The organism is Streptomyces sp. enrichment culture, from assembly GCF_964272895.1.
In the GTDB taxonomy this organism is placed as follows: Bacteria; Actinomycetota; Actinomycetes; order Streptomycetales; family Streptomycetaceae; genus Streptomyces.
Window position 1 is genome coordinate 4,267,501 of sequence record NZ_OZ186832.1, and the last position, 224,324, is coordinate 4,491,824.

220 protein-coding genes, 4 tRNA genes, 2 rRNA genes, 2 pseudogenes and 1 riboswitch (2 of these 229 only partly in view) are annotated in these 224,324 nt (G+C 70.8%); of the genes and pseudogenes, 148 read left to right on the forward strand and 80 right to left on the reverse strand.

All coding sequences use genetic code 11. The features are described 5' to 3' along the window. The 10 genes from ACSU6M_RS19285 to ACSU6M_RS19330 all read left to right on the forward strand — a co-directional run. Window positions 1-2,293, forward strand: a 23S ribosomal RNA gene (locus tag ACSU6M_RS19285); it begins 830 nt to the left of the window's first position. A gap of 87 nt (window positions 2,294-2,380) precedes the next feature. After that, window positions 2,381-2,497 (forward strand): 5S ribosomal RNA (gene rrf / locus ACSU6M_RS19290). Window positions 2,498-2,563: 66 nt separating this feature from the next. Then, entirely contained in the window at window positions 2,564-3,214 is a 651-nt protein-coding gene (locus ACSU6M_RS19295) for an HAD family hydrolase (RefSeq protein WP_437075226.1), read from the forward strand. A gap of 55 nt (window positions 3,215-3,269) precedes the next feature. After that, window positions 3,270-4,502, forward strand: a complete 1,233-nt coding sequence (locus ACSU6M_RS19300) for an MFS transporter (RefSeq protein ID WP_437070992.1) — start codon at window positions 3,270-3,272, stop codon at window positions 4,500-4,502. Then, window positions 4,453-5,625 carry an acetoin utilization protein AcuC gene (locus ACSU6M_RS19305; protein ID WP_437070993.1) on the forward strand — a complete coding sequence of 391 codons (1,173 nt, stop codon included), beginning with the start codon at window positions 4,453-4,455 and terminating at the stop codon, window positions 5,623-5,625. The genes ACSU6M_RS19300 and ACSU6M_RS19305 overlap by 50 nt, the downstream gene beginning before the upstream one ends. Window positions 5,626-5,765: 140 nt before the next feature. Then, window positions 5,766-6,581, forward strand: coding sequence for a phosphatase (locus ACSU6M_RS19310; RefSeq protein ID WP_437070994.1), 816 nt, complete (start codon window positions 5,766-5,768; stop codon window positions 6,579-6,581). A 129-nt stretch (window positions 6,582-6,710) separates the two neighbouring features. After that, window positions 6,711-6,923: a helix-turn-helix domain-containing protein gene (locus tag ACSU6M_RS19315; RefSeq protein ID WP_157842153.1), complete on the forward strand. Its 213-nt coding sequence runs from the start codon at window positions 6,711-6,713 to the stop codon at window positions 6,921-6,923. Window positions 6,924-7,098: 175 nt separating this feature from the next. Next, window positions 7,099-7,197: a 30S ribosomal protein bS22 gene (locus ACSU6M_RS19320; RefSeq protein WP_003948845.1), complete on the forward strand. Its 99-nt coding sequence runs from the start codon at window positions 7,099-7,101 to the stop codon at window positions 7,195-7,197. A gap of 262 nt (window positions 7,198-7,459) precedes the next feature. Beyond that, the gene (locus ACSU6M_RS19325; protein WP_437070995.1) at window positions 7,460-8,533 is read left to right on the forward strand and encodes an NAD-dependent epimerase/dehydratase family protein; all 1,074 of its coding nucleotides are present in this window, start codon (window positions 7,460-7,462) and stop codon (window positions 8,531-8,533) included. Between the two features lie 13 nt (window positions 8,534-8,546). After that, on the forward strand, window positions 8,547-9,569 hold the full coding sequence (locus ACSU6M_RS19330; RefSeq protein ID WP_437070996.1) for a lysophospholipid acyltransferase family protein: 1,023 nt from the start codon (window positions 8,547-8,549) through the stop codon (window positions 9,567-9,569). Between the two features lie 66 nt (window positions 9,570-9,635). On the opposite strand, the gene ACSU6M_RS19335 is transcribed toward ACSU6M_RS19330, so the two are convergent. The 3 genes from ACSU6M_RS19335 to ACSU6M_RS19345 form a co-directional block, all read right to left on the reverse strand. Further along, a complete protein-coding gene (locus ACSU6M_RS19335; protein WP_437070997.1) occupies window positions 9,636-10,889 on the reverse strand; it encodes a DUF5667 domain-containing protein in 1,254 nt (417 codons plus the stop codon). Window positions 10,890-11,138: 249 nt separating this feature from the next. Then, on the reverse strand, window positions 11,139-11,915 hold the full coding sequence (locus ACSU6M_RS19340) for an ECF subfamily RNA polymerase sigma factor, BldN family (protein WP_437070998.1): 777 nt from the start codon (window positions 11,913-11,915) through the stop codon (window positions 11,139-11,141). A gap of 344 nt (window positions 11,916-12,259) precedes the next feature. After that, entirely contained in the window at window positions 12,260-13,171 is a 912-nt protein-coding gene (locus ACSU6M_RS19345) for an HAD family hydrolase (RefSeq protein WP_437070999.1), read from the reverse strand. Between the two features lie 85 nt (window positions 13,172-13,256). Between ACSU6M_RS19345 and ACSU6M_RS19350 the strand changes: the two genes are divergently transcribed. The 8 genes from ACSU6M_RS19350 (at window position 13,257) to ACSU6M_RS19385 (ending at window position 25,792) form a co-directional block, all read left to right on the forward strand. Beyond that, window positions 13,257-13,547 (forward strand): glutaredoxin family protein, encoded by a 291-nt coding sequence (locus ACSU6M_RS19350; RefSeq protein ID WP_437071000.1) that lies wholly within the window; start codon window positions 13,257-13,259, stop codon window positions 13,545-13,547. Window positions 13,548-13,887: 340 nt separating this feature from the next. Next, window positions 13,888-14,646 (forward strand): redox-sensing transcriptional repressor Rex, encoded by a 759-nt coding sequence (locus ACSU6M_RS19355; protein WP_437071001.1) that lies wholly within the window; start codon window positions 13,888-13,890, stop codon window positions 14,644-14,646. Then, window positions 14,643-16,406, forward strand: a complete 1,764-nt coding sequence (locus ACSU6M_RS19360; protein ID WP_437071002.1) for a glutamyl-tRNA reductase — start codon at window positions 14,643-14,645, stop codon at window positions 16,404-16,406. The genes ACSU6M_RS19355 and ACSU6M_RS19360 overlap by 4 nt, the downstream gene beginning before the upstream one ends. Beyond that, window positions 16,403-17,362 (forward strand): hydroxymethylbilane synthase, encoded by a 960-nt coding sequence (hemC, locus tag ACSU6M_RS19365; protein ID WP_437071003.1) that lies wholly within the window; start codon window positions 16,403-16,405, stop codon window positions 17,360-17,362. The genes ACSU6M_RS19360 and hemC overlap by 4 nt, the downstream gene beginning before the upstream one ends. Next, window positions 17,359-19,065, forward strand: coding sequence for a uroporphyrinogen-III synthase (locus ACSU6M_RS19370; RefSeq protein WP_437071004.1), 1,707 nt, complete (start codon window positions 17,359-17,361; stop codon window positions 19,063-19,065). Before hemC ends, ACSU6M_RS19370 begins: the two co-directional genes overlap by 4 nt. 186 nt (window positions 19,066-19,251) lie before the next feature. Further along, complete coding sequence (locus ACSU6M_RS19375; RefSeq protein WP_437071005.1) at window positions 19,252-22,842, forward strand: DEAD/DEAH box helicase family protein; 3,591 nt, start codon at window positions 19,252-19,254, stop codon at window positions 22,840-22,842. Further along, entirely contained in the window at window positions 22,839-24,245 is a 1,407-nt protein-coding gene (locus ACSU6M_RS19380; protein WP_437071006.1) for a restriction endonuclease subunit S, read from the forward strand. Before ACSU6M_RS19375 ends, ACSU6M_RS19380 begins: the two co-directional genes overlap by 4 nt. After that, window positions 24,242-25,792 (forward strand): N-6 DNA methylase, encoded by a 1,551-nt coding sequence (locus tag ACSU6M_RS19385; RefSeq protein ID WP_437071007.1) that lies wholly within the window; start codon window positions 24,242-24,244, stop codon window positions 25,790-25,792. Before ACSU6M_RS19380 ends, ACSU6M_RS19385 begins: the two co-directional genes overlap by 4 nt. Here the strand turns inward: ACSU6M_RS19385 and ACSU6M_RS19390 are convergent. Continuing rightward, window positions 25,761-27,185, reverse strand: a complete 1,425-nt coding sequence (locus ACSU6M_RS19390) for an FAD-binding oxidoreductase (protein WP_437071008.1) — start codon at window positions 27,183-27,185, stop codon at window positions 25,761-25,763. The genes ACSU6M_RS19385 and ACSU6M_RS19390 overlap by 32 nt on opposite strands. 110 nt (window positions 27,186-27,295) lie before the next feature. Between ACSU6M_RS19390 and hemB the strand changes: the two genes are divergently transcribed. Then, window positions 27,296-28,297: a porphobilinogen synthase gene (hemB, locus tag ACSU6M_RS19395; RefSeq protein ID WP_437071009.1), complete on the forward strand. Its 1,002-nt coding sequence runs from the start codon at window positions 27,296-27,298 to the stop codon at window positions 28,295-28,297. 91 nt (window positions 28,298-28,388) lie between these two features. Continuing rightward, a complete protein-coding gene (locus tag ACSU6M_RS19400; RefSeq protein ID WP_437071010.1) occupies window positions 28,389-29,585 on the forward strand; it encodes a PLP-dependent aminotransferase family protein in 1,197 nt (398 codons plus the stop codon). Between the two features lie 7 nt (window positions 29,586-29,592). Here ACSU6M_RS19400 and ACSU6M_RS19405 read toward each other — a convergent pair whose 3' ends face one another. Continuing rightward, window positions 29,593-29,763, reverse strand: a complete 171-nt coding sequence (locus tag ACSU6M_RS19405) for a DUF4253 domain-containing protein (protein ID WP_437071011.1) — start codon at window positions 29,761-29,763, stop codon at window positions 29,593-29,595. A 106-nt stretch (window positions 29,764-29,869) separates the two neighbouring features. Further along, the gene (argS, locus tag ACSU6M_RS19410) at window positions 29,870-31,633 is read right to left on the reverse strand and encodes an arginine--tRNA ligase (protein ID WP_437071012.1); all 1,764 of its coding nucleotides are present in this window, start codon (window positions 31,631-31,633) and stop codon (window positions 29,870-29,872) included. Window positions 31,634-31,761: 128 nt separating this feature from the next. Between argS and lysS the strand changes: the two genes are divergently transcribed. Further along, a complete protein-coding gene (gene lysS / locus ACSU6M_RS19415) occupies window positions 31,762-33,504 on the forward strand; it encodes a lysine--tRNA ligase (protein ID WP_437071013.1) in 1,743 nt (580 codons plus the stop codon). A gap of 63 nt (window positions 33,505-33,567) precedes the next feature. On the opposite strand, the gene ACSU6M_RS19420 is transcribed toward lysS, so the two are convergent. The 3 genes from ACSU6M_RS19420 to ACSU6M_RS19430 form a co-directional block, all read right to left on the reverse strand. Further along, window positions 33,568-34,776: a DUF2637 domain-containing protein gene (locus ACSU6M_RS19420; protein ID WP_437071014.1), complete on the reverse strand. Its 1,209-nt coding sequence runs from the start codon at window positions 34,774-34,776 to the stop codon at window positions 33,568-33,570. Between the two features lie 135 nt (window positions 34,777-34,911). After that, the gene (locus tag ACSU6M_RS19425) at window positions 34,912-35,811 is read right to left on the reverse strand and encodes a DUF3558 family protein (RefSeq protein ID WP_437071015.1); all 900 of its coding nucleotides are present in this window, start codon (window positions 35,809-35,811) and stop codon (window positions 34,912-34,914) included. Window positions 35,812-35,944: 133 nt separating this feature from the next. Continuing rightward, window positions 35,945-36,823 (reverse strand): DUF3558 domain-containing protein, encoded by an 879-nt coding sequence (locus tag ACSU6M_RS19430; protein ID WP_437071016.1) that lies wholly within the window; start codon window positions 36,821-36,823, stop codon window positions 35,945-35,947. A 195-nt stretch (window positions 36,824-37,018) separates the two neighbouring features. Between ACSU6M_RS19430 and ACSU6M_RS19435 the strand changes: the two genes are divergently transcribed. Beyond that, the gene (locus ACSU6M_RS19435) at window positions 37,019-38,212 is read left to right on the forward strand and encodes an RtcB family protein (protein ID WP_437075228.1); all 1,194 of its coding nucleotides are present in this window, start codon (window positions 37,019-37,021) and stop codon (window positions 38,210-38,212) included. A 10-nt stretch (window positions 38,213-38,222) separates the two neighbouring features. Here the strand turns inward: ACSU6M_RS19435 and ACSU6M_RS19440 are convergent, their stop codons facing one another. The 4 genes from ACSU6M_RS19440 to ACSU6M_RS19455 form a co-directional block, all read right to left on the reverse strand. Continuing rightward, on the reverse strand, window positions 38,223-38,891 hold the full coding sequence (locus ACSU6M_RS19440; protein WP_437075230.1) for an LAGLIDADG family homing endonuclease: 669 nt from the start codon (window positions 38,889-38,891) through the stop codon (window positions 38,223-38,225). Between the two features lie 301 nt (window positions 38,892-39,192). Next, window positions 39,193-39,945, reverse strand: coding sequence for a tyrosine-protein phosphatase (locus tag ACSU6M_RS19445; protein WP_437071017.1), 753 nt, complete (start codon window positions 39,943-39,945; stop codon window positions 39,193-39,195). 26 nt (window positions 39,946-39,971) lie between these two features. Next, window positions 39,972-40,754, reverse strand: coding sequence for an SDR family NAD(P)-dependent oxidoreductase (locus ACSU6M_RS19450; protein ID WP_437071018.1), 783 nt, complete (start codon window positions 40,752-40,754; stop codon window positions 39,972-39,974). 106 nt (window positions 40,755-40,860) lie between these two features. Beyond that, the gene (locus ACSU6M_RS19455; protein WP_437071019.1) at window positions 40,861-41,196 is read right to left on the reverse strand and encodes a YnfA family protein; all 336 of its coding nucleotides are present in this window, start codon (window positions 41,194-41,196) and stop codon (window positions 40,861-40,863) included. 135 nt (window positions 41,197-41,331) lie between these two features. Between ACSU6M_RS19455 and ACSU6M_RS19460 the strand changes: the two genes are divergently transcribed. Continuing rightward, window positions 41,332-41,817 (forward strand): hypothetical protein, encoded by a 486-nt coding sequence (locus tag ACSU6M_RS19460; protein WP_437071020.1) that lies wholly within the window; start codon window positions 41,332-41,334, stop codon window positions 41,815-41,817. A gap of 23 nt (window positions 41,818-41,840) precedes the next feature. Here the strand turns inward: ACSU6M_RS19460 and ACSU6M_RS19465 are convergent, their stop codons facing one another. Continuing rightward, entirely contained in the window at window positions 41,841-42,248 is a 408-nt protein-coding gene (locus ACSU6M_RS19465; protein WP_437071021.1) for a winged helix-turn-helix transcriptional regulator, read from the reverse strand. A 136-nt stretch (window positions 42,249-42,384) separates the two neighbouring features. Between ACSU6M_RS19465 and ACSU6M_RS19470 the strand changes: the two genes are divergently transcribed. Continuing rightward, on the forward strand, window positions 42,385-43,272 hold the full coding sequence (locus ACSU6M_RS19470; RefSeq protein ID WP_437071022.1) for an NADP-dependent oxidoreductase: 888 nt from the start codon (window positions 42,385-42,387) through the stop codon (window positions 43,270-43,272). A gap of 87 nt (window positions 43,273-43,359) precedes the next feature. Here ACSU6M_RS19470 and ACSU6M_RS19475 read toward each other — a convergent pair whose 3' ends face one another. Next, window positions 43,360-43,767 carry a hypothetical protein gene (locus ACSU6M_RS19475; protein WP_437071023.1) on the reverse strand — a complete coding sequence of 136 codons (408 nt, stop codon included), beginning with the start codon at window positions 43,765-43,767 and terminating at the stop codon, window positions 43,360-43,362. Between the two features lie 306 nt (window positions 43,768-44,073). Between ACSU6M_RS19475 and ACSU6M_RS19480 the strand changes: the two genes are divergently transcribed. The 6 genes and pseudogenes from ACSU6M_RS19480 to ACSU6M_RS19505 form a co-directional block, all read left to right on the forward strand. Beyond that, a complete protein-coding gene (locus ACSU6M_RS19480; RefSeq protein ID WP_437071024.1) occupies window positions 44,074-45,156 on the forward strand; it encodes an LLM class flavin-dependent oxidoreductase in 1,083 nt (360 codons plus the stop codon). Next, window positions 45,153-45,749: an FMN reductase gene (locus ACSU6M_RS19485; RefSeq protein WP_437071025.1), complete on the forward strand. Its 597-nt coding sequence runs from the start codon at window positions 45,153-45,155 to the stop codon at window positions 45,747-45,749. Before ACSU6M_RS19480 ends, ACSU6M_RS19485 begins: the two co-directional genes overlap by 4 nt. 73 nt (window positions 45,750-45,822) lie before the next feature. Next, on the forward strand, window positions 45,823-46,530 hold the full coding sequence (locus tag ACSU6M_RS19490; RefSeq protein ID WP_437071026.1) for a response regulator transcription factor: 708 nt from the start codon (window positions 45,823-45,825) through the stop codon (window positions 46,528-46,530). After that, on the forward strand, window positions 46,531-47,973 hold the full coding sequence (locus tag ACSU6M_RS19495; protein WP_437071027.1) for a HAMP domain-containing sensor histidine kinase: 1,443 nt from the start codon (window positions 46,531-46,533) through the stop codon (window positions 47,971-47,973). It begins immediately after the preceding gene. Between the two features lie 322 nt (window positions 47,974-48,295). Continuing rightward, window positions 48,296-48,436: pseudogene (locus tag ACSU6M_RS19500) on the forward strand (DNA-binding response regulator); the annotation flags it as partial. 1 nt (window position 48,437) lies between these two features. Further along, a pseudogene (locus ACSU6M_RS19505) lies at window positions 48,438-49,154 on the forward strand (DUF418 domain-containing protein); the annotation flags it as partial. Between the two features lie 63 nt (window positions 49,155-49,217). Here the strand turns inward: ACSU6M_RS19505 and ACSU6M_RS19510 are convergent. Next, a complete protein-coding gene (locus tag ACSU6M_RS19510) occupies window positions 49,218-49,844 on the reverse strand; it encodes a hypothetical protein (protein WP_437071028.1) in 627 nt (208 codons plus the stop codon). Between the two features lie 316 nt (window positions 49,845-50,160). On the opposite strand from ACSU6M_RS19510, the gene hemL reads away from it, so the two are divergent. The 10 genes from hemL (at window position 50,161) to ACSU6M_RS19560 (ending at window position 59,848) form a co-directional block, all read left to right on the forward strand. Beyond that, window positions 50,161-51,477 (forward strand): glutamate-1-semialdehyde 2,1-aminomutase, encoded by a 1,317-nt coding sequence (gene hemL, locus ACSU6M_RS19515; protein ID WP_437071029.1) that lies wholly within the window; start codon window positions 50,161-50,163, stop codon window positions 51,475-51,477. Between the two features lie 32 nt (window positions 51,478-51,509). Continuing rightward, window positions 51,510-52,157 carry a histidine phosphatase family protein gene (locus tag ACSU6M_RS19520; RefSeq protein WP_437075232.1) on the forward strand — a complete coding sequence of 216 codons (648 nt, stop codon included), beginning with the start codon at window positions 51,510-51,512 and terminating at the stop codon, window positions 52,155-52,157. A 123-nt stretch (window positions 52,158-52,280) separates the two neighbouring features. Beyond that, complete coding sequence (locus tag ACSU6M_RS19525; protein WP_437071030.1) at window positions 52,281-53,507, forward strand: hypothetical protein; 1,227 nt, start codon at window positions 52,281-52,283, stop codon at window positions 53,505-53,507. 66 nt (window positions 53,508-53,573) lie between these two features. Beyond that, a complete protein-coding gene (locus ACSU6M_RS19530) occupies window positions 53,574-54,164 on the forward strand; it encodes a TlpA family protein disulfide reductase (RefSeq protein ID WP_437071031.1) in 591 nt (196 codons plus the stop codon). Between the two features lies 1 nt (window position 54,165). Then, window positions 54,166-54,939: a cytochrome c biogenesis CcdA family protein gene (locus ACSU6M_RS19535; protein ID WP_437071032.1), complete on the forward strand. Its 774-nt coding sequence runs from the start codon at window positions 54,166-54,168 to the stop codon at window positions 54,937-54,939. A 3-nt stretch (window positions 54,940-54,942) separates the two neighbouring features. After that, a complete protein-coding gene (resB, locus tag ACSU6M_RS19540) occupies window positions 54,943-56,682 on the forward strand; it encodes a cytochrome c biogenesis protein ResB (protein ID WP_437071033.1) in 1,740 nt (579 codons plus the stop codon). 80 nt (window positions 56,683-56,762) lie between these two features. Then, complete coding sequence (gene ccsB / locus ACSU6M_RS19545; protein WP_437075234.1) at window positions 56,763-57,800, forward strand: c-type cytochrome biogenesis protein CcsB; 1,038 nt, start codon at window positions 56,763-56,765, stop codon at window positions 57,798-57,800. 79 nt (window positions 57,801-57,879) lie between these two features. Next, a complete protein-coding gene (locus ACSU6M_RS19550; RefSeq protein WP_437071034.1) occupies window positions 57,880-58,497 on the forward strand; it encodes an RNA polymerase sigma factor in 618 nt (205 codons plus the stop codon). Further along, window positions 58,494-59,405, forward strand: a complete 912-nt coding sequence (locus ACSU6M_RS19555; protein ID WP_437071035.1) for a CU044_5270 family protein — start codon at window positions 58,494-58,496, stop codon at window positions 59,403-59,405. Before ACSU6M_RS19550 ends, ACSU6M_RS19555 begins: the two co-directional genes overlap by 4 nt. A 38-nt stretch (window positions 59,406-59,443) precedes the next feature. Further along, entirely contained in the window at window positions 59,444-59,848 is a 405-nt protein-coding gene (locus ACSU6M_RS19560) for an SRPBCC domain-containing protein (protein WP_437071036.1), read from the forward strand. A gap of 17 nt (window positions 59,849-59,865) precedes the next feature. Here the strand turns inward: ACSU6M_RS19560 and ACSU6M_RS19565 are convergent, their stop codons facing one another. Then, on the reverse strand, window positions 59,866-60,858 hold the full coding sequence (locus ACSU6M_RS19565; RefSeq protein ID WP_437075236.1) for a quinone oxidoreductase family protein: 993 nt from the start codon (window positions 60,856-60,858) through the stop codon (window positions 59,866-59,868). 130 nt (window positions 60,859-60,988) lie between these two features. Here ACSU6M_RS19565 and ACSU6M_RS19570 point away from each other — a divergent pair, with 130 nt between their 5' ends. From ACSU6M_RS19570 to ACSU6M_RS19580, 3 genes are all read left to right on the forward strand, one after another. Further along, window positions 60,989-61,318 carry an ArsR/SmtB family transcription factor gene (locus ACSU6M_RS19570; protein WP_437071037.1) on the forward strand — a complete coding sequence of 110 codons (330 nt, stop codon included), beginning with the start codon at window positions 60,989-60,991 and terminating at the stop codon, window positions 61,316-61,318. Window positions 61,319-61,385: 67 nt separating this feature from the next. Continuing rightward, the gene (locus ACSU6M_RS19575; RefSeq protein ID WP_437071038.1) at window positions 61,386-61,970 is read left to right on the forward strand and encodes a hypothetical protein; all 585 of its coding nucleotides are present in this window, start codon (window positions 61,386-61,388) and stop codon (window positions 61,968-61,970) included. A 610-nt stretch (window positions 61,971-62,580) separates the two neighbouring features. Next, complete coding sequence (locus tag ACSU6M_RS19580) at window positions 62,581-63,528, forward strand: DMT family transporter (protein ID WP_437071039.1); 948 nt, start codon at window positions 62,581-62,583, stop codon at window positions 63,526-63,528. On the opposite strand, the gene ACSU6M_RS19585 is transcribed toward ACSU6M_RS19580, so the two are convergent. Continuing rightward, a complete protein-coding gene (locus ACSU6M_RS19585; RefSeq protein WP_437071040.1) occupies window positions 63,425-64,315 on the reverse strand; it encodes a LysR family transcriptional regulator in 891 nt (296 codons plus the stop codon). The two genes, ACSU6M_RS19580 and ACSU6M_RS19585, sit on opposite strands and share 104 nt — an antisense overlap. After that, window positions 64,315-64,632 carry a PLD nuclease N-terminal domain-containing protein gene (locus ACSU6M_RS19590; RefSeq protein ID WP_437075238.1) on the reverse strand — a complete coding sequence of 106 codons (318 nt, stop codon included), beginning with the start codon at window positions 64,630-64,632 and terminating at the stop codon, window positions 64,315-64,317. The genes ACSU6M_RS19585 and ACSU6M_RS19590 overlap by 1 nt, the downstream gene beginning before the upstream one ends. A gap of 85 nt (window positions 64,633-64,717) precedes the next feature. On the opposite strand from ACSU6M_RS19590, the gene ACSU6M_RS19595 reads away from it, so the two are divergent. From ACSU6M_RS19595 to ACSU6M_RS19640, 10 genes are all read left to right on the forward strand, one after another. Beyond that, entirely contained in the window at window positions 64,718-66,169 is a 1,452-nt protein-coding gene (locus ACSU6M_RS19595) for a menaquinone biosynthesis decarboxylase (protein WP_437071041.1), read from the forward strand. Further along, a complete protein-coding gene (mqnP, locus tag ACSU6M_RS19600) occupies window positions 66,166-67,071 on the forward strand; it encodes a menaquinone biosynthesis prenyltransferase MqnP (protein ID WP_437071042.1) in 906 nt (301 codons plus the stop codon). The genes ACSU6M_RS19595 and mqnP overlap by 4 nt, the downstream gene beginning before the upstream one ends. A 46-nt stretch (window positions 67,072-67,117) precedes the next feature. Next, on the forward strand, window positions 67,118-67,690 hold the full coding sequence (locus tag ACSU6M_RS19605; RefSeq protein ID WP_437071043.1) for a Uma2 family endonuclease: 573 nt from the start codon (window positions 67,118-67,120) through the stop codon (window positions 67,688-67,690). 31 nt (window positions 67,691-67,721) lie between these two features. Continuing rightward, complete coding sequence (locus tag ACSU6M_RS19610) at window positions 67,722-68,393, forward strand: UbiX family flavin prenyltransferase (RefSeq protein ID WP_437071044.1); 672 nt, start codon at window positions 67,722-67,724, stop codon at window positions 68,391-68,393. A 53-nt stretch (window positions 68,394-68,446) separates the two neighbouring features. After that, window positions 68,447-68,902, forward strand: coding sequence for an Lrp/AsnC family transcriptional regulator (locus tag ACSU6M_RS19615; RefSeq protein ID WP_437071045.1), 456 nt, complete (start codon window positions 68,447-68,449; stop codon window positions 68,900-68,902). A 48-nt stretch (window positions 68,903-68,950) separates the two neighbouring features. After that, a complete protein-coding gene (mqnE, locus tag ACSU6M_RS19620) occupies window positions 68,951-70,114 on the forward strand; it encodes an aminofutalosine synthase MqnE (RefSeq protein ID WP_437071046.1) in 1,164 nt (387 codons plus the stop codon). A gap of 88 nt (window positions 70,115-70,202) precedes the next feature. Continuing rightward, window positions 70,203-70,844: a UdgX family uracil-DNA binding protein gene (locus tag ACSU6M_RS19625; RefSeq protein WP_437071047.1), complete on the forward strand. Its 642-nt coding sequence runs from the start codon at window positions 70,203-70,205 to the stop codon at window positions 70,842-70,844. A 16-nt stretch (window positions 70,845-70,860) separates the two neighbouring features. Next, window positions 70,861-71,385, forward strand: a complete 525-nt coding sequence (locus ACSU6M_RS19630) for an N-acetyltransferase family protein (RefSeq protein WP_437071048.1) — start codon at window positions 70,861-70,863, stop codon at window positions 71,383-71,385. Between the two features lie 79 nt (window positions 71,386-71,464). Further along, a complete protein-coding gene (locus ACSU6M_RS19635; protein WP_437071049.1) occupies window positions 71,465-71,767 on the forward strand; it encodes a DUF4229 domain-containing protein in 303 nt (100 codons plus the stop codon). A gap of 14 nt (window positions 71,768-71,781) precedes the next feature. Further along, window positions 71,782-72,432, forward strand: coding sequence for a TetR/AcrR family transcriptional regulator (locus ACSU6M_RS19640; RefSeq protein ID WP_437071050.1), 651 nt, complete (start codon window positions 71,782-71,784; stop codon window positions 72,430-72,432). A 58-nt stretch (window positions 72,433-72,490) separates the two neighbouring features. Here ACSU6M_RS19640 and ACSU6M_RS19645 read toward each other — a convergent pair whose 3' ends face one another. Then, window positions 72,491-73,321 (reverse strand): MaoC family dehydratase, encoded by an 831-nt coding sequence (locus tag ACSU6M_RS19645; protein ID WP_437071051.1) that lies wholly within the window; start codon window positions 73,319-73,321, stop codon window positions 72,491-72,493. 189 nt (window positions 73,322-73,510) lie between these two features. Between ACSU6M_RS19645 and ACSU6M_RS19650 the strand changes: the two genes are divergently transcribed. Further along, complete coding sequence (locus tag ACSU6M_RS19650; RefSeq protein WP_437071052.1) at window positions 73,511-75,460, forward strand: AMP-dependent synthetase/ligase; 1,950 nt, start codon at window positions 73,511-73,513, stop codon at window positions 75,458-75,460. On the opposite strand, the gene ACSU6M_RS19655 is transcribed toward ACSU6M_RS19650, so the two are convergent. Further along, window positions 75,428-75,688: a DUF397 domain-containing protein gene (locus ACSU6M_RS19655; protein WP_437071053.1), complete on the reverse strand. Its 261-nt coding sequence runs from the start codon at window positions 75,686-75,688 to the stop codon at window positions 75,428-75,430. The genes ACSU6M_RS19650 and ACSU6M_RS19655 overlap by 33 nt on opposite strands. Next, window positions 75,685-76,557 (reverse strand): helix-turn-helix domain-containing protein, encoded by an 873-nt coding sequence (locus tag ACSU6M_RS19660; protein WP_437071054.1) that lies wholly within the window; start codon window positions 76,555-76,557, stop codon window positions 75,685-75,687. The genes ACSU6M_RS19655 and ACSU6M_RS19660 overlap by 4 nt, the downstream gene beginning before the upstream one ends. Window positions 76,558-76,681: 124 nt before the next feature. Between ACSU6M_RS19660 and ACSU6M_RS19665 the strand changes: the two genes are divergently transcribed. Next, entirely contained in the window at window positions 76,682-77,146 is a 465-nt protein-coding gene (locus tag ACSU6M_RS19665; RefSeq protein ID WP_437071055.1) for an ATP-binding protein, read from the forward strand. A gap of 24 nt (window positions 77,147-77,170) precedes the next feature. On the opposite strand, the gene ACSU6M_RS19670 is transcribed toward ACSU6M_RS19665, so the two are convergent. Next, entirely contained in the window at window positions 77,171-78,085 is a 915-nt protein-coding gene (locus ACSU6M_RS19670) for a LysR family transcriptional regulator (RefSeq protein WP_437071056.1), read from the reverse strand. 195 nt (window positions 78,086-78,280) lie between these two features. Between ACSU6M_RS19670 and ACSU6M_RS19675 the strand changes: the two genes are divergently transcribed. Further along, window positions 78,281-78,805 carry a DUF6817 domain-containing protein gene (locus ACSU6M_RS19675; RefSeq protein ID WP_437071057.1) on the forward strand — a complete coding sequence of 175 codons (525 nt, stop codon included), beginning with the start codon at window positions 78,281-78,283 and terminating at the stop codon, window positions 78,803-78,805. A gap of 10 nt (window positions 78,806-78,815) precedes the next feature. Here ACSU6M_RS19675 and ACSU6M_RS19680 read toward each other — a convergent pair whose 3' ends face one another. The 3 genes from ACSU6M_RS19680 to ACSU6M_RS19690 are packed head-to-tail and all read right to left on the reverse strand — an operon-like array spanning window position 78,816 to window position 80,523. Beyond that, window positions 78,816-79,460, reverse strand: coding sequence for a class I SAM-dependent DNA methyltransferase (locus ACSU6M_RS19680; protein ID WP_437071058.1), 645 nt, complete (start codon window positions 79,458-79,460; stop codon window positions 78,816-78,818). Window positions 79,461-79,501: 41 nt separating this feature from the next. Then, complete coding sequence (locus ACSU6M_RS19685; protein ID WP_437071059.1) at window positions 79,502-79,816, reverse strand: AzlD domain-containing protein; 315 nt, start codon at window positions 79,814-79,816, stop codon at window positions 79,502-79,504. Next, window positions 79,813-80,523, reverse strand: coding sequence for an AzlC family ABC transporter permease (locus ACSU6M_RS19690; protein WP_437071060.1), 711 nt, complete (start codon window positions 80,521-80,523; stop codon window positions 79,813-79,815). The genes ACSU6M_RS19685 and ACSU6M_RS19690 overlap by 4 nt, the downstream gene beginning before the upstream one ends. 70 nt (window positions 80,524-80,593) lie before the next feature. On the opposite strand from ACSU6M_RS19690, the gene ACSU6M_RS19695 reads away from it, so the two are divergent. Continuing rightward, complete coding sequence (locus tag ACSU6M_RS19695; protein WP_437071061.1) at window positions 80,594-81,160, forward strand: helix-turn-helix domain-containing protein; 567 nt, start codon at window positions 80,594-80,596, stop codon at window positions 81,158-81,160. 117 nt (window positions 81,161-81,277) lie between these two features. On the opposite strand, the gene ACSU6M_RS19700 is transcribed toward ACSU6M_RS19695, so the two are convergent. Further along, a complete protein-coding gene (locus ACSU6M_RS19700) occupies window positions 81,278-81,481 on the reverse strand; it encodes a cold-shock protein (protein ID WP_003992177.1) in 204 nt (67 codons plus the stop codon). A gap of 286 nt (window positions 81,482-81,767) precedes the next feature. On the opposite strand from ACSU6M_RS19700, the gene ACSU6M_RS19705 reads away from it, so the two are divergent. Together ACSU6M_RS19705 and ACSU6M_RS19710 are read left to right on the forward strand one after the other, a co-directional pair. After that, complete coding sequence (locus tag ACSU6M_RS19705) at window positions 81,768-82,616, forward strand: menaquinone biosynthetic enzyme MqnA/MqnD family protein (protein ID WP_437071062.1); 849 nt, start codon at window positions 81,768-81,770, stop codon at window positions 82,614-82,616. Window positions 82,617-82,692: 76 nt separating this feature from the next. Continuing rightward, complete coding sequence (locus ACSU6M_RS19710; RefSeq protein ID WP_437071063.1) at window positions 82,693-84,495, forward strand: serine/threonine-protein kinase; 1,803 nt, start codon at window positions 82,693-82,695, stop codon at window positions 84,493-84,495. Here the strand turns inward: ACSU6M_RS19710 and ACSU6M_RS19715 are convergent. Together ACSU6M_RS19715 and ACSU6M_RS19720 are read right to left on the reverse strand one after the other, a co-directional pair. Further along, window positions 84,488-85,084, reverse strand: coding sequence for a hypothetical protein (locus tag ACSU6M_RS19715; RefSeq protein ID WP_437071064.1), 597 nt, complete (start codon window positions 85,082-85,084; stop codon window positions 84,488-84,490). The genes ACSU6M_RS19710 and ACSU6M_RS19715 overlap by 8 nt on opposite strands. Window positions 85,085-85,094: 10 nt before the next feature. Then, the gene (locus ACSU6M_RS19720; RefSeq protein WP_437071065.1) at window positions 85,095-89,654 is read right to left on the reverse strand and encodes an FtsK/SpoIIIE domain-containing protein; all 4,560 of its coding nucleotides are present in this window, start codon (window positions 89,652-89,654) and stop codon (window positions 85,095-85,097) included. 297 nt (window positions 89,655-89,951) lie between these two features. On the opposite strand from ACSU6M_RS19720, the gene ACSU6M_RS19725 reads away from it, so the two are divergent. The 6 genes from ACSU6M_RS19725 to ACSU6M_RS19750 all read left to right on the forward strand — a co-directional run bounded on the left by ACSU6M_RS19725 (window position 89,952) and on the right by ACSU6M_RS19750 (window position 94,785). Continuing rightward, window positions 89,952-90,254 carry a WXG100 family type VII secretion target gene (locus ACSU6M_RS19725; protein ID WP_437071066.1) on the forward strand — a complete coding sequence of 101 codons (303 nt, stop codon included), beginning with the start codon at window positions 89,952-89,954 and terminating at the stop codon, window positions 90,252-90,254. 77 nt (window positions 90,255-90,331) lie between these two features. Beyond that, a complete protein-coding gene (locus ACSU6M_RS19730) occupies window positions 90,332-90,652 on the forward strand; it encodes a hypothetical protein (RefSeq protein WP_437071067.1) in 321 nt (106 codons plus the stop codon). A gap of 26 nt (window positions 90,653-90,678) precedes the next feature. Then, window positions 90,679-92,172, forward strand: a complete 1,494-nt coding sequence (locus tag ACSU6M_RS19735; protein WP_437071068.1) for a putative T7SS-secreted protein — start codon at window positions 90,679-90,681, stop codon at window positions 92,170-92,172. 67 nt (window positions 92,173-92,239) lie between these two features. Then, window positions 92,240-93,499 carry a hypothetical protein gene (locus ACSU6M_RS19740; RefSeq protein WP_437071069.1) on the forward strand — a complete coding sequence of 420 codons (1,260 nt, stop codon included), beginning with the start codon at window positions 92,240-92,242 and terminating at the stop codon, window positions 93,497-93,499. A gap of 11 nt (window positions 93,500-93,510) precedes the next feature. Next, window positions 93,511-94,119: a hypothetical protein gene (locus tag ACSU6M_RS19745; RefSeq protein WP_437071070.1), complete on the forward strand. Its 609-nt coding sequence runs from the start codon at window positions 93,511-93,513 to the stop codon at window positions 94,117-94,119. A 3-nt stretch (window positions 94,120-94,122) separates the two neighbouring features. Beyond that, entirely contained in the window at window positions 94,123-94,785 is a 663-nt protein-coding gene (locus tag ACSU6M_RS19750; protein ID WP_437071071.1) for a hypothetical protein, read from the forward strand. 237 nt (window positions 94,786-95,022) lie between these two features. Here ACSU6M_RS19750 and ACSU6M_RS19755 read toward each other — a convergent pair whose 3' ends face one another. The 11 genes from ACSU6M_RS19755 to ACSU6M_RS19805 all read right to left on the reverse strand — a co-directional run bounded on the left by ACSU6M_RS19755 (window position 95,023) and on the right by ACSU6M_RS19805 (window position 103,379). Further along, window positions 95,023-95,496, reverse strand: coding sequence for a hypothetical protein (locus ACSU6M_RS19755; RefSeq protein WP_437071072.1), 474 nt, complete (start codon window positions 95,494-95,496; stop codon window positions 95,023-95,025). Continuing rightward, entirely contained in the window at window positions 95,486-95,905 is a 420-nt protein-coding gene (locus ACSU6M_RS19760; protein WP_437071073.1) for a hypothetical protein, read from the reverse strand. Before ACSU6M_RS19760 ends, ACSU6M_RS19755 begins: the two co-directional genes overlap by 11 nt. Window positions 95,906-96,117: 212 nt before the next feature. Further along, on the reverse strand, window positions 96,118-97,200 hold the full coding sequence (locus ACSU6M_RS19765; RefSeq protein ID WP_437071074.1) for a hypothetical protein: 1,083 nt from the start codon (window positions 97,198-97,200) through the stop codon (window positions 96,118-96,120). Then, window positions 97,197-97,868, reverse strand: a complete 672-nt coding sequence (locus ACSU6M_RS19770; protein WP_437071075.1) for a hypothetical protein — start codon at window positions 97,866-97,868, stop codon at window positions 97,197-97,199. The genes ACSU6M_RS19765 and ACSU6M_RS19770 overlap by 4 nt, the downstream gene beginning before the upstream one ends. Window positions 97,869-97,994: 126 nt before the next feature. Continuing rightward, window positions 97,995-98,603 (reverse strand): hypothetical protein, encoded by a 609-nt coding sequence (locus tag ACSU6M_RS19775; protein WP_437071076.1) that lies wholly within the window; start codon window positions 98,601-98,603, stop codon window positions 97,995-97,997. Beyond that, the gene (locus tag ACSU6M_RS19780) at window positions 98,600-99,229 is read right to left on the reverse strand and encodes a hypothetical protein (RefSeq protein WP_437071077.1); all 630 of its coding nucleotides are present in this window, start codon (window positions 99,227-99,229) and stop codon (window positions 98,600-98,602) included. The genes ACSU6M_RS19775 and ACSU6M_RS19780 overlap by 4 nt, the downstream gene beginning before the upstream one ends. Beyond that, window positions 99,216-99,644: a hypothetical protein gene (locus ACSU6M_RS19785; protein ID WP_437071078.1), complete on the reverse strand. Its 429-nt coding sequence runs from the start codon at window positions 99,642-99,644 to the stop codon at window positions 99,216-99,218. The genes ACSU6M_RS19780 and ACSU6M_RS19785 overlap by 14 nt, the downstream gene beginning before the upstream one ends. 113 nt (window positions 99,645-99,757) lie before the next feature. Further along, window positions 99,758-101,026, reverse strand: a complete 1,269-nt coding sequence (locus tag ACSU6M_RS19790) for a putative T7SS-secreted protein (RefSeq protein ID WP_437071079.1) — start codon at window positions 101,024-101,026, stop codon at window positions 99,758-99,760. 55 nt (window positions 101,027-101,081) lie between these two features. Beyond that, a complete protein-coding gene (locus ACSU6M_RS19795) occupies window positions 101,082-101,372 on the reverse strand; it encodes a hypothetical protein (RefSeq protein WP_437071080.1) in 291 nt (96 codons plus the stop codon). Between the two features lie 234 nt (window positions 101,373-101,606). Continuing rightward, entirely contained in the window at window positions 101,607-102,368 is a 762-nt protein-coding gene (locus tag ACSU6M_RS19800; RefSeq protein WP_437071081.1) for a hypothetical protein, read from the reverse strand. A 36-nt stretch (window positions 102,369-102,404) separates the two neighbouring features. Continuing rightward, window positions 102,405-103,379 carry a hypothetical protein gene (locus ACSU6M_RS19805; RefSeq protein WP_437071082.1) on the reverse strand — a complete coding sequence of 325 codons (975 nt, stop codon included), beginning with the start codon at window positions 103,377-103,379 and terminating at the stop codon, window positions 102,405-102,407. A gap of 601 nt (window positions 103,380-103,980) precedes the next feature. Here ACSU6M_RS19805 and ACSU6M_RS19810 point away from each other — a divergent pair. The 11 genes from ACSU6M_RS19810 to ACSU6M_RS19860 are packed head-to-tail and all read left to right on the forward strand — an operon-like array spanning window position 103,981 to window position 112,261. Further along, window positions 103,981-104,694 carry a hypothetical protein gene (locus ACSU6M_RS19810; protein ID WP_437071083.1) on the forward strand — a complete coding sequence of 238 codons (714 nt, stop codon included), beginning with the start codon at window positions 103,981-103,983 and terminating at the stop codon, window positions 104,692-104,694. A gap of 21 nt (window positions 104,695-104,715) precedes the next feature. Then, a complete protein-coding gene (locus ACSU6M_RS19815) occupies window positions 104,716-105,552 on the forward strand; it encodes a hypothetical protein (protein ID WP_437071084.1) in 837 nt (278 codons plus the stop codon). Beyond that, entirely contained in the window at window positions 105,549-106,856 is a 1,308-nt protein-coding gene (locus tag ACSU6M_RS19820; RefSeq protein WP_437071085.1) for a CpaF family protein, read from the forward strand. The genes ACSU6M_RS19815 and ACSU6M_RS19820 overlap by 4 nt, the downstream gene beginning before the upstream one ends. Window positions 106,857-106,903: 47 nt before the next feature. Next, window positions 106,904-107,833, forward strand: a complete 930-nt coding sequence (locus ACSU6M_RS19825) for a type II secretion system F family protein (RefSeq protein ID WP_437075240.1) — start codon at window positions 106,904-106,906, stop codon at window positions 107,831-107,833. Next, the gene (locus ACSU6M_RS19830; protein ID WP_437071086.1) at window positions 107,830-108,750 is read left to right on the forward strand and encodes a type II secretion system F family protein; all 921 of its coding nucleotides are present in this window, start codon (window positions 107,830-107,832) and stop codon (window positions 108,748-108,750) included. The genes ACSU6M_RS19825 and ACSU6M_RS19830 overlap by 4 nt, the downstream gene beginning before the upstream one ends. Window positions 108,751-108,800: 50 nt before the next feature. Next, window positions 108,801-109,055, forward strand: a complete 255-nt coding sequence (locus ACSU6M_RS19835) for a hypothetical protein (protein ID WP_437071087.1) — start codon at window positions 108,801-108,803, stop codon at window positions 109,053-109,055. A 20-nt stretch (window positions 109,056-109,075) separates the two neighbouring features. Next, complete coding sequence (locus ACSU6M_RS19840; protein ID WP_437071088.1) at window positions 109,076-109,525, forward strand: TadE family protein; 450 nt, start codon at window positions 109,076-109,078, stop codon at window positions 109,523-109,525. A gap of 23 nt (window positions 109,526-109,548) precedes the next feature. Further along, on the forward strand, window positions 109,549-110,073 hold the full coding sequence (locus ACSU6M_RS19845; RefSeq protein WP_437071089.1) for a TadE/TadG family type IV pilus assembly protein: 525 nt from the start codon (window positions 109,549-109,551) through the stop codon (window positions 110,071-110,073). 26 nt (window positions 110,074-110,099) lie between these two features. Beyond that, the gene (locus ACSU6M_RS19850; protein ID WP_437075242.1) at window positions 110,100-110,519 is read left to right on the forward strand and encodes a pilus assembly protein TadG-related protein; all 420 of its coding nucleotides are present in this window, start codon (window positions 110,100-110,102) and stop codon (window positions 110,517-110,519) included. A 60-nt stretch (window positions 110,520-110,579) separates the two neighbouring features. Next, complete coding sequence (locus tag ACSU6M_RS19855; protein WP_437071090.1) at window positions 110,580-111,239, forward strand: hypothetical protein; 660 nt, start codon at window positions 110,580-110,582, stop codon at window positions 111,237-111,239. After that, window positions 111,227-112,261: a hypothetical protein gene (locus ACSU6M_RS19860; protein ID WP_437071091.1), complete on the forward strand. Its 1,035-nt coding sequence runs from the start codon at window positions 111,227-111,229 to the stop codon at window positions 112,259-112,261. The genes ACSU6M_RS19855 and ACSU6M_RS19860 overlap by 13 nt, the downstream gene beginning before the upstream one ends. Before the next feature lie 331 nt (window positions 112,262-112,592). On the opposite strand, the gene ACSU6M_RS19865 is transcribed toward ACSU6M_RS19860, so the two are convergent. From ACSU6M_RS19865 to ACSU6M_RS19880, 4 genes are read right to left on the reverse strand one after another with little or no spacing between them, the layout of a single operon-like run. Further along, complete coding sequence (locus ACSU6M_RS19865) at window positions 112,593-112,949, reverse strand: hypothetical protein (protein WP_437071092.1); 357 nt, start codon at window positions 112,947-112,949, stop codon at window positions 112,593-112,595. A gap of 29 nt (window positions 112,950-112,978) precedes the next feature. Then, window positions 112,979-113,581 carry a hypothetical protein gene (locus ACSU6M_RS19870; protein WP_437075244.1) on the reverse strand — a complete coding sequence of 201 codons (603 nt, stop codon included), beginning with the start codon at window positions 113,579-113,581 and terminating at the stop codon, window positions 112,979-112,981. A gap of 55 nt (window positions 113,582-113,636) precedes the next feature. Continuing rightward, window positions 113,637-113,930, reverse strand: coding sequence for a hypothetical protein (locus ACSU6M_RS19875; protein WP_437071093.1), 294 nt, complete (start codon window positions 113,928-113,930; stop codon window positions 113,637-113,639). A gap of 11 nt (window positions 113,931-113,941) precedes the next feature. Next, complete coding sequence (locus ACSU6M_RS19880; RefSeq protein ID WP_437075246.1) at window positions 113,942-115,564, reverse strand: putative T7SS-secreted protein; 1,623 nt, start codon at window positions 115,562-115,564, stop codon at window positions 113,942-113,944. A gap of 509 nt (window positions 115,565-116,073) precedes the next feature. Here ACSU6M_RS19880 and ACSU6M_RS19885 point away from each other — a divergent pair. From ACSU6M_RS19885 to ACSU6M_RS19940, 12 genes are all read left to right on the forward strand, one after another. Continuing rightward, on the forward strand, window positions 116,074-116,211 hold the full coding sequence (locus ACSU6M_RS19885; protein ID WP_437071094.1) for a hypothetical protein: 138 nt from the start codon (window positions 116,074-116,076) through the stop codon (window positions 116,209-116,211). A 145-nt stretch (window positions 116,212-116,356) separates the two neighbouring features. Then, window positions 116,357-116,692, forward strand: coding sequence for a hypothetical protein (locus tag ACSU6M_RS19890; RefSeq protein ID WP_437071095.1), 336 nt, complete (start codon window positions 116,357-116,359; stop codon window positions 116,690-116,692). A gap of 91 nt (window positions 116,693-116,783) precedes the next feature. Beyond that, window positions 116,784-117,782, forward strand: coding sequence for a hypothetical protein (locus tag ACSU6M_RS19895; RefSeq protein ID WP_437071096.1), 999 nt, complete (start codon window positions 116,784-116,786; stop codon window positions 117,780-117,782). Window positions 117,783-117,799: 17 nt separating this feature from the next. Continuing rightward, a complete protein-coding gene (locus ACSU6M_RS19900) occupies window positions 117,800-118,102 on the forward strand; it encodes a hypothetical protein (protein WP_437071097.1) in 303 nt (100 codons plus the stop codon). Then, window positions 118,099-118,635: a hypothetical protein gene (locus ACSU6M_RS19905; RefSeq protein ID WP_437071098.1), complete on the forward strand. Its 537-nt coding sequence runs from the start codon at window positions 118,099-118,101 to the stop codon at window positions 118,633-118,635. Before ACSU6M_RS19900 ends, ACSU6M_RS19905 begins: the two co-directional genes overlap by 4 nt. Further along, window positions 118,628-119,266: a hypothetical protein gene (locus ACSU6M_RS19910; RefSeq protein WP_437071099.1), complete on the forward strand. Its 639-nt coding sequence runs from the start codon at window positions 118,628-118,630 to the stop codon at window positions 119,264-119,266. The genes ACSU6M_RS19905 and ACSU6M_RS19910 overlap by 8 nt, the downstream gene beginning before the upstream one ends. Further along, window positions 119,263-119,841 carry a hypothetical protein gene (locus tag ACSU6M_RS19915; RefSeq protein WP_437071100.1) on the forward strand — a complete coding sequence of 193 codons (579 nt, stop codon included), beginning with the start codon at window positions 119,263-119,265 and terminating at the stop codon, window positions 119,839-119,841. The genes ACSU6M_RS19910 and ACSU6M_RS19915 overlap by 4 nt, the downstream gene beginning before the upstream one ends. Before the next feature lie 120 nt (window positions 119,842-119,961). After that, a complete protein-coding gene (locus ACSU6M_RS19920) occupies window positions 119,962-122,931 on the forward strand; it encodes a BTAD domain-containing putative transcriptional regulator (protein ID WP_437071101.1) in 2,970 nt (989 codons plus the stop codon). Further along, window positions 122,928-123,704, forward strand: coding sequence for a prepilin peptidase (locus ACSU6M_RS19925; protein WP_437071102.1), 777 nt, complete (start codon window positions 122,928-122,930; stop codon window positions 123,702-123,704). Before ACSU6M_RS19920 ends, ACSU6M_RS19925 begins: the two co-directional genes overlap by 4 nt. Before the next feature lie 71 nt (window positions 123,705-123,775). Beyond that, on the forward strand, window positions 123,776-124,972 hold the full coding sequence (gene mqnC, locus ACSU6M_RS19930; RefSeq protein WP_437071103.1) for a cyclic dehypoxanthinyl futalosine synthase: 1,197 nt from the start codon (window positions 123,776-123,778) through the stop codon (window positions 124,970-124,972). 3 nt (window positions 124,973-124,975) lie between these two features. Then, window positions 124,976-125,575 (forward strand): imidazolonepropionase-like domain-containing protein, encoded by a 600-nt coding sequence (locus ACSU6M_RS19935; protein ID WP_437071104.1) that lies wholly within the window; start codon window positions 124,976-124,978, stop codon window positions 125,573-125,575. A 65-nt stretch (window positions 125,576-125,640) separates the two neighbouring features. Then, entirely contained in the window at window positions 125,641-126,336 is a 696-nt protein-coding gene (locus tag ACSU6M_RS19940; protein ID WP_437071105.1) for a demethylmenaquinone methyltransferase, read from the forward strand. Between the two features lie 32 nt (window positions 126,337-126,368). On the opposite strand, the gene ACSU6M_RS19945 is transcribed toward ACSU6M_RS19940, so the two are convergent. Beyond that, window positions 126,369-126,707, reverse strand: coding sequence for a PASTA domain-containing protein (locus tag ACSU6M_RS19945; protein WP_437071106.1), 339 nt, complete (start codon window positions 126,705-126,707; stop codon window positions 126,369-126,371). A 165-nt stretch (window positions 126,708-126,872) separates the two neighbouring features. Beyond that, on the reverse strand, window positions 126,873-127,379 hold the full coding sequence (locus ACSU6M_RS19950; RefSeq protein ID WP_437071107.1) for a GNAT family N-acetyltransferase: 507 nt from the start codon (window positions 127,377-127,379) through the stop codon (window positions 126,873-126,875). A gap of 47 nt (window positions 127,380-127,426) precedes the next feature. Here ACSU6M_RS19950 and ACSU6M_RS19955 point away from each other — a divergent pair, with 47 nt between their 5' ends. Further along, entirely contained in the window at window positions 127,427-128,764 is a 1,338-nt protein-coding gene (locus ACSU6M_RS19955; RefSeq protein WP_437071108.1) for a geranylgeranyl reductase family protein, read from the forward strand. A 205-nt stretch (window positions 128,765-128,969) separates the two neighbouring features. Here ACSU6M_RS19955 and ACSU6M_RS19960 read toward each other — a convergent pair whose 3' ends face one another. After that, window positions 128,970-129,833 carry a C40 family peptidase gene (locus ACSU6M_RS19960; RefSeq protein WP_437071109.1) on the reverse strand — a complete coding sequence of 288 codons (864 nt, stop codon included), beginning with the start codon at window positions 129,831-129,833 and terminating at the stop codon, window positions 128,970-128,972. A 716-nt stretch (window positions 129,834-130,549) separates the two neighbouring features. On the opposite strand from ACSU6M_RS19960, the gene ACSU6M_RS19965 reads away from it, so the two are divergent. From ACSU6M_RS19965 to nuoN, 14 genes are read left to right on the forward strand one after another with little or no spacing between them, the layout of a single operon-like run. After that, window positions 130,550-130,909 carry an NADH-quinone oxidoreductase subunit A gene (locus tag ACSU6M_RS19965; RefSeq protein ID WP_007383963.1) on the forward strand — a complete coding sequence of 120 codons (360 nt, stop codon included), beginning with the start codon at window positions 130,550-130,552 and terminating at the stop codon, window positions 130,907-130,909. A gap of 14 nt (window positions 130,910-130,923) precedes the next feature. Continuing rightward, window positions 130,924-131,478, forward strand: a complete 555-nt coding sequence (locus tag ACSU6M_RS19970) for a NuoB/complex I 20 kDa subunit family protein (protein WP_056552623.1) — start codon at window positions 130,924-130,926, stop codon at window positions 131,476-131,478. Beyond that, window positions 131,475-132,236, forward strand: a complete 762-nt coding sequence (locus tag ACSU6M_RS19975; protein ID WP_437071110.1) for an NADH-quinone oxidoreductase subunit C — start codon at window positions 131,475-131,477, stop codon at window positions 132,234-132,236. The genes ACSU6M_RS19970 and ACSU6M_RS19975 overlap by 4 nt, the downstream gene beginning before the upstream one ends. Then, entirely contained in the window at window positions 132,233-133,555 is a 1,323-nt protein-coding gene (locus ACSU6M_RS19980) for an NADH-quinone oxidoreductase subunit D (protein ID WP_437071111.1), read from the forward strand. Before ACSU6M_RS19975 ends, ACSU6M_RS19980 begins: the two co-directional genes overlap by 4 nt. After that, a complete protein-coding gene (gene nuoE / locus ACSU6M_RS19985; protein ID WP_437071112.1) occupies window positions 133,552-134,421 on the forward strand; it encodes an NADH-quinone oxidoreductase subunit NuoE in 870 nt (289 codons plus the stop codon). Before ACSU6M_RS19980 ends, nuoE begins: the two co-directional genes overlap by 4 nt. After that, on the forward strand, window positions 134,421-135,767 hold the full coding sequence (gene nuoF, locus ACSU6M_RS19990; protein ID WP_437071113.1) for an NADH-quinone oxidoreductase subunit NuoF: 1,347 nt from the start codon (window positions 134,421-134,423) through the stop codon (window positions 135,765-135,767). Before nuoE ends, nuoF begins: the two co-directional genes overlap by 1 nt. Further along, window positions 135,764-138,268, forward strand: coding sequence for an NADH-quinone oxidoreductase subunit G (locus ACSU6M_RS19995; protein WP_437071114.1), 2,505 nt, complete (start codon window positions 135,764-135,766; stop codon window positions 138,266-138,268). The genes nuoF and ACSU6M_RS19995 overlap by 4 nt, the downstream gene beginning before the upstream one ends. Further along, the gene (gene nuoH / locus ACSU6M_RS20000) at window positions 138,265-139,632 is read left to right on the forward strand and encodes an NADH-quinone oxidoreductase subunit NuoH (RefSeq protein ID WP_437071115.1); all 1,368 of its coding nucleotides are present in this window, start codon (window positions 138,265-138,267) and stop codon (window positions 139,630-139,632) included. The genes ACSU6M_RS19995 and nuoH overlap by 4 nt, the downstream gene beginning before the upstream one ends. Then, window positions 139,625-140,266, forward strand: a complete 642-nt coding sequence (nuoI, locus tag ACSU6M_RS20005; RefSeq protein WP_437071116.1) for an NADH-quinone oxidoreductase subunit NuoI — start codon at window positions 139,625-139,627, stop codon at window positions 140,264-140,266. The genes nuoH and nuoI overlap by 8 nt, the downstream gene beginning before the upstream one ends. After that, entirely contained in the window at window positions 140,263-141,105 is an 843-nt protein-coding gene (locus ACSU6M_RS20010) for an NADH-quinone oxidoreductase subunit J (protein ID WP_437071117.1), read from the forward strand. Before nuoI ends, ACSU6M_RS20010 begins: the two co-directional genes overlap by 4 nt. After that, window positions 141,102-141,401: an NADH-quinone oxidoreductase subunit NuoK gene (nuoK, locus tag ACSU6M_RS20015; RefSeq protein ID WP_053760538.1), complete on the forward strand. Its 300-nt coding sequence runs from the start codon at window positions 141,102-141,104 to the stop codon at window positions 141,399-141,401. The genes ACSU6M_RS20010 and nuoK (ACSU6M_RS20015) overlap by 4 nt, the downstream gene beginning before the upstream one ends. 12 nt (window positions 141,402-141,413) lie before the next feature. Beyond that, window positions 141,414-143,378, forward strand: coding sequence for an NADH-quinone oxidoreductase subunit L (nuoL, locus tag ACSU6M_RS20020; protein WP_437071118.1), 1,965 nt, complete (start codon window positions 141,414-141,416; stop codon window positions 143,376-143,378). Between the two features lie 5 nt (window positions 143,379-143,383). After that, on the forward strand, window positions 143,384-144,955 hold the full coding sequence (locus ACSU6M_RS20025; protein ID WP_437071119.1) for an NADH-quinone oxidoreductase subunit M: 1,572 nt from the start codon (window positions 143,384-143,386) through the stop codon (window positions 144,953-144,955). Next, window positions 144,952-146,601, forward strand: coding sequence for an NADH-quinone oxidoreductase subunit NuoN (gene nuoN / locus ACSU6M_RS20030; RefSeq protein ID WP_437071120.1), 1,650 nt, complete (start codon window positions 144,952-144,954; stop codon window positions 146,599-146,601). The genes ACSU6M_RS20025 and nuoN overlap by 4 nt, the downstream gene beginning before the upstream one ends. 58 nt (window positions 146,602-146,659) lie before the next feature. Here nuoN and ACSU6M_RS20035 read toward each other — a convergent pair whose 3' ends face one another. After that, window positions 146,660-147,196, reverse strand: a complete 537-nt coding sequence (locus ACSU6M_RS20035; RefSeq protein WP_437071121.1) for a hypothetical protein — start codon at window positions 147,194-147,196, stop codon at window positions 146,660-146,662. A gap of 284 nt (window positions 147,197-147,480) precedes the next feature. Here ACSU6M_RS20035 and recQ point away from each other — a divergent pair, with 284 nt between their 5' ends. Further along, window positions 147,481-149,496 (forward strand): DNA helicase RecQ, encoded by a 2,016-nt coding sequence (gene recQ / locus ACSU6M_RS20040; protein WP_437075248.1) that lies wholly within the window; start codon window positions 147,481-147,483, stop codon window positions 149,494-149,496. Between the two features lie 73 nt (window positions 149,497-149,569). Here recQ and ACSU6M_RS20045 read toward each other — a convergent pair whose 3' ends face one another. Both ACSU6M_RS20045 and fahA read right to left on the reverse strand, forming a co-directional pair. Then, on the reverse strand, window positions 149,570-150,508 hold the full coding sequence (locus tag ACSU6M_RS20045) for a M56 family metallopeptidase (RefSeq protein ID WP_437071122.1): 939 nt from the start codon (window positions 150,506-150,508) through the stop codon (window positions 149,570-149,572). Window positions 150,509-150,697: 189 nt separating this feature from the next. Then, entirely contained in the window at window positions 150,698-151,909 is a 1,212-nt protein-coding gene (gene fahA / locus ACSU6M_RS20050; protein WP_437071123.1) for a fumarylacetoacetase, read from the reverse strand. 405 nt (window positions 151,910-152,314) lie between these two features. On the opposite strand from fahA, the gene ACSU6M_RS20055 reads away from it, so the two are divergent. Then, window positions 152,315-153,139 carry an HAD family hydrolase gene (locus ACSU6M_RS20055; protein ID WP_437071124.1) on the forward strand — a complete coding sequence of 275 codons (825 nt, stop codon included), beginning with the start codon at window positions 152,315-152,317 and terminating at the stop codon, window positions 153,137-153,139. A 27-nt stretch (window positions 153,140-153,166) separates the two neighbouring features. On the opposite strand, the gene ACSU6M_RS20060 is transcribed toward ACSU6M_RS20055, so the two are convergent. Together ACSU6M_RS20060 and ACSU6M_RS20065 are read right to left on the reverse strand one after the other, a co-directional pair. Continuing rightward, entirely contained in the window at window positions 153,167-153,637 is a 471-nt protein-coding gene (locus ACSU6M_RS20060; protein WP_437071125.1) for a transglycosylase SLT domain-containing protein, read from the reverse strand. A 5-nt stretch (window positions 153,638-153,642) separates the two neighbouring features. Further along, a riboswitch (cyclic di-AMP (ydaO/yuaA leader) is annotated at window positions 153,643-153,823 on the reverse strand. A 318-nt stretch (window positions 153,824-154,141) separates the two neighbouring features. Further along, window positions 154,142-156,199: a CocE/NonD family hydrolase gene (locus ACSU6M_RS20065; RefSeq protein WP_437071126.1), complete on the reverse strand. Its 2,058-nt coding sequence runs from the start codon at window positions 156,197-156,199 to the stop codon at window positions 154,142-154,144. 387 nt (window positions 156,200-156,586) lie between these two features. On the opposite strand from ACSU6M_RS20065, the gene ACSU6M_RS20070 reads away from it, so the two are divergent. The 4 genes from ACSU6M_RS20070 (at window position 156,587) to ACSU6M_RS20085 (ending at window position 160,972) form a co-directional block, all read left to right on the forward strand. Continuing rightward, window positions 156,587-157,597, forward strand: coding sequence for a polyprenyl synthetase family protein (locus ACSU6M_RS20070; protein WP_437071127.1), 1,011 nt, complete (start codon window positions 156,587-156,589; stop codon window positions 157,595-157,597). Between the two features lie 253 nt (window positions 157,598-157,850). Beyond that, complete coding sequence (locus ACSU6M_RS20075) at window positions 157,851-159,053, forward strand: LolA family protein (protein ID WP_437071128.1); 1,203 nt, start codon at window positions 157,851-157,853, stop codon at window positions 159,051-159,053. 82 nt (window positions 159,054-159,135) lie between these two features. After that, complete coding sequence (locus ACSU6M_RS20080) at window positions 159,136-160,110, forward strand: ABC transporter ATP-binding protein (RefSeq protein ID WP_437071129.1); 975 nt, start codon at window positions 159,136-159,138, stop codon at window positions 160,108-160,110. Next, entirely contained in the window at window positions 160,097-160,972 is an 876-nt protein-coding gene (locus ACSU6M_RS20085; protein WP_437071130.1) for an ABC transporter permease, read from the forward strand. The genes ACSU6M_RS20080 and ACSU6M_RS20085 overlap by 14 nt, the downstream gene beginning before the upstream one ends. Window positions 160,973-161,040: 68 nt before the next feature. Here ACSU6M_RS20085 and ACSU6M_RS20090 read toward each other — a convergent pair whose 3' ends face one another. Then, window positions 161,041-161,622, reverse strand: coding sequence for a flavodoxin family protein (locus ACSU6M_RS20090; protein ID WP_437071131.1), 582 nt, complete (start codon window positions 161,620-161,622; stop codon window positions 161,041-161,043). A 213-nt stretch (window positions 161,623-161,835) separates the two neighbouring features. Here ACSU6M_RS20090 and ACSU6M_RS20095 point away from each other — a divergent pair, with 213 nt between their 5' ends. Then, a complete protein-coding gene (locus ACSU6M_RS20095; protein WP_437071132.1) occupies window positions 161,836-163,497 on the forward strand; it encodes a tetratricopeptide repeat protein in 1,662 nt (553 codons plus the stop codon). Window positions 163,498-163,534: 37 nt separating this feature from the next. On the opposite strand, the gene ACSU6M_RS20100 is transcribed toward ACSU6M_RS20095, so the two are convergent. From ACSU6M_RS20100 to ACSU6M_RS20110, 3 genes are all read right to left on the reverse strand, one after another. Further along, window positions 163,535-164,017, reverse strand: a complete 483-nt coding sequence (locus tag ACSU6M_RS20100) for a VOC family protein (RefSeq protein WP_437075250.1) — start codon at window positions 164,015-164,017, stop codon at window positions 163,535-163,537. Window positions 164,018-164,125: 108 nt separating this feature from the next. Beyond that, on the reverse strand, window positions 164,126-165,103 hold the full coding sequence (gene rarD / locus ACSU6M_RS20105; protein ID WP_437075252.1) for an EamA family transporter RarD: 978 nt from the start codon (window positions 165,101-165,103) through the stop codon (window positions 164,126-164,128). A 263-nt stretch (window positions 165,104-165,366) separates the two neighbouring features. Beyond that, window positions 165,367-166,221, reverse strand: coding sequence for an SDR family oxidoreductase (locus ACSU6M_RS20110; protein ID WP_437071133.1), 855 nt, complete (start codon window positions 166,219-166,221; stop codon window positions 165,367-165,369). Window positions 166,222-166,309: 88 nt separating this feature from the next. On the opposite strand from ACSU6M_RS20110, the gene ACSU6M_RS20115 reads away from it, so the two are divergent. Next, window positions 166,310-166,690, forward strand: a complete 381-nt coding sequence (locus ACSU6M_RS20115; protein WP_437071134.1) for a winged helix-turn-helix transcriptional regulator — start codon at window positions 166,310-166,312, stop codon at window positions 166,688-166,690. A gap of 70 nt (window positions 166,691-166,760) precedes the next feature. Here the strand turns inward: ACSU6M_RS20115 and ACSU6M_RS20120 are convergent, their stop codons facing one another. From ACSU6M_RS20120 to ACSU6M_RS20140, 5 genes are all read right to left on the reverse strand, one after another. Beyond that, the gene (locus ACSU6M_RS20120) at window positions 166,761-167,810 is read right to left on the reverse strand and encodes a 2-oxoacid:ferredoxin oxidoreductase subunit beta (protein WP_437071135.1); all 1,050 of its coding nucleotides are present in this window, start codon (window positions 167,808-167,810) and stop codon (window positions 166,761-166,763) included. Next, on the reverse strand, window positions 167,803-169,731 hold the full coding sequence (locus ACSU6M_RS20125; RefSeq protein ID WP_437071136.1) for a 2-oxoacid:acceptor oxidoreductase subunit alpha: 1,929 nt from the start codon (window positions 169,729-169,731) through the stop codon (window positions 167,803-167,805). Before ACSU6M_RS20125 ends, ACSU6M_RS20120 begins: the two co-directional genes overlap by 8 nt. A gap of 97 nt (window positions 169,732-169,828) precedes the next feature. Then, window positions 169,829-170,500, reverse strand: coding sequence for a LuxR C-terminal-related transcriptional regulator (locus ACSU6M_RS20130; protein ID WP_437071137.1), 672 nt, complete (start codon window positions 170,498-170,500; stop codon window positions 169,829-169,831). Window positions 170,501-170,678: 178 nt separating this feature from the next. Further along, window positions 170,679-172,019: a sensor histidine kinase gene (locus ACSU6M_RS20135; RefSeq protein ID WP_437071138.1), complete on the reverse strand. Its 1,341-nt coding sequence runs from the start codon at window positions 172,017-172,019 to the stop codon at window positions 170,679-170,681. A gap of 127 nt (window positions 172,020-172,146) precedes the next feature. Further along, entirely contained in the window at window positions 172,147-173,337 is a 1,191-nt protein-coding gene (locus ACSU6M_RS20140) for a sensor histidine kinase (protein WP_437071139.1), read from the reverse strand. 210 nt (window positions 173,338-173,547) lie between these two features. Between ACSU6M_RS20140 and ACSU6M_RS20145 the strand changes: the two genes are divergently transcribed. From ACSU6M_RS20145 to ACSU6M_RS20200, 12 genes are all read left to right on the forward strand, one after another. Next, window positions 173,548-173,955, forward strand: a complete 408-nt coding sequence (locus tag ACSU6M_RS20145; protein ID WP_437071140.1) for an NADH-quinone oxidoreductase subunit A — start codon at window positions 173,548-173,550, stop codon at window positions 173,953-173,955. An 8-nt stretch (window positions 173,956-173,963) separates the two neighbouring features. Then, window positions 173,964-174,557: an NADH-quinone oxidoreductase subunit B gene (locus tag ACSU6M_RS20150; protein ID WP_437075254.1), complete on the forward strand. Its 594-nt coding sequence runs from the start codon at window positions 173,964-173,966 to the stop codon at window positions 174,555-174,557. Continuing rightward, the gene (locus ACSU6M_RS20155) at window positions 174,554-175,798 is read left to right on the forward strand and encodes an NADH-quinone oxidoreductase subunit C (protein ID WP_437071141.1); all 1,245 of its coding nucleotides are present in this window, start codon (window positions 174,554-174,556) and stop codon (window positions 175,796-175,798) included. Before ACSU6M_RS20150 ends, ACSU6M_RS20155 begins: the two co-directional genes overlap by 4 nt. Continuing rightward, complete coding sequence (locus ACSU6M_RS20160) at window positions 175,795-176,763, forward strand: complex I subunit 1/NuoH family protein (protein WP_437071142.1); 969 nt, start codon at window positions 175,795-175,797, stop codon at window positions 176,761-176,763. The genes ACSU6M_RS20155 and ACSU6M_RS20160 overlap by 4 nt, the downstream gene beginning before the upstream one ends. 2 nt (window positions 176,764-176,765) lie before the next feature. Then, window positions 176,766-177,434: a NuoI/complex I 23 kDa subunit family protein gene (locus tag ACSU6M_RS20165; protein WP_437071143.1), complete on the forward strand. Its 669-nt coding sequence runs from the start codon at window positions 176,766-176,768 to the stop codon at window positions 177,432-177,434. After that, window positions 177,431-178,285 (forward strand): NADH-quinone oxidoreductase subunit J, encoded by an 855-nt coding sequence (locus ACSU6M_RS20170; protein ID WP_437071144.1) that lies wholly within the window; start codon window positions 177,431-177,433, stop codon window positions 178,283-178,285. Before ACSU6M_RS20165 ends, ACSU6M_RS20170 begins: the two co-directional genes overlap by 4 nt. Next, window positions 178,285-178,662, forward strand: coding sequence for an NADH-quinone oxidoreductase subunit NuoK (gene nuoK, locus ACSU6M_RS20175; RefSeq protein ID WP_437071145.1), 378 nt, complete (start codon window positions 178,285-178,287; stop codon window positions 178,660-178,662). Before ACSU6M_RS20170 ends, nuoK (ACSU6M_RS20175) begins: the two co-directional genes overlap by 1 nt. Further along, window positions 178,659-180,653: an NADH-quinone oxidoreductase subunit 5 family protein gene (locus tag ACSU6M_RS20180; protein WP_437071146.1), complete on the forward strand. Its 1,995-nt coding sequence runs from the start codon at window positions 178,659-178,661 to the stop codon at window positions 180,651-180,653. Before nuoK (ACSU6M_RS20175) ends, ACSU6M_RS20180 begins: the two co-directional genes overlap by 4 nt. A gap of 6 nt (window positions 180,654-180,659) precedes the next feature. Beyond that, window positions 180,660-182,234, forward strand: coding sequence for a complex I subunit 4 family protein (locus ACSU6M_RS20185; protein WP_437071147.1), 1,575 nt, complete (start codon window positions 180,660-180,662; stop codon window positions 182,232-182,234). Next, window positions 182,231-183,754, forward strand: a complete 1,524-nt coding sequence (locus tag ACSU6M_RS20190; RefSeq protein WP_437071148.1) for an NADH-quinone oxidoreductase subunit N — start codon at window positions 182,231-182,233, stop codon at window positions 183,752-183,754. Before ACSU6M_RS20185 ends, ACSU6M_RS20190 begins: the two co-directional genes overlap by 4 nt. A 205-nt stretch (window positions 183,755-183,959) precedes the next feature. Further along, entirely contained in the window at window positions 183,960-184,823 is an 864-nt protein-coding gene (gene htpX, locus ACSU6M_RS20195; protein WP_437071149.1) for a zinc metalloprotease HtpX, read from the forward strand. Next, window positions 184,820-185,212, forward strand: a complete 393-nt coding sequence (locus ACSU6M_RS20200) for a YccF domain-containing protein (protein ID WP_437071150.1) — start codon at window positions 184,820-184,822, stop codon at window positions 185,210-185,212. The genes htpX and ACSU6M_RS20200 overlap by 4 nt, the downstream gene beginning before the upstream one ends. Window positions 185,213-185,252: 40 nt before the next feature. Here the strand turns inward: ACSU6M_RS20200 and ACSU6M_RS20205 are convergent, their stop codons facing one another. Beyond that, window positions 185,253-186,500 carry an APC family permease gene (locus tag ACSU6M_RS20205; RefSeq protein WP_437071151.1) on the reverse strand — a complete coding sequence of 416 codons (1,248 nt, stop codon included), beginning with the start codon at window positions 186,498-186,500 and terminating at the stop codon, window positions 185,253-185,255. Between the two features lie 95 nt (window positions 186,501-186,595). Next, entirely contained in the window at window positions 186,596-187,084 is a 489-nt protein-coding gene (locus ACSU6M_RS20210) for a YajQ family cyclic di-GMP-binding protein (RefSeq protein ID WP_437071152.1), read from the reverse strand. A 169-nt stretch (window positions 187,085-187,253) separates the two neighbouring features. On the opposite strand from ACSU6M_RS20210, the gene ACSU6M_RS20215 reads away from it, so the two are divergent. Continuing rightward, window positions 187,254-187,335, forward strand: a tRNA-Tyr gene (locus ACSU6M_RS20215). A 313-nt stretch (window positions 187,336-187,648) separates the two neighbouring features. On the opposite strand, the gene ACSU6M_RS20220 is transcribed toward ACSU6M_RS20215, so the two are convergent. Both ACSU6M_RS20220 and ACSU6M_RS20225 read right to left on the reverse strand, forming a co-directional pair. Continuing rightward, a complete protein-coding gene (locus ACSU6M_RS20220; protein ID WP_437071153.1) occupies window positions 187,649-188,305 on the reverse strand; it encodes an SDR family oxidoreductase in 657 nt (218 codons plus the stop codon). Between the two features lie 146 nt (window positions 188,306-188,451). Further along, on the reverse strand, window positions 188,452-189,708 hold the full coding sequence (locus ACSU6M_RS20225) for an amidohydrolase family protein (protein WP_437071154.1): 1,257 nt from the start codon (window positions 189,706-189,708) through the stop codon (window positions 188,452-188,454). A gap of 329 nt (window positions 189,709-190,037) precedes the next feature. Here ACSU6M_RS20225 and ACSU6M_RS20230 point away from each other — a divergent pair. The 10 genes from ACSU6M_RS20230 (at window position 190,038) to ACSU6M_RS20275 (ending at window position 196,257) form a co-directional block, all read left to right on the forward strand. After that, a tRNA-Thr gene (locus ACSU6M_RS20230) sits at window positions 190,038-190,110 on the forward strand. 46 nt (window positions 190,111-190,156) lie between these two features. Then, window positions 190,157-190,229, forward strand: a tRNA-Met gene (locus tag ACSU6M_RS20235). Window positions 190,230-190,317: 88 nt separating this feature from the next. Further along, window positions 190,318-190,482, forward strand: coding sequence for a 50S ribosomal protein L33 (rpmG, locus tag ACSU6M_RS20240; RefSeq protein WP_003948671.1), 165 nt, complete (start codon window positions 190,318-190,320; stop codon window positions 190,480-190,482). A 172-nt stretch (window positions 190,483-190,654) separates the two neighbouring features. Then, a complete protein-coding gene (locus ACSU6M_RS20245; protein ID WP_437071155.1) occupies window positions 190,655-191,107 on the forward strand; it encodes an FAS1-like dehydratase domain-containing protein in 453 nt (150 codons plus the stop codon). Between the two features lie 7 nt (window positions 191,108-191,114). Continuing rightward, entirely contained in the window at window positions 191,115-191,543 is a 429-nt protein-coding gene (locus ACSU6M_RS20250; RefSeq protein WP_437071156.1) for a MaoC family dehydratase, read from the forward strand. Between the two features lie 253 nt (window positions 191,544-191,796). Then, window positions 191,797-192,366: a TetR/AcrR family transcriptional regulator gene (locus ACSU6M_RS20255; RefSeq protein WP_437071157.1), complete on the forward strand. Its 570-nt coding sequence runs from the start codon at window positions 191,797-191,799 to the stop codon at window positions 192,364-192,366. Between the two features lie 92 nt (window positions 192,367-192,458). Beyond that, window positions 192,459-193,910 (forward strand): MFS transporter, encoded by a 1,452-nt coding sequence (locus ACSU6M_RS20260; RefSeq protein ID WP_437071158.1) that lies wholly within the window; start codon window positions 192,459-192,461, stop codon window positions 193,908-193,910. 34 nt (window positions 193,911-193,944) lie between these two features. Next, window positions 193,945-194,334 carry a DUF3291 domain-containing protein gene (locus ACSU6M_RS20265; RefSeq protein WP_437071159.1) on the forward strand — a complete coding sequence of 130 codons (390 nt, stop codon included), beginning with the start codon at window positions 193,945-193,947 and terminating at the stop codon, window positions 194,332-194,334. Between the two features lie 94 nt (window positions 194,335-194,428). Next, window positions 194,429-195,484: a UDP-N-acetylmuramate dehydrogenase gene (locus tag ACSU6M_RS20270; protein WP_437071160.1), complete on the forward strand. Its 1,056-nt coding sequence runs from the start codon at window positions 194,429-194,431 to the stop codon at window positions 195,482-195,484. 113 nt (window positions 195,485-195,597) lie between these two features. Continuing rightward, a complete protein-coding gene (locus tag ACSU6M_RS20275; protein ID WP_437071161.1) occupies window positions 195,598-196,257 on the forward strand; it encodes a DsbA family protein in 660 nt (219 codons plus the stop codon). 16 nt (window positions 196,258-196,273) lie between these two features. Here ACSU6M_RS20275 and ACSU6M_RS20280 read toward each other — a convergent pair whose 3' ends face one another. After that, window positions 196,274-197,305 carry an adenosine deaminase gene (locus tag ACSU6M_RS20280; RefSeq protein WP_437071162.1) on the reverse strand — a complete coding sequence of 344 codons (1,032 nt, stop codon included), beginning with the start codon at window positions 197,303-197,305 and terminating at the stop codon, window positions 196,274-196,276. Between the two features lie 120 nt (window positions 197,306-197,425). Next, a complete protein-coding gene (locus tag ACSU6M_RS20285; protein WP_437071163.1) occupies window positions 197,426-198,652 on the reverse strand; it encodes a pyridoxal phosphate-dependent aminotransferase in 1,227 nt (408 codons plus the stop codon). 271 nt (window positions 198,653-198,923) lie between these two features. Here ACSU6M_RS20285 and ACSU6M_RS20290 point away from each other — a divergent pair. The 11 genes from ACSU6M_RS20290 to ACSU6M_RS20340 all read left to right on the forward strand — a co-directional run bounded on the left by ACSU6M_RS20290 (window position 198,924) and on the right by ACSU6M_RS20340 (window position 213,107). Continuing rightward, window positions 198,924-198,996 (forward strand) — tRNA-Trp (locus tag ACSU6M_RS20290). A gap of 105 nt (window positions 198,997-199,101) precedes the next feature. Then, window positions 199,102-199,386 carry a preprotein translocase subunit SecE gene (gene secE, locus ACSU6M_RS20295; protein WP_437071164.1) on the forward strand — a complete coding sequence of 95 codons (285 nt, stop codon included), beginning with the start codon at window positions 199,102-199,104 and terminating at the stop codon, window positions 199,384-199,386. A gap of 80 nt (window positions 199,387-199,466) precedes the next feature. After that, window positions 199,467-200,336, forward strand: coding sequence for a transcription termination/antitermination protein NusG (gene nusG, locus ACSU6M_RS20300; protein ID WP_437071165.1), 870 nt, complete (start codon window positions 199,467-199,469; stop codon window positions 200,334-200,336). A gap of 168 nt (window positions 200,337-200,504) precedes the next feature. Next, window positions 200,505-200,939: a 50S ribosomal protein L11 gene (gene rplK / locus ACSU6M_RS20305; RefSeq protein WP_189287518.1), complete on the forward strand. Its 435-nt coding sequence runs from the start codon at window positions 200,505-200,507 to the stop codon at window positions 200,937-200,939. Between the two features lie 81 nt (window positions 200,940-201,020). After that, window positions 201,021-201,746 (forward strand): 50S ribosomal protein L1, encoded by a 726-nt coding sequence (rplA, locus tag ACSU6M_RS20310; RefSeq protein WP_437071166.1) that lies wholly within the window; start codon window positions 201,021-201,023, stop codon window positions 201,744-201,746. A gap of 114 nt (window positions 201,747-201,860) precedes the next feature. Continuing rightward, complete coding sequence (locus ACSU6M_RS20315) at window positions 201,861-202,670, forward strand: hypothetical protein (protein WP_437071167.1); 810 nt, start codon at window positions 201,861-201,863, stop codon at window positions 202,668-202,670. Window positions 202,671-202,748: 78 nt separating this feature from the next. Beyond that, the gene (locus ACSU6M_RS20320) at window positions 202,749-203,708 is read left to right on the forward strand and encodes a hypothetical protein (protein ID WP_437071168.1); all 960 of its coding nucleotides are present in this window, start codon (window positions 202,749-202,751) and stop codon (window positions 203,706-203,708) included. 303 nt (window positions 203,709-204,011) lie between these two features. Further along, window positions 204,012-204,542 (forward strand): 50S ribosomal protein L10, encoded by a 531-nt coding sequence (rplJ, locus tag ACSU6M_RS20325; protein ID WP_437071169.1) that lies wholly within the window; start codon window positions 204,012-204,014, stop codon window positions 204,540-204,542. Window positions 204,543-204,662: 120 nt separating this feature from the next. Then, window positions 204,663-205,052 carry a 50S ribosomal protein L7/L12 gene (gene rplL / locus ACSU6M_RS20330; protein WP_437075256.1) on the forward strand — a complete coding sequence of 130 codons (390 nt, stop codon included), beginning with the start codon at window positions 204,663-204,665 and terminating at the stop codon, window positions 205,050-205,052. Window positions 205,053-205,624: 572 nt separating this feature from the next. Then, window positions 205,625-209,110 carry a DNA-directed RNA polymerase subunit beta gene (gene rpoB / locus ACSU6M_RS20335; RefSeq protein ID WP_437071170.1) on the forward strand — a complete coding sequence of 1,162 codons (3,486 nt, stop codon included), beginning with the start codon at window positions 205,625-205,627 and terminating at the stop codon, window positions 209,108-209,110. Between the two features lie 97 nt (window positions 209,111-209,207). Continuing rightward, window positions 209,208-213,107, forward strand: a complete 3,900-nt coding sequence (locus ACSU6M_RS20340) for a DNA-directed RNA polymerase subunit beta' (protein ID WP_437071171.1) — start codon at window positions 209,208-209,210, stop codon at window positions 213,105-213,107. 62 nt (window positions 213,108-213,169) lie between these two features. Here the strand turns inward: ACSU6M_RS20340 and ACSU6M_RS20345 are convergent, their stop codons facing one another. From ACSU6M_RS20345 to ACSU6M_RS20355, 3 genes are read right to left on the reverse strand one after another with little or no spacing between them, the layout of a single operon-like run. Beyond that, window positions 213,170-213,436 (reverse strand): hypothetical protein, encoded by a 267-nt coding sequence (locus ACSU6M_RS20345; RefSeq protein WP_437071172.1) that lies wholly within the window; start codon window positions 213,434-213,436, stop codon window positions 213,170-213,172. After that, window positions 213,433-213,675 carry a hypothetical protein gene (locus ACSU6M_RS20350; RefSeq protein WP_437071173.1) on the reverse strand — a complete coding sequence of 81 codons (243 nt, stop codon included), beginning with the start codon at window positions 213,673-213,675 and terminating at the stop codon, window positions 213,433-213,435. The genes ACSU6M_RS20345 and ACSU6M_RS20350 overlap by 4 nt, the downstream gene beginning before the upstream one ends. A 23-nt stretch (window positions 213,676-213,698) precedes the next feature. Further along, complete coding sequence (locus tag ACSU6M_RS20355) at window positions 213,699-214,616, reverse strand: peptidoglycan-binding protein (RefSeq protein WP_437071174.1); 918 nt, start codon at window positions 214,614-214,616, stop codon at window positions 213,699-213,701. Window positions 214,617-214,820: 204 nt separating this feature from the next. Here ACSU6M_RS20355 and ACSU6M_RS20360 point away from each other — a divergent pair, with 204 nt between their 5' ends. Further along, the gene (locus ACSU6M_RS20360; RefSeq protein WP_437071175.1) at window positions 214,821-215,645 is read left to right on the forward strand and encodes a hypothetical protein; all 825 of its coding nucleotides are present in this window, start codon (window positions 214,821-214,823) and stop codon (window positions 215,643-215,645) included. A gap of 62 nt (window positions 215,646-215,707) precedes the next feature. Here ACSU6M_RS20360 and ACSU6M_RS20365 read toward each other — a convergent pair whose 3' ends face one another. The 5 genes from ACSU6M_RS20365 to ACSU6M_RS20385 all read right to left on the reverse strand — a co-directional run bounded on the left by ACSU6M_RS20365 (window position 215,708) and on the right by ACSU6M_RS20385 (window position 221,062). After that, window positions 215,708-215,920 (reverse strand): hypothetical protein, encoded by a 213-nt coding sequence (locus ACSU6M_RS20365; RefSeq protein WP_437071176.1) that lies wholly within the window; start codon window positions 215,918-215,920, stop codon window positions 215,708-215,710. Further along, on the reverse strand, window positions 215,913-218,273 hold the full coding sequence (locus ACSU6M_RS20370; RefSeq protein WP_437071177.1) for a hypothetical protein: 2,361 nt from the start codon (window positions 218,271-218,273) through the stop codon (window positions 215,913-215,915). Before ACSU6M_RS20370 ends, ACSU6M_RS20365 begins: the two co-directional genes overlap by 8 nt. Continuing rightward, window positions 218,260-219,096, reverse strand: coding sequence for a hypothetical protein (locus ACSU6M_RS20375; RefSeq protein ID WP_437071178.1), 837 nt, complete (start codon window positions 219,094-219,096; stop codon window positions 218,260-218,262). Before ACSU6M_RS20375 ends, ACSU6M_RS20370 begins: the two co-directional genes overlap by 14 nt. A gap of 196 nt (window positions 219,097-219,292) precedes the next feature. Beyond that, window positions 219,293-220,312 carry a hypothetical protein gene (locus ACSU6M_RS20380; RefSeq protein WP_437071179.1) on the reverse strand — a complete coding sequence of 340 codons (1,020 nt, stop codon included), beginning with the start codon at window positions 220,310-220,312 and terminating at the stop codon, window positions 219,293-219,295. A gap of 75 nt (window positions 220,313-220,387) precedes the next feature. Then, the gene (locus ACSU6M_RS20385) at window positions 220,388-221,062 is read right to left on the reverse strand and encodes a hypothetical protein (RefSeq protein ID WP_437071180.1); all 675 of its coding nucleotides are present in this window, start codon (window positions 221,060-221,062) and stop codon (window positions 220,388-220,390) included. 74 nt (window positions 221,063-221,136) lie between these two features. Here ACSU6M_RS20385 and ACSU6M_RS20390 point away from each other — a divergent pair, with 74 nt between their 5' ends. After that, window positions 221,137-221,487, forward strand: coding sequence for a hypothetical protein (locus tag ACSU6M_RS20390; RefSeq protein WP_437071181.1), 351 nt, complete (start codon window positions 221,137-221,139; stop codon window positions 221,485-221,487). 170 nt (window positions 221,488-221,657) lie between these two features. Further along, window positions 221,658-222,155, forward strand: a complete 498-nt coding sequence (locus ACSU6M_RS20395; RefSeq protein WP_437071182.1) for a hypothetical protein — start codon at window positions 221,658-221,660, stop codon at window positions 222,153-222,155. A gap of 101 nt (window positions 222,156-222,256) precedes the next feature. Here the strand turns inward: ACSU6M_RS20395 and ACSU6M_RS20400 are convergent, their stop codons facing one another. The 5 genes from ACSU6M_RS20400 to ACSU6M_RS20420 form a co-directional block, all read right to left on the reverse strand. Then, complete coding sequence (locus ACSU6M_RS20400; RefSeq protein WP_437071183.1) at window positions 222,257-222,598, reverse strand: hypothetical protein; 342 nt, start codon at window positions 222,596-222,598, stop codon at window positions 222,257-222,259. A 107-nt stretch (window positions 222,599-222,705) separates the two neighbouring features. Beyond that, entirely contained in the window at window positions 222,706-223,356 is a 651-nt protein-coding gene (locus ACSU6M_RS20405) for a hypothetical protein (RefSeq protein ID WP_437071184.1), read from the reverse strand. A 61-nt stretch (window positions 223,357-223,417) separates the two neighbouring features. Then, complete coding sequence (locus tag ACSU6M_RS20410; RefSeq protein WP_437071185.1) at window positions 223,418-223,789, reverse strand: hypothetical protein; 372 nt, start codon at window positions 223,787-223,789, stop codon at window positions 223,418-223,420. A 65-nt stretch (window positions 223,790-223,854) separates the two neighbouring features. Next, complete coding sequence (locus ACSU6M_RS20415) at window positions 223,855-224,145, reverse strand: hypothetical protein (RefSeq protein WP_437071186.1); 291 nt, start codon at window positions 224,143-224,145, stop codon at window positions 223,855-223,857. 126 nt (window positions 224,146-224,271) lie between these two features. Continuing rightward, window positions 224,272-224,324: the end of a phage tail protein gene (locus tag ACSU6M_RS20420; RefSeq protein WP_437071187.1), read on the reverse strand. The gene runs 523 nt beyond the window's last position; the window shows 53 of its 576 coding nt (coding positions 524-576); its start codon lies off the right edge, out of view; the stop codon is at window positions 224,272-224,274.

Consider the following 224,324-nt stretch of genomic DNA (forward strand, 5'->3'; position numbering starts at 1 on the left):
AGGACCGAACCCACCAGGGTTGAAAACCTGGGGGATGACCTGTGGTTAGGGGTGAAAGGCCAATCAAACTCCGTGATAGCTGGTTCTCCCCGAAATGCATTTAGGTGCAGCGTCGTGTGTTTCTTGCCGGAGGTAGAGCACTGGATAGGCGATGGGCCCTACCGGGTTACTGACCTTAGCCAAACTCCGAATGCCGGTAAGTGAGAGCGCGGCAGTGAGACTGTGGGGGATAAGCTCCATGGTCGAGAGGGAAACAGCCCAGAGCATCGACTAAGGCCCCTAAGCGTACGCTAAGTGGGAAAGGATGTGGAGTCGCACAGACAACCAGGAGGTTGGCTTAGAAGCAGCCACCCTTGAAAGAGTGCGTAATAGCTCACTGGTCTAGTGATTCCGCGCCGACAATGTAGCGGGGCTCAAGCGTACCGCCGAAGTCGTGTCATTGACACATATAGCCCCAACGGGTGTGTTGATGGGTAGGGGAGCGTCGTCTGCCGGGTGAAGCGGCACCGGAAGGTAGTCGTGGACGGTTGACGAGTGAGAATGCAGGCATGAGTAGCGATACAAACGTGAGAAACGTTTGCGCCGATTGACTAAGGGTTCCTGGGTCAAGCTGATCTGCCCAGGGTAAGTCGGGACCTAAGGCGAGGCCGACAGGCGTAGTCGATGGATAACCGGTTGATATTCCGGTACCCGCTGTGAAGCGTCAAACATCGAATCCAGTGATGCTAAGCCCGTGAAGCCGCCCCGGATCCTTCGGGTGAAGGGGAGTGGTGGAGCCGGTGACCCGAGCTGGTAGTAGGTGAGTGATGGGGTGACGCAGGAAGGTAGTCCATCCCGGGCGGTGGTTGTCCCGGGGTAAGGGTGTAGGACGCAAGGTAGGCAAATCCGCCTTGCATACAGTCTGAGACCTGATGCCGAGCCGATTGTGGTGAAGTGGATGATCCTATGCTGTCGAGAAAAGCCTCTAGCGAGTTTCATGGCGGCCCGTACCCTAAACCGACTCAGGTGGTCAGGTAGAGAATACCGAGGCGTTCGGGTGAACTATGGTTAAGGAACTCGGCAAAATGCCCCCGTAACTTCGGGAGAAGGGGGGCCATTCCTGGTGATCGGATTTACTCCGTGAGCTGGGGGTGGCCGCAGAGACCAGCGAGAAGCGACTGTTTACTAAAAACACAGGTCCGTGCGAAGCCGTAAGGCGATGTATACGGACTGACGCCTGCCCGGTGCTGGAACGTTAAGGGGACCGGTTAGCTCACCTTCGGGTGGGCGAAGCTGAGAACTTAAGCGCCAGTAAACGGCGGTGGTAACTATAACCATCCTAAGGTAGCGAAATTCCTTGTCGGGTAAGTTCCGACCTGCACGAATGGCGTAACGACTTCTCGACTGTCTCAACCATAGGCCCGGTGAAATTGCACTACGAGTAAAGATGCTCGTTTCGCGCAGCAGGACGGAAAGACCCCGGGACCTTTACTACAGTTTGATATTGGTGTTCGGTTCGGCTTGTGTAGGATAGCTGGGAGACTGTGAAGCTTGGACGCCAGTTCAGGTGGAGTCGTCGTTGAAATACCAGTCTGGTCGTGCTGGATGTCTAACCTGGGTCCGTGATCCGGATCAGGGACAGTGTCTGATGGGTAGTTTAACTGGGGCGGTTGCCTCCCAAAGGGTAACGGAGGCGCCCAAAGGTTCCCTCAGCCTGGTTGGCAATCAGGTGTTGAGTGTAAGTGCACAAGGGAGCTTGACTGTGAGACCGACGGGTCGAGCAGGGACGAAAGTCGGGACTAGTGATCCGGCGGTGGCTTGTGGAAGCGCCGTCGCTCAACGGATAAAAGGTACCCCGGGGATAACAGGCTGATCTTCCCCAAGAGTCCATATCGACGGGATGGTTTGGCACCTCGATGTCGGCTCGTCGCATCCTGGGGCTGGAGTCGGTCCCAAGGGTTGGGCTGTTCGCCCATTAAAGCGGTACGCGAGCTGGGTTTAGAACGTCGTGAGACAGTTCGGTCCCTATCCGCTGTGCGCGTAGGAGTCTTGAGAAGGGCTGTCCCTAGTACGAGAGGACCGGGACGGACGAACCTCTGGTGTGCCAGTTGTTCTGCCAAGGGCATGGCTGGTTGGCTACGTTCGGGAGGGATAACCGCTGAAAGCATCTAAGCGGGAAGCCTGCTTCGAGATGAGGACTCCCACCCACTTGATGGGGTAAGGCTCCCAGTAGACGACTGGGTTGATAGGCCGGATATGGAAGCACGGTAACGTGTGGAGTTGACCGGTACTAATAGGCCGAGGGCTTGTCCTCAGTTGCTCGCGTCCACTGTGTTGGTTCTGAAACCACGAACAACCGTTGTAGTCATGGCTACGGCTCCGGTTGAGAGTTTCATAGTGTTTCGGTGGTCATAGCGTAGGGGAAACGCCCGGTTACATTCCGAACCCGGAAGCTAAGCCTTACAGCGCCGATGGTACTGCAGGGGGGACCCTGTGGGAGAGTAGGACGCCGCCGAACAATTTTTGGAGAAAACCCCGCACCTTTCGGTGCGGGGTTTTCTGCGTTTAGGGTCGAGGTATGCAGATGCGCTATGACCTCGTCATCTTCGACAACGACGGTGTGCTCGTCGACAGTGAGCCGATCTCCAACCGGTTGCTGGCCGAGTACCTCACGGAGGTCGGTCATCCGACGACCTATGAGGAGTCGATCCGGGACTACATGGGCTCGGCGATGCACCGGATCCACGAGCTGATCGAGGAGCGGACGGGCCGACGGCTGCCGGCGGAGTTCGACGATGTCTTCCACGCGCGGGTGTTCGCGGCGTTCGAGCGGGAGCTGAAGGCGGTGGACGGGGCCGCCGAGGTGCTTGAGGGGCTCGGGGCCGCCGGGGTGCCGTACTGCGTGGCGTCGTCCGGGAGCCATGAGCGGATTCGGGTGGGGCATCGGACGACCGGGCTGGACCGGTGGTTCGATGCCGGGCGGGTCTTCAGTGCGCAGGATGTGGGGCGGGGGAAGCCGGCGCCGGATCTGTTCCTCCATGCCGCGGAGCGGATGGGGGTGGCGCCCGAGCGGTGCGTGGTCGTCGAGGACAGTCCGCTGGGGGTGCAGGCGGCGGTGGCGGCCGGGATGGACGTGTACGGGTTCACGGCCATGACGCCGGAGGCCAAACTCGCGGGAGCCACCCGGCTGTTCTCCTCCATGAAGGAGCTCACCGGGCTTCTCCGGCAAAGCTGAGGGAAATTCAGCTTCGGCGTATCCAGCCGGACCGCGGGGCCCTACGCTCGCCGCCATGACTGATGTGCTGCGGCGCGGCAGGGCCTCGTTGGCCCTCTCCTTCTTCGCGCAGGGCGTCGCCTTCGCTCTGCTCGTGACGCGGATTCCGGCGATCCAGGACCGGTACGGGGTCTCCGACGCGCTGCTGCCCGTCTTCCTGGCGGCGGTGCCGGTGCTGGCCGGTGTGGGGAGTGTGGGGACGGAACGGCTGGTGCGGCGCGTACCGGCCAGTGCGGTGCTGAGGTGGTCGCAGCCGGTCGTGCTCCTGGCGCTGCTCGGGGTCGGCGCGGGGGAGCGGATGGCCGAACTGGCCGTGGCGCTCGGGGCCTTCGGGCTGGCCGTGGGGGCGCTGGACGCGTCGATGAACATGCTCGGGGTGAGTCTGCAGCGGGCGTACGGGCGCAGCATCATGCTCGGTTTCCATGCGACGTACAGCCTCGGCGGGATTCTCGGGGCCTCGCTGGCGTGGGCGGGGGCGCACTGGGATGCGGCGCTGTTCGTGTCGTATCTGCCGGTCGTCGTCGTGCTGTTGCCGCTGTGCCTGCTGGGGAGCCGGTGGTACGTCGACGGGGGCGGCGCCGCCCGTGTGGGGGAGCGGGCCGGCGGCGGGGAGGGGGCGGCCGGTGGGGAGGCCGTCGTCTTCAAGGCGCTGCTGCCGCTCTGTCTGGTGATGACCTTCGCGTACATCGGGGACTCGACCGTCTCCAACTGGAGTGCGAAGTACCTCCAGGACGTGCTGGGCGGTTCGGAGCAGCTGGCGACGGTTCCGTACAACGTCTACATGGTGACGACGCTGGTGGGGCGGGCGGTCGGGGACTTCGGGGTGCGGCGGTTCGGGGCCGTGGCCGTCGTGCGGGCGGGGGCGCTGGTGGCGGCCGGCGGGTTCGCCGTGGTGGCGACGGCGCCCGGGGCGTGGGTGGGGATGTGCGGGTTCACGATGCTGGGGCTGGGGCTGTGTGTGCTGGTGCCGCAGACGTTCGCGGCGGCGGGGCGGCTGTTCCCCAGTGCGTCGGATGCGGCGGTCGCGCGGCTGAACGTCTTCAATTACGTGGGCTTCCTGATCGGTTCTCCGTTGGTGGGGGCGCTCGGCGACGTGTGGAGCTATCGCGGGGCGATGGTGGTGCCGATGGTGTTGGTGCTGGTGACGCTCGTGTATGCCCGGTCGTTCGCGGCTCAACCGGACCGATACGGTGGCGGGCATGAGCGGCCGCGCACAGCTGATGTGGGACGAGGCAGTAACGGGGTATGACTTCGGGCCCGGACATCCGATGGATCCGGTCCGGCTGGCCCTGACCCGGCGACTGGTCGGGGCGTTCGGGCTGGACCGGGACGTGGAGGTCGTCTCGGCGAAGCCGGCCGGGGAGTCGACGCTGCGGCTCGTCCACCGGCAGGACTACATCGAGGCCGTGAAGGCGGCGTCGCTGGACCCCAAGGGGGCCGACGGGGCGTACGGGATCGGGACGCTGGACGATCCGGCGTTCGCCGGGATGCACGAGGTGTCGGCGCTCATCGCGGGGCTGTCCGTCGGGGCGGCGGAGGCGGTGTGGCGCGGGGAGGCGCTGCACGGGGTGAACTTCGCGGGCGGGCTGCATCATGCGATGCCCGGAGGCGCGGCCGGTTTCTGCATCTACAACGACGCCTCCCTCGCCATCGCGCGGCTGCTGGAGCTCGGGGCGGAGCGGGTGGCGTACATCGACGTCGACGTGCATCACGGGGACGGGGTGCAGGCGGCGTTCTGGGAGGACCCTCGGGTGCTGACGATCTCGTTGCACGAGCATCCTCGGACGCTGTTCCCGCAGACGGGGTGGCCCGAGGAGACGGGGGCGGCATCGGCGGAGGGGAGTGCGGTGAATGTCGCGCTGCCGGCCGGGACGGGTGATGCGGGGTGGCTGCGGGCGTTCCACGCGGTGGTGCCGGAGCTGATCGCCGACTTCCGGCCGCAGGTGCTGGTGACGCAGCACGGCGCCGACACGCATGTCGAGGATCCGCTGGCCCATCTCGCGGTGTCGCTCGACGCCCAGCGGGCCGTGCAGCTGGCCTGTCACTCGCTGGCCCATGAGTACGCCGACGGGCGGTGGGTCGCCCTCGGCGGGGGCGGATACGCGGTGGTGGACGTCGTGCCCCGGTCGTGGACGCATCTCGTGGGGATCGCCGCCGGGCGGGAGATCGCCCCGGAGACGGTGATTCCGGAGAGCTGGCGGGAGGAGGTGTACGCGGCCACCCGGCAGCTGGCGCCGATGCGGATGACCGACGGGCGGTGGCCGGTTTCGTGGGCCGACTGGGAGGCGGGGTACGACCCTGCGGACCGGCTGGACCAGGCGGTACGGGCGGTTCGGCAGGCCGTGTTTCCGCTGCGGGGGTTGTTGGCGTAGGGCGCGGCGCCCGGAGAGGGGCCCCGCCGTAGGCGTCCCGGAGGGAGGCGGGAGGCAGGCCGGAGGGAGGCTTACGCCAACCGTGCGCAGTTCGGGTGTTTCGGGCGCGGGCGGGGGGCGGGGTCCGTCACCATCGCCGCATGGTGAGTCGCCGTGCCCTGCGGGCGCATCTGGTCGCTGCCCGGCTGGCCGGGTCGGTGGCGACGTCGCGGGAGGAGAGCCTGCGCAGTTATCGGCTGTTCGCGGCGCGGGATCCGAGGGCGTTGATCGGTATTGATCCCCAGGGGGCGTGGGAAGCGCGGGATCTGATCGAGCTGATGGCGGAGAAGTGCGGGGTTTCGGCCGATCCGGGCTGCACGACAGGGCATGATGTGATCGACCCGCACCGCACGCTCGCCGCGCTGGACGCCTTCGCGGAGCGGCTCGCGGCGGCCGCCCGGCGCCGGGTGCCCGTGCTGCTCGGCACCGGACACCCCCACCGCCTCCTGGGCTTCTACGCCGCGCTGGCGGACGCGCTGTCGACGGCGGGATGTACTGTCCTCACCCCAGCGACGGGTCGCTCTGTCGACATAACGACTAGGTTCGGCCTACGTACGCACATCCTCGATTACGTAGGAGGAGTCGCGCTGGTGCGCGAACCCGGCGCGACCGTCCCCGCCCGTGCCACCGGCGCACACACCCACTCGCCGCTCCCGGTTCGTACCGCCCTCGCCGCCGCGGCCGAGGCCGGCGGCCCCCTTCCGGGGCTGGTCATCGGCGACCACGGATGGGTCTGCGGAGCAGGTCAGCTGGGGTTCGAGGCGATCGGGCTGGCCGACACCGACGACCCCGCGCTCTTCGTGGGCGAGGCCGAGGGCGTCGTGTCCGTGGTCGTTCCACTTGATGACGCTGTGCGGTCCGTTTACTACCGCCCGCTGACCCGCTACGTACTCAATCGGGCGTGTCTGTCACAGTAGGCCGCCGATGGGTGCACCTCTTCCCCACTCGCATCACCCGCCCCTACATTGGGGAGTGAGCACGCAACGACGAAGAGTCACCGGAAGGGGAAGCCGGTGGCCGTCGAGTGCGGAAGGTTCAGGTGTGTCATGGCTGCAGCTGGCGAGAGGCCTCTGAACGAGGTTCAGTTTCTCACCGTGGCGGAGGTCGCCTCGGTGATGCGAGTGTCGAAGATGACCGTGTACCGCCTGGTGCACAGCGGTCATCTGCCCGCGATCCGGGTGGGACGATCGTTCCGCGTCCCGGAGCAAGCGGTCCACGAGTACCTGCGGGAGAGTTACGTGGGGGTGGACACCGCCTGACGACGAGGCCGGGGAGGTCTGTTCCGGGCAACTCAGGGCAATACCGGTCTCTTGTGGATCTCCCCGCGCCCCTCGATTACGGTCTCAGCGCTCGGGCGGGTAGGCTAGCCCCTCGTAGGTCGTGTGGGCCCATGGCGCCCAAACACCGAGTGATGAGAAGTGAGCGAGGGTAGTCGTGGGCTCTGTTATCAAGAAGCGGCGCAAGCGGATGGCCAAGAAGAAGCACCGCAAGCTGCTCAAGCGCACGCGCGTTCAGCGTCGCAACAAGAAGTAAGCGCCTCGGGCCGTCCCGTGTGAGCGGTGGCGGCCCGACGACGGCGTCGCTGTGGCCCTCCACCGGAACCCGGTGGGGGGCCACGCGCATATCCACCGGCACTTGCTCACCGGCACTTTCTTGTCACCTCCCACATCCGGCGGTCGTCACAGCGCCACACCGACCCGCTAAGTTGGCCGCACACGGGGAACGCGGCAGGTACGGGACCGCGGCAGCGGGCCAGGGAACCGGAACACCGCGACGCGGAAGGAAGGCGCTGATCTTGGGCAAGGTCGTGCTCGTCACCGGAGTGGCCCGACGGCTGGGCGGCCGGTTCGTGCGACGCATCCAGCGTGACCCGGACGTCGACCGGGTGGTGGCCGTGGACGCGGTGCCGCCCGAGCACCACCTGGGCGGCGCGGAATTCGTCCAGGCCGACATCCGGCAGCCCACCATCGCGCGGGTGCTCGCCGAGACCGGCGCCGACACGGTCGTCCACATGGACGTCACCGCGACCTCGCCCGTCGGCGGCAGCCGGACGACGGTCAAGGAGACCAACGTCATCGGCACGATGCAGCTGCTCGGCGCCTGCCAGAAGTCCCCGGCCGTGCAGCGCCTGGTGGTGAAGTCCAGCACGAACGTCTACGGCTCGGCGCCGCGCGACCCGGCGGTGTTCACCGAGACGACCCCGCCCAAGTCGCTGCCCAGCGGAGGCTTCGCGAAGGACACGGTCGAGGTCGAGGGATACGTACGCGGCTTCGCGCGCCGCCGCCCCGACGTCGCCGTGTGCGTGCTGCGGTTCGCCAACATCCTGGGCCCCAGCGCCGACTCGCCGCTCGCCTCGTACTTCTCCCTGCCCGTGCTGCCGACGGTCCTCGGCTACGACCCGCGGCTGCAGTTCGTGCACGAGGACGACGTCATCGAGGTGCTGCGGATCGCCTCGCACGAGCCCGCGCGGGGCACGCTCAACAGCGGCACGTTCAACATCGCCGGCGACGGCGTGCTGCTGCTCTCCCAGTGCTCGCGCCGCCTCGGCCGCCCGACCGTGCCGCTGCTGCTGCCGGCGGTGACCTGGGCGGGCACGCTGGTGCGTACGCTGGGAGTGACGGACTTCTCCCCCGAGCAGATCCGGCTGCTCACCCACGGCCGGGTCGTATCGACGGACCAGATGCGTGAGACGTTGGGGTTCCAGCCGAAGTACACGACCGCCGAGACGTTCGCGGACTTCGCCCGCGGCCAGGGTCCCGGACTGCTGCCGCCCGAGGCCCTCGCGGGGGCCGTGGACCGGATCGCCGCACTGCCCCTGGCGGGCGGCGGCCCCCTCCCGAGCAACCCCCCGACGCAGAGCGCCAACTGAGGAGCGCATCACGATGGCGGACGCCAAGGTCATTCCGTTCGACGAGGACCGCTCCCGCGGGGGCGCCGCTCAGCGGCCCGCCCGGCGCCGGAGCACGGGCAGCAGGCCGGGCGAGACGGCGGAGGTCCAGCCCCTGCCCACGAGGGCGCCCGTGCAGGACGATGTCCCGGTGACGACCTCCGAGACGCAGCAGCCGGACAGCCTGGAGCGCAGGGTGGCCGCCGGGCTCGCCTTCCTGCGCCGCCGGCTCACCGGGGACTACGAGGTCGACGACTTCGGCTACGACGAGGAGCTCACCGACCAGGTTTTGATGTCCCTGCTGCGCCCGGTGTACGAGAAGTACTTCCGGGTCGAGGTGAAGGGCATCGAGAACATCCCCTCGGAGGGCGGCGCGCTGATCGTCGCCAACCATTCGGGGACGCTGCCGCTGGACGGCCTGATGATGCAGGTGGCCGTGCACGACCACCACCCGGCCGGCCGTCATCTGCGTCTCCTCGCCGCGGACCTGGTCTTCGTCCTCCCGGTCGTCAACGAACTCGCCCGCAAGCTCGGCCACACCCTGGCCTGCGCGGAGGACGCCGAGCGGCTGCTGGGCCGGGGCGAGCTGGTCGGGGTGATGCCGGAGGGCTTCAAGGGCATCGGCAAGCCGTTCAGCGAGCGCTACAAGCTCCAGCGCTTCGGCCGCGGCGGCTTCGTCTCCACGGCCCTGCGCCAGGGGGCGCCGATCGTGCCGTGCTCGATCGTCGGGGCGGAGGAGATCTACCCGATGATCGGCAACGCCAAGACCCTCGCCCGCCTCCTGGGCTTCCCGTACTTCCCGATCACCCCGACCTTCCCCTGGCTCGGCCCGCTCGGCGCGATCCCGCTCCCCACCAAGTGGACGATCCAGTTCGGCGAGCCGATCCCCACGGACGGCTATCCGCCGGAGGCCGCCGAGGACCCGATGCTGATGTTCAACCTGACCGACCAGGTCAGGGAACAGATCCAGCACACCCTGTACAAGCTCTTGGTGCAGCGGCGGTCGGTGTTCTTCTAGGCGCTGGTGTACGACGACGGGGGCGCCCTTCTCGGGAAGGGCGCCCCCGCTGTCGTACGGGAACGGCTACTCCGCTTCCTCGCCGTCGATGCCCAGGCCGGGCAGGAGGCCCGGAAGCAGGGGCGGGAGCGTGACGTCCGGTTCGGCGGTGGGCGTCCTGCTCTGGGAGGGGGAGACGGGGCTGGTGTCCTGCGGCGGTTCGAGGAGGCCGCCGGTGTTGCCGCCGAGGAGGCCGTCGTCGGCGGCGGAACCGGCCGGCTTGCTCGGGCTGCCGGTGTGGGTGCCGCCGCTGCCGTCCGCGGTGCTGCTGCCGGCGCTGGGCGCGCTGGTGCGGCCGGTGCCGGAGTCGCTGCCCGTCGACATGGACGGTCCGCTGCCCTGCCGGCTGCCGCCGCCCGTTGCGCCGCCGCCGCCGTTCTGTGCGGGGGGCTGCGGGAGGAGGGACTGCAGCGGGGCGACCTCTTGGTCTATGGCGTCGAAGATCGACGACACCTCGTCGCTGACGTCCCCCAGCTGGACCGGCAGCTTCTCGCGCAGGGCGCCCCATGCCTCGCGGTGGGAGCGGGAGAAGGCGGAGAGCGCCTGGAGGGGGCCGAGGGAGTCGGGGTCGCGCTGGAACGCCTCGCGCAGCAGCCGGTGGCCCTCGGAGGCGTCGTGCCGCATCCCGGACAGGGCGCGGCGGATCTCGCCGAGCACCTCGTGGTCGAGGTGGCCGCCGCGGCCGCGCTCCATCAGGCGGCGGGCCTCGCTGAGGCGGGTGGAGGCGTGGTCGAGATAGACCTCGCCGCGCTCGGTGTCGCCCTCGGCCAGATAGGTGAGCTTGAAGTCCTCGATGCCGCGTTTGAGGCCGTAGAGCGAGTCACCGGGGAGGGCGTCGGAGCTGGCGGCGGCGACTCCGCCGAAGGCGCCCGCGGCGACACCGACGCTGAGCCCGCCCGCGGTGAGGCCCTTGGCCAGCCGGGTGCGCGGCCGGAACTTGCCCAGTGGGGTCGCCCGGTGAGCGCCTCTCGCCCGAGGGGAACGCTGCTCGGGCACCGAAGGGTCCGCAGCCTCGCCTCCGGTGGCACCCGCCTGCAGCATGGCCTCCATCGCGGCCACCAGCTGGGCCCGCTGGACGACCTTGACCTCCGGGTCGAGCTCCGGTTTGGGCAGCTCGCCGAGACCGGTGGCGAGGGCCAGCATGCGGCTCTGCTCGGTCTGCTCCGCGGGTGCCGGGGCGTCCGCCTCGGACTGCTCGGCCGCCGTGCCCTGATCGGACTGCTCCTCCAGGGCCTGGGCGAAGGCGTTCGCCCGCCGGTGCGCCGATACGTTCGCGATCACTGGCGGCACCTCCTCTCGTCATGACGGTCGACTCCCCGGGGATCCTGAAGGTTGCACGCCCTCGACCGCTTGCACCCGATCGTGTGAGCGGGCCTGGTTCGGACGTGACCACAGGGAGCCTGCATCCCGCACAACGAGCGGCGCGGCACTTGGGTTACGGACGGCGGATGATCGGATCGAGAAGTCAACGGACTTTTACTGACCGTGAGTTGAGGGTCACCAACGGTGGCGGTTCGGGTGATGTGATCTTCAGCGCGCGTCGTCCGGGAGGAGCCGGGCGAGCGTGCGGACGGCGCGGTACTGGAGGGTCTTGATGGCGCCCTCGTTCTTGCCCATGACCCGCGCGGTCTCGGCGACGGACAGACCCTGGAGGAAGCGGAGGGTGACGCACTCCTGCTGCTGGGGGTTGAGCCGGCGTACGGCGTCCAGGAGCGCGGCGTTGGACAGGGACTCCAGGACGGAGTCCTCCGGGGAGCGCTCGACCTCGTTGGCGTCGAGCATCTCGCCGGTGGTGACCTCCAGGCGGAAGCGGCTGGACTTGAAGTGGTCGGCGACGAGGTTGCGGGCGATGGTGACGAGCCAGGCGCCGAAGTCGCGGCCCTGCCAGGTGAAGGTGCCGATGCGGCGCAGTGCGCGGAGAAAGGTCTCGCTGGTCAGGTCCTCGGCGGTCGCCTTGCCGCCGACGCGGTAGTAGATGTAGCGGTACACGGTGTCGCTGTACTGGTCGTAGAGGCGGCCGAAGGCTTCGGCCTCGCCGGCCTGGGCGCGCTCCACGAGGTCCATCATGCGGGCGCTGTCGCTGTCGGCGGCGGGGCGGCGTGCGGTGGTGGGCGCCGCGCCGGCGGAGCGTCCTCGTCTGCCGACCGCGGCGCTGCCCTCGGCGAGTGCGTAGCACGGGCCGAGGGGCGCGGCGGTGGCGAAGGCGGGGACGGCGTACGCGGTGGGGACGAAGCCGCGCAACAGGTCGAGGACCGTTGCGCGCAGCGTAGCCAGGCCCGAGGCGTCAACCCCGACGTGTGGGTACACGGGACTCCCAGAGGCAGAGCTTCCATCACGTGCAGTGCGGGACCGTTCACCCGTCGTAGCGACGGAGGGGTACCGGTTTGCGTCTGAGGAGAATAACGCTTCGTGCAGGCACTGCTACACCGAGTTGCTCAAATCATCGATTACGTCGCTTCTGTAACCGATTGGCGCCCCATCAAGTGGCGGGTAGTGACAGGTTGTTGATCGATTGAGTTCGGATTCCGGGTGGATCCGGGGCGTGTTGTGGCAGTCCGCGGACAAGAGGACTGGACAGGGCGGTGCGGGGGTACGTCCGTTGGATTGGCCGCGTTTCGCTGTGCGGGTCTGCGGGGGCCGGCGTGCGCCGGCTAGCGGCGGCGGCGGGTGAGGGCGATGGCCGCCGCCGTGCCGCCCGCCACCGCGCCCACGCCCGCTGCCGCGGGGATGCCCACCTTGGCGGCCTTGCGGCCGGTGCGGTAGTCGCGCAGGCGCCAGTCCATCTGGCGGGCGTGCTTGCGGAGCTTGGAGTCCGGGTTGATGGCGTAGGGGTGGCCGACCAGGGAGAGCATCGGGATGTCGTTGTGGCTGTCGCTGTACGCCGCGCAGCGGGACAGGTCCAGGCCCTCCGCCGACGCCAGGGCGCGGACCGCTTCCGCCTTCGCCGGGCCGTGCAGGGGTTCGCCGACCAGCTTGCCGGTGTAGACGCCGTCCACCGACTCCGCGACCGTGCCCAGCGCGCCGGTCAGGCCGAGGCGGCGGGCGATCACCTGGGCGATCTCCACCGGGGCGGCGGTGACCAGCCAGACCTTCTGGCCCGCGTCGAGGTGGGCCTGGGCGAGGGCGCGGGTGCCGGGCCAGATCCGCTCGGCCATGTACTCGTCGTAGATCTCCTCGCCGATGGACCGCAGTTCGGAGACGCGGTGGCCCTTGACGATGGAGAGGGCGGAGTCGCGGGCGTCCTGCATGTGCTCCGGGTCCTCGACGCCGGCCAGCCGGAACCACGCCTGCTGCCAGGCGAACCGGGCGAGGTCACGGGTCTCGAAGAACTTCCGCTTGTACAGGCCCCGCCCGAAGTGGAACAGGGCGGCGCCCTGCATCACGGTGTTGTCCAGGTCGAAGAACGCGGCGGCCTTGTCGTCGCCGAGCACCGGGAACTCCGGTTCCTCCTCGGGAACCGCGGGGGCGGACTTGCGCGCGGCCTCAGCCGAAGCCTCGCCTGCCAACACGCTCCGCGCCGTGGCGGAGCGCCTACGGGGAGTGAGCCATCCGAGAGCGGCCATGGCGTGAGCATAGCCAGTTTGTTCGGAGCTTCCGGACCGGCGAGGTTCCGGCGCTGTGAACTCTTCGCCACCGTGTCATTGAACAATGGCCGGTATGAGTCCCATTTTTCGCCGGAAGAACGCCTCACCGGCCCCACAGGACCGGCTGGTCACACTGATCCGCAAGCCGGGGTGTCATCTGTGCGATGACGCACAGGCCGTCATCGAGAAGGTGTGCGCGGATCTCGGGGTGCCCTGGGAGCAGAAGGACATCACCCAGGACGAGGAGCTCAACCGTCTGTACTGGGAGCAGATCCCCGTGGTGCTCGTCGACGGCGAGCAGCACACCTTCTGGCGCGTCGACGAGGGGCGGCTGCGTCGGGCCCTGGCCGGCTAGCCGGGCCGCGGGGGCGCCCGCTCGAAGGCCGGTCGAGAAACAAGTCACTGACCGACCAGTCCAAAGCGTCCGGAAAGTCGCTTAGGATCGATGGCGAGGTGGTCTCGGGGGCAGGGATCGTTGAGGAGAGTGTGCGGTTTTGCCCCCAGGACAGAAGGAACGACGGTGTGTATGCGCCGGTTCCCCGCAGGTGCGCCGGGGGCGCGTGACCCCGGTCACGTTGGCCGGGCAAATCGGACACCATCTTTGTGCACGCGTTCACAAAGACATAGCCTGCTGTCGACGGGGCGGTCTGGGGACGTATGACCGCCTGCAGCCCCGCTCTACCCGCAGGAGCACCGTGGCAACTGGCCGAACTCACCGACCGGCGACCCGTAGCCGAGGGATTCCCGAGGCCACCGTCGCCCGGCTTCCGCTGTACCTGCGAGCCCTCACCGCGCTCTCCGAGCGTTCGGTGCCGACGGTCTCGTCGGAGGAGCTCGCGGCGGCCGCGGGGGTCAACTCCGCGAAACTGCGCAAGGACTTCTCCTACCTCGGCTCCTACGGGACCCGTGGTGTCGGATACGACGTCGAGTACCTCGTCTACCAGATCTCCCGCGAGCTGGGCCTGACCCAGGACTGGCCGGTCGTGATCGTCGGTATCGGCAACCTCGGCGCCGCGCTCGCCAACTACGGCGGTTTCGCCTCCCGCGGCTTCCGTGTGGCCGCGCTCATCGACGCCGACCCCGCCATGGCCGGCAAGCCCGTCGCGGGCATTCCCGTGCAGCACACCGACGAGCTGGAGAAGATCATCCAGGACAACGGTGTGTCCATCGGTGTGATCGCGACCCCCGCCGGCGCCGCCCAGCAGGTCTGCGACCGGCTCGTGGCCGCCGGGGTCACCTCCATCCTGAACTTCGCGCCCACCGTGCTGTCCGTGCCGGACGGCGTCGACGTGCGCAAGGTCGACCTCTCCATCGAGCTCCAGATCCTCGCCTTCCACGAGCAGCGCAAGGCCGGCGAGGAGGGCGCCCCCGAGGCGACCGTGCCGGCCGCCACGCGCAAGGAGTCCGCCGAGAAGGGGCCCGACGGGGACGTACCCGCCGTGATGCCGGCATGAGCATCCTCGTCGTCGGGCTGAGCCACCGCAGCGCCCCGGTCAGCGTCCTGGAGCGAGCCGCGCTGAGCGCGGACACGCAGGTCAAGCTGCTCCAGGACACGGTCGCCGCGGAACCGGCCACCGAGGCCGCGGTGCTGGCCACCTGCAACCGCATCGAGCTGTACGCCGACGTGGACAAGTTCCACGCCGGTGTCGCCGAGCTGTCCACGCTGCTGGCGCAGCACAGCGGGGTGGGACTCGACGAGCTGACGCCGTATCTCTATGTGCACTACGAGGACCGGGCCGTGCACCACCTCTTCTCGGTGGCGTGCGGGCTGGACTCGATGGTCGTCGGCGAGGGGCAGATCCTCGGGCAGATCAAGGACTCGCTCGCCCGTGCGCAGGAGATGCACAGCGCCGGGCGGCTGATGAACGACCTGTTCCAGCAGGCCCTCCGGGTCGGGAAGCGGGCGCACTCCGAGACCGGGATCGACCGGGCCGGGCAGTCGCTGGTGACGTTCGGGCTGGAGCAGCTGGCGCGCGGCGGTGACGTCTCGGCGTGGGCCGCGGGGAAGAAGGCGCTGGTCATCGGGGCCGGGTCGATGTCGTCGCTGGCCGCGGCGACGCTGGCGCGGGCCGGGGTGGCGGAGGTCGTCGTCGCCAACCGGACCTTCGAGCGGGCCGAGCGGCTCGCGCAGATCCTCGGTGACGCCGAGGACTCGGACGCGGTGGCTCGTGCGGTGCCGATGGAGTCGGTGGCGGAAGAGCTGACACGTGCCGATGTCGCGGTGTCGTGTACGGGGGCGACGGGGCTGGTGCTGACCGCCGAGGCCGTTGCCGCGGCTGTCGGCGGGCGGGTCACCGGTGCGGGGGCTGACCGCGAGGGCGTCGCGCAGCCCGGCGCGGGCGGGGTGCCGTCTGCGCCCACCCGTGCCGCCCGGGCGGCACGACCGCCCGCGGACCACGAAGGCGGGCGGCTGCCCGCCGTCGGTGCAGGTCCCGTGGGCGAGGACAACTGCCCGCTCGACCTCGCCGCCGTGCAGCCCGGTTTCTCCGTCATGGGCGAAGCCGCCGTCGCCGGTATGGATGCCGCGACCCTGGAGCAGCACGCCGCCTGGGTCGCGGGCGGCACCGCCACCCGCCGCGACAGTGCCCGGCGTACGCCCGAGGCCGATGCCGAGCTGATCAGCGCGCTGGCCGCGACCGCGGCGACCGTCGGGCGGATTCCCGAGCGGCGCAAGCCGGAGCAGCCGGTGATCCCGGCGCGGCCGGAACCGAGCCTGTTCCTGCTGGACCTCGCCATGCCGCGGGACATCGACGCCGCCGTGCACCGGCTCGCCGGGGTGCGGCTGGTGGACATCGAGTCGCTGGCCGAGGCGTCCGCGGACGCGCCGATGGCGACCGACGTGGACCAGGTCCGCCGTATCGTCTCCGACGAGGTGGCCGCCTTCGGCGCGGCGCAGCGGGCCGCGCACATCACGCCGACCGTGGTCGCCCTGCGCACCATGGCCGCCGATGTGGTCGCCGGCGAGATGGCCCGCCTCGAGGGGCGGCTGCCCGGGCTCGACGACAAGCAGCGGGCGGAGATCACGCAGACCGTGCGGCGCGTCGTGGACAAGCTGCTGCACGCGCCGACCGTGCGGGTCAAGCAGCTCGCCGCGGAGCCCGGCGGAGCCGGGTACGCGGATGCCCTGAGGACCCTGTTCGACCTCGACCAGGAGACGGTCGCCGCCGTCTCCCGGGCCGAGAACAGCACCGAGAAGAACCGAGGGCCGGCATGAGTGACAAGGCACTGAGGCTGGGGACGAGGCGCAGCAAACTCGCCATGGCCCAGTCGGGACAGGTGGCGGACGCCGTACGCCAGGTGACCGGACGGCCCGTGGAGCTCGTCGAGATCACCACGTACGGGGACGTCTCGCGGGAGAACCTCGCGCAGATCGGCGGCACCGGCGTGTTCGTCACCGCCCTGCGCGACGCGCTCCTCAAGGGCGAGGTCGACTTCGCGGTGCACTCCCTGAAGGACCTGCCCACCACGCAGCCCGAGGAGCTCGCGCTCGCCGCGATCCCGGTCCGCGAGGACCCGCGTGACGTGATCGTCGCCCGGGACGCCCTGAAGTTCACCGACCTCCCCCGCGGGGCGAGGATCGGCACCGGTTCGCCGCGCCGCATGGCGCAGCTGAACGCGTACGCCCGCGCCCACGGCCTGGACATCGAGACCGTCCCGATCCGCGGCAACGTCGACACGCGTATCCGGTACGTGCACGACGGCGAGCTGGACGCCGTGGTGCTGGCCGCGGCGGGCCTGAACCGCATCGGCCGCAGCGACGAGGTCACCGACTTCCTGTCGGTCGACACCGTTCTGCCCGCCCCCGGCCAGGGGGCACTGGCGATCGAGTGCACCGCGGACAATGCGGAACTCCTCGCCGCGCTCGGCGAGCTCGACGACCCGTTCACGCGGGCCGCCGTCACCGCCGAGCGGTCACTGCTCGCCGCCCTGGAGGCCGGCTGCAGCGCCCCTGTGGGCGCGCTGGCCGACCTGCTGGCCGACGGGCAGATTGTCAAGGAAATGCGCCTGCGCGGCGTCGTCGGCACCCCCGACGGCACGCGGATGGTGCAGCTGTCCACCACCGGTCCCGTGCCTGAGACGCACGAAGCGGCAGTGGCGCTCGGCCGGGACCTCGCGGCCGAGATGCTCGCCCAGGGCGCGGCCGGTCTGATGGGGGAGCGAGCACATTGAGCCCCACCACCCTTCCCGCCTGTCCTGAACACGGGCACGTCACCTTCCTCGGTGCCGGACCCGGAGATCCGGGACTGCTGACCCTGCGCGCCGTGGAGGCGCTGGCGAACGCGGATGTCCTGGTCGCCGAGCACGAGGTGCTCGACGTCGTCAGGACCCACGCCAAGCCGGGCGTCGCCGTCGTGAACACGGACACGGATCCCTCGTCGGACCCGTATCCGGGCACGGGCACGCCTCAGCAGGCGGCTGCTGACAGCGCGTCAACAACCGCTGGCGCTCCCGCTGTGCGGGATGCGGCACATCTTGTCATGGAGGCCGCGCGGGGCGGCAGGCGGGTCGTGCGTGCGGTGTCCGGGGACCCCGGACTCGACGCGTACGCCGCCGAGGAGATGCTCGCGTGCGCCGCGGCCGGGGTGCCCTTCGAGGTCGTCCCCGGTATCGCGACCGCCGTCGGCGTGCCCGCGTACGCCGGTGTGCCGCTGCGCGACGCGCAGGGCGCGGACGTGCGGTTCGTGGACGCCCGTACCGCCTCCGACCGGTGCTGGACCGAGGTCGGCGCCTCCGACGGCACGGTCGTGGTGTCGACGACGCTCGACTCCGTCGCCTCCGCCGCCGGTGAGCTGGTCTCGGCGGGCCGCAAGCCCGACACCCCGATGACCGTCACCGTCGCCGGTACGACGACCCGGCAGCGCACCTGGACCGCCACCCTCGGCACCATCGCGCAGACGCTGAAGCAGGCCAAGGTGCTGCCCTCGCCCGAGGGCGGGCGGCCCGTGATAGCCGTGGTCGGTGAGCGCAGCGCGCCCGCCCAGCGCGACCAGCTGGCCTGGTTCGAGTCCAAGCCGCTGTTCGGCTGGCGGGTCCTGGTCCCGCGGACCAAGGAGCAGGCCGCGTCGCTCTCCGACCAGCTGCGCTCGTACGGCGCGGTGCCGCACGAGGTGCCGACCATCGCCGTCGAGCCGCCGCGCACCCCCCAGCAGATGGAGCGCGCGGTCAAGGGCCTGGTCACCGGCCGCTACGAGTGGATCGCCTTCACGTCGGTCAACGCCGTCAAGGCGGTCCGGGAGAAGTTCGAGGAGTACGGCCTCGATGCCCGGGCTTTCGCGGGCATCAAGGTGGCCGCGGTGGGCGAGCAGACGGCGAAGGCGCTGATCGCCTTCGGTGTGAAGCCGGACCTGGTGCCGAGCGGCGAGCAGTCGGCCGCCGGTCTGCTGGAGGACTGGCCGCCCTACGACCCGGTCTTCGACCCGATCGACCGTGTCTTCCTGCCGCGCGCCGACATCGCCACCGAGACCCTTGTCGCCGGGCTCATCGAGCTGGGCTGGGAGGTCGACGACGTCACCGCCTACCGGACCGTGCGCGCCTCGCCGCCGCCGGCCGAGACGCGTGAGGCGATCAAGGGCGGTGGCTTCGACGCGGTGCTGTTCACGTCGTCGTCGACCGTGCGGAACCTGGTCGGCATCGCCGGCAAGCCGCACAACGTCACGGTGATCGCCTGCATCGGCCCCGCCACGGCCAAGACCGCCGAGGAGCACGGGCTGCGCGTGGACGTCATGGCTCCCGAGCCGTCCGTCCACAAGCTGGCCGAGGCCCTCGCCGACTTCGGCATGAAGCGCCGGACCGCCGCCCTGGAGGCCGGCGACCCGGTGACCCGGCCGAGCGAGCGGCGGCCGGGGGCGCGCAGACGCCGGGCGACGTCCTGACCCATGGGCAGAGCGCTCCTTCGGGGCGCTCTGCCGTGGTCGTTCGGGGGCGCTCTGCCGTGGTCGGCCCCGCGGCTCCGGTCGAAGCCCTCGGGTTTTCTCCCAACTCCCTTGCCCGCCCCCTCTGTTCGTGACATCCTGCAAGGCTTTGCCCAGGACGAGACGATCAGTTGTGTGGGGGGACGTATGGTGACGGCAGCGGTGGCCGGCCCGTCGGACGGGGACGACGAGCAGGTCGCACGCCTGGCGGCGGGCTCGTCGAACTTCGGGCACCTGCTCCGGCACGAGCCGCTGCTGGTGACCCTCGGCTGTGCGGCGGAGTCGTACGTCCACACCGATCCGCACGCGGCCATGGTGAAGACCCGCCTGTTCGGCGAGGTCATGACCCGGCACCTGGTCGCGCTCCTCGGCCTCACCGTGCCGGGGACCCGGCAGGTCGACCGGATCAACGCCCTCACCCGGTCCGGTGTCCTCGTCCCGCAGGTGCGCTCCTGGTTCGAGGCGGTCCGTACGACAGGGAACCGGGCCGTCCACGAGTACTACGCCAACGTGCGTGAGGCGCTGCAGTCCGTGGAGCTGTGCTTCCGCCTCGGCGACTGGCTGCAGCGCGCCCTGGACCCGTCCGACACCACGCACCGCGTGTTCCTGGCGCCCGCCCCGCCGTCCTCCGCCCCCCGGCCCGCGACCGCCGCCGAACAGCAGGAACTTCAGCAGCTCCGCGCCGAACTGGACGCCTACCGGCGCCGGCTGGAGGAGGCCCGGCTCCGCTACGACGGCAAGCAGAGCCGCCTGGAGCGGGAGCAGGCGGCCCGCGCCCAGGCCGAGGCGGAACTGGCCGGCGCGGAGGCCGAGCGGGCGGCCCTGCGCGACCTGGTCGCCGAGCTGAGCGAGAAGATCACCGAGCTGACGGCTCCGGCCATGGAGTCCCGTTCGACCGCCCGTCCGCTCGACGGGGCCTCCCGGCGCGACGAGTTCATCGCCCACGCGCAGAAGGCCGCCCGCCCGCCGATGAGCGAGGCGCAGGTCCGCGCCGAACTGGACCGCATCCTGGAGAAGGCCGGCTGGGTCGTCCAGGACGACGCCGGCAAGGACCTCTTCGCGGACCGCGGCGTCGCCGTCCGGGAGGTCTCCACCGCCGTCGGCCGCGCCGACTACCTCCTCTACGTCGACCAGCGCCTGGTCGGTGTCATCGAGGCCAAGCGGGAGGGCGCCGACCTGGAGGCCGCCATGCAGCAGGCCGCCCGCTACGCCACCGGCCTCACCCGCAGCCAGCAGCTCAGCGCCTGGCGCGCCAGCCTGCCCTTCCGGTACGTCGCCGACGGCAACACCGTCCGCTTCCACAACGCGCTCGACCCGTCCCCGCGCACCCGTGACGTCTTCGCCGTGCACCAGCCGCGGACGATCGCGCGCTGGATCGAGGAGGCCGAGGCCGACCCGGGCGCGCCCACCCTGCGCGCCCGGATGCGCCGCCTGCCGCAGACGTTCCTCGACGAGGGCCCGCTGCGGCCCGCCCAGGCCACGGCGATCAGGGGCCTGGAGCGCTCCCTGGCCAACGACGACCCGCGCGCCCTGGTCCAGATGGCCACCGGCGCGGGCAAGACGTACACGGTCGTCAACGAGAGCTACCGGCTGCTCAAGCACGCCGGTGCCAAGCGCATCCTGTTCCTCGTCGACCGCAACAACCTCGGCAGCCAGGCGGCCACCGAGTTCGAGAACTTCGACACCCCCGACGACGGCCGCAAGTTCACCGAGCTGTACGTCGTGCAGCGGCTGGCCGGCGACACCGTCCTGGGCTCCGCGCACGTGGTGGTCTCCACGGTGCAGCGGCTGTGGCTGGCCCTGACCGGGCGCGACGTGCCGAGCGCCGACAGCGAGGACGCCGCCCTCGACCGGTACGACCTGGTCGACGAGCCGGTGGAGGTCGGCTACAACGCGGACCTGCCGCCCGAGTCCTTCGACCTCATCGTCGTCGACGAGTGCCACCGCTCCATCTACGGCAAGTGGCGGGCGGTCCTTGAGTACTTCGACGCCCACCTGGTCGGCCTGACCGCCACCCCGGTCAAGCAGACCTTCGGGTTCTTCTTCCAGAACCTCGTCAGCGAGTACCCGTACGAGCAGGCCGTCGCCGACGGCGTCAACGTCGACTTCGACGTCTTCCGGATCCGTACGGAGCTCGGTGAGAACGGCGGCACGATCCCGGCGGAGACGGTCGTCCCCGTGCGGGAGCGCAAGACCCGCCGGGAGCGGTACCAGGAGCTGGAGGAGGACCTGGAGTGGAAGGCGTCCCAGCTGGGCCGCCACGTCATCAGCAAGGGGCAGCTCAAGCTGGTCGTCGAGACGTTCCGCCGGCACCTGTTCACGGACATCTTCCCTCCGGTGGGGGAGGGGGACGCCCGGCGGTCGCGCACCCATGTGCCCAAGACGCTGATCTTCGCCGTGGACGACAACCACGCCGACGAGATCGTCCGGACCGTCCGGCAGGTGTTCGGGGCCGGCGACGACTTCTGCACGAAGATCACGCATGCGGCGAAGCGGCCCGCCGAACTGATCAAGGCGTTCCGCAACAGCCCCGAGCTGCGTGTGGCGGTGACCGTCGACATGATCGCCACGGGCACCGACATCCCGCCCCTGGAGTGCGTCTTCTTCCTGCGTGACGTCAAGAGCTGGGCGTACTTCGAGCAGATGAAGGGGCGCGGGTCGCGGACCGTGGACCCGGCGGAGTTCCAGGCGGTCACGCCGGACGCCGAGGTCAAGGAGCGGTTCGTGATCGTCGACGCGGTCGGTGTCACGGACTCCCCGCGCGTGGACGCCCGCCCGCTCGCACGGGTCTCCGAGCGGAAGATCCCGCTGGAGCGGCTGATGGCCAAGACGGCCGGCCTGGCGCTCACCGAGGACGAGGTCGCCACCCTGGCGGGCCGGCTGGCCCGCCTCGACCGCCGGCTCACCCCCGAGGAACGCGAGGAGATCGAGGAACTGGCCGGACAGCCCCTCCAGGACATCGTCGGCGCCCTGGTCCGCTCCGTCGACCCCGACCAGCAGGAGCGGGCCCGCCGCATCGGCGGTGAGCAGCAGGTCCGCCAGGACATGCTGGCGGCGCTGAAGCCGATCGCCTCCCACCGCGAGCTGCGCGACCGGCTGATGTCCATGCGCCGCGCCCACGACATCGTCATCGACGAGGTCAGCGTGGACGAGGTCAAGGAGGCCCGCGGCATCACGGCCGGCGAGCTGGCGCTGCGCCGGGTGACCGCCTGGCGGCAGTACATCGAGGAGCACGAGGACGAGATCACCGCGCTCGCCCGCGCCTTCGGCGAGCGCCGCGACCCCAAGGAGGTCTACCGGCGGCTGAAGGACCTCGCCCGCAAGATCGAGCGCCCCCCGTTCCAGTGGACCCCCGCACGGCTGTACGACGCGTACGTCCAGCTCGGCAGGGCGGCCCGGCATCCCGCGGGCGCGGCCGGCGTCGTCGACCTCGTCGGCCTGCTGCGCTTCGAGCTGGGGCTGGAGGAGGAGGTACGGCCGTACCGGGCGCTGGTGGAGGAACGGTACGCGGCGTGGCGGGCCCGGCAGGAGGGGGCGGGGGCCGTCTTCACCGAGGACCAGAGGTGGTGGCTGGACCGGATCGTGGACGTCATCGCCACGGACGCGGCGATCGAGCCCGGCCATCTGAAGGACGTACCCTTCATCGAGCGCGGGGGCGTGGACGGCTTCCTCAGGGAGTTCGGGGCCGACCGGGGGGCTGAGATCTTGGAAGAGCTGGGACGGGAGTTGGGCGCGTGAGCGAGGGCGGTGTTCCTTCGGAGCTGCCGAAGGGGTGGGCTCGGGCGACGCTGGAGGACGTGGTCGACGTCCTCGACCATCTGCGCGTTCCCGTCAGCGCCAAGGAACGCGCCGCGCGCACCGGGAACGTCCCCTACTACGGTGCCGCCGGCCAGGTCGGCTGGATCGACGAGAAGATCTTCGACGAGGACCTGGTCCTGCTCGGCGAGGACGGGGTGCAGTTCTTCGACGCGGACAAGCCGAAGGCGTACCTCGTCTCCGGCCCCTCCTGGGTGAACAACCACGCCCATGTGCTGCGCGCCCGGGCCGGCGTCGTCGACCGGCGCTATCTGGCCTACTACCTCAACCAGTTCAACTACGAGGGCTTCGCCAACGGGACGACCCGCCTGAAGCTGACCAAGTCGGCGATGCTCAGGATTCCCGTGCTGCTCCCCCCGCTGGAGGAGCAGCGGCGCATCGTCGCCGTGCTCGACGGGCAGCTGTCGCGGCTCGACGCGGCGGAGCAGTCCCTCGCCGACGCCGGCCACCGGATCGCGCTCACGGTCCGCTCCCTGCTGAACCAGTACTTCGGAGCGTCCGGGGTGCGCGCACGGGGATGGCGGTACGAGCGTCTGGAGGACGTCGCGGACATCCGCGGCGGGCAGACACCGCGCAAGGACGCCGTCGAGTTCCACACCGTATGGGCGCCCGGACTGGTGCCGTTCTGGAAGGTGGGCGACATGAACGGCGCGGACGGGCGGCTCATGGCCCGCTCCCGCACCTATCTGTCCGCCGAACAGATCACGCGCGCCAAGGTCAGGACGTATCCCGCCGGCACGGTCCTGCTGCCCAAGCGGGGCGGCGCGATCGCCACGAACAAGAAGCGCATCACCGCCACCGCCGGCGCCTTCGATCTGAACGTCATGGGGGTCGTCCCCCGCGAGGGCCTGGTGCCGGAATTCCTCTGGTACTGGTTCCGGACGGTCGACCTGAACGAGCTGTCGGACGGGTCGAACGTGCCCCAGATCAACAAGCCCGACCTCAGCCATCTCCTCGTCCCGGTGCCGGACGAGGCCGAGCAGCGGTCCGTCGTGCGGCACCTGGACGACCTGCTGGGGCGTTTCGACCGGATGCAGGGCACGATCGAGGACGTACGGCCGAACCGGCTGCGGGTCTCCCTGCTCCAGCGGGCCCTCGCCGGCCGCCTGGCCCCCCAGGACCCCGCCGACGAGAGCGCCGAAGCCCTGCTCGCCCGTCTCCGCGCGCGGGAGGAGGCCGGAGCGACCCGCTCCCGCCGCCCGAGCGCCCGCCGGACCCCCGCGCAGCGGGCCGGCGCCGAGCAGGCACCCCCGCCGCCCCGGCCCGGCGCCCCCGCCCTCGCCACCGCCACTCAGCCCGCCCTCGACCTGGAGATCTCCTCGTGACCACGACCGAGGCCCGTCGGCTCGTCGACAAACTCTGGAGCTACTGCCACGTCCTGCGCGACGACGGTGTCTCCACCATCGACTACGTCGAGCAGCTGACGCTTCTCGTGTTCCTGAAGATGGCGCACGAGGCACAGACCCGCCCGCCCATGTTCCGCGAGCAGATCATGCCCGAGGGGTCCCTCTGGGAGAACCGCGGCTGGCCCGAGCTGCTGAAGAACGACGGGGCCGCGCTGGAGGCCGCCTACACCGAACTGCTCGAGGACCTCGGCGCGCAGCGCTCCGGCACCACCTTCCATCTGATCTTCAACGGGGCGAGGAACCGCATCCACGACCCCGCCAAGCTCAAGCGCCTGGTCAAGGACCTGATCGACAAGGAGAACTGGTCGGGTCAGAAGACCGACATCAAGGGCGACGCCTACGAAGAGCTGCTCTCGCGCGGCGCGGAGGACATCAAGTCGGGCGCCGGGCAGTACTTCACCCCGCGCTCCCTCATCCAGGCCATCATCGACTGCGTCCGCCCGACCCCGGACGACACCATCACCGACCCGGCCTGCGGCACCGGCGGCTTCCTGCTCGCCGCCGCCGAGCACATCCTGCACGAGTACGGCAACCGGCTCACCCCCGAGCAGCGCAAGCACCTCAGCAGCGGCGGCATCTGGGGCACCGAGCTGGTCCGCAACACCGCACGCCTGGCCGCGATGAACCTCTTCCTGCACGGCATCGGCCAGCCCACCGGGCCCGCCCTCGTGCGCACCAGGGACGCCCTCGCCGCCCCGCCCGACAGGCGCGCGAGCCTCGTCCTGGCCAACCCGCCCTTCGGCAAGAAGTCCTCCATCACCGTCTACGGCGACGACGGTTCCGCCGCCCGCGAGGCCATCGCCTACGAGCGCCGGGACTTCTGGGTCACCACCACCAACAAGCAGCTCAACTTCGTCCAGCACATCGCCTCACTGCTGGAGATCCACGGCCGGGCGGCGGTCGTCGTCCCCGACAACGTCCTCTTCGAGGGCGGCGCGGGCGAGACCATCCGCCGCCGCCTGCTGAAGGAGTACGACGTCCACACCCTGCTGCGCCTGCCCACCGGCATCTTCTACGCGGGCGGCGTCAAGGCCAACGTCCTGTTCTTCGAACGCAAGCCGGCCCGCCCCGAGCAGCCGTGGACCGAGAAGCTGTGGGTCTACGACTTCCGCACGGCCCAGCACTTCACCCTCAAGCAGAACCCCCTCACCCGGGCCCACCTCGAGGACTTCGTGCGGTGCTACCGCCCCGGCGAGGACCGGGCCGAGCGCGTGGAGACCGAGCGCTTCAAGGCGTTCACCTACGAAGAGCTGACCGCCCGCGACAAGGCCAGCCTCGACATCACCTGGCTGCGCGACCCCAGCCTCGACGACACGGACAACCTGCCCGCGCCCGAGGTGCTGGCCGCCGAGATCGTCGAGGACCTCCAGGCGGCGCTGGAGGAGTTCGCCGCGATCGCGGAGTCGCTGCAGCAGGCGCGGGACGAGGAGCCGGTCAGGGCGGACCGGGGGCGGCTGCCGGAGTGACCGTGTGGCCGTGGCGCAGCAGGTTCCTCGGGTCGTACGCGGCCTTGGTGCGGCGCAGACGGTCGTAGACCTCCGGGGACCAGGCGCGGGCGCGGTCCAGGTCGTCGCCCGGCCGGCCGTGGATGTTGACCATGGTCAGGCCGGTGCCGTGCGGGGCCATGGCCGTGTACAGGGCGAGGGTGGCCGCCTCGACGGCATCGCCCGCCTCCGGGCTCATCAGCACGCCGACCGACTCCAGCAGGAAGTCGGCGTCGCGGGCGCAGATGGCGTCCTCCACCGTGCAGGGGCGGGCCAGCGCGCCGCCCATGTGGCGCAGGCCGATCATCAGCAGCGGGTAGTCGGCCGGGGCGGACGGGCCGCACACGTCCAGGAACGCCGTGATCGCCTCGGGGGTCAGCGTGTGCAGCAGGGCGCAGGACTCGCGGGCCGGCAGCGGGTTCTGCGGCTCCATGTGGATGGTGTCGATCTGCGTGTACGGGATCACGGACACGGTGTCCACGGTCACCGGGGCGGCCGTGCGCAGCGGGGCGATCAGCCGCTCGCCCTGCTCCGGGTCGCCCGGCCAGGCGACGGCGACACGGGCCCAGAAGTTGCCGCGCAGGGGCTCGGGGATGTCCGGGAGCGGGGGCAGCCGCAGCAGGTGGTACGCGCTGCACATCTCGTCCGGGACCGTCGCCGTCCACTCGGCCCAGGCGTGCAGCAGCGCCTCGGCGTGCTCGCCGGGGCAGTAGATGCCGCCGCCCAGCAGCCGGGGGACGGGCAGGAGTTCGGTGACCATCTCGGTCACCACGCCCACATTGCCCTTGCCGCCGCGCAGCGCCCAGAACAGGTCCGGCTCCTCCTGCGCGTCGGCCGTGCGCAGAACGCCGTCGGCGGTGACGACCTGGAAGGAGCGGACCAGGTCGGCGGCGTAGCCGTAGGCGCGGCCCAGGACGGGCAGTCCGCCGCCGACGGTGTAGCCGATCGCGCCCGCGTCGGTGGAGGTGCCGGTGAGCGCGGCCAGGCCGTGCGGGGCGGCGGCCGCCAGGACGTGGCTCCACTTCGCGCCCGCGGCGATCGTCGCGGTGCGGGCGTCCGGGTCGATCGTCACGTCCGTCATACGGGAGGTGTTCAGCAGCAGCCCCTCCGTGACGGGGAAGTTGGCGCCGTGGCCGGTGGCCTGCACGGTCACCGGGGTGTCCGTGGCGGCGGCCCAGCGCAGGGCGGTGACGATGTCGTCGGTGCTCGTCGCGCCGATGGCGATGTCGGGGGTGTGGACGGGGGCGAGGTTGAAGCCGGTGACCTCCGTGGCGTAGCCGTCGTCCGCCGGGCGCAGGACGGGGCCGGTCACCGAGGAGAGGGCGAACAGGTCGGGGACGGGGGTGCCGGGGTGAGCGTGCGGTGTGCTGGTCATGGCGGTCTCCCTTGGTGCTTCCAGGGTCTCGCCGGTGGGGGTGGGGCGCATGTGGGGGGCCGACGGGCCGTCGGCAAAGGCACGGGGCGGGCGGGCGTAGCGTAGACCGCATGACGAAGTACGGATCGTTTCCCGGTACGCGGCCTCGGCGACTGCGGGGCACTCCTGTCATGCGAAGGATGGTGGCCGAGACCAGGCTGCACCCCGCGGACTTCATCCTCCCCGCGTTCGTGCGGGAGGGCGTGAGCGAGCCGGTGCCGATCGCGGCGATGCCCGGTGTCGTGCAGCACACGCGGGACAGCCTGAAGAAGGCCGCCGCGGAGGCCGTGGAGGCGGGGGTCTCCGGGATCATGCTGTTCGGTGTGCCGGAGGAGTCCAAGAAGGACGCCCTGGGGACGCCCGGCACCGACCCGGACGGGATCCTCCAGGTCGCGATCCGTGACGTACGGGCCGAGGTCGGCGACGACCTGCTGGTCATGTCCGACCTGTGCCTGGACGAGACCACCGACCACGGGCACTGCGGGGTGCTCGACGAGCACGGCCGCGTCGACAACGACGCCACCCTCGAGCGGTACGCCGAGATGGCCCAGGTGCAGGCCGACGCCGGGGCGCATGTCGTCGGACCCAGCGGGATGATGGACGGCCAGATCGGCGTCGTCCGTGACGCCCTGGACCAGATCGGCCGCGAGGACGTGGCGATCCTCGCCTACACCGCCAAGTACGCCTCCGCCTTCTACGGCCCCTTCCGCGAGGCCGTCGCCTCCTCGCTGCAGGGCGACCGCAAGACGTACCAGCAGGACCCGGCGAACGTCCGCGACTCCCTGCGCGAGCTGGCCCTCGATCTGGAGGAGGGCGCCGACATGGTGATGGTCAAGCCCGCCGGCCCCTACCTCGACATCGTCGCGCGGGTCGCGGACGCCGTGGACGTGCCGGTGGCCGCGTACCAGATCTCCGGCGAGTACTCGATGGTCGAGGCCGCCGCCGAGAAGGGCTGGATCGACCGCGAGCGGGCCATCCTGGAGACGCTGACCGGCATCCGGCGGGCGGGCGCCCGTACCGTCCTCACCTACTGGGCCACCGAGGCGGCCCGGATGGTCGCCCAGGGGCGGTAGCCCCAAGTCCACATCGTGAAAGAGAAGTTGTAGGCGCCATGGATTCTCTAGGCTGCGGGCACGAGCCGCCTCGCAGCCGAAGGAGCCCGCCATGACCGCACCCGTCGCCCCCGCTCCCCTCCCTCCGCTCGCCGCCCGCACGGCGACGGTCGGAGGGTCGCCCGTACGGGACATCCTCGCGGTCACCGCACGCCCCGAGGTGATCAACTTCGCGGGCGGGCTGCCCGCGCCGGAGTTCTTCGACCGCGAGGGCATCGCCACCGCCTTCCGCGAGGCCCTGGAGCACACGCCCGCGCAGTCGCTCCAGTACTCCACCACCGAGGGCGAGCCCAGCCTGCGCACGGCCCTCGCGGCCCGCGTCACCGGGCGCGGCCTGCCCACCGGCGCCGACGACCTGCTGATCACCACCGGCTCCCAGCAGGCGCTGTCCCTGCTGGCCACCGCGCTCGTCGAGCCCGGGGACACCGTCCTGGTGGAGGACCCCTGCTATCTCGCCGCCCTCCAGGTCTTCGGCCTCGCGGGCGCCCGGATCGTGGCCGTGCCGACCGACGCCGACGGCGTGGACCCGCAGGCGCTGGCCCGCCTGGTGGCGAGCGAACGGCCCAAGCTGCTCTACCTCGTCCCCACCTTCCAGAACCCCACCGGCCGCACCATGCCCGCCGAGCGCCGGGCAGCGGTCGCGGCCGCCGCCGCACGGCACGGGGTGTGGATCGTCGAGGACGACCCGTACGGCGACCTGCGCTACGACGGCGAGCACATGCCCTGGATCGCCTCCTACGAGGCAGCGGCCGACCGCACCGTCCTCCTCGGCTCCTTCTCCAAGGTCATGGCCCCCGGCCTGCGCCTCGGCTGGCTGCGCGCCCCCGCCGCCCTCCGCCGCGCCTGCGCGGTCGCCAAGCAGGCCGCCGACCTCCACACACCGACCCTGAACCAGCTCGCGGCGGCACGCTACCTCGCCGTCCTGGACGCCCATGTGACCCGCGTCCGCGCCGCGTACGGCGAGCGCCGCGACGCCATGCTCGCCGCCCTGCCGGAAGCCCTCCCCGAGGGATCGCAGTGGAACCGCCCCGAGGGCGGCATGTTCCTGTGGGTGCGGCTGCCGTCGTCCTACGACACCACCGCCCTGCTCCCCCAGGCGGTCGAGAACCACGTCGCCTACGTCCCCGGCGCCCCCTTCTACGCCGGCACCCCCGACCGCGCGACCCTGCGGCTGTGCTTCGTGACCCAGACACCGGAGGAGATCGAGGAGGGCCTGCGGAGACTGGCGCGGGGACTGGGGGTGGCGTAGCGCCCGGTCAGTCCCACCAGAAGGACCGGAGGAGGAGGTTGTCCGGGCAGAACGCGAAGTGCTCCACGGCCACCTCCCGCGCCTGCGCCGGGGTGGGGGGCGGTGCGGCCACGGACAGCGGCAGCTCTCGGCCGAGGGTGATCACACGGACACCGAAGCGGTCCTCCCACGGCGTCATGATCCCCCGGATACGAGTCGCCGTGCCGGTAACTGCAGGGGGCGGCACCGACAGGCGAGGGCGGACGGGACTGCGCGGCGTCGGCGCCCTCGCCGGCCGGCGGGGCTCAGAGGCGCTCGGGCGTCCTGATGCCCAGCAGGGCCATGCCCTGGTGCAGGGTTCGGGCCGTGAGGTCGATCAGGAACAGGCGGTTCTCCGTCTGCTCCGGGGTGTCGGCCTTCAGGACCGGGCACTGGTCGTAGAACGTCGTCAGGTGCGAGGCCAGCTGGTACAGGTACGCGGCCAGCTTGTGCGGGGCGTACTCCGCGGCCGCCTCGAAGACCGTGTCGCCGAACGCGTCCAGGTGCAGGCCCAGCGCCCGCTCCGCCGGGGCCAGTTCGAGCTCCGGATGGGCGGCAGGGGCCGCCCCCTCGGCCTTGCGCAGGATCGACCGGATACGGGCGTAGGCGTACTGGAGGTAGACGGAGGTGTCGCCGTTGAGCGAGACCATCTGGTCCAGGTCGAACTTGTAGTCCCGGTTCGGGGACGTCGAGAGGTCCGCGTACTTCACGGCGCCGATACCGACGTACCGCCCGTTCTCGACGATCTCCTCCTCGGTCAGGCCCACCTTCTCGGCCTTCTCGCGCACGACCGCGGTGGCCCGCTCGACGGCCTCGTCGAGGAGGTCCTCCAGCCGGACCGTCTCGCCCTCACGCGTCTTGAACGGCTTGCCGTCCGCGCCCAGCACGGTGCCGTAGCCCATGTTGTGGGCGGTGACCTCGTCGGTCAGCCAGCCCGCGCGCCGCGCCGTCTCGAAGACCATCTTGAAGTGCAGCGACTGGCGCACGTCCACCACGTAGATCAGCGAGGTGGCGTGCAGGTCGACCACGCGGTTGCGGATCGCGGTCAGGTCGGAGGCCGCGTAGCCGAAACCGCCGTCCGCCTTCTGCACGATCAGCGGAACCGGCTGGTCGTCCTTGCCGCGGATGTCGTCGAAGAAGACGACCAGCGCGCCCTCGGAGCGCACCGCCACGCCCATCTCCTCCAGGAGCCGGGCGGTCTCGGGCATGCCCTCGTTGTACGCGGACTCGCCGACGATCTCCTCGTCGCGGATCTCCATGTCGAGCTTCTCGAAGACGGAGTAGAAGTAGACCTTCGACTCGTCCACGAACTGCTGCCACAGCTCGAGGGTCTCCTTGTCGCCGGACTGGAGGGCGACGACCCGCTTGCGGGCCCGCTCCTTGAAGTCCTCGTCCGCGTCGAAGAGCGCCCTGGACGCCTTGTACACCCGGTTCAGGTTCGACATGGCCTGCTCGCCGTCGACCTCCGACGCCGGGGCCAGCTCGCCCGGGTGCTCCATCAGGTACTGGATGAGCATGCCGAACTGGGTGCCCCAGTCGCCGATGTGGTGCCGGCCGATCGTCCGCTCACCGGTGAAGTCGAGCATGCCGCGCAGCGCGTCACCGATCACCGCCGACCGCAGGTGGCCGACGTGCATCTCCTTGGCCACGTTCGGCTGGGCGTAGTCGACGACCGTGATGCCCGGGTTCGGCTTGGGGGCCACGCCGAGACGGTCGCCGTCCTCGTAGCGCGCGGCCAGGTTCTCGGTGATCGCCCTGTCGGAGAGGGTGATGTTGAGGAAGCCGGGGCCGGACACCTCGATGTCCTTCAGCAGCTCACCCGACTCGACCCGCGCGACGACCTGGGTCGCCAGCTCGCGCGGGTTCGCCTTCGCCTTCTTGGCGAGCGCCAGGATCCCGTTGGCCTGGAAATCGGCCCTGTCGCTACGTCGCAGCAGCGGGTCGGCGTCGGCGGCCTCCGGCAGGGTGGCCGAGAGGGCGGACGCGAGGCGCTGCCGGACGGAATCGCTGAGGGACGTGACCGAGGCCATAGGAAAGGGTGCCGTTCTCCTCGTGGGGATCGATAGACCCGCCCAGTATCCCACGGGGGGTAAAGCGGTTTTCCCGGGCGCACGCAGGTCTGTGACAATGGCAGCGTCACCCGTTCAGAAAGAAGGACGTGCCGATCGTGGCTCAGAGCACCGAGACCACCGACTGGGTCTCCCGTTTCGCGGATGAGGTCATCGAGGAGTCGGAGCGTCGGGCCCCGGGCAAACCGGTCGTCGTCGCGTCCGGACTCTCTCCGTCGGGCCCCATCCACCTGGGCAACCTCCGTGAGGTCATGACCCCGCACCTCGTCGCCGACGAGATCCGGCGCCGGGGCCACCAGGTGCGCCACCTCATCTCCTGGGACGACTACGACCGCTACCGCAAGGTCCCGGCCGGTGTCGCCGGCGTCGACGAGACCTGGGCCGAGCACATCGGCAAGCCCCTCACCTCCGTGCCGGCGCCCAAGGGCTCCGCCCACCCCAACTGGGCCGAGCACTTCAAGGCCGCGATGATCGAGTCGCTGGCCGAGCTCGGCGTGGAGTTCGACGGCATCAGCCAGACCGAGCAGTACACCTCCGGCGTCTACCGCGAGCAGATCCTGCACGCCATGCGCCACCGCGGCGACATCGACGCGATCCTCGCCCAGTACCGCACCAAGAAGGCCCCCGCCAAGAAGCAGCAGCAGAAGCCGGTCGACGAGGCCGAGCTGGAGGCCGCCGAGGGATCGGGCGCCGCCTCCGAGGACGACGGCTCCTCCGGCTCCGCCGGCTACTTCCCGTACAAGCCGTACTGCGGCAACTGCGAGAAGGACCTGACGACCGTCACCTCCTACGACGACGACTCCACCGAGCTGTCCTACGCCTGCACCGCCTGCGGCTTCGCCGAGACCGTCCGGCTCAGCGAGTTCAACCGCGGCAAGCTCGTCTGGAAGGTCGACTGGCCCATGCGCTGGGCCTACGAGGGCGTGATCTTCGAGCCCAGCGGTGTCGACCACTCCTCGCCCGGCTCGTCCTTCCAGGTCGGCGGGCAGATCGTCGGGATCTTCGGCGGCGAGCAGCCCATCGGCCCGATGTACGCCTTCGTCGGCATCTCCGGCATGGCCAAGATGTCGTCGTCCCGCGGTGGCGTGCCCACGCCCGCCGACGCGCTGAAGATCATGGAGCCGCAGCTGCTGCGCTGGCTCTACGCCCGCCGCAAGCCCAACCAGTCCTTCAAGATCGCCTTCGACCAGGAGATCCAGCGGCTCTACGACGAGTGGGACAAGCTCGACGCCAAGGTGGCCGACGGGTCGGCACTCCCCGCCGACGCGGCCGCGCACTCCCGCGCGGTGCGCACCGCCGCCGGTGAGCTGCCGCGCACCGCGCGCCCGATGCCGTACCGGACCCTCGCGTCCGTCGCCGACATCACCGCCGGGCACGAGGACCAGGCGCTGCGCATCCTCTCCGAGCTCGACCCCTCCCGGCCGGTGGGCTCACTGGAGGAGGTCCGGCCCCGGTACGACAAGGCCGAGGCGTGGATCAACACCCACGTCCCCGCCGACCAGCGCACCATCGTCCGGGACGAACCCGACACCGAGCTGCTGAAGTCCCTCGACGACCCCTCGCGGGAATCCGTACGGCTGCTGCTCGACGGGCTCGCCTCCCACTGGTCGCTCGACGGACTGACCCACCTCGTGTACGGCGTGCCCAAGGTGCAGGCCGGATTCTCCGCCGACGCCACGCCCAAGGAACTGCCGCCGGAGATCAAGACCGCCCAGCGGTCGTTCTTCGCACTGCTCTACCACCTGCTCGTCGGACGCGACACCGGACCGCGGCTGCCCACGCTGCTGCTGGCGGTCGGGCAGGAACGGGTGCGCTCCCTGCTCGGGGAGTGAGCCGCAGCTGAAAGGGGCCCTCGGTTCTCCGGGGGCCCCTTCGCTGTGCGATGTGCTCTTCCGCTAGGCGATGTGCTCTTCCTCCAGCTCCACCGAGTGCCGGTTGGTGAAGCGGGTGACCATCCGCTTGGCCTCGTCCGGAGTGAGAGGGGCGCCGAACTGGGCCTCCACGTTGTCGCTGAACTCGCGGGGGGTGGGGTAGCTGCCGTTGATCGACTGCTTGAAGAGGAGGTAGTACGCCTCCTCGTCCGGCTCAGGGGTGCCGCCGCCCTCGCCCAGCTCGCGGGTGCGGCCGGGGCCCGCGGGGACGGGGAAACCGCCGGTCTCCTCCGGGGACGGGTCGGCTTCCGGGTCCTCGTAAGGAGGCTCGTCGTAGGGGGGTTCTTCGAGATCCGGGTCGTAGTTGGGGTCGTAGCCGCCGTGGTACTCCACCGTGTGCGGGTCTCGGGCGTGCAGCCAGGGGTTCTGGTCCTCGTACCCGGTCTCCGGGGTGCTCACCAGCTCGGGCCGCTGCTCGCCGGGCGGCGCCGCCGGCTGGGGGGCGGGCGCCGCCCCGGCGGCACGGCCGCCCGCGGCCGCGCCCGACTCGGACGACGGGATGACCACCGGTTCGATGCCCGCCGCCGCCAGGCCCGCCGGGGCCGTCTCCGCCAGCGGGACGCCGTAGCGGGCCAGACGCAACGGCATCAACGACTCCACCGGCGCCTTGCGCCGCCAGGCCCGGCCGAAGCGGGTGCGCAGGCGGGCCTGGTAGACGAGGCGTTCCTGTTCGAGCTTGATGACCTGGTCGTAGGAGCGCAGCTCCCACAGCTTCATCCGCCGCCACAGCAGGAAGGTGGGGATGGGGCTGAGGAGCCAGCGGGTGAGGCGGACGCCCTCCATGTGCTTGTCGGCGGTGATGTCCGCGATGCGGCCGACGGCGTGGCGGGCGGCCTCCACGGCGACGACGAACAGGACCGGGATGACGGCGTGCATGCCGACGCCGAGCGGGTCGGGCCAGGCGGCGGCCCCGTTGAAGGCGATGGTGGCGGCGGTCAGCAGCCAGGCCGTCTGGCGCAGCAGGGGGAAGGGGATGCGGATCCAGGTCAGCAGCAGGTCCAGGGCGAGCAGGACGCAGATCCCGGCGTCGATGCCGATCGGGAAGACATAGGAGAAGTCCCCGAAGCCCTTCTTCAGGGCCAGCTCGCGCACCGCGGCGTAGGAGCCCGCGAAACCGATGCCGGCGATGATCACGGCACCGAAGACGACCACGCCGATGAGAACGCGGTGCATCCGTGTCAGCTGTATGGGCGCGGCCACCCGTACTCCCCTCCCACTGCATGCTGTCGTGCGGGCAACAGGGTGGCACATGTGTACGGGGTACGGGTGGCCGGTCCTGACGACGGCCCCTGAGGCCGTCGGCGGGCGTCAGTGCTTGCGCGTCGACGACTTCGACGAACTGCCCGCGTCCACCGGCGACTTGGTGCCGGAAGGATTCGCGCCGGAGCCGCCCGATGCCTTCGAGGCCGAGGCCGACGGGGACGAACTCGGCACCTTCCCGGTGCCGCCGCCCGACTCGTTCGCCTCCATCACGGCGGCCACGGCCTCCTTGGCGGCCTTCTGGGCGTCCTTCAGCAACGCGTCGGCGTCGGGCGTCTTGTCACCCGCCAGACCGGCACCGTTGTAGTCGACCGTGACGACCACGTTCTCGACACGCGCCACGACCGTCTGCTGCTTGAAGGTGCCCTCCTTCTTCTTCAGGTCGTAGCGCACGGCCGTCGCCTCGTCGCCGATGCCCGCCACCGAGGACGACTTGGTGCTGCGGGCGCCGGTCACCGCACGGGCGTCGTCGACCTGGCCCTCGTAGTACTCCTGCGCCAGCTCGTCGCCGGGGCCGCGCGTCACGTCCGAGTCGAACCGCAGCAGCGAGACGTTCAGCCAGCGGAACTGGGAGCCCTTGACGCCGTTGTTGTCGAGGCTGTCCCAGGAGCAGCTCGCCCGCGACTCCAGCTCGTCCGAACTGCCCTCCTTGCCCGCCTTGCGGGCCTCCGGCACCAGGTCCTCAAGAGTCTTGGACGACAGAACGTCACACGCCTCCGGCAGCGTGGCGTACGCCGCCGGCTCGACCGTCGGCGTAGGGCTCGCCGTGGCGCTCGCCGACGCCTTCTTCGCGTCGTCGTCCGAGCCGGAGTCGGAGTCGGAGGAGCAGGCCGTGGCCAGCAGCACCACGGGAAGGGCGGCCGCACCGAGCAGGGCGCGGCGGCCACGCCGCATCACTCGCGGGTCACGCTGGTCACTCCGGTCGGCTCGCTGTGCTCGTCGCTGCATGGTTCCTTCACTCATGACGCTCGTGGTTCCTGCGATCGGAACGGGTCCGAGGGGCCACGGTACGCGGTGAGGGACGCGGGCGGCCGTTGTTCCGGTTCCTCGCGACGGGGCGCACCGCCGTCGCGCAAGTGGCTCAGCCGGAGAGGGAGTCGGCGAGCCGGAACGCCAGTTTCTGCGCCCTGTCCTGCATTTCCTTGCTGTCCGGGACCACACCGACGGTCGCCGGCTGCTCCTCGTACTCGATGGTCACGATGACGTTCGACGTGCGGAACGCCACAGTCACCGTGCGGCGCTTGGCCGTCGAACCCGAGCTGCTGAGCTCGTCGTCGACGAACGCCTCGTCGCCCAGATCCTCCAGCAGACGCGGCTGGAGCGCGGTGGGGGTGCCGGAGGGGGTGGCGGAGACGGTGCCGGACGGGCTCTCGGAGGAGCGGGGGCTCGCGGAGGCGCCGGCGCCGGGGGAGCTGCTGGACTGCGCGGAGGGACGCACGCTCTCGGGGTCGGTCCCGGTGCCGCCGTCGCCGCCCGTGCCGCCGTCGGTGTCACTGTCGGACGGAGCCGGTTCGGGGAGGTCCGCGGCGGCGACCTTCGTCGCGAAGACGGCCTCCGCCTCGCTGTCGTCGCTGACGGCGGAGTCGTACGACACCACCCGCTCGAAGTCGATCAGCAGGTGGTCCGTGGCCGCGGCGGACTCGACCTTCCAGCGGCAGCCGACCTTGCGGTCGGTGTCATAGGTGACGGTGGCCTCGCCCTCGTACGCCTGCTCGCGGCGGACCTCGTCGGCGATCTCCAGGATGCCGGGCAGCAGGGTGTCCAGGGTGCCGGCGTCGACGGCGCCGCAGGGCTCGGGGAGGGTGCGGTAGCGGCCGGGCTCGGCGGTGGCGGTGGCCGGGCCGACGCCCTCGGGGTTGGAGCCGTCGGAGGTGGCGTGGTCGTCGGAGCCGCCGGTGCAGCCGGCCAGCAGGGCCGCGAGCAGGGCGGCGATGCCGGGTACGTACGCCTTCCGCTGCACGGTCGGGCTCCTCTCCGTCGGTGTCCCGCTGGGGGCCGGCCGCCGCTTAATCGGTTGCCGGGCGGGGGTGTCGCCCGCAGACAATGTCTATCGCACGCACTGCCGTGGACGCCGGTCCCCTGTCCTTTTCCTCGACCTTGGCGCCGGTTTTGCGATTTAAGGCTTCTGATGGTTTTCCGGGGGAATGAGGACGATATGTCGTACGTCGAGGTGCCGGGCGCGAAGGTACCGATCCGCATGTGGACCGACCCGGCCACGGTCGAGGACGTCGCCATGCAGCAGCTGCGCAATGTCGCGACCCTGCCGTGGATCAAGGGCCTCGCCGTCATGCCGGACGTCCATTACGGCAAGGGCGCGACGGTCGGGTCCGTCATCGCCATGCAGGGGGCCGTGTGCCCGGCGGCGGTGGGGGTGGACATCGGCTGCGGCATGTCCGCGGTGAAGACGTCCCTCACGGCGAACGACCTCCCCGGTGATCTGTCCCGACTGCGCTCGAAGATCGAGCAGGCGATTCCGGTGGGGCGGGGGATGCATGACAGTCCGGTGGATCCGGGGCGGCTGCATGGCTTCGCCACCAGCGGCTGGGACGACTTCTGGGGGCGCTTCGGCGGGGTCGCGGAGGCGGTGAAATTCCGGGAGGAACGGGCGCATAAGCAGATGGGGACGCTCGGAGCCGGCAACCACTATATCGAACTGCTGTTCGATTCTGAGGGGGCTGTTTGGCTCACCCTGCACTCCGGATCCCGCAATATCGGCAAGGAGCTCGCTGAGTACCACATCGGCGTAGCGCAGAAGCTCCCGCACAACCAGGGTTTGGTCGACCGCGATCTCGCGGTGTTCGTGGCGGACACCCCGCAGATGGCCGCGTACCGCAACGACCTGTTCTGGGCGCAGGAGTACGCCAAGTACAACCGCACGATCATGATGGCGCTCCTGAAGGACGTGATCCGCAAGGAGTTCAGGAAGGCCAAGCCCACCTTCGAGCCGGAGATCTCCTGCCACCACAACTATGTCGCGCAGGAGCGGTACGAGGGCATGGACCTGCTGGTCACCCGCAAGGGAGCGATCCGGGCGGGCGCGGGTGAGTACGGAATCATCCCGGGCTCGATGGGCACCAGCTCGTACATCGTCAGGGGTCTCGGAAACGAGAAGGCGTTCAACTCGGCGTCGCACGGCGCGGGGCGGCGCATGAGCCGTAACGCGGCGAAGCGGCACTTCAGCGTCCGGGATCTGGAGCATCAGACGCGTGGGGTCGAGTGCCGGAAGGACTCCGGCGTGCTGGACGAGATTCCGGGCGCCTACAAGAACATCGACCAGGTGATGCGGCAGCAGAGCGACCTGGTCGAGGTCGTGGCGAGGCTGAAGCAGTTCATCTGTGTGAAGGGCTGAGCGCCGTCCGTCAGTCAGGCAGCGGGACCATGCCGTGCAGCAGCTTCCAGCGGCGGACCTGACACGCGCTTTGCGAGTAGCCCAGTTGAGCCGCTGCAACAGCGATCTTCGGTGCCGACAACAGGATCCTGTCCATCTCGGGCGACCACTTGATGCGGGACGGCCGGGGCTGCGAGCCGGTGGGTCGGACCCAGTCGGCGAGACTGTCGGCGGCTGCTTGTTTCCGTCCCAGGGACAGGCAGCCGCCGTAGTAGAGGTCTGCGGCCAGACCTTGGGCGTTCTCCTTCGTGTAGAGGATGTTGTAGATGTCGTCTCGGGCGTTGCGCTTGAGGGTGCGCTCCGCCCCCGTGATCTCCTGCGTGTAGGAGCACAGGAAAGCGGCGATCGGCGTGCTGGCTGTGGTCAGGGAGACGAAGGGCCAGCCCTGCTTGGTGTAGCCGACCGAGCCGTCCGCGTCGATGATTCCGCGGAGGTAGTCCCGTCGCGAGAACTCGCCGAGAGGCGGGGCGACGGTCCTCGATTTGCGGCCGTACGGCAGGCCGAGTTCGTTGAGGCGGGTCCTGGCTTCGAGGGAGCAGAGGCTCCAGACGGCCGAGTTGTGGGTCTCGGCGAAGTTGGTGGAGCGGGTGCGTTCGGTGATGCGGCTCTTGTACGGCGTCAGCGTTTGGAACGCGCGCAGGAGTTCCGCGTCTCAGGCGTTGATCTCGACGGTCAGCCGACCTCGCTGCCGGGATTGTTGAGACAGGTGCCCGTCCGCCTGCAAGAAGCCGAACATGTACGCGTACTCCGGGACCGTGAGGTCCATGAACTGGTGAGCGATAGGTCGCGATCGGCCACGGGGAAGCCCTACTTCCTGTGTGGTCAGGCCCTCGGCAGGGATGGCCGTCCCTGTCGAGGGCCGTCGCGTTTGCGGTGTGTCGCGAGCCTAGGTCGTGAGTTCGTCTGCCGATCGGGTGATCGAGGATGATCACCCTTGTGGGTTAAGCGGCGGGTTCGAGGAGGCCCGCGCGCAGGGTCTCGCGGAGGGCCCGGGCGTCCAGGCCCAGGGACTTGGTCACGTAGTCGTCGACGGAGCCGTAGCGGTTCATCAGGGCGGTCAGAAACAGGTCCATCACCTCGGCCGGGGCGCGGCCGAAGGCCGGCCAGGTGGGGGTGTGGCCGTTGTTGCGGGCTCGCCAGTCGGCGAGGAGGGCCGGGGTGGCGAGTTCGGTGAGGGCGTAGTCCTCGCTGATCGTGGGGTGGGGGACGTCGACCAGGGTCAGGACCAGGGCTGCTATGAGTCCGGTGCGGTCCTTGCCCGAGGCGCAGTGGAAGGCGAGGGGGGCGGACGAGGTCACCGCGTCCGCTATGAGGGTGAGGGTCTGGGCGATTTCCTCGGTGCCGTCCTCGGCCACTTCCATGTAGCGCTGTGCCAGGTAGGGGCCGACGGGCACGTCCGGGCCCAGGGCGGCCTGGTTGTAGGGGCGGTGTTCGATGCTGAGGTGGTGGTAGGTGAAGGAGTCGTGGGCCGGGACGCGGCCGTGGTCCGCGATCTCCCAGGGGTGGCGCAGGTCGATGACCGTGCGGATGCCGAGGGAGAGGTAGAGGTCCCAGTCCGGGGTGCCGGTCCGCACCTTGCCCAGGGAGTCGGCGCGGTAGAGCAGGCCCGGGCGGGTGCGGTGCCGGTCGGTGGTGCGATAGCCGCCCAGGTCGCGGAAGTTGGCGAGGGACGTGAAGGGTAGGTGTCTGTCCACGCGGTCCGACGGTAGGCGATCCGGCGTCAGCGGGTGACTTCCCGGTGGACCTTGGTGTTCGATGCCTGGGCGCGGGGGCGGACGACGAGGAGGTCGATGTTGACGTGGCTGGGGCGGGTGACCGCCCAGGTGATGGTGTCGGCCACGTCGTCGGCGCTGAGGGGGTCCGGTACGCCCTCGTAGACCTTGCGCGCCTTCGTCTCGTCGCCGCCGAAGCGGGTCAGGGCGAACTCCTCCGTCCTGACCATGCCGGGGGCGATCTCGATGACGCGGACCGGGCGGCCGACGATCTCCAGGCGGAGGGTCTCGGCGAGGACGTGGGCGCCGTGCTTGGCGGCGACATAGCCCCCGCCGCCCTCGTAGGTGCCGTGGCCGGCGGTGGAGGAGACGACGACCACCGTGCCGTCGCCGCTGGCCTCCAGCTTGGGCAGCAGGGCCTGGGTGAGGTTGAGGGTGCCGATGACGTTGGTCTCGTACATCGTGCGCCAGTCGGCCGGGTCGCCGGTCGCCACCGGGTCGGCGCCGAGGGCTCCGCCCGCGTTGTTGACGAGGACGCCGATCGTCTTGAAGGCGGTCGCGAACTCGTCGACCGCGGCGCGGTCCGTCACGTCCAGCTGGTACGCCGTCGCGGAGCCGCCGGCCCTGCCGATCTCCTCGGCGAGGGCCTCGATGCGGTCCTTGCGGCGGGCGGTGAGCACGACGCGGTAGCCGGCCGCGGCGAGCTGCCGGGCGGTGGCGGCTCCGATTCCGCTGCTCGCACCGGTGACGACGGCGATGCGGGAGGCGGCGGACGGGGCGGCGGTGGCCATGGGGCTGCTCCTCGGGCTGGCGTGCGTGCGGTGGGCTTCCGCCAGGGTACGTGCCGGGGCCGCGCTCGTGACGTGGGATTTCGCGGGGCGGGCGGTCGGGGCGGGGTCAGCCGTTCCTCGGCGCCCACATGATCACGGCCATTCCGGCGAGGCAGATCAGGGCGCCGGTGAGGTCCCAGCGGTCGGGGCGGTAGCCGTCGGCGACGACGCCCCAGGCGAGCGAACCGGCGACGAAGATCCCGCCGTAGGCGGCGAGTACGCGGCCGAAGTGGGCGTCGGGCTGGAAGGTGGCGACGAAGCCGTAGGCGCCGAGGGCGAGCGCGCCACCGGTGATCCAGAGCCAGCCGCGGTGCTCGCGCAGGCCCTGCCAGATCAGCCAGGCGCCGCCGATCTCCAGGATCGCGGCGAGGACGAAGAGGGCGGCGGAACGGGCGATGAGCATGGGGGCAGCTTGGCACGGGGGCGGCTGTCACCTGTTGGAGGGCGCCTGCGGGCGGTCGCCGCGTGGGATGCATAGCGGTGCGTACCGGGTGCCCATCGGACGGGCCCGGTGGACCGAGGAGGGCTTGTGGGCGGCATGCGCAGGGCGGTGCGGGGGCTGGTGCTGTGGGGGGTGGCGCTGGGGGTGGTGGCCGGTGCGGGGGTGCCGGCCGCGGGTGCGGTGGGTGAGGGGGCGCGGGGGGAGGCGGATCTGGCGTACCACGGGTCGGCCGTGCTGGCGGACGGGTGGATGCGGGTGCGGTGGCTGGCGCGCAACCACGGTCCGGAGGCGGTGGCGGACACGACGGTGCGGCTGCGCTGGTCGGTGCCGCTGGCGGATCGTCAGGAGCTGCCGCAGGCGTGTGCGCGTGCGGGGGCGCGGGTGGTGGTGTGCCGGATGGGGGCGCTGGCGGCGGACGCGGTGGGGGAGCGGATGGAGCTGGCGGTACGGCTGCGGGGTGCGGTGTCGGAGGCGCTGCTGGAGCTGGACACGGTGTGGGGCGGGGGCGCGGTGGACCGGAACCGGGAGAACGACCGGCAGCGGGTGCTGGTGCTGGACACGGGGGACGCGTACTACTTCTGATGCCCGGGGGCACCGGTGCGGGGTCAGTCGGGCACCGGCCGGCTGTCGTAGCGCTCGCGTGAGCGGTGGACCTCGTCGAAGTGGGTCTCCGCCCAGTCCTTCACGGCGGTCAGGAGGTGGGCGAGGCTGCTGCCGAGGGGGGTGAGCGCGTAGTCGACGCGGACCGGGACGGTCGGGGTGACGGTGCGGGTGAGGATGCCGTCGCGTTCGAGGGAGCGCAGGGTCTGGGTGAGCATCTTGGGGCTCACTCCGGCGATCTTGCGGCTGAGGTCGCTGTAGCGCATGGGCCGCAGGGCGAGGGCGGAGACGACGAGGCTGACCCACTTGTCGCTGATGCGGTCCAGGAGCTGGTTGGTGGGGCAGGCCCTGAGGAAGGCGTCGTACTCGGCGCGGGCCTGTTCGCGGCGTTGGGCGGCGGTGCGGGTCGCCATGGGTTCTCCTCGCGCTCTCCGGTGGGTGCGGTACGCACCTTCGGGTAACTACTTACCAGGGGATAGTAACTCTTCCTAGGGTTGCGGACGTGGGACAGAGGGTCCCACAAGTGACCTGAGAACGGGGAGAGTTGTGATGCGTGCTGCGGTGGTGTCGGAGTTCGGTGGTCCCGAGGCCGTGGAGATCGCGGAGGTGGAGGTACCGCAGCCGCGGGCGCGGCAGGTGCGGATCAGGGTGGCGGCGGCGACGCTCAACCCGGTGGACGCCGGGGTGCGTTCGGGGGTGTTCGGCGGGGCGGGTACGCGGCTCGGGCTGGGCTGGGACGTCGCGGGGACGGTGGACGCGGTGGGTGTGGCGTCGGCGTGGAACGTGGGGGACGAGGTCGTGGCGCTGCACTACGGCGTCGCCAAGCCGCTGGGGACGCACGCGGAGTATGTCGTCGTGGACGCGGACGCGGTGGCCAAGGCGCCGGCGACGGTCGACGCGGTGCACGCGGCGACGGTTCCGCTGAACGCGCTGACGGCGGCGCAGGCGCTGGATCTGCTCGGGCTGCGGCCGGGGCAGTCGCTGCTGGTGACGGGTGCGGCGGGAGCGGTCGGCGGGTTCGCGGTGCAGCTCGCGGCGCGTGCGGGGATCTCGGTGACGGGGCTCGCGCGGGCGGGGGACGAGGAGCTGGTGCGGTCGCTGGGGGCGTCGGGGTTCGTGACGGAGGGGGTGCCCGCCGGGTTCGACGCGGTGCTGGACGCGGCCGTGCTGGGGGAGCGGGCGCTGGCGTGGGTGCGTGACGGGGGCGCGTACGCGGGGGTGATTCCGCAGGCCGCGCCGCAGGCGGTACGGGGGGTCCGTACCGGCGCGGTGGAGGTCGGCGCGGACGGGGCGCGGCTGGCGGAGCTGGTGCGGCTGGTGGAGGAGGGGGCGCTGACGCTGCGGGTGGCGGAGACGGTGCCTCTGCAGGACGCGGTGAAGGCGCATGCGCGGCTGGCGGAGGGCGGGCTGCGGGGGCGGGTGGTGCTGGTGCCGTGAGGTTCCCCTGGTGGGGGCAGGGGAGGCCGCGCCCGGTCGGTGGGCGCGGCTTCCGTCCGGTGGGGGCCGGGGGCCTCGTGGTCCGCGTCAGGCGGCGTCGAGGGCCGCGGTGATCTTGCGGGTCATCTCGGCCAGGACGGGGCGGGGCTCGCCCTTGTGGGGCGTGGCGGCCGCCTCCAGGGCGAGGAGGACGGTGCCGCGGAAGGCGTCGGCCTCGGCCGTGTCCTGCTGCTTGAGCAGGGCCATGGCGGCGGTGAGGGCCGGCAGGATCCGGTCGGCGAGTTCGGCCACGGACCTGCCGTCCAGGCCGGTGATCTTCGACTTCTCGGCGAGTACGTGCCCGATGGGGCCGGTCGCGGAGGCCAGGGCGATGCTGCCCTGCGTGGCGACCTTGTGGGGCGAGCCGGTGGCGTCGGCGGCGGCGAGGAGGGAGACGGCGCCGTAGGCGGCGGTGCGCAGGGTGTTCTTGTCCTGGTCGGTGAGGGTGAGGGACATGGCGGTGTGCTCCTTGGTCCGGCGTGGCCCCGGTGCGGGGCTGCGTGTCGTCGTCCTTGTGGCACAGAGCTTGCGGCGGCCGGGTTTCACGGCGGCCTCATGGTGCTTTCAGGTGGTCCCACGGTGCTTTCAGGCGGCCTCACAGTGCTCGCAGGCGGCCTCACAGTGCTTTCGGGCGGCCTCACGGTGGTGCTTTCACGTGGTCTCCCGGTGCTTTCAGGCGGTCTCACCGGGCCGGCCGGAATAACCGGGACGGGGTGGCCGTTGAGCGGTATAGTTTAACGGTCAACTACCTGGAGGGTGGCCATGCAGTTCGGGATCTTCACCGTCGGCGATGTCACGCCGGACCCCACCACGGGCCGTACGCCGACCGAGCGTGAGCGGATCAAGGCCATGGTCGCCATCGCGCTGAAGGCCGAAGAGGTGGGCCTCGATGTCTTCGCCATGGGCGAGCACCACAACCCGCCGTTCGTGCCGTCGTCGCCCACGACCATGCTCGGCTGGATCGCCGCCCGCACCGAGCGGATCATCCTCTCCACGTCCACCACGCTGATCACCACCAACGACCCGGTGAAGATCGCCGAGGATTACGCGATGCTCCAGCACCTGGCCGACGGCCGGGTCGACCTGATGATGGGGCGCGGCAACACCGGCCCGGTCTACCCGTGGTTCGGCAAGGACATCCGCGACGGCATCGACCTGGCCATCGAGAACTACGCCCTGCTGCGCCGGCTGTGGCGCGAGGACGTGGTGAACTGGGAGGGCAAGTTCCGCACCCCGCTCCAGGGGTTCACCTCCACACCGCGGCCCCTGGACGGCGTACCGCCGTTCGTGTGGCACGGCTCGATCCGCTCGCCGGAGATCGCCGAGCAGGCGGCGTACTACGGCGACGGGTTCTTCCACAACAACATCTTCTGGCCCGCCGACCACACCAGGCGGATGGTCGAGCTGTACCGGGAGCGGTACGCCCACTACGGGCACGGCACGCCCGAGCAGGCGATCGTCGGCCTCGGCGGCCAGGTGTTCATGCGGCGCACCTCGCAGGACGCCGTACGGGAGTTCCGGCCGTACTTCGACAACGCGCCGGTCTACGGGCACGGGCCGTCCCTGGAGGACTTCACCGCCCAGACCCCGCTGACCGTCGGCACGCCGGAGCAGGTGATCGAGAAGACGCTGGGCTTCCGCGAGTACGCCGGTGACTACCAGCGCCAGCTGTTCCTGGTGGACCACGCCGGGCTGCCGCTGAAGACCGTGCTGGAGCAGATCGAGATGCTGGGCGAGGAGGTCGTGCCGGTGCTGCGCAAGGAGTTCGCCGTGGGCCGGCCCGGGAACGTGCCGGACGCGCCGACCCACCGGACCCTGCTCGACCGCAAGGAGGTCGTCGCATGAAGCTCGTCGTCGTCTCCGCGGGACTGAGCGTCCCGTCGTCCACCCGGCTGCTCGCCGACCGGCTCGCGGCCGCGGTGCAGCGCGAGACGCCCGTGGACGTGCGGTTCGTCGAGCTGCGCGAGCTCGCGGTCGAGATCGCGCAGAACTTCACCAACGGCTTTCCGGGGCGTTCGCTGTCCGCCGCGCTCGACGCCGTGACAGAAGCGGACGGGCTGATCGTCGTGACGCCGGTGTTCTCCGCGTCGTACAGCGGGCTGTTCAAGTCGTTCTTCGACGTCCTCGACAAGGACGCGCTGACCGGCAAGCCGGTGCTGATCGCCGCGACCGGCGGCACCGCACGGCACTCGCTGGTGCTGGAGCACGCGCTGCGGCCGCTGTTCGCCTACCTCCGGGCGGTCGTCGTACCGACCGGGGTGTACGCCGCCTCGGAGGACTGGGGCGCCGAGGGCCTCCAAGGCCGGGTCGAGCGGGCGGCCGGGGAGCTGGCCGCGCTGATGGGCGGGCTGGGCGCGCGGCTGCCGGCGCCGGCGAGGGACGACCACGGGGTGGTGCCGTTCGAGCAGAGGCTGGCGGCGCTGCGGCCCGCGGGGTGAGGGGTCGGTAAGAAGCGCGGTCGCCAAGGCCGGGGCCGCCCGTCCAGGCGGGTGACTTTGCCACACTGGACGGGTGGCCCCGACTGTTCTGCTCGCCGAAGACGACCGCGCGATCCGGCACGCCCTGGAGCGCGCCCTGACCCTGGAGGGGTACGAGGTGACGGCGGTCGCCGACGGCGTCGAGGCGCTGGAGGAGGCGCACCGGACGCCGCCCGACGTGGTCGTCCTCGATGTGATGATGCCGGGCAAGGACGGCCTCCAGGTGTGCCGGGAGCTGCGCGCCGAGGGGGACGGTACGCCGATCCTGATGCTGACCGCGCTGGTGGAGACCGCCGACCGGATCGCCGGGCTGGACGCGGGCGCCGACGACTACGTCGTCAAGCCGTTCGACGTGGAGGAGGTCTTCGCCCGGCTGCGCGCACTGCTGCGCCGGGCGGGCCGCCGCCCCGGATCCCCGGACGAACCCGCCGCCCCCGCACAGGGGTTGCTGGAGGCGGCCGGGCTGCGCATGGACCCGCAGGCCCGCCGCGCCTGGCGGGGACCGCGCGAACTGGAGCTGACCCGCACCGAGTTCGAGCTCCTGGAACTGCTGGTGCGGCACGCGGGCACGGTGCTGGACCACGCCACCGTCTACGACCGGATCTGGGGCTACGACTTCGGGCCGGGCTCCAAGAACCTTGCCGTGTACGTCGGTTATCTGCGCCGCAAGCTGCATGAGCCGGGCGCGCCGCAGCTGATCCACACCGTGCGCGGGGTGGGTTACGTGCTGCGGGAGGGCTGAGTGGCCGGCGGGCTGTGGCGGCGGCTGGTGGAGCGGCGGCCGCGGCTGGTCTCGCTGCGCACCACGTTCGCGCTGTCGTTCGCGGCGGTGACCGCCGGGGTCACCGTGCTGGTCGGGTTCCTGTCGTACAGCGGGGCGGCCCGGCTGGTGCGGGTGGACCAGCAGACGGTGTTCGACGAGGTGGTGCAGGACGTACGGGCCGAGGTGCGGAGGCGTCCGATGGCACCGGCCGACTTCTCCTCCGCGCCGGGGCACGACCTGGTGCGTCCGGCCCGTACGGATGTGCAGGTGCTGGGCCCGGACGGGTCCGTCTTCGACGAGGGCAGCCCCGGACTGCCGGTCGCGGACGCCGACCGGCGGATCGCGGCCGCCGCGACGGCGGGGCGGCGGGTGGTGCACGAGGGCGTGGACGTGGGCGACGACGTCTACCGGGTGGCCACCGTCGCGCTCGGCGACGGGCGGGGCGCGGTGCAGGTCGGGCAGCAGTTCAGCGACACCGAGGATCTGCTGCGGGCGTTGCAGCAGCGCACCCTGCTGATGGTCGCGGCGGTCGTGCTGGGCGCGGGGCTGTTCGGCTGGTGGCTGGCCTGGCGGATCACCCGGCGGCTCGTCGTCCTCACCTCCGCCGCGGAGGCGGTCGCCCGCACCCGGCGTCTGGGCATCGAGGTGCCGGTGTCCGGCAGGGACGAGGTCGGGCGGCTCGGGCGGGCCTTCGACCGGATGCTGGGGCGGCTCGCCCAGTCCGAGGAGGACCAGCGGCGGCTGGTGCAGGACGCGGGCCACGAGCTGCGGACGCCGCTGACCTCGCTGCGTACGAACATCTCGCTGCTGCGCCGCATGGACGAGCTGCCTCCCGCCGCCCGCGAGGAACTGGTGGCCGACCTCGGGCAGGAGGCACGGGAGCTGACCGATCTGGTCAACGAGCTGGTCGACCTCGCCGCCGGGCAGTCCGACAGCGAACCGCCCCAGCGGGTGGACCTCGCGGAGACCGCCGAGGAGGTCGCCGGCCTCGCCCGCCGGCGCACCGGCCGGGACGTCGTGGTCAGCGCCAGCGGTGTGACCGTCACCCAGGGGCGCGCCGGGCTGCTGACCCGGGCGATGTCCAACCTCGTGGAGAACGCCGCCAAGTTCGACCGCCACCGCGCCGCCCCGATCGAGATCCGCGTGAGCGGCGGCTCCGAGGCCGGGCTGCCCGTACGGGTCGAGGTACTGGACCGGGGCCCCGGCATCGGCGACGACGACCTCCTGCGCGTCTTCGACCGCTTCTACCGCGCCCCCGACGCCCGCGCCCTCCCCGGCTCCGGCCTCGGCCTGTCCATCGTCCGCGAGGTCGCCCTGGCCCACGGCGGCGCACCTTTCGCCTACCCCCGCCAGGGCGGCGGCTCGGTGATCGGGTTCACGGTACGCAGCGTGGGCGACGCGGGCGCACCCGGCGAGGGCTGACAGCCCGGCGGCGACTGACACGCCGGCGGCGACTGACACGCCGGCGGCGACTGACACGCCGGCGGCGACTGACACGCCGGCGGCGACTGGCACGCCGGCGAGGGCTGACAGCCCAGCGACGACTGACACTCCGGCGAGGGCGGACAGCCCTGCGCGCCCGGACAGAAGGCTGCGATGTCCCTGCCGATCGGTGGGAGCTGCCCCGCCGTGTGGCTGGAGCCGGTGTCGGTCCGGCCGCGGGGTCTGTGCGGGGGCTCTAGGGTCGAGTCGGCATGGGCCGTACGGCAGGGACGAAGGTGAGGCGGAGCGCGTGATCCGGGTTGTGGTGGTGGACGACGAGGCACTGGTCCGTTCCGGCTTCGAACTCATTCTCGGCGCGGCCGAGGACATCGAGGTCGTCGCGACCGCCGGTGGGGGCGGTGCCGTGGAGACCGTGCGCCGGGAGCGGCCCGACGTGGTCCTGCGAGCCGGTCCAGCGGAGCATCAACGCCTACGACCCGCTCCGCAGCCTCAGCGAGGTGGGCGTGCTCGATCTGCTGCTCACCGGCTTCTACCCGGCGCTCACGTGGATGTCGTTCGTGATCGCGGGCATGGCGCTGGGCCGCGTCGATCTGTCCTCCGGCACCGTCCAGCGCCGCCTGGCCGCGCTCGGCGCCGCCCTCACCGTCACCGCGTACGGCATGTCCTTGCTGCTCGCCGGCAAGGACGCGCTGCGGAGCATGGCCGAAGACGGGTCGTCCGGCAGCTCGGGCTCACTGCCCCTCGACGGCGGATCGGTACCCCTCGACAGCGGGTCGTTCCCCGAGCAGCCGGCGTCGATGCTCCTGACGGCCGGGCCGCACAGCGGCACCACGTTCGACATCATCGGCAGCGTCGGAGTCGCGATCCTCGTGATCGTCGGGGCGACGGCGGCGATGGACCGCCTGCCGCGACTGCGCCGCCTGGCCACCCCGGTCATCGCCGTGGGCACCATGTCCCTGACCGCCTACGTCGGCCACTTCCTCGCACAGTCCGCGCTGTCCGTGCCCGCCGGGAGCAGCACGCAGCAGTCCTGGACGCCGCTGATCATGTTCGTCCTCGGGGCGATCGTGTTCGCCGCGATCTGGTCCCGCTTCTTCCGCCGCGGCCCCCTGGAGTACCTGCTCAACGCCGTCACCAAGCCGGCCAAGCACATCCGATGAGACCCGTCCGGGGGCCCGCCTCCACGGGGTCCTAGAACCCCGCCCTCCACCGAGAGCCCCCGGTCAGGGCCACACCAGGCAATAAGGCTGATGCCCCGCCTCGTGCAGCCGCTTCGAGAAGTCCTGCCACTCGTGCAGCAGCTGGTACACGTTGAACGCGTCGCGCGGGCCGCCGCGGTCCGGGACGGTGGACCAGATGAAGGCGGCGGCGCCGACGGCCTCCTCGCCGATGTCGCGGAGGGGGTCGACGACGGTCATGGGGAGCTTGACGACGGCGTAGTCGGGGTGGAGGACGACCAGCTCCAGCGGGGGGACCTTGTGCAGGGGGACGCCCTCGATGCCGGTGAGGACCATGGCGGCCATCGTCTCCGGCTTGATCTTGGTGAACATGCCGTTCATGCCGAGCTCGTCGCCGCCGAGTTCCTCGGGGCGCATCGAGATCGGGACGCGGGCCGCGGTCGCGCCGTCCGGCGCACCGAAGTACTTGTACGTCACCCCCACCCGACCACCATTCCTGCTCCCCGCCCGGAGCCCGTCGGCGCGTGGGCCGGTCTGCTCGGGCTCCCTGTGTCCACCGTGTGCCTGACGTGCTTCGGCCGTTTCCTCCGCGTCGCGCCGGTGCCTTCCCCGCCGGGCACGTCGAGGACCCAGGTCGTCAGTCCCCTCGCCCAGTCCGCCACCGCGATGCATATCTCCACCCGACTGCTTTTCTAGGACGCGTGGCCCCCGCCGCGCAACCCGATCATCGTGTCAGTGACCTCCCCCACGGCCGCCCGCCGAAACGTGCGTGGGAACTCCTGTCCGCAGGATCTCGCAGGATCCCGCGGGTACTCCCCGAAGGATCTTCGCAGCCCCTGACAACGATCGCCCTCATGACGTGTGTGTGTCAGCTCTCAGTTTCGCAGATGCATTCCGAGACGCCGGATGACCGCTCGCCCCACCCCTCGGCCTACCCTGAACAGGTCACTGCCCACAGGAGTCCGAGAAGTCGGAGAAGTCGCAGGTCATGAGCGAACTGCCATATTCATACGAAGCACCCGCCTCGCAGGCGCTGTTCGACCGTGCCGCGGCCGTCACGCCGGGTGGGGTGAACTCCCCGGTGCGCGCGTTCCGTGCCGTGGGCGGTACGCCGCGGTTCATGGTCTCGGGCACGGGCCCGTATCTGACGGACGCGGACGGGCGCGAGTACGTCGACCTGGTCTGCTCCTGGGGCCCGATGATCCTCGGCCACGCGCACCCCGAGGTGATCGCGGCCGTGCAGGAGGCCGTGGCCCGCGGCACCTCCTTCGGTACGCCCGGTGAGGGCGAGGTCGCGCTGGCCGAGGAGATCGTGGCCCGGATCGGGCCCGTCGACCAGGTGCGGCTCGTCTCCAGCGGCACCGAGGCGACCATGTCCGCGATCCGCCTCGCCCGCGGCTTCACCCAGCGCTCCAAGGTGATCAAGTTCGCCGGGTGCTACCACGGCCATGTCGACTCGCTGCTCGCCGCCGCCGGGTCCGGCGTCGCCACCTTCGCCCTTCCCGACACCCCCGGCGTCACCGGCGCCCAGGCCGGCGACACGATCGTGCTGCCGTACAACGACCTGGAGGCCGTGCAGGAGGCGTTCCACCGCCACCCCGGCGAGATCGCCTGTGTGATCACCGAGGCGTCGCCCGGCAACATGGGCGTCGTGCCTCCGCTGCCCGGCTTCAACCAGGGGCTGAAGGACGCGTGCGAGAAGAACGGCGCGCTGTTCATCTCCGACGAGGTCATGACCGGGTTCCGCACCAGCCGCGCCGGGTGGTACGGCGTCGAGGGCGTCGTCCCCGACCTGATGACCTTCGGCAAGGTCATGGGCGGCGGCTTCCCCGCGGCCGCGTTCGGCGGTCGCGCCGACGTCATGGCCCACCTGGCCCCGGCCGGCCCCGTCTACCAGGCCGGCACCCTCTCCGGCAACCCCGTCGCCACCGCCGCCGGCCTCGCCCAGCTGCGGCTCCTCGACGACGCTGCCTACGACACGATCGACGCCGTGTCGGCCCAGATCCAGGCCCTGGTCACCGAGGCGCTGACCAAGGAGGGCGTGGCCCACCGGCTGCAGACGGCCTCCAACATGTTCTCGGTGTTCTTCACCGACCGCGAGGTCCGCGACTACGAGGACGCCCGCCGCCAGGAGTCCTTCCGCTTCAACGCGTTCTTCCACTCGATGCTGGCGCAGGGCGTCTATCTGCCGCCCTCCTCCTTCGAGTCCTGGTTCGTGTCGACCGCGCACGACGAGCGCGCGATCCAGAAGATCGCCGACGCCCTCCCGGCGGCGGCCCGAGCCGCGGCGGAGGCGACGGCGTGAGCAACGAGAAGGACATCACCGTCGTCCATCTGATGCGGCACGGCGAGGTCGCCAACCCCGACGGCATCCTCTACGGCCGTCTGCCCGGCTACCACCTCTCCGAGCTGGGCCGGAAGATGGCCGAGCGGGTCGCCGACCACCTCGCCTCCCGCGACATCACCTACGTCTGCTCCTCCCCGCTGGAGCGCGCGCAGGAGACCGCGACGCCGATCGCCAAGGCGCACGGCCTGGACATCGCCACGGACGCCCGGCTGATCGAGGCGGACAACGTCTTCCAGGGCAAGACCTTCGGCGTCGGCGACGGCGCCCTGAAGAAGCCCGCCAACTGGAAGCACCTGGTCAACCCGTTCCGGCCGTCGTGGGGCGAGTCCTACGTCGACCAGGTCGTCCGCATGATGGGCGCGCTGGACGCCGCGAAGGACGCCGCCCGCGGACACGAGGCCGTGCTGGTGAGCCATCAGCTGCCGATCTGGATCGTCCGCTCCTGGGTGGAGAAGCGCCGTCTGTGGCACGACCCGCGCAAGCGGCAGTGCACCCTGGCCTCGCTGACCTCCTTCACCTACCAGGGCGACAAGATCGTCTCCGTCGGCTACAGCGAGCCGGCCATCGACCTCGTCCCCGCCCACCTCCGCGCCGGCGCCAAGCCGGTGAAGGGGAAGGACAAGGCGTTCGGGGCGTAAGCCCTGTCCCGTGACGGGAGTCACAACTCGTTACAAAAACGGGAAATCCCGGTGGAACCCCCTCGTTCGTTGCGCCCTCTGAGTGAGTGACCCACTCAGCACACGCAAGGAACGGGGGGCGCCATGCGCACTCTCACCCGAAGGGGAGCGCTCGGGCTCGGCGCGGGAGCCGCCGCGGCCGCTGGACTGGCCGGATGCGGCTCCCTCGAACCGTCAGACGGCACGGCCCCCCGCCCGGGTTCCGGGAAGAACCGTTCCTCCAGGCCCACCGCCCCCACCGCCCGCCCCATCGGCGACGGCTCCACCGCCTACACCGGCAAGCAGCCCCGCCAGCCGGAGGCTCCCGTCCCGCTGGAGCCCGGCGAGACGCCGCCGCAGTTCGTGGTGTTCTCCTGGGACGGCGCCGGCGAGGTCGGCAACGGCCTCTTCCCCCGCTTCCTGGACCTCGCCGAGGAGCACGGCGCGTCCATGACCTTCTTCCTCTCGGGGCTGTATCTGCTCCCCGAGTCCAAGAAGCGGCTCTACGACCCCCCGAACAACCCGCGGGGCGCCTCGGACATCGGCTATCTCACCGACGAGCACATCAAGGACACGCTCGCGGGCCTGCGCCGCGCCTGGCTCCAAGGGCACGAGATCGGCACCCACTTCAACGGCCACTTCTGCGGCGAGGGCCACGGCTCGGTCGCCCACTGGACGCCCGCGCAGTGGCGCAGCGAGATCGACCAGGCGAAGTCCTTCGTCAAGGAGTGGCGCACCAACAGCGGCTGGACCGACCTGCCGCCGCTGCCCTTCGACTACGACAAGGAACTCGTCGGCGGCCGCACCCCCTGTCTGCTCGGCCAGGACAACCTGCTGCCCGTCGCCCGCGAGCTGGGCTGGCGCTACGACGCCTCCTCGCCGGGCGGCCTCCAGGTGTGGCCCGCCAGGAAGCAGGGCGTCTGGGACCTTCCGCTGCAGGCCATCCCGTTCCCCGGACGCAGCTTCGAGGTCCTGTCGATGGACTACAACATGCTCGCCAACCAGTCGCTGAACTCCACCAACGCGCCCGCGCACAACTACCCGGCCTGGCGCGAGCAGGCGACCCAGGCGTACATATCCGGCTTCGAGCGGGCATACGAGACAAATCGTGCGCCGCTGTTCATCGGCAACCACTTCGAGCAGTGGAACGGCGGCATCTACATGGACGCCGTCGAGGAGGCCCTGAAGCACATGGCCGGGAAGAAGGACGTACGGCTGGTCTCCTTCCGGCAGTTCACCGACTGGCTGGACGTGCAGCGGCCGGAGGTGCTCGACAAGCTGCGCACCCTCGGTGTCGGACAGGCCCCGGCGCAGGGCTGGAAGCGGCTGTGAAATGGGACTTCTCGGTCCCGAGGGGGGTGCCCAAGATCCCCGGAACGGACATGCGAAACTTTTCACATGAGTGCCGCCAGCCGTACCAGCCTGCTCGCCGCCGGTGCCGTCGTCACGGCGCTGGCGCTGTCCGCGTGCACCTCCGGGGGAACGTCCGGCGGTGGGGGTGACACCAACTTCGTCACCGGCAACGACGGCATCGCGACCGCGGCCAGGGGGGAACGGGGCACCGCCCCCGAGCTCGACGGCGAGACCCTTGAGGGCAAGCCGCTGAGCACCACCGACTACAAGGGCAAGGTCCTCGTGCTCAATGTGTGGGGATCGTGGTGCGGTCCGTGCCGGGTCGAGGCGAAGAACTTCCAGAAGGTCTACAGCGACCTCAAGGACCAGGGCGTCGAGTTCGTCGGCATCAACACCCGCGACACCTCCACCATCCCCGCCCTCGCCTTCGAGAAGGAGTGGGGCATCACCTACCCCAGCCTGTACGACCCGACGGGCAAGCTGATGCTCCGCTTCAAGAAGGGCACCCTCAACCCGCAGCTGGTGCCCTCCACCCTGGTCATCGACCGCGAGGGAAAGATCGCCGCACGCGCCCTCCAGCCGCTGAGCGAGGAGAAGCTGCGGGACATGATCAAGCCGGTCCTCGCGGAGAAGTGACGTGACCTCGCTGTCCACCCTGGCCGCGGCCACGGACCCCAACCAGACCGTGCTGCACGGCGCCCTGCTGCTGGCGCTGCCGCTCGCCGTGCTCGGCGGACTCGTCTCCTTCTTCTCGCCGTGCGTCCTGCCGCTGGTCCCCGGCTACCTCTCCTACGTCACCGGCGTCAGCGGCACCGACCTGGCCGAGGCCAAGCGCGGGCGGATGGCCGCCGGCGCCTCGCTGTTCGTGCTCGGCTTCACGGTGGTGTTCGTCTCCGGCGGCGCGCTGTTCGGCTACTTCGGCTACACCCTGCGCGAGCACCAGGCCGTCCTGTCCAAGGTGCTCGGCGTGCTCATGATCCTCATGGGCGTGTTCTTCATGGGCCTGATGCCCTGGCTCACCCAGCGCGAGTTCCGCTTCCACAAGCGGCCCGCCGCGGGCCTGGCCGGGGCACCCGTGCTCGGCGCCCTGTTCGGCATCGGCTGGACGCCCTGCATCGGCCCGACCCTCGCCTCCGTGCAGACGCTCGCGATGGAGCAGGCCAGCGCCGGCCGGGGCGCCCTGCTGACCGTCGCCTACTGCCTGGGCCTCGGTATCCCGTTCGTGCTCGCCGCCGTCGCCTTCCGCAGTGCCCTCGGCGCCTTCGGCTGGGTCAAGCGCCACTATGTGTGGGTGCTGCGCATCGGCGGCACGATGATGATCGTGACCGGGGTGCTGCTGCTGAGCGGTGCGTGGGACTCCCTCGTGCGCGAGATGCAGAACTGGTCCAACGGATTCGTTGTGGGGATCTGATCGATGAGCAAGACGACACCCGGCGCCCGTGCGGACACCCGACCCGGTGCCCATGAGGACACCCGGCAGTCCGCCGCCCCCGACACCTCCGGGGAGGCGCCGGCCGGCGTGCCCGCCCTCGGGGTGATCGGCTGGGCCCGCTGGTTCTGGCGGCAGCTCACCTCCATGCGGGTCGCGCTGCTGCTGCTCCTGCTGCTGTCGCTCGCCGCGATCCCCGGCTCGGTCATCCCGCAGACCGGCGTCGACGTCACCCAGGTCGAGGACTTCCGGCAGCGGCACACCACCCTCGCCCCGATCTACGACAAGCTCGGCCTGTTCCACGTCTACAGCTCGGTGTGGTTCTCCGCGATCTACATCCTGCTGTTCGTCTCCCTGATCGGCTGTATCGTCCCGCGCACCTGGCAGTTCGTCGGCCAGCTGCGCGGCCGCCCGCCGGCCGCCCCCCAGCGGCTGACCCGGCTGCCCGCGCACGCCACCTGGCGCACCACCGCCTCCCCCGAGGAGGCCCGCGAGGCCGCGCTCGCCCTGCTCAAGCGGCGCCGCTACCGCGCCCATCCGACCGCGGACGCCGTCGCCGCCGAGAAGGGCTATCTGCGCGAGGCCGGCAACCTCCTCTTCCACATCTCCCTGATCGTGATGCTGGTCGCCTTCGCCTGGGGCCAGCTGTTCAAGTCCGAGGGCAACAAGCTGATCGTCGAGGGCGACGGCTTCTCCAACACCCTCTCCCAGTACGACGACTTCAAGTCCGGCAGCCTCTTCACCAACGACGACCTGGAGCCCTTCAGCTTCCGGCTGGACCGCTTCACCGGCACCTACGAGCTGACCGGCCCCAACCGCGGCACCCCCCGCACCTACGAGGCCGACCTCACCTACAGCGAGGGCGCCGACGGCCCGGAGAAGAAGACCACCGTCGAGGTCAACGAGCCCCTCCAGATCGGCGACACCAAGGCATACCTGGTCAGCCACGGCTACGCCCCCGTCATCACCGTCCGCGACGGCAAGGGCGACATCGTCTTCCAGGACGCCGTGCCGCTGCTCCCGCAGGACGGCAACGTCACCTCCTCCGGTGTCGTACGCGTCATGGACGGCTACCGGAACGCCCAGGGCAAGAGCGAACAGCTCGGCTTCCAGATCTGGTTCCTGCCGACCTACAGCGAGGGGACGATGGTCTCCCAGTTCCCCGCGCTGATCAGCCCGATGATGGCCGTGAACGCCTACCACGGCGACCTCGGCGTCAACTCCGGCCTCCCGAAGAACGTGTACCAGCTGGACAAGACGCACATGAAGGAGTTCAAGGACGCCCAGGGCAAGCTGCTGAAGAAGCAGCTGCGCCCCGGCGACACCCTGACCCTCCCGAACGGCGCCGGCTCGATCACGTACGAGAAGGAGACCCGCGAGTGGGCCGGGTTCCAGATCGTGCAGGAGCCGGGCGGCGGCTGGGCGCTGGCCGGCGCCATCGCCGCGATCGCCGGCCTGGCGGCCTCCCTGTTCATCCCGCGCCGCCGCGTCTGGGTGCGGGCCACCGCCGGTGACGACGGTGTGACGGTCGTCGAGATGGCCGGACTCGGCCGCACCGAGTCCGCGAAGATGCCGGAGGAACTCGGCAGCCTCGCCGACGCCCTGTACCAGACGGCGCCCGGCGCGCCGGATGCCGACGCTGCTCCCGAGGGCGGCCCCGAGGCCGCCCGCTCCACCACCCCGCACCCCCAAGCCGCACCTGCCGAAGGGGCTGACAAGCCGTGACTTTCGCCGCCGCGGGCGACCTGGCCGCCGCGACCAACGAGAACCTCGCGAGTCTCAGCAACACGCTGATCTACTCCGCGATGGCCGTCTACACCCTGGCCTTCCTCGCCTACATCGCCGAATGGACCTTCGGCAGCCGCAGCAAGGTCGGCCGCACCGCCGCCGCGCTCACCGCCGAGCCGCAGCCGGCGCCCGCGGTCACCGTGCGCAACGCCGGGGGCACCGCGGTGCTGGAGCGCCCCAAGGTGACCGTGCGGGCCGCGGCGGGCAGCCGCGAGGTGCCCGACGGTCCGGGCGCGCACGGCGGTGACGAGAAGGGCGACCTCTACGGCCGTATCGCCGTGTCCCTCACGGTCCTCGCCTTCCTGCTCGAATTCGGCGGGGTGCTCAGCCGGGCCCTGTCGGTGCAGCGGGCGCCGTGGGGCAACATGTACGAGTTCAACATCACCTTCTCCACGGTGGCCGTCGGGGTGTACCTCGGACTGCTGGCGCTGAAGAAGAACGTGCGCTGGATCGGCCTGTTCCTCATCACGTCCGTCCTCCTCGACCTCGGTATCGCCGTCAAGGTCTTGTACACCGCCAGCGACCAGTTGGTTCCCGCCCTGGACTCGTACTGGCTGTACATCCACGTCTCCACGGCGATCTTCTGCGGCGCGGTGTTCTACCTGGGCGCGGTCTCCACGGTCGTGTACCTCTTCCGCGACTCCTACGAGAACAAGCTCGCCCACGGCGGCACGCCCGGCACCTTCGCCCGCTCGGTCATGGAGCGGCTGCCGTCGGCCGCCTCCCTGGACAAGTTCGCCTACCGCGTCAACGCGGCGGTCTTCCCCCTGTGGACCTTCACGATCATCGCGGGCGCCATCTGGGCCGGTGACGCCTGGGGCCGCTACTGGGGCTGGGACCCCAAGGAGACCTGGTCCTTCATCACCTGGGTCGCCTACGCCGGCTACCTGCACGCCCGCGCCACGGCCGGCTGGAAGGGCCGCAAGGCCGCCTGGCTCGCCCTGTTCGCCTTCGCCACCTGGCTGTTCAACTACTACGGCGTCAACATGCTCTTCTCCGGCAAGCACTCCTACGCCGACGTGGGCCTCGCCGCCCTGCAGACGGCCGGTTTCTGAACCCCGTACCGCCGAAGGCCGGTTGCCTGTGACCTGAGTCACGGGAACCGGCCTTCGCCGTACGGACAGGCACAAGGGCGTGGACACGAATCTGCGGAACCTGCGGCAACGCGTCCGAGCGGGGGACCACGACGCCTTCGGCGACCTCTTCGACGCCTACGCGCGTTCCGTCTACAACCACGCCTTCCGGCTGACGGGGGAGTGGGCGACGGCCGAGGACGTCGTCTCGCTGACCTTCCTCGACGCCTGGCGGCTGCGCGAACGCCTCGACGAGGAGGGCGGCTCGCTGCGTCCCTGGCTGCTGGGCATCGCCACCAACGTCACCCGCAACACCCGCCGGGCGGCGCGGAGGCACGCGGCCGCGATGGCCCGGCTGCCGCGCGAGGAGCCGGTACGGGACTTCGCCGACGAGATCGCCGGGCGGCTCGACGACGCCGCCCAACTGGACCTCGTACGCACCGCCCTGGCGAGGCTGCGACGCCCCGAGCGGGAGGTGCTGGCGCTGTGCGTGTGGTCGGGGCTGGACTACGCGGCCGCGGCGCAGGCGCTCGGCGTGCCCGTCGGCACGGTCCGCTCCCGGCTCTCCCGTGCCCGGACAAAACTCGCGAAACATATGGAACCGCCCGAGGGGCGCGGACAGATGAGAGGTGAAGGCCGCACTCCCGCGGCCGGGCCCATCAGGGAGGGGAACCGATGAACCAGCTTCCCGAGCACGACCTTCCGCCGGGCCGTCACCGACTCCTCAAGGAGCATCTGATGACCGAGATCCGGCAGGAACGCCCCGCCCGCAGGCCCTGGTTGCGCCCCGCGCTGGTGTCGGGCGCGGCGGCCGCCGCGCTGGCCGTGACCCTGACCCTCACCGCGCCCTTCGGCGACTCCGCGCCGCCGCCGCCCTCGAAGGAAGCCGTGGCGCTGCTGGAGGACATCGCGCTGGCGGCCGAGGGCCGGCCGTCGTACGGCGGCATCCGGGACGACCAGTTCGTGTACGTCGACAGCAAGGTGTCCTACGCGCGGCACGAGGAGGGCGAGGAGGCGAAGGTCCCACCGCTGCACCGGCTGGAGAAATGGCAGTCGGTGAACGGCACCCGTGAGGGCCTGATGCGCGAGACGGGCCGCGGCGACTGGCCGCTGGACCCCGAGCCCCAGCGCGGTGAGCCGGGCTACGAGGTCACCACCAACTACCGGCACCTCCAGACCCTGCCGACCGATCCCGACGCGATGTACGACTGGCTGCACGAGGTCGCCTCCGCGTACGACGGGGAGACCGAGCAAGCCATGTTCGTGCTGGTCGCCGATCTGATGCGGCAGTCGATCGTGCCCCCGGAGCAGGGCGCCGCCCTCTTCCGGGCGGTCGCCCGGATCCCCGGCGTGACGATGATCGAGGACGCCGTCGACGCCGCCGGGCGCCACGGGGTCGCCATCGCCCGCGAGGACCCGACCAACCCCACCCGCGACGAGTGGATCTTCGACCGGAAGACCCTGACGTTCCTGGGCGAGCGCAGCGTGGTCAGCGAGGAGGGCGGGGACGCGGAGGTCGGCACGGTCCTCAGCAACACCGCCGTGCTGCGCCGCGCGGTCGTCGACGAGCCGGGTCGGCGCCCCTGAGGGGTGCGCGACGCGGTCCGCGGGGTCACGCTGGTGTCATGACCGGAAAGACCGGAGCCATAGAGCAGGGCACCAGCCAGACCCACGGGAACACGCACATCCTGCACTTGCTGGTACGCCTGCCGAGGTCCATGGAGGCGGTCTGGCCCGCGTTCTCCACGGCGGACGGCCTGGCGGCCTGGTTCACCCCGGCCGAGGAACTGGAGCCCCGGCTGGGCGGCGCGGTCACCTTGCACGGCCTCGGGTCCGGCAGCGTGACCGCCTGGGACGTGGACCGGGTCGCCGAGTACACCTTCGGCGACGGCGGCCGCATCCGCTTCCACCTGGAACGCGACGGCGAGACCGGCAGCGCCCTGCGCTTCACCCATGAGTTCCAGCACGAGGGCGAGACGGAGCAGCGCTGGCGGAACAGGTTCGAACGCCTGCTCGAAACCTTGGGGTGAGGGGATCGGCCGGTGGCTCAGGGGTTGACCCTGAGGAGGAGTTTGCCGGTGGTGGTGCGGGTGGACATCAGGTGGTGGGCCTCGGGGGCGGCGGGCAGGGGGAACTCGGCGGTGATCGGGAGGGAGACCGTGCCGTCGGTGGCCTTGGCGAAGGCACGGGCGGCGAGTTCGCGCAGGCGGTGGGGGGCGGTGGCGGCGAGGGTGAGGATGGAGAAGCCGGCGACGGCCGCGCCGAGGGGGTTGAGGTCGGCTCGGTCCACCGACCAGGGCTCGGCCGAGGAGGCGTTGCCGAAGTTCACCAGGCGGCCGAAGGGGGCGAGGGAGGCGAGGGAGGCGCGGAAGGTCTCCCCGCCCACCGGGTCCAGCACCAGGTCGGCGCCCCGGCCGCCGGTCGCGGCGCGCACCGCCTGCTCCAGGCCGCCGTCGCGCCGCAAGTCGCCCACCAGGACGTCGTCGTAGCCGTGGGCGCGGGCGTGGCCGGCCTTGGCCTCGGAGGACACCGTGCCGAGGACGCGGGCGGCGCCGGCCGCCTTGGCCAGCTGCCCGGCCGCCGTGCCGACGCCGCCGGCCGCGCTGTGGACCAGGACCGTCTCGCCGGGCTGGAGGCGACCCACGGCGTGGACGAGGCCGTACGCGGTCGGCAGTACGGTCGTCAGCGCGACGGCCGTGCGCAGGTCGAGGCCCTCGGGCAGCGGGAAGACGGTCGGTGCCTGGACGACGGCCACCTCGGCGTACGCCCCGCCCTCCGTCAGCGCGGTCACCTCCTGGCCGACGGTCAGCCCGGTGACGCCCGCGCCGAGGGCCCGCACCCGGCCGGAGACCTCGAGGCCGGGCACGTAGGGGAAGCTCTCCACGCGGTAGCCCTCGCCGCGGGCCAGCAGGTCGGCGAAGTTCACGCCCGCGTACGCCACGTCGATCGCGACCTGGCCGGGTCCCGGCTCGGGGATGTCCCGTTCGGTCGTGACCAGGACCTCGGGACCGCCCACCTCGTGGAACTCCACCGCGCGCATGGTGCGCATGACAGACCACACCCCTCTCCGGGATACTGTTCAATGAAAAGCGAACACTCGGCACTGTATGGTTTTCATCGAACACTCCGCAAGGGCGGGACCTCCGCGAGGACGAGACAGGGGGAAGCACATGGCACCGGGCACCACCGGCCACCGAGCCGCACCCGAGCACACCCACCCCGACGACGTGCCGGTCCTCACCGCGCTCGCGGCCCTCGCCGACCCCGTACGCCTCACCCTCGTCCGCGAGCTGGCCGCCTCCCCCGACTGGACCCGCGCCTGCGGCAGCTTCGACGTCCCCGTCGGCAAAGCCGCCCTCAGCCACCACTTCTCCGTGCTGCGCGGCGCCGGTCTCGTCGAGCAGCGCGACGAGGGGCCCCGCCGGGTCAACCGGCTGCGCCGCGCCGAGTTCGACACCCGCTTCCCCGGCCTGCTGGACCTGGTGCTGCGCGAGGATTAGCCCGGTCGCACAACGTTTCGGCCCCGTTCCGCGTCACAGTCCCGAGGACTATGGAGTGGAGGCGCTCATGAAGTACGGACGCTGGGTGGCGGGGACCGCTTCGGCCGCGGCGGTGGTGGGGCTCGCGCTCTACGTGGACGGGATGCGGACCGGGCACACCGACGGCGGGCTCCTCGCCACCACGCCCGAGGTGTGTGTGGGCCGGCAGGCCGGCTCGGGCGTGGACGAGCGGGGCACCGACGACACCCCGCTCTACCGGACCCTCGCCCGCATCGACGAGCTGGCCGCCGGGCGCCACGCCGAGGTGTACACCGGGCTCGTCGTCGACGAGGACGCCAACGCCGCCGACGTGTGGCGCATCCCCTCCGACGCGTTCGACACCGCCGTGTGCGCCGCGGCCGAGAAGGGCGTCGAGGTCCGGCTCCACGACGCCGACGCCAGCCGTCGCGACCTGGACGCCCTCGCCGAGCGCATCGGCGAGGACATGAACCGCTGGGACGGCACCTTCCAGCTGCGCGAGGTCGGCGTCGACGAGCACGGCTGGGTCGAGGTCGGCGTCGACGACCCCGACGTCGCCGCACCGCTGATCGCCGACGCGTTCGGCTCCGACCACATCGAGGTCGTCCACGCGGACCAGGCCATGCTCAACTGACCACCCACCCGGCACCTTGCAGCCCACCCGCCTGACCGGCCCGCCTGACCCGGCCGCCCGCCTGGCCGACCGCCACACCGCCCGCCCCGCCTGATCGCCCGCCCCGCCTGACCGGCCGCCCGGCCGCCCGGCGCCCGACCACCCCCAGCCGCCCGCCTGACCGGCCCGCCCGCCTGACCGGCCGCTCGCCTGATCGGCCGCCACACCGCCCGCCCCGCCTGACCGGCCGCCCGGCGCCCGACCACCCCCCAGCCCCCCGCCTGACCGGCCCGCCGGCTGACCGGCCGCTCGACCGACTGGCCGCTCGACTCACCGTCCGCTCGCCTGACCGGCCGTCCGCCTGACCGGCCGTCCGCCTGACCGGCCGTCCGCCTGACCGGCCGTCCGCCTGACCGGCCGTCCGCCTAACCGGCCGCCCTGCCGCCGGCCCGCCCGACCACCCCCTAGCCGCCGCCCGCCCGGCCACCCCCCAGCCGCCGCCCGCCCGGCCGCCCTCCAGTCGCCGCCCGCTCGCCTGGCCAGCGGTTATCGGGTGGGCCGATGGGGTCATCGGTACAACGCCCCGGCAGCGCGTGGACCAGCGGCTTCGCTCGCTCGTAGCGTCCTTGGCATGACCTCACAGAACAAGGGAACGGCTCAGCTCACGGCCGCCATGGTGCTCTCCGGCACCCTCGGCGTGTTCGTCGTGGAGTCGGGCGCCTCGCCCTTCAACGTCGTGTTCTTCCGTGTCCTGTTCGGCGCCCTCGCCCTCGGCGGCTACATCGCCGCCCGAGGCTGGCTGCGCGACCACGGCTTCACCCCGCGCAGCCTGGCCCTGGCCGTCCTCGGCGGGGTGTTCATCGTCTTCAACTGGGTGTTCCTCTTCCAGTCGTACGAGAACACCTCCATCTCCGTGGCCACGGTCGTCTACCACACCCAGCCGTTCTACGTGGTCCTGCTGGGCGCGCTGCTGTTCCGCGAGCGCCTGACCGCCGCCAAGGTCGGCTGGATCGCCCTCGCCTTCGCCGGACTGGTCCTCGTCTCGGGCGTCACGCCGGGGGACTTCACCAGCGGCGGCGGCTATCTGCTCGGCGTCGGGCAGGCGTTGCTGGCGGCCCTGCTCTACGGCCTGTCCACGCTGGTCACCAAGAGGATCAGCGGAGTACGCCCGCACCTGATCGCCCTCGTCCAGGTCCTCGTCGGCATCCCCCTCCTCCTCCCCTTCGCCGACTTCGGCGCGATGAGCGGCACCGGCACCGACTGGGGCTGGCTGGTGGGGCTCGGCGTCATCCACACCGGCGTGATGTATGTGCTCATGTACGCCGCCTACGCCGAACTGCCGACCTCGAAGATCGCCGTGCTGGCCTTCGTCTACCCGGCCGTCGCGCTGTTCGCCGACTGGGCGGTGTACGGCCACCACATCGGCCTCGTCCAGGCGCTCGGCGTCCCGCTGATCGTGACCGCGAGCCTCAAGGTCACGCTTGCTCGGCCACGAGCCGCCGCGCCTGCTCCACGAACAGCCGCGCATGCGCCGCAAGCCGCTTCCCGGACCGCCACGCCAGTTGCGTCCGAAGCGTGAACGGCGGCTGCCAGTCCAGCCGTACCAGATTCTTCTCAGCGAGTTCGGCGGCGACCGTGATCCCGGGGAGCAGGGCGATCCCGAGACCGGCCGCCGCCGCGCGTTTGGTCGCCTCGATGGTGCCGAACTCCATGAAGTCGACCGGGTCGGCGGGGGAGTGAGAGGTCAGCTCCCGCTCGAACAGGTCGCGGTAGGCGCAGCCGGGCTCGGTGGCCAGCAGGGGCTGGGCGAGGAGGTCGGCGGTGGTCAGCGGGCGTCCGGCGAGCGGGTGGCCGGGCGCCCCGACCAGCACCAGCGGCTCGGTCGCCAGCACCACCGTCTCCAGGCCCGGATGCTCGGTCTCCTCCTCCATCAGGAAGCCGACGTCGTACGTGCCCTGCCGCAGGGCCTGCCGGGTCTCGTCGCCGATCGTCGTCCGCAGCGACAGCCGCACCTTCGGATAGCGGTGGTGGAAGTACTCCAGCAGCGGCGGCAGCCGGTGGTTGGTCAGCGACTCCATCGTGCCGACCGCCAGCGTGCCCGACGGCTCCTCGACGCCCGCGACGGCCGCGCGCGCCTCCTCGGTCAGCTCGATGATCTGCCGGGCGTACGGCAGCAGCCGCTCACCGGCCTCGGTCAGCCGGATGTGCCCGCCGAGCCGGTCGAACAGCTCGGTGCCCAGGGAGGATTCCAGGGACCGGATCTGGGCCGTCACGCTGGACTGGGCGTACTTCAGCTCGGCGGCCGCCCGGGTGAAGCTCAGCACGGTGGCGACCTTCTCGAAGGTCACCAGAAGCCGCAGCTCCATCACTCGCCCTTGGGGTCGTCGTCCTTCTTGGGCCCGTGGTCCTCGTCGAGGGACTTCAGGAAGTCGGGGTTGTCGTCGGGCGCCACCCACTGCGTCCGCCGGCTGCCGCGCACCCCGGACCAGCCGTCGGCGGCCGGGCTGCGGCGCTTGCCCGCGATGATCCACGACAGCGAGCCGACGAGCGGGAACAGCAGTACGAGGATCGCCCACAGCGGCTTGGGCATGTGCCGGACGTCGTTCTCGTCCGTGCTGATGCAGTCGATGAACGCGTAGATGCTCAGTGCCAGCGGCACGAGGAACATCAGCACCCTGAGCATGTCGTCGGTCCCCTTGCGAGTCATGGGCCGGGGCGCGGCACCCCGGTGACGCTCCCAGCGTAGTGCGTGCCGGATACTTGACCCCATGGCTTACGACGATCTTCGCTCCTTGCTCAGGGCACTGGAGCGCGAGGGAGACCTGAAGCGCATCAAGGTGGAGGTCGATCCGTACCTGGAGGTCGGGGAGATCGTCGACCGGGTCAACAAGGCGGGCGGACCGGCGCTGCTCTTCGAGAACGTCAAGGGCTCCTCGATGCCCCTGGCGATGAACGTCTTCGGCACCGACCGCCGCCTGCTGAAGGCGCTGGGCCTGAAGTCGTACGACGAGATCAGCGAGAAGGTCGCCGGGCTGCTCAAGCCCGAGCTGCCCAGGGGTTTCGTCGGGATGCGGGAGGCGTTCGGCAAGCTCGGCGCGATGGCGCACGTGCCGCCGAAGCTGGTCAAGGACGCCCCGGTGCAGGAGGTCGTCCTGCGCGGCGACGAGGTGGACCTGGACCGGCTGCCGGCCCTGTTCACCTGGCCCAAGGACGGCGGCTCGTTCTTCAACCTGGGCCTGACCCACACCAAGCACCCCGAGAACGGCATCCGCAACCTCGGGCTGTACCGGCTCCAGCGCCACGACAAGCGCACGATCGGCATGCACTGGCAGATCCACAAGGACAGCCGCAACCACTACCAGGTCGCCGCCCGGCGCGGCGAGAAGCTGCCGGTCGCCATCGCCTTCGGCGCGCCGCCGGCCGTCACCTACGCCTCCACCGCGCCGCTGCCCGAGGACATCGACGAATACCTGTTCGCGGGCTTCCTCCAGGGCAAGCGCGTCGAGATGGTCGACTGCAAGACGGTGCCGCTCCAGGTCCCGGCCGACGCGGAGGTCGTGCTGGAGGGCTGGCTGGAGCCCGGCGAGATGCTGCCGGAGGGGCCGTTCGGCGACCACACGGGTTTCTACACCCCGCAGGAGCCCTTCCCGGCCCTGAAGATCGACTGCGTCACCATGCGCAAGCGCCCGCTGCTCCAGTCGATCGTGGTCGGCCGCCCCCCGACGGAGGACGGCCCGCTGGGCCGGGCCACGGAACGCTTCTTCCTGCCGCTGCTGAAGATCATCGTCCCGGACATCGTGGACTACCACCTGCCCGAGTCGGGCGGCTTCCACAACTGCATCATCGTCTCGATCGACAAGAAGTACCCCAAGCACGCCCAGAAGGTGATGAACGCCATCTGGGGCGCCCACATGCTCTCCCTGGAGAAGCTGATCGTGGTCGTCGACGCGGACTGCGATGTGCACGACTACCACGAGGTGTCCTGGCGGGCCCTCGGAAACGTGGACTACTCCCGTGACGTCCTGATCACGGAAGGCCCCGTCGATCACCTCGACCACGCCTCCTACCAGCAGTTCTGGGGCGGCAAGATGGGCATCGACGCCACGCGCAAGCTCCCCGAGGAGGGCTACACCCGCGACGGCGGCTGGCCGGACATGGTGGAGTCGGACCCGGCGACGGCGGCGAAGGTGGACCGCCGCTGGAAGGAGTACGGCCTGTGAGCTCAGCGTCAGCGGCCGCCCTGCCCCAGCCGGGCCGCACCAAGGCGTTCCTGCGCCTGGTGATGATCGAGCACTCGGTCTTCGCGCTGCCCTTCGCGTACATCGCCTCGCTGACCGCGATGTTCCAGCTGGACCGGAACATCCACTGGGGGCGGCTGCTGCTGGTCACGATCTGCATGGTCGGCCTGCGCACCTTCGCCATGGCGGTGAACCGGATCATCGACCGCGAGATCGACGCGCGGAACCCGCGCACCGCGCACCGGGAACTGGTGACCGGCGCGATGAGCGTCCGGCACGCCTGGACCGGCGCGATCGTCGCGGTCGTGATCTTCCTGGGCTCGGCGGCCCTGCTGAACCCCCTGTGCCTCGCGCTGGCGCCGGTGGCGGTGATCCCGATGGTGGTCTACCCCTACGGCAAGCGCTTCACCAACTTCCCCCAGGCCATCCTGGGCCTCGCCCAGGCGATGGGCCCGGTCGGCGGCTGGCTGGCGATCACGGGCGAGTGGTCCTGGGACGCGGTGATCCTCGGCCTGGCGGTCGGCATCTGGATCGGCGGCTTCGACCTCATCTACGCCTGCCAGGACGTCGACTCCGACCGCGAGACCGGCGTCGGCTCCGTCCCGGCCCGCTTCGGCGTCCCGGCGGCGATCTGGGGCGCGCGCGGCTGCCACGTCGTCACGACGGCCCTGTTCGCCTGGTACGCCGTCGCCACCGACGCCGGCCCCTTCCTGTGGCTGGGCCTGCTGATCGTCGCGGGCGCGTTCGTCTACGAGCACACCATCGTCCGCCCACACGACCTGTCCCGCCTGAACAGGGCGTTCTTCTCGGTCAACGGCTTCATCGGGATCGCCCTGTTCGGGTGTGCGCTGCTGGATCTCCTGGTCCGGGGTCTGACCGTCTGAGTAGCGTGCGGCCTACCATCGAGGGCAGGACCCCAGGGAGGCCGCCATGACCGTCTCGGGCATCGACCGCCTGCACTCGCAGCTCAGCAAGCTGGAGGACATGTTCCCCGGCTACCTGACAGAGATTGTCGAGGGCAGCATCGTGATGAACCCGGTCAGGCCGTTCCATGGGAAGACCATCCAGCGCCTGTGGGCCATCGTCGAGAAGCAGCTGTCGTCGGAATGGGCCTTGGTGAGCGACGTGGCCTTCCCCTTCGACGACGCCAACGAATTCTGTCCCGACCTGGCGGTCGTCCCGGCCGAGGCCGAAGCCGAGAACCGCAGTGCCTACCCGGCCGACCTGATCGAACTCGTCGCCGAGGTGGTGTCCCCGGAGAGCGTCCGCCGGGACTACGAGCTGAAGCCCCGCCGGTATGCCTCGCGGGGCATCGCCAACTACCTGATCCTCGATCCGCTGAAGGGCCACCTGGTCACCATGTGGAACCCCGGGCCGGACGGCTACCGGGGCCGCGACCTCATCGCGTACGGCCCCGAGGTCGCCGTCGACTCCCCGCTCGGCCGCCTCACGATCCCCACCGCACAGCTTCCCGTCGACCCCAAGGCCCCCGACCCGTCCTGAACCCCGCTCCTCCCCCCGGTACGCTCAAGATGTGAACGCAGGAGAAACGCAGCGCGAGCCTTGGATCGTGGGGGTGTCCGGAGCATCCGGGACGCCGTACGCGGCCGCTGTGCTGCGGGCGTTGCTCGATGCCGGGGAGAGCGTGGATCTGGTCGTCAGCAGGGCCTCGCGGCTGACGCTGCTGGACGAGACGGGGATCTCCTTCCGGGACGGGCACTGGCGGGACGACCTGCGGGAATGGCTGGGACGGGGGGCCGACGGGAAGCCGGACAGCTTCGACGTCGACCTGTCCGGGGTGCGGTACTGGAACGCGGGTGACCTCGCCGCCGGGCCGTCCTCGGGTTCGTATCCCGCCAAGGGCATGCTGATCGTCCCCGCCTCCACGGCCTGCGTCGCCGGAGTCGCGCTCGGCCTGTCGAAGGACCTGCTCCAGCGCGCGGCGAGCGTCACCCTGAAGGAACGCCGCACCCTGGTCGTGGCCGTGCGCGAGACCCCGCTGAACGGCCAGACCCTGCGCCACCTCGTCGCGCTCGACGACGCGGGCGCCAGTGTCGTACCGGCCTCACCCGCCTTCTACGCCGGCGCCACCCACATCCAGGACCTGGTGGACTTCGTGGCCGGACGCGTCCTGGACGCGGCGGGCGTCCCGCACGGCCTCTACCGCCGGTGGAAGGGCGAGATCGGCGAGGCCCGCCTCTCCTGACCGGCACCCAGCACTCTCTGACCAACCCCTTTATCTCGGAAGGCTTCGATCGCATGGACGCGGTGGACAGGCAGCTCATCCAGGCCCTGAGGGAGAACGGCCGGGCCTCCTACGCGGAGCTGGGGCGCCTCGTCGGCCTGTCGGGCCCCAGCGTGACGGACCGCATCAACCGCCTGGAGGCGGCCGGTGTGATCACCGGCTACCGGGCGACGGTGGACTCCGCCTCCCTCGGCCTCGGTGTCACCGCCCTCATCGGCATCTCCCTCTCCGACGCCGCCGACCACGAGGACGTGGCCCGCCGGCTGAAGGACTTCGCCGAGATCGAGGACTGCTGGTTCATCGCCGGTGACGACTCCTTCATGCTCAAGGTGCGGGCGACCGACGTCGACGGCCTGGAGAAGATCATCCGCCGGCTCAGCGGCACCCGCGGCGTCTCCCGGACCCGTACCACCATCGTGCTGTCCACCAAGTGGGAGAACCGGGTGGGTGAGCTGCCCGAAGAGGTGTGATCGCGGGGGAGTAACGTGGGCCGAGCTGTCGCAGAGAAGGGCAAACGCATGGACGTCGGGCTCAAGCGCGAGCTGGAGGAGAAGGTCCGCTCCGGTGAGCGGCTGACTCGCGAGGACGGCATCGCGCTGTACGAGTCGGACGACCTGGCCTGGCTCGGCGGGCTCGCCCACGAGGTGCGCACCCGCAAGAACGGTGACGTGGTCCACTTCAACGTCAACCGGCACCTCAACATGACCAACGTGTGCACGGCCTCCTGCGCGTACTGCTCCTTCCAGCGCAAGCCGGGGGAGAAGGACGCGTACACGATGCGCATCGAGGAGGCCGTGAAGCTGGCCAAGGCGATGGAGTCGGAGAACCTCACCGAGCTGCACATCGTCAACGGCCTGCACCCCAACCTGCCGTGGCGCTACTACCCCCGTTCGCTGCGCGAGCTGAAGGCGGCCCTGCCGAACGTCTCGCTCAAGGCGTTCACCGCCACCGAGATCCACCACTTCGAGACCATCTCCGGGCTGACCGCCTCCGAGATCCTCGACGAGCTGATCGACGCGGGCCTTGAGTCCCTCACCGGCGGCGGCGCCGAGATCTTCGACTGGGAGGTCCGGCAGCACATCGTGGACCACAAGACCCACTGGGAGGACTGGTCCCGTATCCACCGCCTCGCGCACGAGAAGGGTCTGAAGACCCCGTGCACGATGCTGTACGGCCACATCGAGGAGCCCCGCCACCGCGTCGACCACGTGCTGCGGCTGCGCGAGCTCCAGGACGAGACCGGCGGTTTCCAGGTCTTCATCCCCCTGCGCTACCAACACGACTTCGTCGACATGCAGGACGGCAAGATCCGCAACCGCCTCCAGGCGCGCACCACCATGGCGACGCCGGCCGAGGCCCTGAAGACCTTCGCCGTCTCCCGGCTGCTCTTCGACAACGTCCGGCACGTCAAGGTCTTCTGGGTCATGCACGGCGTCCAGACGGCCCAGCTGGCGCTCCAGCACGGGGCGGACGACATGGACGGCTCGGTCGTCGAGTACAAGATCACCCACGACGCGGACAACTACGGCACGCCGAACAAGCTGACCCGTGACGATCTGCTGGACCTGATCCGTGACGCGGGCTTCCGGCCGGTGGAGCGCAACACGCGGTACGAGATCATCAGGGAGTTCGAGGGCCCCGACGCGGGACGCAGGGAGTCCCCGCAGCCGATGCGGATCTGATCCGTTCGAGGGTGCGGGTACGTCCCCAGGGGCGCGGGGAACTGCGCGACCCGCCACAGACCACCCGCACCCGGGGTACTCGGCGGTCATGACCACCACGGAAGACCGCTACACCGCGGAGCCCTTCGTTCCGGAGGGCGCCTCCCTCACCGCCCTCCGCGAGGCCGCCGCCGGCTGCCGCGGCTGCCCCCTCCACCGCGACGCCACGCAGACCGTCTTCGGCGCCGGAGACGCCCACGCCCGCGTGATGCTCGTCGGCGAACAACCCGGCGACCAGGAGGACAGACAGGGCAGGCCCTTCGTGGGCCCCGCGGGGAAGCTGCTGGACCGCGCCCTCGCGGACGCCGGTATCGACCCGGAGGACTCCTACGTCACCAACGCGGTGAAGCACTTCAAGTTCACCCGTGCCGAGCCGAAGAAGCGCCGCATCCACAAGGCGCCGACCCTGCGCGAGATGACGGCGTGCGGCCCGTGGCTGGCCGCCGAGCTCGCCCTGGTGGAGCCGGAGCTGATCGTCGTCCTCGGGGCGACGGCCGGCAAGGCCCTGCTCGGCTCCTCCTTCCGCGTCACCGAGGTGCGCGGCACCCTGCTGGAGCGGGAGATCCACGGCCGGCCGGAACGGCTGGTGCCGACCGTTCACCCCTCGTCCGTGCTGAGGGCGGACGACCGGAAGACGGCGTACGAGGGCCTGGTCCACGATCTGGAAACAGCGGCACACGTCCTGAAGTAATGGCTACGATGCCCGCGTGGCCCTTACTTTCACTCTCGATCCCGCCGTCACCCCCGCCCTGCGCGACGGCATACTCGACCTGTGGACGGACGTCTCCAACGCGGGCGGAGCCGTCGGCTTCGTGCCGCCGGTGACCCGCGAGACGATCCGCCCGGAGCTGGTGAAGCACTTCGCCGCCATGGCGGAGGGGCGGATCCGGCTGGTCGTCGGGCACGACGAGGACGGCCGCGTCGCCGCCACCGCGTTCCTCGCCTTCAACACGCACCGGCTGATGACCCACTGGGTGTGGCTGTACACGGTGATGGTCCACCCCCGCCACCAGGGCAAGGGCTACGGCCGTGATCTGCTGGCCGCCGTCGAGGAGTCGGCCCGCGGCATCGACGGCGTCGAGGCGATCCGCCTCGGCTGCCGCGGCGGCCTCGGCCTGGAGCGGTTCTACGGTTCCTGCGGCTACAAGGAGGTCGGCCGCATCCCCGGCGCGATCCGGGTGGCGCCCGGCGACGACCGGGACGACGTGATCATGCTGCTGTCCCTGGCCTGACCCCGCTGCAAGATCGGTGCCGCAGCGTGGTTCACTGGATAGTCGTCGTCCTGTTTGGAATCGGAAGAGTGGAATTGCGATGCTCCGCTACACGCTGATGCGCCTCGGGATCTTCGCGGGCTGCCTCGTGGTCGTCTGGGGCCTCGTCTACTCCGGTGTCGCCCCGCGCGGCCTCGGTGACTCCAACGGCATGTGGATCATCCTGCTCGCCCTGGTGCTGTCGGCGCCGATCAGCTTCGTGGCGCTGCGCAAGGAGCGGGACCGGGCGTCGGAGCAGATCGTGCCCAAGGTGGAGCGCCTGAAGGCCCGCATCGAGGCCGACCGCAGCCAGGAGGACGAGGCGGTCGACGAGGCAGCGCGTGCTCAGGGAGCTTCTTCCTAACTACCCTTGCGCTCATGGGAGTTGTGAAGACCAAGCGGATGCCCCGGGCCGTCCGTGAGCAGCAGATGCTGGACGCCGCCGTACGGATCTTCGGTCAGCGCGGGTACATGGCCGCCTCGATGGACGACATCGCGGAGCTGGCGGGCGTGTCCAAGCCCCTGGTGTACCTGTACCTGAACTCCAAGGACGACCTCTTCTCCGCCGTCATCCGCCGCGAGGCGGCCGCCCTCACCGAGGCCGTCCGCGAGGCCGTCCGCCTCGACCAGCCCGCCGACCGCCGCCTCTGGGACGGCCTGCTGGCCTTCTTCACCCACACCGCCCAGCACCCCGACGCCTGGTCCGTCCTCCACCTCCACGCCCGCACCCACGGCGAACGCTTCGCCGCCGAGGTCACGGAGATGCGCCGGGACATCGTCACCTTCGTGACCCGGCTCGTCGCGGTCGCCGCGCGAGAGGCCCACGGCAACCCGGCCCTGGCCGACGAGGAGGTGGCCGGCCTGGCCGAGGCCCTGGTGGGCGCCGCGGAGTCCCTGGCGACCTGGGCCAACGCGACGGAGGGCGTCACGGCCAGACAGACGGCGGCGACACTGATGAACTTCGCCTGGTCGGGTCTGGGGAACCTGATGTCCGGCAACCGCTGGACACCCTCAACGGCACGCCCCTGAAGGGGCGCGGGGAACTGCGCGAGCGACCCGAGACGATCCGCAGCCCGGAGCGCACAGGTCACCACCCCCGAACAAACCCGGAAAGGTGCACCCGCTCCCCACTCCGCAACTCGAACCCCGATTCCCCCGCCCCGTACCGCACCACCCCCGGCAGAAGCACCGGCGCCCGGAACTCCACGCGCACCCGCGACACCTCCCCGAACGCGGCCAGACACCGCGCCGCCGTCCACATCCCGTGCGCCACGGCCCGCCGGAACCCGAACAACCGGGCCGTCAGCGGATGCAGATGGATGGGATTGCGGTCCCCGGAGACCGCCGCATACCGCCGCCCCACATCACCCCCGAGCCGCCACTCGGCCCGCACGGGCAGCGGCGGCTCCACGGCCGAGGACGCCCCCGGCGAGTCGTGATCCACCGCATGCCGCGCCAGATACGTGCTCGCCGACTCCCACACCACCGCCCCCGACAGCCGCGCCTCCGTCACCACCGTCGCCTCCGTCCCCCGCCGGTGCGGCGCCAACCCGGCGACATGGACGGCGAGTTCGTAGTCCTCGCTGAGCGGCAGCGGCCGGTGCCGCGTAAGAGAGACCGACGTGTGCACCAGCCCCAGCAGCGGCAGCGGAAACGCGCGGTCGCTCATCAGCCGCATGACCAGCGGAAAGGCCAGGACATGGGGATATGTGACCGGCAGCCCGCCCCCGCCCGAGGGGAACCCGCACACCCGCTCGTAACGCGCCAGCCGCGCCGGATCCACCCGCACCCCGCCGAGCACCAGCCGCTCGCGGGGGTACGCGGCGTCGGGTGCCGGCCGTTTGAAGGGCGACCGGAGCGCGCCGCGGGCCAGGAGCGGGGCGAGGGCGGGCGGGCCGGTGAGGGTGACCTCGGACATGGGCGGCTCCGGAGTGTCGGCGCACGGCACTATCTTCTTACTCACAAGTAAGGTTACCGTAGGTAAGCCCATGGGCCGCAAGGGACAAGGCTGCACAGCCCCGGCCCATGACGCCCTCCGAACCCGCACGAACCCCCCACGAGGACGCCGTACGATTCCCCGCACCTGACCGCCGGAGGCACTGCCGACATGCCGATCTCGTACTCGTCCCCGTCCGTGCCCGAGCCGGGCGCCGAGTCCCCCCTGGAGTACGACCCGGACCGCGGCCCCGTGCTCGTGGAGCCCGAGATACGCCGGCTGGACGGCGAGGTGCGCGAGGTCGCCGTACCGCCGCTGGTGCCGCCGGTGTCGCACGGCTCGCTGGCCGACCTGCCGTACGAGAACGCCGGGGCCGACCCCGGCCACCGCGTCCTCAGCCGCCGTACGCCCGAAGGGAGTTGGCGGGACGTCACCGCGGCCGAGTTCGCCGCGCAGGTGACCGCCGTCGCCAAGGGGATGATCGCGGAGGGGCTGGCGCCCGGCGACCGGGTCGCCCTCATGGCGCGCACCTGCTACGAGTGGACCCTGCTGGACTTCGCCGCCTGGGCCGCGGGACTGGTCACCGTCCCCGTCTACCCCACCTCCTCCGTCTACCAGACCCGCTGGATCCTCCAGGACTCCGGCGCGGTCGCGCTGATCACCGAGACGTCCGAGCAGGCCGCCGCGCTGGGACCGGAGCTGGCCCAGCTGCCGGACCTGCGTCACCTCTGGACCATCGACAAGGGGCATGTCGAGGGGCTGATGCAGGCGGGCGCGTCCGTGCCGGACCAGGAGGTGGCCGTACGGCGCGGGGTGCTGGGCCCCGACACGCTCGCCACGCTCGTCTACACCTCCGGCACCACCGGCCGCCCCAAGGGCTGCGCGCTCACCCACGGCAACTTCCTGGCGGAGGTCGACAACGCCGTCGAACTGCTCTACCCCGTCTTCAAGGAGAAGATCGGCGGCGAACCGGCCACCCTTCTCTTCCTGCCGCTGTCGCACGTCTTCGGCCGGATGGTCGCCGTCGCCTGCGTCCGCGCCCGCGTCCGCCTCGGCCACGCCCCGAGCCTGAAGTCCGAGGACCTGCTGGCCGACCTCGCCGCCTTCAGACCGACCTTCCTCCTCGCCATCCCGTACATGCTGGAGAAGATCTTCGACAACGCCCGCACCACCGCCGAACGCAGCGGCAGGAGCGGCGCGTTCGAGCGCGCCGCGTCCACCGCCCGCCGCTACGGCGAGGCCCTGGAGGCCACCCGCCACGGCACCGGATCCGGGCCCGGCGCGGGACTGAAGGCGACCCGCGTGCTCTACGACACCCTGGTCTACCGGCGCATCCGCAACACCCTCGGCGGCAGGGTCCGGCACGTCATCTGCGGCGGCTCACCGCTCGGCCGCGACCTCGCCGCGTTCTTCGCGGGCGCGGGCATCACCGTGTACGAGGGGTACGGCCTGACCGAGACGACCGGCGCGGCCACGGTGACGCCTCCGCTCAAGCCCCGCCTCGGCACCGTCGGCTGGCCCCTGCCCGGCACACGCGTCCGCATCGCCGCCGACGGCGAGATCCTGCTGGCCGGCGGGCAGGTGCTGCGCGGCTACTGGGACCCGGCCGCCGGGGGAGTGGTCCCCGCGGCCCCCGACGGCTGGCTGGCCACGGGCGACCTCGGCCGCCTCGACGACGACGGCTACCTCGTCATCACCGGCCGCAAGAAGGACATCCTGATCACCTCCGGCGGCAAGAACGTGGCCCCGGCCCCCATGGAGCACTGGCTGCGCTCGCACCCCCTGATCTCCCACGCCGTCCTCGTCGGCGACCGCCGCCCCTACGTCACCGCGCTCCTCACCCTCGACATGGAGGGCGTCACCCACTGGCGCCAGATGAACGGCAAGCATCCCGTCCCGGCGGAACTCCTCGTGAACGACGACGAGTTGAGGGCGGTCCTGCAACGCGCCGTCGACGACGCCAACCGACTGGTCTCCCGACCGGAGTCCATCCGCCGCTTCGCCGTCCTGCCGGTGGACTTCACGGAGTTCTCCGGTCACCTGACGCCGTCGATGAAGCTGCGGCGTCAGGCGATCCTGCGGGACTTCTCAGATGTGGTGGAGGGGCTGTACGGCGGGTAGGGCGAGGAAGTCGGCCCAGGCGGCGGGGGAGAGGGTGAGCGTCGGGCCGGTGGGGTTCTTGGAGTCGCGGATGTGGATGGTGTGGGGGCAGGTGGCCACCTCCACACAATCGCCGCCTTCGCCGTCGCTGTAGCTGGACTTGCGCCAGTCGTAGGCGACTTCGAGGCATTCGCCGCCTTCACCGCTGCTGTAGCTGGACTTGAACCAGTCGAGCTGTCCGGTGTTCATAGCTCCCCCAGCATCTTCTCGATCAGGGCCTGGGTTTCCATCGGGTTGAGGGCCATCGCGCGCATGATCCCATAGCGGTCGGCGATCTGACGCACCTCTTCCGGCTCAGTGATCAGTCGCGGATAGCCCTGCCCCTCCGTGTACGCCACCTGGGAGTGCCCCTTGGGCGTCAGCAAGTTGAACGCACTGTCCAGGTTGGGGTGCACTTCTCGATGAAGCGGCATCACCTGGATTTCGACGTTCCGCATGCTGCCGACGCGCAAGAGATGCTGCAACTGCGCGATGTGGACGTCCCGCCCGCCAATGGGTCGTTGCAGGATGGGCTCTTCCAGCACGTAACTGACGGCCGGGGGAGGCCAACGCTCGAAGACCTGTTGCCGGGAGAGCCTGTCCGACACCCGCTGTTCGATGGTCTCCTCGCTGAGGAACGGCCGCCGCTGACTGAACACCGCCCGCGCGTAGTCCTCGGTCTGCAAGAGTCCCGGCACACCCTGGATGGCGTAGAAGTGCAGCTCAGTCGCCTCCGCCTCCATCCCGGCGTAGCTCCGATACCACTCCGGATGCCGAGTCCTAGCCTTCTTCATCGCCCGCTTGACGTTAGGAATCGCTGCCCGTAGCAACCCACCCGCATCCAGCAGCTCGTCCGCCTTCTCAAGGAACTCGGGCCGAGTGACCCGCACCCCCCGCTCCATCGCCCCGATCTGATCAGGCCCGTACCCGACCAACTGCCCCAGCTCCTTCTGCGTGAGCCCCTTCCGCTCCCGCAGCAGCTTCAGCTGCTTGCCCAGCGCGCTGAACAGTTCCGTCGTGGCCTCGGCCTCCGCCGGCGTCTCGGGACGCCTCTCCCGCTCATCCGTCACGTACGCCACCGCCCTCACCTCGTCGTGGTCACGGCCGACGACCCGACTCCTCCACCCCACGCACCCGTACTGCTACTCAGAGTCGCCGAGTCGCCCCTGGTCAGCGTAGAGGCAACCGACCACGCTGAGTGACGTGAACTCTCAAATCGCCACTCAACGTCTCAGCTCCACGCCCCGAGGGGCGCGGCTGGCGAGACGGCTGACCGCGCGGCAGCTCGACGTATGGGGATACCCGTACGACAGCGCGGCCAATGCCACCGCACAGCAGCTCGTCGCGGAACTGGCCGCGAACGCGGTGACGCACGGGCGGGTCCCCGGACGGGACTTCGAGCTGCGGCTGACCCTGGACGACGGCACGCTCCGGATCGAGGTGACCGACGCCCGCGGGGACCGGCCGCTGCGGTTCGTCAGGGAGGGGGAGGACGCCGAGCGCGGGCGGGGGCTGATCATCGTCACGCTGCTCGCGGGGACGTGGGGCGTCGCGGAGCGGGACGTGGGCAAGACGGTGTGGGCGGAGCTGCCGCTGGGCGCCCCGTGCCGTCCCGCGGAACGGACTCCCGCACGTCTCGCTGCGCGGGGAGAGCTGACGGCGGGGTGAGGGCGGCCGGGGCGAGACACCCCGCTAGGGGTCCCGGCGCTCGAAGCTCGACGCCACCGTGTCGGCGAACGCCCGCGCCGCGGGCGGCAGGGCGTCCCAGCGCCGTACCGCCCAGCCGACGCGCAGCGGGCGCAGCTCCGGCAGGGGCAGCAGGCGCAGACGCCCGCCCCCGGTCTCGCCCCCGGCCGGCAGTCCGGGGCGGGCGGGGACGACGGCCCGGCCCAGGCCCAGCTCGGCCAGCAGCAACGCGGTGTCCCAGTCGGCCACGCCCGTGTCGAAGGCGAACCGCACGCCCAACTCCGCGCAGGCCGCGTCCAGATGGGCGGCCGACGTGGAGTTGGGCGGCAGCCGGATCAGCCGCAGGTCGGTCAGCGCGGCCAGCTGCCGCACCCCGACCTCGGGGCGGTCGGCCAGCGGGTCGTCCGGCCGTATCGCCAGCACCCACGGCAGGGAGGCGACCGGCCGCTGCTCGATCCCCCGCACCGGCGCGCCCAGGGTGATCCAGGCGAGGTCCAGCTCGCTGTCGGCCAGCGCCCCGAAGCAGGCGCGGCTCGAACTCTCCGTGCGGAACTCCAGGTTGACCTTGGGATGCGACCGCCGGAACGCGACGATCGCGTCGGCCATGAAGTGCCGTACCGTGGTCGCGCCCGTCGCCACCCGCACCGATCCGCTCTCGCCGTCGGCGAGGTCCCGCAGCCGCCGCAGCGCCACATCCAGCCCGGCGATGCCCTCCGCCGCGGCCGCCTCCAGCACCCGGCCCGCCGCGGTCGGCGCCACCCCGCGCGGCAGCCGCTCCAGCAGGCTCACGCCGGTCTCCCGCTCCAGCCGCTTCACATGCTGGCTCACCGCCGACTGCGTACAGCCGAGATCCCGCGCCACCGCGCTGAGATTCCCCGCCCGGCACACGGCCACGAACACCCGGAGGTCGTCGAGAGTCATGGACGGACAATACCCAAGCGACGTCTTGGGGTTGGCGAGGAATCCTTAGGATTGACTGGACTGTGCCCGCGTACGAGGATCTTCGGCAGGGCCCAGGGCGGCAACCCGCTCCTCACCCCGCCGAGGTCCGGACCGGTGCGGGGGCGGGAGCGGGTGCCGACCCAGCGGGGGCCCGGTCGTGAAGGGACGCCGCTCGTGTCCAGTGAAGTCCACGTGTTCCTCCGCCGGTTGGGCGCCGCGTCGCTGGCCCACCCCGGCGGCACCCTCCTCGCCCACCTCGACCGCGTGCAGCGGCGCCTCGCCGGCTGGGGAGCCCGCCCGGCGCTCCAGGCCGCCGGGCTCTGCCACGCCTGCTACGGCACCGACGGGTTTCCCGCGACGCTGCTGCCGCCCGACCGGCGCGGGGAGCTCGCGGCGCTGATCGGGGAGGAGGCGGAGGCGATCGTCTACACCTACGGCAGCTGTGACCGCGGGGCTTCCTATCCCTCGCTCGCCGAGCCCGCGTCGCCGCTCCGGGATCGGTTCACCGGGCGTGTGGTGATTCCCGGGCCGCGGATGCGGCGGGACTTCGCCGAGCTGACCGCGGCGAACGAGCTGGATCTCGCCTGCCACGACGCGGAGTTCCGGGAGCGGTGGGGGCCGCAGCTGTTGCAGTTGTTCACTCGGCTGCGGCCGTTGCTGAGTCCGGCCGCGTGGGATGACGTCGTGCGGGGGTTGTGAGGCAGGCACATCACCTCACGGCGATCAGGAATGCCTGCGGGGTCTTCTCCCCCAGGGTCTCGTCCCGTTCCCGTACCGTCCGTGAGCGCATCCTGAACCCCGCCTCCTCCAGCAGCTTCTCCATGTCCTCGGGGCGCCTGCGCTCGAAGTCCAGGCCGACGGGGTGGCCGAACGGGTTCGCCACGCGGCTCGGCACCTCGCCCGCCTGGAAGGCCAGCAGCAGCGGGGCGCCGGGCGCCAGGGCCCGGTGGAAGCCCGCGAACAGGGCGGGGAGCCGGTCCACAGGGGTGTGGATGGAGGAGTACCAGCACACGATGCCGGCGAGGTGGCCGTCCGGCACGTCCAGGTCCAGCATCGAGCCCTGCTCGAAGCGCAGGGCGGGGTTCTCTCGGCGGGCCACCCTCAGCATGGACTCCGACAGGTCCAGGCCGTAGGCGTCCAGGCCCAGGGCCGCCAGCCGGCCCGTCACGCGGCCCGGTCCGCAGCCGAGGTCGGCCACCGGGCCGGGGCCGGTCACCAGGTCGGCGTAGGCGGCGAGCAGGGCGCGCTCCAGGGGCCTGTGGGCGAGATCGTCGCGGAAGTGGTCGGCGTAGTCCTCGGCGATCGTGTCGTAGAAGGCGCGGGTGGCGGTGAGGAAGTCGGTGGCGTCGGTCATGGCGGGGGAGGTTAGTGCGCGCCGCCGACGGCCCGCGCCTTTCAGGCCACCCCCAGCGCCCGCAGCAGCGCCGTGGTCGCCGCCGCGCCCAGGACCACGACGACGAAGGGGGCCCGGCGCCAGGCCAGGACGCCGGCCACCAGGACCCCGGCGGGGCGGGCCCAGCCGGCGAAGCCGCCGGACTCCGTGAGGGCGCCGGTGGCCAGCAGAGCGGCGAGGAGGACCACCGCACCGGCCGACAGCAGGTCCCGGACGCGGGGCGCGATCTCCACCCGGCCGTGCAGCGCGGGACCGACCAGCCGGAAGGCGTACGTGCCCAGGGCCAGGGCCAGGATCATGGCGACGGTCGCGCTCATGCCGTACGCCTCCTGCCATGGAGGAAGAGCCCGGCGAGGGCCAGCAGCACCGGCACACCGGCGGGCACGTACGGCGTCGCGACGAGGGCCAGGGCGGCGCCGGGCAGGGCCGCGCGGCGGACGGCGGGGTTCTCGCGGAGGGTGGGCAGGACCAGGGCGACCAGGACGGCGGGGAAGGCGGCGTCCAGGCCGAAGCGGGCGGTGTCGCCGAGGGCGGTGCCGGCCAGCGCCCCGGCCAGGACGCCCGCGTTCCAGGTGGCGAACAGGGCGACGCCGGAGAGCCAGAAGGCGGCCCGGCGGCGGTCGGCGCCCTGCTGGGCGAGCGCGAAGGCGACCGTCTCGTCCGTCACCAGGTGCGCGCCGACCAGCCTGGCGAGGCGGCCCTCGCCGATGACGGGGGCGACGGCGAGGCTGAAGGCGGCGGTGCGGGTGTTGAGCAGCAGCCCGGTGGCGGCCGCGGCGACCGGCCCGCCCCCGGCGAGCATCACCCCGACCGCGCTGAACTGGGCGGAGCCCGCGTACACCACCAGCGACATCACCACCGGCACCCACACCGGCAGCCCGCCCGCCACGGCGATCGCGCCGAACGAGACGCCCACGATCCCGCCCGCGAGGCAGACCAGGGAGACGTCCCGGAGCAGATCGGGGTCGGAGAAGTGGCGGAGGGGGCCGGCGGGACCCCGAGGTGTTCGCTGCATCGAACGCATGTTTTCTACAATGAACAGTAGGCCCTGCGTTCGTCAAGGCGAACGTCTCGTACCGATGGAGCGAACGAAGATGCCGGGACCCGTACCGCCCCGCCTCCCCCTCGACTGGATCGCCGCCGCCCTGCGGCGCGAGCGCACCCGTGCCGGTCTGTCCCTGTCGGAGCTGGCCAAGCGCGCGGGGATCGCCAAGTCCACGCTGTCCCAGCTGGAGGCGGCGAGCGGCAACCCCAGCATGGAGACGATCTGGGCGCTGGCCGTGGCGCTCGGCGTACCGTTCAGCACGCTGGTGGAACCGCCCGTTCCGGCGGTCCGGGTGATCCGCTCGGGGGAGGGGCCCGCGGTCCGCTCCGAGCAGGCCGACTATGTCGCGACCCTGCTGTCCGCGAGCCCGCCCGGCGTGCGCCGCGACATCTACGACATCCGGCTGGAGCCGGGCACCGTACGGGATTCGGAACCGCACATTCCTGGGTCGGTGGAGCACATCGTGGTCAGCGCCGGGAAAGTGAAAGCGGGCCCGCGCGGGGAGGGCGTGGAGCTCGGACCGGGCGACTACATGAGCTATCGCGGGGACGTTCCGCATGCGTACGAGGCACTGGAGGCCGGCAGCCGCTTCGTACTGATCATGCAGCACATCTGAGTCGTGCGGCTCATCTGAGAATTCACCGGGAATTCAACAAAAGGGCAGGAGCCCCGCTGCCGTGACGGCGGCGGGGCTCCTTGGGTACTGCACTCGACTCGATCGGATCCTCAGGGATCAGACCGGGGTGACGTTCTCAGCCTGCGGGCCCTTCGGGCCCTGCGTGACGTCGAAGGACACCTGCTGGTTCTCCTCAAGCGAACGGAAGCCGCTCGCGTTGATCGCGGAGTAGTGGACGAAGACGTCGGGGCCGCCGCCTTCCTGGGCGATGAAGCCAAAGCCCTTTTCGGCGTTGAACCACTTCACGGTTCCGGTAGCCATAAGCCCTCCTTGGGCTCAAAGGGTTGCCCTGCTCCAGAACCAGCAAGTGTGAGACGAGTTCTGCACAACTGCATCCGCCTGAAAACGACGAGAGCCCGCGGTCACATGCTCCGCAGGCTCTGTACTGCAAGGGAAACCAAACTGCAACTTGCGGCGAGCCTAGCACGCGGGCAGCCGAAAGCAATAGAGGTCAAGATCACGTCACCCGAATGTTTGACAAGCCGGTCACCCGGTCGATGGCAGGGCCGGGCGCGGGGGCCGGGGACGGAGGGTCTAGCCTCACGATGTGGACAATTCTCGCACCCGGCCGCGCGTCGGCCACATCCAGTTCCTGAACTGCCTGCCCCTGTACTGGGGGCTCGCGAGAACCGGCACCCTCCTCGACTTCGAGCTCACCAAGGACACCCCCGAGAAGCTCAGCGAGCGGCTGATCGCCGGCGACCTCGACGTCGGCCCGGTCACCCTGGTGGAGTACCTGCGCAACGCCGACGACCTCGTCGCCTTCCCCGACATCGCGGTCGGCTGCGACGGCCCGGTCATGTCCTGTGTGATCGTCTCCCAGCTGCCCCTGGACCGGCTGGACGGCGCCCGTGTCGCCCTCGGCTCCACCTCGCGCACCTCGGTCCGCCTCGCCCAGCTGCTGCTCGCCGAGCGCTACGGGGTCCGGCCGGACTACTACACCTGCCCGCCCGACCTCAGCCTGATGATGCAGGAGGCCGAGGCCGCCGTCCTCATCGGCGACGCCGCCCTGCGCGCCAACCTCCTCGACGGCCCCCGCTACGGCCTCCAGGTCCACGACCTCGGCGCCCTGTGGAAGGAGTGGACCGGCCTGCCCTTCGTCTTCGCCGTCTGGGCGGCCCGCCGCGAGTACGCGGAGCGCGAGCCGGTGCTCACCCGCCAGGTCCACGAGGCGTTCCTCGCCTCCCGCAACCTCTCCCTGGAGGAGGTCACCAAGGTCGCCGAGCACGCGGCCCGCTGGGAGGCGTTCGACGAGGAGGTCCTGGAGCGGTACTTCACCACCCTCGACTTCCGCTTCGGCGCCCCCCAGCTGGAGGCGGTCGCGGAGTTCGCCCGGCGCGTGGGGCCGACGACCGGGTTCCCGGCGGATGTGAAGGTGGAGCTGCTCCGGCCGTGAGGTTGCTTCCGGCCGTGAGGTTCCTTCCGGCGTGAGGCCGTAACCTGCTGGGGAGTCCTTCGGGGGAGGGGGAGGCATGCAGCCGCTCGGAACGGACGAACCCACCACGGTGGGGCCCTACCGGCTGCTGGGCCGCCTGGGCTCCGGCGGCATGGGCCGGGTCTACCTGGGGCGCAGCGCCGGGGGCCGTACGGTCGCCGTGAAGATCGTGCACCCGCACCTCGCGCTCGACGAGGAGTTCCGCGCGCGCTTCCGGCGCGAGGTGGCGGCCGCGCGGCGGGTCGGCGGGGCCTGGACGGCCCCCGTCCTCGACGCCGACCCCGACGCACCGGTGCCGTGGGTGGCCACCGCGTACGCCGCGGGTCCCTCCCTGACCAGTGCGGTCGCCGACATCGGCCCGCTGCCCGCGCCTTCGGTACGGGTGCTGGGGGCGGGCCTCGCCGAGGCGCTGGCCGCGGTGCACGATCTGGGGCTCGTCCACCGGGACGTCAAGCCCTCCAACGTCCTGCTCACCCTCGACGGACCGCTCCTCATCGACTTCGGCATCGCCCGCGCGACGGACGGCACGGCCTCCCTGACCTCCACCGGCGTCTCCGTCGGCTCCCCCGGCTACATGTCGCCCGAGCAGATCCTCGGCAAGGGCGTCACCGGCGCCGCCGACGTCTTCTCCCTCGGCGCGGTCCTGGCCTACGCCGCGACCGGCGAACCGCCCTTCCCCGGGGACTCCTCGGCGGCCCTGCTGTACAAGGTCGTCCACGAGGAGCCGGAACTGGGCGCGCTGGACGGCGACTTGCGCGACCTCGTCGCCGCCTGCCTGGCCAAGACCCCGGGCGAGCGCCCGGCCCCCGCCGAGCTGGCCCGCCGCCTCGCCCCCGAGGGCGCGGCCCGCCTGGTCGCCGGCGGCTGGCTGCCGGGGGCGCTGGTGGAGCGGGTCAGCCGCAGCGCCGTCCAGCTGCTGAACATGGAGGCCGGGGAGCCGGGGCACGAGGTGGCTTCGGGCCCGGTGGCGTTCGGGACGCCGGTGGGGGCGGGGTCCGGGGGTGGGCCGGGGGCGGTGGGTGATGTGCCGGGTCCGGTGGGGTCGGGGTCGCCGGGCGGGGGTGCGTCCTCCGGGGTGCCTGCCGACGCCGTCGCGGCGGGGGTGTTCGGGCCGCCGCCGGTGATGCCGTCCGGGTCGCCGTCCTCGCCGTCGGCCGTGTCGGGTGGGCCCGGCCCGGCCGCCGTACCCGACGGACCGGCCCCGGCGGCCCCCTCGGACCGGGAACGGCCCGGCAGGCTGTCCGTCACCGTGTCCGCGGACTCGACGCCCGCGGGGCAGGGGCGCGGCCGCCGGCTCAGCTGCTCCGTCGTGCTGGCGGTGGCGGGCGCGCTGGCGGCGGTGACCATCGGGTCGGTGTTCGTGTTCGACCTGCTGCCCGGCGACGGACAGCGGGACGCGGCCGGAGGCTCCGGCGAGGCGTACGACCCGGCGCCGAACGCCTCCCTGTCCTCCTCCCCGCCCCCCACCGACGCCTCCGGCAGCGCGCCCCGCGTCCCCGACCGCTACCTCGGCACCTGGGAGGGCCAGGGCACCGCCCTGGACGGCAGGCTGCCCATCGGCACCTTCCGTCTCACCGTCCGGCAGGTCCAGGTGGGCGAGGAGCTGGGCCGGCTGCGGCAGACGGACATCGCGGGCGGCGTCTGCACCGACGTACTGACCCTGAAGGAGGTCACCGCCCAGCAGCTCGTGGCCACCTCCGTCGGCGCGAAGGACAACCACAGCGGCTGCAACCCGGCCCCGACGACGGTCCGGCTCGTCCCGACCGGCGACGACCTGACGTACGAGTCGGACAGCGCGGAGTCGGGGAACCCGGAGGCGCGGATGTCGAGGGTCAGCTAGCCGGGGCCTCTTCGGCGCGGGGTGCCGCGTACCTGACGAGTACGGCGACCAGCAGCGCGCCCACGGCGAGGGTGGTGAGGAGGCCGACCAGCCAGACCCACGGGTAGTGCACGTGGATCCAGCAGGCGTGGCCCTCGCTGTAGCACTCGGCGTCCCAGTCCCGGCGGCGCTTGGGGCGCAGCACGCCGGAGATCAGGCCGCCGAGCGCCTGGCAGGCGAGCAGCCCCGGCAGGGCGGCGCAGGCCCAGGCGAGGGAACGGACCTTGCTGCGGGCCCAGTTCATACGGGTCAGCGGGGCGACGAAGGCGGCGAAGGCGGGGGGCACCAGGGCGCCCACGGTCGCCGCCATGCCGTAGCCGCGGCCCGGCCAGTCGTCCGCGGTCTCGCCCCACAGCTCGACGCCCCAGGTCATCTCGACCATGACCACGGGCACGATGATCACCAGCCCCGACAGGAGCATGCCCAGGCAGCCGAGGATCCAGCCGCGGTCGCGCTCCTTCGGCCCCGGCAGCCGTACCCGCCGGTGCTCGTAGCGCAGACTCGCCGGTGCCGCCTTCCGGCGCTTCGGCCGCGCCGAACCCCCGCTCACCGACGCCCCCTCACCCCGGCACCACGACCGTCCGCAGCTCCCCGTCGCCCAGGTGCAGCATGCCCTTGCCGGGCGCGACCTGGCCGCCGACCAGGCTGCGGGACAGGCGCAGACCGATGAGGTCGCCGCTGGAGGTCTCCTGCGGGGAGAGCAGGATGCCGCGGCGGGCCTTCTTGGCGTCGACCTGCCAGCCGGAGAAGCCGCTGCACACGTCCTCCTCGTCACCGGCGATGACGAGGGCGAGACCGCGCTCGGCGCCCCGCGAGACGATCTTCTTGAACTGGCTCGCGGCGTCGGCGTCCTCCAGGATCTCCGCGTCGTCGATGAGGACGGCCACCGGCTCCTGCGTCGACGGCTCGGCGTCGTCGATCAGCTCCTCGAAGTCGTCCTCGTCGATGTCGTCGCCGGTGAAGACCTTCAGCACGCCGTCCGTGCCGTCCAGTTGGCGCAGCGGCGACTGGCGGGGCGCCGCGATCACCAGGCGTACGCCCTGGGCCAGGTAGGACTGCGCGAAGTTCATCAGGACCGTCGAGCGGCCGGACTTCGCCGGGCCCGCTATGACGAACGCCGGGACGCCCTCGGCGAGATCGGGACCCATGCCGACGATCTCGTCGCCGCCGATACCGGCCAGCGCGAACAGCTTGGAGCGGGACGCCCCCGGGTCGCGCATCTCCCACGCGTCGGGGAAGGAGATCCGGCTGGGCAGGCTGTCGACGCGGAACGGGCGCCGCTCGCGGGGCACCTCGGCGTCGCGGGCCGCGGCCGCCTCGCCGATCGCGGCCAGCGCCGCGGCCTGGCCCTGACCGGTGGTGTCCTCGGCGAGCAGCGCGAACTGGGTCTCCGTACCGGACTCGTTGCGGAAGGCGCGGCCCGGCGGGATCTCCTCGGGGACCTTGCGGGCCGGGATGCCCAGCGCGGAGAAGTCGCTGCGGTCGGCGAGGCGCAGACCGTACTTGTCCTCGGTGAGCGTGGCGATCCGGCCGACCAGCAGCGTGCGGTCGCCGGTGAGGACCAGGTGGATGCCGACGCTGGCGCCCTCGCGCATCATCGTCTGCAGCTCGTCGGTGAGCGAGCCGTGGTCGACCTCGCCGAGGGTGGGCACCCAGCCCTCCCAGCGGTCCAGGAGCACCACGATGTGCGGCAGCCGCTCGTCCTCGGCGACAGCGGCCCGCTGCTCGCCGATGTCCGCGAAGCCCTTGTCGGCCAGCAGGTTCTGGCGGCGGTCCATCTCGCCCTTGAGCCGGTTGACCAGCCGGATCACGCGCTCGGTCTGGTTGCGGCCGACGACCGCGCCGCAGTGCGGCAGCCGGGTCAGCGCGTTGAGCGCGCCGTTGCCGCAGTCGATGCCGTACAGGTGGACGTCGGCGACGGAGTGGGTGCGGGCGAGGGAGCCGGCGATGGTGCGCAGCACCTGGGAGCGGCCGCTGCGCGGGGCGCCGCCGATCATCAGGTGGCCGAAGCTCGCGAAGTCGACGGCGACCGGGCGGCGGGACTGCTGGGCGGGCAGGTCCTCGACACCGTAGGGCGCCGGGGGCAGCTTGCCGGGCGCGGCGGTGAACGCGGGGGCCTGGATGTCGTCCAGCAGCAGCGTCTCGTCCAGCGCGGGCAGCCACGGGCTGTGCTGCGGCGGGATGCCGAGCGTCCGGTTGGCCTCGCGGATGGTGTCGACCAGCACCTTCAGGTCGGTGATCTCGTCGTCCTCGCGCGCCTCGGTCTTCGGCTTGGCCAGCGCCGCCCGGCCCAGGTCCTCCCAGGCCAGCGTCCCGACCCAGGGGGCGAGCGCGCTCGGGTCGGCGGCGCCGGGGCGGCGGCCACCGACGCGGCCGGACTGGAAGGGGACGAGGGAGGCGTGGCCGAGCCGGGCGTAGGCGCGACCCGGAGTGCTCTTGGAGATGTGCCCGGCCTCGGGGGAGTCGATGACGTCGGAGGACTCGCCGCCGTCGGTCACCCGCAGGGCGATGCGGAGGTTGGTGTTGGCGCGGATCTCGGGGGAGACGACGCCGGAGGGCCGCTGGGTGGCGAGGAGCAGATGGATGCCGAGGGAACGGCCGCGCTGGGCGATGTTGACGAGTCCCGTGACGAAGTCGGGCAGGTCGCGCACCATCGAGGCGAACTCGTCGATGACGATGAGGAGCCGGGGAACCGGCTTGTGGGAGGGGTCCCTTCGGACGAGGTCCTGGTAGTCCTCGATGTCCTTGGCGTCGGCGGCCGCGAGGATGTGCTCGCGCCGGTGCAGCTCGGCGCCCAGCGACTCCAGCGCGCGCTCCACGAGGTGGGCGTCGAGGTCGGTCACCATGCCGACGGTGTGCGGGAGATGGACACAGTCCTTGAAGGCCGCGCCGCCCTTGTAGTCGACGAGCACGAACGTCATGTTCTCGGGCGTGTTGGCCACCGCGAGCGCCGCGACGATGGTCTGCAGCAGCTCGGACTTGCCGGAACCGGTGGTACCGGCGATCAGGCCGTGCGGGCCGTCCTTGCGGATGTCGATGCCGAAGGGGCCGTCGTACGACTCACCGATGACGGCCAGCGTCGACTGCCCGCCCATCCGCCACCGGGCGGTGATCGCGTCCGGCGTCGGCGGCTCCAGCTGGAGGACGTCCAGCAGCCGGGAGGAGCCGGGCAGGGCCGAGTCCTCGGTCTCGCCGCTGATGTCGCGCAGCGGCGCCAGGGAGCGGGCCAGGCGCAGACACCAGGCGGGGGAGACGAAGTCGGGCCGTACGTCCTTGATGCGCTCGGCGCCGGCCTCCTCCACGCGCAGCCGCAGCTCCAGGGGGCGGTCGTCGCCGCGTCCGGGCTCCTGCTGACCGGCGGTGTGCCAGGCGTGGAAGGAGGGGAAGCCGCCGGGGGCGGCGGGCTGCGGGGTGTCGGCCGTGGTCTGCTGCTGCCGGGGAGCGCGGGGCTCGGCGACGACGAACGCCTGGCACTCGCCGGGCAGGAACCGTTCCTCGGCGTCCAGGCAGAGGGAGAACATCGACACCGAGGGGCCCTCGCGCAGCAGCCGTACGACGCCGGGCAGCGAGCGCAGCCGCCGGGAGCCGTCCCAGACGACGACGATGTCGGGGTCGGAGAAGGTGGCGTTCTGGCCGCGGTTCTGCTCGGCGGCCTTCTTGCGGGCGTCCAGGATCTGGGTGAGCTCGCCGATACGGGCGCCGACGGTCTCGGCGTCGGTGCCGATGAGGATGTTGACGTCCATGCCGGAGGCGGGGCGGGCGTGCGGGAGCCAGCGCAGCCAGTCCCAGCTCTCGCGGGCCGCGTTGTCGCTCAGGACGCAGAACTGGACGTCCATGGGGCTGTGCAGGGCGGCGGTCTGGGCGACGGCCCAGCGGCCGAGGGCGCGGGCGGAGTCGCCGGGACCGGCCATGCCGATGACGCCGAGGGAGCGCAGGGAGAGGGCGACGGGGGCGTCCTCGATCTCCCAGGTGACCTGGCGGCGGTGGTCGTCCTGCTCGGGGTCGTCGAGGACGACCTCGGAGGGCAGCGTGCCGGTGCCGACCCTGACCAGCAGATGGTCGGCGTCGGCGCGGCGCCGCTCCCAGAGCCGGGTGCGGGGGCCGGTGCCCATGGACAGGACGGTGGCCGGGTCGGGCACGGCGTGCCGCCGGTCGGCCCGCTCCTGCCGCAGCGCCTCCTGGGCGTCGGCCTCGATCCGCTCCTTCTGCTCCTTGTACTCCTTGACCTGCTTGGCGTGGGACTTGCGGCCGTGCTTCTTGTCGTTGAAGTAGTTGGCGAAGAGGAAGATCGGGCTGAGGACAGCCATGATCAGGTAGTACCAGCGCTGGAAGATCAGCACCGAGACGACGGCACCCACCAGCGGCGTCATCGCCATCAGCCAGGGCAGCGGCCGCGCCTCGTACTCGCGCGGCGCGCTGGGCAGCCGGAACTTGGTCTGCCGCTCGGCCGGACGCAGCCGGGGCGGCCGGTTGTAGTCCAGCCCGATGCCGTCGTCGGACCACTTCAGGGCGGCGTCGGGCGGGGTGTAACGGGACAGCTGCAGAAGGGTGTTGCCGAGGGCGACCTGGGCGTCGAGGGGCCATTCGTCGCCCTCGAGGGCCTCCCCGTCGAGCCGTACCGTGTCCTTGTCCTCGGCGTGGACGGCGAGGGTGCAGGTGCCGTCGGCGGAGACGGAGAGGGTGAGCGCGCGGGCGTCGACCTCGGGGTCGTCGATCCGGATGTACGAGGCCGGCCCGCTGCCTATGTCGTAGCGCCCGACGCCCAGCCGGTGCACGAACCCGGCGGCCGGCCCGCCGACCACCCGCAGCTCCACGAGCCCCGTCGGCTCACCGGGCAGACACCCGGCCGGGTCCTGAAGACTGACCACGGCCCCGTCGCGCAGCGGTGACCCGACGACGGTGGCGCCGGGATCGACGGCGTACCCGTCGACGTAGACGAGCGGGCTGCCACCCGTCTGTATCGGGTGCTGCCCGATGGGGATGACCTGGGCGCCGACGCCCCCGACCTGCTTGGCCAGCTCCTGGGCGATGTCCCCGACGGTGGACTCGGGATCGGCATCGAGCACCACGTCGGCGGAGCCCCCGCCGAACGGATCGACGACGGTCAGAGTCAGGCGCACGCTAGTCCTCCCCAGTGCGATTCGTTGTGACGATATCCGCTCCCCGGAGCCGCCGACCAAGGGGGAGGGGGCCGGGCTTCCCGATGGCAACGGGCAAGCGGCGTCATGACCGTGGTCTTCTCGCCGTCTTCACAAAGGCGGGATGTGACACCACAAGCCACACCCGTAAGCTGCTGCCGCAAGGCGGACGATCACACCGGTTCCGTCCGGCCCCTGGCCGGCCGACACGATCGACACGTCCGCAAACAGGGAGCCACGGGGGTTGGCCCTGCGGCGTTTTTCAGAGGGAGCGGCTTCATGGCCAAGGACCTTGACATCACATACCAGGACATGCGCGACGCGGCCAAGCATGTCGTGAAGGAGAAGGAGAAGCTCCAGGAGAAGCTGGACGGCCTGCGCAAGTACATCAAGAACCTGGTCGAGTCCGGCTACGTCACCAAGTCCTCCTCCAAGGCATTCGACGAGAACTTCGACGAGTTCGTCCGCGGCACCAAGGACACCCTGGACGGTCTGGACGGCATGGGGGACTACCTCACCAACGCGGCGGACAAGTTCGAGCAGATCGATGAGGAGCTGGCGAAGGCGGCGCGGAGCAAGTGACCGCACGCCGGTCCGCGTGACGATGGGGCGGGCGAATTCGTTCGCCCCATCGTTCCGTTCACTTCAACGGGGAAGTCATGTCTGACCAGACTGCGGATCTCGAACGAATCAAGGACAGTGCCGACTCGCTCTCCAAGATCCACCGGGAATTCGAGAAGAACGCCAACCCCGCAGAAGGGCTGGGTGTTTCCGTCCTCGGAGACCAGGGGCTGGTGGATGTCTTCGACGACTTCGGTGACAACTGGAAGATCCATCGCGAGCGGTTGACGGATGAACTGGAGAAGCTGTCCAAGATCCTTTCCGCCGCCGCCAAGGCGTACGACGACCTTGATCACCAGCTCGCCGAGGCCCTGCGGAGCACCGACAAGAAGCCAGGGCCCAAGGGAGGGAAGAAGTGACGCGTCCTCGTGCCGATGAGTGGGCCGTGATCGGCGAGGCGTCGGATCCGATCCCCGGGGACCCCGAAGAAGTCGCCAGGCTCGGCCGCGAGCTGCGCAAGACCGCGGATGCCATCAAGAAGCAGGCGGACGAGATCAAGGCTCTTTCCTCTGTCGAGGAGTGGAAGAGCAAGGCCGCCGAGGAGTTCCGGAAGGAAGCCGACGAGGCCGAGGGAAAGCTTCGTAAGGCATTCAAGCGCTATGACGCGGCTGCTGACGCGCTCGGCGAGAAGGTGAAGGTCGACGCGGGCTACTCCAAGGAGTACGCCTCGGAGCTTCATCGCGCCCAGGCGATGGCCGACAAGGCCCTGCGTGCGGCCCAGGACGCACACGACGAACACAAGGCGAGCAGCAGCGCGATCGACAGGCTCCCCAAGGACGCACCGGACGACGATCCGGACCGCAAGAGACTGGAACGGCGGCAGGAGGAGGCCGCCTCGGCGCTGGAGCGTGCGAAGAGGAGTCTGGAAGCCGCCAAGGACGTACGCGATGGCGCCGCGGCCAGAGCGCGTGAATGCATCCGGCACGCCATCGACAACGACGGCCTGAAGGACGGCACCTGGGACAAGTTCAAGGACTGGGTGCACGACAGGGCGGCGGGTCTCCAGAAGCTCCTCGATGGGCTCGGCTGGGTCGCCACCATCTGCGGGACTCTGTCCCTTATGGTGGGGTGGATCCCCGTCATCGGACAAGCGCTGGCCGGTCTTCTCGGGACCATTGCCCTGACAGCCACCCTGCTGTCTCTGATCGGCCATGTGCTGCTGGCACTCGCGGGTGAAGGCAGTTGGTTCGACGTCGCCCTGGATGTCGTCGGGCTCGCCACCCTGGGCATCGGCCGCGGAGCTCTGGCCGGGGCCAAGGGCGCGATGGAGGCGGCGGGGGCCCTCGCACGCTCGGCGGCCTACCGGCAGGTCATGGAGGGCGTCACGGCCAAGGTCGGCAGTGCGGCCTACAAGAGGGCGCAGACGGAGGCGTGGAAGGTGGCCAACCAGTTGAGTGGTGGAACGATGCGCGGCAAGGCCGCCGCCGAAGCCATGGCCCATGCGCCCAAGGGATGGTTCCCCGGAGCGTCTCGCCTGGGCGAGGCATTCAGCCCCAAGGCCATCGCCAAGGAGTGGTTCGACGGGCTCAAAGGTGTGAAGGAGTTCCGCCCCAGCAACGTGCGGGACCTCTTCCGGAGCAGCACCTGGGAGGGCGCGAGCTTCAAGGTGGGCGACAGCGGCCTCGACACCTTGACTCAGAAGATCGACGACATCGCCCCGCAGGTGCGCGAAGTCGACGAAGTACGGGCAGCGCTGGACACGTTCCAGACGCAGACGCACATCTGGCAGGGCACCACCGCCGCGGCCACCTTCATCGACGCTGCCGACAAGAAGCAGATCACAGCACCCGTCGGGGACGCGCTGGGTACGGATGCGCTGGACGACGGCCTCTGGGGAGCGACCGGGATCAAGGATGCCTGGACCACGAGCAATGGCTGACGAAGCACCGGCCGGGAGCGCACTGCCGGAACCCGCCCTGCGCCCGAGACAGGCACACGCTGCCACCGTGGATGTCGTACGGCATGCCCGGGTCTACTGCCGCAGCACCGACGGCGGCCGTGAACTGGTCGTCCGGGACCGGAACAGGCGGGAGCAGCGGTATCCCGTGGGCGAAGGGGGCATTCAGCGGGCTGCCTTCGCCGCGGGGCCTGAGTCCGGGGCGAAGACCTCCGCGGCACGTTGGGGCGTCGTCAGCTTCGAGGACGCCCGAGGCCGGGTGATCGTGCAGCTGACGCTTGCCGATTGGCTACCTGAAGCCGGCGTCGTCGGTCTGATCGATGTCAGCCCACGGGAGTGCCTCACCAGGACGGGACTGCCCGCCCTCGCCGAAGCGCTGGGCATTCCACTGACCGAGTCACCGGTGGCACCGGAGGGTTCCGGCTCGGACGGATCGGGTTCCCGGTATGACCGGGTCGTGCTTCGTGAACTGCCGGTCTGGCACGGCTGGGTGCGCGGTCTCGGATTGCTTGCCTGGTTCCTCCTGTTCCTCGTCGTCCCCATGACGGGGAGCGGCAGCCGGTGGACCCTCCTCGCGTCCGCTGCCGGGCTCCTCCTGGTGCCGGGGGGCGATCTCGCCACCAGGTTCAGCCTGTGGTGGCGGCGGCGTGCGAGTGCACCGCGGAACGTGGTGACAGTGATCGGACCGTCACCGGAGCGCGGGGCGAGCACCACCCGCCGTTTCCAGGAGACGGCGGCCGTCCGGATCCTGCCTTCCGACGTCGTACTGACGAACACCGTGGGACAGGAACGCTGGCTGCCGCGGGATGGGGCGCACAAGGTGGCTCGCCTCGTGCGGGTCATGGACCCCTCGTCCGGTTCCCCCGTCGGTGTCGAGTTCCGGGACCGCCACGGGTCCGCACGGGCCCTGCTGCCCTGGCGATGGTGGTTCGCCGGGCCGGCAGGTGCCGAGAACTGGTCCCAGCTGGTGGCGGTGCTCGGGCTGCCGACCGTGGACGAGACACCACGGGGCCTGTCGGCCGAGCGGTGGGCGATGGCGTCCGACGCCCGGCTGATGGCGCCGCTGAACGCTGAGGAAGCCCGACGGCGGACCGGTTGGCCGGCCCGTGTCATCGGCGGTGGTGAACCGATCGTGATCACCGCTTTCGCCCTGTTCCCGCTGATGGGGCTCGGCTCGGACAAGGGCGTGGCCCAAGTGGCGGGTCTCCTAGGGGCCATGACCGTGCTCGGCGAGCTGGCCCCACCGATCGTCCACCAGCTCACCAGCCGTCTCAAACTCGACCGCCCTGAACGACCGGAGCCTCGATGAGCGTCCGCCCTGTGTCCGCCGCCCAGGACGTGCCGCCGCGCGACTATCAACTGATGCTGCCTGATGGCTGGTTCCGTATCCTGCTCGACCCACGGCATCGCGAGAGATCCGTCAAGGCGCTGGTGAACAAGCGGTTCAGCGGTGCCGACGACGCGCCGAACCTGCGCCGCCAGCTCCAGCAGGAGCTGCTCCACCAGGCCACCAAGGCATACGAAGAAGGAGGCATCGAGCTCTACATCAGCCTGCAGCGTGCCGGTGCCCTGACCATCCCGGCATCCCTGCTCATCACCCTGGTTCCGGCCCGGAACGCGGAGTCGGCGCTCCCCTCCCCGCAGGCCCTCGCCGACGAACTCCAGGGCACCGAAAGCGACGGACGTAGCGTATCCGTCGTGGAACTCGCAGCAGGGACGGCGGTAAGGGTCCGGGTCGACCCCGTGGAAGGGCGCACGCAGGCGACGATCGGTGACGCACTGCCTTCCGTCACGGTGACCTACCAGTTGCGCGTGCCTGGCAGCGAGGCACATCTGCTGCTGTCCTTCTCGACACCGCTGGTGAAGATCGCCGACGCCATGGTGGAGCTTTTCGACGCAGTCGCCGGGTCACTGGTCTGGAAGGAGTGACGTATGACGTCCGATCTGGCCCTCGGAATCGCCCCTTCGCCGCAGTGGGTGCGCCTCCCGGTAGCAGGACACGACGACGCCCGGACCTGGGCCAGAAGCACGATGGACGAGCTGGCCGAGCGGAGCGCCAGGGCGGGATTCGATATCGACCGGCGAGTGCTGCGCAAGGACCTGCGGGCCCGGCTGGAGGACAGCCGGCGGCGCGACCCGGTCGACGCCTTCCTGCTGTATCCAGAGGGATTCGACACGGCCCTCGCGACCCTGGAGCTCGACCTGATCCATCCCGACTCCATGGTTCCGGTCATCACGCTCGACTGGCTTGCCAAGACCTTCAGCGCTGACGACTTCGGTCCACCGCAGATCTCGTTCACCGACCTGCCGATCGGCCGAGCCGTTCGTATCCGCCAGAACTTCGCCGCTGCGGACCCGCCCCCCGGCGGCTCCGGAATTCTCCTGGAGACCCTCACCTACGGAGTCCTCCCGACCGGCACACCGTGCGCACTGATGCTTCTCGTCTCCTGGACGTTCCCCGGGATCTCGGCCCAGATGGAGGAGACGGCGCACGCCATAGCGCAGACGCTCACCGTCGAGCATGGGGGCGGAGCATCGAGAGCGGCGACGACCGGCATCCACGGGAGAGCGGAGAAGTCGGCGCGCAACACGTGAGCGTCCGGCAGGGAGCGTCAGCGTACCGGTAGGGCTGGCGGGGACATACACTCCCGCGTCCGTCCGCGCACCGAGCCGCTCTCCCCCAGGGTGCTGTCCTGCACTGGCGTGTCATGTCGAGTCACTCCTCGCCGGTGCGGAGCGGGATCGGTGTGCCGGGGCGTATGTCGCACCGACGGCATGACGACGAAGTGCGTTTGTTCAAGGACGGCTTCACCCACCGGCTTCCACTCGGCGTCATGGACGTACGGCCAGGACGCCGTCGATCTCTCCGGAGCCGAGGCCGACTCCTTCGACGCCGTCCCTGGACAGCAGTACGGCCACCTCTGTCGGTTCGGACGCCTGACGCTCCCCGCGACGGGGCAGGACGGTCTCGGACACGAGGATCGACGCGCCCAGGTTGAACGTGCCGTCTCCCACGGGTTTGACCGGGAGATAGAGGTCGAGTGCCTTGGCCTCTTGAGCCTGTGCCACGGTTGGGCGGAACCTACGGGCCAGTTCCCGCTTGTACGGGCCGGCCTTGACCGGAGGCGCGTCCTTCGGGATGCGGGTGTATGCGTCTTCCAGGATGGCTTCGACAGCCTCCTCGGTGCCCTGCCGAAGAGGTACCTGGGCCCATTGATCGGGGAGGAGCATGCGGTAGCCCGTGACCGCCACGGTCGCCTGGGTCACGTCAGTCTGTTCAGGCGGGACAGTCTGTTCAGCGGACATCGGCCGGATTCCTGCGATCGAGGTAGAGCATCCCCCCGAAACCGCCGACGCTGGCCGCGACGGCGATCCAGAGGATCCACTCGCCCTGGCCCAGGGCGAAGGCGAGGGCATAGAGCAGATAGAAGGTGAGGGCGATCCTCAGGAACATGCGCTCGCCCGCCAGCTGCGCCCAGATCTCGGGGCGCCGGGCCAGGTGGATCAGGATCCCGGGGGTGACGGAGCACAGCGACCACTCCCAGGTCGGCATGGGGAGCAGTTCCTCGTCGAAGAAGTCTTCGGTGAAGGGGCCGACCATGGAGCGGAAGACCACCAGGATGAAGACGATCTTGACGGCGGCCACGCCGTACGGGAGCCAGTGTGCTGACCGGACACCCTCGTCAGCATGGTCGGCGGGCTGCGGGTCTGTCATCGGCTGGCCCCCTTCACCATCGGGATCCCACGGGTGCCGTCATGCGGCCTTTCATCCTGCTGTATCCGTCGTCCGTAGCGGCATCGCCGAACTTGTTGCTCAGGTCGAGCCCTTCATCGTGCCCTTGATCTGTGGTGCACCCACCACCGACGTGATGTCGTCCTTCCAGACGTCGAGACCCGCGAACTTCTGCGCAATCTCGCCGGTCTCGCTCAGCGGTTGACGGCCTGGATCTCCTGCACCGTGACGGCCTGGTCGTTGCCGAACGTGCCGTCGGGCAGGTCGCCGCCGGCGCCGCCGGTGCCGGTCCAGGTGATGTCCCAGGTGATGGTGGCTTTGAGGGTGAAGGTGCCGTTGCCGGAGGAGCGGAGGTAGCGCAGGCCGCAGGGTGGGGTCCGGTCGGCCTTGCCCTTGGCGTAGGGCTCGCCGATGGAGTCGTCGGGGTTCAGGGCGCATTCGCCGGAGGACGGGTAGGTCTCGGCGTCCGGGGTGCCCGGTTCCAGTTTCAGGGCGACCGGTTTGGCGGTCGTGGTGGCCTGGATGTTGAAGCCGGGGACGTTGAGGGAGGCGGTGGCCTGGACTTGGTCGAAGACGGCCTTGTCGAGCCAGGCCCAGGTGGGGAGGTTGACCTTGGTGGTGCCCTGGGGGGCGAGGCTGACCTCGGTGTCGGGGAGTTGCATGTGCTGGTAGGCGAGGGCCGCGAGGATCTCGGGGTCGATGGCCTGCTCGTACTGGGGTGGCGGGGCTTCGCCGTTGTCGACCCAGAAGGGCAGGTCGTTGCACGAGCTGCGCTTGAGGACGTCGGGCTCGTTCGGGTTCTCGACGGCGGCCCAGAACATGCCCTCGCCGTCCTTGGCGACGTTGTAGTCCTTGTAGCCGGGAGTGTCGGTCCAGCCGTACTCGTCCTCGTAGTGCCGCTGGAGCTCGCTCAGCGCGGCTCCGGCGGTGCCGCCTATGCCGGGGGTGTTCATCTGGCTCTCGATGTCCTCGGACATCTTCTTCTTGAAGTCCTTGGCGCCGAGGTAGGGGGCGTACCAGCAGGGCGGCGGCGTCCAGTTGACGTCGGCGGAGGTCACGTTGCCGCTGCCGCCGCCCTTGGCGACCGAGCCGGAGTAGGTGATGCGGGCGGCGGCGTAGATGCCGGTGCCGTCGCCGCCGCCGCTCGTCTCGGTTCCGCCGCCCTTGCCGAAGTCCACCGGCTCCGCGGCGGCGTGGGGCGCCGCGAGAATCAGGGTGCCGATCGTGAGAGCGAGGGTCGTGCTGCTGCCGACAAGCGTTCGCTGAAGCCTGTTCATCGGCACTGTGCCGCACCCCTCTCGACGAACACCTTGGACGCCTGCCAGAGACCTTCCCGCGCGGGGAACTTGACCATGATGATCTTGTAGTGACCGAAGTCCTTGGGGCTGGGATCGGTCTTCAGGACCTTCCCCGTCTTGACCTCCTTGCCGTAGAACTTCCCGGTGTCCGCGCAGAACGCGACCTCGACGGACCCACCGTTCGGGGCGGATCGCGTGGCGACGTCGTAGTGACGACGGGTGCCGGTCGCGGTCCAGCCGCCCTTGATCCATTCGTTGATCTGGACCTCGCCGTAGTGGAGGCCGTCGCCCACGCCATAGGTCGCCAGGGCGGGGTCCTTGGTCGTGCGCTTGTCCACGCCACGGTAGATGGCGCGGAGGAAGTTCGCGGCGTCGTCCATCGCCGCCGCCTCGTTCTTGTCCGCCGGCCTCTCCCAGTCGAAGACCAGCTTCATGTCGGCCGGCAGGGACAGGTCCACTCCGTCCGGCTGGTCACTCTCCGGTGATGCTGTCGGCTCCGCCGACTTCGTCGGTTCGGTCGTGCCCTGTTCGGCTCCGGCGATCTTGTCGTTGTCGCTGGAGGCGTCGTCGTCACTGCCGCAGGCCGTCAGCAGAAGGGACGCGGCGGCGGCGAGCGCGGCGGCGGTGGGCAAGGTGCGGCGCTTCACAGTGAACTCCCCGTGAGACAGACGTTCAGTCAAGTGCCCTGACGCTATCGGTGGGGCTGGCGGTTTCGCCACTGCGAAGTATGGCGCGAACGTGACCAGTTGCCCCGCATGCCGCCGCGGGGGGGCTCAGCCCTCCTCGGCCTCCAGCACCCTCAGCCCGCGCGCGAACGCGTCGAACTCCTCCATGTTCGCGGTGAGCCAGCCGACGTTGTCGCTGACGCAGCGCAGGATGACGTCGATGCCGAGGGAGTCGAGGCGCCAGGCGTAGTTGACCGAGCAGCAGACGGCACCGGCCTTGGGGGAGACGAAGTAGCGGAGGGAACGCATGCCGCGGCCCAGCCGTTCGACGTCGAAGTCGATGACCTCGGGGTCCTGGAGGGCGCCGGGGGCGTCCTTCTGGACGAGTTCGGCGAGGGTCGCCTCGGTCTCGCCCTCGCTCACGCCGATGTGGACGACGAAGGTGAGGAACTCCCGGCGCGGGTCGGGGAGATAGACGAATGCCTGGTGGACGGGCACCGCCCCCGGCAACAGCTCGGCGGCGGCCTCCAGTTGGCGTGCCAGGGACTTGACGTCGTCCTTGCCCTCCGGTGCGCCCTCGGCCAGGCTCCACACCACCTCTGCCGAACGCCGCGCCCACTTGCGGCGTTCGCGTCCGGCGCCGCGGCCGTCGAGGAGGGGCACGCCGAGCCATACGGTGGGATCGCTGTCCGTGTCGAGAGCGAACTGGATATTCACTCGGTCCTCCAGCGGAAGGTCGTCATGAGGGCGTCGAAGAGCTCGACGAGGATGTCGGCGAAGCCGCCTGCCGGATCGCCGTCGCCGATCGTGGAGAAGCTGACGACGATCCACGAGGCGGTGGTGGTGTCGGTGGAGGGCACCGGCAGGACGTAGTCGACATGGCGGGAGCCCACCTCGACGCCCTTGTCCGGGTTCGGCGGCAGGACGCGCTCCCCGCGGATGCCGGCCGTCTCGTGCACCTGGACGGGCTCGGTGGAGTCGGAGTCGGCGACCAGGCGGGTCATCACCGCCTCGCTGGTCACCCCGTCCCTGAGGGGCGTGTCGACCTTGGAGACGATGAACGAGGCCGACGTCAGGTGCCCGTGCAGCGGCTCCACGGGGAGGTAGAGGTCAAGCCCGTCGCGCCGCTGGGCGTCCTTGACGACACCGTTCAGCCGCCGGTGCAGCTCCATGCGGGCCTCGACGAGCTTGTCCTTCGGTACGTCGGGAGAGAGCCGGCGTGCCGCGTCGTCGACGATCTCCTTGACGGCCTCGGCCGTGCCTTCCCTGAGCGGGATCTTTCCCCAGCCGGGGGGAAGGATGAGCGTGTAGCCGATGGCCGTGGCCGTCTCATTCGCCGGCATCTACTCGATTTCTCCGTTCGGTGGCCGAAAGGGCCAGGACGATCAGGCCGGGCAGCAACGGCGCGGCCAGGACCACCGGGTGATGGTGCATCAGCAGCAGCAGCGGGGCCAGCTGAACCAGTCCGCCGACGACGAAGTGGAACGTGACTCCGGGGCCCCATGCTCCGCGCCGGCGGACGAGGAAGACACCGACGGACAGGGCCAGTACGGCGAGCAGGGGCAGGCCCTGTCCGGGCACCCGCAGGAACGGGCGGAAACCCTCGGGGAGCGCGCCGGAGGAGATGAGGACCGCGCCGACGATGACGACGGCGAGGACGACGAGCGGAGTGATGATGACCGCCCGCAGGACCTTGATCAGTCCGGGGTCGGTCGATTCCGCACCGGCGTGCCCGCCGGTATCCGTATGCGCCGCCACAGTCCCAGTCCTCCGCATTTCCCGCAATTTCCGTTTTTCCCGCGGTCCCCCGTGCCCGAATATTTCCCCGACGCCTGCCAGGACGCCCGCCCGCGTAGAGGCTGAATTCCCGCTCAGTTCCACGCGGATGACGCCTGGGTCACTCCATGGTTCGCTTTGAAATCATTGTACCAATCGGCACTCGGCTTGTGCGGAATGCCCAGTCCGTCGCTCACGGCATTGAGCGTGTCATTGTCGCCGAGCATTTTGTCGCCCCAGTCCACCAGGGCGCCGCCGTAAGTGGCCGCGAGCGCGGTGCCGTAGGCGGCGCCACCGCCGAGCTTCGTCCCGGTGGGCACGCCGTCGCCGAACCTGCTCACATTGCTGCGGATGTTCTGGCCGAGCGCGGCGAGTTCGTCGTCACCGAGGTGCAGGACCTTGGACAGCTTGCTGGGCTGGGGCAGTTCGTGGGACACCTTGCCGATGCGGCCGGCGATGCCCTTGCGCAGCGCGGTCATCTCCGCCCGGACGGCGGCGGCCGCGGCGTCGTCGGTCGCGCTCGCGAGCCGGTTGGCGAGCTGGTTGCGGATCGACTTGGTCGCCGCGAGGGCGTTCTTGAGCTTGGCGGTCCGGCTGACCGTGGAGGCGGCCCGCGTCGCGGTGTTCGCGGCCCGCAGGCCCTTGAGCGCAAGACCGCCGGCCCCCATGGTGACCAGGCCGAACGCATCGAAGGCGAGGTCCATCCAGGTCGATTTCCCGGCCTTCACCAGCAGGAACCGGCCCAGCACCACCGCCAGGCCCAGTCCCAGGACGAGGAGGTTGAGTCCTGGGATGAAGATGGCGACGATCGCGGCGATCGTACCGATCCAACTGAGGACGTCGATGAAGAGCTTCAGGCCGTCCGCGTGCTCCTTGACCCAGCCGATGGTGTCGTCCCAGAGGCTGTCCTCGACCTCGTCGTCGATGGCGTCGAGAATGCGCCGACGCGTCGACAGGGCGTGTGTGTAGCGGTGGTTGATCGCCTTCGTCAGCTGCTTCTTGGCCTCGTCGACGACGTCCTCGTTCTTCTCGTCGGCCTTGGCCTTGTCGAGCGCCTTCTTCGACTCGGTCTGGGCGTACTCCAGTTCGTCCGCCCAGGTGCGCAGATGGCCCTGGACCTTCTTGTAGCGGCCCTTGGTCTTGTCGAAGCGATCGGCCAGTTTCTCCGCCTCTTCCCGCAGGGAATCGGCGTACTTGCCCTTGATGTTCTCGTCCTTGCCGAGCCGGCGCAGCTTGGAGACCTGCCGCTCCAGGGTCTCGGCGATCTTCTTCAGCCTGTCGGCCTCATCGCGTACGGCCTCCGGGTCGCCGGGAACCGGATCGGTCTCGGCTATCGGTGACCAGTCGGTCGGGCGTCGCGCCACAGCCGGTGTCCTCTGTTCCTGCCTCTTGCCGCTTCTTACTTCTTCTTACTTCTTCTTACTTCTTCTTTTTCTTGTTCACTTCCGCGAGTTCCTTGTCGAGCTTCTCGAAGTTCTGGATGGCCTGTTCGGTCAGGCTGCCGACCTTCTCGATGTTCTCCAGGAGTTCCTTGCGGTGGTCGTCCCAGTTGTCCGTGAACTTTTCCATCGCGCCGGAGACCAGATCCGAACCGTACTCGTCCTTCATGCTCTCCTGATGGGCGGAGCACGTGGTGAACTCGTTGCGTACGGTCTTCAGATCCTTCTTGATCGTGTAGAGGTAGTCGTAGTCCACCCCGAGATCGGTCATCGTGCGTCTCCTTCGTACCGGCAGCAGGGACGCTATCGGTCACCCACCCGGTTTCGCCACCGCGGACAGTCGCGCGGTAAGGGGGGTGATTCCGGCAGATCGGGGTCTATGCGGCAATCGATCCGTGGCCATATTGCGCACGGGTGCTCACATTTCCTGCCGATACCGGCCTCGGGACCTCCATGGACGGGTCACTTCGCCTCGTCCGTGGTGATGCGGTCCTCTATTCCGGCATCAGACGCTGATATCCGCAATATCCGTGATATCCGTGCCATCCCTGAAATCCGCAATATCCGTGATCTCCGGATCGGCGAAGGAGACGGTCCGGAGGACGGCCTCCATCAATCCGCAGAACTCGGCCCAGTGGTCCACGGCCGCCGTGAAGAGGGTGAAGACGGCTGTGAACGGGCCTGTGGGGAAGGGGACATGCGCCTGGATCTGGGCGGTGACGAGGTCCGCGGGCTCACCGCTCGCCGTCACCTCCGGGGCGAGCTTCAACTCCCGCCATGTCGCGCACACGACCGCGGGTCCGCAGGGGAGGTCGAGCCAGCGGACGTCGTGGTGCGGATCCGCGGACAGCGTGGCGAGGATGCCCTGGGCCACCACGTCGGCCTCGTCCGCCGACTGGTCCGTGGGGACGGCGGCCACCGTGAACACACACTGGGCGGCACCCTCCGAGAGGTCGTGCCGGGCTATCTCGCCGTCCGGGGTGAGCTCTTCCTCCGACGTGGAGAACAGGCCCAGCGCGGCGTACGAGACACCGTTGCCGGCCATGAGCTCGGCCAGCGCCGAGTAGTACGGGGCCGCGGGGCCCCACACCGACTCGTCCCCTCGGGAGTAGAGCTCGCGGACGAAGGCACCCGCCAACCGCGTCCGCTCCTCGGCGGTGGCGGCGAGGGGGAGCGCGAAGAAGCCGTCGGGGGTGAGGAACCAGATGGGGGGTGGGTCGGAGGGCGCTGAGGGGAGGGGGGTGGTGGGGCCGGTGGGGGAGGTCATGGGGTGGAGGCCGTTTCAGACGGTGGCGGGGGGTGGTCAGAAGTCCTCGGGAAGGAAGTTTTCGATGTCGACCCTTTTCCCGTCGGTCTCCATGGTGATGGTCTGTTCCGAGGCCCCGAAGGCGGACGTGTACCTCCTGGGAAGGAGGATCTCAACACGCAGACGGCCGGTCGGATTTCGCGTGATGATGGGGGTGACGGAATCCGGCATCTCCATCTTCGTGGCGAACTCTGAAACGGTCGTCCGCTGCTGAGGGGTCAAGGACTCCAAGGAGATGAGTTCCCGGGGCGGGGTCAGATAGCGGGTGAGCCGCCTTCTCCGCATACTGGTGAGCCGACACCACGAGCCGTCCTCGAACGTGAGCTTGAAGTCGTTGCCGTCCTTGAAGTCCTTGAGATCGAGGCTACGGAGATCGGCGCGAGGGCACTGCCAGAGCACCTCGTCATCGATGAACTGCATGTCCTTCTTGTTGAACGGAAGCCCGACGACGACCAGCCTGCGATCCGTGACGATCAGGTGTGTGGAGTACCGTTTCTCGTCCGAGCGACCGGGGTCCAGCTGCCAGGGCAGCGTCCGAGCGATCGTGCCTGGCGCGGCCCACATGACCGGAAAGTCGTCGACCTCATCGGCAGGGTCGTCCGGAGTGTCGGCTCCGGGGTGGCCGGCGTGCGGACTGCCGGAGACATTCCCTCCCGCGGCACTGAGTACGGCCATGAAAGCTACGCCGGTCAGCTTGGCGGCACCCTTGAGAGCCTTCAGGGCGGCCGCCTCTCCAGCCGATCGAGCCGTGAAGGTGGGTCCCTCGGGCCAGTTCCGCAGCTCGCCTTGGATGTCGTTGCGTTCCGTGTCACGGAACCAGCGCATACCTCTGACAGGCGCCGCTGCACCGGTGGCGAAACTGACGGGCGCCCGGGAGAGAAGCGTCTCCCCAGCGTCGGGCTGCCAGATGTTCATCGTGGTGCGCCCCTTCTCACACAACTTTCCCATGTGGACAGCGCGGTCGAGGGTCACGACGGTATCCCCGCGGACGGATCGCGAGCGGCCGGGTGGAGGGGGCTGTGTGCTGTCACTCCGCCCCCGCTCCGCTGTCACCCGCCCCCGTTCCGCCGTCACCCGCCCCGCGGAACGCTACTGAGACGCTTCGCTTGTGTGAAAAGAAATGCGCCACTCGCGGCCGGTGCCGCCCCCTCTGTCGGTATCCATGCGTATCCACCCGCCTCCGACCCGCGTGAGCGATTCGTGCAGGGCTCGTGGCCGCCCGGTGACGAAGCCCGCGTCGGCTCCGTCACAGGTCTGTCCGCGGGCGGTAAGGGATCGGCAACAGATTCGCTGACGCACAGGGCGAGGGGTGCGGGAAGCCCTTGTCCTGGGGGGACGGGTGCGTGTCGAGTTGCAGAGGGGGAACGGTGTCCGGGGGGTGGCCGGAGGGCTCGGGCGTGCCTTGAGGGGCTTATGAGCGGCTGATACGGTGCCATGGCTTGACACTCACCCCAGCGCTGACATACCCGCGCAGGACGCGGACGGCGAGCGCGGTGACGGGTGAAGTGTCCGGATTTGCAAAGAATTTGGCAGACTTGGCGGACAACGTCTTGGGTGTACGGGGAGCGGTTGCGTGAAGATCCAAGAGCGTACGGGGGCGGGCGCCGGGCGTTCCGCCGTTCCGGCTCAGCCGTCGGTCGGTGACCGGCTTCCCACGCCGCCTCGCGAGCGCAAACCCGCACTGGCCGCCCTTGCCGTGCTGCTGATCCTGGTGGGTGCGCTGGGCGCGACCATGCTGGTGCTGCGGGCGGGGGACCGGATCGAGGTCGTCAAGGTGACGGACACCATCGAGGCAGGTGAGTCCGTCGGCGACAACGTGACGTCCGTCCTGGTCGCCGAGGACGCGAGCATCAACTACGTGCTGTGGGAGCAGCGGGACACCCTGAAGACGCTCAAGGCCAAGTCCACCATCTACAAGGACACGGTCGTGATGGGGCAGATGTTCGAGGAGGTCGCGAGCCTCCCCGCCGGCAAGGCCGCCGTCGGTGTGGCCCTGAAGGAGGGCCAGTACCCCTCCGACATCAGGGCCGGCCACACCGTCGCCGTCTACAACGTCGACGCCGCCCCCGGCTCCAACAACAACGACGACGACGCCTCCGCGTCCACGTCCTCCGGCGGCCTGCTCGTGGACAACGCCAAGGTCCAGAAGGTGGCCGAGGACAGCGACGCCACCGTGACCACCGGCAACCTGTCCCTGACGCTGCTCGTCGACGAGGCCGACGCCGCCGCCGTCGCCAAGGCGGCCTCCGCGGGCGCCGTCGCCGTCGTGCACGTCCCCGGCAACTGAGAAGGCAGGGCACCACAAGCCATGGCGCTCATCGCTCTCGCCGCCGACAAGGGTTCCCCCGGCGTCACCACCGCGGCCGTCGCCCTCGCGGCGGTCTGGCCGCGCCGCGTCCTGCTGGCCGAGACGGACCCGGCCGGCGGTGACCTGGTGTACCGGTCGGCTGCCGCGCACGGCGGCCCGCTCAACCCGAACACCGGCATGCTGTCGATCGCCGCGACCGCCCGGCGCGGTCTCGTGCCGGACCAGCTCTGGGACCACGTCCAGCCGCTGAGCGGCGGGCTGGAGGTGCTCGTCGGGCTCGGCATAGCCGAACAGGCCGCCGGTCTGGCCGGGTTGTGGCCGACCCTCGGCCGCGCCTTCGCCTCGCTCGGCGACTCGCCCACCGCCCCCGCCGACGTCATCGCCGACTGCGGACGCATCAGCGGCGACACCCCGGCCGTAGAACTGTTCCCGCACGCCGCGCTGGTGCTGCTGATCTCGCGCACCGAGCCCGAGGCCATCGCCCGGGTCCGGGACCGCGCCGCCGCCCTGTCGGCCAAGCTGCACGGCGGCGCCCGGGGGGCCGCGAGCCTCGGTATGCCGCTCATCGGCGTCGTCCTGGTCGCCGACCCGGGCGAGGCCGGCAAGCTCGCGGGCCAGGTCAACGACATGCTGGTGCACGCGCAGACCGGCGCCCGCGTGGTCGGCACCATCGCCGACGACCCGGCCGGCGCCGAGCAGCTCGCCGGGCGCAGGCGCGGCCGGCTGGAGAAGTCGCTGCTCATCCGCTCGGCCCGCAAGGTCACCGCGGACCTCTACCAGAGCTACGGCGCCGCCTGGTCCGTACCCGGCGGGGCCCCGCAGGGAGCCGGCCGATGACCGCTGTCGACCACTCGCTGGTCAAGCGGTTCCGGCAGGACGCCGGTGACCGCATCGCCGAGCAGCGACGACAGGACCAGGCCGCCGGTGTCACGCCGATGTCCGGCGAGGACGAGCGGCACTACGCCCGCGCGGTCATAGCCCAGATCCTGGAGGAGTACGCCCGCCAGGAGATCAACGCGGGGCGTACACCGCTGGACGCCGAGACCGAGGAGCAGTACGCGGCCGCCGTGCACGCCGCCCTGTTCGGCGTCGGCCGGCTCCAGCCGCTGCTGGACGACCCCGAGGTCGAGAACATCGACATCAACGGCTGTGATCAAGTGTTCGTCGGGTACGCCGACGGGCGCGAGGTGCGCGGGGAGCCGGTCGCCGAGACGGACGAGGAGCTCATCGAGCTCATCCAGGTGCTGGGCGCCTACAGCGGTCTGTCCTCCCGGCCGTTCGACTCCGCCAACCCCCAGCTGGACCTGAGGCTGCCGGACGGCTCGCGTCTGTCGGCCGTGATGGACGTGGCCCGGCGGCCGGCCCTCTCCATCCGCCGCGCCCGCATGGGCAAGGTCTTCATCTCCGACCTCGTCGGCAACGGCACCCTCACCCCGGAGATCGGCCACTTCCTGGCCTGCGCGGTGCGCGCCCGCAAGAACATCATGATCGCGGGCGCCACCAACGCCGGAAAGACCACGCTGCTGCGGGCCCTCGCCAACGAGATCCCGCCGCACGAGCGCCTCATCACCGTCGAGCGCGCGCTGGAGCTGGGCCTGGACACCTTCCCGGAACTGCACCCCAACGTGGTGGCGTTCGAGGAGCGGCTGCCCAACTCCGAGGGACAGGGCGCCATTTCGATGGCCGAGCTGGTCCGCCGCTCGCTGCGTATGAACCCCTCGCGGGTCATCGTCGGCGAGGTCCTCGGCGACGAGATCGTGACCATGCTCAACGCGATGTCGCAGGGCAACGACGGCTCGCTGTCCACGATCCACGCCAACAGCTCCAGCGAGGTCTTCAACCGCATCTCCACCTACGCCCTTCAGGCGTCGGAACGGCTGCCCATCGAGGCCAGCCAGATGCTGATCGCGGGCGCGGTGAACTTCGTGGTGTTCATCCAGCGCCGCAACAACTTCCAGAGCGGCGGCCGCCTCCAGCGCATGGTGACCTCCATCCGCGAGGTCAACGGTGTCGACGGACGCGTGCTGTCCAGCGAGGTGTTCGCGGAGGCGCCCGACGGACGGGTCGTGCCGCACGCGCCGATCGCCTGCATCGACGACCTGATCGCGCAGGGCTACCGGCCGAACGGGGCGTGGGGGTGACGTACCAGATGACCATGAACCTCGGGGCGGTGGGCCAACTCGGCTCCATGGGCGGCCTGTTCTCCACGACCGTCCTGTACGCCATCGGCTCCGGCGTCGCCGTCGGCGGCGGGCTCGCGCTGCTCCTCGTCGCCGTACGGGGACTGCCCGCCAAGCCCGAGCACGAGAAGCAGAAGGCGGCCGAGCGGGTGAACGAGCTGATCCGGTTCGCCGGACAGCGCGGCTCGCTCGCCGCCCTCGTCGGCCTCGCCGTGCTGCTGCTCACCCGCTGGGCGGTGGCCGGCATCGCGGCCGGCGTTCTCGTCTTCTTCTGGGACCGCCTCTTCGGCGGCGCCCGCGAGGAGCGTGCCGCCATGCGGCGCGTGGAGGCCCTCGCCTCCTGGACGGAGTCGCTGCGCGACACCATCGCCGGCGCGGTCGGCCTGGAGCAGGCGATCCCCGCCTCCGCCCGGGCCGCGGCGCCCGTGCTGCGCCCGCACCTCGACGCCCTCGTCGACCGGCTGCGCGCCCGCACCCCGCTGCCCGACGCGCTCCAGGTCCTCGCCGACGAGATCGACGACGCCTCCGCCGACATCATCGTCGCCGCGCTCATCCTCAACGCCCGCCTGCGCGGCCCCGGTCTGCGCCAGGTGCTGGGCGCGCTCGCCAAGTCGGCGCGCGAGGAGGTCGACATGCGCCAGCGCGTGATGGCCCAGCGTGCGTCCACGCGCCGCTCGGTGCAGATCGTCGTTGCGGTGTCGATCGCCTTCGTCCTCGGCCTGTCCATCTTCAACCGCGAGTTCGTCGAGCCCTACGGCACCGCCGTCGGCCAGCTCGTCCTCGCCTGCGTCTGCGGCCTGTTCGGCCTCGGCTTCTGGTGGCTGCGCAAGCTGTCGACCATCGAGACGCCCGAGCGGTTCCTGGTGCGCGACGAGTCGTCGGTGCGGTTCGTCAGGCCGCGGACGCCGGTGCCTACGGAGGAGGGGGTACGGCGATGAGCCTCACCATGCCGATCGTCGTCGGCGTGATCTTCGGTCTCGGCGTCTACGCCCTGATCCGCGCCCTCATGCCGAGCAAGCGCAGCGCCGTCGCGCAGGTCGCGCGGATCGACGCGATGCGGGCGCGGGGTGCGGCGTACGAGTCGGCCCGCAGCACGCAGGACACGGGACGTTTCGGTTCCCTGCGCGCCGAAGTGGGCGTCCGGGTCGCCGAGTTCTACCTCCAGCAGGGCTGGGAGCAGCGCTCGCTGCGGGCGGACCTGGCGGTGCTCGACCGCAGCTGGGAGAAGTTCCTGGCGACGAAGGTGCTGCTGGGCACGACCGGCCTGATCTTCGGCCCGTTCCTCTTCGCCGTCGTCTGGACGATGGGTTTCGGCAGCAGCCCGGTCATCCCGGTGTGGCTGGCCCTGCTCTGCGCGGCCGTGTTCTTCTTCCTGCCCGACCTGGAGGTGCGGCGCGACGCCGCCGAGAAGCGCCGGGACCTCAGGCGCGTCATCGGGGCGTACCTCGACCTCGTATCCATGAGCCTCGCGGGCGGCCGCGGTCTGCCCGAGGCGCTGATGGCGGCCGCCGAGGTCTCCGACGGCTGGGCCACGCAGCGCATCCGCAACGCCCTCGCCGACGCCCGGATCACCGGCCTCAGCCAGTGGCAGGCGCTGGGGCAGCTGGGCGAGGAGCTGGGCGTCGAGGAGCTGAAGGACCTCTCGGCCTCCCTCGCCCTGGTGGCGGACGACGGCGCGAAGGTCCGCGAGTCCCTCGCCTCCCGCGCCGAGACCATGCGCCACCGCGAGCTGGCCGAGATCGAGGGCAGCGCGGGCGAGAAGTCGCAGTCGATGCTCGTCGCCCAGCTGCTGCTGTGCGCCGGCTTCCTGGTGTTCCTGATCTTCCCGGCGGCGATGCGGGTGTTCCAGGTGTGACGTGACCGATCGCAACCGCCCCAGCTGATTTGAGAGGAAAGAGAACACTCATGAACGCACGCAAGGACTTCTCGACCGGCATCCCGGCCGTGGACTTCCTCGTCACCTTCCTGCGCGCCCGCGTCGAGCGCGCCCGCTCCGGCGAACTCGACCGCGGCGCCTCCGCCGTGGAGTGGGTCATCATCTCCGCGGTCGTGGTGGCGATCGTCGGCGTGGTGGCGGCCATCATCAACGCCGCGCTGAGCGAGGGCGCCAACAAGGTCGGCGACTGCATCAAGGGCGCGGACGCGGGCAAGACCTGCTGACGGCTGCCGGAACAACGGGGTTGCTGGTGCGCGTACGCCGCTGGATACGCCGCCGGGTGGAGCGTGCTGCCGCCCGCGGCGACTCCGGCATGACCGCGATCGAGTTCGTGCTGCTCACGCCGGTGCTGTTCTTCATGATCTTCGCGACGGTGCAGTTCGCGCTGTACTTCTTCGCCGACCATGTGGCACAGGCGGCGGCCCAGGCGGGCGCCCGCAAGGCCCGCGCCACGGCGGACCAGCAGCCCGGCGGCTGGCGCGGTGAGGCCCGTACGGTGGTCGACTCCTACATCGACCAGCTGGGCCCGCAGCTGGTGCTGTCCCCGGACGTGACGATGCTCCAGCCGGATCCGAACACGGTCGGCGTGGAGATCACCGCGCGCGTGCCGACGGTCTTCCCCGGCCTGGACCTGACGGTGCACGCCGAGTCGTCGGGGCCGGTGGAGCGGTTCGTGCCGGAGGGGGAGAACTGACGGTGAGCGGTAGGGACGAAGGGATGCCTTCCGGGGGCGAGGGACTGGCCTTCTGGGACGAAGGGCTGCCCTCCGGGGATGTGGGACTGGCCTCCGGGGACGAGGGACTGGCCTCCGGGGATGTGGGACTGGCCTCCGGGGACGTGGGACTGGCCTCCTGCGACGAGGGCCTGTCGACGGTCGAGGTCGTGATCCTGGCACCGGTGATGATCCTGTTCATCCTGGTGCTGGTGGCCTTCGGCCAGCTGGTGGACGGCCGCGGCGCGCTCGACGGCGCCGCCCGCGACGCCGCCCGCGCGGGCTCCATCCAGAAGGACCACGCCACGGCGATGGCCGAGGCCCGCAAGGCGGCGGAGGCGAACCTGGACGACGTCTGCTCGGGCCCCGTCACGGTCCGCCAGACGAGCCCCGGCTTCGAACCCGACACCTTCTTCACGGTCGAGGTCAGCTGCGAGGTCCGCGGCCTGGCGATGCTGGGCCTGGACATCCCCACGACCCTGTCGGCGAGCTTCAGCTCACCGCTGGACCCGTTCCGGAGGACGGCGTGAGAACGTGGATCGCTACCCGCCGGGCGATGCTGGACGACCGCGGCTCCGGAGCCGGCGCGGTCATCATCTTCGCCCTCGTCTTCCTGTCCCTGTCCGCCTTCGTGATCGACGGAGGCATGTCCATCTCCAAGCGGGAACGCGCGGCCGACATCGCGGAACAGGCGGCGCGCTACGCCGCCCAGGACATCGACCGCGAGGCGCTCTACGACAACGAGGGCGGCCCGGCCCCCATCAACTACGAGAACTGCGACGCCCGCGTCAGGGCCTTCGCCCGCGAGATGGACATGACCGGCGCGGACATCGCGGCCTCCCACTGCGTGGCGGCGAACGCGGCCCAGGTCGAGGTCGAGATCCAGCTCACGTACTCCCCGGTCTTCACCGGCATGTTCTACGGCGGTGACGTCGTCGTCCGCGGTCAGGCGGTGGCGGAGAACGAGGTGGGCTGACACGACGTTCCTCTTGCTCCCCTGCCCAGCCGACTTCCCCCACCCGGAGGTACGACCCCCATGCGCACGCGCACCACAGCCGCCGCCTACCTGACCACAGCCACCCTCCTCCTGACCGCCTGCGGCGGCTCCGACACCGAGGACAAGGCCAACGACAAGATCGCCGGCGCGGACACGGGCACGACGTCCCCCACCGCGCCGGCACCGGCCTCACCGACGGAGGACGGGATCGACCGGCCGGAGGTGACGTTGCCGGCCGGCGTCGACAACGTCTTCGAGGGGGCGAAGACGGGTGACCCGGTGAAGGACGAGGTCCTCGCGGACAACGAGCGCCGCATCGACGCCGAGAGCGACGCGATCCTGCGAGGTGAGCCGGATTCGAAGGCGCTGAGCTTCTACAGCACCGGTGAAGTCCGCCTCGCCGCCGCCGAATACGTCCAGAGCTTCCTGGACGCCGGTATCAGCTACAAGGGCGACATTCGCTACTACGACTTCAAGGTCAAGCTCCTCTCGGAGGAGACGGCGACCGTCGTGTACTGCGGTGACGAGAGCGGGGCCGTCAACACGGACCGTGAGACCGGGGCGGTGAAGAAGTCCGGCCAGACCAAGCCCGAGGACAACTACGTCCTGTACAACCTGCGGCTGACGAAGAACGCCGAGGGCGTCTGGCAGAACACCGCCGGCCTGGCCAAGCGAGGCTCGGAGGCATGCCGCCCGTGAACACGCAGCACAGGACCCTGGCCGCCCTGACCGCCGCGCTCGCCCTGTCGCTCGTACCGGCCACCGCCCAGGCCATCGGCACCGGCGGAACCGCCACGGGCGGCGACGCCAGCGGGTCCCAGAGCGACGGGAAGATCAGGGCCGAGACGAAGGTCCGGGTGACCACCTCCGGCGGCACGAAGGAGGTCGACACCGGCACTCTGACCTCCACGGACACCAACTGGACGCCGCCGGCGTGCTGGTACGAGCCCGCGTTCTCGCCGAAGCAGGTCAAGACCGCCGTCGACAGCCTGCGCAAGTTCAACCCGTTCGGCATCGGCAACATGGTGGCCGACCTGTACGACGGCTACTTCAAGGACGGCGAGCCCTACAAGAACTACAACCTCGACAAGGAAGGCGAGGGCATGTTCTGGGCGGCCGTCGTCAACCCCAACCGGGAGGACGACCCGGAGGCCCAGTCCTGCGACAAGCCCCCCTTCTGGGTCGACAACGGCGACACCCCCGACGAGCCCCTCGCCGTCACACCGCAGGTGCTCGCCGAGTACGCCTACGACGAACTCCCCGTCCCCGGCACCGAGATCGAGATGCGGCCGACGGGTGAGTCCACGGTCAACCTCCCGACCTGGATCTGGCTGGACAAGGCCAGGTTCAGGAAGATCTCCGTCACCGCCAGCCTCCCCGGCACGGGCCTCTCGGCGACGACGACCGCCGAACCGGTCTCCCTCCGCATCGACCCCGGCACGGCGGACGCCCAGACCCACCCGACCTCCGGCGAGTGCGCGATCAACGCCGACGACAGCATCGGCGAGCCGTACACGCAGGGCAAGGCGGACCGGACCCCGCCCTGTGGCGTCACCTACCTCCGCTCGACGGGCCGGAACGACGCGTACGCCCTGCAAGCCACCGTCACCTGGAGGATCACCTGGACCAGCACGACGGGCGAGGGCGGCCGGCTGCCGGACGGCACGTTCGGCGCGACGCAGGACGTGACCGTACGGGAGATTCAGTCGGTGAACCGCTGAGGCATCCGACAGCACTCCTGACGTTCACCCCGGCTCTGCTTCTCACCGCCCTCGGCGCTTCCGGCTCCGACACCAAGCGCTCCGGCGACAGCGTTCCGCAGAGCCCGAGTCCTGGTCGAGCGACATCGCCGCCGTCCCGGCGGCGGCGCCGTCCTTGAGGAAGGTCACCTCGCGGTCGTAGGAGCGCGTCGTGCCGACGAAGCTCCTGCCCTCGTCGTAGAACGTCTTGACGTACTCCGCCGCCGTGTTCAGGGCGTCACCCGTAACCGATCGCTACCGCAGGTCCTCGCGCCAGAGCCAGGTGCCGTCCGTGTAGAGGGGACCGGCGCCGTCACTTGCCGCCGCCTCCCTCACCCGTGCCGCCTTTCCCGCCCCGCTTGTCCTCGACCTTCATCGCGTCACGGACCTGCTTGGCCAGCTCCTTGTCGAGTTTGGTGAACTCGCGCACGACCGCGTCCGACATGTCCGCGAGGGCGTCGAGCTGCTGGGTGATGTCCTCGCGGCCGTCCTCCCAGTTGGACTCGAAGTCGCCGAGGGCGTCGTTGACGCTGCTGTCGCCGATGTCGTCCTTGTACGACTCGAAGAGCTTCTTGGTGTGGTTCAGGCGGCTCTTGATGGAGCGCAGACTGCTGCCGAAGCCGGCCAGCTCGTCCAGCGGGAGCGAGAGGTCGCTCTTGCCCTTGCCCATGTGCCGTGTCCCCCAAGTGAGTCAGTCGGTCAGACGAAGCGGAACGTGCTCGTCACGGCGTCGAAGATGTCGTGGAAGGCCTCGGCCAGGTCCAGGACCGGGCTGGCGCCGGAGACGAGGACGACCTGGTCGGTGGTGCCCGGGACCGGGATGTACGTCTGGGTCAGCGCCATCCGCAGGGTGCGGCTGTCCCCCTGCGCGACGGGTACGTCCTCCACGCCGTACGTCCGGGCGGCCACACCCACGTCAGGGATGTCGACCGTCGTCACCTTCCGCCACGCGTCGCCCTCCCGGCGCGGTGTGATCGTCCGCAGACTCTCCGCGATGGCCCGGGGGTCGGTGGACAGAGCGACGCCCTGCTTGTTCTTCGCGCCGAGGACGGAGGCCGTGATGGTCGCCGAAAGGGGTACCCCATCGAAGTTCTCCGCCATGCAGCCCAGGTAGATCGCCCCCGACTCGTGGGCGTCCTTGGCCATTCGACGGAGCATCGCGGTCAGCTCGGAACGGTAGGGACCGAGTTCAGGGACGAGACGTACGCGCTCGTCGACGAGCGAGCGCACCGTCGATTCGCGGCCTTCTGGACGAATATCGAATTCCCACCAAGATTGGGGAACCGCGAGTGTGAACCCCAGGCTCCTGTCGCGAGTGGGCTTTCCTTCAGAGAGATTCCGCACCACGCCGGTCCTTCTAGTACGGGGCTTCTGGGAAGCTGTCAGCGCCTTCGAAGAGATAGGCGTAACAGCCCTGGAGGTAGTCATAGAGTTCATCCATCGAATCGAAGTCGATGTCTGTGAGCTGAGCCCATGAGCGGAGATCGAGGAGTCGTTCCTCGATCAGCTGCCGAAAGCTCCGGCGCAGCGATTCCTGCCTCTCGGGGGACCGCTTTCCGAGTCCGTCCCTGATGTGGTCGAGGCGATCGACCACTTCCGCCGAGAAGGCGCCACCCAGAAAAACCTGGAGATCGTCGTCGATGGGATACACGGACCTGCTTCCTAAGGGTGTCGTCCGGGCTGCGGATTCGGATAGATGGTCACGTTTCTCGTGCCGGAGGTGGGATCCGTTCTAAATACGGCTTTGACGGACCCGTCCCTGAAGTCTACCGGGAGGTAATTCAGGTTCCCCGCGGCATCCACGGGGTTGCTCGGGTCCACATAGAACCCGGTGAAGCGGTCGCCGTACTCGGCTCGTCCGAACAGGTCCGACATGGGAAGGTCCACCACATCGTCCCCGGTTGCGGCGGACCGCGACCGGGCCACCCTTTCCGCCTGGATCATGTCCTCGGCGTGGTTGAAGCGAGTCGCGTATGGGCCGCAACGGTGCAGCTTCGGGCTTCCGTTCGCGGCTGGCTCGGAGTCCCAGATCGTTCCCGTCTCCGGGTCCTTGTGCTCCTTCATCTTCAAGTGGCCGTCGTTTTTGAACATGAAGTTGCCGTTGTTGTCCAACTTCGGCACTCCCAGTCGTGCCTTCAGTTGGGCGTCGGTGGCGAAGAGATGCCGCTGGGGGCCATGGCCTTCCGCCTTCAGCTTCATCAGTCGTTTCCATCGTGCCTGCCCGAGTGCCGAGGTATGGGCATGGACCAGGACCTTAGGTTGGAACAGGCTCTTGAGGCCCCCGCCGATCCCCTTCATGAACCCGGCGCCCAGTGCCTTCAGCCCGCCCGCCTTCCACAGCTTGCCCAGCTTGGCGAGGCTGGTGAAGCCCTTGGTGGCGGGTATGCAGTCCAGCACCGCCCAGGCGAGATCCCCCCACCCGGCTGTGCCGTTGAGCATTTTTCTCACCGTATCCGCGAGGACGACGAGCGCCGCCGCGAACACCAGCCACCCCAGCGGACCGCCGATGATCATGACGATGATGCCGACGACGGCGACGACCCACTTGCAGACGGTGACGATCTCGTCCCAGTTGTCGGAGATCCAGTCGCCGATCTCCTCCCACCAGTGCCGGTTGGGGATGCCGGCGTCGGAGGCTTCCTGGAGCTTGGTGACGGTGCGGCGGGCGGCCTCTTCGCGCAGGCCCCGGGCCTGGGCGGCGAGCTTCTTCGCCGCTTCCAGAGCGTTCTGGGCGGACTCGACGTTCCGCTCGGCAGCCTGCCGGCGCTCCTTGGCGTGCTGCGCGTCGCGGGTGGCGCGGCGTACGTCGGCCTCGTCGGGCTTGGGAACGTCCTTGCCGCCGTTCTTCGACGGATCGTAGGAGTCGGCCTTCTCGGTCGCACGGCGCACCCAGTCCTCGGCACCGGACAGCGCGGTCTGGGCGGTGCTCAACTCCTCGCGGGCCTTACGGCCGTCCCGCAGAGCCTTGTCCGCCTTCTCCTGGGCGTCCTGGAGGTCGGGCCAGAAAGACGCGAGCGCGTCGCCCGCCAGGTCGTAGGACTTCCTCAGCTTGCGCAGCTTCTTCGGGGCGTCGCCGAACTCCTCCGCGAAGACCTCGGCCGTCTTGCCCGCCCACGAGAGGATCTCGTCCTCCTTGGCTATGCCCTTGAGGTCACGCAGGGCCTCGCCCACGTCGTCCGCGAAGTCGTGCAAGGCGCCCGCGAGTTGGCGGATGCGCTGCGGGTCGCCCGGGGTCGGGTCCCTCTCCAGGTCGAGTACGTGCCAGTCGGTCGGCCTGTGGGACACCGCGTTTACCCCCGTAACGCTGCGATCGCGCAAGAGAACTTCTATGAATCTATCCTGTGGCCGGATATCGACCAGGCGAGCGGCCTACGGTGTGACAGACGTGACGAGCCGAGGCCCGGTTGCAGCTGTGGTCGGACGAAGTGAGCAGGTCGGTGGCACGCGCGCATGGACTTCACGTTCTCCCCGGCCGAGAACCAGCCACCGCCGCCCAGCGGCTTCGACCTGGGGCGTGTGCGCGTTCGCGGCAGCGAGGGAGGAAGCCGGGCGAGTGAAGGGCGGTCGGGCCGAGACGAGTCATGAGGGCGTGCTCGGGGACCGGTCGACCAAGAAGGACCTTGCCGACGCCCTCTTCAGAGGCGCCGACACCTTCGCCCAGGCACCCCTTCGTCACCTCCCACCCGTCGACGCCGGCCGGGAGGACCTGGAGGCCGCGTTGGCCGAGTTCGAGCGCTTCCCTCGGCGCGATCGACAGGGGGGCGGGGCTGTCGTGAGGACGGAGGAATTCCTGTTTGATCGACGAGGGGATGCTCAGGGTGCCGAAGAGCGGGCTCGACAGCCTGGGTGGCAAGATCTTCAACGGGCCGAGTGACGAGCTCGCCGAGTTCATCAGACACCACCGCTCCGGCGGTGCCATGCATGGTCACTAAATGGTGGAGGGGCCCATGCTCAGAAATGTCAGACGGTTCCTGAAGGGTGCGGGCCTGATTTCTTCGGGCACCAGGTGGCGATCTACTCGGATCGCGCTGCAGAACTCTTCAACCGTTCCGTCCATCGCGTGGTAGGGCCAACCTCATGACCGCAGAATTCCTGATCCGCCTCGACGAGGAGATGCTCGAGTACTTCCGCGAGATGGTGGACGTGCTCGTCGGGAACTGCGGCATCCCCCGCGCCGAGGCCGTGGCGAGAATCAACGACAGGTACGGGCGAAAGGAGATGGACACCCTGGAGCAGAACCTCATGACGCACGAGCTCCCGGAGTTCTGGGCCTATGGCGCGTACTACAGCCCTGACGACCAGGACCGTCTCCCGACCGGCGACCCGCACGCGGATGAGGGAATCGACTTCTCCCGCCTGCCGGTCCGGCCGGCGCCGCCAGAGAACTCGCCCTGCTGGACCGTCGGCGACTGACTCCGCCCGTCGGGGCGCTCGGCCGGCCAGAGGGTGCCGGGAGCACGCAGTATCTTGCCCGGAATGCCCATTTCCTGAGGGGAACGTCGTCTTGCACCTGGTCATCACGTCACAGAAGCCCGGAACGCTCGACCGGTGGCAGCGTGTCTTCGAGGGCTGCGCCGACGTCTCCTGTCAGAGGGGTCTGCGCTCCGAGACTCCGGTCGACGCGGTCCTCATGGCCGGCCTCTTCGCCCACGGTCGGTACGGCGGTCGTCCCCGTTTCTCGGAAGCCGAGATCCGGGATAACCTCCGGGGCGACGGCTGGCCCGCTCTCGTCGTTGTCCCTCCCACAAGGCCCATGGCGAAGGACTCCCAGGGAAACATGGCGGTTCACCCGGACTACGCGGACATCCAGCCGGCCTATTTCGCCGCCACCCGCTGCTTTCAGGCGATCGCGGAATGGAACGACACGCACGAGGTGCCCATCTCCAGCGTCGAGATCAACCTCGGGCTGATGAACATGGACAGCCCTGTGGACGATTCCAGCGCGCGTGCCTTCAGGGAGGCTTTCGGGGAGTACCGCGAGCGCATGAGGGTGACTTGCGTCGGGCACCCCTCGCGCGAAGCAGGCTCCGGTCCCCTGGAGTTCACGTTCTCCGTGGCCGAGAACCAGCCACCGCCTCCCAGCGGCTTCGACCTGGGGCACGTGCGCGTGCGCGGCAGCGAGGGGGAAGTGAGTTCACGGGAGCGGGCTCCGGATCAGGCGATGATGATCCATCTCTCGGTCACGCTGCTGCTGGACGGCGTGAGGAGCTTCCTGGCCGGCCGTGACCGCGTCTGCGAGTCCGCCGCGGTCGATTCCTCGTTCTCGTTGAAGTTCGCCCGCAGCAAAGGTGGTTGGGTGGAGACGAGTCATGCAGGCGTACTTGTCGACCGGTCGACCGAGAAGGATCTCGCCGACGCCCTCTTCCGGGGCGCCGACGCCTTCGCCCGGGCGACCCTTCCTCACCTCCCACCCGACGATGCCGGCCGGGAGGACCTGGAGGCCGCGTTGGCCGAGTTCGAGGGCTTCCTCGGTGCGATCGACGGGAGAGTGGGACCGTGGTGAGGACTGAGGAATTCCTCGTGGATCTCGACGAGGGGATGCTTGACTATTTCCGGGAGATTGCCGACGTGCTGGTCAGCCGGTTTGATGTCTCCCGCGCTGAAGCAGTGGCCAGGATCAACGCGTCCTTCGAAGGAATGGCGCTCGATCCCTATCCCGATCTCATGTGCCACGAGTTGCCTGAGTACTGGGCCTACGGCCTCTACTTCGAGCCTCGGGACGGGCAGTTGCCGTACAGCGGTCCCTGCGAGGATCTCTCCCGGTGGGACGTGCGGCCGGCACCGCCCGCGGGCTCCCGGGTATGGACGCTGGAGGCGCAGTGATCGTCGTTCCCCGCCTTCTGGCCGACCTGCTTGAACAGGTCGATGACACCCGTGCCGCCCACCTGGCCCTGGACTTCGCCGACCACGTCCTCGACCTCCAGCGGGACGAGATCGCGGCGCCTGTGTCGGCTGCGTGCAGGGAGTTGGTCGCGGCGGCCCATGAGGCGATCGACCTCGGCGAGGGCCATCCGCGGCTGTTCACAGCACAGGAGCGGCTCTTGGAGGTTGCCGCGCGGTGGGAGGGCAATCGGCATGTGCTCGCTCCAGGTGCGGGGCTGGTTCTCGACGCCGCGCGGGTCGGCACCCAGCGCATGGTGGAGGAGGAGGCCGGATACCAGCCGGGCAGCCTGCTGCGTTGCCTCGACATCGCCCGTAAGTGCCAGGCGAAGGCCGGGCGCTGGCACGCGCAACGGTGCTCCGACGGCGCCGACGAACGGCTTGCCGCCTGCCGCGCCCGCTGGGAGGAGGCGCGCTGGCAGGTCCAGCACCTCATCGCCACGGAACCGACTCCCGGCGGCGTGCGGCATGACTAAGCACGTCACCCCGATGACCGAAGTGGCGCTCGCCCGCGCCGTGTTCGCGCCGCTCGGCGGAATCGTGGAGGTCGGTGCGGTGAACGCCACCGGCACCTGGCGGCTCGCCGATGTCTCCGTCCACGACTTCCTGGCTCACCGACGGGCCGATGTGGAGCGCCTGCTCAAGGGCATCCGCTCGGTCTGCCGCTTCGGCGACGACGCGATGGCCGTCGTGGATGAGCTGGGGTGGCTTCGCGACCACGAGGTGCCCGCCGCCCACCTGCTGCTCTGGTCGGCGGGTGTCACCGGCGTGCCCCGGCCCCTGTCGCAGCTCGAAGAGCCGTCGGCGGTGCGGCGGATGTGCCGCATGGCGGCGGATCTGCAACTGACCGCGCTCCTCCAGGCGTTGATCACGGCGGCCATCGCCGCAGGTACGGACGCCGGGCACGGGGCGCCCAGGATCGCCGCCATCCTCACGACCGCCTGCGGCCTGGCCGACCCGGCGGGCGGATGCGGCCCGGACGCCGCGCTCAGGATATGGCGGGTCGCCCACCTGCCCGGGATCCTCAGCCCTGCCTCCGACGCGCCCGAGACCGGCAGGGCGGGATTCCGTGCGTACGACCGGATGCTGGAGGAGCTGATCATGTGACGTCCGCCTGGGACTGGGACCGCGGCGAGGGCCTGCTCGCGCTCGACGACCCCGAGGCGTGGGACGCCGCGTACGAGAGCGGTCGTGACCACCTCGGTACGGCGGTGATCGGGCTGGCGTTGAACTGCCCGCCGGCGGAGGCGGCGCCGCGGATCCTCAGGGCGATGCGGCTGCCGGACGCCGGTCGGCGGGGGTCCGCGTTCACGGCGGCGGGGCACGTGGCCCGGCTCAACGGGGAGCTGACCCCCGAGCTGTACGACGCCCTGCGTGCCGTGGGCTGTGCGGGGCAAGGTGGGGAGCTGGTGGCTCAGCCTCTCGTACGCCGCCGAGGACGCCCGGCGGGCCCTGCGCCGGAGCCGCTCATGAACGCGTCGGCCCCGCGCACGGTCTTCGTCCCGCGCGGGACGGCCGGGGGCCGGGGTCCGGCGGCTGGCGGCGCTGGAGGAGCTGGAGGAGCTGGAGGAACTGGAGGAGTGGAGCGGGTGGTCCGTCACCGTGCCGCCTCCCGCGTGAAGATCCTGCACAGACACCACCCCCGCAGGCAGGGCAAACCGGACCTAACGAACAGCAAGTGATGAAGCGGCGGTTGTGCTTCCGGTTACGGAGTTCTGCGCCGACAACCCGATTCATAAGATCTCGGTAGGCTCAGTAACCCGCCCAGTACACCCACCGAACCCCACCCCAGGACACCCGCCATGCCGCGACGCCGCAGTTCAAGCTCGTCAAGCTCGACGGGAAGCCCCGACACCCCGCGCAACCGCACCCCGCAGCCGATACGTGTGCGGCGGCGGACGTTCGGGGACTTCGTGAAGGCGTTCTTCGCGTTCGTGGCGCTGGTGACGCTGGTCTTCGGCGTGCCGCTGGGGCTGGCGTCCCAGATCGGGTGGCCGCTGCCCGACGGGGCGCCCAGCCTGGACTGGCTGCAGCGCGAGATCTCGGTGGGGACGTTCCTGAACATCCTCACCGTCATCGTGTGGCTGGCGTGGGCGCAGTTCACCGCGTGCGTGCTCGTCGAGGTCAAGGCCGCCGTGTCCGGCGTAGGGGTACCGGGGCGGGTGCCCGGCGCCGGCCCCAGTCAGCTGCTCGCCCGGCAGCTGGTCGCCGCGCTGCTGCTGGTCGGCGCGACGGCGGCCTCCCTCACGCCGGGCCTGTCGCAGCTCGGGCAGAACCTGGAGGGCAACCAGCGGCCCACCGTCGCCGCGGCCCAGCAGACGCCCGGACTCTTCGCCCAGCAGCAGGAGCAGACCGCCTCCGCCGCGGCCGCCCTCGCCGAGCAGGCCACCGACGCGGCCGCCCACGCGGACAGCGGCAGCACCGCACGCAAGGGCGACACGAAGTACTACCGCATCCAGCCGCCCGAGGGCCGCCACCACGACTCCCTGTGGGAGGTCGCCGAACGCCACCTCGGCGACGGCCGCCGCTACAAGGAGATCTACCAGCTCAACAAGGACCGTGTGCAGCCCGACGGCTCCCGCCTGTCCGAGGCCAGCCTCATCCGGCCCGGCTGGATCATGGAGATGCCCGGCGACGCCGTCGGCGGCGAGCTCGTCGAGATGCCCGACGAGGCGGCCGGCGTCTCGCCCGAGGTCCGGCAGCAGATCCGCGACTACGCGAAGACCGGGGACCACGCCGAGCAGCGGCAGCCCGGCGGCGCTCACGGCGACACGCGCGTGTCCCTGCCCGAGCAGCGCCCCGCCCCCGCCCCCGCGCCCGCCCCGGCGCCCGAGGCCCCCCGGCACCAGGAAGACCAGGCCACCCCGGCGGCCGCCGACCGCGACTTCGGCCTCCCCGAAGCCCTCCTCGCCGCCCCCCTCCTCGCCGCCGGCCTCCTCGGCGCCCTCGGCCGGCGCCGCCGCCAGGCGCTGTGGCAGTCGGCGATCGGTACCGTCGGCGGGCGGCGCGGCATGGAGCCGCCCACCCCGACCGGCGCCGCCGCGGACGCCCAGGACGCGCTCCTGGTCGGCGCCGACCCCGAAGCCGTACACCTCCTGGACCGCTCGCTGCGCGGCCTCGCCGCCTCCCTCGCCGCCGAGTCCCGGCCGCTGCCCGTCGTCTACGCGGCCTGGCTCAGCAACGGCGCCCTGCACCTCCAGCTCGCCCAGCCGGCCGGCAAGCCGCCCGCGCCCTGGCAGCTCGGCCAGGACCAGACGTTCTGGGTGCTCGCCCGCGCCGACGCCGAGCGCTACGAGGACGCCGACACCGCCGCCCCGTACCCCGGTCTGGTCAGCCTCGGCACCATGGACGAGTCCCGGCTGCTGCTCAACCTGGAGGCCGTGCCCGGCATCGTCTCGCTCAGCGGGAGCGAGGCCGACCGGGCCGCCGTGTTCGCCTCCGTCGCCGCCGAACTCGCCACCAACGGCTGGTCGGACCGGATGACCATCACCCTCGTCGGCTTCGGCGAGGACCTCACCCCGCTCGCCCCCAACCGGCTGCGCCACCTCGACGGCATCGAGGATCTGATCGAGACGATGGAGGCCGAGACCCGCCAGCGGCGCAGCGCGCTCGGCGCCGCCGGACAGGACTCCGTGCTCACCGGCCGCACCGGCCCCGCCCAGCACACCCGCTGGGCCCCGCACCTGGTGCTGCTCGCCGCCGAGCCGTCCGCCGAGGACGCCGTCAAGCTCGCCGAACTCGCCGCCGACGCCGGCCGCCTCGGCATCGGCTACCTCGTCGGCACCGAGTCCGGCGATCTGCCCGGCGCCGCCTGGGAGATGGAGATCACCGGCGAGGGCAAGCTGCTCGCCCCGCTGCTCGGCCTCGAACTCGACGCCCAGCTGCTGCCCGTCGCCCAGCAGCGCGCGGTCGTCGAGCTGTTCACCGAGGCCGACCCCGACCACGGCCCCGACGGGCCCACCACCACGCCGCCGCCGTTCCTCGTCGACGTCAGCGAGCAGGGGCGCCCGGCGGTCTACGCCCGGCTCGTCGGCTCGTACGAGATCATCGGCCTGGACACGCCCGACGGCGACCGCAGCGCCCTGCTGCACGAGGCCCTCGCCCTGCTGCTCCTGCACCGCGAGGGCGTGCACCCGCGCGTGCTGGCTTCCGCCTTGTGGCCGCGCGGCGTCACGGACGACGTGCGCGACGCCCTCCTGGACCGGCTGCGCGACTGGCTCGGCGCCGACCCCGACGGCACGCCCCGTCTGGCCACCGACGCCACCGGCCGCCTCACCCTCGCCAAGTCCGTCGTCTCCGACCTGGATGTGCTGCGCTCGCTCTACCACGAGGCCACCCAGGGCAGGGGCGTCGGCAACCGCGCCGTGCGCGGGCGGCTGCTGACCGACGCGCTGGTGCTGGTGCGCGGCCCGCTGCTCGCCGACCGGCCCGAGGGCCGCTACCGCTGGCTCGGCCACGAGATCGTCGACGCCCAACTCCCGCTGCTGGTCGCCGACATCGGCCTCGCCCTGTCCGCCTTCCACCTGGAGAAGGACCGCGCCGAGAAGGCCATCGAGGCCCTGAACGCCGCCCTGCGCACCGCCCCGGCCGACGAGCGCCTGTGGAACGAGCTCCTGCGCGCCACCCACGCCACCGGCGACCCGTCCCGGCTGACCGCCCTCGCCGCCGACCTCCTGCGCCGCAGCGGGGCCCGCGGCCTCCCGCCGCGCACGGAGGCGCTGCTCGACGAGCTCCTCCCGGCGTGGCGCGACAGCGTCGCGGCCGTGGGATGAGCGACGTTCTGCTGGTCGTCGCCGCCGCGCTGTGGGGTGCGGCGGCGGGCGGTGCGCTGCCGCGGGCCGTCCACCGGTTCGCGGTTCCCTCCGGGGAGCCCTGGCGGGACCTGTGCCCCGGCGGGCACCCGTTGCGGGGATGGCTGGGCCGCGGCCGGTGCGCGGACTGCGCCGGCGAGGCCGTCCCCTCCGACGCCGGGTACGTCGCACAGACCGCGCCCGGACCGTCGTACGGCCCGAACGTCCTCCCCCTGACGGCCGTCACCGCACTCGTCTGCGCCGGCCTCGCCGCGGCCACCGGCGCGCGCCCCGAACTCGGCGTCTGGCTCCTCATGGCCCCCGTCGGCGTCCTGCTGGCTGCGGTGGACCTCAGGGTGAAGCGGCTGCCGGACCCCCTCACCCTCCCCCTCGCCGCGGCGGCCCTCGCCCTGCTCGGCGCCGCCGCGCTGCTGCCCGGGCACGCGGGGCGGTGGACGACGGCCCTGCTCGGCTCCCTCGCCCTGGCCGCCGGCTACGGCGTGCTGTTCCTGATCAACCCCGGCGGCATGGGCTTCGGCGATGTGAAGCTCGCCCTCGGCGCGGGCGCGGCCCTGGGCTGGTACGGCTGGCCGACGCTGCTGCTCGGCACCTTCGCCGGGTTCCTGCTGGGCGCGCTCTACGGCGGTGCGCTGGTGCTCGCCCGGCGCGCGAACCGCAGGACGGCGATCGCGTTCGGCCCGTTCCTGATCGCGGGGGCGTACCTGGGCGTGCTGGCCGGGGCGTCCCTGGCCTGACGTCGGGCCCGCCGAGCCGCTCGCGTACGCTGTTTGCGTCCGTCCACAACCCTTGACGAAAGGGACACCCGGTGACCGAGAAGGCCGACCTCCAGTCCGTCCTCGACCGAGCCGCCGGGGGCGGACGCATCACCCCCGAGGAGGCGCTCGACCTCTACCGGGACGCCCCGCTGCACGCCCTCGGCGCCGCCGCCGACGCCGTGCGCCGCCGCCGTTACGCGGGCGTCGAGCACATCGCGACGTACATCATCGAGCGGAACATCAACTACACGAACGTGTGCGTCACGGCGTGCAAGTTCTGCGCCTTTTACGCCCCGCCCAAGAGCGACAAGGGCTGGACCCGCGACCTGGACGACATCCTGCGCCGCTGCGCGGAGACCGTCGAACTCGGCGGCACCCAGGTGATGTTCCAGGGCGGCCACCACCCGGACTACGGCGTGGAGTACTACGAGGAGCACTTCTCGGCGATCAAGCGGGAGTTCCCGCAGCTCGTCATCCACAGCCTGGGGGCGAGCGAGGTCGAGCACATGGCCCGGATCTCCAAGGTCAGCGTCGAGGAGGCGATCCAGCGCATCCACGCCGCCGGCCTGGACTCCTTCGCGGGCGCCGGCGCCGAGCTGCTGCCGAAGCGGCCGCGCAAGGCCATCGCCCCGCTGAAGGAGAGCGGCGAGCGCTGGCTGGAGATCATGGAGACGGCCCACAACCTGGGCGTCGAGTCGACGTCCACGATGCTCATGGGCACGGGCGAGACCAACGCCGAGCGCATCGAGCACCTGCGGATGATCCGTGACGTCCAGGACCGCACGGGCGGCTTCCGCGCCTTCATCCCGTACCTGTACCAGCCGCAGAACAACCACCTCAAGGGCCGCACCCAGGCCACCATCTTCGAGTACCTGCGGATGATCGCGGTTGCCCGCCTCTTCCTCGACAACGTCGCCCACATCCAGGGCTCCTGGCTGACCACCGGCAAGGACGCCGGCCAGCTGACCCTGCACTACGGCGCCGACGACCTGGGCTCGATCATGCTGGAGGAGAACGTCGTCTCGGCGGCCGGTGCCAAGCACCGCTCCAACCTGATGGAGATGATCGAGATGATCCGGGGCGCGGACCGGGTGCCCGCCCAGCGCTCCACGACGTACGAGCACCTGGTCGTCCACGACGACCCGGCGAACGACCCCGTCGACGAGCGCGTGGTCTCCCACATCTCCTCCACGGCGATCGAGGGCGGCACCGCGCACCCCGAGCTGAAGATCCTCGCCGCCAACTGAGCCGTGCTGACCCTTCACATCGCTGAGGCATCCTTGGAGGCCGCCGTGCTGGTCGACGGCGCGCACATCGCCGCTGTCGGCCCCTACGAGGAGCTGGCCGCCGCCCGCCCGCAGGCGCGGGTGCGCCGCTGGCCCGGCATCCTCACGCCCGGCCTGCTCAACCCGTACGGCCCGGAGCTGCTGGAGCGGACGTACCACCCGGACCCGCGCGAGGCCGACCGGCTCGGCACCGATCCGATCGCCGGGCCGCGCGCGGAGGCCCTGTTCCGTGCGGACCCCTCCCGGCGCGGTGCCAGCGCCCGCCGGGGCGTGCAGCGGCTCCTCGCCCACGGCACCGTCGCCGTCGCGGGGGAGCTGCGCGACCGGGCCGTGCTGGACGCCGTACGGCGGGCCGGGCTCGCGGTGGGGCAGCGGCCGCCGTCGCTGCCGGGGCCGCCGTCCCTGTCGCCCCGGCCGCTGATCCTGCTGCCGCCCCTGGCGCCGGGCGGCCCCGCGCGGTTCGCCGTGTTCGACGTGCCCGACCGGGCGGGCCTGGTGCGTGAGGGCGCGGGGACGTGCGTGGCGACGGTGGTGGGCGGCCGGCTGGTCTACCGGCGCCGCTGAGCGCCGCAGGGCCCCTCACGGGGCCGCCTCCGGGCTGTCGTACCGCCTGCTGCCACAATGAACCCGTGACCCGCGCATCCCTGGACAAGCAGCCGCACGAAGTCGCCTCGATGTTCGACGACGTGGCGGAACGGTACGACCTCACCAACGACGTGCTGTCCCTCGGGCAGGCGCGCGGCTGGCGCAAGGAGGTCGCCAAGGCGGTCGACGCCCGCCCCGCGCAGAAGATCCTCGACCTGGCCGCCGGGACGGGCACGTCCTCGCGGCCCTTCGCGCAGGCCGGCGCCTATGTCGTGCCCTGCGACTTCTCCACCGGCATGCTCCAGGTCGGCAAGCGGCGCCAGAGCTGGATGCCGTTCACGGCGGGGGACGCCACCCGGCTGCCGTTCAAGGACGATGTCTTCGACGCCGTCACGATCTCCTTCGGCCTGCGCAACGTGCAGGACTTCGACGCGGGGCTGCGCGAGATGTACCGGGTGACCCGGCCCGGCGGGCGCGTCGTCATCTGCGAGTTCTCCCAGCCGACCTGGGCGCCCTTCCGCACGGTGTACACCGAGTACCTGATGCGCGCCCTGCCGCCGGTCGCGCGCGCGGTCTCCTCCAACCCCGACGCGTACGTCTACCTCGCCGAGTCCATCCGCGCCTGGCCCGACCAGCCCGCCCTCGCCGCACGGCTGCAGAAGGCGGGCTGGGCCGATGTGGCCTGGCGCAACCTGACGGGCGGGGTCGTCGCCCTGCACCGGGGGTTCAAGAAGGGCTGAGGGCCGCTCCGGGGCCGTACCAGCCCTGGGCGTCACCGCAGGGCCATGTACGGATCCCCCGGCTCGTCCAGCTCGCGTTCCAGCCCGCTGCCGCCCGGCCCCGGCAGGCGGGGCTCGCGGACGCCCCCGCCGCCGTCGCCCTCTCCCTCGCCGAAGTCGAACCACACGGTGACCACGGCGTCCCGCGGCACCTCGGCACCGGGCGGCGGGTACTGCCGGACGACGTAGTCGACGACCGTGAGATGGAAGTCCGGCCGGTCGGGCGCGGCCAGTAGGACGCCGTGCTCTTCTGCCTCGTGGCGCGCGTCGACGGCCATCAGGCCGACGAGTTTCGGCACGCGCACATCGGGTGTCTTGTGAGGTATGCGCACAGATGTCACCCCCAGCGGTACTGGAAGGGTAACCGCCCGGGGGTGGCGTCCGGAAGCGTCAAGTCGCTTTCTGTAGCGACTGATTACTCTGTGTCATGATTTCGGTCGGCGTCATGATTCCGGTCGGCGTCACGGCTCCGGTCGGCGTCACGGCTCCTGTCTGCGTCATAGCTCCAGCCGGTAGCAGTGCCCCTGCTGCTGCGACTCCGGGCTGACGAAGGTCTCCGCGAGCCGCATGCCGAGCCGCTGGGTCACGGCGATCGAGCGGGTGTTCCTGGCGTTCACCATGGCCACCACGCCGCCCACGCCCGCCGCGCGCACCCGTTCCAGCGTCGTCCGCGCGGCCGCCGTGACGTACCCCTTGCCCCAGTGGGCCCGCCCGAGCCGCCAGCCGATCTCTATCTCGCCCTTGGGTCCCCAGTCCGCCGGCCACGGCTGGGCTCCGGTGAAGCCGATGACCTCGCCGGACTCGTCCAGCATCGTCCACAGGCAGAAGCCCAGTTCGGCGTCGTGCCGGCGCTGCCGGGCGGTCAGCTCCTCGTACACGGACAGCTCCGCCGGTCTGCCGCCGTGGAACTCCATCACGTCCGGATCGGCGAAGACCCGGTGCCAGGCCACGGCGTCCTCGTCGGTGGGGACGCGCAGCCGTACTGCGGGGAGAGCTCGGTTCACGGGGCAGCCCTTCAGCCGGTTGATCAATTCTGCTGAATAGACTGCCCATGTCCAGTGCCGGTCGGCACGCAGATTTCGAGTCTTGGGGAGATCCCGCCGTGACCGAGCCCCTCTCCGAAAACACCGCCGACGTGATCGTCGTGGGCGCGGGGCCAGCCGGCTCCACGACCGCGTACCACCTTGCCAGGGCCGGTCTCGACGTCCTCCTCCTGGAGAAGACCGAGTTCCCGCGGGAGAAGGTCTGCGGCGACGGACTGACCCCACGCGCCGTCAAACAGCTGGTGGCGATGGGCATCGACATCTCCGAGGAGGCCGGCTGGCTGCGCAACAAGGGTCTGCGCATCATCGGCGGCGGCGTCCGCCTCCAGCTCGACTGGCCGGATCTCGCCTCCTTCCCGGACTACGGACTGGTCCGCAAGCGCGACGACTTCGACGAGCAGCTCGCCCGCCAGGCCCAGAAGGCGGGCGCCCGCCTCTTCGAGCAGTGCAACGTCTCCGGCCCGATCGTCGACGACCGCACCGGCCGCATCACCGGGGTGAAGGCCAAGCTGGGCGAGGACAAGCGCGAAGTCACCTTCCACGCCCCGCTGGTGGTGGCCGCCGACGGCAACTCCACCCGTCTCTCCCTCGCGATGGGCCTGCACCGCCGCGAGGACCGGCCGATGGGCGTGGCCGTCCGGACGTACTTCGAGTCCCCGCGCCACGAGGACGACTACCTGGAGTCCTGGCTGGAGCTGTGGGACCGCCGCGGCCCCGGCGAGGACCGGCTGCTGCCCGGCTACGGCTGGATCTTCGGCATGGGCGACGGCACCTCCAACGTGGGCCTCGGCGTGCTCAACACCTCCGACTCCTTCAAAGAGCTGGACTGGCGCGAGGTGCTCAAGGCATGGTGCGCGTCCATGCCCGAGGAGTGGGGCTACACCCCCGAGAACATGACCGGCCCGATCCGCGGCGCCGCCCTGCCCATGGCCTTCAACCGCCAGCCGCACTACACGCGCGGGCTGCTGCTCGTCGGCGACGCGGGCGGCCTGGTGAACCCGTTCAACGGCGAGGGCATCGCCTACGCCATGGAGTCCGGCCAGATCGCCGCCGACGTCATCGTCCAGGCGCACGCCCGCACCACCCCGGCCCAGCGCGAGACGGCGCTCCAGCGCTATCCGCAGGTCCTCAAGGACACCTACGGCGGCTACTACACCCTCGGCCGCGCCTTCGTGAAGCTCATCGGCAACCCCAAAGTCATGAAGATCGCCGCCCAGCGCGGTCTGACCCACCCGATGCTGATGCGCTTCACCCTCAAGCTGCTGGCCAACCTCACCGACCCGACCGGCGGCGACGCGATGGACCGCATCATCAACGGCCTGAGCAAGGTGGCGCCCAAGGCGTGACCCCCCGCGGCGTCGAGCGCCCTCGCACCGCTGGTGCGGGGGCGCTTTGCGGTCAGAGGGCGCACAACGGGCGAAAGGGGGACGGCGGGGGCATGCCCTCAAGAGGGTGCCCCGGCCCTCCAGGCGTCGGCTGACGGCGAAGGGCCGCAGCCCCCGAGCGGCTGCGGCCCTTCACCTCGTCCTGTACGCGGACGCGCCACGCGGCTCAGAGCACGCGCACCGCACCCGACGCCGGGTAGCCGGACAGGTCCTGGATGACGACGCCCTTGGACGGGTTGGCCGCGTCCAGGTACTGACCGTCGCCGATGTAGACACCCACGTGGTACGCGGAGCCCTTGCCGCCCCAGTACAGGATGTCGCCGACCTGGAGGTTGGAGGTGCCGACCTCGGTGCCGACCATCGACTGGTCCTGGGAGACGCGCGGCAGGTCCACACCGACCTGACGGAAGGCGGCCTGCACGAGGCTGGAGCAGTCCCAGGCGTCGGGGCCCGTGGCGCCCATGACGTAGGCGTCGCCGACCTGGGCCTTGAGGAAGTCGATGACGGTCGCGACGGAGCCGCTGGCAGGCGCCGAGACGGTCTCGGAGGCGTTGTCGGCGGAGCTCTCGGCGGAGGCGGACGCGACGGCGAGGGCCTCGCGCTCCGCGGCGCGGGAGGCGGCCTCCTCGGCGGCGGCCCGGCGGGCGGCCTCCTCCTCGGCCTTCTTCTTGGCGGCGGCCTTCTTCTTGGCCACGATCAGGTCCGCCTTGGCCTGCTTGGCGGCCTGGGCGGCGGCCGCGTCACGCTCGGCCTCGAGCTCGTAGTTCGCGGCGGCCAGCTCGGTCGCGTCCGCGGACTCGGCGACCTGGGCGGACAGGTCGGCCGTGAGGGTGGGCAGTTCGAGGGTCTGCGTCACCGGCTCGGCGGCGTTCGCCGAAGCCGCGGCGCCCGCCGCTGCCATGCTGAGGACGCCACCGGCAACTCCGGCGCGCATCGCGAGACTCTGCGACGCGCTGCGACGGGGCTTCCGGTGGCTGCGTATGTGAGCGGTGTGGGACATGAGAGCAATCGGTATCAGGGGCTCCTCCATACCTTCAAGAAACGTGTCCTGCGCCACAGTTGTTCAGCAGAGCCCCGTAATCCCGGGCGTGTCGTTCTTTATTGACGCCGTAACGGACATTGCGGACGCACCCTTGCAAGCCTGTGATCATGGGCTTTCATCGATACGTCCGGATTGCCCCGCGCCTACCACTGCTGGCGACCGTTGGCCAAGCCCGCTTCTCATCCCCCTCTCATGGATGTGGCGGAGGTCACGGAACGGTCACCGTGTCGGCCGCGTCTCGCGCGGGCAGGCGAGGCCGCCCCGCTCGTGAACGCGTGCACACGTCCACACCCGGCCCCGCCCCTCCCTCTGATGTGTGAACGGCGTCCACTACCAGGCGGTCCCGTCCAGAGCCAATTTGCATGCACGGGAAGCGTCTTGATATTGAGACGACCCCTCTGAGCTGCCCTGACGAGCGAAAATGTCACCTCTGGTGATCACTCGGACGCTTCGCGTACGAAGATCACCGCTCATCCGACTTCATGATCCTTCGTCAGGTGGTGGAGATCACAAAGCTTGTGGAATACCCCGTGTCGCAGATCACAGAGCCACGGGCATAAGATGCGAGGCAGTTGGGCTTGTGACCTGCTTCACATGTTCTCGATCTTGGCCCGGAACGCGAGGGGTTCAGGGGGCGGACGGGGCGGTTGTGAGCCCAGTGCAACCCGCCAGCAGTCAGTGCCGACTGAGAGGAGCGAGGAGCGGTGAACGCGTATGCGCCCATCCTCGTACTGGGAGCCCTCGGGGCAGGCTTTGCGATCTTCTCCGTGGTCATGGCCACGCTGATCGGTCCGAAGCGGTACAACCGCGCCAAGCTCGAGGCCTACGAATGCGGAATCGAGCCGACCCCCACGCCGGCCGGCGGCGGGCGCTTCCCCATCAAGTACTACCTGACGGCGATGCTCTTCATCGTCTTCGACATCGAGATCGTCTTCCTCTACCCCTGGGCCGTCACCTTCGACGCCCTCGGGGTGTTCGGGCTCGTGGAGATGTTGCTCTTCGTGCTCACCGTCTTCGTCGCCTACGCCTATGTATGGCGGCGCGGCGGCCTGGAATGGGACTGAGGGGCTGAAAAGACATGGGACTCGAAGAAAAGCTGCCGAGCGGCTTCCTGCTGACCACCGTCGAGCAGGCCGCGGGCTGGGTACGCAAGGCGTCCGTCTTCCCGGCCACCTTCGGCCTCGCCTGCTGCGCCATCGAGATGATGACCACCGGCGCCGGTCGCTACGACCTGGCGCGCTTCGGCATGGAGGTCTTCCGCGGATCCCCGCGCCAGGCCGATCTGATGATCGTCGCGGGCCGGGTCAGCCAGAAGATGGCGCCGGTGCTGCGGCAGGTCTACGACCAGATGCCGAACCCCAAGTGGGTGATCTCCATGGGGGTCTGCGCCTCCTCGGGCGGCATGTTCAACAACTACGCCATCGTGCAGGGCGTCGACCACATCGTCCCGGTCGACATCTACCTCCCCGGCTGTCCGCCCCGGCCGGAGATGCTGCTGGACGCGATCCTCAAGCTCCACCAGAAGATCCAGACCTCCAAGCTCGGCGTGAACGCCGAGGAGGCGGCCCGCGAGGCGGAGGAAGCGGCGCTCAAGGCCCTGCCCACGATCGAGATGAAGGGGCTGCTGCGGTGAGCGACGCGAACGGCACCAACAGCGCGAACGAGGCGAACGGGGCGAATCCCGAGAAGGACCTCAGCGCGCAGAACCTCCCCGGCCAGCGCGGCCAGGGCGGCGAGGAGATCCGCGTCCAGCGCGGCATGTTCGGCGCCCAGAACGGCGGCGACACCTCCGGCTACGGCGGCCTGGTCCGCTCGGTCCGGCTCCCGGGACCCGCGGCCCGCCCCTACGGCGGCTGGTTCGACGAGGTCGCCGACGAGCTGGAGGGCGCCCTGGAGGAGCAGGGACTGCTCCCCGAGAACGCCATCGAGAAGACGGTCGTCGACCGCGGCGAACTCACCTTCCACATCGAGCGCGAGCACCTCGTCCGCGTCGCCCGCACCCTGCGCGACGACCCGGCCCTGCGCTTCGAGCTGTGCACCGGCGTCAGCGGCGTGCACTACCCGAACGACAAGGGCCGCGAGCTGCACGCCGTCTACCACCTGCGCTCGATCACCCACAACCGGCTGATCCGCCTGGAGGTCAGCGCCCCGGACGCCGACCCGCGCATCCCCTCCCTCGTCGCCGTCTACCCGACCAACGACTGGCACGAGCGCGAGACATACGACTTCTTCGGGATCGTCTTCGACGGTCACCCGGCCCTGACGCGGATCATGATGCCGGACGACTGGCAGGGCCACCCGCAGCGCAAGGACTACCCCCTCGGCGGCATCCCCGTCGAGTACAAGGGCGCCCAGATCCCGGCTCCGGACCAGCGGAGGTCGTACTCATGAGCACACCGCACGCCACTCCGCGCGAGACCACCGAGGGCACCGTCTACACGGTCACCGGCGGCGACTGGGACGAGGTCGTCCAGAGCGCGGCCCGCGCCGACGACGAGCGCATCGTGGTCAACATGGGCCCCCAGCACCCCTCCACCCACGGAGTGCTGCGCCTGATCCTGGAGATCGAGGGCGAGACGGTCACCGAGGCCCGCTGCGGCATCGGCTATCTGCACACCGGCATCGAGAAGAACCTCGAATTCCGCACGTGGACGCAGGGCACCACCTTCGTCACGCGCATGGACTACCTCACGTCGTTCTTCAACGAGACCGCCTACTGCCTCGGCGTCGAGAAGCTCCTCGGCATCGAGGACGAGATCACCGAGCGAGCCAAGATCATCCGGGTGCTCCTGATGGAGCTGAACCGGCTCTCCTCCCACCTGGTGTGCATCGCCACCGGCGGCATGGAGCTCGGCGCCACCACGATCATGATCTACGGATTCCGGGACCGCGAGATGATCCTGGACATCTACGAGCTGATCACGGGCCTGCGGATGAACCACGCGTACATCCGCCCCGGCGGACTCGCCCAGGACCTGCCGCCCGGCGCGGTGGACCAGATCCGCGAGTTCGTGAAGAAGATGAACAAGAACCTCCCGGAGTACGACAAGCTCGCCACCGGGAACCCCATCTTCAAGGCCCGTATGCAGGACATCGGCTACCTCGACCTGGCCGGCTGCATGGCCCTCGGCGCCACCGGCCCGATCCTGCGCTCCACCGGCCTGCCGCACGACCTGCGCAAGGCGCAGCCCTACTGCGGCTACGAGACGTACGACTTCGACGTCCCGACCGCCGACACCTGCGACGCCTACGGCCGCTTCCTGATCCGGCTGGAGGAGATGCGCCAGTCGCTGAGGATCATCGAGCAGTGCCTGGACCGGCTGCAGCCCGGACCGGTCATGGTCCCCGACAAGAAGATCGCCTGGCCGGCCCAGCTCGCCCTGGGACCGGACGGGCTCGGCAACTCCCTCGACCACATCAAGAAGATCATGGGCACCTCCATGGAGGCCCTGATCCACCACTTCAAGCTGGTCACCGAGGGCTTCCGCGTCCCGCCGGGACAGGCGTACGCGGCCGTCGAATCCCCCAAGGGCGAACTGGGCGTCCATGTCGTCTCCGACGGCGGCACCCGCCCCTACCGGGTCCACTTCCGCGACCCGTCCTTCACCAACCTGCAGGCCATGGCGGCGATGTGCGAGGGCGGCCAGGTCGCCGACGTCATCGTCGCCGTCGCGTCCATCGACCCCGTGATGGGAGGCGTCGACCGGTGACCACCTCTTCTTCGGAGCGAGGCGTCAGCCTGGGCATGCCCGAGCTGCCCGCGCCCGACTACCCGGACGACGTTCGAGCCCGGCTCGAACGGGACGCGCGCGAGGTCATCGCCCGCTACCCCGACTCCCGCTCCGCCCTCCTGCCGCTGCTGCACCTCGTGCAGTCGGAGGAGGGACACGTCACGCGCACCGGCATGCGGTTCTGCGCCGACATGCTCGGCCTGACCACGGCCGAGGTGACCGCGGTCGCCACCTTCTACACCATGTACCGGCGCAAGCCCTCCGGCGACTACCAGGTGGGGGTCTGCACCAACACGCTGTGCGCGGTGATGGGCGGCGACGCGATCTTCGAGGCCCTCCAGGAGCACCTGGGCGTCGGCAACGGCGAGACCACCGACGACGGCAAGGTCACCCTGGAGCACATCGAGTGCAACGCCGCCTGCGACTTCGCGCCGGTCGTGATGGTCAACTGGGAGTTCTTCGACAACCAGACCGTCGAGAGCGCCAAGCGCCTCGTGGACGACCTGCGCATCGGCAGGACCGTCTCGCCCACGCGCGGGGCGCCGCTGTGCACCTTCAAGGAGACCGCGCGGATCCTCGCCGGCTTCCCCGACGAGCGGCCAGGGGCCGTCGAGGCGAGCGGCAGCGCGGGACCCGCGTCGCTGGTGGGTCTCCGCCTGGTCAAGGGAGAGACCGCACCCGCGCGCGTGGTCCACCCGCGCGACGGAGGACCGCACGACGAGCCGCAGGACAGGGTCCACGAGCCGTCGCCCGCCGAACACCTCAGCTCGCACGACGCGCCGCAGGACACATCGGCATCCGACCCCGGCCACCCGGCAGGGCCTACTGCCGAGGAGGGGGAGTGATGACCTTGGCACCCGAGCTGAAAGACACCAGCCCCGAGAAGCTGCTCGCACCCGTGCTGTCGGCCTTCTGGGACGAGGAGCGCTCCTGGACGCTGGACGTCTACCGAAGGCACGAGGGATACGAGGGACTCCGCAAGGCGCTCGCCATGTCGCCGGACGACGTGATCGCGTACGTCAAGGACTCCGGTCTGCGCGGGCGCGGCGGCGCGGGATTCCCCACCGGAATGAAGTGGCAGTTCATTCCGCAAGGTGATGGAAAACCGCACTATCTAGTTGTCAACGCCGACGAATCGGAGCCCGGCACCTGCAAGGACATCCCGCTCCTGTTCGCGAACCCGCATAGCCTCATCGAGGGCATTGTCATCGCGTGTTATGCCATCAGGTCGTCGCATGCCTTCATCTATCTGCGTGGCGAAGTCGTTCCTGTTCTGCGGCGGTTGCACGAGGCCGTGCGCGAGGCATACGAGGCCGGCTACCTCGGCGAGAACATCCTGGGCAGCGGTCTGAATCTGGAGCTCACCGTGCACGCGGGCGCGGGCGCGTACATCTGCGGTGAGGAGACCGCGCTCCTGGACTCGCTCGAAGGCCGCCGTGGTCAACCGCGGCTGCGTCCCCCCTTCCCTGCGGTGGCGGGCCTGTACGCCTGCCCGACTGTTGTGAACAACGTCGAGTCGATCGCGTCGGTTCCCGCGATCATGCAGAACGGCAAGGATTGGTTCAGGTCGATGGGCAGCGAGAAGTCCCCGGGCTTCACGCTCTACTCGCTCAGCGGCCATGTCGCCAGCCCCGGCCAGTACGAGGCCCCGCTCGGCATCACCCTGCGCCAGCTGCTCGACATGAGCGGCGGGATGCGGCCCGGGCACCGGCTGAAGTTCTGGACGCCGGGCGGCTCCTCCACACCGATGTTCACCGACGAGCACCTCGACGTCCCCCTCGACTACGAGGGAGTCGGCGCCGCCGGCTCCATGCTCGGCACCAAGGCGCTGCAGTGCTTCGACGAGACGACCTGCGTGGTGCGGGCCGTCACCCGCTGGACCGAGTTCTACGCCCACGAGTCCTGCGGCAAGTGCACGCCCTGCCGGGAAGGCACCTACTGGCTCGTGCAGCTGCTGCGCGACATCGAGGCCGGCAAGGGCGTGATGAGCGACCTCGACAAGCTGAACGACATCGCCGACAACATCAACGGCAAGTCCTTCTGCGCCCTCGGCGACGGCGCCGCCTCGCCGATCTTCTCCTCGCTGAAGTACTTCCGCGAGGAGTACGAGCAGCACATCACGGGCCGCGGCTGCCCCTTCGACCCGGCCAAGTCGACGGCCTGGGCCGACCGTACGGAGGTGCACGCATGACAGTGACCACCAGCGCTCCCTCCGGAGGGGGGCAGGCGGCGGTCCCGCCGGAAGACCTCGTGACGCTGACCATCGACGGCATCGAGATCAGCGTGCCCAAGGGCACCCTGGTCATCCGGGCCGCCGAACTGCTCGGCATCGAGATCCCCCGCTTCTGCGACCACCCCCTGCTCGACCCGGCCGGCGCCTGCCGGCAGTGCATCGTCGAGGTCGAGGGCCAGCGCAAGCCCATGGCGTCCTGCACGATCACGTGTACGGACGGCATGGTCGTGAAGACTCAACTGACCTCCCCGGTCGCGGAGAAGGCCCAGAAGGGTGTGATGGAGCTCCTGCTCATCAACCACCCACTGGACTGCCCGGTCTGCGACAAGGGCGGTGAGTGCCCGCTGCAGAACCAGGCCATGTCGCACGGCCACGCCGAGTCCCGGTTCGAGGGCCGCAAGCGGACCTACGAGAAGCCCGTGCCGATCTCCACGCAGGTGCTGCTCGACCGCGAGCGCTGCGTGCTGTGCGCCCGCTGCACCCGCTTCTCCAACCAGATCGCGGGCGACCCGATGATCGAGCTGGTCGAGCGGGGCGCGCTCCAGCAGGTCGGCACCGGCGAGGGCGACCCCTTCGAGTCGTACTTCTCCGGCAACACCATCCAGATCTGCCCCGTCGGCGCGCTCACCTCCGCGGCGTACCGCTTCCGCTCCCGCCCCTTCGACCTCGTCTCCTCGCCGTCGGTGTGCGAGCACTGCTCCGGCGGCTGCGCCACCCGCACCGACCACCGGCGCGGCAAGGTCATGCGGCGCCTGGCGGCCCCGGACCCCGAGGTCAACGAGGAGTGGATCTGCGACAAGGGACGCTTCGCGTTCCGGTACGCGCAGCAGCGCGACCGCCTGGAGACGCCGCTCGTGCGCGGCGCGGACGGCGAACTCGTCCCCGCCTCCTGGCCGGAGGCCCTGCAGGCCGCGGCCGAGGGGCTGCTCGCGGCCCGCGGCCGCACCGGTGTGCTCACCGGCGGCCGCCTCACGATCGAGGACGCCTACGCGTACAGCAAGTTCGCGCGCGTGGCCCTCGACACCAACGACATCGACTTCCGCGCGCGCGTGCACAGCGGCGAGGAGGCCGACTTCCTCGCCGCGCGGGTCGCCGGCCGCGGCCGTGACCTCGACGGCACCGGCGTCACCTACACCGCGCTGGAGAAGGCGCCCGCCGTCCTGCTGGTCGGGTTCGAGGCCGAGGAGGAGGCGCCCGGCGTCTTCCTGCGGCTGCGCAAGGCATGGCGGGGACACGGGCAGAAGGTGTTCGCGCTGGCCACGCACACCTCGCGCGGCCTGGCGAAGGCGGGCGGCACCCTGCTGCCGGCCGCTCCCGGCACCGAACCCGAGTGGCTGGACGCCCTCGCGAGCGGCGTCGGCCTGGAGGAGCCCGGGGCGCGGTGCGCCGAGGCCCTGCGCGCCGAGGGCGCCGTGATCGTGGTCGGTGAGCGCATGGCCGCCGTCTCCGGCGGACTCACCGCCGCCGTACGGGCGGCCACCGCGACCGGCGCCCGGCTGGTGTGGATCCCGCGCCGGGCCGGAGAGCGCGGCGCGATCGAGGCGGGCGCGCTGCCGTCGCTGCTGCCGGGCGGGCGTCCGGCCACCGACCCGCGCGCGCGGGAGGAGGTCGCGGCCGCCTGGGGCGTGGCCGAACTCCCGCACCGCTTCGGCCGCGACACCGGGCAGATCGTCGAGGCCGCCGCCTCCGGCGAACTGCGGGCCCTGCTGGTGGCGGGCGTGGAGGTCGCCGACCTGCCCGACCCGGCACGCGCGCGTGAGGCGCTCGACGAGGTCGGCTTCCTGGTCTCGCTCGAACTGCGGCCCAGCGAGGTCACCCGCCACGCCGACGTGGTGCTGCCGGTCGCCGCGGTCGCCGAGAAGGCCGGCAGCTTCCTCAACTGGGAGGGCAGGGTGCGCTTCTTCGAGGCCGCCCTCAAGCCCGACCAGATGACCCGGCGCCTTGCGCCCACCGACGCGCGGGTGCTGCAGATGCTGGCCGACGCCATGGACGTACACCTGGGCCTGCCGGATCTGCGCACCACGCGCGCGGAGCTGGACCGGCTGGGCGCCTGGGACGGGCCGCGGGCCACGGACCCGCTGGAGAACGGGGGCGTCCTGCCCCGGCCCGCCGCCGGAGAGGCCGTGCTCGCCGGGCACCGGCTGCTGCTCGACCAGGGCGTCCTGCAGGAGGGCGACGAGGCGCTCGCCGGCACCCGGCACGCGGCACACGCGCGCCTGTCGGCGGCCACGGCCCTGGAGGCAGGCGTCAAGAACGGCGACGTCCTCGCCGTCACCGGGCCCTCCGGCACCGTCGAACTGCCGCTGGAGGTCACCGAGATGCCCGACCGCGTGGTCTGGCTCCCGCTGAACTCCACCGGCCGGGGAGTCGCCTCCGACGCAGGCGTGCAGCCCGGCTCCCTCGTCCGCATCGGCCCGGCGGCCCCCGCCGGCGAGGCCCCCAAGGAGGTGGAGGCATGAGCCCGTACCTCGCCGCTGAGGATCTCTCGGCGTTCGGCACGGACCCGTGGTGGCTGATCGTGCTCAAGGCGGTGTTCTGCTTCGCCTTCGTGCTGCTGTCCGTGCTGTTCGCCATCGTGTGGGAGCGCAAGGTCGTCGCCTGGATGCAGCTGCGCATCGGGCCCAACCGGCACGGGCCGTGGGGCATGCTCCAGTCGCTCGCCGACGGCATCAAGCTGATGCTGAAGGAAGACCTCGTCGTCAAGCGCGCCGACAAGGTCGTCTATGTGCTGGCGCCGATCGTGATGACCGTCCCGGCCTTCATGGCGATCGCGGTCGTGCCCTTCGGCCCGGCCGGCAACGAGATCTCCATCTTCGGCACGCGCACCACGATGCAGCTCACCGACCTGCCGATCGCGATGCTGTACATCCTCGCCGTCGCCTCGGTCGGCATCTACGGCATCGTGCTCGCGGGCTGGAGCTCCGGATCGACGTATCCGCTGCTCGGCGGTCTGCGTGCGTGCGCGCAGATGATCTCGTACGAGATCGCGATGGGCGCCGCCTTCGCCTCCGTGTTCCTCTACTCGGGGTCGATGTCGACGTCGACGATCGTCGACCAGCAGACGGACCGCTGGTACGTGATCCTGCTGCCGGTCTCCTTCCTCATCTACATCGTCACGATGATCGGGGAGACCAACCGCGCCCCGTTCGACATGCCGGAGTCCGAGGGCGACCTGGTCGGCGGGTTCAACACCGAGTACTCGTCGATCAAGTTCGCGATGTTCATGCTCGCCGAGTACGCCAACATGATCACCGTCTCGGCGGTGGCCGTGACGCTGTTCCTGGGCGGCTGGCGGGCGCCGTGGCCGGTGAGCACCTTCTGGGAAGGGGCGAACCACGGCTGGTGGCCGATGCTCTGGATGATCCTCAAGGTGCAGCTGCTGCTGTTCCTGTTCATCTGGGTGCGCGCCTCGCTCCCGCGGGTCCGCTACGACCAGCTGATGAAGCTCGGCTGGAAGGTCCTCCTGCCGGTCTCGCTGGTCTGGCTGATGCTCGTCGCGAGCGTGCGGGCCCTGCGCAACGAGGGCAAGGACTTCGCCGACATCGCCCTCTACGTGGGCGGCGGGGTGATCGCCCTGCTGCTGCTCTCCTTCGTCGCGGACTTCTTCCGCGACCGCGACAAGGGCGCGGGGACCGAGGCCCCCGCCGCGCCGGCCGGCTTCGACCCGATGGCGGGCGGATTCCCCGTGCCGCCGCTGCCCGGACAGGAGCTGCCGCCGGTGCCGCGGCGCCGCCCGCGCCGGGAGCGGGAGCTGATTGTCAGTGGTGGGCCCGATACTCACAGTGACGGATCGCTGGATGGAAAGGAGGCGTCCGATGGCTGAGGAGCCCAAGGAGACCAAGCCCGGTCTTCAGAACCCCGTCGCCGGCTTCGGCGTGACCTTCAAGGCCATGTTCAAGAAGCGGCTGACCGAGCAGTACCCGGAGCAGCAGAAGACCACCGCTCCGCGGTTCCACGGACGGCACCAGCTCAACCGCCATCCGGACGGCCTGGAGAAGTGCGTCGGCTGTGAGCTGTGCGCCTGGGCCTGCCCCGCCGACGCGATCTACGTCGAGGGCGCGGACAACACCGACGAGGAGCGCTACTCGCCGGGCGAGCGCTACGGCCGCGTCTACCAGATCAACTACGCCCGCTGCATCCTGTGCGGCCTGTGCATCGAGGCGTGCCCCACGCGCGCGCTGACCATGACCAACGAGTTCGAGCTGGCCGACTCCAGCCGCGCCAACCTCATCTACACCAAGGAGCAGCTGCTCGCCGGTCTGGAGGAGGGCATGGTCGACACCCCGCACGCCATCTACCCCGGCATGGACGAACAGGACTACTACCGGGGCCTGGTGACGGAGGCCGCGCCCGGCACCGAGCGGCAGGGCGCCCACTCCAAGGGCGAGGTCGTCCAGGAGGCCGACTCCACCTTCGGCGGGACCGAACCGGCGTCGGAGGAGGTGATCGGCCGATGAGCGCGCAGCTCGCCGCCTACACCACCTCCACCGGAGAGGCCGTCCAGTTCTGGATCCTGGGCACGGTCGCGGTGATCGGCGCCCTGTGCACCGTCTTCATGAGGAAGGCCGTGCACAGCGCGCTGTGCCTGGCCGGCACCATGATCATCCTGGCGGTGTTCTACCTCGCCAACGGCGCCTACTTCCTGGGCGTCGTGCAGATCGTCGTCTACACCGGCGCGATCATGATGCTGTTCCTGTTCGTGGTGATGCTCGTCGGCGTCACCGCCGCGGACTCCCTGAAGGAGACCATCAAGGGCCAGCGCTGGCTGGCCCTGCTGTGCGGCCTCGGCTTCGGCGTGCTGCTGATCGCCGGGATCGGCAACGCCTCCCTGAAGGAGTGGGGCGGCCTGGGGCAGGCCAACGCGAACGGCAATGTGGAGGGCCTGGCGTCCCTCATCTTCACCAAGTACGTCTTCGCCTTCGAGATCACCGGCGCCCTGCTGATCACCGCCGCGGTCGGCGCGATGGTGCTCACCCACCGCGAGCGCACCGAACGCGCCCGCACCCAGCGGGAACTGGCCGAGCAGCGGGTGCGCGAGGGCAAGCACCTGCCTCCGCTGCCCGCGCCGGGCGTGTACGCGCGGCACAACGCCGTGGACATCGCGGGCCTGCTCCCCGACGGCACCCCGTCGGAGCTCACGGTCAGCAGGACCCTGCGTGAGCGCGGGCAGATCCGGGACGTCTCGGCGGAGGCGCTGGAGGACCTCAAGGCCATCGAGCAGCGTGCCGAGGAACGCCTGGAGCGGTCCGCGATCGAGCCGCCGCACTTCAAGCGGACCGAGGAGGCGTCGCAGTGAACCCGGTCAACTACCTGTACCTCGCGGCCCTGTTGTTCACGATCGGCGCCACCGGCGTGCTGATCCGGCGGAACGCGATCGTGCTGTTCATGTGCATCGAGCTGATGCTCAACGCCTGCAACCTCGCGTTCGTGGCCTTCTCCCGGATGCACGGCAATCTCGACGGCCAGATCATCGCCTTCTTCACGATGGTCGTCGCCGCCGCGGAGGTCGTGGTCGGGCTCGCGATCATCGTGTCGCTGTTCCGTTCCCGCCACTCGGCCTCGGTCGACGACGCCAGCCTGATGAAGCTGTAAGGGGTCGCTCAAGTGGAGAACCTGATTGCGCTGCTGATCGCGGCGCCCCTGCTCGGAGCGGCCGTACTGCTGTGCGGCGGCCGGCGGCTGGACGCCGTCGGCCACTGGATCGGTACGGTGCTGGCGGCCGCCTCCTTCGTGATCGGCCTGGTGCTGTTCACCGACCTCCTCGGCAAGGACGGCGAGCACCGCACCGTCACCCAGCACCTGTTCAGCTGGATCCCGGTCGAGGGCTTCCAGGCGGACATCGCCTTCCGCCTCGACCAGCTGTCGATGACGTTCGTCCTGCTGATCACGGGTGTCGGCTCGCTGATCCACCTGTACTCGATCGGGTACATGGAGCACGACGAGCGCCGCCGCCGCTTCTTCGGCTATCTGAACCTGTTCCTGGCGGCGATGCTGCTGCTGGTCCTCGCCGACAACTACCTGCTGCTGTACGTCGGCTGGGAGGGCGTCGGTCTCGCCTCCTACCTGCTGATCGGCTTCTGGCAGCACAAGCCGAGTGCCGCCACGGCAGCGAAGAAGGCGTTCCTGGTCAACCGCGTCGGCGACATGGGTCTGTCGATCGCGATCATGCTGATGTTCACGACGTTCGGCACCTTCGCCTTCGGTCCCGTCCTCGGCACCCACGCGGAGCCCGGGCTGGTCGCCGACACCAGCGAGGGCAAGCTCACCGCGATCGGTCTGATGCTGCTGCTCGCGGCCTGCGGCAAGTCGGCCCAGGTGCCGCTGCAGTCCTGGCTCGGCGACGCGATGGAGGGCCCGACCCCGGTCTCGGCCCTGATCCACGCCGCGACCATGGTGACCGCCGGTGTCTATCTGATCGTCCGCTCCGGAGCGATCTTCGACGCGGCGCCCGACGCCCAGCTCGCCGTCGTCATCGTCGGCGCGGTCACGCTCCTGTTCGGTGCGATCGTCGGTTGCGCCAAGGACGACATCAAGAAGGCCCTGGCCGGCTCGACCATGTCGCAGATCGGCTACATGATCCTCGCCGCGGGCCTCGGCCCCATCGGCTACGTCTTCGCGATCATGCACCTGGTGACGCACGGCTTCTTCAAGGCCGGGCTGTTCCTCGGCGCCGGTTCCGTCATGCACGGCATGAACGACGAGGTCGACATGCGCAGGTACGGCGGCTTGCGCAAATACATGCCGGTCACCTTCGTCACCTTCGGCCTCGGCTACCTCGCCATCATCGGCTTCCCGGGCCTGTCCGGCTTCTTCTCCAAGGACAAGATCATCGAGGCGGCGTTCGCCAAGGGCGGCACCGAGGGCTGGATCCTCGGCAGCGTGGCCCTGCTCGGCGCGGCCATCACCGCGTTCTACATGACGCGCGTGATGCTGATGACGTTCTTCGGCGAGGAGCGCTGGCGCGACCGGCCCACCCCGTCCCCGGCCGAGCCCAGCGTGGAGCCGGCCGCCGAGCACCGCGGCGAACACGCCGAGCCGCACCCGCACGAGTCGCCGAAGGTCATGACGATCCCCATGATCCTGCTGGCCGTCGGCTCCGTCGCGGGCGGCGCGTTCTTCAGCATCGGCGACCGCTTCCTGCACTGGCTGGAGCCCATCACCGGACACGACCACGGTGACGCGCCGATCAGCGCGGGCGCGGTCACCGGCGCCACCGTGGCCTGCATGGTCATCGGTGTCGGCATCGCGTACGCCATGTACGGGCGCCGCCCGGTCCCGGCCGTCGCCCCGCGCGGGTCGCTGCTCACCCGGGCCGCCCGGCGCGACCTGCTCCAGGACGACTTCAACCACGTCGTGCTGGTCCGCGGCGGCGAGCACCTCACGCGGTCCCTGGTCTACGTCGACCACACGCTGGTCGACGGTGTCGTCAACGGCACGGCTGCCTCGGTCGGCGGCCTCTCCGGACGGCTGCGCCGGCTGCAGAACGGCTTCGCGCGGTCGTACGCGGTCTCGATGTTCGGCGGTGCGGCGGTCATCGTCGCCGCGACCCTGCTGATGAGGACGGTCTGATACCGATGTCCTTTCCTCTGCTGACAGCGACGGCGGCGCTCCCGGCCATCGGGGCGGTGGCCACGGCCGCCGTGCCCGCCGCGCGCCGCACCGCCGCCAAATGGCTGGCGCTGCTGTTCTCGCTCGCCACCCTTGCCCTGGCGATCGCGGTCCTGGTCCGCTTCGACCCCGACGGCGAGCGCTACCAGCTCACCGAATCCCACTCCTGGATCAAGGAGTTCGGGGTCCGCTACGAGCTGGGCGTCGACGGCATCGCGGTGGCGCTGATCGCGCTCACGGCCGTACTGATCCCGTTCATCATCCTGGCGGGCTGGCACGACGCCGACCCGCTGGAGACCGGCAGCAAGCGGTGGCGGCCCACGCAGGGCTTCTTCGCCCTGATCCTGGCCGTCGAGGCGATGGTGATCCTCTCCTTCGAGGCCACCGACGTCTTCCTCTTCTACATCCTGTTCGAAGCCATGCTCATCCCGATGTACTTCCTCATCGGCGGCTTCGGGGACCGTGCCCACGAGCACGGCGAGGAGGCGGCGTCCACCCAACGCTCGTACGCGGCCGTGAAGTTCCTCCTCTACAACCTGGCCGGCGGCCTGATCATGCTGGCCGCGGTGATCGGCCTGTACGTGGTCGCCGGGAACTTCTCCCTCACCGAGATCGCCCAGGCCCGCGCGAGCGGCGAGCTGGACATGGCGACGAACACCGAGCGCTGGCTGTTCCTCGGCTTCTTCTTCGCCTTCGCGGTGAAGGCGCCGCTGTGGCCGCTGCACACCTGGCTGCCCAACGCCATGGGCGAGGCCACCGCCCCGGTCGCCGTGCTCATCACCGCGGTCGTGGACAAGGTGGGCACCTTCGCGATGCTGCGCTTCTGCCTCCAGCTGTTCCCGGAGGCCAGCAAGTGGGCGACGCCCGCGATCCTCGTCCTGGCGCTCATCAGCATCGTCTACGGCGCTCTGCTCGCCGTCGGCCAGCGGGACATGAAGCGGCTGGTGGCGTACGCGTCGATCTCGCACTTCGGCTTCATCATCATGGGCATCTTCGCGATGACCAGCCAGGGCCAGTCCGGCGCGACGCTCTACATGGTCAACCACGGTCTGTCGACGGCCGCGCTGATGCTGGTGGCCGGCTTCCTGATCTCGCGCCGCGGCTCGCGGCTCATCGCCGACTACGGCGGGGTGCAGAAGGTCGCCCCGGTGCTCGCCGGCACCTTCCTGATCGGCGGCCTGGCGACCCTGTCGCTGCCCGGACTCGCGCCGTTCGTCAGCGAGTTCCTGGTGCTGGTCGGCACCTTCGCCGAGTACCCGGTGGTCGGCATCATCGCCACCTTCGGCATCGTGCTCGCCGCGCTCTACGTCCTCGTCCTCTACCAGCGGACGATGACCGGCCCGGTCAAGCCCGAGGTCGCCGCGATGCCCGACCTGCGGGTGCGCGAACTCGTGGTGGTGGCCCCGCTGATCGCGCTGCTGATCGTGCTGGGCGTCTATCCGAAGCCCGTGACGGACATCGTCAACCCGGCGGTGAAGCAGACCATGTCCGACGTCCAGAAGAAGGACCCCCGGCCCGAGGTGGAGGCGGCCAAGTGAGCGCAACAGCCGTCCACAGCCTGTGGACAACGGCGGCCGACCCGATCTCGAAGATCGACGCGCCGAAGATCGAATATGGGCAATTGTCGCCCATCCTGATCGTCGTGGGCGCGGCGATCCTCGGGGTGCTGGTCGAGGCATTCGTCCCGCGCAAGTCCCGTTACTACGCCCATCTGTTCGTCGGTGTCGTCGCGCTGGCCGCCGCGTTCGCCGCGGTGGTGGCGCTGGCCGCCGACGGATACGGCACCACCAAGGCGCGGGTCGCGGCCATGGGCGCGATCGCGGTCGACGGCCCGGCACTGTTCCTTCAGGGCACGGTCCTGCTGGTGGCGCTGGTCGGCCTGTTCACCTTCGCCGAGCGCCGCCTGGACCCGGTGGTGCACGGCAACCGCGTCGACTCCTTCGCCGCACAGGCCGCGTCCGTGCCGGGCAGCGACAGCGAGAAGGCCGCGGTCAAGGCCGGGTTCACCACCACCGAGGTGTTCCCGCTGCTGATGTTCGCCGTCGCGGGCATGCTGCTGTTCCCCGCGGCCAACGACCTGCTGACGCTGTTCGTGGCCCTGGAGGTCTTCTCCCTGCCGCTGTACCTGCTGTGCGCGCTGGCCCGCCGCAAGCGGCTGGTGTCGCAGGAGGCGGCCGTGAAGTACTTCCTGCTGGGCGCGTTCGCCTCCGCGTTCACCCTGTTCGGCATCGCGCTGCTGTACGGCTACTCCGGTTCGATGTCGTACGCCGCCATCGCGCGGGTCGTCGACGGCTCGGTCACCGATGTCACCCCGGCCCTCGCGGACACCATGGGCAACGACGCGCTGCTGCTGGTCGGCGCCGCGCTGATCGTGATGGGCCTGCTGTTCAAGGTGGGCGCGGTGCCGTTCCACATGTGGACGCCCGACGTCTACCAGGGCGCGCCGACCCCGGTGACCGGCTTCATGGCCGCGGCGACCAAGGTGGCCGCCTTCGGCGCCCTGCTGCGCATCCTCTACGTCGTGCTGCCGGGCCTGCGCTGGGACTGGCGGCCGGTGATGTGGGGCGTGGCGATCGTCACCATGCTGGGCGGCGCGATCGTCGCGATCACCCAGACGGACATCAAGCGGCTGCTGGCGTACTCGTCGATCGCGCACGCGGGCTTCATCCTCGCCGGTGTGATCGCGACCAACCCGGACGGTGTGTCCTCGGTGCTGTTCTACCTGGGCGCCTACTCGTTCGTGACGCTCGGCGCGTTCGCGGTGGTCACGCTCGTCCGGGACGCGGGCGGCGAGGCGACGCACCTGTCCAAGTGGGCCGGGCTCGGCCGGCGGTCCCCGCTGGTGGCGGCCGTGTTCGCGGTGTTCCTGCTGGCCTTCGCGGGCATTCCGCTGACCTCCGGCTTCACGGGCAAGTTCGCCGTGTTCAAGGCGGCCGCGGAGGGCGGTGCGGCCCCGCTGGTCGTGGTCGGTGTGGTCTCGTCCGCGATCGCGGCGTTCTTCTACATCCGGGTGATCGTGCTGATGTTCTTCAGCGAGCCGCGGCCCGAGGGCCCGACCGTGGCCGTGCCGTCGCCGCTGACGATGACGGCGATCGGCGTGGGCGTGGCGGTCACGCTGGTGCTCGGTGTGGCGCCGCAGTACTTCCTGGATCTGGCGGGTCAGGCCGGGGTCTTCGTGCGCTGACCCGTGGTGCCCGACGCGGGCCCCGGTTCCCCCCGTGGGAGCCGGGGCCCGCGGGCGTTCAGGCCGTCGGGCCCGGTTCGCCGGGCGGGCACTTGACCGTGGGGTTCCACAGGCCGAACAGGCCCTTGGGGTTCTCCTTGTAGATCCAGGCGTGCAGCGTGTAGTAGTCGCCGTTCAGCGGCTCGGTGTAGGTCTTCGGACCCCGGAAGGTCTCACCGAACAGCGTGGGTGCGGTGGTGTGGGTCTCGGCCTTCGCCAGCCACTCCACGCCGACGAGCCTGCGCTTCCCGTCCGGGGTGGGCTCGAAGAGGAGGGCGGCCGGTGTCGACGGGGTGAGCTTGTCGACATTGTCCAGATTGAAGTAGTGGTAGCCCATGCCGCCTTCCCCCGCCATCTCGGCGCAGGGCGTGGGCTGGAACCCGTCGGCGACAGCCAGCGGCTCGTACTGGTAGGCGCTGGTCGCCGTGTAGGTGCGGAGCAGGTCGGTCCAGACGGACGGGTCGGGGTCCTGCGCGGCCTGCGCGGGTACGGCGGCCAGGGCGAGGGCACCGGCTGCCGCCAGGCCGACGGCGGCTCTGAGAGGCCGAGGGGACATAGGGGTCTCCTTGAGCGGGAAGAGAAGCGCGGTCGGGGCGAGCCGTCCGTGGAGGCACGGGCCGCGGGCCGGCACGCCGTACGGGAGAGGGGCGGGCCTCGCCCGTCCCGCCCGAGCAGCATGGCCACGTCAGTGCGGGGGCTGCCAGACGACAGGGTCCATTGGACTGAACACGGAGCGTAGTCGCCGTCACCCGAACGGGTCTGTGGATAACTCCGGGGCTGTCGGTGCCGGCGCCTATCGTGGACGCAGTGGTCGAGGGACGACGTACGGGGGACACGACGATGGGCGGGACGGGCGGGATCATCGAGATGCCAGAGAGGGCCGGCGTACCGGCGGCCGAGAGCGAGGCGCTGGCCACACTGCACCGCGTCTTCGGCTACGACGCCTTCCGCGGCGAGCAGGAGGCGGTCATCGAGCATGTGGTGGCCGGCGGTGACGCCGTGGTCCTCATGCCGACCGGCGGCGGCAAGTCGCTGTGCTACCAGATCCCCGCCCTGGTCAGACCGGGTACGGGCGTGGTCGTCTCCCCGCTGATCGCGCTGATGCAGGACCAGGTGGACGCGCTGCGGGCACTGGGCGTGCGGGCCGGGTTCATGAACTCCACGCAGGACTTCGACGAGCGCCGGACGGTGGAGGCGGAGTTCCTGGCGGGCGAGCTGGACCTGCTCTACCTGGCGCCGGAGCGGCTGCGCCTGGACGCCACGCTCGATCTGCTCTCCCGCGGCAAGATCTCGGTGTTCGCGATCGACGAGGCGCACTGCGTGTCCCAGTGGGGCCACGACTTCCGCCCCGACTATCTCGCCCTGTCCCTGCTGGGCGAGCGCTGGCCGGACGTGCCGCGCATCGCGCTCACGGCGACGGCCACCCGGGCCACCCACCGCGAGATCACCGAGCGGCTGAACATGCCGACGGCCCGGCACTTCGTGGCCAGCTTCGACCGGCCCAACATCCAGTACCGGATCGTGCCGAAGGCCGAGCCCAAGAAGCAGCTGCTGAGCTTCCTGCGCGAGGAGCACGCGGGGGACGCGGGCATCGTCTACTGCCTCTCGCGCAACTCGGTCGAGCGCACCGCCGAGTTCCTCACGGCCAACGGCATCGAGGCCGTGCCCTACCACGCGGGCCTGGACGCGGGCACCCGCGCCGCCCACCAGGCCCGGTTCCTGCGCGAGGACGGCCTGGTCGTGGTGGCGACCATCGCCTTCGGCATGGGCATCGACAAGCCCGATGTGCGGTTCGTCGCCCACCTCGACCTGCCCAAGTCGGTGGAGGGCTACTACCAGGAGACCGGCCGCGCCGGCCGGGACGGACTGCCCTCGACGGCCTGGCTGGCCTACGGGCTCAACGATGTCATCCAGCAGCGCAAGCTGATCCAGTCCGGCGAGGGCGACGAGGCGTTCCGCCGCCGGGCCTCCGCCCACCTCGACGCGATGCTCGCCCTGTGCGAGAGCGCCCAGTGCCGGCGCGGCCAGCTCCTCGTCTACTTCGGCCAGGAGGCCGACCCGGCGGGCTGCGGCAACTGCGACACCTGCCTCACCCCGCCGGAGACCTGGGACGGCACGGTCGCCGCGCAGAAGGTGCTGTCGGCCGTGGTGCGGCTGCAGCGCGAGCGCGGGCAGAAGTTCGGCACCGGGCAGATCGTCGACATCCTGCTCGGCAGGCGCACCGGCAAGGTGATCCAGTTCGACCACGACCAGCTGTCGGTGTTCGGTATCGGCCAGGAGCTGACCGAGGGCGAATGGCGCGGTGTCGTCCGGCAGATGCTGGCCCAGGGCCTGCTCGCCGTCGAGGGGGAGTACGGCACGCTGGTGCTGACCGAGGCGAGCGGCGCGGTGCTGCGGCGCGAGCGGGAGGTGCCGCTGCGCAAGGAGCCGAAGAGGCCGGCTGGGGCGAAGCCTGGCTCCTCCTCGGGCCGGGGCGAGCGCAAGCCGAAGGCCGCGGCGGCCGAACTGCCGGAGTCCCTGCTGCCCGCCTTCGAGGCGCTGCGCGCCTGGCGCGCGGAACAGGCCCGTGAGCAGGGGGTACCGGCGTACGTCATCTTCCACGACGCCACGCTGCGGGAGATCGCCACCGTCTGGCCCACCTCGGTGCGTGAGCTCGGCGGCGTCAGCGGCGTCGGCGAGAAGAAGCTGGTGACGTACGGGGAGGGCGTGCTCGCGGTGCTGGCGTCGCTGGGCGGCGCGCCGGGCTCCGCCGGGACGACGGACGCGCACCCCGAGACCGGCCGTGCCGAGGAGGCGGCGGCAGCGGACCTCTGGCCGGAGGGGGAGGCCGAGCCGGAACCGGACGACTGGATATAGGGACCCGTGAAAGGGCCGAGCCTCAGGGGCCCCAGCCCCAAGGTGCCCGGCTTCAAAGGCTCGGCTCCGCCGGTCAGTTCAGCGCCGTGAGCCCCGGTGCGAAGGTGATCAGCAGGGGCAGCAGCGGTACCAGTGCCGCCACCGTCGTCGTCAGGGCGCGGCGGCCGCGCTCAAGGCGGGGCGGCGGCTGGAGCAGGCGGTCCACGCGCTCGCCCAGGAGGCGGTTGCTGGAGGCGCAGGACAGGACGCCGCGGTGCTGGTTCAGCTCGATCAGGGCCAGGGCCGTGGTCAGATGACCGCAGCGGCGGGAGGCCGTGTCGTCGGCGGCGAGTTCCACCAGGCGGCGCGTCTGTTCGCAGAAGTGGGTGAACAGCGGCACCCGCGGGAAGCCGGTGGCCAGCGCGGTCGAGAGGTGCAGCAGCCAGTCGTGGTGGGCGCGGGCGTGACCGCGCTCATGGGTGAGCACGGCGTCTAGCTGGTGGTCGGTCAGCCGGTGCAGGGCGCCGGTGGTGACGACCAGCTGGGGAGGGTGGCCGGGCATCCACCAGGCGTCCGGGTACTCGTCCTCCAGCACCAGCAGGGGACCGCGGGCACCGGGCAGGCCGGCCGGCAGATCGGGGGCGCGCTCGCGCAGATGCGCCCGCGCCACACCGCGCCGCCGCCGCGCCTCCACCAGCTCCCGGGCGAGCATCGCGGTGGTCCAGGCGGCCCCGCAGGCGAGCAGGAGGGTGAGGACGGTGAGCCAGGCCGGTGCGGCGGCCAGGTCGTAGGCGTCGGTGACGGCCGGCGGGGCCGGCGCGAACACCCGGGCCCGGACGGTCTGGAAGACGGCGGCGGCACTCAGCACGAGGGCGGTGAGACAGCACAGCAGAACGGTCGCGACGAGGCACTGCCACACCCACAGCCCGACCACCGGCTCCCGTTCCGGCCACGCGGCACGGGTCAGCGCACGGGGTGCCGGCACGGCGGCCGTCAGGGCGACGACGCTCAGCAGGAGCAGGCAGACAGTCATGCCACGGGCTCCGGATCGTGATCGGAGGTGTTCGGCTGTGGGGGCGGGGCGCTGTGGGCCGGACGCAGCGGAGGACGACACCGGGCGCCCCACCGGCCCGCGGACCGGGCCGGCGATCGCCCGCCGCCAGTATGACGGCGACGGGCGAGCGGCGTCACCGCTCGGGCCGGAGAGCGACAGCCGGGAGGGTCAGCCCGACACGATCCGCCCGGTGACCTCGCCCAGGCCGACGCGCGTACCGTCCGGCCCGGGTGCCCAGGCCGTGAGGGTGACGACATCGCCGTCCTCCAGGAAGGTGCGCTTGCCGTCGGGCAGTTCGAGGGGGTCGCGGCCGTTCCAGGTGAGCTCCAGCAGGGAGCCGCGCTGGGCCTCGGCGGGGCCGCTGACCGTGCCGGAGCCGTAGAGGTCACCGGTGCGCAGGGAGGCGCCGTTGACCGTCATGTGGGCGAGCTGCTGGGCGGCGGTCCAGTACATGGTGGAGAAGGGGGGTTCGGAGATGACGTGACCGTTGATCGCGACGGAGATGCGCAGGTCGTAGCCGTGCGGCTCCTCCTCGGCGTCGTCGAGGTAGGGCAGCAGCGGGTGGGTGCGCTCGGGCGGGGCGACACGGGCCTCCTCCAGCGCCTCCAGCGGGGTGATCCAGGCCGACACCGAGGTGGCGAAGGACTTGCCGAGGAAGGGGCCGAGGGGCACGTACTCCCACGCCTGGAGATCGCGCGCGGACCAGTCGTTGAGCAGGCACAGGCCGAAGACGTGGTCGCGGAAGCCGGCGAGCGGCACCGGGCGGCCCATCGGCGACGGCGTGCCGACGACGAAGCCGACCTCGGCCTCGATGTCCAGGCGGACGGACGGGCCGAAGACGGGGGCCGGGTCGGTGGGGGCCTTGCGCTGGCCGGCGGGCCGGATGACATCGGTGCCGGAGACCACGACCGTGCCGGAGCGGCCGTGGTAGCCGATCGGCAGGTGCTTCCAGTTCGGGGTGAGGGAGTCCTCGGCGTCGGGGCGGAAGATCTGGCCGACGTTGCGGGCGTGGTTCTCGGAGGCGTAGAAGTCGACGTAGTCCGCGACCGTGAAGGGCAGGTGCAGGGTCACCGAGTCCAGCGGGTGCATGAGCGGCTCGATGGTCTCCCGGTACGAGGGCACCGTCACCCACGCCGTCAGCGCGCGCCGGACGTCCGACCAGGCGGTGCGGCCCGCGGCCAGCAGCGGGTCGAGCGAGGGCTGGGCGAGCAGCGCGGCGTAGGGGGAGCCGAGGGCCCGGGCCGCCGCGCCCGCGTCGAGGACGTGGTCACCGAGCCGGACGCCGACGGTCCGCTCCCGCGGGTCTGCGGTGGAGAACACACCGTACGGAAGGTTGTGCGGGCCGAAGGGGTCGCCCTCGGGGACATCGAAGGGGGGCATGCGGTTGTGCCTCACTCTCGTGCGTGCCGTGTGCGGTGCGGTGCGCTCACGTGCCGCACGGCGGGGCGCGGTACGTGACCGGTGCACACGTTACGGCGGACTCGCCCGTCATGGTCAGTGGGCAGTGCATCGAGATTCGCCACAGCGGCGCGACCGCGTGAGCCCGCCGGGGGCGGAGCCGGGACCGAGCCCGGACCTGGAGCCCGGCACGCGGCGCGGGCGGGCGGCATGCAGGGGGCGCGCGCGACGCGAATTCGCCGCCGTCGACGAGCCGGCCGACACCACGTGGGAGTGAAATCCCTCGGAGCGAAAGGGAGTTGAAGGGGCGCGCAGACTGGGAAAGGCGTGCGCCGGAGTCCGGTTCGCGCGGGGTTCGGCGGGGCGAGGTGTCCGTATTCTCTGATCATGCCCGCACCCACCGCATATGCCGAGCGCACCGCGTACTCCCTCGTCGCCACCGATCTCGACGGCACGCTGCTGCGCGGCGACGACACCTTCTCCGACCGGTCGCGCGCCGCGCTGGCGCTGGCGGCGGCCGCCGGCGCCCGTCATCTGGTGGTGACCGGCCGCCCGGCGCCCCGGGTGCGCCCCCTGCTGGAGGACCTGCGCTGCACGGGGCTCGCGGTGTGCGGGCAGGGCGCGCAGCTCTACGACATCGGCGCCGACCGGCTGCTGTGGTCCGTCACCCTGGACCGGGAGCTGGCCGAGACCGCGCTGGGCAAGATCGAGGCCGAGGTGGGGCAGGTGTACGCGGCGGTGGACCAGGACGGCGTCGACGGGCTCACGCTCATCGAGCCGGGCTACACGATGCCCCACCCGACCCTGCCCGCGGTGCGGGTGGGCCGCCGTGACGACCTGTGGTGCGCGCCGATCAGCAAGGTGCTGCTGCGCCACCACACGCTGGGCGACGACGAGTTGGCGGCGGTGGCGCGCGGGGCGGTGGGTTCGCTGGCCACGGTCACCATGTCCGGGCCGGGGACCGTCGAGCTCCAGCCGTGCGGGGTCACCAAGGCGACGGGGCTGGCGCTGGCGGCCCGGCACCTGGGGCTGAGCCCCGCCGACACCATCGCCTTCGGTGACATGCCCAACGACATCCCCATGTTCGACTGGGCCGCGCACGGCGTGGCGATGGCGAACGCGCACCCCGAACTCAAGGCGATGGCCGACGAGATCACCTGCTCGAACGAGTACGACGGCGTCGCCGTCGTACTCGAACGGATCTACGGCTGAGCTCCGGGCCCTCGGCCCCGACCGGGATCAGTACGCGCCGAAGACATTGTCGATGGAGCCGTACCGGTCGGCCGCGTAGTTGCAGGCGGCGACGATGTTGGCGACCGGGTCGTAGGGGTCGAACGACGTGCCGGGCACGTGGTAGGCCGCGAAGGTCGGGTCGATGACCTGGAGCAGGCCCTTGGACGGGGTGCCCGCGGCGGCGTTGGAGTCCCAGTTGTTGATGGCGTAGGGGTTGCCGGACGACTCGCGCATGATGTTGCGGTAGATGCCGTCGTAGCTGCCCGGGATGCCGTGCTGCGCCATCACGGCGAGGGACTGGCGGATCCAGCCGTCGAGGTTGTCCGGGTAGGCGGTGGCCGCCGACGTGGCCGTGGGCGCGGCGGAGGCGCCGGTGGCGCCGACGAGCGGCAGCGCGAGCGCGGCGACGCCCACACCGGCGGCGGTGAGGGCACGGGCGAGACGGGGGCGGCGGTGGGCGTGCGGGTTCGCAGGCATGGTGGTCGTCCTCTCCGGCGCCTGCGAGGTGAGCTGTCGGGTTCGGGCGGAAAGGTGCCCGGCCGTGCCCGAAACAGGCATGGCTTCACCCCTAGCCGTGCCGTCCCGTCGTAGCGCGTACGACGGCCGGTCCGGCGACTTACCTGGGTCCCCCGCTCCTGCCGCTGCGGTCGTCGTTGGAGGCGTCGGGCGGCGGCAGGACTCGGCGTCCGCCCGGCTGGCCGGGAACGTATGCGAGAGCGCGCCGGGGAAACAAGTACCGGATTCACCCAAAGCGCCGTTCGAGCATGATCCGGGCCGTTCGCGGTACTTGATCCTTTATGGCGCTCGCCGCTCAACCAGGCGGCAGGACCGGGGTGGCAGCCCGCGCGACCCGGACGGCCGTGCAGTGAGCCAACTCACCACCGAACGCAAGAGCGGCAATTCGGGCATCAACTGCCAACTCCTATGCAACCGCCAGCCCTTAGGCAACCGCCCCCTACACACACAACCACCGACCCCGTCTCAACCGGCCGTCCGTGGAATCCGCTTCTCCCAGGTGCGGTGGAACACGACCTCCCCGCCCTCCGTGCAGACGACCTCGTCGGAGGTGACGAAGTGCTCGGCGTCACAGCGGATCTCCGAGCGGCTGCGGATCTCGGTGTCCCAGGGCAGCTCGGGCCGGTGCAGCCGGACGGACCAGGTGGAGCGGGTGCGGGCGGACAGCGGGTCGTCGGCGCGGATCGTGTACGTCTCCAGCGCCTCCTCGGTGTACTCCAGCCCGTCGGGGTGCATCCGGGTGCCGCCGGGGCGCGGATCGACCTCCAGCCGCCACTCGCCCGCGGCCACGTCGCGCACCACCAGCCGCGCGGGCCGCGGCTCGTCCAGGGTGGCCGGCGAGCTCACCCCGAGCGGTTCGGCCTGCTCGGGCTCCTCGAAGGAGATCTCTCCGGCGGAGGAAACCTCCCCGGCGGAGGAGACCTCTCCGGCGGAGGACACCTCCCCGTCCGCCCCGCGGGAGCGCACCGGCAGCTCCAGCGTGCTGCCCACGGGATCCAGGACGAACCCCGCCCCCGACCCCGGCTGCGGCCAGACCCACGGCCAGTACGCGGAGGACACGGCGAGGCGGATGCGGTGACCGGGCGGGAAGGCGTACCCGACGGCGCTCAGCACGAGCTCCACGGTCCGCGTCTCGCCCGGCGGCCACGGCACCGCCCGGTCCGGCCCCTCGCGCGCCGACAGGTTCAGCGCCCCGCGCGTGACCAGCGTCGAGGCGCCGTCCGGAGCCACGTCGCACAGCCGCACGGCGACCTGCCCGCGCGGCACCGCGCAGGTCAGCCTCAGCCGCACCCGAGGCCGCCCCAGCACCCAGGTCTCCTCGCCGACCTCGAACTCGACCCACGCCGACCTCGCGTCCTCCTCCCGCTGGTCGGGCGGCAGGTCGGCGTCCTCGCCGCGGGGCAGCAGGCGGCCGGCGTCCAGCCCGGTGTGCATCGGGGACCGTACGAGGACGGGGGCGCCCTGGAGGGCGTACGTCACCGGCGTCACATGGGGCGAGGGCCAGGCCGGCTCGCCGACCCAGCGGCCGGGCAGCACCGGGTACACCGTGGCCGGGCGGTGCGCGTCGGGGACGTAGGCGCGCAGCAGGGGCTCGGCCATGACGCCGGTGTCCCGGCCCTTGAGCCAGTGGTCCCACCAGCGCAGTGTCTCCTGGAGGAAGCCGACGGCCGGGCCGGGCGGGCGGCCCCGGTCGGGGTACTGGTGGCACCACGGACCGATCAGACCGCGGACCCGGTCGGCCGGAAGGTGCTCCACCAGCCGCAGCACGGTGTCGCGGTACGGGTCGTGCCAGCCGCCCACCGCCAGGACCGCCGCGCCGATCGCGCCGTAGTCCTCCCGGAGGCCGGCGCGGCGCCAGTGGTCGTCCAGGGTCTGGTGCTCCAGCCAGGTGTGGGCGGGCGGTGCGACGGCCTCCAGCCGCCTCAGCCACAGCTCGCGCCAGGCGTCCCCGGCGTACAGCGGGTCGGGCGGCCGGCAGGCGTGGGCGAGCAGGGCGGCCGACCAGGCGTGTGTGCCGGTGGCGAGGACGGAGCCGCCGAGGTGGTGCACATCACCGTCGTAGGGGTCGTCCGAGGCGCAGACCGTGACGACCGCCTTCAGCGGCTCGGGGGCGAGCGCGGCGATCCGCAGGGAGTTGCCGCCGCCCCAGGAGATGCCGAACATGCCCACCCGGCCGTCGCACCAGGGCCGGCCGGCCAGCCAGTGCACCACCGCGACCCCGTCGGCCAGCTCCGTGGCCGAGTACTGCTCGGTGGGCAGCCCTTCGCTGTTGCCGTGCCCGCGCAGGTCGACCCGGACGGAGGCGTAGCCGTGGCCCGCGTACCAGGGATGGCGCTGGGCGTCGCGGGGCGCGGTCCGGTCGGTCAGCCGGTGCGGAAGGTACTCCAGCAGCGCCGGGACGGGCTCGTCGGTCATCGGCCGCCACACGCGCGCGTACAGCGACGTGCCGTCCGGCATCGGGATGCGCAGGTCCTCGTGGAACGTCTCGTAGGGGAAGGATCTGCGGATGCGCGGGCGGCTCATCGGACGCACCTCGACGGCGCTGTCGGACGGGACCCTGCCGGCGCCGTCGGACGGGACCCTGCCGGCGCCGTCGGACCGGACCTTGCCGGCGCCGTCGGACCGGATCTCGTCGGCCTCATCGGACGGACTCAGACGGCGGGGCGCGTCGGGCGACGGGAGGGGGCGGCCGCGATACGGGGCATGAGTCACTACTTCCGGGTAAGTCGCTGTATAGCCGTTCCTATCGGTAGATCAGCAACATACCGGCCGTGCGGTAATAGCGCCCGCCTGCGGGGTGGGTGGCGGCAGTGATCGAATCGTGACCGGATACGCTGACTTGAGTGATGGCAGCGACCTATCGACATAACGCGTAATCGCCGGTAGACACCAGCAGACAGGAGACCCCACGTGACCGTCGTCGGGCCGTTCGGGCTGAGCGTGCGGGACCAGGCTCTGGAAGCCGATGTCCAGGCCGGATTGGCGGCAGTCGAGGAAGGGTTGCTTGAGGCGACCAAGAGCGAGGTGCCCTTCATCACCGAGGCCGCCCAGCACCTGGTGCGGGCGGGCGGCAAGCGGTTCCGGCCGCTGCTCGTGATGCTCGCCGCCCAGTTCGGCGACCCCTACGCGCCGGGTGTCGTGCCCTCGGCCGTGGTGGTCGAGCTCACCCACCTCGCCACCCTCTACCACGACGACGTCATGGACGAGGCCGGCGTGCGCCGCGGCGTGCCCAGCGCCAACAGCCGCTGGGGCAACTCGGTGGCCGTCCTCACCGGCGACTTCCTGTTCGCCCGCGCCTCGCACATCCTGGCCGACCTCGGCCCGGAGGCGGTCCGCGTGCAGGCGGAGGCGTTCGAACGCCTGGTCACCGGTCAGATCCTGGAGACGGCCGGCCCCACCGACGGCCGCGACCCGATCGACCACTACCTGGACGTGCTCGGCGGCAAGACCGGCTCCCTGGTCGCGGTCTCCTGCCGGTTCGGCGCGATGATGTCCGGCGCCGACGAAACGGTCGTGCACGTACTGACCCAGTACGGCGAACGGCTCGGGGTCGCCTTCCAGCTCGCGGACGACGTCCTGGACATCGCCAGCGACTCCCACGAGTCCGGCAAGACGCCGGGCACCGATCTGCGCGAGGGCATCGCCACCCTGCCGGTGCTGCGGCTGCGCGAGCGGGCGGCCCGGCTCGGGCTCCCCGAGGACCTCGCCCTGTGCGAGCTGCTGGACTCCGACCTCACCGACGACGCCCGGCACGCCGAGGCGCTCGCCCAGCTGCGCGCGCACCCGGCCCTGGAGCAGGCCCGCCGGGACACCGTCCGTTTCGCGGAGGAGGCGCGGGCCGCGCTGGCGCCGTTGCGCGAGTGCGACGCGAAGGCCGCGCTCCTTGAGCTGTGCGACGCGGTGGTGCACCGGGCCGGCTGACGCCCCCCGAGCCGAGAGGCGGCGCTTTCCCCGAGGGACCCCTACGGGTCGGGGGAGGCGCCGCCTCGTCGTGTCATACCGCAGGAGTACGTGGAGTTGGCTCCGCGGGCTGACGCGACCGCCCTGGCTCTTTGGTCAGATGGAGACCACACGGAAAACACCACTCCTCACCGATCCGGGTGAGAATGGCGGCTCAGGGTGAACAGTGCGCATCGAGCTGAACGGCCGCCGCCGACACGGAGGTAGGGCACACATGGCACCGTACGAATCCGACGAGAGCACCACCGCCACGGAGGCCGACGGCCCGCGTGCGGGGCGACGCAGGGCCGCGCGGTACGCCGTCCCGGTCGCGGTGACCGGCGTGGCGGCGGCGACCATCGGGCTCGTCCCGGCACTGGCCGACTCCGGCAGCCCCGACCTGCCGAAGATCAGCGCCGAGCAACTGATCCAGAACATCGCCGAGTCGGACACCGAGCAGCTGTCCGGCACGGTCCGCATCACCACCGACCTCGGCCTGCCCGACCTCGGCGGACTGGAGAGCGGGCTGTTCTCCGACGCCGCCCGGGGCGCGGACGGCGGCGAGGGCTCCGCGGCCGACCCGTCGGCCCGGCTGACCGAGCTCGCCGCCGGCACGCACACCCTGCGGGTGGCCGCCGACGGCCCCGACCGGCAGAAGCTGTCGCTGATCCGGGACGCCGCCGAGTACAGCCTCATCCACAACGGCAAGGACGTGTGGGGCTACGACAGCGAGTCCAACGAGGTCTACCACTCCACGACCGAGGAGACCGGCAAGGCCCAGGACGTGCCCGCCACGCCCAAGGACTTCGCCGAGCAGGCGCTGAAGGCGGTCGACGGCACCACGTCCGTCACCGTCGACGGCACCGCCCAGGTCGCCGGCCGCGACGCCTACAAGCTGGTCGTCGAGCCCAAGCAGTCCGGCACCACCGTCGGCGCGATCAGCATCGCGGTGGACGCCGAGACCTGGACCCCGCTGAAGTTCACCCTCACCCCGGCCGGTGGCGGCGCGGCCGTCGTCGACGCGGGCTTCACCCAGGTCAGCTTCGCCCGGCCGGCCGCCTCCACCTTCGACTTCGCCCCGCCCAAGGGCGCGAAGGTGACCGAGGAGGACGCCGCCGGGCACAGCGAGAGCGACCTGCGGCTCATGCCGGAGGAGGACGTCGACCGGGACGCCGAGGGCCCGCGGACCATCGGCGAGGGCTGGAACGCGATCACCGTGTTCGACACCGGCGGCGAGGGCCTGCCCACCGGCGGTGAGGAGGCCGGCGCCTTCGGCGGCTTCCTGGACTCCCTCGGCGACCAGGTCAGCGGCAAGTTCGGCTCGGGCACGGTCTTCAAGACCCGGCTGGTCAACGCCCTGATCACCGACGACGGCACGGTCTACGTCGGCGCGGTCACCAAGGACGCGCTGGTGAAGGCGGCCGAAGCACAGCGGTGACACCGTCGGACGGCGTACGGCCGGGGCGTTGAGTACCGTACGCCTACGAGCAGTCGGGGGATCGAGGGAGCCGGGGGAGCCCATGCCTGAAGTGCCCGTCACGGAGCCGGACGGGAGCGGCGCGGACGAGGCGGCCATCGCCGTCCGCGGCCTCACCAAGCGCTACCGCGGCGGGCAGCTCGCCGTCGACGGCCTGGACCTGACCGTCCCGGCGGGCAGCGTCTTCGGCTTCCTCGGCCCCAACGGCTCCGGCAAGACCACCACCATCCGCATGCTGATGGGCCTGATCGAGCCCACCTCGGGCACCGCGCGCGTGCTGGGGCAGCCGATGCCCCGCGCCGCGCGGACCGTGCTGCCCCAGGTGGGCGCGCTGATCGAGGGACCCGCCCTGTACGGCTTCCTCTCCGGCCGCGACAACCTGCTGCGCTACGACGCCGCCGACCCCACCGCCGACCCGCGCACCCGGCATGCCCGGATCGCCGCGGCGCTGGACCGGGTGGGACTCGCGGCCGCGGCCGGCAAGAAGGCCCGCGCCTACTCCCTCGGCATGAAGCAGCGCCTCGGCCTCGCCGCCGCCCTGCTCCAGCCGCGCCGGCTGCTGGTGCTGGACGAGCCGACCAACGGGCTCGACCCGCAGGGCATGCGCGAGATCCGCACCCTGATCAGGGAACTCGCCGCCGACGGCACGACCGTCTTCCTATCCTCCCACCTCCTCGACGAGATCGAGCAGGTGTGCAGCCATGCCGCCGTGATGGCCCGCGGCCGGCTGATCACCCAGGGCGCGGTCGCCGACCTCGCGGCCGGGGCACGCGGCCGGCTGGTCGTCACCACGCCGGACGCGGGCGACGCGGCCCGGGTGCTGAAGGAGCAGGGCGTCGGCGATGTGGTCGTCGACGGGGACCGGGTGACCGGTGAGGTGCCGGAACGGGAACTCTCCGACCTCACTGCCGCGTTGGTGGGGCAAGGGGTGCGGGTGCGCGGTTTCGGCGTCGAACGCGCCTCGCTGGAGGAGGCGTTCGTGGCGCTGACGGGGGAGGGGTTCGATGTCGCGGGCTGAGCCGGTTCTCGCCGTGCGGCCGAATCCCCTGTGGGCGCTGGGCCTGCTGCGCAGCGAACTGTCGACGACCTTCCGGCGCTGGCGCACGCTCGCCCTGCTGGGGGTGCTCGCGGCGGTACCGGTGCTGGTCGGGGTCGCGGTGAAGATCGAGACCAGCGACGGCTCGTCCATCGGCGGCGGGGGCGGCGAGGGCCCGCCGTTCATCTCGCAGATCACCAACAACGGCCTGTTCCTGGTGTTCACGGGCCTCGCGGCGACCCTGCCGTTCTTCCTGCCGATGGCCGTCGGCGTGGTCGCGGGCGACGCCCTGGCCGGGGAGGCGAACGCGGGCACACTGCGCTATCTGCTGGTCGCGCCGGCCGGCCGCACCCGGCTGCTGCTCACCAAGTACGCCACCGTGATCGCCTTCTGCCTCGCCGCCACCCTCACGGTCGCCGTCTCGGCGCTCGCGGTCGGCGCGCTGCTCTTCCCGCTGGGCGACCTGACGACGATCTCCGGCACCCGGATCAGCTTCGCCGAGGGTCTTGCCAGAGCCCTGCTGATCGCCCTGGTCGTCGCCGCGTCCCTGCTCGGTGTCGCCGCGCTCGGCCTGTTCGTCTCCACGCTCACCGGCAGCGGCATCGCGGCGATGGCCACCACCGTCGGCCTGCTGATCACCGTGCAGATCCTCGACCAGATACCGCAGTTGAGCGCCCTGCACCCGTACTTCTTCTCGCACTACTGGCTGTCCTTCGCCGACCTGATGCGCGAGCCGGTCTACTGGGAGGACCTGACCAAGAACCTCGGCATACAGGCCCTGTATGCGGCGGTGTTCGGCTCGGCGGCCTGGGCGCGGTTCACCGCGAAGGACATCACCAGCTAGCTCGCGAAGGACATGACCGGCTGGTTCGCGAGGGACATGACCGGCTGGTTCGGGAGGGACATCACCGGCTAGCTCTCGTAGGGGAAGCGGGCGAGCGGCGCCTCCTGGGCGAAGAAGGTCTTGGCGCGCACCAGGGCGTCGGCGTCCAGCAGTACGTCGCCGGGCTTGGTGCCGTTGCCGAACAGCACCCCGCCGAAGCGCATCCCCATGTACGCGGCCGAGTTGTTGAGGGTGCCGACGAGCGGGTCGGCCACCTCCGTCTCCTGGTGCGCCAGCGCGGTCACGCCCCACAGGGTCCGCCCGGCCATCCGCGCGCGGAAGTCGACACCGGGCTCGCGCAGCCAGCCCGCCCAGTGGTCCAGGTAGCGCTTGGCGTGCGCGGAGACGGAGTACCAGTACAGCGGCGAGGCGATGACCAGGTCCGTGGCGGCGAGAGTGGCGTCCCGCAGCAGGTCCACGTGGGCGTCGGCGGCGCGGGTGCGGTCCCGGTCGTGCCGCAGGTCCTCGAAGTCCGGCAGGGGGTGGTCGGCCAGGTGGATCCACCGCTGCTCCACGTCCTCGGGCAGATGCTCGGCGGCCCGGCGGGCGAGCAGTTCGGTGTTGCCGTCGTGACGGCTGCCCGCGGTCAGGAACAGGAAGCGGCGGTTCATGGGTCCCCCAGTCGTTCTTCGGCGCTTGTAGGAAGCGCGTGCAGTATATGCACATGCATGAATCTGGGTCCAGGGCCGGCGGGGGCCGCCGCGCCCCGGCTGTTGGGACGATGCTGTGACGTCGCGGTGACGTGTGCATCGGCGGTGAGCGGAGAGACTCGACGGTGGGTGTCCGGCGACGTTCGCGGACACATGGGAGTGGGGGACCGACCGATGACACGATCCAGCCGTGGCAGCCAGCGGGAACAGTCGTACGCCGCCGGCGCGCCGTCTCATGCCGCCGAGACGCCGGGCACCGCGGCGGTGTCCGGCGCCGCGCCGATGACGCCGCTCGATGTCCACGTCGGCGCGACCGGCGCCCTCGTCGACGGCGTCCGTGTGACCCCCGCCCCCGGCGAGGAGATCCAGCGCGCCGTCCTCAAGCGCCTCCAGGCCATCGCCCTCGGCTCCGGGCACTCCGTCCACGCCCTCGTCCACGACGAGCGCATCGGCTACGTCGTCCCCCTCCAGGTCGACCCGAACGGCGCGAGCCGGTTCACGGGCGAGCCGACGCGGGTGCGGCGGGAGGTGGGTGAGGGGACCGAGGGGGCGGCTTCGACGGGCGCTCCGGTGGGGGGTGCCCCGGCTGCTGAGGGTGCTGCCTCGACGGAGGGCGCCTCGGCCGGTGGTGCCTTGACGGGGAGCGCCGTGAAGAAGACGGCCGGCGGCGGGGTCACCCTCGGGAAGGGGGCCCGTGGGACGGAGGCGATGTCCGGTGGGGGCCGCGGTGCGGACGCGGCGGCCGGGGGCTTCGGCCCGGCTCCGGTGATGGCCGACCCGTCCCACACCCCCGAGCCGTACCCGACGCGCACCCCGGCCACGCCCGCCCCCTCGCCGTACTACAGCCCGCAACCGCAGCACGCCCTGCCGGACGAGCCGAACCCGTACCTCGACCCGGCCGAGCCCGTCCGCCTGGAGTCCGCCGCGCGCCAGGAGTCCGCCGCGCATCCGGAGTCCGCCGCGCGCCAGGAGTCCGACGCGCGCCCGCAGCCCGAGTCGCACCCGGTCCGCGAGCCGCGGCAGAGCACCGAGCCGCGGCAGAGCACCGAGCCGCTGCAGAGCACCGAGCCGCGCCCGACCGCTCCCTCACGCCCGACCGCCCCCTCAAGCCCCACCACCCCGCCGCTCCCCGCTGCCCCCGTGCCCCCGCCCCCCACACCGCTCCCGACGGCCCGGCCGCACGCCACCACCCCGCCCACCCCGCCGCACGCCACCACCCCGCCCACCCCGCCGAGCCCGGCCCCTTCCCGCCCCGCCCCGGCCTGGGCCGCCCCCACCCCAGCCACCCGCCCCTCCTCCACCGCCACCCCCACCCCACCCCGAGGCTTCGACGCCATAGCCGAAGCCGTGCTCGACGACACCCCCACCCCCGTGCCCGGCGTCCTGGCGGAGCCCCTGGCGGGGATCAATGAGGCGGTGCGGTCGGGGCAGGTGGAGCGGGCCGCGGAGCTGGCGGGAAGGGCGTTGCGGGAGGCGTCGGAGACGATCGGCGCCGAGCACCCCGAGGTACTGCGGCTGAGGGAACTCGCCGCGTACATCGCCTACTTGGCCGGCGACGGCGAGCGCGCCCTCACCCTCTCCCTGGAGCTGGCCCGGATACACCGCCACAGGCGGGACGCCGAGGCGGCCTACGGCAACGTCCAGTCCGCGGCGACCGCCTGGCGCGCCGTGCGCGACCCGGAGCTCGGGCTGCAGCTGGGCCGGGAACTGATCGCCCTGTGGACGGAGTTGGCGGCGGAGGGCGGCCCCGCGGCCGAGGACCTGGAGGAGCTGGAGTCGGCCCACGCCCGGATGGACCGACTCACCGCCCGTGCCGCACGACGGCGCGAACCCTGAACCCCCGGCCCGGCCCGCCCCCCGGCCCCCGCGGAGCTCACTGCACGCAGAACTCGTTCCCCTCCGGATCCGCCATGACCACCCACTGACCTCCCGGCTCCTTCACCTCCCGCAGCACGCTCGCCCCGAGCCCCCTCAGCCGGGCCACCTCCTCCTCGCGCCGCCCCTCGCCGGGGTGCAGGTCGAGATGGAGGCGGTTCTTGACGGTCTTGGGCTCGGGAACGCGCTGGAAGAGCAGTCGCCGCCCCAGCCCGCTGCCGCTGTCCGGGTCGACGGGGTCCGCGGGATGCCGTACGGCGACCAGGTCCCGGAAGGCGAGGCGGGCGTGGAACTCGACGACCGCCTCGCGCGGCAGTGCGCCGAGCTCCAGCAGCCGCTCGATCAGCGCGTTGTTGTCCTCGACCTCGTAGTGCAGGGCGGCTGCCCAGAAGTCGGCCTGGGCCTGGGGGTTCTCACAGTCGATGACGATCTTGAAGTGGACGGGCGTCGGTGTGCCGGTCTCTCCGGCCGTGGTCTCGATCACGTGACCAGTCATATGGGTTATGTGAGCGAGTGGGCAACGAAACGCCGGAAGCGAGCCGGACGGCAGCCGTGAAAACATCCGGTCCGGCCGACCGGCTCCCCGCCCCTACGGCTTGCCCTCCAGCGCCGGCGCGGAGGCCGCCCCCTCGACCGCCCCCACCGGCTCCCCAGCCCCGACGTTCTCGGCGCCCCGGCCGCCGTCCCCGGCACCCGTGCCCGCCGCCACCGCGGCCTTCCCCGCCCGCAGGGCGCGCGCCGTCCGCCGGGCCGTGCGCAGCGCGTCCCACGTCAGGAGGGTCAGGGCCAGCCAGACCAGCGCGAACCCGGCCCACCTCTCGGGCGGCATGGCCTCACGGAAGTAGACGACACCGAGCAGGAACTGGAAGACCGGGGCGAGGTACTGCAGCAGTCCGAGCGTGGACAGCGGCACGCGGATCGCGGCCGCGCCGAAGCAGACCAGGGGCAGCGCGGTCACCAGACCGGTCGTGGCGAGCAGCGCCATGTGCCCGGCGCCCTCGGAGGTGAACGTGGAGTCGCCCCGGCCGCTCAGCCACAGCAGATAGCCGAGCGCGGGCAGGAACTGGATCGCCGTCTCCGCGGCCAGCGACTCCAGGCCGCTGAGGTTGACCTTCTTCTTGACCAGGCCGTACGTGGCGAACGAGAAGGCGAGGACCAGGGCGATCCACGGCGGCTGCCCGTAGCCGACGGTGAGCACGACCACGGCGGCGAGACCGGTCCCGACGGCCGCCCACTGCACGGGCCGCAGCCGCTCCTTGAGCAGCAGCACGCCCATCGCGATGGTGACCAGGGGGTTGATGAAGTAGCCGAGGGAGGACTCCACGACCCGGTCGTTGTTCACGGCCCAGATGTAGGTGCCCCAGTTGAGCGAGATCACCCCCGCGGCCACGGCGACGAGCGCCAGCCGGCGCGGCCGGCGCACCAGCTCGACGACCCAGCCCCAGCGCCGTAGCACCAGCAGGGCCAGCGCGACCACGGCGAAGGACCACACCATCCGGTGGGCGACCACCTCGCCCGCGCCCGCGGGCTTGAGCAGGGGGAAGAACAGGGGGAAGAGCCCCCACATCCCGTAGGCCGCGAAGCCGTTCAGCAGTCCGATGCGCCGTTCGCCCTTCGGCTCGCCCACGGGGTCCTCCTCACCTCGTCGCTGTCACCCGCTCGGACGAAGGTAACGCCGACGACCCCCACCTGTCATGTCCGTACTTGTATACGGTCATGACACGCGGGGAGTGGGCACTCGGCGCAGCCGGTCACCGGAGCGCGGCCGCCGGCCGGCAGCGCACCGGTCACCGGGGCGCGACGGCCGGGACGGCGGGCGGAACCACCAGCTCAGCCCCGCAGCGCGGCCGCGACCGCGTCGGCGAGCGACGTGGTCGGACGCCCGGTCAGCCGGGACAGATCGCCGGTGGGGACGACCAGCTCGCCCTTCTCGATGGACGCGTCCACCCCGGCGAACACGGCGGCCAGCGGCTCGGGCAGGCCGGCGCCGGTCAGGATGCCGGTGAACGCCTCCACGGAGACGGGCCGGTAGACGATCTCCCGGCCGGTCTGCCGGCTCAGCTCGGCCGCGTACTCCGCGAAGGAGAACGCCGTGTCGCCGCCCAGCTCGTACGTCGTGTTCTCGTGGCCCTCACCGGTCAGCACCGCCACCGCGGCGGCCGCGTAGTCGGCGCGCGAGGCGGCCGAGACCCGGCCGTCCCCGGCGGCCTGCACCACGGCGCCGTGCTCCAGGACCGGGGCGAGGTGCTCGGTGTAGTTCTCGAAGTACCAGCCGTTGCGCAGCAGCACATAGGGCAGGCCGGAGGCCAGCAGGATCTCCTCGGTCGCGCGGTGGTCGTCGGCCAGCGCGGCGGTGAGGCTGCCGGGGGCGCTGGTGTAGGCGAGCAGGGCGACGCCCGCGGCCCTGGCGGCGTCGATGACGCCCTTGTGCTGGGCCGGGCGCCCCTTGTCGAACTCGTTGCCGGAGATCAGCAGCACCTTGTCGCCGGCCTCGAACACCTCGGCGAAGGTCTCGGGGGCGTTGTAGTCCGCGACCGCCAGCCGCACCCCGCGCGCGGCGAGGCCGTCGGCGCGCGCCTTGTCCCGCACGACCGCGGTGATCTGCTCCGCCGGGACCTTCTCCAGCAGCTGCTCCACGACGTGACGGCCGAGCTTTCCGGTGGCGCCGGTGACGACGATGCCCATGGTTCTTCTCTCCTTCGGTGGGTGTGACACTCACCTTAGGAGGGGCGCTAACTATTCGTAAGTACCCACTTTGAAGTAAGGTACTTGCATGGCAGTAAGTACGCGGGACACCGAGGCCATGTGCCCCTACCGCCTCGTCCTGGAGCACGTCACCAGCCGCTGGGGCGTCCTGGTGCTGATCGCGCTGCTGGAGCGCTCCTACCGGTTCAGCGAACTGCGCCGCGAGATCGGCCGCTCCGGGCGGGGCGTCAGCGAGAAGATGCTCACCCAGACCCTCCAGACGCTGGAGCGCGACGGCCTGGTCCACCGGGAGGCCCAGCCGGTCATCCCGCCCCGCGTCGACTACTCGCTCACCGAGCTGGGCCGCGAGGCCGCCGCACAGGTCCGCGCCCTCGCCCGCTGGACCGAGCACCGCATGCCCGAGGTCGAGCGCGCCCGCACGGCGTACGACGAGGCCCGCACGGCGTAGGACGAGGCCCGCACCGCGCACGACGAGGCCCGGGCGACCGGCGCCCGGGCCTCGTAGCGGAACGGAGTCGTCAGCCGACGACCGTCCAGGTGTCGCCGCCGGCCAGCAGGGCGGCCAGGTCGCCCTTGCCGTTCTGCTCGACGGCCGTCTCCAGCTGCTCGGACATCTGCTCGTCGTAGACCGGCCGCTCGACCGCGCGCAGCACACCGATCGGCGTGTGGTGCAGGGTGTCCGGGTCGGCGAGGCGGGACAGCGCGAACGCGGTGGTGGGGGAGGCCGCGTGGGCGTCGTGCACCAGCACGTCCGCCTCGTTCTCCGGCGTCACCGCGACCACCTTAAGATCGCCGGTCGCCGGGTCCCGTACGACACCCTTGGCGAGGTCGGCGCCGAAGCGGATCGGCTGCCCGTGCTCAAGGCGGATCACCGCCTCCTCGGCGGATGCCTTGTCCTTGAGGGCGTCGAAGGCACCGTCGTTGAAGATGTTGCAGTTCTGGTAGATCTCGATCAGTGCCGTGCCCGGATGGGCGGCGGCCTGCCGCAGCACCTCCGTCAGATGCTTGCGGTCGGAGTCGATCGTGCGGGCCACGAACGACGCCTCCGCGCCGAGCGCCAGCGACACCGGGTTGAAGGGCGCGTCCAGCGAGCCCATCGGCGTCGACTTGGTGATCTTCCCGACCTCGGAGGTGGGGGAGTACTGGCCCTTGGTCAGGCCGTAGATCCGGTTGTTGAACAGCAGGATCTTGAGGTTCACATTGCGGCGCAGGGCATGGATCAGGTGATTGCCGCCGATGGAGAGCGCGTCACCGTCACCGGTCACCACCCACACCGACAGATCCCGCCGGGACGCGGCCAGGCCCGTCGCGATCGCGGGGGCGCGGCCGTGGATGGAGTGCATGCCGTAGGTGTTCATGTAGTACGGGAAGCGGGAGGAGCAGCCGATCCCGGAGACGAACACGATGTTCTCGCGGGCCAGGCCCAGCTCCGGCATGAAGCCCTGCACCGCGGCGAGGATCGCGTAGTCACCGCAGCCGGGGCACCAGCGCACTTCCTGGTCCGACTTGAAGTCCTTCATGGACTGCTTGGCCTCGGCCTTGGGAACCAGCTTCAGTGCCTCAGTCATCGATGGCCTCCTTCAGGGCCTTGGCGAGCTGTTCCGCCTTGAACGGCATGCCGTTGACCTGGTTGTAGGAATGCGCGTCCACGAGGTACCTGGCCCGGATCAGTCCGGCCAGCTGGCCGAGGTTCATCTCGGGGACGACGACACGGTCGTAGCGTCCCAGGACCTCACCGAGGTTCTTCGGGAAGGGGTTGAGGTGGCGCAGATGGGCCTGCGCGATCTCGTGCCCGGCCGCGCGCAGCCGCCGCACCGCCGCGGTGATCGGCCCGTACGTCGATCCCCAGCCCAGCACCAGCGTGCGCGCGCCGGACGGGTCGTCGACCTCCACGTCCGGGACGTCGATGCCGTCGACCTTGGCCTGCCGGGTGCGGACCATGAAGTCGTGGTTGGCGGGGTCGTAGGAGATGTTGCCGGTGCCGTCCTGCTTCTCGATGCCGCCGATGCGGTGCTCCAGGCCCGGCGTGCCCGGCACCGCCCACGGGCGGGCCAGCGTCTGCGGGTCCCGCTTGTACGGCCAGAACACCTCGGTGCCGTCGTCGAGGGTGTGGTTGGGGCCCTGCGCGAACTGCACCTGAAGGTCGGGCAGCTCCTCCAGGTCCGGGATCCGCCACGGCTCCGAGCCGTTGGCCAGATAGCCGTCGGACAGCAGGAACACCGGCGTGCGGTAGGTCAGCGCGATCCGGGCCGCCTCCAGCGCCGCGTCGAAGCAGTCCGCCGGGGTGCGCGGCGCGACCACCGGCACCGGCGCCTCGCCGTTGCGCCCGTACATCGCCTGGAGCAGATCGGCCTGCTCGGTCTTGGTCGGCAGACCCGTCGACGGCCCGCCGCGCTGGATGTCCACCACCAGCAGCGGCAGCTCCAGCGACACCGCCAGCCCGATGGTCTCCGACTTCAGCGCCACCCCCGGACCGCTCGTCGTCGTCACCGCGAGGGAGCCGCCGAAGGCCGCGCCCAGGGCCGCGCCGATGCCCGCGATCTCGTCCTCGGCCTGGAAGGTGCGCACCCCGAAGTTCTTGTGCTTCGACAGCTCGTGCAGGATGTCGGAGGCCGGGGTGATCGGGTACGAGCCCAGGAACAGCGGCAGATCCGCCTGCCGCGAGGCCGCGATCAGCCCGTAGGCCAGGGCCAGGTTCCCGGAGATGTTGCGGTAGGTGCCCACCGGGAACGCCTTCGCCGCCGGCGCCACCTCGTAGGAGACCGCGAAGTCCTCCGTCGTCTCGCCGAAGTTCCAGCCCGCGCGGAACGCGGCGATGTTGGCCTCCGCGATCTGCGGCTTCTTCGCGAACTTCGACCGCAGGAACTTCTCCGTGCCCTCCGTCGGCCGGTGGTACATCCATGACAAGAGGCCGAGCGCGAACATGTTCTTGCTGCGCTCGGCCTCCTTGCGGGTGAGGTCGAAGTCCTTCAGGGCCTCCACCGTCAGTGTCGTCAGGGGGACGGGGTGGAGGTGGTAGCCGTCGAGCGACCCGTCCTCCAGCGGGCTCGTGTCGTAGCCGACCTTCTGCATCGCCCGTTTGGTGAACTCGTCCGTGTTGACGATGATCTCCGCGCCGCGCGGCAGATCGCCCACGTTCGCCTTCAGGGCCGCCGGGTTCATCGCCACCAGCACGTTCGGCGCGTCGCCCGGCGTCAGGATGTCGTGGTCGGCGAAGTGCAGCTGGAAACTGGACACGCCGGGCAGGGTGCCGGCGGGCGCCCGGATCTCGGCGGGGAAGTTCGGCAGCGTCGACAGATCATTGCCGAAGGACGCCGTCTCCGAGGTGAAACGGTCGCCGGTGAGCTGCATCCCGTCACCCGAGTCCCCCGCGAACCTGATGATCACCCGGTCGACGCGCCGAACGTCCTTCGCCCCGGCCGGTCTGCGCTGTTCTCCAACGACGGTTCCGTCGGCCTGCTCCGCTGGGCTGCTGACCTTGCTGGTCACTGAACTGGACCTCCTTGACGGCGGCTGTCGGGGAGCGGCCTTCCCGAAGGCTTCCCCGATCCAACCCTACGTCCGTAAGGGTCGCCTTCCCCGGACCTCAGGAGTTTAGGTACGTCAGCACGGCCAGCACCCGCCGGTGATCGCCCTCGCTCGGGGACAGCCCCAGCTTCAGGAAGATGTTGCTGACGTGCTTCTCCACGGCCCCGTCGCTGACCACCAGCTGCTTGGCGATCGCGGAGTTCGTGCGTCCTTCCGCCATCAGCCCCAGCACCTCCCGCTCCCGCGGGGTGAGCCCCGCGAGCACGTCCTGCTTGCGGGAGCGCCCCAGCAACTGCGCGACCACCTCCGGGTCGAGCGCCGTACCCCCTCCGGCTACCCGCACCACGGCGTCCACGAACTCGCGGACCTCGGCGACACGGTCCTTGAGCAGATAGCCGACGCCGCGGCTGGAGCCGGCCAGCAGTTCGGTGGCGTAGCGCTCCTCGACGTACTGCGACAGCACCAGGACCCCCAGGCCGGGGTGCGCCTGCCGGAGCCGTACCGCGGCCCTGACGCCCTCGTCCGTATGGGTCGGGGGCATGCGCACGTCGGCCACGACGACATCGGGCAGCGCGTTCTCGGCGTCCAGCTCGGCGATCGTCTTGATCAGCGCCTCGGCGTCGCCCACTCCGGCGACCACGTCGTGGCCGCGGTCGGTGAGGAGGCGGGTGAGGCCCTCTCTGAGCAGCACGGAGTCCTCTGCGATGACTACGCGCACTCTTTGCTCCATGTGGTTCGGTCCCCCCGTGGCCTGGCTCTGCTCGTACGTGTCTCAAGCATTCCAGGAAAGAGCGGGGAGAGGGGCTGCCAACGTCTGTTTCCGGCCGTCCGGGGGTGTCCGCGGCCGGCCGCGCCCACTCCGGCGGAGCCGCACATCGATACGGCCCCGCACCCCCAGGGGGTTGCGGCTAACCCCGCCAGGGCAGTTCCGCCGTCACCGTCGTCGGGCCGCCCGCCGGGGAGTCGACCACCAGGATCCCGTCCACCGCGTCCAGGCGTTCCGCGAGGCCCGCCAGACCCGAGCCCGCGTGCGTCTGCGCGCCTCCGACACCGTCGTCCGTGACCTGGAGCATCAGGCGGCTGTCCGCGCGCCACACGTCCACCGTGGCCGAGCGGGCACGGGAGTGCTTGCTGATGTTCTGGAGGAGCTCGGAGACGGTGAAGTAGGCGATGCCCTCGATGGCCGGCGCCGGGCGGGAGGGGAGGTCGACCTCGACGGTGACCGGGACCGTACAGCGGGAGGCCACGGCGGAGAGGGCGGCGTCGAGGCCGCGGTCGGTGAGGACGGCGGGATGGATGCCGCGGGCCAGGTCGCGCAGCTCCTGGAGGGCGGTCTTCACCTCGCCGTGCGCCTCGTCCACCATCCGCGCGGCCGCCCGCGGGTCCTCGGCCAGCTTCTCCTTCGCCAGGCCCAGGTCCATGGCCAGCGCCACCAGACGGGCCTGCGCGCCGTCGTGCAGGTCACGCTCGATGCGGCGCAGATCGGCGGCCGCCGTGTCGACGACGACACCGCGGTCCGACTCCAGCTCCACCACCCGCGCCGACAGCCGCGACGGTCCCAGCAGCCCGTGCACCAGAACCCGGTCCACCATCGTCAGCGCCCTGACGATCCAGGGCGTGGCCAGCGTGAACAGCAGCCCGATCAGAGCCGTCACGGTGATCTCGAAGGGGTTGTCCAGATAGATCGCGTGGGTCTCGTCGCCGTAGAGCTGGAGCCCGTCCTGGCCGCCGTACACCGGGAAGAGCCAGAACCACAGGGGATACGTCAGCATCGCCCAGCCGTACGACCAGAAGGCCACCGCCACCGCGAAGGAGAACACCGCCCACGGCAGGTGCAGCACCGCGTACAGCAGCTGCCGCCACGAGGAGCCGCTCTTGAAGACCGCCCCGACCCAGGCCATCAGGCCGTTGCGGCCCGTCCGCAGCGGCTCCGGGTCGGCCACGTCGACGTGCAGCAGGGCCCGCGCCCGCGCCCGCTCCAGGGCGCCGAGGCCCCGGCAGCCGGCCAGGGCGGCGGCCAGCACCGGGACGCCGAGGAAGGTGACCACCAGGCCGATGCCGAGCGCCGTCATGGTGATCGCGTACACGAACATCAGGACGGCGACCGGCAGGCCCAGCAGCACATAGGCGAGCTCCCGCCAGTGCCGCGCCTCGAACGGCGCCCGCAGCCCGGCGGGCAGCCGGCGCCGCTCGTCGTACCGCTCGTACTCCCGTCCGTACCCGGTCTCGCCGTATCGCGTGGTGGCCATCTGGATGTGCCCGTCCGTTTCTGCTCGCGGATCCCTGCTGTCCTGCGTCCAGCCTCTCGGCCCGGCGGTGCGCGGACCATGGAGTCCGTCGGCGTCTTCGCTGGGGGGTTTTCCCTACCTCCGGCCGCTACCGCCGGTCGTTCGCGACGGAGCGCTCCCGCCACGGCAGCTCGGCCGTGACCGTCGTCGGACCGCCCTGCGGCGAGTCCACGACGAGCAGCCCGTCCACCGCGTCCAGCCGCTCCGCGAGCCCCCGCAGACCGCTGCCGCCGTCCAGCGAGGCCCCGCCCCGGCCGTCGTCCTCGACCTGGAGGAGCAGCCGGTCGTCCGTCCGCCACACCTCCACCGAGGCGGCCCGGGCCCCCGAGTGCTTGCTGATGTTCTGCAGGAGCTCGGAGACCGTGAAGTAGGCGATGCCCTCGATGGCCTCGGCTGGCCGCGCGTCCAGGTCGACGGTCACCTTCACCGGCACCGTGCAGCGCGAGGCGACCGAGGACAGCGCCGCGTCCAGACCGCGGTCGGTGAGCACGGCCGGGTGGATGCCGCGCGCCAGGTCCCGCAGCTCCTGAAGGGCCAGCTTCACCTCGCCGTGCGCCTCGTCGACCATCGCGGCCGCCGAGTCGGGGTCCTCCAGGAGCTTCTCCTTCGCCAGCCCCAGCCCCATGGCCAGATTCACCAGCCGGGCCTGCGCCCCGTCGTGCAGATCCCGCTCGATGCGGCGCAGGTCCGCGGCCGCCGTGTCCACCACCACCCCGCGATCGGACTCCAGTTCGGCGATACGGCGTTCCAGCTCGTCCGACGGCGACAGCAGCGCGCGCACCATCGCCCGGTCCGCGTTCGCCAGACCCCGCGCCAGGAACGGCAGCACCGGCCACAGCACGAACAGCGACACCAGCGTCACCACGAACGTCATCACGCCCCACGGCAACCGGATGAGCTCGTACAGCAGCGTCCGCCACCCCACCGGGTCCTTCAGCACCATCCACAGCCCCCGCAGGAGCCCGCCCCGCCCGTGCAGCCGCAGCGGCGACGGCTCCTCGATCCGCACCCCCAGCAGCGCCCGGGCCCGCGCCCGCTCCAGCTTCCCCAGCTGCCGTGCCCCCGTCAGCCCCGCCGCCAGCAGCGGGAACCCGATCACGGTCACGGTGAGCGAGGCACCGGTGACCACCACGGTCACCACATAGACGAAGCCCACCAGCGCCGCCGGGAAGTTCGCCAGGAGATGCGCGATCTCCTTCCAGGTGTGAGCGTCGTAGGCGAGGCGTGGCGGCGGCAGCGGCTCGGCCGTGTCGCCCGCGGACGGAGTACGTTCGGTCATACGGGTCAGCCTGCCCGTCCGCGCCCGGCCACGCCATGAGGCGGACCGCCCGGCACTGCTGGGGAAAACCCCACCCCTGGCACCGCCAGGGCATCTCAAGGCGTGACGGGCTGCTTACCGTCTCTTTATCAGGGCCTAGACTCCCGTGCGTACTGAACGTCGAACACAGGTCGTCGAGGGTCGAGGGCCAAAGGGAGCGAGGAGACGGACGTGCGGGAACCGACCGTCGATCCGGCTGTCGTCGTCGCGGCGGACTACTTCGAGTCCTATTCGGTCGTCGGACTGCTCGCCGCCGTCGGCGTGCTGTTCGTCGCCGTCGCCTTCGGGGCCGGACGGCTGCTGCGGCCCGCCGTGCCCACCCCCGAGAAACTCCTCACCTACGAGTGCGGCGTCGACCCCGTCGGCGAGGGCTGGGCCCACACCCAGGTCCGCTACTACGTCTACGCCTTCCTCTACGTCATCTTCGCCGTCGACTCGATCTTCCTGTTCCCCTGGGCGACGGTGTTCGCCGCCCCCGGCTACGGGGCGACGACCCTCGTCGAGATGTTCATCTTCCTCGGCTTCCTGGCCGTGGGTCTGCTGTACGCGTACAAGAAGGGCGTCCTGACATGGATGTGACGCCGGACATGGAGACGACACCGGGTCCCGTCCCGCTCCCCGAGCCGAAGCGGCTGGGCGCGCTCTCCCGCCTCGCCCCCGAGCCCATGAAGGTGGTCCTGAACTGGGGCCGCCGCTACTCGCTGTGGGTCTTCAACTTCGGCCTCGCCTGCTGCGCGATCGAGTTCATCGCCGCGTCGATGGCCCGCCACGACTTCATCCGCCTCGGCGTGATCCCCTTCGCGCCCGGCCCCCGCCAAGCCGACCTGATGGTGGTCTCCGGCACGGTCACCGACAAGATGGCCCCCGCCGTGAAGCGGCTGTACGAGCAGATGCCCGAGCCGAAGTACGTCATCTCCTTCGGCGCCTGCTCCAACTGCGGCGGCCCCTACTGGGACTCCTACTCGGTGACCAAGGGCGTCGACCAGATCATCCCCGTCGACGTCTACGTCCCCGGCTGCCCGCCGCGCCCCGAGGCGCTGCTGCAAGGCATCCTCAAGCTCCAGGAGAAGATCGCCCGCGAGTCCCTGGGCGAGCGCTACGGCACCGCCCGCCCCTCGGTGTCGGCCCTCCAGAGCGACCTGGTGAAGCCTCCGGTCCCGAACGAGGGGGCCGAGCGATGACCACCGCCGGCTGGCTCCCCGCCCCCGCCGAGGAACTCTTCGGCCCGGACGCCACGGCCGAGGAGTCCTACGACGTCCTGACCGTCGACGTGCCCCCCACCGCCTGGCTGTCCGCCCTGCGCACCGCCCGCGACGAGCTCGGCTGCACCTACTTCGACTGGCTCAGCGCCGTCGACGAAGGCGGCACCGGCTTCCGCGTCTGCGCGCACGTCGTCGCCCTCGCCCCCGTCCACCGGCTTCTCGTGCGCACCACGGTCCCGCCCGAGGCGCCCACGCTGCCCACCGCCGTGGACCTCTACGCCGGTGCCGCCTGGCACGAGCGCGAGACCCACGAGATGTTCGGCGTCACCTTCGAGGGCCATCCCGGCCTCGACCACCTCCTCCTCCCCGAGACCTTCGAGGGCCACCCCCTGCGCAAGGACTTCGTCCTCGCCGCTCGCGTCGCCAAGGCATGGCCCGGCGCCAAGGAACCCGGCGAGTCCGACCACGGCGGCCCCAAGCGCCGCCAGATGCTCCCGCCGGGCGTCCCCGACCCCAACGACTGGGGCCCCCTCAAGGGCCAGCTTCCGCCCGCTCCGACCCGCCCCGCCCGAGGCACCGCCCGCCCCGCCGGCGAACGCCCGCCCCGCCGCACCCGCACCGCGTCGGAGGGCTCCGCCAGCCAGACGCCCGCGACCGCGGCCCCGGCCCCCGGCCAGGAGCCCCCGGCGCCGACGGCAGGCCCTCGCCGCGCCCGCACCGCGTCCCAGGGCTCGGCGTCCCAGCGCACGCAGGCGCCTGCCGCGAGCTCGCCGGAGACCGGCGCGCAGCCGGAGGGCACACCACCGACGCCCCCGGCGGGGCCCCGGCGTGCCCGCAGCGCATCGCAGGGCTCGGCGTCCCAGCGCGCCGCGGCCGCGGCCACCCCGGCAGCGCAGCAGCCGACCCCCGCCGAGCCGAGGCCCGCCGAGCCGAGGCCCGCCCCCGCCCCGCGCAGCCCGGACGCCCCCTGGCACCACGCCCGCCCGGCCTTCGACGAGACCGAGGCCACCGAGCCCCCGGCCTCGAAACGCCCGGCCGCGAAACCCCCGGCTGCGCAAGAACCGGCCCCGGAAGCCGTCAGCTCCGACGACCCGGCCCGCCGGGATGAAGCCGTCGGCTCCGACGCCCCCGCCCGCGGTGATGAAGCCGTCGGCTCCGACGACCCCGCCATCCCCGACAACCCCCCGACCCCCGAAGACCCCGCAGGAGGCCCGCAGTGAACGACGCTCTCGACGTCGCCCTGCGACTCCTGATCGTCTTCGGCGTCTTCCTCACCTTCCCGCTGATCATCGGCCAGACCGAGCACAAGGTGATGGCCCACATGCAGGGCCGCCTCGGCCCGATGTACGCCGGCGGCTTCCACGGCTGGGCCCAGCTCGTCGCGGACGGCGTGAAGTTCGTGCAGAAGGAGGACGTCGTCCCCGCCGGCGCCGACCGCCGTATCTTCCAGCTCGCCCCGGCCGTCGCCCTGCTGCCCTACCTCCTCGTGCTGCTCGCCATCCCGATCGGCCCGAGCGAGGGCGCCGTCGGTGAGGTCATCGACGCGGGTGTCTTCTTCGTGCTCGCGGTCATGGGCGTCGGCGTGCTCGGCTCCCTCATGGCCGGCTGGGCCAGCGCCAACAAGTTCTCCCTCCTCGGCGGTCTGCGCACCGCCGCCCAGCTCCTCGCCTACGAACTCCCGATGCTGCTCACCGCCGCCTCGGTGGCGATGGCGGCCGGCACCGTCTCCCTCCCCGGCATCGTGGACGCCTTCGAGTGGTGGTGGCTGCCCTGGCAGATCGTCGGCGCGATCGTGTTCTTCGTCGCCGGACTGGCCGAGCTCCAGCGGCCCCCCTTCGACATGCCCGTCGCCGACTCGGAGATCATCTTCGGCGCGTACACCGAGTACACCGGTCTGCGTTTCGCACTGTTCCTCCTCGCCGAGTACGCCGGAATCGTCGTCCTGTGCGGCCTGACCACCGTCCTGTTCCTGGGCGGCTGGCACGGCCCCTGGGGCGCCGACGGCCTCGGCTGGGTGTGGACCCTGCTGAAGACGGCCGTCCTCGCCTTCCTCGTGATCTGGCTCCGCGTGACCTATCCCCGCCTGCGCGAGGACCAGCTCCAGAAGCTCTCCTGGACGCTCCTCGTCCCCCTCTCCCTCGCCCAGATCGCCCTCACCGGCATCGTCAAGGTGGTGATCAACTAACCATGGCTGTGCCATCCCCTCCCTCCCGGCCCCGCATCCCCGGCTCCGGCCTCGCCAAGGGCCTGGCCGTCACCCTCCGCACGATGACGAAGAAGACCGTCACCGAGCAGTACCCGGACGTCCAGCCCGACCTCCCGCCCCGCACCCGCGGGGTGATCGGCCTGTTCGAGGAGAACTGCACGGTCTGCATGCTCTGCGCCCGTGAGTGCCCCGACTGGTGCATCTACATCGACTCCCACAAGGAGACGATCCCCGCGGCGACCCCCGGCGGCCGCGAGCGCAGCCGCAACGTCCTCGACCGCTTCGCCATCGACTTCTCGCTGTGCATGTACTGCGGTATCTGCATCGAGGTCTGCCCCTTCGACGCCCTCTTCTGGTCCCCGGAGTTCGAGTACGCCGAGACCGACATCCGCGACCTCACCCACGAGCGCGACAAGCTGCGCGAGTGGATGTGGACCGTGCCGGCCCCGCCCGCCCTCGACCCCGGCGCGGAGGAGCCGAAGGAGATCGCCGCCGCCCGCAAGACGGCGGAGAAGCTGGCCGCCCAGCAGCAGCCGGAGACCACCGAGTCCCACGCCGCTGAACAGGCCCGTGCCGCCGAGCAGCCGACGCGCCCGCAGGGCGCCTCCCGGCAGCAGACGGACCAGCCGAGGCCGGAGGGCGGGGAATGACGCTCGCAGCGACCACCGCCCGCCTCGCCGCGGACGCGTCCACCGCCACCACCACGGCCGCGGACACTCACGGCTTCCTCTCCCCGACCGGCGTCGAGATCGCCTTCCTCCTCGTCGGCCTGGTCACCTTCGGCGCCGCCCTGGTCACCGTCACCACCCGGCAGCTGGTGCACGCCGCCCTGTGGCTGGTGGTCACCCTCGGTGGCCTGGCCGTCGAATACCTCCTGCTCACCGCCGAGTTCATCGCCTGGGTGCAGGTGCTGATCTACGTGGGTTCCGTCGTCGTCCTCCTTCTCTTCGGTCTGATGCTCACCAAGGCCCCCATCGGCCGCTCCCCGGACGCGGACTCCGGCAACCGCTGGGCCGCCCTCGCCGTGGCCGTCGCCTCCGCGGCGGCCCTGATCTGGGTGGTCGTCGACGCCTTCCGCACCACCTGGATCGACCTCGACGGCGCCCCGGCCGGCTCCACCGAGGTCACCGGCAAGGCGCTCTTCCAGAACTGGGTCCTCCCCTTCGAGGCCCTCTCCGTCCTCCTGCTCGCGGCCCTGGTCGGCGCGATCGTCCTGTCCCGCAAGGCGAAGGCGGAGTCGAGCTCTCCCCCTGTGAACTCCCGGACCAGCACCGCCGGTTCCCCTTCCGCCCCGAATTCCCTGAATCACCCGATCGGGCGACCCAAGCGGACGGAGCGATCGAAGGCGGCGCCGCAGGCCGACCCGATCCAGCAGGCCGGCCCCTCACCGCAGGTCGACCCGGCCGAGCAGGCCGGACCCTCCCCGCAGGCCGACGCCTCCCCGCAGGGCACCGCCTCCCCGCAGGGCACCTCCCCGGCCGAGCAGGAAGGCGCCCGCTGATGCACCTCGCCTATCCCGCCGTACTCTCCGCCCTCCTCTTCTGCACCGGCCTGTACGGCGTCCTCGCCCGCCGCAACGCGATCCTGGTCCTGATGTCGGTCGAGCTGATGCTCAACGCCGTCAACCTCAACCTGGTCGCCTTCGACGTCTGGCTGAGCCGCACCGCCGAGGAGACCCTGCACTCCGGCCAGGCCCTGACCCTGTTCACCATCGCCATCGCCGCCGCCGAGATCGGCATCGGCCTGGCGATCGTCCTCGCCGTCTACCGCAACCGCGGCACCTCGGACATCGACAAGCTCCGCGACACGGCCGAGGGCCACGAGACCGACGTACCCGAGGCCGGGACCGCCGCCGAGAAGGCTGAGGCCACCGCGTGACCACGACCACCGCCGCCGTCCTCGTCCCCCTCCTGCCGTTCCTCGGCGCCGTCGCCGGACTGCTCCTCGGCCGCACCGCCCCCGGCTTCGTGCGCCCGCTCGCGGTCCTGCCGACCCTCACCGCCCTCGGCCTTGCCGCCCTGGTCGCCGCCCGCCAGGGCGGGGACGCGCCCGTCGACGCGGCCACCGAACTCACCCCGACCGGGTCCGTCCCGATCGAACTCGTGCTCCACATCGACGGCTTCGCCGCCCTTGTCGCCGTACTCGTCGGCGTCGTCGCCACCTGCGTGCAGATCTACTCCACGGGCTATCTGCGCGAGGACCCGCGCTACCCCTCCTACGCCGCCCTCGTCTCGCTGTTCACCTCCGCGATGCTGCTGGTCGTCTACTCCGGCGACCTGATGGTGCTGCTGGTGGGCTGGGAGGTCATGGGCATCTGCTCCTACTTCCTGGTCGGCCACTACTGGGAGACCCCGGAGGCCCGCGCCGCCTCCCTCAAGGCGTTCCTGGTCACCAAGCTCGGTGACGTCCCCTTCCTGATCGGCCTGTTCGCACTCGCCGTGGACGCCGGGTCGTTCCGCATCACCCAGGTCCTCGGCGCCGTCGCGAGCGGCGCCCTCGACCACCCGACACTGATCGCGCTGCTGCTCCTCGCGGGCGTGGCGGGCAAGTCGGCGCAGTTCCCGCTGCACACCTGGCTCCCCGACGCGATGGCCGGCCCCACGCCGGTCTCCGCGCTGATCCACGCCGCGACGATGGTCGCCGCCGGCGTGTACTTCGTCGCCCGGCTCCTGCCCGTCTTCCAGACGTCCACGGCCGCGATGGTCACCCTCGCCGTGATGGCCGCCGTCACGATGGTCGGCTCGGGCCTCGCCGCGCTCGCCCAGGACGACATCAAGCGCGTCCTCGCGTACTCGACGATCGGTCAGCTCGGCTACATGACCGGCGCCCTCGCCGTCGGCGACCGCGGTGCCGCCGTCTTCCACCTCCTGTCCCACGGCGCCTTCAAGGCGCTGCTGTTCCTCGCCGCCGGCGCGGTCATCCACGCCGCCGGCACCAACTCGCTGGCCGCGATGTCCCGCATGAAGGACCTGCGCGCCCGCGTCCCCGACGCCTACTGGACGATGACCGTGGCGTTGCTCGCGCTCGCCGCGATCCCGCCGTTCAGCGGCTTCTTCTCCAAGGAGTCCGTCCTCGGCGCCGCCGAGCACGTCTCCACCGGCCACACCGAGCACGCCCCCGGCACGGCCGGCTGGATCGTCCTCGTCGCCGGCCTCCTCACCGCCCTGCTCACCGCCGCCTACGCCACCCGGCTGTGGCTGCGCGCCTTCCGCGGCCAGGGCACCGAGGCCCCCGACCACGGCCGCCAGCCCCTGACGATGACCGTGGTGCTGTGGGTGCTCGCCGTACCGTCCCTCGCCCTCGGCGGCCTCGCCTACCGGGTGCTGCCCGACTGGTTCGACGGCAACGACCTCGCCCCGACCCTCACCACCTCCGTCCTCGGCACGGGCGTGGCCCTCGCCGGCGGTCTGGTCACCTACGCCGCCTGGCGGCACACCACCGCCCTCGCCGCGCGCGTGCCCCTGGGCGCGGTCGCCGCCCACCCCGAGGGCGACGCCGGACTCGTCGAGGCCGAGGCCATCGCGACCCACGCGCCCGCCTACGGCGACGTGGCCCACGCCCCGGACCCGTCCGACCCCGGACGCCTGCTGCTCGGCCCGCTGCACCGGCACGCGGCCGTCGGCTTCCACCTCGACGCCGTGTACGCGGCGCTGTTCGTCCGCCCGGTCAAGGGCGGCGCGAGTCTCGTGCGGTTCCTCGACCGCGAGGTCGTCGAGACCTACGTACGCGGCGCGGGCGCCCTGCCCCGACTGCTCGGGGCGGCCGTCCGCCGCGCCCAGACCGGCAATGTGCAGACCTATGTGAGCGCGCTGCTCGCCGGCACCGTCGTCCTGGCGGTCGCCGTCGTCCTCGTCGCCACGGGAGCGTGAGCAGGCGTGATCGATATCAACGAGTCAGTGATGCAGTTCCTTCTGGCGTTCGTCGTCGTCGGCCCGCTCCTCGGCGCCGCCGCCGCTCTGCTGCCCGCCCCGCCCGGACTGAAGGGGAAGTCGCCCGACCAGGCCGTGCTCCGGCACGGCGTGACCGTCACCGGCGCGGTCCTTCTCGCCGCGATCGTCCTCGCGCTCGGCTTCGACCACGACCACCCGTCGACGATGCAGGCCAGCACGGACATCAGCTGGATCCCCGCACTCGACGTGCGCATCCACCTCGGCATCGACGGCATCTCCCTCCCCCTTCTGGTCCTGACCGCGCTGCTGACCTTCCTCTGCGCGCTGTACAGCTACTTCAAGATGCCCGCGGGCCCGTCCCCGAAGGCATTCGTCGCCCTGCTGCTCGTCCTGGAGTCCGGCACCCTCGCCACCTTCGCCGTCCTCGACCTGCTGCTGTTCTTCCTCGCCTTCGAGATGGTCCTGATCCCGATGTACTTCCTCATCGCCCGCTGGGGCGGCGAGCAACGGGCCCAGGCCGCCTGGCGGTTCATCCTCTACACGCTGCTCGGCTCCGTGGTCATGCTGCTCGGCCTCCTGCTGATCGGCATCGAGGCGGGCACGTTCGACATGGTGGCACTCGCCACTGACAACGGCCGGTCCCTGACCGCGTCCGTGCAGGTCATCGCCGTCCTGGCGATCGGCCTCGGGCTCGCCGTGAAGACCCCGATGTGGCCGCTGCACAGCTGGCTGCCCGACGCCCACACCGCCGCCCCGACCGTCGGCTCGGTGCTGCTCGCGGGCGTCCTGCTGAAGATGGGCACCTACGGCTTCGTCCGCATCCTGCTGCCGGTCACACCCGACGGATTCCAGGACTTCGCCCCGTACCTCGCCGCCTTCGCGGTCGTCGGCATCATCTACGGGTCCCTCGCCTGCCTGGCCCTCGCCCGGCGCGGCGCCAAGGGCGACCTGAAGCGGCTCATCGCCTACTCCTCAGTCGGCCACATGGGCTTCGTCCTGCTCGGCATCGCCACCATGACCCCGACCGGCGTCAACGGCGCCCTGTTCGCCAACATCGCCCACGGCCTCATCACCGGCCTGCTGTTCTTCCTGGTCGGCGCCCTGAAGGACCGCACCGGATCCACCGACCTCGACACCCTCGCCGAGCAGACCGGGGCCGCCCTGTACGGCAGGGCACCGCGCCTCGGCGGCCTGCTCGCGTTCGGCGCCGTCGCCTCCCTCGGGCTGCCCGGACTGGCCGGGTTCTGGGGCGAGATGCTCGCGCTGTTCGGCGCGTTCGACCCCGCCGAGGGCCTGAGCCGGCCCGCGTTCCTCACCTTCATGGCGATCGGCGCGTTCGGCACCCTGCTGACGGCCGCCTACCTGCTGATCGTGGTCCGCCGGGTGTGCATGGGCGCCCCGAAGGACGAGGTGCCGAAACTGGCCGACGTGCAGACCTACGAGTTCGCGGCCTGGACCCCGCTCGTCGTCCTCACCGTCGTCGCCGGCCTGTGGCCCAAGACCCTCCTCGGCCTGACCGACCCGGCCGTGCAGCAGCTCCTCGCAGGAGGCACCCGATGAGCTCCCCGGCCCAGACGCAGGCCCTCAACCTCGTCCAGGACGTCGACTGGCTCGCCATCGCGCCGCCCACCATCGCCGCGGTGGTCGCCCTCGCCGTCCTCGTCGCCGACCTGTTCGTCCCCGACGCCCGCAAGCCCCTGCTCGGCTGGATGTCGATCGCCGGCCTCGCCGCCGCCACGGTCATGCTGCTGCCCCTCCTGGACGGCGACCGCTCCACGTTCTGCCTCGTCGGCGACACGCGCGTGTGCAGCTACACGGCGGACCGCTTCACCCTGGTCATCCAGTTCCTGGTCCTCGGCGGCGCCCTGCTCGCCGCCCTGCTGTCGGTCACCGCGCTGAAGGACGCGCGCAAGGAGCTCCCCGAGGGTGAGTTCTGGTTCCTGCTGCTGTCCTCCGCCGCGGGCGCCGCCCTGCTGCCCGCCTCACGGGACCTCGCGACCCTGATCGTCGCCCTGGAGGTGGCCTCCCTGCCCGCCTTCGCCCTGGTCGGACTGCGCTACGGCGACCGGCGCTCCTCCGAGGCCGCCCTGAAGTTCTTCCTGTCCTCGGTCACGGCCACCGCCGTCAGCCTGATGGGCATCAGCTTCGTCTACGCCACCACGGGCACCCTCTACCTCACCCAGCTCGCCGAACGCATCCAGGACGTCGACGGCCAGCTGCACACCCTCGCGCAGACCGGCGTCGTCCTCACCCTCGTCGGCTTCGCCTTCAAGACGGCCGCCGTGCCCTTCCACTTCTGGGTCCCCGACACCTACGTCGGCGCCCCCCTGCCGGTCGCCGCCTATCTGTCGGTCGTCGGCAAGGCGGTCGGCTTCTCCGGCCTGATCCTCGTCACGGTGATCGCCCTTCCGTCGTACGCCGACGTCTGGGGCCCCGCCCTCGCCGCGCTGGCCGCCCTCACCATGACCGTCGGCAACGTCGGCGCCCTGCGCCAGCAGGGCACGCGCGCGTACAGCGCCGTACGCCTGCTCGCCTGGTCCTCCGTCGGCCAGGCCGGCTACCTCCTGGTACCGATCGCCGCCGCCGCGTACACCGACGACGCCGAGCACGCCGTCGGCTCCACCGTCGCCTACGCCCTCATGTACGGCGCCGTGAACCTCGGCGCGTTCGCCGTGGCCGCCCTGGTGGGCCGTACGCACACCGCGAACCGGGTCGCGGACTACCGCGGCCTGTACGCGAAGAACCCGGTGACCGCGCTCGTCCTGGCGTTCTTCCTGCTGTGCCTGGCGGGCCTGCCGCCCGGCATCATCGGCCTGTTCGCCAAGGTCGCCGTCTTCTCGGCGGCCGTCGACGCGGGCCTGGGCTGGCTGGCCGTGGTGATGGCGGTGAACGTCGTGATCGCGCTGGTCTACTACCTGAGGTGGACGGCCCTGCTGTTCCGCGCCCCCGAGGGCGAGCCCGGCCGGCACGTCGCCCCGGCGCCCCTCACGGCCGCGATCGCCGTCACGGCCGTCATCGGCGTCGCCCTGTCCGGGGCGCCCCAGCTGGTCCTGCGCTTCGCGGACACGGGGCTCTTCTGAGCGCTCCTCGCCGCAGGCACGGAGGCGGGTCACCCGTACGGCCGACGCCCGCCTCCGCCCGCCCCCGCGCGCACAAGGGAACTAGTGGCTCTCGCCTCGCGTTGTTCACAGCGGGAGGGTCCACTGGACGTGACACCACGGCACCAGTGGCACCGGAGATCGACCAGCAAAGGGTTCCCCTGCCGCACCACTTGGAGGGCGTACCGTGCACCGCCGGCACAACGGGCTCAGGACCGCAGTACTCCTCGGGGGACTGTCCGCACTCATCATCGTCATCGGCGGCTTCTTCGGCCGTACGGGACTGGTCGTCGCGGTACTGATCGCGCTCGGCACCAACGCGTACGCGTACTGGAACAGCGACAAGCTGGCCCTGCGCGCCATGCGGGCCCGCCCGGTCAGCGAGTTCGAGGCCCCGGCGCTCTACCGGATGGTCCGCGAGCTCTCCACGCAGGCCCGCCAGCCCATGCCCCGCCTGTACATCTCCCCGACGGAGGCGCCCAACGCCTTCGCCACCGGCCGCAATCCGAGAAACGCCGCCGTGTGCTGCACGGAGGGCATCCTGCGCCTGCTCGACGAGCGCGAGCTGCGCGGCGTCATCGGCCATGAGCTCAGCCACGTCTACAACCGCGACATCCTCATCTCGTCGGTCGCCGGAGCGCTCGCCTCGGTGATCATGTTCCTGGTCAACTTCGCCTGGCTGATCCCCATCGGCCGCTCGGACGACGACGACGGCCCCGGCCTGCTCGGCATGCTGCTGATCATGATCCTGGGCCCGCTCGCCGCCACCCTCATCCAACTGGCCATCAGCCGCTCCCGCGAGTACGAGGCCGACGCCTCCGGCGCCCAGCTCACCGGCGACCCCCTCGCTCTGGCCTCCGCCCTGCGCAAGCTGGAGACCGGCACCAAGCAGCTCCCGCTGCCCCCCGAGCCCCGGATCGAGACCGCGAGCCACATGATGATCGCCAACCCGTTCCGGCCCGGCCAGGGCATGTCCCGGATGTTCTCCACCCACCCGCCCATGGCGGAGCGCATCGCCCGCCTCGAGCAGATGGCAGGTCCCGGCCGATGAAAGCGATCCTGAACGTCATCTGGCTCGTCCTGAGCGGCTTCTGGCTCTTCCTCGGCTACCTGGCCGCCGGTGTGCTGCTCTGCATCACGATCATCGGCATCCCGTTCGGCATCGCCGCGTTCCGGATCGGCGTCTATGCCCTGTGGCCCTTCGGCTACACCACCGTCGAGCGCCGCGACGCGGGCGCCCCGTCCTGCGTGGGCAACGTCCTGTGGCTGCTGCTGGCCGGCTGGTGGCTCGCCCTCGCCCACATCGCCACCGGCATCCTGCTGTGCCTGACGATCATCGGTATCCCGTTCGGCATAGCCAACTTCAAGCTGATACCGGTCTCCCTGGTCCCGCTGGGCCGCGAGATCGTCCCGACGGACAGGCCGTTCGCCGCGCGCTGACCGGCGGCCGGCGAGGCCCGGACGGGTCGGGCGGCAGGCCCTAGGCGGCCGCCCTGCGCGCGCGTACGCCGTAGGCGAGGACGCCCGCCGCCAGTACCGCCGCCCCGGTCAGCACCGAGGCGCCGGGCAGCGCGAACGCCAGGACCGCGCACCCGATCAGGCCCAGCGCGGGCAGGGCGCGTGCCTTGGGGGACGGGTCGAGGGTCCAGGCGGAGGCGTTGGCGATGGCGTAGTAGGTCAGGACGCCGAAGGAGGAGAAGCCGATCGCGCCGCGCAGGTCGGCCGTGGCGGCCAGGACGGCGACGACCGCGCCGACGGCGAGTTCCGCGTGGTGCGGGACCTGGAAGCGGGGGTGCACGGTGGCGAGCGGGGCGGGCAGATGGCCGTCGCGGGCCATCGCGAGGGTGGTGCGCGAGACGCCCAGGATCAGCGCCAGCAGCGAGCCCAGCGCGGCGATCGCCGCACCCACCCGCACGACCGGCGCGAGCTCCGGCACCCCGGCCGCGCGCACCGCGTCCGCCAGCGGGGCCGTCGCCCGCCCGAGCCCCTCGGGGCCGAGCACGGCCAGCACGGCGACCGCCACGCACGCGTACACGGCCAGCGCGATGCCCAGGGCGAGCGGGACGGCACGCGGAATGGTGCGGGCCGGGTCGCGCACCTCCTCGCCGAGGGTGGCGATGCGCGCGTACCCGGCGAAGGCGAAGAACAGCAGCCCGGCGGCCTGGAGCACCCCGTCCACCCCGCCGGACGTACCGATGTCCAGGTGGGCGGCCTCGGCGTCCCCCGACCCCAGGCACACGGCCACCACGAGCGCCAGCACGGCGAGTACGGCGGCGACGATCACCCTGGTCAGCAGGGCGGACTTCTGCACGCCCCCGTAGTTGACCGCGGTCAGCGCCACCACCGCGGCCACGGCGACCGCGTGCGACTGCTCCGGCCAGACGTACGCGCCGACGGTGAGCGCCATCGCGGCGCAGGAGGCGGTCTTGCCCACGATGAACGACCAGCCGGCGAGGTAGCCCCAGAAGGGGCCGAGCCGCTCACGGCCGTACACATAGGTGCCGCCGGAGGCCGGGTACAGCGCGGCCAGCCGGGCCGAGGCCATGGCGTTGCAGTACGCGACCACGGCGGCCAGCGCGAGCCCGAGCAGCAGCCCGGAGCCCGCCGCGCGCGCGGCAGGGGCGAGGGCGGCGAAGATGCCGGCCCCGACCATCGAGCCGAGCCCGATGACCACGGCGTCGCCCACACCGAGCGTGCGGCGCAGTGCGGGACCGGAGGAGTGCGTCATGCGGCGCACCCTAGCGAACGCGATCGAACAACCGGTCCGCCGAGAAGGGCGGCCACCCGGCGAATCCGGGGTGCCCGCCCTTCAGGACGGTGAGGTCACCGGTAGTTGACGAACTGCAGCGCGAAGTCGAAGTCCTTGCCCTTCAGCAGGGCGATGACGGCCTGGAGGTCGTCGCGGCTCTTGGAGGTGACACGCAGCTCGTCACCCTGGACCTGGGCCTTCACACCCTTGGGGCCCTCGTCGCGGATGATCTTCGCGACCTTCTTGGCGTTCTCCTGGGAGATGCCCTCCTGGATCGACGCGAAGATCTTGTACTCCTTGCCGGAGAGCTGCGGCTCGCCCGCGTCCAGGGCCTTCAGCGAGATGCCCCGCTTGATCAGCTTGGACTGGAACACGTCCAGGACGGCCTTGACCCGGTCCTCGGAGTTGGCCTCCATGAGGATCTTGTCGCCGGACCACGCGATCGAGGCACCGACGCCCTTGAAGTCGTAGCGCTGGGAGATCTCCTTGGCGGCCTGGTTGAGTGCGTTGTCGACCTCCTGCCGCTCGACCTTGGAGACGATGTCGAAACTGGAGTCGGCCATGACGTGTGGCTCCTTGCTCGGATGCGGTGATGACGCTCTGCGGGTACGGCGCAAGCCTAGCGATCTCACCACTGATCAACCGGGTGGCGAAGCACCCCCCGGGATCAGGTATTGTTTACGTCGTTGCCAGGGAGCACAGCCGAAAGGCCGCCCCGAGCAGCGATCCCATGGCGGTGTGCCCGAGTGGCCAATGGGAGCGGACTGTAAATCCGTCGGCTTAGCCTACCCAGGTTCGAATCCTGGCGCCGCCACACTGGGGAAGACCCCCTCCGCGACAGCGGAGGGGGTCTTCGCGTTTCCCGGCCTGTTGGGGGGCGTTGTCAGAGGGGGCGGGCAGACTGGGGGTATGTCGTCGTCCCGTCGCAGGCTGTGCCCTGAGTGCCGTCGTGAGATCGCCGTCGTCGCAGGACGGTTCGCCCGGCACGATCCGCCGGGGATGCGGGAGGGCGACCGGCTCGTGTCGTGCGCGGGGTCGAGGAGACCCGCGCAGTTGGGCGCTGTGCAGCCCTCGTTGGACGGCTATGCCGTGCCGGAGTTCCCGGGGCAGCTGCCGCTGTTCTGAGGTCAGTTTCCCGCCACCGACTTCACCGCGACCGACACCGGCACGGAGCCGCCGACCAGTTCGAGGGTCAGGCCGGCCGTCGCCGGGGTCTCGATCAGCTCCGCGAGCACGGCGGCCACGTCGTCGCGCGTGACCGGGCCGCGGCCCGTGTGCGCCTCCAGCCGCACCAGACCGGTCCCGGCGTCGTCCGTGAGGGAACCCGGCCGCAGGACGGTCCAGTCGAGCGCGTCCAGGCCCTGGACGTACGCGTCCGCCTCGCCCTTGGCGCGCAGATACACGTCGAAGACCTCGTCGCCCTCGTGCGCGGGGTCGGCGCCCATCGAGGACACGACGAGGAACCGCCGTACGCCCGCCCGGACCGCCGCGTCCGCGAACAGCACCGCCGCGCCCTTGTCCACCGTGTCCTTGCGGGCCGCCCCGCTGCCCGGCCCCGCGCCCGCCGCGAACACCGCCACGTCCGCGCCCCGCAGTTGCGCGGCGACCTCCTCCACCGACGCCGACTCCAGGTCCAGCAGCACCGGTTCGGCACCCGCCCGGCGCAGGTCGTCGCCCTGCTCCGCGGTGCGGATGATGCCCGCCACCTCGTAACCCCGCGCCGACAGCAGCCTCTCCAGCCGCAGCGCGATCTGACCATGACCACCAGCGATGACAATGCGCATGTCTCCGACCGTACGCCCGAACGCCCCGCCCCGCCGCGCGGCTCGAACGCCGGGCCGGGGAGCGAGCGCCGCTCCCACGGCAGGCCGTCGCCCACCGGGGCGGGGGCTCGTCGGCCGGGGCCGGCGGCGCCCCCTGCCCGGCCCGCCTACGACACCTCGCCACGCCCCTGCCGCGGCAGTCCCAGTTCCGCTGCCGCCGCCGAGTTGCAGTACTCCCGGACCGCGCTGGTGCGGGCCACCACCCGCCCCCGGTGGATGACGATGCGGCTGTAGGCCAGCGACAGGGCGCCGGAGAGGCGGTCGCCGCGGACGGCGAGGAGTTCCGCCGGGAAGCCCGCCTCGACGCGGACCTCCGGGAGCCCCAGCGCGGCGCGTGCCGAGGCGCTGATCGCGTCGTAGGCGTCCTCGGGGCGCAGCCCGTGGCGTGAGGACAACAGGTAGGCGGCCTCCAGGGGGTCGCCGCGGCCCACCGGGTTGGAGACGTCCCGCAGCGCCCCGCTGCCGGCGGCGAGGCGTACGCCGGCCGCGCGCAGCAGCCGTACGGGCGCCGTACCGCGCCGGTCGACGCCCGCGCAGCCGCCCTGCGGCAGGCACACCACGCCCACCCCGGCCGCCGCGAGCTGGTCGGCGGTGCGGGAGGCGGCGTCGGACGGCAGCCGGGTCAGACCCCCGCAGGGGCTCAGCGTCACCCCCGGCCGCAGCCCGCCCGCCATCGCGGCGAGCCGGGCCAGGCGGGCCGGGTCGCCGGCGTCGGTGTGCAGGTCGACGGGGCAGCCGTGCTCGGAGGCGACCTCCAGGACCGCCTCCACATAGCCCGTGGGATCGGGGTCGAGGTCGGGACAGCCGCCGACCACGGAGGCGCCCATCTTCACCGCGTCGCGCAGCATGGCGAGCCCGTCCGCCCCGGCGACCCCGGTGAGCAGCCGCGGCACGGCCACCGTGGTCAGCTCGGCGAGCCCGCGCAGTGAGCGCCGCGCCTGCAGCACGGCACCCAGCGCGCCCAGCCCCGTGACATCGCCCACACGCACATGGGAGCGCACCGCCGTCGCCCCGTGCCCGAGTTGCAGCAGGGCCGCCTCGGTGGCGCGGCGCTGCACGTCGCGGGGGTCGTACGAGACCGGTCCGCCCTCGTCGGCGGTGAGCGCGGTGTCGCCGTGGGCGTGCGGCTCGGCCGGGGCGGGGAGCAGCAGATAGCCGGAGAGGTCCACGCGCGCGCCGGGGCTCTGGGCGGCCCCGCCGAGGCTGCCGGCCGTGCCGACCGCCTCGATGCGCCCGCCGCCCAGCCGTACGTCGACGGTCCGGCCGTCGGTGAGGCGCGCCCCGCACAGCAGCAGCGTCTCGGACTGCCCGGAGGAGCCCGGCGAGGACGACGACGGGGGCGGCTGCGGCTGGCTGTCGGGCATCGCGCTCCAAGGGCTCGGCTCAGGGCTCGGCTCAGTGCTCGGCTCAGGTCTCGGGCTCGGGACTCGGGGGCGGGACTCGGGGGCGGGCTGATCGTGGAGGGCTCCGCGAGGCGCCGGAGCGCAAGATCACGCAGAGTGAGTCGAGCCTAGGACGGCCGCCGCTCGTCGGCCGGGAGGAGCGCAATAGTCGTACCGGCGTGGCCCCAGGTGGACGTATGTGACGGGTGGGACCCGAAGGGCTGCCGGGAGCCGTGTGCGGAGGGGGCCGCGGGGTCTCCGGATACGGATTTGGGTGAACGGCCGCGGACCGTGTAATGTCTTCATCGCTCGCCCCAATAGCTCAGTCGGCAGAGCGTCTCCATGGTAAGGAGAAGGTCAACGGTTCGATTCCGTTTTGGGGCTCTGGTTGGAGAGGTTCCCGTCGCAAGACGGGAACTGATCGAACCGCAGCGGTGTAGCTCAGTCGGTAGAGCAAGCGGCTCATAATCGCTGTGTCACCGGTTCAAGTCCGGTCACCGCTACTAACAGTAGCCGATTGCGGGGTCGGTCCTTCGATCGGCTACTCTTTCTTGCGTTGAATCACCTACCCGTTCGTCAAGGAGCACTCACGTGGCTGCCACCGACGTCCGCCCGAAGATCACGCTGGCCTGCGTGGAGTGCAAGGAGCGGAACTACATCACCAAGAAGAACCGGCGTAACAACCCGGACCGTCTTGAGATGAAGAAGCACTGCCCGCGTTGCAACGCGCACACCGCGCACCGCGAGACGCGCTGACTCAGACTCACGTACGAGGCCGCCCCCATCATTCAGGGGGGCGGCCTCGTGCCGTTTCCTCCCACTGAAACAGTCGGAACAGTCGGAACAGCCGAGACGCCGAGCGCCGAAAGGCCCCGGCCTCGACCGTCGACACGTCGAAACAACCGCTCAGACCAGGAGGCGCCGAGCCATGGCACTCGACCAGTCCTTCGTGGGGCGCACCTATCCGCCCACCGAGCCCTACGAGGTGGGCCGGGAGAAGATCCGTGAGTTCGCCGAGGCCATCGGGGACTCCAGCCCCGTCTACACGGACCCCGAGGCCGCCAAGGCGCTCGGGCACCCCGATGTGATCGCCCCGCCGACCTTCGTCTTCGCGATCTCCTTCAAGGCCGCGCAGGAGGTCGTCCACGACCCGCAGCTCGGCCTGGACTACAGCCGGGTGGTGCACGGCGACCAGAAGTTCGCCTACAGCCGCCCGGTCCGCGCGGGCGACCGGCTGACGGTCACCTCGACCATCGAGGCGATCAAGTCCATGGCCGGCAACGACTTCCTGGACATCCGCGGCGAGGTGCACGACGAGGCCGGCGAGCACGTCGTCACCGCCTGGACCAAGCTCGTGGCCCGCGCGGCCGAGGAGGCGTGAGCAGCAGATGACCGCCAAGATCGCGTACGCCGACGTCGAGGTCGGCACCGAACTCCCCGCGCAGACCTTCCAGGTGACCCGCGCCACCCTCGTCCGCTACGCGGGCGCCTCCGGCGACTTCAACCCGATCCACTGGAACGAGAAGTTCGCCAAGGAGGTCGGGCTGCCGGACGTCATCGCGCACGGCATGTTCACCATGGCCGAGGCCGCCCGCGTGGTCACCGACTGGACCGGCGACCCGGGCGCGCTCGTGGAGTACGGGGTGCGCTTCACCAAGCCCGTCGTCGTCCCCAACGACGACCAGGGTGCCCAGATCGAGGTCGGCGGCAAGGTCGCGGCCAAGCTCGACGACAACACCGTCCGCGTGGACCTCACGGTCACCAGCGCCGGGCAGAAGGTGCTGGCCATGTCCCGGGCGGTCGTACGACTGGCCTGACCCGCACCCGTACGTGCCGAAGGGGGCGCCCCGCCGACGGGGGGCGCCCCTTTTTCGCGCCCTCGCACCGCCGAGTTTCGCGCCCTCGCACGCCGAGGCCCCCGCGCCCCTGGCCACCGGAGAACCCCGCGCCCCTGACCACCGGAGAACCCCGCGCCCCAGACCACCGGAGAACCCCGCGCCCCAGACCACCGGAGAACCCCGGCCACGTCACCGCTTGACATAGTTAGTGATTGGGCACTAACTTCGAAGCATGGTCAGGATGAGCGCAGAAGAGCGACGCGAGAGCGTCATCCGCGCGGCAGTGAAGGAGTTCGCCCGCGGCGGCTATCACGGCACGTCGACCGAGGCGATCGCCAAGCGTGTCGGCGTCTCGCAGCCGTATCTCTTCCGGCTCTTCCCGGGCAAGAAGGCCATCTTCCTGGCGGCGGCCGAGTGGTGCATGGAGACCACCATCCGCACGTTCGGGGATGCCTCCAAGGGGCTTGAAGGTGAAGAGGCCCTCCACGCGATGGCCAACGCGTACACCCAGGTCATCGCCGAGCAGCCCGAGCGACTGCTGATGCAGCTGCAGATGTACATCGCCGTGGGCGCCGCCGAGCAGGAGGGCGACCACGAGTTCGGCGAGGCGGTGCGCGCCAGCTGGATGCGGCTGTGGGACACCGTTCACCTGCCGCTCGGCGCCGACGTGGAGGAGACGACGACCTTCATGGCCTACGGCATGCTCATCAACTGCCTGATCGCCATGGGCTTTCCGTCCGATCACCGGGTCTGGGAAGGGATCTACGAGTCCTCGCGGCGCAAGGACGCGCCGGGGAAGTAGCGCGAGGACGGGCGGTCCGCCGCCTTTTCACGCCCGCGAAAGTTAGTCAGCAATTACTAATCATCGGTTCCTGAACATCCTCTGGGGGAGAGATGTCGCACAACGCAACCGGAGCCCGCCGCGGATCGGTCGGGTGGGCCCTCACCATCACCAGCGTCGCCGGGTTCATGGCGGCCCTCGACAACCTCGTCGTCACCACCGCGCTGCCCGCCATCCGCGAGGACCTCGGCGGCGCGCTGCACGACCTGGAGTGGACCGTGAGCGCGTACACGCTCACGTTCGCCGTGCTGCTGATGTTCGGCGCCGCGCTCGGCGACCGCTTCGGCCGCCGCCGGCTCTTCGGCGTCGGGCTCGCGATCTTCACCGCCGCCTCCGCCGCCGCGGCCCTCGCCCCCGGCATCGACTCGCTGATCGCCGCCCGCGCGGTGCAGGGCGTCGGCGCGGCCGTGATGATGCCGCTCACGCTGACCCTGCTCACCGCGGCGGTCCCCGCCGAGAAGCGCGGGATGGCGTACGGGATCTGGGGCGCCGTCAACGGACTCGCCGTCGCCTCGGGACCGCTCATCGGCGGCACCCTCACCGAGCACGTCTCCTGGCAGTGGATCTTCTGGCTGAACGTCCCGCTGGGCATCGCCCTGCTGCCGCTCGCCCGGCTGCGCCTCGCCGAGTCCCGCGGCACCGGCGCCCCGCTCGACGTGCCCGGCACCCTGCTCGCCAGCGGCGGTCTGTTCGGCATCGTGTACGGCCTGGTCCGCGGCCCGGTCGACGGCTGGACCTCGGGGACCGTCCTGCTCGGCCTCATCGCCGGCGCCGCCCTGCTCGCCGCGTTCGTCGTGCACGGCACCCGCGCCCGCAACGCCATGCTGCCGATGCGGCTGTTCCGCTCCCGCGCCTTCGCCGGGATCAACGCCGCCAGCATGCTGATGTTCCTCGGCATGTTCGGCTCGATCTTCCTGCTGAGCCAGTACATGCAGGGCGTGCTCGGCTACTCGCCCACCGAGGCCGGGCTGCGGATGCTGCCCTGGACCGGCATGCCCATGCTGGTCGCGCCCATCGCCGGCATCCTCTCCGACCGCATCGGCGGCCGTCCCGTCGTCGCCGCCGGCCTCTTCTTCCAGGCCGCCGGCCTCGCCCACCTCGCCTGGGTGGCCACCGCCGACGCCTCCTACGCCTCCCAGCTGCCCGGCCTGATCCTCAGCGGCATCGGCATGGCACTGTTCTTCGCGCCCGCCTCGGCCCTGGTCATGGCCAGCGTCACGGCCAAGGAGCAGGGCATCGCCTCCGGCGCCAACAACGCCCTGCGCGAGGTCGGCGGAGCCCTCGGCATCGCGATCATGTCCTCGATCTTCGCGGCGCAGGGCGGCTACGAGTCCGCCCAGGCGTTCGTCGACGGACTGCGGCCCGCGGTCGCCGTCGGCGCCGGGATCGTGGCCCTCGCCGGGCTCGCCGCCCTGGTGATCCCCTCCGGCCGCGCCGCGACGGTCCTCACCGGCGACGCCACCGAGGCCGCCCCGGCCAAGGTCCCCGCCGGCGCCTCCCACTGACCCCGCCCGCACCGACCGCCGAGAGGAGTCCGCCGTGCCCACCCTGCCCTGGACCGTGCCGAACACCCCGCCGACCGGCGCCGAGGCCCACGTCTTCGCCTCCCGCTTCGAGACCCGCACCCTGTGGGGAGCACTCAAGTTCCTCGCCCGTACGCCGGGCGTGTGGCGGCAGGTCAGCCGGGCGCCCGGCGCGTACGGCGCCACCCTGAAGGCGCAGCCGTTCAGGCGCACCTTCTGGACGCTGTCCGCGTGGGAGTCGCCGGCCGCCCTCAAGACCTTCGCCCGCGCCGGGAGCCACGCCCCGACCTCGCGCGGCCTGGCCGCCGAGATGGCGGACGTGCGGTACGCGACCTGGGCGGTCCCCGCCGCCGAGCTCCCGCTCGACTGGGCGGAGGCGTCCCGGCGCCTGACCCGTGACAACTGAGCCGCACACGCGCGCGTACGGCCCCGCCCACCCCTGGGCGGGGCCGTACGCGCGCGTGCCGGGGCTGTCGGTGGCGTCTCGTAGTCTTGAGCACGTGCAGGAACTCCACGACGCCCCCCTCGCTCCGCTGACCACCTTCCGGCTGGGCGGCCCCGCCACCCGGCTGGTCACCGCGACGACCGACGCCGAGGTGATCGACGCCGTCCGCGAGGCCGACGCCGGCGGCACCCCGCTGCTGGTCATCGGCGGCGGCTCCAACCTGGTCATCGGCGACAAGGGCTTCGCCGGCACCGCCCTGCGCATCGCCACCCGCGGCGTCGAGCTCACCGGCACCCGCCTGGAGCTGGCCGCCGGCGAGGTGTGGACCGACGCCGTCGCCCGCACCGTCGAGGCCGGGCTGGCCGGCATCGAGTGCCTGGCCGGCATCCCCGGCTCGGCGGGCGCGACCCCGATCCAGAACGTGGGGGCGTACGGCCAGGAGGTCTCCGCCACCATCACCGAGGTCATCGCCTACGACCGCCGCGCGGGCGAGACGGTCGCCCTGACCAACGCCGAGTGCGCCTTCTCCTACCGCCACAGCCGCTTCAAGGCCGACCCCGAGCGGTATGTCGTCCTGCGCGTCCGCTTCGAACTGGAGGACGCGGGCGGGCTGTCGGCGCCCATCAAGTACGCCGAGACGGCCCGCGCGCTGGGCGTGCGGCCCGGCGACCGGGTGCCGCTCGCCGACGCCCGGGAGACCGTGCTGAAGCTGCGGGCGGGCAAGGGCATGGTGCTCGACCCCGATGACCACGACACCTGGTCGGCCGGGTCCTTCTTCACCAACCCGATCCTCACCGACGCCCAGTTCGCGGCCTTCCTCGCCCGCGTGGAGCAGCGCCTGGGCGCCGGCGTCGAGCCGCCCGCCTACCCGGCGGGGGAGGGGCACACCAAGACCTCCGCGGCCTGGCTGATCGACAAGGCCGGCTTCACCAAGGGCTACGGAAGCGGCCCGGCCCGTATCTCCACCAAGCACACCCTCGCCCTCACCAACCGCGGCGGGGCCACCACCGAGGACCTCCTCGCCCTCGCCCGCGAGGTCGTCGCCGGGGTCCGCGAGGCGTTCGGCATCACGCTGGTCAACGAGCCGGTGACGGTCGGCGTCAGCCTGTAGGCGCCCGGCGCGCCGAGGCCGGCGGCCGACCGCATAGAGTCGCCCCGTCGCGCCAGGTCAGGCGCATCAGGGAGGGACTTTTCATGCGGGGCGCAGGACGTCGTCGTACAGCCGTGATCGCTGCCATGGTCGCGGTGCTCGCCACCGGGTGCGGCGGGCAGGACGCCGGCACCGGCGACGAGCGGGCGGCGCAGGCCGACGCGTACGCGTCGGTCGAGGAGATCGCCGAGGCCATCGGCCCGGACGGCACCACGATCATCGTCGGCTCGCCCACGGCCGGGACCACCGTGCACCTCTACGAGGACATGCGGTGCCCGGCCTGCGAGCAGTTCGAGACCCAGGGCAGCGGCGAGACCCTGCGCAACATGGTCATGACCGGTGAGGTCAAGGTCGAGTACACGCTGGCCTCGTTCCTCGACGGCAAGCTCGGCGGTCAAGGCTCGCGCAAGGCGGCCAACGCCCTGCGGGCCGCCGTGGACGAGGGACGGTTCGTCGAGTATCACGAAGTGCTCTACGCGAACCAGCCGGAGGAGTCCGTCGACGGCTACACCGAGACGTTCCTGCTGGACATGGCCTCGAAGGTGGACGGCCTGCGCGGGCCGGAGTTCGACGCGGCGGTCAAGGGCATGACGCACCGCGACTGGGTCGACGGCTCCCAGCGGGCGTTCGACCTCTCCGGCGTCGGGAGCACGCCCACCATGAAGGTGAACGGCAAGGTGGTCGACGGAATCTTCGACGCGCCCCGGCTGCCGCTGCTGATCCTCTCCCAGTGACCCTCCCGGCCCGCCCTCACCCCGCCAGCCAGTCGTCCACCCCCGCCAGCAGCTTCGCCTTCGTCTCCTCCGGCGCCGCCGACCCGCGCACCGACTGCCGGGCCAGCTCCGCCAGCTCCCGGTCGGTGAAGCCGTGGTGGTGGCGCGCGATCTCGTACTGGGCCGCGAGGCGGGAGCCGAACAGCAGCGGGTCGTCGGCGCCGAGCGCGAGCGGGACACCCGCCTCGAACAGCGTGCGCAGGGGGACGTCCTCGGGCTTCTCGTAGACGCCCAGGGCCACGTTCGACGCCGGGCACACCTCGCAGGTCACCCCCCGGTCGGCCAGCCGCTTCAGCAGCCGCGGGTCCTCCGCCGCGCGCACACCGTGCCCGATCCGGTGGGCGTGCAGGTCGTCCAGGCAGTCGCGGACCGAGGCGGGGCCGGTCAGCTCGCCGCCGTGCGGGGCCGACAGCAGACCGCCCTCGCGGGCGATGTGGAAGGCGCGGTCGAAGTCCCGTGCCATGCCCCGGCGCTCGTCGTTCGACAGCCCGAAACCGACCACGCCCCGGTCGGCGTAGCGCACCGCGAGGCGGGCCAGGGTGCGCGCGTCCAGGGGGTGCTTCATCCGGTTCGCGGCGACCAGCACCCGCATGCCCAGACCGGTCTCCCGCGAGGTCGTCTCCACCGCGTCCAGGATGATCTCCAGCGCCGGGATCAGCCCGCCGAGCCGCGGCGCGTACGAGGTCGGGTCCACCTGGATCTCCAGCCAGCCCGAGCCGTCCCGCAGATCCTCCTCCGCCGCCTCGCGCACCAGCCGCTGGATGTCCTCGGGCTCCCTGAGGCACGAGCGGGCCGCGTCGTACAGCCGCTGGAAGCGGAACCAGCCCCGCTCGTCCGTCGCCCGCAGCTCCGGCGGCTCCCCGCTGGTCAGGGCCTCGCTGAGGGCCTCCGGCAGGCGCACGCCGTACTTGTCGGCCAGCTCCAGCACGGTCCCCGGCCGCATCGAGCCGGTGAAGTGCAGGTGAAGATGGGCTTTCGGCAGTTCAGAGACATCACGTACACGCTCCATCCGCCGATCCTGCCGTACGTCCCTCCGGTCCCGGTAGCGGTTTCCCCCCACGGGGCCTTGCTCGTACGAAGAAACGGGCCGCCTCCCCGCAGGGAGACGGCCCGTCCACGCGCGCGTGCCTCAGTCGCGGGCCTCGGCCAGCAGCTTCTGGATGCGGGAGACGCCCTCGACCAGGTCCTCGTCGCCCAGCGCGTACGACAGCCGCAGATAGCCCGGCGTGCCGAACGCCTCGCCCGGGACGACCGCGACCTCGGCCTCCTCCAGGATCAGCGCGGCCAGCTCGACCGTGTCCTGCGGCCGCTTGCCGCGGATCTCCTTGCCGAGCAGGCCCTTGACCGACGGGTAGGCGTAGAACGCGCCCTCGGGCTCCGGGCAGAGCACACCGTCGATCTCGTTGAGCATCCGCACGATGGTGCGACGGCGGCGGTCGAACGCCTCCTTCATCTTCTCGACGGCCGACAGGTCACCGGAGACCGCGGCCAGCGCAGCCGCCTGGGCCACATTGGAGACGTTGGAGGTGGCGTGCGACTGGAGGTTCGTCGCGGCCTTCACGACGTCCTTCGGGCCGATGACCCAGCCCACCCGCCAGCCGGTCATCGCGTACGTCTTGGCGACGCCGTTGACCACGATGCACTTGTCGGCGAGCTCGGGCACGACCACCGGCAGGGAGTGGAACTCGGCGTCGCCGTAGACCAGGTGCTCGTAGATCTCGTCGGTCAGGACCCACAGGCCCTTCTCCGCGGCCCAGCGGCCGATCTCCTCGATCTGCTCGCGGGTGTAGACCGCGCCGGTCGGGTTGGAGGGCGAGACGAACAGCAGGACCTTGGTGTTCTCCGTGCGAGCGGCCTCCAGCTGCTCCACCGAGACGCGGTAGCCGGTCGTCTCGTCCGCGACGACCTCCACCGGCACACCGCCGGCCAGCCGGATCGACTCCGGGTACGTCGTCCAGTACGGGGCCGGGACGATGACCTCGTCGCCCGGGTCGAGGATCGCGGCGAACGCCTCGTAGATGGCCTGCTTGCCGCCGTTGGTGACGAGGACCTGCGCGGCCTCCACCCGGTAGCCGGAGTCCCGCAGCGTCTTGGCGGCGATGGCCTCCTTCAGCTCGGGCAGACCGCCGGCCGGCGTGTAGCGGTGGTACTTGGGGTTCTTGCATGCCTCGACGGCGGCTTCGACGATGTAGTCCGGGGTCGGGAAGTCCGGCTCACCGGCACCGAAACCGATCACCGGACGCCCGGCGGCCTTCAGGGCCTTGGCCTTGGCGTCCACGGCGAGGGTGGCGGACTCGGAGATCGCGCCGATTCGGGCGGAGACCCGGCGCTCGGTGGGAGGGGTTGCAGCGCTCATGGGGCCCATCGTTCCAGACCGGAAACCCGCCCGGCACACGGGTTTCACGGACTGAACAGGGACGGGCACAGGTGTGAACAGGCGTCCGGATCCCCGGTCCGGCCTGGTGATCTTCGGGCGATCCTTCGCGTTCCCGGCGCCCACGGGCACTTTCTGTTCGACGACCGGCTCAGGACCACGTACACTCTCACCTCGTCGGCCTTCAGCGGCACGCACACAGACGGTGCACACCGAGCACTCGTGTGGATGCGGTACGTTGGGGGACACACAAAGGGTCGTAGCTCAATTGGTAGAGCACCGGTCTCCAAAACCGGCGGTTGGGGGTTCAAGTCCCTCCGGCCCTGCTACACACACCGCCAGGATGTGTGCGCAGGTACGTACAGCAATGCACCGCCGTGCGGCTCAGACCGGGCGCGGCACGGCCACGACCCGGGATCAGGTGAGGATGAATGACGGACGCCGTGGGCTCCCTCGACACGCCTGACGCCCGGGACGAGGTGTCGGAGTCCAAGAAGGCCCGCAAGGGCGGCAAGCGCGCCAAGAAGGGCCCGCTGAAGCGACTCGCGCTCTTCTACCGCCAGATCGTCGCGGAACTCCGCAAGGTCGTCTGGCCCACGCGCAACCAGCTGACCACGTACACGACCGTCGTGATCGTCTTCGTGGTCATCATGATCGGCCTGGTCACCGTGATTGACTATGGACTCGACCACGCAGCCAAGTACGTCTTCGGCTGAGCCAGGAGCGAAGGGCGCCGCGGTTACCGGCGCCCCTTTCGCATGTTCCACCCCTATGTATCCAGGAAGAAGCAGCCACCGTGTCTGACCAGAACCTGAACGACGCCATCGAGCCGGATGAGTCGGAGGACGACGAGCTCGACATCGTCGAGGGCGCGGACGAGGACCTGGACGCGTTCGAGGCTGCCGACGCCGAGGCGAGCGAGCCCGCCGAGGAAGCCGCTGTGCACGTCGAGGACGAGGACGAGGCCCTTGAGGCCGAGACCGCCGACGAGGACGAGGCTGCGGACGAGGCCGAGGCCGGCGAGGAGGAGGCCGAGGAGGCCGCCCCCGTGGACCCCGTCGCCGCCCTGCGCGAGGAGCTGCGCACCCTGCCCGGCGAGTGGTACGTCATCCACACCTACGCCGGCTACGAGAACCGCGTGAAGACCAACCTGGAGCAGCGCGCGGTCTCCCTGAACGTCGAGGACTACATCTTCCAGGCCGAGGTGCCGCAGGAAGAGGTCGTCCAGATCAAGAACGGCGACCGCAAGACCATCCGCCAGAACAAGCTCCCCGGCTACGTCCTGGTGCGCATGGACCTGACCAACGAGTCCTGGGGCGTCGTCCGCAACACCCCCGGCGTCACCGGCTTCGTGGGCAACGCCTACGACCCGTACCCGCTGACCCTGGACGAGATCGTCAAGATGCTCGCCCCGGAGGCCGAGGAGAAGGCCGCCCGCGAGGCCGCCGAGGCCGAGGGCAAGCCCGCCCCGCAGCGCAAGGTCGAGGTCCAGGTCCTGGACTTCGAGGTCGGCGACTCGGTCACCGTCACCGACGGCCCGTTCGCCACGCTGCAGGCCACGATCAACGAGATCAACGCCGACTCGAAGAAGGTCAAGGGTCTCGTGGAGATCTTCGGCCGCGAGACGCCGGTCGAGCTGAGCTTCGACCAGATCCAGAAGAACTGACCTCTTCTGGACGTACCGCTTCCGAACAGGTCGGGCGGGCCCTCGCGGCTCGTCTGACCTGCTCGGTTTTTGGCCGCGCATCCATACCCGTTATCGTTGTGCGGTATGCCTGCGTCCGGGTGATTCCCGCGCGCGGGCAGGACCCGAATCGAAAGGACCCGGAGAGCTATGCCTCCCAAGAAGAAGAAGGTCACGGGGCTCATCAAGCTCCAGATCCAGGCCGGTGCCGCCAACCCGGCCCCGCCGGTCGGCCCCGCGCTGGGTCAGCACGGCGTGAACATCATGGAGTTCTGCAAGGCCTACAACGCCGCGACCGAGTCGCAGCGTGGCTGGGTCATCCCCGTGGAGATCACGGTCTACGAGGACCGCTCCTTCACCTTCATCACGAAGACCCCGCCGGCCGCGAAGATGATCCTCAAGGCCGCGGGTGTGGAGAAGGGCTCCGGCGAGCCGCACAAGACCAAGGTCGCGAAGATCACGCGTGACCAGGTCCGTGAGATCGCCACCACCAAGATGCCCGACCTCAACGCCAACGACCTGGACGCCGCCGAGAAGATCATCGCCGGCACCGCCCGTTCCATGGGCATCACGGTCGAGGGCTGAGAACCCCCCTCGTAGAAACGCAGTAGTGGCAGGGCCTGCTCGGCCCGGACCACAACTCCTAAGACCCACCAGGAGCTTTAAGTGAGCAAGCGCAGCAAGTCTCTCCGCGCTGCGGACGCCAAGATCGACCGGGAGAAGCTCTACGCCCCGCTCGAGGCCGTCCGTCTCGCCAAGGAGACCTCCACGACCAAGTTCGACGGCACCGTCGAGGTCGCCTTCCGTCTGGGTGTCGACCCGCGCAAGGCCGACCAGATGGTCCGTGGCACCGTGAACCTTCCGCACGGCACCGGTAAGACCGCCCGGGTCCTGGTCTTCGCGACCGGCGACCGTGCCGAGGCCGCGCGTGCCGCGGGCGCCGACATCGTCGGCGCCGACGAGCTGATCGACGAGGTGTCGAAGGGCCGTCTGGACTTCGACGCCGTCGTCGCCACCCCGGACCTCATGGGCAAGGTCGGCCGCCTCGGCCGCGTGCTCGGTCCGCGTGGTCTGATGCCGAACCCGAAGACCGGCACCGTCACCCCCGACGTCGCCAAGGCCGTCACCGACATCAAGGGCGGCAAGATCGAGTTCCGCGTCGACAAGCACTCGAACCTGCACTTCATCATCGGCAAGGTGTCCTTCGACGACACCAAGCTGGTGGAGAACTACGGCGCCGCGCTGGAGGAGATCCTCCGTCTGAAGCCGTCCGCCGCCAAGGGTCGCTACATCAAGAAGGCCGCCATCACCACCACGATGGGCCCCGGCATCCCCGTCGACCCGAACCGCACCCGCAACCTCCTCGTCGAGGAGGACCCGGCCGCGGTCTGAGCCTCAAGGCTCGCCTGAAGTCGGCTACGGGCCCCGCACCTTCCCAGGTGCGGGGCCCGTTCCCGTTTCCGGACCTGCGCTAGCGTGCGAGCAGGACGGCTCGGGGGAGGACGGATGACCAGGACAGGCCGGGGCGGGGTGCTGCTGGCCGCGCTGCTGCTCGCCGGGGTGACCGGCTGCGGGGACTCGGCGGACCAGGCGCTGGGGGAGCGCCCGGCGGCCTCGGCGCAGCCCGGTGCCGTCGCCGCGCTCAAGGCCGCCGAGCGGGCCACCGGACGGGCCGGTTCGGCTCGGGTGGAGTCGGCCACGACCCTGGGCACCGACGTCTCCATGACCTCCTCCGGGCGCCTCGCCTGGGCCGACGGCCTCTCCGGCGCCCTCACCATCACCTACACCGGCGGCAGCGTGGCCGAGACCATGCGGGAGCTGGGCAGCACCTCGATGCAGGCGCGCTATGTGGGCGACGCGTACTACGCGCGCATGGGCGAGGCGTTCGCCGCCAAGGCCGGCGGCCGGCACTGGATCCGCTACGGCTGGGGCGATCTGGCGGACCTCGGGGGAGCCTCCGGCGCCCCGCTCGCCGCGCAGATCCGTGACGCGGCCCCGCACCGGTGCCTGAAGCTGCTGCTGGCCGGCGGGGACGTACGCCGCGTCGGCACCGAGACGGTCCGCGGCGAGCGCACCACCCACTACCGGGGCACCGCGCGGACCGCCGACGGCGCCGCACAGACCGTCGACCTGTGGATCGACGGCGACGACCTGCTGGTCAAGAAGGTCGAGAAGGTCGACCAGGGCGACAGCGAGGGCGGCGCGGTGACCCAGACCTCGTACTACGACGACTACGGCGTGCGGGTCTCCGTGCAGCCGCCGCCCGCCGCCGACACCCGGGACTTCCGGGAGCTGATCGTGCCCGAGGGGAATTGAGAGGCCGCCCTCGCCGGGGCTCGGTTAGGCTCACTGCCTGATCGTGTATCGAACAACCTTTTTCCGTGGGGGGAATCCATGGGCCTTTCCGTACGCACTCGTGGCGGTGCCACGCTCGCCGGGCTCGCGGCGCTCCTGCTCGCGGGCGGGGCCGTCGGCTGCGGCAAGGGGGACGCTGCCGCCGAGCGGACCCCGGCGCAGATGCTCACCGTCGCCTACGAGAAGACGGCCGAGGCGAAGTCGGCGCAGGTACGGATGACCCTGAAGGCGCCCGGCGAGATGACCGGCGGCGAAGAGCTGACCATGAGCGGGGTCATGGGCTGGGACCCCTCCGTCATGGACGTCACCGTCGAGGGCTACGCGGAGCCGGGCATGCCCGAGAAGATCCGCATGATCTGGCGCGACGACATCATGTACATGGACGGCGGTCAGGAGATCGCCAAGGACATGGGCGGCAAGCGCTGGATGAAGCTGGACATCGGGGCCGCCGCCGAGGCATCGGGCGAGGAGGAGCTCGCGCAGCAGCTGACCGGCGCCCTGGACCCCATGAACCAGCAGAGCCCGGCCGAGCAGATCGCCCTGCTCCTGGAGTCGCCCAACCTCCGGCACCTCGGCAGCGAGAAGATCGGCGGCGTCGAGGCCGAGCACTACAAGGGCACGCTGACCGTCGCCGAGATGATGAAGGGCAACACGTCGCTGGAGCTGCTCAAGCCCAAGGAGCGCGAGCAGCTTCTGAAGAACCTCGAGAAGTCCGGCATCAAGGGCTACGACACGGAGATCTGGGTCGACGAGGACGATCTGCCGGTCCGGATGGACGTCGGCATGGACACCCCCGGCGGTGACGTCGAGATGAGCATGACCTTCTCGGACTACGGCACCGATGCCGAAGTCGAGGTGCCGCCGGCCGGCGAGACCTTCGACCTCATGGAGATGTTCAAGGAGCTCGGCGAGAGCGGCGGCTTCGACGAGAGCGCCGTCGGCGAGGACACGCTCGACCTGGAGGGCCTGGACAGCAGCCCGTCCGTGGACGCCGGCTGAGCCCCGCGAAGATCCTGGTACGACCGGATTTGCTTCCCGGCGATCCGGTCACGTACTCTCCTTCTCGAAGCCAAAGACCGCTGGTCGTTGCCGTGCGCTCGCAAGAGGGCGCGGTGGCCGAAGGATCCGCTGAAAATGCGGGCGACCCGCGCAGGTGACAGTGGAAGAACTCCCGGAGTGCACGCCCTGTGTGTGTACGGCCGGTCGAGTCCGCCCCGTGCGCCTGCGCCGGGGCGTTTCGTTTTCCCCAGTCCTCCTTCGGGTCCGCGCGGTCCGAATCACCCGGAAGGAGGCCGAGGCTCTATGGCGAGGCCCGACAAGGCTGCCGCGGTTGCCGAGCTGACGGACAAGTTCCGTAGCTCCAACGCCGCCGTGCTGACCGAGTACCGCGGTCTCACCGTGGCGCAGCTCAAGACGCTGCGTCGTTCGCTCGGTGAGAACGCCCAGTACGCCGTGGTGAAGAACACGCTGACCAAGATTGCGGCCAACGAGGCCGGGATCACGCTGGACGACCAGCTCTTCGCTGGTCCGACGGCCGTCGCCTTCGTCACCGGTGACCCGGTGGAGTCGGCGAAGGGTCTCCGTGACTTCGCCAAGGAGAACCCGAATCTCATCATCAAGGGCGGTGTCCTTGACGGCAAGGCGCTGTCCGCCGATGAGATCAAGAAGCTTGCGGACCTCGAGTCCCGCGAGGTTCTGCTCGCCAAGCTGGCGGGCGCCCTGAAGGGCAAGCAGACGCAGGCTGCGCAGCTCTTCCAGGCGCTTCCGACGAAGCTCGTCCGCACTGTGGACGCGCTGCGCGCCAAGCAGGACGAGCAGGGCGGTGCCGAGTAATTCGGCTCGCATCATGATCGCCGTCTGAGGCCCCGAGCCGCGGACGACGGTCGTAGCGGGCCAACGTACGCCCGCCAGTCATGTACATCCGGCACCAGCCGAATTAGTGGAAGGAAAGCCATCGTGGCTCTCACCCAGGAAGAACTGCTCGCCGAGTTCGAGGGCATGACCCTGATCCAGCTCTCCGAGTTCGTGAAGGCGTTCGAGGAGAAGTTCGACGTCAAGGCCGCCGCCGCTGCCGTCGCCGTCGCCGCCCCCGCCGGTGGTGCCGGTGGTGGCGAGGCCGCCGCTGAGGAGAAGGACGAGTTCGACGTCATCCTCACCGGTGCCGGCGACAAGAAGATCCAGGTCATCAAGGTCGTGCGCGAGCTGACCTCCCTCGGCCTGAAGGAGGCCAAGGACCTGGTGGACGGCACCCCGAAGCCGGTCCTGGAGAAGGTCAACAAGGAGGCCGCGGACAAGGCCAAGGAGGCCCTCGAGGGCGCCGGCGCCTCCGTCGAGGTCAAGTAAGACCTCTGCGGGTCCGCCACGGACTCTCGCGCGAGCTGAGCGCCCTCTCGTAGGGCTGTAACGCGAACGCACCGAAGAGCGATCATCCATCCGGGTGGTCGCTCTTCGGCGTTTGCGGCGGGGGCGGCCGCGGTTGCCTTGCACCCGGTACGGCGGGGGGTATGGTGATCTTCGTCGTGTCTTCGAACGTCCTGGTTCCGGCCAGGGGGGCCTTGACGAACCGCACGCAGCGCGCAATTCTCAGGACGCGTCGTCACAACGGTCCGAATCCGAGGCATGGATCGACGGCGAAGAGGGCAGTATCAACGTGCGTTGAGGGCAGGCATGCCGCAGACGTTGAGAACAAAGAGGGTCCCTATGGCCGTGGTGCAAACCGGGACTGGACATCAGTGTGCCATGTGGCTACACTGACCCTTTGCGCTGCCTGTTAGCTGTCCCCTGCCCGTCACCAGGGGTCTGCCCTCACCTCAGCACTCCAGACCAGAAGTCTCTGACCTGCGATTTCTGTCTTTGTGCGTGAGTGAGGGGCCGGGGAGCGCGTAGTGAGTCCGAGCCCTCGGAAGGACCCCCTCTTGGCCGCCTCGCGCAACGCCTCGACCGCGAATACGAACAACGGCGCCAGCACCGCCCCGCTGCGCATCTCTTTTGCAAAGATCAAGGAGCCTCTCGAGGTTCCGAACCTGCTCGCGCTGCAGACCGAGAGCTTCGACTGGCTGCTCGGAAACACCGCCTGGCAGAGTCGGGTCGAGGAGGCTCTGGAGAACGGTCAGGACGTCCCCACCAAGTCCGGTCTGGAGGAGATCTTCGAGGAGATCTCCCCGATCGAGGACTTCAGCGGGTCGATGTCCCTGACCTTCCGTGACCACCGCTTCGAGCCGCCGAAGAACTCGATCGACGAGTGCAAGGAGCGCGACTTCACGTACGCCGCGCCGCTCTTCGTCACGGCCGAGTTCACCAACAACGAGACCGGCGAGATCAAGTCCCAGACGGTCTTCATGGGCGACTTCCCGCTCATGACGAACAAGGGCACCTTCGTCATCAACGGCACCGAGCGTGTCGTGGTGTCGCAGCTGGTCCGTTCGCCGGGTGTCTACTTCGACTCCACCATCGACAAGACGTCCGACAAGGACATCTTCTCCGCCAAGATCATCCCGTCTCGGGGTGCCTGGCTGGAGATGGAGATCGACAAGCGCGACATGGTCGGTGTCCGCATCGACCGCAAGCGCAAGCAGTCGGTGACCGTCCTGCTCAAGGCGCTCGGTTGGACCACCGAGCAGATCCTCGAGGAGTTCGGCGAGTACGAGTCCATGCGCGCCACCCTGGAGAAGGACCACACCCAGGGCCAGGACGACGCGCTGCTCGACATCTACCGCAAGCTGCGTCCGGGCGAGCCCCCCACGCGTGAGGCCGCGCAGACGCTGCTGGAGAACCTCTACTTCAACCCCAAGCGCTACGACCTCGCGAAGGTCGGCCGCTACAAGGTCAACAAGAAGCTGGGTGCGGACGCTCCGCTGGACGCGGGCATCCTGACCGTCGAGGACATCATCTCGACGATCAAGTACCTGGTGAAGCTGCACGCCGGTGAGACCGAGACGGTCGGCGACAGCGGCGAGACGATCGTCGTCGAGACCGACGACATCGACCACTTCGGCAACCGTCGTCTGCGCAGCGTCGGCGAGCTCATCCAGAACCAGGTCCGCACGGGTCTGGCGCGTATGGAGCGCGTCGTGCGCGAGCGCATGACGACCCAGGACGTCGAGGCGATCACGCCGCAGACGCTGATCAACATCCGGCCGGTCGTCGCCTCCATCAAGGAGTTCTTCGGCACCAGCCAGCTGTCGCAGTTCATGGACCAGAACAACCCGCTGTCCGGGCTGACGCACAAGCGTCGTCTGTCCGCGCTCGGCCCGGGTGGTCTCTCCCGTGAGCGGGCCGGCTTCGAGGTCCGAGACGTGCACCCGTCCCACTACGGACGCATGTGCCCGATCGAGACCCCCGAAGGCCCGAACATCGGTCTGATCGGTTCGCTCGCGTCCTACGGCCGCGTCAACGCGTTCGGTTTCGTCGAGACTCCGTACCGCAAGGTCGTCGACGGCCAGGTCACCGACGAGGTGGACTACCTGACCGCCGACGAGGAGGACCGCTTCGTCATCGCGCAGGCCAACGCCACCCTCGGCGACGACATGCGCTTCTCCGAGGCCCGCGTCCTGGTCCGCCGCCGTGGCGGTGAGGTCGACTACGTCAGCCCCGAGGACGTCGACTACATGGACGTCTCGCCGCGCCAGATGGTGTCGGTCGCGACCGCCATGATCCCGTTCCTCGAGCACGACGACGCCAACCGTGCCCTCATGGGCGCGAACATGATGCGCCAGGCCGTTCCGCTCATCAAGGCGGAGGCCCCGCTCGTCGGCACCGGCATGGAGTACCGCTCCGCCGTCGACGCCGGCGACGTCGTCAAGGCCGAGAAGGCCGGTGTGGTCCAGGAGGTCTCCGCGGACTACATCACCACCGCCAACGACGACGGCACGTACATCACGTACCGCCTGGCCAAGTTCGCCCGCTCCAACCAGGGCACCTCGGTCAACCAGAAGGTCATCGTCTCCGAGGGCGACCGGGTCATCGAGGGCCAGGTCCTCGCCGACGGCCCGGCCACCGAGAACGGCGAGATGGCGCTCGGCAAGAACCTGCTGGTCGCGTTCATGCCGTGGGAGGGTCACAACTACGAGGACGCGATCATCCTGTCGCAGCGCCTCGTGCAGGACGACGTCCTCTCCTCGATCCACATCGAGGAGCACGAGGTCGACGCCCGTGACACCAAGCTCGGCCCCGAGGAGATCACCCGGGACATCCCGAACGTCTCCGAGGAGGTCCTCGCCGACCTCGACGAGCGCGGCATCATCCGCATCGGCGCCGAGGTCATCGCCGGTGACATCCTCGTCGGCAAGGTCACCCCGAAGGGTGAGACCGAGCTGACGCCGGAGGAGCGCCTGCTGCGCGCGATCTTCGGTGAGAAGGCCCGTGAGGTCCGTGACACCTCGCTGAAGGTGCCGCACGGCGAGACCGGCAAGGTCATCGGTGTGCGCGTCTTCGACCGCGAGGAGGGCGACGAGCTGCCGCCGGGCGTGAACCAGCTGGTCCGCGTCTACGTGGCGCAGAAGCGCAAGATCACTGACGGTGACAAGCTCGCCGGCCGTCACGGCAACAAGGGTGTCATCTCCAAGATCCTGCCGATCGAGGACATGCCGTTCCTGGAGGACGGCACCCCGGTCGACATCATCCTCAACCCGCTGGGTGTGCCGTCCCGAATGAACCCGGGACAGGTCCTGGAGATCCACCTCGGCTGGCTCGCCAGCCGCGGCTGGGACGTCTCCGGCCTCGCCGACGAGTGGGCGCAGCGCCTCCAGGCGATCGGCGCCGACCGCGTCGAGCCCGGCACCAACGTCGCCACCCCGGTCTTCGACGGTGCGCGTGAGGACGAGCTCGCGGGTCTGCTGCAGCACACCATCCCGAACCGCGACGGCGAGCGCATGGTGCTCCCGTCCGGCAAGGCGCGGCTGTTCGACGGCCGTAGCGGTGAGCCGTTCCCGGACCCGATCTCGGTCGGCTACATGTACATCCTCAAGCTGCACCACCTGGTCGACGACAAGCTGCACGCCCGCTCGACCGGCCCGTACTCGATGATCACCCAGCAGCCGCTGGGTGGTAAGGCCCAGTTCGGTGGCCAGCGCTTCGGTGAGATGGAGGTGTGGGCCCTTGAGGCATACGGCGCCGCGTACGCCCTCCAGGAGCTGCTGACCATCAAGTCCGACGACGTCACCGGCCGCGTGAAGGTCTACGAGGCCATCGTCAAGGGCGAGAACATCCCCGAGCCCGGCATCCCCGAGTCCTTCAAGGTGCTCATCAAGGAGATGCAGTCGCTCTGCCTGAACGTGGAGGTGCTGTCCAGCGACGGTATGTCCATCGAGATGCGTGACACCGACGAGGACGTCTTCCGCGCTGCGGAGGAGCTCGGCATCGACCTGTCCCGGCGCGAGCCGAGCAGCGTCGAAGAGGTCTGACGGGAGTCCGGCGGGCCTTGAGCGATCAAGGCCCGCCGGCCCCAGGACCCCCGTTTCAGACCCCAAGACTTACAACCCTGAGAGGGATTGACGCATAGTGCTCGACGTCAACTTCTTCGACGAGCTCCGGATCGGTCTGGCCACCGCTGACGACATCCGTCAGTGGAGCCACGGCGAGGTCAAGAAGCCGGAGACCATCAACTACCGCACGCTCAAGCCCGAGAAGGACGGACTCTTCTGCGAGAAGATCTTCGGTCCGACGCGGGACTGGGAGTGCTACTGCGGCAAGTACAAGCGCGTCCGCTTCAAGGGCATCATCTGCGAGCGCTGTGGCGTCGAGGTCACCCGCGCCAAGGTGCGCCGTGAGCGGATGGGCCACATCGAGCTGGCCGCTCCCGTCACGCACATCTGGTACTTCAAGGGCGTTCCGTCGCGCCTGGGCTACCTCCTCGACCTCGCCCCGAAGGACCTGGAGAAGGTCATCTACTTCGCGGCGTACATGATCACCTACGTCGACGAGGAGCGCCGCACCCGCGACCTGCCCTCGCTGGAGGCGCACGTCTCCGTCGAGCGCCAGCAGATCGAGCAGCGCCGCGACGCCGACCTGGAGGCCCGCGCCAAGAAGCTCGAGACCGACCTGGCCGAGCTGGAGGCCGAGGGCGCCAAGGCCGATGTGCGCCGCAAGGTGCGCGAGGGTGCCGAGCGCGAGATGAAGCAGCTGCGCGACCGCGCCCAGCGCGAGATCGACCGTCTCGACGAGGTGTGGAACCGCTTCAAGAACCTCAAGGTCCAGGACCTGGAGGGCGACGAGCTGCTCTACCGCGAGCTGCGTGACCGCTTCGGCACGTACTTCGACGGTTCGATGGGTGCCGCGGCGCTGCAGAAGCGCCTGGAGTCCTTCGACCTGGAGGAGGAGGCGGAGAAGCTCCGCGAGATCATCCGTACCGGCAAGGGCCAGAAGAAGACCCGTGCGCTCAAGCGCCTGAAGGTCGTCTCCGCGTTCCTGCAGACCTCCAACAGCCCCAAGGGCATGGTCCTGGACTGCGTCCCGGTCATCCCGCCGGACCTGCGTCCGATGGTGCAGCTGGACGGTGGCCGCTTCGCGACCTCCGACCTGAACGACCTGTACCGCCGTGTCATCAACCGCAACAACCGTCTGAAGCGCCTGCTGGACCTGGGCGCTCCGGAGATCATCGTCAACAACGAGAAGCGCATGCTTCAGGAGGCTGTTGACGCCCTCTTCGACAACGGTCGTCGCGGCCGCCCGGTGACCGGTCCGGGCAACCGCCCGCTGAAGTCCCTCAGCGACATGCTGAAGGGCAAGCAGGGTCGCTTCCGTCAGAACCTGCTCGGTAAGCGTGTGGACTACTCCGCGCGTTCCGTGATCGTCGTCGGTCCGCAGCTGAAGCTGCACCAGTGCGGTCTGCCGAAGGCGATGGCGCTGGAGCTGTTCAAGCCGTTCGTGATGAAGCGCCTGGTCGACCTGAACCACGCGCAGAACATCAAGAGCGCCAAGCGCATGGTGGAGCGCGGCCGCACGGTCGTGTACGACGTCCTCGAAGAGGTCATCGCCGAGCACCCGGTGCTGCTGAACCGTGCTCCCACCCTGCACCGCCTCGGCATCCAGGCCTTCGAGCCGCAGCTGGTCGAGGGCAAGGCCATCCAGATCCACCCGCTCGTGTGCACCGCGTTCAACGCGGACTTCGACGGTGACCAGATGGCCGTGCACCTGCCGCTGTCCGCGGAGGCGCAGGCCGAGGCCCGCATCCTGATGCTGTCCTCGAACAACATCCTCAAGCCCGCCGACGGCCGTCCGGTGACGATGCCGACCCAGGACATGGTCCTCGGTCTGTACTTCCTCACCACCGACGCCGAGGGCCGCGAGGTCAAGGGCGAGGACCGTGCGTTCTCGTCCGTGGCCGAGGCGATCATGGCGTTCGACGCCGGCGAGCTGTCGCTGCAGTCGCGCGTGGACATCCGCTTCCCGGTGGGCACCATCCCGCCGCGCGGCTGGGAGCCCCCGGTCCGCGAGGAGGGTGAGCCGGAGTGGCAGCAGGGTGACAGCTTCACCCTGAAGACCACGCTGGGCCGCGCGCTCTTCAACGAGCTGCTGCCCGAGGACTACCCGTTCGTCGACTACGAGGTCGGCAAGAAGCAGCTCTCCCAGATCGTCAACGACCTGGCCGAGCGCTACCCGAAGGTCATCGTGGCGGCGACGCTCGACAACCTGAAGGCGGCCGGCTTCTACTGGGCCACCCGTTCCGGCGTCACCGTCGCCATCTCCGACGTCGTCGTTCCCGAGGCGAAGAAGGAGATCGTCCGCGGTTACGAGGCGCAGGACGAGAAGGTCCAGAAGCAGTACGAGCGCGGTCTGATCACCAAGGACGAGCGCACGCAGGAGCTCATCGCGATCTGGACCAAGGCGACCAACGAGGTCGCCGAGGCGATGAACGACAACTTCCCGAAGATCAACCCGATCTTCATGATGGTGAACTCGGGCGCCCGAGGAAACATGATGCAGATGCGCCAGATCGCGGGTATGCGCGGTCTGGTGTCGAACGCCAAGAACGAGACCATCCCGCGGCCCATCAAGGCGTCGTTCCGTGAGGGTCTCTCCGTGCTGGAGTACTTCATCTCCACCCACGGTGCCCGTAAGGGTCTGGCGGACACCGCTCTGCGTACCGCCGACTCGGGTTACCTCACCCGTCGTCTGGTCGACGTCTCCCAGGACGTCATCATCCGCGAGGAGGACTGCGGCACCGACCGTGGTCTGCGCCTGCAGATCGCCTCGCGCGGCGAGGACGGTTCGCTGGTCAAGGCCGAGGACGTCGAGACGTCCGTGTACGCGCGCTGCCTCGCCGAGGACATCGTCGTGGACGGCAAGGTGCTGGCCCCGGCCGGTACCGACCTGGGTGACGTGCTCATCGACGAGCTGATCCTCAACGGCGTCGCCGAGGTCAAGACCCGCTCGGTCCTGACCTGTGAGTCCGCCGTCGGCACCTGCGCCATGTGCTACGGCCGTTCGCTGGCCACCGGCAAGCTGGTCGACATCGGTGAGGCGGTCGGCATCATCGCCGCCCAGTCCATCGGTGAGCCCGGTACCCAGCTGACGATGCGTACCTTCCACACCGGTGGTGTGGCCGGTGACGACATCACCCAGGGTCTGCCGCGTGTCGTCGAGCTCTTCGAGGCCCGTACCCCGAAGGGTGTCGCCCCGATCTCCGAGGCGAGCGGCCGCGTTCGCATCGAGGAGACCGAGAAGACCAAGAAGATCGTCATCACGCCGGACGACGGCAGCGACGAGACGGCGTACCCGATCTCGAAGCGCGCCCGTCTCCTGGTCAGCGAGGGCGAGCACGTCGAGGTGGGCCAGAAGCTCACCGTGGGTGCCACCAACCCGCACGACGTGCTGCGCATCCTGGGTCAGCGTGCCGTCCAGGTCCACCTGGTCGGCGAGGTCCAGAAGGTGTACAACTCGCAGGGTGTGTCGATCCACGACAAGCACATCGAGATCATCATCCGGCAGATGCTGCGCCGCGTGACGATCATCGAGTCCGGCGACGCCGAGCTGCTGCCCGGCGAGCTGGTCGAGCGCTCCCGCTTCGAGCAGGAGAACCGTCGTGTGGTCCAGGAGGGCGGTCACCCGGCCTCCGGTCGTCCGCAGCTCATGGGTATCACCAAGGCATCGCTGGCGACCGAGTCCTGGCTGTCGGCGGCGTCCTTCCAGGAGACGACCAGGGTCCTCACGGACGCGGCGATCAACGCCAAGTCCGACTCCCTGATCGGCCTCAAGGAGAACGTCATCATCGGTAAGCTCATCCCGGCCGGTACGGGTCTGTCCCGCTACCGCAACATCCGGGTCGAGCCGACCGAGGAGGCCAAGGCCGCGATGTACTCGGCCGTCGGCTACGACGACATCGACTACTCGCCGTTCGGCACGGGCTCCGGCCAGGCCGTTCCGCTGGAGGACTACGACTACGGTCCGTACAACCAGTAAGCGAGTCGCTGTCCGAAGGGCGGTCACCCCGTTGCGTACGGGGTGGCCGCCCTTCGGCGTGCTCAGTGTCCGGTCACCTCCCAGGCCATGAGGGCGACGGTCGCCACGGCGGCCAGGGTGCCGATGCCGGCCAGGGGCCAGCGGGAGCGTTCCAGGGCGTCGAGGCGGGCCTCGTGGTCGGCGAGCTGTTTGTCGGTCTGGTCGCTGCGCTGGACCAGCAGGGCGAGCGAGCCGTCGACGCGGGCGAAGCCGGCCTCGACGGTGCCGCGCAGCCGCTCCAGTTCGACGGCGACGGCGGTCGGGTCGGAGAGGGAGGAGGGTTCGTTCACCGGGTCCTTCCTTCCGGGGTTTCGGGTTCGGCGCTTGTGCGGAGCCAGGGTGGGAGCAGGTTCTGGACGGCCGGTACGGCCATCACACGCGTCACGGCCGCGGCGGCGGCCAGGGCTCCGGCGGCCCAGGGAAGGGTGGCCGGGATGCCCGCGGCGGCTACGACGGACGGCAGCAGCACACACAGGGCGACGGTGGTCTGCAGGACGGTACGCAGGGTGCGCTTGGCGGCCTCTGACATGGCGGACCTCGTTTCTCGGGGGGTCAGGAGCTGTACGGGACCTTCAGCGCGGCCCAGGAGGACGGGCCCGGCCAGCCGTCGGCGTCGGAGCCGCGGTAGCCGAGCTTGCGCTGCCAGGCGGCGTACGACTCCCGGTCGGCCTCGCCCCAGCGCGGGCCGGGCCCCACGCGGTAGCGGCCGCAGCCCTCGGCGACCAGCCTGCGGCCCATCGCCGTGACGATGGGGGAGTCGGGCCGCGCTCTGAAGAACGAGGTGCCGGGGAACGGCTGGTAGCGGGGCGGGCGCGGCGGGCGAGTGGGCTCGCTGTCCTTGCCGCCGCCCGGTGCGGAGGCGAGGCGGGTCTGGATCCGGCGGCGCATGCCGGTCATGGAGAAGCCGCGCGGATCGCTCTTCCAGTCGGACCACTCCCGGTGTCCGATCACGGACCTGGCGCCCCAGCCGTGGGCGCGGCACAGCGCCGCCGAGACCCGCTCGACCGCCTCCAGCTGTGCGGCGGGCCAGGGGTCCTGGCCGTCGCCCAGGTTGACGCACTCGAAGCCGTAGAAGCGGGCGTTGCCGTCGACGGCTCCCGGGCTTCCGTCGTGCTCGTGCGGGGCCGGCGGGCGGTCCCCGTACGTCTCGGTGATCACCGCCTGGAGGACCGACGGATCGCCGCCGCCCGCGTGGTTGGCGCGGCCGTTGCCGACGAGGTGGACCGTGCCGTCCTTGGCGATCACGCCGTGGCAGAGCGGTCCGGGCAGGGTGGAGTGCCCCTGGAAGCACAGGCGGACGCTGGCGGCGGTGCCCGAGGTGACGGTGTGGTGGATGACGACACCGTTGACCGGCCCCCAAGTACCCTTGTGATTGCGGTTGTTGGAGCGCCAGCCGGGGTGTTCGACGACGGTGACGCCCTCGGCCCGCAGGGCGGACACAAGGGCGTCGGCGGACAGGGGAGTGGCCATGTCGGTTGCCTTTCTGGGGACTTGGGGCGCGCTGGGTCGTGCGTCATGGGCGTGGAGTAGGATCCGGGCCGTCCCCCTGTTTTTGAACGATGTGTGAATGTCCCGCGTTCATCAGGCGATGGAGGCCGGTCGACAGGGGGCGGACGGGTCAGCCGTCCTCGCGCGGGGGCGCGATGGGGCAGGTGCGAGAGCAGGGCCTACGGGGTGGACGGGGACGGCAGCAACGCGTGGCAGCAGCATGTGATCGACTGGCTTGAGCAGGCCGCCGATCTGCCGCATCTCATCGCCCGCGTCTCCGAGCTCGTGCACCGCCTCGGCTACGAGCCGCAGGACCTCGTCGTCCTGCCCCGCGCCGAACTGGACCGCCGGGAGCTGGCCGCCTACCGCGCCGGCTGGGTCGATGTGGTGGAGGAGGGGCTGCCGTCGGTACGGCGTGCCTACGAGGAGCGGATCACCGCGGCGTACCTCCAGGGGCAGGCCGACGCGCGCACGGGTCGCCGGGCGCGGCGGGGCCGCCGGGCCGAGGGCGAGGAGGGCGGTGAGGTCATACCGCTGCCGTTCGCTCATCGCCCTTCCTCGGAGGTGACGCGCGGAGAACGGGAGCGGCCGGGGGCGGAGGGGGTGCCGGTGCCGCGGGAGGAGAGCGGCGTCGGCGGCTCAGGGACGGCGGCGCCGTCCGTGGAGCGCGGCGCCGACAGCTCGGGTCCGGCGGGGGGTGAGCCCTCTCCCTCGTATCCGGGGGGCGGTGACCCCTCCCCCTCGTACGACTTTCTGCTCTCCGCCCGTGAGGTGCGGGAGAAGAGAGCGATGCCCGAGCAGCGGCGGCCCGTGGCCCGGCGCAAGGGACGGCCCAGCGTGCCCCCGCTGCCCCGCCGGGCCGAGCCAGGCGCGGCCGGGCGGGGCGAACGGCCCCCGCGCCGCGACGCCGGCGTACCGGAGGGCCATGCGTCCGAGGACCACGGCCTCCGTCCGGACGGCCCGGCGTCCGAGGACCGCGGCCCCCGTCCGGAGGTGCCGGGCGGCGCCTGACCGGCCCGTGGCGCCCGCGGCTCTCGTCCGGGGACGCCGGGCGGCTCCGGCGGGGCCGTGGGTCAGATCTCCGGTGGGGTCGGTTCGGTCGGCGGCTCGGGTTCGGGGGCGGGGATGCCGACGCTGACGGGGGTGGCGATCACCTCCGGTTCCTCGGACGGCTCGGGCTCGGCCGGTGGCTCCGGCTCCACCACCGGGCCGGGTTCGGTCACCACCACGCTCACCGGCTCACCGGGAGCGGGCGCCGAGGTCTCCTCGGGCACGGTCTCAGACATGGGCGGACTCCTTGATCTGGCCCCAGGTGAACCCGGACGCGGTCAGCGCGGCCAGCGTCGGGAAGGCCGAGGTGACCGAGGCGTACGTGGCCAGGTTCACGGCCGGCGGATCGGCGGGGGCGTCGGGGGTGAGCCCCGCGTCGGCCGGGATCCCGTTGGGCTGGGTGCCGCGCAGGGTGAGCGTCTGGCGTACCCCGCCGTCGGCGGTCGCCGACGTGTTGATGCCGACCACCCAGGCCAGGGTGTCCAGCCGCGTCCCCGAGCTGTCGATCAGCCGTACGACGTCACCGAGCTGGACGCGGGGGTCGTACAGCACCTCCACGTCACCGATGACCGGCACCGGATAAGCCCCGGCGTTGTACAGGGCGTTCGCGATGGCCTGCGCCGAGGCCAGGTCCTGGATCCAGTCGGTGGTCTCCCCGGTGTGCTCCTGCCGGCCGTGGAACCGCTCGCTCGCGGTCCCCGGCACATAGGCGGTGGCCTTGCGCTCCACCGGATCGGCCTGGGGCTTCAGCGTCATCAGGTACACCGACGGGGTGCCGTCCTTCTTCGCCGTGTACAGCGGCTTGGACGTGCGGTTGCTGAAGCGCACCACCAGGTACCCGTCCTCGCGGCGGGTCAGCACGTCGACGGCGCCCTTGACCGCCGTGGTACCGGCCGCGGTGGTCGCGAAGCGGACCTGGGAGCCCCCCGTGACGACCGAGTCGTCGTCCGTGATGGGCGGCCCGATGTCGAACTCCTCCTCCGCCATGACATAGCTGACGGTCAGCGTGCCGTTCGCCGGGATCGTCCGCACCTTGGTGTCGGTGTAGGTCGTGCCGGCGCTGACCCCGAAGTTCTCCCAGACCTTGGCGGGCTGGACGACGTAGTTGCGGCAGGCGTCGATCTCCTCCGTCAGGGTGAGCGAGGCGATGTCCCGCACCGAGGTCAGGGTGAGGTCGGGCTGGGTGGGCTGGGTGTTGAACCGGGTGTAGTTCCGCCAGCGGAAGATGCCCCGCTCGTCGAACTCGGCGGTGGACATGGTCGCCTTGGCGATCTGCCCGATGACCTCCCACTGCGACCCCGACACCCGCGGCACCCCGTGCAACGGCAGGATGGCGTCGTCGAGTTCGGCTCCCTTGGTCCACGTGCCGGTCTGCGCGAACACCGACGGCGAGGGCATGCCGGTCAGCCCGCCGGTGAGCTGGACGCCCTCCACCGCCATGTCGGTGAGCAGCTTCAGCTCGCGCAGCTCGGAGGCGTACTGGAGCGCGGAGCTGTCGGTGAACGTGGCGGCCGCGCCCACGAGTTGGGTGCCGTCGGGGCCGGTCAGCCGGGGCTGCACGGTCGGGTAGACCGAGGAGCCGGTGCTGCCCGTGGTGTCGAACAGGGCTCCGATGTGCCAGGGCCCCTTGAGTGCGCGCAGCTCCGTCCAGTTCCACACGAAGCCCCGCCCGGCGCCGTCCAGGGTGGTCGACCAGATGCCGAGGACGCCCTCGGCGAAGTCGACCTCCAGGCGAAGGGAGCCCCCGGTGTTCCCGGTGCGGTCCATGATCAGTTCCAGGGTGACGCGGTCGCCCGCGCCGACCGCCGGGTTGACCCACGCCTCGGCGAACAGCCGGGACCCGGGCACGGTGATCCGTGAGCGCGGGAACCAGCTCGCGCTGACGCCCGTGGTGCGCGGCAGCAGCGCCATCTCGTGCGGGGCGCCGTCCCGGGTCCAGGTGTAGTCGTCGTCGCTCGGCACGATCTCCGGCTGGCCGTACGGAGTGGCGAAGCCGCCGTGCAGGGTGGCGTGGACCAGGGTGAGCGGCTGGCCCGCGACGAACTCGGGGTAGCGGGCGGGCGGCGAGGTGAGCACACCGGCCTGGCGCAGCAGCTCGTCCACGCACCAGGTGGCGGTGGCGACCGGGTGGCCCGTTCGGAACCCGGCGTACGGCTTGGGCAGCAGCGCCGGGCCGCGCAGCCGCTCGGCGCCGTCGAGGGCGGTGATCTGCACGGTGTCGGTGCCGGCCTGCGCCGAGCGGGAGCGCACGGTGCCGCGGAAGGCGGGCAGGGTCGTTGCGCCGACCCCGCCGCTGTGCACGACGGACTGCCCCGGACGGGCTATGTCGCCGGTGGTCCGGGGCGCCCACGGCGCGTACAGCTCGGGCGCCGTCACCCCGCCCGTTCCGGAGACCTGGAGCTGGAGCTGCGCCGAGGACGAGCCGGAGAAGGCGCGCATCGAGGCCGGCAGGTCGGTGGCGTACGACCGCTCCACCGACCAGGACTGCACCTGCGCGGAGACGTCCTTGCCGCCGAGCCGGGTGGTGTGCTTCGTGGTGCGCTCACCGGCGGCGAGCGCCGCGGTGGTGGCGTCGTCAGCCTGCTGCACCGGACACCTCCACCAGGTCGAGGCTGAAGGAGCGGTACGGCAGCGGGCGGCCCGGCGTGTCGCTGTACCCCGTGATCGCCATCGGAGGCAGGCCGTCACCGGGCACACCGGCCTCCGCCGTCCCGCCGTACGTGAAGCAGGCGCCCGCGAGGGAGTACGTGCCCGCGGTGCCCGGCTTGGCGGTGGGTGTGGCGTAGGCGGCGCCCGCCGGGACGGTACCGGAGACGAGGGGACCGGCGGCCGAGGTCGTACTGAGGTAGGAGCCGTCGGCCTTCTTGAAGTCGATGCCGACGCCCAGCGTGCCGAGCGCCGCGAGGGCGGTCGGGGCGTGGAAGGAGACCGTGAGGCCGGGCGTGACCGGGAAGTTGCCGGCCGTGCCGGTGCAGCGCCAGGCGAGCGCGCTGGTGGCGTCGGCGGCGGTGAACACGAAGGTGCCGGGGACGGTGCCGCTCTCGGCGACGGAACCGGTGGTCCCCGTACGGAACCACTGGGCGAGCCCGGTGATGTCGGTGGCGCCGGGCACGCCGAGCCCGGCGGCCTGGCCGGCACCGAGGACGTTGCCGGCGGCCGGGTCGACGACGAACACCGGTCCCGGTCCGCCGATCCTGCGGGCCAGGCGGTCCAGGGCGCGGGCGTGGACGGGGGCCAGCAGGTCCCAGGCCAGCTTCATACGGCGGACGGGGGCCTGGTTGCGGGTGACGGTGACCCGGCCGCCGAGCGACTTGAACTCGCTCACGCCGAGGTCGGCGGTGCGGTCGAAGGACTTCGCGGCCTGGTCGATCTCGGTCATGGAGCCGGGCGGGCCGATCCAGAGGTTTCCCATGAGGACTCCTGAAGACATGAAAAAAGCCGACGGGTGGGCGTCGGCCTCGGGATGTGCGGGGGCGTGCGGGGGTGCGCCGGAGGGGGATTCCGCTCTCGGCGGGCGTGCGGGCGTGCGGGCGTGCGGGCGTGCGGGCGGGTGAGCGTCCGGGCGCCGCGTGGGTGGGCGTGCGAGCGAGCCCGCGGGGCAGGGGCCGCTATCGGCGGGCGAGCTGGCGGCCGCCCAGGAACACCGCACGGGCGATCTGCTGGGAGTCGACCTGGATGATGACCGGGCGGTCGGCCAGTCGCTCCACGGCGGCGGTGAGGCTGCGCAGTCCGCCGCCGTGCCCGAGCATCCGCTCCAGCTTGGACAGCGGGATGACCGCCTCGCTTTCCCCGGCCTCACCGATCAGCGCCAGGGTGCCGCCGGGGCGGGCCTGGACGAGACCGCCGGCGGCCAGGTGCGGGACCGGCACGCTCAGGCGGGGGAAGCCGAAGGAGCGGCCACCGTACTTGGGGACCCAGTCGGGGATGCTGATCCGGATGCCGGCGAGCGCGCCGAGCAGTCCGTTCACCGCGACGGCGAGGCCGGTCATGGGGGAGAGCATGGCGTTGCCGAGCCCCCTGAGGACCGGGCCGGCGTTCTTCGCCAGTCCGCTCATCGCCGAGCCCATGATCCGCATGGCGGTCGAGACGGTCTGCCGGACCACCTTGGTGACCTTGTCCATGTTCACGAACTGCGCGATGAGCGGGGCCAGCAGCGTCATCACCAGCCCGAAGGGACTGGCCGCCATCGCCAGGTTCAGCCCCCGCTGTGCCAGCGAGGCCCCCTTGAGCCCCTTGCCCAGCTTCCCCATCGACGTCCCGCCCTTGTCGGCGTTCTTCGCCGCCCTGCCGACGGACTTCTCGACCGCGTCCGACTGCGACTTGACCTTCTTCAGCTCACCTTGGGCGCCCTTGGCGGACGCCTTGAGCCTGTCGAGGGACGCCTTGAGCTTGTCGGAGCCGGTACGGGCCTTGCCGAGGCTGGTGTTGGCGGAGTTGGAAGCGGTCTTCACCTTGTCGACGCTGCTGCCGCTCTGGGTGGCGGCGGTCTTGAGCTTGCCGAGGGAGGTGGTGAGCTGGCCGGCGCCGGTCCGAATCTTGTTGACGGCCGTGGTGGCGGTGCCCGTGGACTGCCGCAGTGTGCCCAGGCTGCCCGATGCGTTGCTCAGAGCTGTCCGGAATCTGTTCACGCTGGCTGTCGTCTGGTTGAGCGATGCACTCAGACCCATGTCTCTGTCTCCAGTTCGTCGGGGGGCGGGGGTCGGTCACGCCTGGTTGGCGGCTTTCTGCAGCGCTTGTTCGAAGTTCTTCAGTTGTTCCGTCGTCCTGGCGAAGACCTTGTCGGGCTTCACCTCGTCCATGTCCTTCTTGAGGTTGTCGACGCGGGTTCGTGTTTCATTTACCTTCGTGCGCAGGTTCCTGAATTTCTGCTCGGCCTGCTCCAAAGCCTTCTGTGCGTTTCGCTGGGCATCCGCACTTCGGCCCAGTTCTTTCAAGTCGGCGGTCGTAGCCTTCGAGCCCTTGGCCTTTTCGCGAGAGGAGTTCAGTCGTGCGCTGGCTGCTTCGAGTTCAGCCCTCTTCTTTCTGGCGTCCTCTTCCGCCTCCTTCAGTGCCGTGACTTCTTTGTCGAAGTCACGGACGGCTCGCTCCCACTTCGTCTGATGATGCTTGGCCTCGTCCGCTCGCTTGGTCGCGTAGAGCTGCTCGCCTCGCCAGGTGACGCCCTTTTCGTCCACTTTCAGGAAGCTGTAATCGACCTTGACAAGGTTGGCGCCGAGGGAGGCGATCGCCAGGCCGGAGATCTCGGCCTTCAGCAGAGTTATGTCGGTCTTCAGTGCGGTTATGGTGCTGGAGAAGGTGAAAGCCTTCTCTCTTGCCCTGACCCAGTCCTTTTTGCTGACCCAGGTGATAGCATCGACGATGTCGCCTTCGTTGGCCATTCTTCCTCCTTGGTTGATGCTCGACGATGGAATTGGTTTCAGGTTCTTCTTTCGATTGTCATGAGGGGTGCATCGTGTCCGACGAGGAGTCCTGGTATGTGCTGGTGGAAACGGGCGACGATTTTAGGCTCGAAATGGTCGAACACGTGGAAGGGGGAGTCGAGCACGCCAGGGAAAGAGCGCTGGAGCTCGCCAAGGTGTGCACACCTGGAACGTCGAAATACCTGTGGGAGGGACCGCGATCCGTATTTCGGATCAGCGAAAACGAACTTATTGTCGTCGTCAGGTCGAATGAATTGAGCTGGCAGAAGAGCAAGTTCCGGGTGACCGTGGGTGAGCTCATCCATACCCAGGAGTACGTCGAAGAGCCGCTGGCGCCGGAGGGTGAAAGCGGGCGGAGAAAGTTCTTCCCGCGGAACAAATAGAACCGAGCTCGGCGGGCGATCTGCGCGTACACTCGATATCAATTGCCATCAACCGCAAGAGACCGATCTGCGGCCGGCGGTCGATGGTGGTGGTGGGGAGGCCACGATCCTCGACGTTGTGGCGGGTGAGGTCGGCGGCCGACGCCCTCGTGAAGCATCTGAGGTGATTTGTGTTCGGCACAGGTGATCGGAAGAACTATTTCTCCGGGTACAAGTCGCGCGTCCTTGAGGTGCCGGAAGAGTTGCGTGGGCGCGCGGTGATTGTCGAGGCGTGGCGATGGTCCGGCAGCACCGGCGGTTTTGAGCTGGAACCGGGACAATGTGAAGAGGTGCGGCTCATCCGCGGCTATAAGATGCTGGGGCGCTGGAAAGTGCGGTTTGTGGACGCGATGTCCGCCGGGCCGCTGCCGGCGCGGGTAAAGGGTGGCGCATCGCGTTTCTTCCAATGCCCGGCGCCGGGGACGCGGATCGCGGCGGAATTCGGTGATGCCGGGGGGCGGCTGGGTGTCTACAACGAGCAGGGGCGGTGCATCCGTGTGCTCGCGGGGCGGAGCCACCGGTTCGACGATGTCGTCACTGTCCCCGAGGTGCAGGGCCTGCTTGCGGTGGAGGGGCCGGAATTGAAGTGGGGACCGATGACCAAGTGGTCCCTCCGGGTCCAGAACTGAGGTGCAGCTCGTAGACACGCCGACTGTTTCGTCCTGAAGGCAATCTCCCGCCGGCACCGGTACCGGCACCGACGCAGGGCGCTCTCGAAGCAGTGCCTGCGTCAGTGCCGTTCGTCGTCCGGGTGGGGGCGGGCCGATGTGGTGTCGGAGGGGTCGGGGAAGGGGAGGATCTTGGCCGCCGGCGGCTGGGAGCGGTGGGGTTGTGGCTCGGGTTCGGTTTTCGCCCTCGCCTCCGCCCTGCGCCGGGCGTCGTGCTCGCCGCGGTCCTGCCAGCCGTGCGCGTACGCGGTGAACTCGCGCTTCTCGATCTCCGACCGAGTGGTGATCACCAGGTCGGGCGGCAGGGGCCGGCCCCTGAAGCGTGCGGCCAGGGCCTGCTGGATCTCCAGGGTGGCTTCCCTGACCTCGGCCTCGTCCCACACCGTGCCGTCATCCCTCGTCACGACCCCCGCCCTCCGTGTAGCCACCCCTGGTAATCGAACAGGTGAGTGATAAGCGTCTTGCAGCGTACCCCAACGACGGTCCGCCGGCCGGGAATACGGCGGTGGTTTCAGGCCACCTCGTACGTGCCGGTGATGCGGATCGCGCTGGTGCTGGACCACGCCGTGCCGAGCACTCCTGAGCTGCCGATCTGGTTGAGGTCGGGGGACGTCGACGAGGTCGGACCCCACAGCGTGTAGGCCGTTGCGCCCGTGCTCGCCGTCGGCTGGCAGAAGAGCACCGCCCGGACCGAGGAGGCGGTGGCCACGCCGCTGAACTGCACCAGGCCGCCGAGCGCGCCGGACGTGACCGGCAGGCTGAGGGTGTAGTAGCCGCTGCCGAAGGTCGTCGTCGAACCGAACGTCACCAGGGTGCTGAAATGGCAGACCTTGCCCACCACCGCGTACTTGCCGGTCAGCGTGCCGTTGCCGATCGCGGGCGCCGTGGTGTCGGCGGTCCAGACGGGGGTGTACGTGTTCCAGGCGCCCAGCGCCACCCACGTGGAACCCGTGTAGTAGCTGAGCGTGCCGGGGGTGGAGAGCCAGGCGACCATCCCGGCGACCGGCGTCTTGACGGCCGCGTCCCGTTCGGTGGCGTTCGCGTAGCGCAGGACGGTACGGCCGTCGACGCCCTCCGCCAGGGACTGGAGGTGGAGCGGGAGGTTCGCGGTGTCGGTCGGTTCCGGGTACGGCAGGCCGCCGAGCGGGGTGTAGCGGGTCATGGGTGCATCACTCCTGCGAGGGGTCTCGAATCGGGTCTCGGGGACGGGACGGGGTGGGTGCTCAGCTGAAGAACTGAGTCAGCTCGGCGGCGCTGGGGTTGCGGAGCCGACCTGTCTCCCCACCGGCCTCGGCCCGTGGTGGGGGCGGCTGCTCGGGCTGCTCCTCCCGAGGCGGCTGCTGCGCTCCGGGCCGCGGCACCGGCTTCGGGTACTCCAGCGGCTCTGCGTCCTCGTCCCGGTTGACGGTGGCGAACATCCAGTTCGCCTCGGCGAGTTGGTCGACCGCGGCGGCGAGCAGATAGTCGGTGACCGTCCACTCGACCGCCTCGCCGTGCATCGCGCGCAGGGTCGCGCTGTCGCGTGGCAGATGTCTGACCAGCACCGCGAGCCGGCGGGAGGAGAGCCGGCCGCGGTGCCAGTCGAGCAGGTCCACGCCGTAGTGGCGGAGCAGGTCCGCCTCAAGGGCCTCGGCGTGCTCGTCGACGAACTCGCCGAGGCTCAGCCTTCCCCCAGGCCGAGCCCGGTCTCCTTGCCGTACGCCTCAAGGATCGCGGCGATGTCCTGGAGGGTGACCTCGTGCCGGTCGAAGCGCTCGAACTGGGTCTCGCCCAGCAGCACGCGCAGCAGACCGTCCACGTCGTTGTCGTCCAGCTCGCGCAGCGCGCGGGCCGTCCTGCGGGTCAGCTCCGTGGGGAGCGTGAAGGTGTCGCCGTCGATGGTGAAGGACCAGGCGCGGCCGAGGGCCTCCTGGCGCTGGGCGCGGGCCGCGCTGACGTCGAATGCCGCCATGCTTCAACTCCTGGGTCAGGTAAGGGATGTGCCCTGGATCGGGGATCGAGGATCGGGAGAGGTGCGCGGGCGGGCCGGCGCCGAGGCCGTACGGCCCCGGTTCCGGCCCGCCCGCCGGGGAGTGGATCAGCCCGCGGCGTACGCCGGGTCCTTCATCAGGAAGGTGGCCAGCGGGGAGC

What these genes read in the sequence shown, in the direction of transcription:
- ACSU6M_RS19315 (WP_157842153.1), top strand. Translation starts at nt 6,711, where the DNA reads ATGGCTGCAGCTGGCGAGAGGCCTCTGAACGAGGTTCAGTTTCTCACC.
- ACSU6M_RS19725 (WP_437071066.1), top strand. Translation starts at nt 89,952, where the DNA reads ATGGCCAAGGACCTTGACATCACATACCAGGACATGCGCGACGCGGCC.
- ACSU6M_RS19520 (WP_437075232.1), top strand. Translation starts at nt 51,510, where the DNA reads ATGCGGCACGGCGAGGTCGCCAACCCCGACGGCATCCTCTACGGCCGT.
- nuoK (WP_437071145.1), top strand. Translation starts at nt 178,285, where the DNA reads ATGCACCTCGCCTATCCCGCCGTACTCTCCGCCCTCCTCTTCTGCACC.
- ACSU6M_RS19305 (WP_437070993.1), top strand. Translation starts at nt 4,453, where the DNA reads ATGAGCGGCCGCGCACAGCTGATGTGGGACGAGGCAGTAACGGGGTAT.
- ccsB (WP_437075234.1), top strand. Translation starts at nt 56,763, where the DNA reads ATGGCCGTCTACACCCTGGCCTTCCTCGCCTACATCGCCGAATGGACC.
- resB (WP_437071033.1), top strand. Translation starts at nt 54,943, where the DNA reads ATGAGCAAGACGACACCCGGCGCCCGTGCGGACACCCGACCCGGTGCC.
- ACSU6M_RS19795 (WP_437071080.1), bottom strand. Translation starts at nt 101,372, where the DNA reads ATGACCGATCTCGGGGTGGACTACGACTACCTCTACACGATCAAGAAG.
- ACSU6M_RS20210 (WP_437071152.1), bottom strand. Translation starts at nt 187,084, where the DNA reads ATGGCCGACTCCAGTTTCGACATCGTCTCCAAGGTCGAGCGGCAGGAG.
- ACSU6M_RS19700 (WP_003992177.1), bottom strand. Translation starts at nt 81,481, where the DNA reads ATGGCTACCGGAACCGTGAAGTGGTTCAACGCCGAAAAGGGCTTTGGC.
- ACSU6M_RS19580 (WP_437071039.1), top strand. Translation starts at nt 62,581, where the DNA reads ATGACCTCACAGAACAAGGGAACGGCTCAGCTCACGGCCGCCATGGTG.
- ACSU6M_RS19750 (WP_437071071.1), top strand. Translation starts at nt 94,123, where the DNA reads ATGACGTCCGATCTGGCCCTCGGAATCGCCCCTTCGCCGCAGTGGGTG.
- ACSU6M_RS20025 (WP_437071119.1), top strand. Translation starts at nt 143,384, where the DNA reads ATGTCCTTTCCTCTGCTGACAGCGACGGCGGCGCTCCCGGCCATCGGG.
- hemC (WP_437071003.1), top strand. Translation starts at nt 16,403, where the DNA reads ATGAGTGACAAGGCACTGAGGCTGGGGACGAGGCGCAGCAAACTCGCC.
- ACSU6M_RS19865 (WP_437071092.1), bottom strand. Translation starts at nt 112,949, where the DNA reads ATGGGCAAGGGCAAGAGCGACCTCTCGCTCCCGCTGGACGAGCTGGCC.
- ACSU6M_RS19645 (WP_437071051.1), bottom strand. Translation starts at nt 73,321, where the DNA reads ATGTCCGAGGTCACCCTCACCGGCCCGCCCGCCCTCGCCCCGCTCCTG.
- ACSU6M_RS19405 (WP_437071011.1), bottom strand. Translation starts at nt 29,763, where the DNA reads ATGACGCCGTGGGAGGACCGCTTCGGTGTCCGTGTGATCACCCTCGGC.
- ACSU6M_RS20315 (WP_437071167.1), top strand. Translation starts at nt 201,861, where the DNA reads ATGACCAGGACAGGCCGGGGCGGGGTGCTGCTGGCCGCGCTGCTGCTC.
- ACSU6M_RS20130 (WP_437071137.1), bottom strand. Translation starts at nt 170,500, where the DNA reads ATGGAGCAAAGAGTGCGCGTAGTCATCGCAGAGGACTCCGTGCTGCTC.
- ACSU6M_RS19830 (WP_437071086.1), top strand. Translation starts at nt 107,830, where the DNA reads ATGAGCCTCACCATGCCGATCGTCGTCGGCGTGATCTTCGGTCTCGGC.
- ACSU6M_RS20355 (WP_437071174.1), bottom strand. Translation starts at nt 214,616, where the DNA reads ATGGCCACTCCCCTGTCCGCCGACGCCCTTGTGTCCGCCCTGCGGGCC.
- ACSU6M_RS20135 (WP_437071138.1), bottom strand. Translation starts at nt 172,019, where the DNA reads ATGGCCACCACGCGATACGGCGAGACCGGGTACGGACGGGAGTACGAG.
- ACSU6M_RS19825 (WP_437075240.1), top strand. Translation starts at nt 106,904, where the DNA reads ATGGGCGGCCTGTTCTCCACGACCGTCCTGTACGCCATCGGCTCCGGC.
- ACSU6M_RS20255 (WP_437071157.1), top strand. Translation starts at nt 191,797, where the DNA reads ATGGTCAGGATGAGCGCAGAAGAGCGACGCGAGAGCGTCATCCGCGCG.
- ACSU6M_RS20405 (WP_437071184.1), bottom strand. Translation starts at nt 223,356, where the DNA reads ATGACCCGCTACACCCCGCTCGGCGGCCTGCCGTACCCGGAACCGACC.
- ACSU6M_RS20280 (WP_437071162.1), bottom strand. Translation starts at nt 197,305, where the DNA reads ATGGAGCGTGTACGTGATGTCTCTGAACTGCCGAAAGCCCATCTTCAC.
- rplJ (WP_437071169.1), top strand. Translation starts at nt 204,012, where the DNA reads ATGGCGAGGCCCGACAAGGCTGCCGCGGTTGCCGAGCTGACGGACAAG.
- recQ (WP_437075248.1), top strand. Translation starts at nt 147,481, where the DNA reads ATGGGCGGGACGGGCGGGATCATCGAGATGCCAGAGAGGGCCGGCGTA.
- ACSU6M_RS20055 (WP_437071124.1), top strand. Translation starts at nt 152,315, where the DNA reads ATGCCCGCACCCACCGCATATGCCGAGCGCACCGCGTACTCCCTCGTC.
- rplK (WP_189287518.1), top strand. Translation starts at nt 200,505, where the DNA reads ATGCCTCCCAAGAAGAAGAAGGTCACGGGGCTCATCAAGCTCCAGATC.
- ACSU6M_RS19960 (WP_437071109.1), bottom strand. Translation starts at nt 129,833, where the DNA reads ATGGAGGAGCCCCTGATACCGATTGCTCTCATGTCCCACACCGCTCAC.
- ACSU6M_RS19710 (WP_437071063.1), top strand. Translation starts at nt 82,693, where the DNA reads ATGCAGCCGCTCGGAACGGACGAACCCACCACGGTGGGGCCCTACCGG.
- ACSU6M_RS19595 (WP_437071041.1), top strand. Translation starts at nt 64,718, where the DNA reads ATGGCTTACGACGATCTTCGCTCCTTGCTCAGGGCACTGGAGCGCGAG.
- ACSU6M_RS19980 (WP_437071111.1), top strand. Translation starts at nt 132,233, where the DNA reads ATGAGCACACCGCACGCCACTCCGCGCGAGACCACCGAGGGCACCGTC.
- ACSU6M_RS19570 (WP_437071037.1), top strand. Translation starts at nt 60,989, where the DNA reads ATGGCACCGGGCACCACCGGCCACCGAGCCGCACCCGAGCACACCCAC.
- ACSU6M_RS19820 (WP_437071085.1), top strand. Translation starts at nt 105,549, where the DNA reads ATGACCGCTGTCGACCACTCGCTGGTCAAGCGGTTCCGGCAGGACGCC.
- ACSU6M_RS20205 (WP_437071151.1), bottom strand. Translation starts at nt 186,500, where the DNA reads ATGACGCACTCCTCCGGTCCCGCACTGCGCCGCACGCTCGGTGTGGGC.
- ACSU6M_RS20225 (WP_437071154.1), bottom strand. Translation starts at nt 189,708, where the DNA reads ATGCCCGACAGCCAGCCGCAGCCGCCCCCGTCGTCGTCCTCGCCGGGC.
- ACSU6M_RS19925 (WP_437071102.1), top strand. Translation starts at nt 122,928, where the DNA reads ATGAGCGACGTTCTGCTGGTCGTCGCCGCCGCGCTGTGGGGTGCGGCG.
- ACSU6M_RS19585 (WP_437071040.1), bottom strand. Translation starts at nt 64,315, where the DNA reads ATGGAGCTGCGGCTTCTGGTGACCTTCGAGAAGGTCGCCACCGTGCTG.
- ACSU6M_RS19300 (WP_437070992.1), top strand. Translation starts at nt 3,270, where the DNA reads ATGACTGATGTGCTGCGGCGCGGCAGGGCCTCGTTGGCCCTCTCCTTC.
- ACSU6M_RS20085 (WP_437071130.1), top strand. Translation starts at nt 160,097, where the DNA reads ATGTCGCGGGCTGAGCCGGTTCTCGCCGTGCGGCCGAATCCCCTGTGG.
- ACSU6M_RS19955 (WP_437071108.1), top strand. Translation starts at nt 127,427, where the DNA reads ATGTCCAGTGCCGGTCGGCACGCAGATTTCGAGTCTTGGGGAGATCCC.
- ACSU6M_RS19510 (WP_437071028.1), bottom strand. Translation starts at nt 49,844, where the DNA reads ATGCATCGCGGTGGCGGACTGGGCGAGGGGACTGACGACCTGGGTCCT.
- ACSU6M_RS20120 (WP_437071135.1), bottom strand. Translation starts at nt 167,810, where the DNA reads ATGACTGAGGCACTGAAGCTGGTTCCCAAGGCCGAGGCCAAGCAGTCC.
- ACSU6M_RS20080 (WP_437071129.1), top strand. Translation starts at nt 159,136, where the DNA reads ATGCCTGAAGTGCCCGTCACGGAGCCGGACGGGAGCGGCGCGGACGAG.
- ACSU6M_RS19565 (WP_437075236.1), bottom strand. Translation starts at nt 60,858, where the DNA reads ATGCGCGCGGTGGAGTTCCACGAGGTGGGCGGTCCCGAGGTCCTGGTC.
- ACSU6M_RS19425 (WP_437071015.1), bottom strand. Translation starts at nt 35,811, where the DNA reads ATGCAGCGACGAGCACAGCGAGCCGACCGGAGTGACCAGCGTGACCCG.
- nuoH (WP_437071115.1), top strand. Translation starts at nt 138,265, where the DNA reads ATGAGCCCGTACCTCGCCGCTGAGGATCTCTCGGCGTTCGGCACGGAC.
- ACSU6M_RS19420 (WP_437071014.1), bottom strand. Translation starts at nt 34,776, where the DNA reads ATGCACCGCGTTCTCATCGGCGTGGTCGTCTTCGGTGCCGTGATCATC.
- nuoF (WP_437071113.1), top strand. Translation starts at nt 134,421, where the DNA reads ATGACCTTGGCACCCGAGCTGAAAGACACCAGCCCCGAGAAGCTGCTC.
- ACSU6M_RS19970 (WP_056552623.1), top strand. Translation starts at nt 130,924, where the DNA reads ATGGGACTCGAAGAAAAGCTGCCGAGCGGCTTCCTGCTGACCACCGTC.
- ACSU6M_RS20375 (WP_437071178.1), bottom strand. Translation starts at nt 219,096, where the DNA reads ATGGGAAACCTCTGGATCGGCCCGCCCGGCTCCATGACCGAGATCGAC.
- ACSU6M_RS19690 (WP_437071060.1), bottom strand. Translation starts at nt 80,523, where the DNA reads ATGCGTTCGATGCAGCGAACACCTCGGGGTCCCGCCGGCCCCCTCCGC.
- ACSU6M_RS19625 (WP_437071047.1), top strand. Translation starts at nt 70,203, where the DNA reads ATGACCACCACGGAAGACCGCTACACCGCGGAGCCCTTCGTTCCGGAG.
- ACSU6M_RS20245 (WP_437071155.1), top strand. Translation starts at nt 190,655, where the DNA reads ATGGCACTCGACCAGTCCTTCGTGGGGCGCACCTATCCGCCCACCGAG.
- ACSU6M_RS20165 (WP_437071143.1), top strand. Translation starts at nt 176,766, where the DNA reads ATGGCTGTGCCATCCCCTCCCTCCCGGCCCCGCATCCCCGGCTCCGGC.
- ACSU6M_RS19525 (WP_437071030.1), top strand. Translation starts at nt 52,281, where the DNA reads ATGCGCACTCTCACCCGAAGGGGAGCGCTCGGGCTCGGCGCGGGAGCC.
- ACSU6M_RS19635 (WP_437071049.1), top strand. Translation starts at nt 71,465, where the DNA reads ATGCTCCGCTACACGCTGATGCGCCTCGGGATCTTCGCGGGCTGCCTC.
- ACSU6M_RS19470 (WP_437071022.1), top strand. Translation starts at nt 42,385, where the DNA reads ATGCGTGCTGCGGTGGTGTCGGAGTTCGGTGGTCCCGAGGCCGTGGAG.
- ACSU6M_RS20150 (WP_437075254.1), top strand. Translation starts at nt 173,964, where the DNA reads ATGGAGACGACACCGGGTCCCGTCCCGCTCCCCGAGCCGAAGCGGCTG.
- hemB (WP_437071009.1), top strand. Translation starts at nt 27,296, where the DNA reads ATGACGAAGTACGGATCGTTTCCCGGTACGCGGCCTCGGCGACTGCGG.
- ACSU6M_RS20415 (WP_437071186.1), bottom strand. Translation starts at nt 224,145, where the DNA reads ATGGCGGCATTCGACGTCAGCGCGGCCCGCGCCCAGCGCCAGGAGGCC.
- hemL (WP_437071029.1), top strand. Translation starts at nt 50,161, where the DNA reads ATGAGCGAACTGCCATATTCATACGAAGCACCCGCCTCGCAGGCGCTG.
- ACSU6M_RS19860 (WP_437071091.1), top strand. Translation starts at nt 111,227, where the DNA reads ATGCCGCCCGTGAACACGCAGCACAGGACCCTGGCCGCCCTGACCGCC.
- ACSU6M_RS19670 (WP_437071056.1), bottom strand. Translation starts at nt 78,085, where the DNA reads ATGACTCTCGACGACCTCCGGGTGTTCGTGGCCGTGTGCCGGGCGGGG.
- ACSU6M_RS19485 (WP_437071025.1), top strand. Translation starts at nt 45,153, where the DNA reads ATGAAGCTCGTCGTCGTCTCCGCGGGACTGAGCGTCCCGTCGTCCACC.
- ACSU6M_RS19680 (WP_437071058.1), bottom strand. Translation starts at nt 79,460, where the DNA reads ATGACCGACGCCACCGACTTCCTCACCGCCACCCGCGCCTTCTACGAC.
- ACSU6M_RS20065 (WP_437071126.1), bottom strand. Translation starts at nt 156,199, where the DNA reads ATGAGCCGCCCGCGCATCCGCAGATCCTTCCCCTACGAGACGTTCCAC.
- ACSU6M_RS19615 (WP_437071045.1), top strand. Translation starts at nt 68,447, where the DNA reads ATGGACGCGGTGGACAGGCAGCTCATCCAGGCCCTGAGGGAGAACGGC.
- ACSU6M_RS19345 (WP_437070999.1), bottom strand. Translation starts at nt 13,171, where the DNA reads ATGGCCGCTCTCGGATGGCTCACTCCCCGTAGGCGCTCCGCCACGGCG.
- ACSU6M_RS19765 (WP_437071074.1), bottom strand. Translation starts at nt 97,200, where the DNA reads ATGAACAGGCTTCAGCGAACGCTTGTCGGCAGCAGCACGACCCTCGCT.
- ACSU6M_RS19800 (WP_437071081.1), bottom strand. Translation starts at nt 102,368, where the DNA reads ATGACCTCCCCCACCGGCCCCACCACCCCCCTCCCCTCAGCGCCCTCC.
- argS (WP_437071012.1), bottom strand. Translation starts at nt 31,633, where the DNA reads ATGGCCTCGGTCACGTCCCTCAGCGATTCCGTCCGGCAGCGCCTCGCG.
- ACSU6M_RS19435 (WP_437075228.1), top strand. Translation starts at nt 37,019, where the DNA reads ATGTCGTACGTCGAGGTGCCGGGCGCGAAGGTACCGATCCGCATGTGG.
- ACSU6M_RS19530 (WP_437071031.1), top strand. Translation starts at nt 53,574, where the DNA reads ATGAGTGCCGCCAGCCGTACCAGCCTGCTCGCCGCCGGTGCCGTCGTC.
- fahA (WP_437071123.1), bottom strand. Translation starts at nt 151,909, where the DNA reads ATGCCCCCCTTCGATGTCCCCGAGGGCGACCCCTTCGGCCCGCACAAC.
- ACSU6M_RS20170 (WP_437071144.1), top strand. Translation starts at nt 177,431, where the DNA reads ATGACGCTCGCAGCGACCACCGCCCGCCTCGCCGCGGACGCGTCCACC.
- ACSU6M_RS19640 (WP_437071050.1), top strand. Translation starts at nt 71,782, where the DNA reads ATGGGAGTTGTGAAGACCAAGCGGATGCCCCGGGCCGTCCGTGAGCAG.
- ACSU6M_RS19850 (WP_437075242.1), top strand. Translation starts at nt 110,100, where the DNA reads ATGCTGGACGACCGCGGCTCCGGAGCCGGCGCGGTCATCATCTTCGCC.
- rarD (WP_437075252.1), bottom strand. Translation starts at nt 165,103, where the DNA reads ATGTGGGGGCTCTTCCCCCTGTTCTTCCCCCTGCTCAAGCCCGCGGGC.
- ACSU6M_RS19400 (WP_437071010.1), top strand. Translation starts at nt 28,389, where the DNA reads ATGACCGCACCCGTCGCCCCCGCTCCCCTCCCTCCGCTCGCCGCCCGC.
- ACSU6M_RS19910 (WP_437071099.1), top strand. Translation starts at nt 118,628, where the DNA reads ATGACTAAGCACGTCACCCCGATGACCGAAGTGGCGCTCGCCCGCGCC.
- ACSU6M_RS20155 (WP_437071141.1), top strand. Translation starts at nt 174,554, where the DNA reads ATGACCACCGCCGGCTGGCTCCCCGCCCCCGCCGAGGAACTCTTCGGC.
- ACSU6M_RS19350 (WP_437071000.1), top strand. Translation starts at nt 13,257, where the DNA reads ATGGCCGGTATGAGTCCCATTTTTCGCCGGAAGAACGCCTCACCGGCC.
- ACSU6M_RS19310 (WP_437070994.1), top strand. Translation starts at nt 5,766, where the DNA reads ATGGTGAGTCGCCGTGCCCTGCGGGCGCATCTGGTCGCTGCCCGGCTG.
- ACSU6M_RS20045 (WP_437071122.1), bottom strand. Translation starts at nt 150,508, where the DNA reads ATGACTGTCTGCCTGCTCCTGCTGAGCGTCGTCGCCCTGACGGCCGCC.
- ACSU6M_RS19695 (WP_437071061.1), top strand. Translation starts at nt 80,594, where the DNA reads ATGCCGGGACCCGTACCGCCCCGCCTCCCCCTCGACTGGATCGCCGCC.
- ACSU6M_RS19815 (WP_437071084.1), top strand. Translation starts at nt 104,716, where the DNA reads ATGGCGCTCATCGCTCTCGCCGCCGACAAGGGTTCCCCCGGCGTCACC.
- ACSU6M_RS20035 (WP_437071121.1), bottom strand. Translation starts at nt 147,196, where the DNA reads ATGTCCCCTCGGCCTCTCAGAGCCGCCGTCGGCCTGGCGGCAGCCGGT.
- ACSU6M_RS20250 (WP_437071156.1), top strand. Translation starts at nt 191,115, where the DNA reads ATGACCGCCAAGATCGCGTACGCCGACGTCGAGGTCGGCACCGAACTC.
- ACSU6M_RS19590 (WP_437075238.1), bottom strand. Translation starts at nt 64,632, where the DNA reads ATGCTCAGGGTGCTGATGTTCCTCGTGCCGCTGGCACTGAGCATCTAC.
- ACSU6M_RS20285 (WP_437071163.1), bottom strand. Translation starts at nt 198,652, where the DNA reads ATGAGCGCTGCAACCCCTCCCACCGAGCGCCGGGTCTCCGCCCGAATC.
- ACSU6M_RS19835 (WP_437071087.1), top strand. Translation starts at nt 108,801, where the DNA reads ATGAACGCACGCAAGGACTTCTCGACCGGCATCCCGGCCGTGGACTTC.
- ACSU6M_RS20090 (WP_437071131.1), bottom strand. Translation starts at nt 161,622, where the DNA reads ATGAACCGCCGCTTCCTGTTCCTGACCGCGGGCAGCCGTCACGACGGC.
- ACSU6M_RS20095 (WP_437071132.1), top strand. Translation starts at nt 161,836, where the DNA reads ATGACACGATCCAGCCGTGGCAGCCAGCGGGAACAGTCGTACGCCGCC.
- ACSU6M_RS20350 (WP_437071173.1), bottom strand. Translation starts at nt 213,675, where the DNA reads ATGTCAGAGGCCGCCAAGCGCACCCTGCGTACCGTCCTGCAGACCACC.
- nuoI (WP_437071116.1), top strand. Translation starts at nt 139,625, where the DNA reads ATGGCTGAGGAGCCCAAGGAGACCAAGCCCGGTCTTCAGAACCCCGTC.
- ACSU6M_RS20220 (WP_437071153.1), bottom strand. Translation starts at nt 188,305, where the DNA reads ATGCGCATTGTCATCGCTGGTGGTCATGGTCAGATCGCGCTGCGGCTG.
- ACSU6M_RS20260 (WP_437071158.1), top strand. Translation starts at nt 192,459, where the DNA reads ATGTCGCACAACGCAACCGGAGCCCGCCGCGGATCGGTCGGGTGGGCC.
- ACSU6M_RS19475 (WP_437071023.1), bottom strand. Translation starts at nt 43,767, where the DNA reads ATGTCCCTCACCCTCACCGACCAGGACAAGAACACCCTGCGCACCGCC.
- mqnE (WP_437071046.1), top strand. Translation starts at nt 68,951, where the DNA reads ATGGACGTCGGGCTCAAGCGCGAGCTGGAGGAGAAGGTCCGCTCCGGT.
- ACSU6M_RS19655 (WP_437071053.1), bottom strand. Translation starts at nt 75,688, where the DNA reads ATGAACACCGGACAGCTCGACTGGTTCAAGTCCAGCTACAGCAGCGGT.
- ACSU6M_RS19995 (WP_437071114.1), top strand. Translation starts at nt 135,764, where the DNA reads ATGACAGTGACCACCAGCGCTCCCTCCGGAGGGGGGCAGGCGGCGGTC.
- ACSU6M_RS20110 (WP_437071133.1), bottom strand. Translation starts at nt 166,221, where the DNA reads ATGGGCATCGTCGTCACCGGCGCCACCGGAAAGCTCGGCCGTCACGTC.
- ACSU6M_RS19575 (WP_437071038.1), top strand. Translation starts at nt 61,386, where the DNA reads ATGAAGTACGGACGCTGGGTGGCGGGGACCGCTTCGGCCGCGGCGGTG.
- ACSU6M_RS19890 (WP_437071095.1), top strand. Translation starts at nt 116,357, where the DNA reads ATGACCGCAGAATTCCTGATCCGCCTCGACGAGGAGATGCTCGAGTAC.
- ACSU6M_RS20010 (WP_437071117.1), top strand. Translation starts at nt 140,263, where the DNA reads ATGAGCGCGCAGCTCGCCGCCTACACCACCTCCACCGGAGAGGCCGTC.
- ACSU6M_RS20365 (WP_437071176.1), bottom strand. Translation starts at nt 215,920, where the DNA reads ATGTCTGAGACCGTGCCCGAGGAGACCTCGGCGCCCGCTCCCGGTGAG.
- ACSU6M_RS20060 (WP_437071125.1), bottom strand. Translation starts at nt 153,637, where the DNA reads ATGCCTGCGAACCCGCACGCCCACCGCCGCCCCCGTCTCGCCCGTGCC.
- ACSU6M_RS20190 (WP_437071148.1), top strand. Translation starts at nt 182,231, where the DNA reads ATGAGCTCCCCGGCCCAGACGCAGGCCCTCAACCTCGTCCAGGACGTC.
- ACSU6M_RS20075 (WP_437071128.1), top strand. Translation starts at nt 157,851, where the DNA reads ATGGCACCGTACGAATCCGACGAGAGCACCACCGCCACGGAGGCCGAC.
- ACSU6M_RS19685 (WP_437071059.1), bottom strand. Translation starts at nt 79,816, where the DNA reads ATGAGCGCGACCGTCGCCATGATCCTGGCCCTGGCCCTGGGCACGTAC.
- ACSU6M_RS19760 (WP_437071073.1), bottom strand. Translation starts at nt 95,905, where the DNA reads ATGACAGACCCGCAGCCCGCCGACCATGCTGACGAGGGTGTCCGGTCA.
- ACSU6M_RS19730 (WP_437071067.1), top strand. Translation starts at nt 90,332, where the DNA reads ATGTCTGACCAGACTGCGGATCTCGAACGAATCAAGGACAGTGCCGAC.
- ACSU6M_RS19360 (WP_437071002.1), top strand. Translation starts at nt 14,643, where the DNA reads ATGAGCATCCTCGTCGTCGGGCTGAGCCACCGCAGCGCCCCGGTCAGC.
- ACSU6M_RS19330 (WP_437070996.1), top strand. Translation starts at nt 8,547, where the DNA reads ATGGCGGACGCCAAGGTCATTCCGTTCGACGAGGACCGCTCCCGCGGG.
- ACSU6M_RS19460 (WP_437071020.1), top strand. Translation starts at nt 41,332, where the DNA reads ATGCGCAGGGCGGTGCGGGGGCTGGTGCTGTGGGGGGTGGCGCTGGGG.
- ACSU6M_RS20140 (WP_437071139.1), bottom strand. Translation starts at nt 173,337, where the DNA reads ATGACCGAACGTACTCCGTCCGCGGGCGACACGGCCGAGCCGCTGCCG.
- ACSU6M_RS19780 (WP_437071077.1), bottom strand. Translation starts at nt 99,229, where the DNA reads ATGCCGGCGAATGAGACGGCCACGGCCATCGGCTACACGCTCATCCTT.
- ACSU6M_RS20200 (WP_437071150.1), top strand. Translation starts at nt 184,820, where the DNA reads ATGAAAGCGATCCTGAACGTCATCTGGCTCGTCCTGAGCGGCTTCTGG.
- ACSU6M_RS19450 (WP_437071018.1), bottom strand. Translation starts at nt 40,754, where the DNA reads ATGGCCACCGCCGCCCCGTCCGCCGCCTCCCGCATCGCCGTCGTCACC.
- ACSU6M_RS19605 (WP_437071043.1), top strand. Translation starts at nt 67,118, where the DNA reads ATGACCGTCTCGGGCATCGACCGCCTGCACTCGCAGCTCAGCAAGCTG.
- ACSU6M_RS20385 (WP_437071180.1), bottom strand. Translation starts at nt 221,062, where the DNA reads ATGGCCAACGAAGGCGACATCGTCGATGCTATCACCTGGGTCAGCAAA.
- ACSU6M_RS19390 (WP_437071008.1), bottom strand. Translation starts at nt 27,185, where the DNA reads ATGACCAGCACACCGCACGCTCACCCCGGCACCCCCGTCCCCGACCTG.
- ACSU6M_RS20115 (WP_437071134.1), top strand. Translation starts at nt 166,310, where the DNA reads ATGGCAGTAAGTACGCGGGACACCGAGGCCATGTGCCCCTACCGCCTC.
- ACSU6M_RS19920 (WP_437071101.1), top strand. Translation starts at nt 119,962, where the DNA reads ATGCCGCGACGCCGCAGTTCAAGCTCGTCAAGCTCGACGGGAAGCCCC.
- ACSU6M_RS19295 (WP_437075226.1), top strand. Translation starts at nt 2,564, where the DNA reads ATGCGCTATGACCTCGTCATCTTCGACAACGACGGTGTGCTCGTCGAC.
- secE (WP_437071164.1), top strand. Translation starts at nt 199,102, where the DNA reads ATGACGGACGCCGTGGGCTCCCTCGACACGCCTGACGCCCGGGACGAG.
- ACSU6M_RS19465 (WP_437071021.1), bottom strand. Translation starts at nt 42,248, where the DNA reads ATGGCGACCCGCACCGCCGCCCAACGCCGCGAACAGGCCCGCGCCGAG.
- ACSU6M_RS19650 (WP_437071052.1), top strand. Translation starts at nt 73,511, where the DNA reads ATGCCGATCTCGTACTCGTCCCCGTCCGTGCCCGAGCCGGGCGCCGAG.
- ACSU6M_RS19755 (WP_437071072.1), bottom strand. Translation starts at nt 95,496, where the DNA reads ATGTCCGCTGAACAGACTGTCCCGCCTGAACAGACTGACGTGACCCAG.
- ACSU6M_RS19560 (WP_437071036.1), top strand. Translation starts at nt 59,444, where the DNA reads ATGACCGGAAAGACCGGAGCCATAGAGCAGGGCACCAGCCAGACCCAC.
- ACSU6M_RS19375 (WP_437071005.1), top strand. Translation starts at nt 19,252, where the DNA reads ATGGTGACGGCAGCGGTGGCCGGCCCGTCGGACGGGGACGACGAGCAG.
- ACSU6M_RS19845 (WP_437071089.1), top strand. Translation starts at nt 109,549, where the DNA reads ATGCCTTCCGGGGGCGAGGGACTGGCCTTCTGGGACGAAGGGCTGCCC.
- ACSU6M_RS19480 (WP_437071024.1), top strand. Translation starts at nt 44,074, where the DNA reads ATGCAGTTCGGGATCTTCACCGTCGGCGATGTCACGCCGGACCCCACC.
- ACSU6M_RS19855 (WP_437071090.1), top strand. Translation starts at nt 110,580, where the DNA reads ATGCGCACGCGCACCACAGCCGCCGCCTACCTGACCACAGCCACCCTC.
- ACSU6M_RS20320 (WP_437071168.1), top strand. Translation starts at nt 202,749, where the DNA reads ATGGGCCTTTCCGTACGCACTCGTGGCGGTGCCACGCTCGCCGGGCTC.
- ACSU6M_RS19455 (WP_437071019.1), bottom strand. Translation starts at nt 41,196, where the DNA reads ATGCTCATCGCCCGTTCCGCCGCCCTCTTCGTCCTCGCCGCGATCCTG.
- ACSU6M_RS19555 (WP_437071035.1), top strand. Translation starts at nt 58,494, where the DNA reads ATGAACCAGCTTCCCGAGCACGACCTTCCGCCGGGCCGTCACCGACTC.